Genomic DNA, 178,298 nt, shown 5'->3' with positions numbered 1-178,298 from the left:
TGATGTTTTCCCATAAGCCCATCAATCAGGTTGTTCTCTTAACTCTTAAAAGAGGTAAGAAGAATATGGTGGAGGGAGACGGATTCGAACCATCGAAGGCGGAGCCGGCAGATTTACAGTCTGCTCCCTTTGGCCACTCGGGAACCCCTCCAGGGTGTTTTTTCCTATCTCATAATGGATAGGCTAAAGAGATGTTTTTCCCAACGCATCTCTCAAGTGCGGAGCGCATCATAGCAAACACGTTAAACCTGTAAAGAGTTTTTCTTATGGTTTTGTGTTAAATGCTGCCTTTTTGGGCAAAGATGGCGAAAAGTATGCATATTGCTCGTGAAGTGAACACCTACGCTCAGGTTTACGTAGTGACAGGTAACACCTTGAGGTAACTGGCTTTCTGTATTGTGTTTGGTTTGTGTTATTGGCGAAGAAACGTAAATGGAATTTAACCTAGATTTACACTTCTTGACGTTACAGCATTCATCAGTTGATAGAATACGGTTAATTTCATTTATAGATAATAAATCTTACTTGCAGACCATTATTATGAAGCATAAATCTGTTTTAACCCTGCTTAGCTTGTCGATTCTTATGGCGTCTCCAGCCGCACTCGCAAAACGCATGGGCCCAAGTACTGTTACTGTTGTTACTGAGCAGGTTGATATTCACCAAGTTAGCCAGTCTCTTTCTTTGGTCGGTAAGTTAGAAGCCGAACAATCTGTGATCATTACTTCTGAAGTGGCTGGTAGAGTTGACTCTATCAACATCAAAGCCAACCAAGACGTCACTAAAGGGCAGATGTTGGTTCAATTAGATGATGACAAAGCCAAGGCCGCGGTTGCAGAGGCTCAAGCGTACCTAAAAGACGAAAAACGTAAGCTAGCGGAGTTCCAACGACTAGTGAAACGTAATGCGATTACGCAAACTGAAATTGACGCTCAGAAAACCAACGTTGAAATTGCCAATGCACGTTTAGCTGCTGCGAATGCCAACCTTAAAGATCTACACATTAGCGCACCTTTCTCTGGCACCGTAGGCTTTATCGACTTTAGCCGAGGTAAAATGGTGACATCAGGCACTGAGCTCGTGACTTTAGATGACTTGTCTGTGATGCAGTTAGACCTTCAAATTCCTGAGCGCTACCTTTCTAAACTTTCTAAAGGCATGACAGTAACGGCTCGCACCAGTGCATGGGGCGATACTCAGTTCACTGGCACAGTGGTTGGTATCGATTCCCGTATCAACGCTGAAACTTTGAACCTGCGAGTTCGAATTCATTTCGATAACAACAATGATTACTTAAAGCCGGGCATGTTAGTGGCCGCGGATATGGACTTCCCACCAGTCGAAGCTCCGATTATCCCTGTTCAAGCGTTGGAGTACTCAGGTACGAAGCGTTTTGTTTATGTGATTGGCGAGGATAACAAGGCAACTCGAACAGAAGTGTTCTTGGGTGCGCGTATCGATAACGAAGTCGTGATTGATAAAGGCATCGAGATTGGTCAGAAGATCGTGGTGCAAGGTATCGTTAACATGCGCGACGGTGTTTTGGTTCAAGAGTTAGCCGTTAATCGTCCCGCTAAGCTTGAGGGCGATACCGCTAATCTTGATGGAAATGCAGCAACACAAGAAGGCGCTAACTAATGTTGTTATCTGATGTTTCTGTAAAGAGACCAGTAGCGGCCGTCGTATTGAGCCTACTATTGGTTGTGTTTGGTATTGTATCTTTCAATAAGCTCGCAGTTCGTGAGATGCCAGACATCGAAAGCCCAGTGGTGTCGATCAGTACTCGCTATGAAGGTGCATCCGCCACCATCATTGAAAGCCAAATAACCTCCAACCTTGAAGATCAGTTATCCGGCATCAGTGGCATCGATGAGATCGAATCCACAACGCGTAACGGCATGTCGCGTATCACTATTACCTTTGAGCTTGGTTACGACCTCAATACGGGTGTGAGTGATGTGCGTGATGCGGTCGCTCGTGCTCAGCGATCATTGCCTGATGAAGCCGACGACCCCATTGTTTATAAGAACAATGGTAGTGGTGAAGCCTCGGTCTACATTAACTTAAGCTCGACTGAGATGGACCGAACGCAGTTAACCGACTACACCGAACGTGTGTTGATTGACCGCTTTAGTTTGATTTCTGGTGTGAGCTCGGTGGATATCTCGGGTGGCTTATACAAAGTAATGTATGTGAAGCTGAAACCTGCTCAGATGGCTGGCCGTGGTGTTACTACTTCGGACATCACTTCTGCGCTAAAAAGTGAGAACATTGAAAGCCCGGGTGGTGAAGTACGTAACGATGCGATTGTGATGTCGGTTCGTACCGCTCGTTCTTACACTGAAGCGGAAGATTTCGAATACCTAGTGGTAAAACGTGCCTCTGATAACACACCTATCTACTTAAAAGACGTAGCGGATGTGTACATTGGCGCAGAAAACGAGAACTCGACCTTTAAGAGTGACGGCGTTGTTAACGTTAGTATGGGTATTGTGCCTCAGTCAGATGCCAACCCACTTGAGGTTGCTGACTTAGTCCATAAAGAAGTTGAGGCGATTCAGAAGTTCCTGCCTGACGGGACTCGACTGGCGGTCGACTATGACTCAACTGTCTTTATCGATCGTTCGATCTCAGAGGTTTACAGCACACTCTTTATTACGGGTGGTTTAGTTATCCTCGTGCTTTACGTCTTCATAGGTCAAGCGCGTGCAACGCTGATTCCAGCGGTAACCGTTCCAGTATCTCTGATTTCGTCGTTTATTGCGGCTTACTACTTTGGTTTCTCTATTAACCTAATCACCTTGATGGCACTGATCCTGTCTATTGGTTTGGTGGTCGATGACGCCATCGTGGTGGTTGAGAATATTTTCCATCACATTGAACGTGGTGAATCGCCATTGCTTGCGGCTTATAAAGGGACGCGTGAAGTAGGCTTTGCGGTAATCGCAACCACGCTAGTACTGGTGATGGTATTCCTACCAATCTCGTTCATGGATGGCATGGTCGGTCTCTTATTTACGGAGTTCTCGGTACTGTTGGCGATGTCAGTGATCTTCTCGTCTGTCGTAGCATTAACGTTAACGCCGGTTCTAGGTAGTAAGATCCTGAAAGCGAATGTTAAACCAAATCGCTTCAATCGATTTGTAGAACGTGTGTTTGGTAAGCTCGAGGCAGGATATAAAGCGGTACTGCGTCGTGCTTTGAATTGGCGTTGGGCAGCTCCAATCATCATTATCGCGTGTATGGGCGGTAGCTACGGTTTAATGCAACAAGTGCCGTCACAACTGACTCCGCAAGAAGACCGCGGTGTTATATTTGCATTTGTTCGTGGCGCTGATGCAACCAGTTATAACCGCATGTCTGCTAACATGGACATCGTTGAAGAGCGCCTAATGCCTCTGCTTGGTCAAGGATTCTTAAAATCATTCAGCATCCAATCGCCAGCGTTTGGTGGTAATGCCGGTGACCAAACGGGCTTCGTGATCATGATCCTAGAAGATTGGGATGAACGTGAAGAGACCGCTCAGGAAGCGTTGAACGAAGTTCGTAAATCTTTAAATGGCATTCCTGATGTACGTGTATTCCCGTTCATGCCGGGCTTTAAAGGTGGTTCAAGTGAGCCTGTGCAATTCGTACTGGGTGGCTCTGATTACTCTGAGCTTCAGAAATGGGGCGAACTGTTAAAACAAGCGGCTGAAGATTCACCAATGATGGAAGGTGCGGACATCGATTACTCGGAGAAAACACCAGAGTTATTGGTAACCGTAGATAAGCAACGTGCAGCCGAGTTAGGCGTTAGCGTTTCGGATATTTCAGATACGTTAGAAATCATGCTTGGCGGGCGCAGCGAAACTACGTTCGTTGATCGTGGTGAAGAGTACGATGTTTACCTTCGTGGTGATGAAAACAGCTTTAACAACGCTAATGACTTAAGCCAAATCTACATGCGAACTCAGTCTGGCGAGCTAGTTACGCTCGACACGCTGACGCACATTGAAGAAGTGGCATCCTCGATTCGTTTATCGCACTACAACAAGCAGAAATCGGTGACCATTAAAGCGAACCTAATGGAAGGTTACACGCTGGGTGATGCTCTGGATTTCCTTGATGAACAAGCGATTGAGCAGTTACCAGGCGATATCTCAGTGAGCTATTCTGGCGAGTCAAAAGACTTTAAAGAGAACCAATCAAGTATCTTAGTGGTATTTGCGCTAGCGATGCTGGTCGCGTACTTGGTACTGGCCGCGCAGTTTGAAAGCTTCATTAACCCGCTGGTGGTGATGTTCACCGTACCTATGGGTATCTTTGGTGGCTTCTTAGGTTTGGTGTTGATGAATCAAGGGCTTAACGTCTACAGCCAGATTGGTATGATCATGTTGATCGGTATGGTGACCAAAAACGGTATCTTGATCGTAGAGTTTGCTAACCAACTTCGTGACCGTGGCATTGAGTTTGAAAAGGCGATCATTGATGCTTCGGCTCGACGTTTACGTCCAATCTTGATGACGGCGTTCACCACACTAGCCGGTGCAATCCCATTGATTACTTCAACGGGCGCGGGTTACGAAAGCCGAGTGGCTGTGGGTACGGTTATCTTCTTTGGTATGGGCTTTGCAACTTTGGTTACTCTGTTCGTAATCCCTGCGATGTATCGACTGATTTCTGGCTCAACACGTTCTCCAGGTCATGTGGAAGCGGTTCTAAATAAAGAGCTGAGCCACGATAACGTGGGAAGAAGCTCTCACGGCTAATGAACACGCACGGCTAATGAACATGGAATAGTGTAACAATATTGAAAAGCCTGCGTTTGCTCCTAGCGAATGGCAGGCTTTTTTTGTATAACAAACAGAGCTCAACGAATTAATACAATAAATCGAATAAAGGAAAGTAAAGTGGCTGAATTTAAATACAAAGATCTTTCTCAAGAAGAACAAGACAAACTAGACGCAGCAACCTTTCGTCGCCTGTTAGCACATTTAGATAGCAACAAAGATGTGCAAAACATCGACCTAATGATCTTGGCGGGCTTCTGCCGCAACTGTTTCAGTAAATGGTACAAAGCCGAAGCTGAGCAACAAGGCCTAGACTTGGATATCGATGACGCTCGTGAGCGCGTATACGGCATGACTTACGATGAGTGGAAACAAAACCATCAACCAAAAGCGACACCTGAGCAACTAGCGGCGTTTGAAGCGAAGCAGAAGCCAGAATAATTTGTCGATTTAGCAGCAACGATTTATAGATCAAGCAGCACTTAGAACAAACCGCATATAGCAAAAGAGCCCATCAGGGCTCTTTTTTAATTTTGTACATTGTCTTAGCTTTGAATGCTAACTTCGAACTTAAGCCAGCTCACCTGTTTGCGAGAAAGCTTCTAGCTTCGCTGCATAAGGTTGTAGGTCACCGATATTCAGATTTACCCACTCGTCATTGAAGTAAGTGTCTAGGTAACGCTCACCGCTGTCACATAGCAAAGTCACGATAGAGCCTGTCTCTCCGCGTGCTTTCATTTCACTGGCTAGTTGAAGCACACCGTACATGTTAGTACCGGTTGATGCACCAACCTTGCGACCAAGAATGTCAGATAACCAATGCGTAGTTGCAATACTTGCGGCATCTGGGATTTTACGCATTTCGTCAACCACACCGGGAATGAAGCTTGGCTCTGCTCGTGGGCGACCAATACCTTCAATCTTGCTGAATGTACTGCCTTTCACATTCGCATTGCCTGTTTGGAAGTATTCGTGGAATACAGAGTTCTCAGGGTCGACAACACAAAGCTTAGTTTCATGTTGTTGGTAGCGAATGAAACGGCCAATAGTTGCTGAAGTACCACCAGTACCTGGACTCATTACAACCCAAGCTGGAACTGGGTGATCTTCCATCTGCATTTGATTGAAAATTGAGTTGGCAATGTTGTTGTTACCACGCCAGTCGGTTGCACGCTCAGCGTAAGTAAATTGATCCATGTAATGCCCATTCAACTCTTCAGATAAACGACGAGACTCTGCGTAGATTTCGTCAGAGCGCTCAACAAGGTGCGCTTGACCGCCGTAGAATTCAATCTGTTCAATTTTCTTTTTCGCTGTGCATTTTGGCATTACCGCAATAAACGGAAGGCCAAGCAGGCGAGCAAAGTACGCTTCAGACACCGCTGTACTGCCTGATGACGATTCAATGATCGTGGTTTCTGGGCCAACCCAACCATTACAAATCGCATAGAGGAAAAGGGAACGCGCTAAACGATGCTTCAAAGAGCCTGTTGGGTGTGTACTTTCATCTTTAAGATAAATATCAATGCCTTCTACGCTAGGTAGATCGAGCTTGATCAGGTGCGTATCCGCTGAGCGTTGGTAATCGGCTTCAATTTTACGAATCGCGTTGTTAATCCATTGATGGTCAGTACACATAGGCGTTCTCCTGAGACTAAGTAGGAATTCTTTGTAATTGGTATGGTTATAATTTAGCGATATCCAAGGAGAAAAACTTTGCCATATTTCCTTTGTTTTGCTTAAATTGTAGAAAATTATTCTCTTTAAAACTGATTTGGTGAAAGTGTGATAGATGCCGTAGATAAAAAGATATTAAGGTTGTTACAAGAAGACAGCACGCTGTCGTTGAATGACATATCTGAAGCGGTCAACCTGACGACCACGCCTTGTTGGAAAAGACTTAAACGACTTGAAGAGAATGGAGTTATTGAGAAAAGAGTCGCGTTGTTGAACCCTGAAAAGCTCGATCTTTCCTTTACCGCGTTCGTATTGATTAAAACCAGTGATCATTCTCATGAGTGGTATGGTCGTTTTGTTAATACTGTGTCTGAATTTCCAGAAGTGATGGAGTTCTATCGTATGGCGGGCGAGTATGATTATATGATGAAGGTTCAGGTGAAAGACATGAAGTGTTTTGACGACTTTTACAAACGCTTAGTGAATAGCATTGATGGTATATCTAATGTGACGTCGACTTTTGCGATGGAACCACTGAAGTACACGACAGCGTTGCCGCTTTAAGCTCAACCTAATCTTATGCTACCTCTCGTTTCAGTTTAGACATCGCCTTTGCGATAAAGAAAAGGATTATTCATGTTTGCAAAAGTATCTACCGCTATCCAGTTGGTATTAGCGGTCGCCATTTTTTTCTTGGGCTACACCATCTATTCATTTACCAATAAAGTCGGGGAGATCGTCGATACTTATCCGCAAGTTATTGAAGACTTATCGGGTCTCACCAAGGGATTGAAAGTGGAAGAGCTTTTGGCGTTTGCTGAGCATGTTAATGAGCTTGCTCCTCAGGTGTTGGATACTGTAGAAGATGTCCGTAAAACCATCGATGAAGTTAATCAAACCGTTTCATCGGTCGATAGCAAAATCCCCGCTATCTTAGATGAAGTTAAGAGTGTTCGAACCGAAGTAGAGCAAGTAAGAACCGATGTTATTCCCCCAACATTGACAGAATTAAAACGATACCGTGTCGATGTAATGCCGCCAATGCTCGCTGAAAGTAAATCTTATCGAGAGCAAACCATTCCAGTGATTGTCACTGAATCCGAAATGCTTAGAGCTGAAGTGCCTGATATTTTGGTGCAAGCTAATTTGCTAGCCGATAAGAGTAGAGAGTTAGCTCAGGGAGCGGCAGAAGGTGCGGTGAAAGGGGTGGTGCTATCACCATTTAATCTACTGCGAGACGCGGGAGATGGCATTAAAATGCGAGTAAAAAGTGAATTCGAGCCGACGTTAGAGGTTGAATAGACTTTACTGTTTTTGTGTGACGTTCTTTCGTCAGCGTTACTAAAAAGGGGCTAGGTATGCTACCTAGCCCCTTTTGGGTTTGAACGCGCTTGTTCGCCGTTTCTAAAAATGTACGTCGCTTTTAAAAAATGCTCACAGTTATAAAAAGTGTTTGCTCGTTACTTGGTAAAGCGCATCACACCTTCTTGAACGGCTGTCGCGACTAGCTCACCTTTTTGGTTGTAAATCTCACCACGTACTAAGCCGCGAGTGTTGGCCGCGGTCGGGCTTTCAATCGCATATAGCAGCCATTCATCCATTTTGAATGGACGGTGGAACCAAATAGAGTGGTCAATCGTCGCAACTTGGAAGTTTGGCGTCATGATCGATACTTCATGAGGGTGAAGCGCTGTCACCAAGAAACCCCAATCAGACGCGTATGCCAACAAATATTGGTGAATAAGCTGGTTGTTTGGCAACGCACCATTTGCTCTTACCCACAGGTATTGTTTCGCTTCGGCTTTTTTAGGGTTTAGTGGATTAACGACCGTAACAGGGCGCATCTCAATCGGTTTTTCTCCACAAAAGGTTTTGCGTAGCTTCTCTGGTAAGAATTCAGCGATATGGCTCGCTAACTCGGTTTCTGATGCAAAGTTCTCTGGCCCTGGAATATCAGGCATTGCAATTTGGTGTTCAAAGCCAGGAGCATCGCCATGATAAGAAGCTGTGAGATAGAAAATAGGGCGGCCATTTTGAATTGCTTTAACACGACGTGTGCTAAAGCTGCGTCCATCTCTTAGGTTTTCAACATCGTAAATAATTGGCTTTTCAGGATCACCAGGGTACAGAAAGTAACTATGGAACGAGTGAACACTGCGGTCGTCTTGAACGGTATAGCGAGCCGCAGAAAGCGCTTGTCCCAATACCTGACCGCCATAAACCTGGGGAAGACCTAGGTTCTCACTTTGCCCTCGGAATAAACCTTCTTCCAGCTTTTCTAGCTGAAGTAAACTGAGTAATTCTTGTAAAGGTTGACTCATCGCCAGCATTCCTCTTCGTAAAATGGGTGTCAGATTAGTGTGCTAATCATTTAGCTTAGTCAAATATCTGTCAATAAATCATAGGGTTTCGAGACAGAATATGAAAGCTCTCTTATAATTAGGCCGTAGATTTGTCGATTCCGACAAACATGTTGAGAGAAATTGAATATGAAAAAGGCTCTAATTTTTATTACGTCTTTATTATCGTTTGGCCTATTGGTTGGTTGCCAAGCAACATCAGAAACGAATGCTTCTCAAGAAGCCGTTGCAGAGAATACCCAAGTGATTTCAGGTACAGTAAGCTATCGTGAACGAATTGCATTGCCAGAGAATGCAATTATTACCGTAACGATAGAAGATATTTCACTTGCTGACGCACCATCAACGGTGATTGCGACTCAAGAATTCACAGCTGATGGTAAGCAAGTACCTTTCGCATTCGAATTGAGCTACGACAACAACAAAATTCAAGCTAACCACCGTTACAACATGCGCGCAACGATTCATGTCGACGGTAAGTTACGTTTTACAACAGACACAATTAAGTCTGTAATTACTGATGTAGAAAACACGCAACAAGCAGACTTGCGCTTGGTTGGTGTTCGTTAACTAGGAATGGATGCCATATCAAGGCATCTTGATTAGCTGATTAGCTGATTAGCTGATTAGCTTATTCACTAGTTATGTAATTGATGGCAGCTCTAGGGCTGCCATTTGTATATTCTGAGTTTTACCTTTCCTGCGTCACTCACTTCAACCCCTTCTTCGACCAGATGCTTCTTTTGGCGATCAAACGAATCACCCTTCAAAGAGATCTCACCTTTGCTGTTAATCACCCTATACCAAGGTAGTTTACTTCCTTCAGGCAAGTTGCCTAATGCTCTACCTACATGTCGTGCATAGCCCGGAAAACCTGAAAAACGTGCTATGTCTCCATAAGTTGTTACTTTCCCATATGGAATTTGGTGAATCACAGCAAAGATTTGGGGCAAAAATTGGTCCATACTAAAAGTTCCTAGTTCATTAATACCACGGATCGGTAGAAGGAGAGGGCTATGGTATTTTCAACGTTTCAGTTCTTGATAACCACATTATTAGCGGTTGTTTGCGCGAGAGCAATCAGTTTAAGTGAGGGAGATATCCCAGTACTTGCAATGGTTATTCCTGCTTTATGGATCTTACCGCAGGGAGGCATCGCAGGGTTAGCTTTGCTCGCATCCATGACTGCCTATGGTTTAACCCTGCCTTTACAACCCATCACGCTGTCTGTCAGTGTGTGGGTATTATTTCCACTGCTTATGGTGGTCTTTTCAAAACGCAGCAGTTTGTCGGTCGTGATTATTTCTGGCTTGATCGTCGCAACGCTACAAGTCGGGATTATGGTCACGCAATCAGCAGGTAAGCTTGATGGCGTTCCGTGGGTTACCACACTACAAACCTTGTCAATCATCGTGATTTGGTGGGCAGCAAATCATCTTAAGCCAGCCAGCCGACACAGCTGGTGGTCATTAGGTTTGATACTTCCATTATGGATAGCCGATTTACCTTATGCCGCTTTGGTTGCTTTGTGTGTAACGGGCATCATGGCATCGATGGAAACACTGACGCGTTTGAAAACCTTCCGATGGAATAAGCTATTGTGTTGGACATTACCAACGGTCGGTTTTGCTGCTCTGGTGATTACACCAAGCATTGAGGTTCCAAGCCCGGTATTTGTGGTTTGGTTGTGCCTGTTAGGCACGGCATGGATGACAGATTACATCCTTCGCACCGAAGATAACGAAGACATCGATATCTAGCACCACAGAAACTCAAGCCCTTAGAACGCAGGTAAATGGTGAATTTACCTGCGATTTTCTAGTGGTTTGAATAAAGGATAAGCACTTAGACAGCAATTGTTCAAAAATAGGGTCGAAGAGCTTGCAATGGTTGCTGCGATGCTTAATAATCCAATCACTCTTTGAGGCAAGCCTCTTAGAAAAAGAATCTATGGAGGCTCTGGTCCTCCCGCAACACTAACTTGTGAACTCGGTCAGGCCTGGAAGGGAGCAGCCGCAGCAGGCGACGTGTGTGCCGGGATGTGGCTGGGGCTTCCACCCATATAAAAAGCCGCTCTTAATGAGCGGCTTTTTGCTATCTGAAGCTTTTTAATTGTAGTTTTAAATAACGTCTTCAAGTCTATTGATTAGCTACTCTAGCGCTTACTTGTCTTGTACTAATCGCTCTTTATCTAATAACGCGCGTTTACGTTCCAATCCCCAACGGTATCCACCTAGCTCCCCATTACTTCTCAGAACGCGATGGCAAGGTACCAGCACGCCAATCCGGTTTTTACTACAAGCTGATGCTACCGCTCGAACCGCTTTTGGTTTGTCGATCTCACCAGCTACTTCACTGTAGCTCACAATATCGCCTTCTTTGATGCTCAATAAAAACTGCCATACCTTAATCTGAAATGCAGTTCCTCGAATATCCAGTGGCAAATCAGGTCTTGGGGCGCCTTGACTGATGTGCTGATCGAGTGCTTCTATCCAGAAATCCAACTCGGGCGTATCTAGTGACGCAGAAATTGTCAGTTCGGCTTTTGGGAACTCGCTACTCAATTGCTCTAATAGTGCTTGTTCATTGTCACCAAATTGCACGAAACAGACGCCTTTATCGGTCGCGGCCATCATCATGAAACCGAGTGAGGTTTGGCGGCATGCATAATTGATTGTTTCGCCAGCGCCTCCTGCTCGATAGGCTTTTGGTGCCATACCGATGTTGCGAGTTGCTTCTCCATAGACACGACTAATTGAGCCAAAACCAGAGGCGTAGATGGCGTCGGTTACGCCATCTCCTTGTTTTAGAGAGCTCTTAAAGTGACGCATTCGAACGGCATCTTGATACGCTTTAGGTGACACTCCGAATGCTTCCTTGAACAGCCTTTGTAATCGTGAGGGAGATAATTCCGCAATTTCACCTAAGCTAGAAAGTGTGAGTTTCTCATCAGCGTGCGCTTCAATGTGGCGTGCAACTTCTACCAATTTTGCCACTCGAGAGTTTCCCGGAAAAGGGTGGCAGCGTTTGCATGGCCTGAAGCCTGCCAACATCGCCATTTCAATGCTTTCAAAGAACCTCAAGTTCTCAGGTTTTGCAGGCCTCGCAGAACACGATGGCAAGCAATAAACACCCGTAGTGATAACACCATAGAAAAATTGCCCGTCGAAAGACTTGTCTCTGACGGCTATCGCTTTTCTCATTTCGAGTTCTGGTGGCATTGGCATGGCTTAATCTCTACTTAATTACTGGTCTATCATTATCTAACCGCATGTTCGGTGATGGTTCCATCCGTTTCTTGCTAACTGATTTTATTATAAGCACTTGAGGTTCAATCGCTCTTGGATTGAACAATATAGATATAACGCAAAAATCGGATGTTTTGTATTTCTGTGGGTCGCTAAGATTGATCATATACCAATTACTCAAGAGTGAACTGAACCATGACATCGACTATTAATATCTCAATGAATGCCCGTGTGTGGGCAATGCTGATTGTTCTTTCCATGCTATGGGGAGGATCGTTCTTCTTCGTTGGTGTTGTGGTTACTGATCTTCCTCCGTTAACCATAGTCGCGCTTAGAGTGGGAATTGCTGCCATCACTTTGTGGATTATTGCTTTGATGATAGGGCTTCGCCCGCCTAAAGAGTTGCGTGTTTGGGGGGCCTTTTTAGGAATGGGTTTACTTAATAATGTCGTCCCGTTCGCGCTTATCGTATGGGGGCAAACTCAAATCGCGTCTGGGCTAGCGTCGATCCTAAACGCAGCGACACCGATCTTCGCGGTTGTGGTGGCAGGAATACTATTACCTGATGAGCGTGTAACACCGCTAAAACTCGTGGGTGTCGGCATTGGTTTTGTTGGTGTGGTTGTGATGATAGGGTTGCCTGCTCTGAGCGGAGGTGGCAGTTTTATTGCTCAGTTGGCAATCATCGCGGCTGCTTTGTCATACGCTTTTGCAGGAGTGTACGGTCGTCGATTCAAAGCTATGGAGATCAATCCGATTATCACAGCGGCAGGGCAAGTAACAGCATCAACGATTGTTTTAACCCCTGTTGCGTTAATGGTGGATGGCCCACTTGATGTTGTAGCAATGAGTGGAGATACATGGGCGGCTATCGCTGGGCTTGCAGTTTTATCGACAGCGGTCGCTTATGTTCTGTACTTTAAAATTCTAGAACTGGCAGGGGCGACCAATGTTTTACTCGTTACCTTGTTAGTGCCTGTTTCCGCCATCTTGCTTGGTTCTCTGTTCCTCAATGAGTCGTTAGAAGTTATTCACTTTGTTGGCATGTTGTTGATCGCTATTGGCTTGTCGGCCATCGATGGAAGATTGTGGCGCCGTCTTAAACTGGCAAAGACTCGAGTTTAGTTAAATGGGCAAGGCACGGTTGACCTTGCCATCATTAGTTAAAAAATATTGCTGTGTTTATAATCAAAAGACAAACAATCGCAGTCAGCAATATTTGAAAGGCATTGTGTTAGTCGTAAATACTGTATGAAAAATACTTACTCGCTATCTTTTGATGCTGACCATTGTCGATCAAGCGTTGGATACCGTCATCAATAAGATCTTTCAGTTCATTGTCTTGTTTTCGTACCGCCACACCAATCCCACGACCAAACCACTTCTCTTCTGTAAATTTAGGACCTGTAAAGTGATAGTCCTTACCTTGTTCTGTTTCGAGAAAGCCTGCATTGAGACCCATTGAACCACCAAATACAGAATCAAGACGGCCGTTGAGTAAATCAGTAAAGGCTTCATCGAATGAACCGTAACGTTTAATGTCTACATCAGGGTAAATCTCAGAAAGGTACTTATCACCAATGGTTGCACGTTGAACCCCGATAGTTAGGTCATTCAAGCTGTCGTCATTCATATTGATCTCTCGATCTTTCTTCATCACGAAACGAGTAGGGACTTTGGCGTATGGGATGGTGAAGTTAACTTTCTTTTCACGCTCTTCGGTAATCGTCATAGCTGCAATTATCGCATCGTTCTTACGACTCAAGAGCGAAGGGATAATACCGTCCCAATCTGTTTTGGAGATGATGCACTTTACCCCTAATTCGATACAAAGCGCGTTGGCTAAATCGACTTCAAATCCCTCTAATTCACCGTCCTGCGTTGTCCAGCTGAATGGTGGGTAAGCCCCTTCAACAGTAAAGCGAATTTGTTTCCAATCTTTAGCGTACGTGAACACAGAGAAAACACTGACGAATGCAACAAGTATCCATTTCATTTGTTATTTCCTTATAGTAATAATGGATACTGATAATTAACTACTTGTTAACATTTTTCAATATGAATACATAGCGAATACATATTGATGTGAGCAAAGGCATGCATAACAACCTGTTTGTTCTAGCTTTCTTCCAAGTGTTGTTTGTGTATTAAGTTGAGTTTAAATTACCTAACCTCTCAATTCGCAGGCAACACAACAGCAGACGCTTCTTCGTCTGAATCTTCTTTGTCTTCTACTTGTTCAGCAACCCAATCAATTGTCTTTGTTAAGTAGAGCTTGTTGGTTTCTATATCACACCAACTTTTTGACAGCCCTCGGCGATTAAACTCACTGCCAATCGCTGCGAGTGTTTGGTTGCTTGAGCGCCCGTAATACAAGGTGTCGCACAGTTGCAGGTTCGACATCGATTGAGGATACGTATTGACTGACGAGGAGTTCATACTTAAAGCTTTGGATTGATTGTGTGTGCAGCCAGTTAGGCTCAGGAAAAAGAAAAGGATTAGCGTATTTTTCATGGTGTATCAGGTCTGTTGCCGATGATTAGAAGAGAGTATTGCCATGATTGCCACACTAATTTGTCAATTTCTCGCCAACTAGTTATAGACCAAGACTTTCCTCCCAGTTAGAAAGCGTTATTAAGTCTACGACCAAAAACGGTATTAACGACCAAATGCGCAATTTTGTACAAAAGTTGTAAGAGCCTATAGAGTAGACTGATAAGTCGCTCGATAATTAAAAGGCTTGGGGATGGTTATGGATAACAAAAAGCGTTCTAAAGAGAAAGCCGAATACAAGATCACAGAAGAACTCGGTGGCCTTGAAATCCTCAATGCAGAATATGAAAAGCAGAACTTCTCACGTCACAGCCATGAAGGTTACACTCTCGGTGTGATTGAGCAGGGTGCTCAGCGCTTCTATCGAACGGGAGGGCATCATGTCGCGCCTCAAGATGCCATCATTCTGGTTAACGCTGATGAAGTTCATAGCGGTCATTCTGCTACCGAAGGTGGTTGGGCGTATCGTGCAATGTATCCGCTGCCAGAACAACTTGCCAAAATCACGCAGGAACTCAATCTGCCGAATTACGGGGCTCCTTACTTCCCTAGAGCGGTGGTTGAAGATCCTGAACTCGCCAATCAACTCAGATTAGTTTTCAACACGATTGATGAATCAGATAATCGCCTGCTAAGAGAAACCTTGATGTACGGGATGTTGGTTAAACTGATTAGCCGACATGGGAAGTCGAGCCTTAAGCCTCTGTTAGATGGGAAAACTCAACGCCAACTTGTTCTAGTGAAAGAGTTTTTAGACGATTTTCCACAAGCGGATGTGTCATTGGAAGAATTGTCGAAGCTTGCGACTTTAAGCCCATTTCACTTGGTGCGCTCCTTTCAAAAAGAATTTGGTCTTCCGCCACATGCATATCAAATTCAATCTCGACTCAGGCTTTCGCGTAAGTTGCTAAAGCAAGGGCATTCGATCTCGGACACTGCTCAAGAGTGTGGCTTTCACGATCAAAGCCATTTTCATCGACATTTTAAGAAAGCCAACGGTTACACCCCAGGTCAGTATATTAAGATGCGCTGATCTGATCGCTTTTAACTTTGTGCTTTGGCGATAAAGCAAATTTGTACAATCGAATAAGTGAGTGCTCTTTTACAGTGGAAAACCAATGTAACGAGAACTAGGAAAATATGGATAACAACACAATGGATAAACGTACGCAGTTATGGAAAGGCGTTATGGCAGCGATGCCGTTAAGTATTGCCGTCATACCGTGGGGCATATTAGCGGGCTCGTATGCGATAGATGCTGGACTGAATCAGCTTCAAGCTCAGGCTATGTCTGCCATTTTATTTGCAGGTTCAGCTCAACTGGTGGCTGCGGGTATGTTTAAAGCGGGCATTGGTTTAGGGACTATGTTGTTAACCACGCTGTTTATTACGTCAAGACACTTTCTTTATAGTGTCTCTATGCGTGACAAAATTAGTCATCTGCCAGCTCGTTGGCGTTTATTGCTTGGTTTTTGGCTCACTGATGAACTGTTCGCGATTTGCAGTGGGCAATCCCAACAAGAGTTTAATCGTTGGTATGCCGCGGGCGTGGGTGGCGGCTTTTACCTCGTTTGGAATATTGCCAGCTTTGTCGGCATTGTCGCAGGTAGTCAAATTCCATCACTTAACGAAATTGGCCTCGATTTCGCGGTCGCCGCAACTTTCATTGCTTTGGTTTTTCCTTTGATTCGAACACTGCCAACGGTGGTGTGTGTTGTGGTGTCATTGGTGACCTCTGTGGCAATGGCGGTCAATCAGGTTGAAGGAGGGCTGATGATTGCTGCGATTTCAGGTATGTTGGCGGGCTTCATTAGTGAATCATTTGTTGAACGTAACAACGGTCAGAAACAAGCCAATGAAGGAGAGTCTGCATGATTTGGTTATCGATCGTACTCATGACAGCGATTGTTTTTTTCAGTCGATATGTGTTTCTAGAACCTACAATTCCTCTTCGACTAAATAGTACAGCGAGGCGTCTACTACGTTATTCAAGCCCTGCGGTATTAACGGCTATTTGGGGGCCGATTGTATTCGCTCCTGAGCAATCATTCTGGCCAAGCCTCGAAAATCCATATTTGATCGGTGCTCTTGTGACTGGGTTGTTGATATGGAAAACAGGCAATGTGCTGTTAACGATTGGAGTCAGTATGGCCGTGTTTTTGTTCTATAACCTAGTCGCGGTTGATTACCTTTTCTCTTGAGCTTCTACTTAGGTTTTATGTTTCTCCCATGATTTAAGGGCTGTATAGATATGATTACTTGTTATGTTCGATATGTGATTGATCCTAAGAAAACAAAGGAGTTCGAAACCTACGCTAAAATGTGGATTCCTTTGGTCGCTAAATTTGGTGGCCAACACAATGGTTATTTCTTGCCGTCGGAAGGGGCGAGCAATATTGCTTTGGCATTGTTTTCCTTTGAAAGCTTGGCTGCCTATGAAGAGTATCGGATTAAATCGCTGAGCGATGCTGAGTGTATTAAAGCGTTTGAATTTGCAGATGAAGTTGATTGCATCGTGAGTTATGAGCGAAGCTTTTTTAGGCCTGTTTTTGACTGATTGACCTTGCAACGTATGACATGGTGGCATCTAATGTACCGATTCACTGTTTGTGTTTTAAGGTTCTGGTAAGGAGTTAGTTTGGCTAAGAAATATTATGTGGTTTGGAAAGGTCGTATACCGGGTATTTTTACCACTTGGAATGAGTGTAAATCGCAAGTTGATGGCTTTGCTGGTGCGAGATACAAATCGTTTCCTACATTAGGCGAGGCTGAATCTGCTTTCGGTGGTAAAACGTCGTCTGCGTCAGGTTCTGCTTCAACATCTGGATCTTCATTGACCAAGCGAAGTACTGCGGGTAAGGCGACTAAAGCGAAGGTTCCGCCTCTCTCTCAACAACAAATCACTGATATGCCTTTTGATATCAAGATCTTTACTGATGGCGGTTGTGAGCCAAACCCAGGTGAAGCCGGTACAGGCTTAGCGGTGTACCTGAACAACGATTTAACTGAGTTGTGGTATGGTCTTTACCAACCAATGGGTACTAACAATACCGCCGAGCTACAAGGTTTGAAGCAAGCATTTATAATTGCAAAAGAGAAACTGCAAGCCGGCTTGTCTGTTGCAATTTATAGTGACTCAAAATACTCGATTGACTGTATTACTAAGTGGGCAACGGGCTGGGAGAAAAAAGGTTGGACGAAGTCGGGTGGTGAAATCAAAAACCTCGATATCATCAAGCCAGCTTATGCGATGTACCAAGAGCTCGCTTCTCAAATCACTATCCACCATGTTAACGGTCATGTTGGTATTGAAGGTAATGAACTTGCAGACCGAATGTCTATCGTTGCGATTGCTTCTAAAGAACAAGATCTGAATCGATATACAGAGACAGACGATCTTACTGAGATATTAGCGTTGCGAGCGGGTTAAGAAAGCTCGGCGAGCTGTTTTTTAATCACGGAAGCAAGTCTAGCCCAGCGTAGGGCTAGTTTTATCCAAACTAATACCATATTAAGCGTTACAGTTTGCATCAATGTAACGCTATGGTTTGTGTCTTTCTCTTCTAATTTTTAGTTTCTAATTCATTTCACATCTATCTGCGTGTTTTTAGATAGTCTTAAACTGGGTTCTCTATCCAATGAGACAGTTGTTGAGCTTGTTTAAGAGAGTTAAATCGCTTCTCTACTCTGGTTCTTGCCATCATCCCCATTTCTGTTTTGTCCTCGCTACTTAATTGCGCAAAACGCTCAATGCTTTCTCTTAACTCTTCGACGTTTTTTTCATTCACTAAAAATCCGGTATCAGGTGTGACAATTTCCTTACAGCCCATAATGTTGGTTGTAATCACGGGAGTCCCGACTGCCATGGCTTCTTTTAGTACTAACGGTCCAGTATCGACACAACCTGTTTCTGAAAAGCAGAAAGGAGCGACTAAACAATCGTAGCTCGGTAAGTGCTCTTTTACCCACCCATGAGGCTTTGAACCAAGAAAGCTGACATTTCGAGTTAGCCCTTGTTGTTCGACTTGCGCTTTTAACTGGGACTCTAGATCTCCAGTACCGACGATATCGAGATGAATGTCGAGAGGCTCGGCTATGGGTGCTAAGGCATCAATGAGAAAGTGGATACCTTTTTGTTCAACTAATCTTCCAAGGAAAACAAAGCGAAGCTGCTTGGTTTCGGTCTTTGGGTGTAGTTGAAATTGCTTGGTATTTACACCGCAATGCAGGAGCTTAATATTACCTTTTGCCATGTGATTAAAGTCGGTGAGCATGTCTTTACAGACCGCGACCACAAAATCGCTCGATGTAATCTTATGTTCAATATCGTAAGCGAACTCGTAAACATCATGGCCATGGGCGACAAACGAGCAAGTGATGTTGAGAAGCTTAGCGGCGACAATAGCGTGGGCAGTGGTGTGTTGGCAGAAGTGAGCATGGACATGGTTAACGTCTTTTTCTGCGAGTTGTAAAGCCAACTTAAATCCATAAGCGAAAAGTGACTTCTTCGGCATGCTAGTCTGCTTAGATACAAACGAAAGCGCTTTGACAAAACCCACCCAGTTGATGCTAGTTATCTTGCCCGCCCGAACATCCTTGCCAATTTTCACGATGTCATAGTCGAAAGCTTTTTCACTTTCTTCTACTTCGAATGCCATTACGCATACCTGATGCCCACACGCTTTCACGGAGTCGACTTCTGTCTGAATGAATGTCTCGCTCAGTACAGGGTAGGTAGGCGCTATAAATGCTACTTTTTTCATTTTTTGCTCCTTTTACTGGCCACTAAAATGGATTAAGCAAGATACGAACCAAGATGAAAGAGTATTTTTTCGGCGCTTCTTAATGGTTTTCTTGTGGTTATCGTTAGGTTGCTACTGGTTTTCTCAAAATGGCATTCAAATTGGAGATTTGAGTATTTCTGCAGGCAGCGCTTGGTCGTCATTTTGCGAACAAGCACGTAGGCTGCTGATATAAAGCCAGTTTAATAGTGAGGAATGCTCGGCACAGGATATGCAGAAGTAGCTGTACAACGTATAAATTTGAGAGCGTCACTATGGCTAAAGTTAGTATTGTTATTCCTACTTATAATTGTTTGGACTATCTGCCGAAGGCAATCGGCAGCGTACTCAAACAGACTCATCAAGATATCGAATTAATCATTATTGATGATAACAGCAATGATGGAACGTCAACTTATCTCGCATCCATACACGACGAACGCATAGTTAAAATGGCGACTCTGGGTGTAGGTGCACCTCAAGCCAGAAACCTAGGGATTGAAAAGGCGACCGGTGAATTCATCGCTTTTTTAGATGCCGACGATTTTTGGTATCCAGAGAAAATCGAGCGACAGATCGAGTTCCATCAACGAAACCCTGAGTTGGCGATGAGTTTTACCAATTACGAACATCTCACTGAAGACTACCAAGTGATTATCGACTGCTTTAGCTATTGGTCACAGTTCCAAGAGAAAGATGAGTTGTTCTTCAATATTGAAAAGCCACTAGAGTTCATTATTGAAAACAACGTGATTGGTACATCGACAGTGATGGTTAGAGCTGATGTGTTCTCTCAAACAGACAGTTTTAATGCTGATATAAAGTATGGGGAAGATTGGGAGTTGTGGCTTCGACTAAGTGAGAATCATCAGATTGGTGTGCTGAATTCAGTGCAGGTTGGTTATTTAATGAGGTCGAGTTCTGTCACTCAAACTGAAAGCTTCAAATTGAGGAATTTGCAGTCTATAGAGACTATTCTTCAGCGTTACCAAAATGGCAGTGAACGTTGGAACCTGCCTTCTTCTAGCTTTAAAATCGCAAAGGCGAGAATACTAGAAGGCTACGCTGACTATTATCGAAGTCTACACCACAACAAACAGGCGGTTGCTTATAGCTTTCGATCTTTGGTTATGGCCCCTCAAAAGCGAACGTTACGACACCTAATCGGTGACTGTAAGAGTTTCCTAACACCCGCATGGTAAGGAACAGGTGATTGCTATGGGGTCTTTAAAACAGTCAGCCTATTACGCCATTGGTATTGTGATGATGAAAGGAATATCACTAGTGATGATTCCTTACATTACTCACAAAATGACGCTAGCAGAATACGGTTCTTTAGAAGCGATTGTTTTGTTAGCCGATATTGGAACGATATTGTTTAGCTTTGGTATCGTTGAGGCAATGTACCGTTATGTGGGCGTGGCTGATGGCGATGAAAAACGGGAACTCATCTCGAACTGTTTTACGTTAAGTGTTTTGGTGTGTGTACTAGGAGGGCTATTAATTGCGCTCAGTATGCCGTTGTTACTCTTAATGTTGCCCGTCGAATTTCAACCCTACCAAATTTTACTACTGCTTATTCCTACGATGCTTGATGGGGCAATCTCTATTCCTCTTACCCTAATGCGAATGAACGCGATGGCGAAGCGATTCTGCCTGCTTAATGTATTGAAAGCGGGTGTTCAAGCCTTCATGACTTTTGCGTTGCTTGAGGCCGGATATGGTATTGATGGTGTGTTGATTTCGGCTGCAGTCTCTAGTGTGCTGCTAATGATCTGTTTAGTCCGCTATCAATGGCAAGAGATGGGAACATTTGGTTGTTTTAAATACTCCACTAAGATCTTGAAGTTTGGGTTACCCGCTTTGGTCGGGGGGGCATCAATGTACATGATCACGGGTTTAGATCGTTGGGTCATGGCAAGTTTCGTTGGAGTCGAAGAGCTGGCGATTTATGCAGTCAGTGGTAAATTTGCGTTGATTCTTGGATTGTTATTACAACCCTATGCACTTTGGTGGTTCCCAAACCGTGTCGCCATTCTTCAACAAACAGGCGGCAGTAAACATTGTGCTGATAAAGCCTTAGTCGGCGTTAATTTTGCCATCGTATTGGGTGCTTTGATGATTCTAACTGTTCCAGGTTTTATCGCTCTAATTTTGCCTAGTAGCTATCAATATGCGGGTACGATTGTTGTCGCATTACTTGCCATTAGTGTTATCAAGAACGCAGGTGACTATTTGAATCTTGGCTGTTTCAGTGGAAACTCAAGTCAATCACAAATGTGGATTCAAGGCGGATGCGCGATCTTAGCCGCTATTGGTTATGTCACCGTAACGCCCATTTATGGCGTGTGGGGTGTTATTGTTGTTCTCTGTGGCACTTACATATTGCGATTACTACTTTTATATTTCGTTAGTCAAACAATGGAGCCGTTACCCTATCAGCACAGTAAGTGGATTGTAGCGCTCAGTATTGCGGTAGTTGCGGTCACTTGTGATCGATTGCTCGGATTGGTGCTCGTTGATGTTCATGACTTTATTTTAGGAAGCTTTGTGGCAGTGATGACGCTTGTGGCCTTTATTAAATACTCGGTCATCATGATCCCTCAGGCGGTACTTGATAGGTTCACGTCAAACAAACATTCACAGGTAAGTTGATATTACCTCCTATTCAGAACTCGAATGTTTCTAAGTCAGTGAATCAAAAGTCCTAGAAATTTCAAATAAAACACTGTTCATAATGTTTATGATTAGATAGTATTTATAAGTTTGATGAATATTAACTATGGAAAGAATTATGAATAAGTGGATTGTACTTTCAGCTCTGTTTTCGACCTTCTCTTACGGTGCTTTAGACCTTTCTAACTCTGATTTAGATTTATCAGCGGGAGGCTTTGATGTACCAGAAGCCATCTCGTTGGAACAACAAAACATCGTATGTGAAAGTGTTGTTTGTAATTCTGTCTCTGAACCTAAATCTGTTCCGGTTGTTGGCGACGTACCTGAACGCGAGCCGAATCAAACGTTAGAAACTCTCGCGAGTGCGATTTATATCGTCGGCGAGATTGGGGTTGCGGAAAACCTGTCGACTCCAGAATACGAGCAATTCTTCGAAAACTAATTCAAGGGGGTGGCAGAGTATTGGCACAGCTTTCAAGTGTTACTATAAAAGATTTCAAATGCTGTTATAAAAGGTAATATTGCGTTAAACGATTCAATAACCTTGGCATATTGTAACTAGGAAGCACCCAATGGAAATATGGAAGTTACTGCTGTTTATCCCTGCCTGTTTTGCGCTCAACATGACGCCGGGCCCAAACAATTTGTTATCAATGAACAACGCCCGTTGTTACGGATTTCAGGTCGCCTTTGTCGCTGGCTTAGGAAGAATCCTCGCTTTTTCTGGCATGATTGCTTTGGCTGCATCCGGCTTGGCTGTCGTGCTTTATACCTCTGAAACTTTGTTTTTCCTTATCAAGCTATTTGGCGCGATGTATCTATTATGGATTGCGTTCAACTTATGGCGCTCACAAACTAGCCCAGTCGCGGATATTGAACGAAATAAGGATTGGTTTGATCTTGTTAAGCAAGAGTTCGCGCTCGCGGCGGGCAATCCAAAAGCGATACTCATTTTTACTGCGTTTCTTCCTCAATTTGTCGATGTCACCGCTAATGTAAACACGCAATTCTTCATCCTCGGAAGCACATTCTTAGTATTAGAAATGCTCGCGATTTCTATCTATGCCGCTTTTGGCTTATATCTACGAAATTGGTTTTCAAAACCTCAAATGGCCAAGCGCTTCAATAAAGCCTGTTCTGTGTTTCTTGCTCTATCGGGGGCGAATTTGTTAGTGAGCCGTCAGTAGCTCTCATTTTGCTTGTTTAGTTTATCGTTAATCTATTAAGGTCTATGTATGAATGTGGTCTGTGCGGAAAAACAAGAACTGGCTGATATCTACCAGCTTGAACATGCTTTGTTTGGCGACCACGCCTATCCGCAGTTTTTCTTTCGTCAGGCCTTTGATTGCTGGGGAAAAGGCTTGTTGGTTGCGAAACAGGATTCGCAAGTTGCGGGTTATGTGTTGATGACACCAACAGACAAGCCACAAGAATACTGGATTTTGTCACTGGCCGTTGATGGTCAATTTCGAGGTATGGGAGTGGGACGTTCGTTGATGGAACAGGCGATAACGACGCTGCCTAAAGAATCCAAGGTGTTGCTTACCGTTGATCCAAATAATGCGTCGGCTTATGCGCTTTATGTGTCTATGGGTTTTGTCTCTATCAAAGAAGAGTCGAACTATTTTGGCGATGATGAGCCAAGGTTGGTGATGCAGCTCATCGTCTAGTTGCTTGCTAACGTTGTTTATTCAAAGGCGCACACCTTAATTAAAGGTTCACAGACCTAGGTCAACATCACGATACCGTGCATCAACACCACGCTAGAGGTCAGTCGGGTTCGCATATCAAAATAGCCATCGGGGCCTTCACTTTGGTTCTCTTCTCTCGTCGACCTTTCCGCCCGCCAAACCGCAATATAGCCGATGATAAGAATCAGGGTAGTGAGAAACTCTTTTTGTTCCCCAAGTAGCACTACTACCCACGCGGCTAGCACAATCACGTTGCTTAGAATCAGCGCCTTGTTGCTCGATTGGCTTTCGAAGTTCTCTATCCCATTGCCCCACAAGATACCCGACAAAAAGCTCAAGATAACCACGCTGTAGGTGATGAAGAGTGTTTCGCCACTCAAGCTAATGAACTGGCTGTCGGTGAGTGATAACAGTAGACCGAACAAAAAGGGGATTAAACCCATATAACCGAGCTTGGCCATGGTGTTGCGTGTTTGAGTTGTCTCCATAAAATCTGACCTCATAAATGCTGTTCGATAGCATTTTTGAGGGTACTACTGGTTGGCGATGTGGAGCTAGGGAAGGTTGCTACCACTTTACCTTCTTTATTGATCAAGAATTTGTAGAAGTTCCACTTGGGTGTGACACCTGCTTGCTGTTGTATTTCTGCAAACACAGGATTGGCGTTACTGCCAGATAATGTGGCTCTCGCCATCATAGGAAAGGTAACTCCGTAGTCGAGGTAACAGATTTTAGCGGACTTCTCTTCGCTTCCTCTATCTTGGCGAAAATCATTACTTGGAAAGCCGACAACCGTGAAGCCTTGGTCTTTATAGGTTTGATGCAATTGCTCGAGTTGTTCGAATTGAGGAGTGAAACCACATTGGCTGGCTGTGTTTACAACCAAAAGAGTTTTGCCTTGAAACTCTTCACACAGCTCTATCTCTTCGTTCGAATTTAGCAACCGTTGTTTGCCGTTGAGTATCTCAGGGCAGCTTGATGCAAAAGCGATAGAGCTCGTTAGGCTTGCAATCAGGGCTGTGGAGCAAAGCAGTGAAGGTTTCATGGGTTTGGCTCATTTTAGTTGGCATAACTATTACTACTCTTGCGCAGCGCGAAATGATCACTTTTCTGGTCATTAACCGTCACTATTTATGAACTAATCAAGTGTCATCGCTGATGAGATACGGATCGACCAAACGACTTATGTTCACCCTTGCGCCAAGGCGAGCGGCTAACAGATACATGCCTCCGATTTTACGGTGTAGGAACAGGGCGTCTGCTGGTGGTGTGTGCCAATACTCTTGTTCCATGCTGAGTATAGTTCCGGCTTCGCGTAGCTTTTGAGCGAGTCCACTGGCTTTAAAATCGTACTCTTCGTCAACCAACATGGGCTCACACGCCATTGTCACTAAGTTGAGAATGGCTTGGCGCTGATCGGGGAGAATCGTCTCGCTAAAGAACCCAATCTGCTCTAGCGCCTTGTTGAGGCCTTGTTCATCGTGATTAATCACAGAGGTAAAGGCCAAACGATAGCCATCACTGAAGCGGTCGCTGTATTCACGGGTTGCTCCAAAATCTAACAGCCCAATCTGGCGCGTGTTTTCAACGTAAAGGTAGTTGGCAAAATTAGGGTCGGTCTGCACCATCTGCAAGTCGAACAACTCCCTGAACATGAGTTCGAGCAAGCTGCGCATGACAAAATCACGAGTACTTTGATCGTAACCTTCTATTTTCTCTATCGAGACGCCTTCAATGAAGTCCATCGCGAGCACTGATTCTGAAGACATTTGAGGGTGAATCTTAGGTACAACGAAGTGAGCGTGTTCTTTCAGTGCATGATAGTAACGAGTCGCGTAGTCAGCCTCGCGAGCATAATCTGCTTCATCATGGAGCTGTTTCTTTGCTTCTTCTAATAAGCTTTTGTAATCGACAGACTTGGGTATCAAACCGACGATGTTAAGCAATGTACCTACGTTGTCCACATCACTGTCGATGCTTTTTCGAATACCGGGATATTGGACTTTGATGGCAAGTTTGTCTCCCGCATCACTGTAGGCTTGGTGAACTTGTCCGATGGACGCACTGGCGATAGGTTTAAAGTTGAAGGAAAGGAATTCGGCTTTCCAGTTGATGCCGAGTGAGCTTTCTAACACTTGGTTGAGCTGCTTTGTTGGCAGTGGGTCGGCGTCTGAGCGAAGGCGAGAAAGAATGTCGGCGAGTTCCGGTTCGAGGACATCGCCCGCGTCCATTGATAACATCTGCCCAAGCTTCATGGCAGCACCGCGCAGGTGGGCGAGTTGATCAGTCAGGCGTGCAATGTTCTGCGGGGTGAGTAATAAGTCTTTTGCTTTAGGCCTGTTGCCTTGTGCGAGTTGCTTGGTACCTTCCGTTATCACATTGCCCGCGACTCTTGTTGCCAGTGAGGCAAACTTGCTGAATCTTGAAATACGATGTGTAGGAAGGTTTCTCTCTTTTGCCGACATAAAGGTTCTCTCTGGGAATCAAGGTTCACTACAAAGTTCTATCAATCATTACACAACCCAATGTTTTGTTGTGGTAACTTGTCTCGCGAAACAGTAAACAGAATTTAAAGGACAAAACATGAAGTTTATTTGGTTAAAAGTCGCGGTTACCGTTTTAGTTTTTGCTGCGTTGTTTGGTGTGGTGTATTACAAAGTTGCGAGTGGTATGTCTTAACCAAGCACTATTTTGTGCAGCTGTTTCCGTTGCAGCGTGACTTTCCGGTTAGCCAGAAAGAGACTTTATATCGGTTCTTGGCAAACCGTAGATAACACCAGTCGGCCATTGGCTTGAACATCGCCCAGCGCAATGGAGCATATAGCCAACCTTTTCCTACTAAGCGCCACGCTTGGTAGGTCACGTCTAAACCCAACAGCAGTTTTCCGTTCTCGTCTAAAGCATGCAAAATGGTATTGGCTGCGTCAGCATCAATCTGAGGGTAGTCTGAAAAGGATTCACTGTAGATATCGATGGTTTGAATCTTATTCTCGGTATCATGCTTGGCAAGTGCCGCCATCTCTTTTGCGCACAATGGACATGTCCCATCGTAGAATATCGTAAGTTGTGTCATCATCTGTTCGCCTATCATTTCACGGGTAAACGTTCAGTTACCCGTCAATTCAACCGCTTGTTATTCAATAATCTAGCAATGGCTACGTTATTGCACCTTTTAAAGATCACTTACCTTGTATCAAAGCTCTAAAAATGTCTGACGTAGACACTTTGTTCATCCTTTCAAGTCCTTGATTGTTTGATCAAATCTCTGGTTTATGGACAAATGATAACAAAGCGTCCAATAAAGGTGTGCCTTCAATATATAAATATCAATCAATTCAATAAGTTGAACTTGGCTTGGAATATGCTCTATCGAACCTACGAATTGCTAAAGGATTTTCTCTAATTTGGGCATGGCAGAAAACCCTAAACGCATAAGTATGGATAAATGGAGAGAGAACATGAAGGTTATAAATTATTTACTTAGTGTGCTTTTGTTGTTTAGTAGCCCCCAGTTGGCATGGGCTACGGTTGATGTTATGGAACTCGACGGTAACGCGACCAGCGATAATAGTGGTATTGATTGGGACGATGTAAATAACCCCAACAGCATGGTCGGGATTGCGGAGTTTTTCCAAAAAGACCGTAACGGTGTGGATCAAATCTTTTGGAAGGGTGGATCAAAAGATGATTCTGACATTACGGATTGGGCATTTCGAAGTGCGTCACCACAACCGAAAGATGACTTTACCAATGCGTATGCCGCTGCCTTTGAAAGCGAAGGTGACTTGCTGATTTACTTTGGTGCAGACCGATATGCGAACAATGGTGATATGTACATTGGCTTCTGGTTCTTACAAGACCAGGTTGGATTGCCGGATGGGAAAACTAAAGGCGACTTTGTTGGGCAACATGTCAATGGAGACATCCTTGTGCTGATTTCATTCCCACAAGCAAGTGGCGGTAATCCGTACATAGAAGTGTTGCAGTGGGATTTGAATAATGGTGATGTCACCGACAACATGACGAGAATTTTCCAAACTGACGGTGACCCTAAATCGAATGATTTTGTGGGGGCAAGATGTGGCAGTGGCGCAGTCGGCGTCGAGAAGATCTGTGCGATTTCAAATGATGATTCTATCGGCGCAATTGCTCTACCCAATGTACAAGGTTGGGACTATCTAGCTAAAACGGGTGAAACAACCTCTATTCCAACCGAGAGCTTTGTGGAAGGTCGATTAAACTTGTCAGCTCTGTTGAATGATGAGTTTGGTATTGAGGATATTCCTTGTTTCAGTAGTTTCTTAGTGGAGTCTCGAGCTTCTCGTTCGATTGATGCATCTTTGGCTGACTTCGTTGTCGGTTCATTCAGTTTATGTAGCATCAATATAGCGGCGACTTGTAACACAACCAGCTTTACGGTTGATGGCATGTTCAACATCGATTACACCGTGACGGTAACCAATACCGGCCCTGGTTCGTTAGGCACCAATGGTGATTACGAAGTGGCCTTTTTATCTGAGTCACCAATCTTAGGTGCGCTTCCTGTCGTGGGTAACGGTGATGAAGTGTGGAGTGTCGGGGAGTCATTCGCAATCATGGGGAATTATCTGTCTGTAAATAACGGTGCCGTCGGCGTGATAGATGGTGCGGTGGATCTTGATGGGCTTATCGTGAATGCTCAAGCGCCAGTGGCTTACAATTGTCCACCAATAGACTTGAGCCCGATGGTTGAGATTTCTAAGGTGTGTAATAGCTTCTTAGAGGTTGATGGCGGCCAAGTTGTGCTTAAGAAAACCTATGATGTTGAAATATGTAATACCGGTGATATCCCATTGGCTATTGAATCGCTGGTGGATTCTAAGGATGACTCTTTGAGCCGTTCTGATTTACCTACTGAAGTAGTCAACAGCAGTTATTACCTCGACTTTGCTTTACCTTGTGATGATCTTGAGGATGTGACCACATGTGGTGCTGGCAATATGTGTAGTGCATTAAGTGCCGACCCTGAGCTGTTTGCTTGTAAAACGGGTGAAGGAGAGTGGATACCGAACTTCGGTGATGCGATTGGCCAAGTGTGTACACAAGTAAGCAAAACTTATGCGCCAAATGTGTTACCAACCGGAACCACAGGAATGCTATCTAATCAAGTGACAGCAACGTTTGACTCGTTGTTCTTGCAACAAGCATTTATGGAAACATCGAACATTGCAACCTGTGATGTTTGTCCATTTACTGTACCTGAGCCTTAAGTACTCTCATTAATTGAGTACAACTAAACTCTAAAGCAGCCTAGTTCGTTAGGCTGCTTTATTAGTTGATTAGTTAGCTTAGCTTGGCTAGCTAGGCGACTTAAATTACTATCTGATGTTTTTTTATCAGCTTGTATAAGGTTGTCCGAGAAATAGACAACGCTTTGGCAGATTGGGAAATATTGTAGTGGTGTTGCTGAATCACTCGACGAACATTTTTTGAAGAAAGTCGAGTATCATTTTCTGCGTCGGGCGACGCGTCTTTCAATTGAATCCCCATATGACGAGTAGAGAGGGCGCTTGAATTAGAAAGAACAATCGCCCTTTTTATGCAGTTGAATAACTCTCTGACATTGCCCGGCCAATGGTACTGTTTCATTTGCTCAAGGGTGTCACTAGGCAGTTTGGTTTTGGATGCGTAATTGTGCTTCAGTTCAAATCGAACCAAATCTTCAATGTCTTCCTTGTGATCATTGAGTGGCACTAGGTCCAATGGAAGTACATTGATCCGATGAAAGAGGTCTTTTCTAAATTTACCCGCAGCAACGGCTTGTTCGATATTGACGTTGGTGGCGAAAATCACACGGCAATCCACGGGTAATTGATTGTTACTGCCTAATCGCTCTATCAAGTTATTTTCTAGAAAGTGGAGTAAGTAGGTTTGCAGCGACAGTTCAAGGTCGCCGATCTCATCCAAAAATAGTGTGCCACCATTCGCTCTTTCCACGTGTCCGACGTAGCGTTTGTTTGCTCCCGTGAACGAGCCTTTTTCAAAGCCAAATAACTCTGAGTGAATCAAGGATTGTGGAATTGCGCCACAATTTACAGCGATGAAAGGTTTCTGACTGCGGACTGAGGCTTCATGTATCAAACGTGCGCATAGGCTTTTTCCTGTACCGGTTTCCCCTTGAATCAGCACTGGGAAATCGTTGTTAGCGATCTTAGCTATTTTCTTTTTAAGGTGTTGGATGGTGCTGGATTGCCCCACCAATTGATAGTCAGGGCACGAGACAGGCTTAGGGTTAGTTTGCTTGGTATCTACCATGCCATACGCATGTCCCAAATTTCGACAAAGCCATTCTGTATCAATAGGGAGGTGGTAATAATCCCAAAAGGTTTGCTTAATGAGCGATAAGTTGCGGCTTGGTGGTTGGTTGCAGATAGCGATTGCTTTTAAACTTGGAGAGTGAGCCTTCAGCGTTGATATTTGCTCACATTGTTTGTCTATTGAGGATGATGCTAGACAAGAAACCACAATTGGTGCGTAGCTGTCGCTGCGTTTATCGAGTAAGTGAATGGCCTGTTCGGTCGTTTCTGCAACTTGAGCTTCCCAGTTATGGAGACGCAGTTCTCCCACCCACTGATTATGGTGCGGGCATGCGGTGTTGCATAACAAAATCACAGAACGAGTTATTGGCTCAGGTGATACTCTTTTTGATGGCATTGTGCTCACTCTTCATGTTTCGATATCCATGATGAAACCTTCAGTAAGCCCCCTAAATATTCCATAAGCTTAGGAGCAAAATTCGAATAATTCGAGTACATAAACCTAAGAACGTTGAGCAAGCAAGTGGCAGTATTTTAAGCGGGAAAGCCAATCTGGTGCTTTACTTACTGATATTTATGCTTATTAATTAAAGGTGTTCACGAATATCGTGTTTTTTCTGTTTTGTTTATTGATGATCACACAGTAAACTCGGCGCTAGTCACTAACGATAAAGAGCTGATATTGATGATAATTAACGTAGCAAAAAAGTTCATTTTGGCAGCTTCTGCGCTGGTGCTAGGTGGTTGTGTTAGCTATAGCGTTACTGAACAAGAAATGACGAACTACCTTCAAGATTCTGTGATGTTAGAGCAAGAAGTCGGTGTGCAAAACGTTATGAATGCGCAAGTGGCTGTCGATGACTTAGCGGTGAAAATTGGCCGAGCTGATGCCGAGCGCGTGTCTGTTCTGGCGAATACCAATGCACAAGTTCAGGTGTTTAACTTGCCGAATATGAGGTTGGATCTTGATATCGAGTTCAGTGCGATTCCTGAATATGACAAAGAGAGTGGCGAGATTTATTTGAAATCACTGCGTTTAGAGCGCTTTGAAGAAAAAGATAAACAACTGTCGCCTGAGGTCGCCAAACTACTTAAGCCTGCCGTTTCTATGATTGGCTTTGCTTTGTCCCAGTCACCGGTTTACAAACTGGACAGCAATAAGGTTCAAGAGTCATTGATCAAGTCATCGGAACCTAATCTAGTGATTAAAGACAACAAGCTGGTCATCGAGCTATTCGATTAACCATTAGCATTTAGCTTAGACTTAGGTTTAAAACACAATGGCTGCCGATTTGGTGGCCATTTTTGTTTGCGTTGAACAAGTAATGCTTCTGTTTTTGGGCTGTCTATTAAGCTTGTTTTCTCAGGCCCATTTATTGAATTCGCTGCGTATCTAACCTTTACTTTATTCTTGTGAGCAAGTCATCGCTTCAGTCATCAAATCATAAGAAAGAAAAGGTGAGCGAACTATGAAGAATCCAGTGATAGCGGATACCAAGCCAGTCAAAGTGGAGCTAACCGAAGGGGAGGAGTATTACTTCTGTACCTGTGGTAAATCGAAAAACCAACCTTACTGCGACGGCTCTCATGCAGGAACCGGCTTCAAACCGAAGAGTTTCGTGGCCGAGGAAAACGGCGACGCTTACCTGTGCCGCTGTAAGTATTCAAACAATCTCCCTTTTTGTGATGGCACCCATAAACAGTTTACGGCCGAGCAAGTGGGTCAAGAAGGCCCCGATATTCATATCCAAGCAGCAACGCCCGATCTCTCGCCAGCAGCTTCTGCAACCAAAGAAGAACCCACGGTTGAGTTCATTCATCAATTAGCACGAGATGGTTTATCTAAGGTCGGGCATCACGGTCCAATGACCTCAATGGGCGTGCCTAGGTACTTGTTACCTCACTGGGACGATATTCAAGTGATGGTTGCACAAATGGCGACTAAGCCTTTGTTGGAGAATGTGCCAGTCGGTACTGAGCTTATTATTGGGCCAAAAGCGAAAAAGCCGCTTAAATTGAACATCTCCTTGTTTGTATCTGACATGAGTTTTGGGTCTTTGTCTGAAGAGGCGAAAGTGTCCTTGGCGACGGGCGCGGAGCTTGCGGGAACGGGGATCTGCTCGGGAGAGGGCGGAATGTTGCCCGAAGAGCAAGCCGCGAATTCTCGCTACTTTTATGAATTAGCTAGCGCACAATTTGGTTACGACGAATCTAAGCTCAAAAACGTTCAAGCCTTCCATTTTAAAGGCGGGCAAGGTGCCAAAACCGGAACAGGCGGTCACCTACCGGGGGTGAAAAACATTGGCAAGATAGCAGAGGTGCGCGGCATTGAAGCGGGTACAGCGGCGATTTCTCCACCCACCTTTGTTGATCTAAAAACGGTCGAAGATTTCAAAAAGTTCGCCGACCGAGTTCGAGAAGTGACGGGCGGAATCCCAATTGGCTTCAAGTTGAGTGCCAATCATATTGAAGAGGATATTCAGTTCGCACTCGATGCCAGTGCCGATTACATCATTTTGGATGGTCGAGGCGGTGGTACTGGGGCGGCGCCAGAAATGTTCCGTGACCATATTAGTGTGCCCACCATTCCAGCACTTGCTCGTGCCAGAGCTTATTTAGACAAGCAAGGTGCAAGTGACAGAGTCACCTTAATCATTACCGGTGGACTTCGTGTTCCGATGGACTTTGTAAAAGCGATGGCGCTTGGCGCAGATGGTGTCGCCATCTCAAACAGTGCCATGCAGTCGATAGGGTGTGTTGCTGCCCGAATGTGTAACACCAACAATTGCCCGGCGGGTATCGCGACTCAAAAAGCCGATTTACGCCAACGGTTAAATGTCGAAAAGGCATCGAACCAATTGAAAAACTTCTTCGAAGCCTCGACTGAGTTGATGCAAGTGATGTCGAGAGCGTGCGGCCATGATCATTTGAATCAGTTTAACCCTCACGATCTGGCAACGTGGAATCGTGAAATGGCGGAGCTATCGGGTGTTGCCTATTCGGGTGTCAGTCCATTGAATCAATCTAAGTAGATAACACCTCAATAAAGCACACCCTTTGCATTTTGGGTGTGCTCATTTTTGTCTGTGTAATGAAAATCTATATTTAACCTTTCGTAATCACCTGTTTTATGAGTGTTTTTAAATCACTTTCTATTTTTTGAAAATACCTCTTTACCTCAAGTTAGCTTGAGGTTTTATCATCCTCCTCAATCTAAAAATACAATCTATCACCTTGTCGCCTAGTACAGGTTTTGATGTTATCAAACAGAAGTTACGAATCTTCAGTTATGAACTTTGAGCTCCGTAATTGAAATCATGAATGCATAAAGGTGAGAAAAATGAACAAGGATCAACAATGAGAGTATTAGCGATTGGCGCGACCAACAGTAAAGCATCGATTAACCAACAATTAGCAGCGTACACCGCAAGTTTAGTCGAGGGCGCGCAAGTAGAGGTGCTCGATCTCAATGATTTCGAGATGCCCATTTACAGTGAAGACAGAGAAAAAGAGTCTGGCGTTCATCAACACGCGCAGCGTTTTTTTAGCAAGATTGGCGAAGCAGATGCTGTGGTCATCTCTTTTGCAGAATACAACGGTTCATATACTGCAGCCTTTAAGAATGTGTTTGACTGGACATCACGAATCGACATGAAAGTGTACCAAGGCAAACCTGTTGTGATGCTCTCCACATCACCAGGCCCAGGTGGCGCAAGCTCTGTGTTGTCGTCTGCGGTAAATTCGGCACCTTACTTTGATGCTGATGTGAAGGGGTCGATGTCAGTGCCGAGTTTCTACGACAACTTTAATGTAGAAACCGGTGAGATCATCAATTCCGAAATGGCGGAGAATTTGAAATCGATCATGAGTCAGATTTAGAAATCGAATGACATCTGATTCAACAAAGCAATTGTGATCGTGGCTGATTTTCGTTGAGCTCTCTGTCAAAGTTTAAGGTCAATCATTGGTGAGAGCTGGAATAGGCCGCTATTCTAAAGTTAAAGTAAGCTTTAAATATTTATGATCTCAAGGATAGTGTAACAATGAGAAACATTGTATATCTCACCATAGGCCAGTTGGCAGAACGTAGCGGCGTGGCTCCTTCTGCCTTACGTTTTTACGAAACCAAGGGGTTGATTGCTTCGATTCGCACTAATGGAAATCAACGCCGTTATCAGTCGGCGATGTTGAGACGAATAGCGTTGATACAAGTGGCGCAGTCGATAGGTTTCACGCTGGAAGAGATTACCGAAGAGTTATCTACCTTACCTATGAACCATACCGCGACTAAGCGAGATTGGGAGCGAGTTGCGAAGAAGTGGCAAGGACAACTCGACAGCAAAATGGCGCAGATTAAATCGCTACAAGAAAACCTAACCGGCTGTATCGGTTGCGGTTGTTTGAGCATGCAGAAATGCCACTTGTTGAACCCTGAAGATATTCTGCATGACCAAGGGCAGGGCGCACAACGGATCGTTGAGTAGCCCTGACTTAAGGTTCCCTATTTGAGATCGTCGAATCCAATGCACTCAATCTGATGGTCAGCTAGCCACTGTTTTAGCTCTGGGCTAGTGAGAAGCTGATGCTCTTCGATGCGTTTATCACTGTAGCTTGATAGGGACTTAAGCTGTTCACTTGCCACTGATGAAGGGTGGCACATTAACTCAAGCACACCGTCAGGCATCATAGCTTGGTAGCTCAGTAATAAATCTTGCAGGCCATTCAGCGATACGCCTTCGTCAAAGAAACGCATGTCGAAAGCATCTGGTGTTGGCACTCGCAGTGCATCTTGGCCACTTAGGATGTTATCGATTCGTCTAACTGGGAGACCAATGTGATTCACTGTGCGCGTAAACGCCGCTTTGAGAGGTTTAAATACGCCCCCAAAATGATGGCTATCGATATGGTTGATCTTTAAACCTGCATTGATAGCCGCTTGATATTGCGCGTTGAGCTCGAGCATCACCTCATCTTCATTCACATCTGATTTATCGAATAGGGTGACGTTGCAAAAGAAGTGGCCGTGTTCGTCGACTAAGCTCGGAACCTGCTCTGGTGGCGTCAGTGGTTTGCCTGCGGTGACCGTAAAGTGCAAGCCTACTTCCGGAACCAAACCTTGGTGATAAAGCTCAATGGCGTGTTGGGTTCCAGGTTGGTTCATCATGATGGTGGTTGACTTCACTACGCCTGCTTTGAAGCACTCAACAATGCCATGATTTACCGTTTCAGTGAGGCCGAAATCATCGGCGTTCAGTATTAGTTTCATCGTGACCTCTGGTAACTAAAATGGATTGTGAACAACTTGAATTAATCTAATTTCGATTGAGTTAATGTACATAAGGTTACTGCTCACTTTGTGCTAATCGATGAGCAAACGCAGGCATGAAGTCTAAGTTCTCTCGAATCGTTTCTAATAACGCCTCATCAATGTGTGAGCCGCTATCAACAATAGGATTAAGGATCAAAGCGCGTTTAGCTAATGCAATATCCCCTGTCATCGCGGCCTTCACTGTTAAGGTTTCAAACTCTTTCATTTGTTGGATTAGGCGTAACGTATCGCTATCAAAAGGTTCGACATTCAATGGAAGGATCGCGCTGTTAGTAATAACTGAGCTGATTTCTACCGCGCAGTCATCAGGAAGCCCTTGAATCGCGCCATTATTGCGAGTGTTAACGTGCATGATAGAACGCTTGTTGTTGTGAATACTGCTCATTAGTTCACAAGCTGCTTCAGAATAATGGGCACCACCTCGTTCTTCTAATAATTTCGGTTTGGTATCCAGCATCGGGTCTCTGTATATTTCGAGCAATTGTTGTTCAACTTTTGCAACCAAGTCGGCGCGATTTTCGCTCTTTTCAGACGCCGCAAATTCTTTGTCTAGAATATCTCGTGATTGGTAGTAGTAACGTAGGTAAGCACACGGCACCAGGTTCAATGAGCGAATCAACTCAGCATCCCATTCAAAGGGTGGGATGTTTTTAGGCATCATTTGGTCATTGCCTCCGAGGAGTTGGTCTATCACTTCTTGGAGCTTGTCTTCGCCGTTATGAAGTACTTTTCGGGCCCACACTAGGTGATTCAAACCTGCGATTTGCATGGTGATGTCTTCGCGTACAGCGCCAAGCATTTTTGCTGCTCCGCGCTCCATGTTCACGGGGATATTGCACAAGCCGACCGTCTTGATGGTTGAGTGCTTAATCAAGGCCTCGGTCACCATACCTGATGGATTGGTAAAGTTGAGCAGCCACGCATTGGGGCAAAGTGCTTCCATCTCTTTGGCGATCTTTAATGCAATTGGTATGGTTCGACAAGCATTAGAGAAACCACCCAATCCGTTAGTTTCTTGCCCTATCATGCGATACTTTAATGCAATTCTTTCATCACGTAGCCTTGCTTCTAATCGACCGGCCCTAAATTGAGAACAGACAAAATTCGCGTCCACAAGCGCTGCTTTTCGGTCTGTCGTGAGGTGCACTGTGATGTCACAGTTCGCTTTTCTAATCATTCGCTGCGTCAAATCTGCAATCACTTGGGCTTTTTCCATACCTTCTTCGATATCGACAAGCCAAAGGTCAGAAATAGGTAATTCGTGATAGCGTTTTAGTAAGCCTTCGATCAGCTCAGGGGTGTAACTTGATCCACCACCAATGACCGCAACTTTGAGTTTTTGTGCTTGCTTCATTTGACTCACCATTATTATGTAGATTACATGGTTTAATCTATATGATGAGTCAGTACGTCTACAAACCAGTATTGATGATTTATGAATTAGTGGGGTTAATCTATGGGCCTGTTTGAAAATCGCCAACAAACATTGTCGTTGTTGCACACCTTCAGTGTGGCGGCTAAACATTTAAGCTTCACCCTTGCCGCCGATGAACTATTTTTGACTCAAGGTGGAGTCAGTCATCGCATCAAGAAACTTGAGCAGCAGCTTAAATTTAATCTGTTTGTGCGTAAAACAAGAAAGCTAGAATTGACCCCAGAAGGACAACGCGTTCTCTCGATGCTGAGTGTCTCATTCGAATCTATTTTCTCTGAACTGATGGACATTCAAACTGGAGAGCTAAGTGGGGAGTTGTACATCGCGACATCGCCTTATTTTGCTTCTTCGTGGTTAATGCCACGCTTGCCAGAATTCAGACGCTTGTATCCGAATCTAAGCATCAAATTACAAACCAAACAGAACCAATCTGACTTTCAGTTTGAACCTTATGACGTGGCAATTTTCTACAGCGAGGGTCACTATCCGAATCATTATAGTGAGCGACTATTTTCAGGAATTAGAACGCCTGTATGCAGTCCTGAATACGCGAAGAGGTTCAATCTTGAGAAGGGCTTGCAACAATTGGATAGTGTGCAGTTTATTCATAGTGGAGACGTGACGGCTTGGCAGCGTTGGTTGGAAGCGGCTCAAAGTGAGGTTGATTGTACTCTAAAGTGTGATTACTACAGTGACAACCGTATAGCGATGGACGCGGCAAGGTTATCGATGGGTGTAGCACTAGGAAGACTCGAGTTTGCGACAACTCAAATTGAACAGGGTGGGTTGGTTGCTCCTTTTATGAGTATTGAGTCGGGTAAAGGTTACGATCTTGTATGTCCGAAAGGGATGGAGCAACGGACTAAGTTTCAAGTGTTTACTCAATGGGTTAAGCAGCAGTTATGACAGAATAGCATGCCTAGACAAAAGCGAATTTAAGGTCTAGTTTGGGTGGTTCTTTCTTTCAATAAAAAGAGGTGAGTTATGTTCAGCCATGTTTTTCTCGGAACCGAAGATATTGAACGTGCGAAGTCGTTCTATGATCCAATTATGAAGATGCTTGGTTACAACGAAGGCTCAATCGATCCTAAAGGGCGTTGTGTTTACGTGAGCAAAACGGGTGTACTAGGTTTAACCAAACCGATTGATGGTCAGCCAGCGACTTATGGCAATGGTATGACGGTAGGATTCTTGGCAAGTTCACCAGAAATGGTGGATGAATGGCATCGCATCGGCGTCGAAAATGGTGGTACTAGCATTGAAGGTGGCCCCGGAGCGAGAGGTTCTGACGAGCGTCGCTTGTACATGGCTTATTTGCGAGACCCTGATGGAAACAAGATTTGTGCAACTCACTTTATGCCATAGTTTACGTTATTCCACAGTTCACTTTATATCATAGTTAACTTTATGCCACAGTGGCGTATAATTAAGTCATGTTGATTGTTCAGGGTTAGTTTATGATGCTCTGAACTAACACGTTATTTTAAAGACTGGCTGACTATTGCAAAGGACTTGCTAGATGAAACCGAATGAACTGTTTTATGAAAGCTTTGAGCGTTGCCGGATTGATCAAGAATTCTTGGAAAGCTTTCTGGCAGATTTCTGCGAGCATAACCCAAGGTTTTCAGAACGTTTTGAAAAGATAGGGTTAGAGCAGCAAACTAAGATGCTTAAGGCCTCGATCATTCTTATTTATAATTCCTCTGGTCTGCCAAGTGTGCGGAACTCGGTCAAGAAACTGGGGAAAAGGCACAAAGATTTGGGGTTGGACATTTCAGAAATTGAATTAAACGAATGGTTTAATTCGCTGCTCAATACGGTTAAAAAGTACGATCCTCATTATGATGAGAACGTAGAACGAGCTTGGGCAGAAACGCTGGATGCTGGTCTAACGATCATGAAAAAAGAGTGTGTTGAAAAATAAGATAAGCTTCGCATAACAACACGAGGTTTATCTTATTTTTAAAATGATGGCTTTTAATTCATTGCCCTAAATGGTTTTTATTCAGGGTAATGAATATGTTGGCTTAAAAGGTAAAGCCGGCTTGTACACCCCAAACTGAGTCCTTGGTATACCAACTGCTTTCACTGCCGATCTCATATCCATCAAACCCTACACGAGTCAACAGCTTGGAGTTGCCAAACAATGGTTTTGATGACTTGTACTCTGCGCCGATACCGTAAGTTAAGCCAAAATTACCATGAGAACCTTTATGAACTTCATTTCCTTTGCTAGAGCTATACACCAACTTTGTATCTGAGTGTGAATAGAAAGCACCAAACTTGCCCAAAATAGCAAAATTTTCACTGAAACTGTGTTTGTACACAGGCGTCAATGAGAGCGTTAAGGTGTCGAACTCTTGCTTTCGTTGTACTGTCTCGTTGTTGCTGTAATCAACGTAACTGTCTTTGTCATCGACGCTGGTAATAAACAATGTTGATTCTACATACCAGTTACTTTGTGCGATCTGGCTGCCCAGTGTGAACTGACCACCGACATCACCACTATCCATACCAACACCGCCCAAAACATACATTTCATTTGCTGCAATCGCTGAAGTTGACGTAATGCCCGTAACTGATGCAGTCGTAAGCGCCGCTAAGACTAATTTTTTCATTTTATTCTCTAAGGTTCGTAAATTTCGGGAGAGGATTCTAGCGACATTTTTAAAATAAAAAACACTGTTCAAATAAGATGTGAAGGATTAAAGAAAGATTAAAAAGGTAAAGAGGGCGGTTTTGTTATTAGAGTCTAAATATTAGATTTTTTTAGATGTGTTGAATGTTTTGATGATGATGTTTAGTGGTTGATTATTAATGATTTTTTGGTTTGGTTTGCTCGTTTTTATTGCATTGATTTTAAGCTCTAGCAATTGATCCATCGCTAGAGCTTAGTACCGTTGGAATACACACTTTAATCTAAATTAAATTCTTTAAATCAAATGCGACTTCAATAGTGTTCTATCAGTGTGTGATAAGTGTTTTAAAAGTGAGCAGCCCACCCAACAAGGAAGCCTTGTGAAGCGGTATCGTATTCAAAGGTACCTTTGTTTTCGTAATCAACCCAAGTGGATTTATACGCCAGATTTAAATCCGACCAGTCGTTAATTTGATAGCGAGCGCCGGTTAATATGGAGCTAGTAAAATCGGTATCAGCACCAAGGCCGATATCTAAGCTGGTGTGCACTGTCCAATCTTTACTGAGTTCTTTGGTCCAGCGAATACCAACAAGGTAATCGATCCAGTCTTCATTTAAAGACCGAGAGTTGATTGTTGTACCATCGTTTTTATAAAGCCTTGAGTCAATATCATTGTCCCACCAACGTATACCCACCATATAATCAATCATGCCGATATCGTATTGATAGCGTTTAAAGCCTTTCGCTTCTAAAACCCCCTGCCTTATATCGAGCTTACCGTTAAGGATTCCCGCATTGCCGATTACTGAGTCAGATTTGCCACTTAGTTTCATGTAGCTGTAGTCGAAATAGTAACCCCACTGATTGTCATAAATGCCCTCTAATCGCAGCATTGCACCCATATCAATATGATCCATGATGAACGCAGGATCAACATCGACATCTGTGGATATTTTTCCAATCGTACTATCACCACGAATATTTAAAGCAAGCGCATAAATTTCTATGCTGTGTTGCCACTTTTTCGTGTCCGATTGTGAACTTGCTTCTTGTGCATTTACGGTTGAACTCGCAGCCAACACTGATGCGATTAGGTAATGCCATTTAGCCATATTGATATCCTTATCTGGTTTGAAGAGTGCACACTATAAATGTATGTATTAATTAGCCATTTTCTATATATGCAACTTGTATATTGCTGATTGTAGACTATGTTTTTTAAAAAGAGCCAAATTTAAAGAGTGGGAATATGAAGCTACAAAGTGTTTTCTTGTTGGTAGCGGTTTTAGGCTTAACGCCTATTGCGTTGTCTTACGGCTACGCCCCCGTTATTTCTATGGATTATCTTTTCGGAATTGATGCTAGTTCTATCAACGTGACTCATATTTTTCGAGCCGTGATGGGGCTGTATTTGGCACTGGCTCTGTTTTGGGTTAGTGGCGCATTGATAAAAAAGTATCGACTGCCAGCGCTTTATAGCTTGGTGGTTTTTATGTTGGGTTTGGCTGCAGGCCGAGTGATTAGTTTAGTCTTAGATGGAATGCCGCACTGGCTGCTTTTTGTCTATCTAATTTTAGAGCTTGGCTTTGGTTTGGTCGGAATAAAAATGATTCACAAAGAACAATCTGAAACAATATAAGGACATTATATGAAAGGGATTTTTCACCTTCTTACCTTGAGCGTGTTGAGTAGCTTTTCGCTATCGGCATGGTCGGCACAAGAACAACCTAATATCTTCGTCATTTTCACCGATGATATTGGCATCTCAAACCTGAGCGCTTATCACAATGGCGTGATGAGTAGCGAAACACCAAACATCGATAGTATTGCTGAGAAGGGAATGCTTCTGACAGACTACTATGCGCAGCCATCTTGTACCGCGGGTCGTTCTGCTTTCTTAACCGGGCAATTACCAGTTAGAACCGGAATGCACTCTGTTGGGTTACCTGGCGGTCCCGTTGGTTTAAGTGCGGATACGCCAACGCTTCCAGAGATGCTCAAAACGATGGGGTATGTGACTGGGCAATTTGGTAAAAACCACCTTGGTGATAGAGATGAATTTTTACCGACAATGCACGGTTTTGATGAGTATTGGGGTTGGCTGTATCACTTGAATGCGATGGAATATACCGAAGATCCAGATTGGCCAAAAGATGGATCTTTGGATGCCTTTGCACCTCGTAATGTTATTTACGCGAAATCAGATGGCAAAGGTGGTCAAACGATCGAAGACGATGGTGCATTGTCGATTGAGCGTATGCGTACACTCGACGACGAAGTAAATAAGCATGCTATCAACTTCATTGAACGAGCCGTAGAAGCGGATAAACCATTCTTTACTTGGTACTGCCCTTCTCGTGGCCATGTATGGACGCACCTTTCTCCTGAATATGAAGCGATGCTTGGCCAAAACGGTTGGGGGCTGCAAGAAGTGGTCATGAAAGATCTTGATGACCACGTCGGGGAAATGATGGCGAAAATGGAAGAGTTAGGCATTGCCGATAACACCATTATCATTTTCACTGCAGACAACGGCCCTGAGATCATGACTTGGCCTGATGGCGGCATGACGCCTTTCCACGGTGAAAAAGGTACCACTTGGGAAGGTGGCGTAAGAGCGCCTGCACTGGTGAGCTGGCCGGGTAAAATCCCTGCGGGTAGCGTAGGTAATGGCATCTTTGATGGTATGGACTGGTTACCAACACTGGTTGCTGCGGCTGGTGGTCCAACGGATCTAAAAGAGAAAATGCTGAAAGGTCACGATGGCTTTAAAGCGCACCTTGATGGTTACAACCAAGTGGACATGCTGACAGAGAAAGGCGAGTCAAACCGTAAAGAGATTTACTACTACGAACGAGACAAGCTGCAAGCGGTTCGTATTGGTGATTGGAAGGCGCACTTTGTGGTCCAAAACCATGGCTGGAGTGGTCCGAAAGAGGAGTTAAACGCACCGTTACTCTTTAACTTACGTCGTGACCCATATGAGCGAGCGGCAGAAGAGTCGGGTATGTACCTGAAATGGATGGGGCAGAAAATGTGGGCATTTGGTCCTGCACAAGCTGCTGTTCAACAACATCTAGCAACCTTCCAAGAGTGGCCCCCAGTGACACCAGATTTACCAGCTGAGAAAACAGGTGGTGTGGGTAACTAATACGCAATTGTTTCAAGTGATTGGGACAGTAAAGGCTGAGTAGAAATACAAAATCCCGTTGGAGACTCTAATCGTCGCCAACGGGATTTTTCTTTTCCGTACTCACGCTACTATTTTGTTTCTACTTTGAACGAGTTTACTTAATCTTCAGCGTGGTATTGCGCTCTATAAATTGAACAGGAACCATTAATTTTACTAAGCTGGTGTCTTGTTCTTGAATTTGGTTAACCACAATTTTCACTGATTCACGCGCAAGGCGTCTAAAATCCTGCTTGAAGGTGGTCAATTGGTAGTTGAGCCATTGAGTCTGCGGGATATCATCAAAACCAATCACTTGCAGGTCTTCTGGGATACGAAGCCCAAACTCTAAACGAGCTACATCCATTACCGCCATCGCAAGGTTATCTGTCGCACAAAACACCGCTTGCGGATGCGTTGCTTCGTTGAACATGTCGCGGATGATCTCTAACGAATCAAGGTAGTCGTAATCAGCTTCAATAACTCGAGCCTGTTTGCCTGTTAAGTCTTCAAATTCTGTGCAGAAACCGACTTGGCGCTCGCCATTAGTAAACGTTGGCACATTACCCGTCACATAAGTCGCAGTCTTGATACCAAGTTTATGAAAGTGTTGCGCTGCAAATTGCCCTGCCGCGTAGTTATCACTCACAACATGGCTACTCTTCGTCCCTTCAACAACACGCGCGAACTGAACGATAGGGATGTCAAACTCTTCACACTCTTCATAAAGTGACTTATTGAATGTCGCAGAAGCAGCAATCACACCATCAACACGATATTGGAAAATATTCGGAATCGAGTGGATGTCGTTACCGTCAACTTGCCAAGGGATAAGCACAGCAGAATAGCCCTGTTTTTGTAACTCAGTAGAGATGAGTTGCAGGGTTTTCATGTGAATTGGGTAATCAGCATCAGGGAAGACCAAACCAATCAACTTAGATTCATTTGTCGTTAGGCTACGAGCAAAGGCATTCGGTCGATAGTTGAGTGCTTTTGCGGCTTCGAATACTTTCTGCTTGGTCTTTTCAGACACCGAACTGCCCGGAACAAATACACGAGAAACGGTAGATTGAGAAACGCCAGCCAGCTTAGCGACATCTTTTGAAGTAACGGTTGGTTTTGACGCCGTGGAGTGTTTTGGAGAGCTCATAGAAGATACTTTTGAACTAAATTGACAGTACACAGAGTACCATAATTAGGTACGTATTCAAAAATACAATATGTCATGATGGGATGAAAAATAAGGGTTAATAGAGAATGTTGGATATTATTCTGGGTATGACCCAAAAAAGCTCTGCATTAAGAACAGAGCTTTGTTTAGCGAATTTATGACTCGATTAACTGGGTGTTAGAAGTAGTAACGGATACCCGCAGCGAATTGGTCATCGCTGTTTTCGTAATGGTTACCTACGGACTTGTCGTTGCCATTATCGAATTGGTATTCAGTCCATACTAAGAACTTGTTCTTCTTAAAGTGGTATTCAAGGCCAGGGATAATCAACTGACGATCGTAGCCATTAGCGTTGTCGTCTGTGTCCGTTAAGTAGTTAACGTTAAAGGTTGGACGCAGACCGTTTTCAAAGTGGTAGTAAGTGAAGAATTCAGCACCACGGTGGTCGTAAAATTCGGCTTTGCTGGTGGTTTCCCAATTTGAGCCTTGGCTGTAAGTGAAACCAACGAATAGGCCATTATTGGTGTAGTTCACACCCAATAAACCAATACGTTGTGTATCGCCATCTTTGATGTTTTTAACGCCAGCATCGACATCATCGAATTCATTCTGATGGTAAGCCAAACCAATCGTTAGGCCGTCCATAACCGTGTATAGGGTTGATGCGCCCAAACCATTTTTCAGTGTTGCGGTTAAACCATCCGCAAGGCCAACATCTTCACGAGTTGTCTGATAAGTGAAGCCGTACTTCCAGTTATCGCTGATGTTGTTGCGGTAAGTAATCGAGTTCTCTGCACGGCCTGTACCAGAAGCAATACCCCAGTCAGAAAGGTTGTAGTAACCAGAACCTCGTGAACCAAATACACGACCCATATCGGTAAACCAAGCTACATCGTAGAAGGTAGACCACTGCTTAGTACCTGCAGCGATCTTGCCGTATTTCTCGTGCTCTACACCTGCGTATAGAAGTCGGTCGTAAATATTGTCGCCGTTAGCACCTGAGTTGTAACCCCATTCGGCATGGCCAAAGCCAGTCCAGTCGTTGTCTAAACCCATTTGACCTTTAAGGCCGAAACGAGAACTACCACTGTTCCATTCGCCGTTATGGTCGCCGCCTTTGTCTTGGTAACGAACGTCAAAACGGCCATCTAAAGTAAGGCTATCGCCCGCGTCATTGGTAAAAGTGTGTGCAGCAAAAGCTGAACCTGATGTAAGTGCCGTCAGGATCACTGCAGAAAGTATCGACTTGTTCATTGTTGTTCTCTTTATTCAGGCCGTAGAAAGCCACCGTGCTTTCAAGCCCGTTATTAGTATTGGTTTGGCAGGATGTACCCCATCCATGAGGCACTATTTGATTCAATTATTGGTGGAGCAATTATTGATTGGTGAAGCAATTGATTGGTGGAACATTGATTAGTTGGTGGAGCACTTACTAGGCGCGAGAAGGAACGCCTAGCAAGTCATAGCAACCCAAATTAGATGTCGGCTTGGGTTGCTATTGTTTGGTTTCTATCTTTTGGCTTTTATCGCTAGGATTAAGGCGTTTTTATTAAAGCACCTGTATTAAAGCATTAGGATTACAGCGTTGGGTTCATGATAGATGAAGTGCGTTCGAACACGTCTAGACCTTGCTGCTGTAGCCAGTAAGGAAGGTCAATAAGAACCCAGTTTTCAGACAGCTTGTCACCGTCACGGTAGTAAACGTCAACCACTTGCATGTTTGCGCGTACTTCGCCGCCAGTCATACCTAGGAAGCCACCTGTAGGGGTGTTTGATAGGTTTGGCCAACCGAAGAAACAAGAGAAGTTACCTTCAGCGAAACGACAAACATGACCGTTGAATTTCTTGTCTTTCAGGTTGTTACGGAAAGGAAGTTGGTGCTGTTGTTGGTAACGAGGAATCGTGTAAGACGCGCCGATACCACAAGGGCCGTACCAAATCATGTCTTTTGACCAGCTCTTCGCTAGCACTTCTGGTGGGCAACCCATTGCGCCACTGTCGTTAAGTGCAGAAAGGTCATCTACCATCTTGTTCACTAGAGCTAGTGTCGCAACGCCTTCTTCTGGAGCCGCATCTTCAAACAACAGACCATCGTGGTTACGTGGGCCAGGGTAAACGAAGTGCTTACCTGTTGATGGTGGAAGTGGGTAGCAGCCCGCTTGGTCCATCATGCCTAGTAGATCTAGGAACAGGCCAGTTTTTGTGATTTTGCCGTCAACAACACAGTTAAATTCTGCATAGCGAACGTTCATGATCTTGCCAGTAGGGCGCATGCCTAGGTATTCAGCGTCGAATAGACCCATGAAGTGACCCATGCTCATTACCCAAATTTCATCTGGGTTAACTTCGTTGTTACCGCCGATGAAGATATCTTGACGACGCTGCATGCGTGTCATTGATTTCATCATTGGTGCCCAGAATACGTCAGCCGCTGCTTGTGCGCCTTCTTGCTCACGGAATGGGTAAACACCACGCCACAAGTAATCTTCAGAAGTGTGTGCTTTTAAAACTTCAGCCACGTTCTCGTGAGTTGCGTTTTCGATAGCGTCAAAGTAATCGCGAACAATGCGTTTAGCTTCTTGATATTTAGACATAGTAAATTCTCTTTTTTGTTGTCGAGCCAACATTCGGAACAGGACTCGATTTGGATTTTGTTACCGGCTGATTTCTCAGCCGGATTGATGTTTATTTCGTGTCTTTAGAGGTTTTCAACTTTTAGAGGTTTCAACTAAAGGGGATTAAGCTTTTGCTGTTTCCGCTTTTTTGCTCTTGTCGAAAATGCCGCCTTTCAATGTTTCTGGTAGAGAGAGCCACAGTAGACCAGCCAGAATCCATACGATTGGTGAACCCCACATTGCTGTTGCTAGGTCTGAACGCTCTTGGATGAATACCAACACCATTGGAGCCCACATGCCGATGATACGACCACCGTGGAACAGCGCTGCACCGAAGCTACGTAAGTGAGCTGGGAACAATTCAGAGAAGTAACCACCCCATACCGCTGAAGCAGACAAACCGAAGTTGTAGATAAGGCCTAGGATAGCCAGCATGTTTAGGCTGCCGATCATCACGTCGCTTGGTGCCACGAAGAATACTGAAGCCATTACACCCGCAAGGATGAAACCAAACGCGTTCACTTTACGACCGTATTTGTCAGCGATTGCACCCCATACCCAAGCACCGAATAGCGAACCGAATGCAGAGATAGAGAAGATGATACCGATAGTCGCACCGTCGAATTGACGCACGTCTTTTAGGTACGTTGTCACAAAACCAGAGAAGAATTGGTAACCGTAGAAATTAAGACCAGCCAGCAATAGACAAGTAATCGTTAGCTTGCGGTATGGTGCGCTTAGCATTTCACCCCAAGAACCTTTCTTCGCTGGTTTATTCGATGCTTCAGCAGCGGCTTGCTCTTCTTCACCGTAGGCGATCACTTTCTTGTCGCTAGGTAGGATGAAGATCATTAATGCAGCAGCAACGAGAGGAGGAATACCACCGACCCACATTAGGCTCTGCCAAGGCGCATCAACACTAGAGATGAATGCTGCATACGCGCCCATTGCCATTAGAGCCACAGAGAACATAGAAGAGGCGAATGCCGTCAACTTGCCGCGAACTGATGGCGTGAATAGGCCGATCATCAAGCTCACAGCTACTGTGAAGTAACCACCTAAAGAAATACCGATGATGAAACGCATTGCTGCCCACATTGCGTAATCAGTAAACATCATATTGATGATGGTTGCGCCACCGTTCAGTGCAGTGATGACAATAAGAGTCGATTTCTTACCAAAGTTTGATGCCACCCATGCACAGCTTAAGGCACCAATAAGTGCGCCAACCGACTGCCATGTATAGAACTGAGCGGTATCCGCTAAGTTAATACCATCATACGCATCAACGATGTATGGGCGTACGTAGTCAATAATTACAAAGTTATAACAATAGAAAAAATAGCCAACTAGAATTGCAAGATAAGCAGCTACCCTTTGAATCATAGGAACTTCGCTCATGTGTTTTTTAGTAGTCATGACCGATAAACCTTTATTTTTTATAGGGTGTTTTTAGTTTCGATTATTGTGTGGCGGTTATTGAATATCACCACACCATCTTCATTTCGGGAGAGATAATAGAATTTTTGTGGTTATTAGATCCGTGATCAAAGTCAATTTTAAAATGAGTGCGTACCCATTTTGTGCATTTTAGTGATCTTGATCTCATTAGATCGTTGTTTTGGGACTTTTTGAGCATTTAGAGTGTTTAATCATCTATCTTAGTGACAACACTCACACTTACTGTGGGTTTTTGAGGGAAAATATCGATTTTTGAGTACTATTGGCGGCGAATGAATTGCGAAATATAATAAACGGAATCTAAAAATGGTTACGTACTCAAGTTTTGTGGTTATTGCTTTATATGTACTAACTACATTATTTATCAGTTACTTAGTGAATAAGCGTTATAGCGTTGGTGGCGATTTTTCAACGGGCGGAAAACAATTTGGTTGGTTTACGGCAGGTGTGTCGATTCTTGCAACCTACATCAGCGCGATGACGTTCGTGGGCATGCCGGGTTGGGTTTATAGCTCAGGCATGGAAGCAATGAGCGTCCATTTGAATTACCCAATAGTGATCTTTTTCGCTGTGGTTTTCTTTGTCCCGGTGTTTTACAAACTCGGCCTGACTTCGATTTATGAATACCTAGAGCACCGCTTTGGCGTTGTTGCTCGCACGATCAACTCAATCGTGTTTATTGTGGTTCAGTGTATTTCGGCTGGGGTAATTTTGTATGCAGTTGCACTGATCTTGGTGCAAGTGTTGCCGGTGAGTATCTCCGAGGCGATCATCTACATCAGCTTATTTACGGCTTTGTATACCTATGCGGGCGGTATTTCGACCGTCATATGGACAGACATGCTGCAATCGGCGGTGTTGATCATCGGCAGTATTGCTATTTTTGCCTTATTGCTAATGAAGATTGATGCGGGCGAGGTGTTGTCTCCTGAACACCTGAATATCATCAACCTCGATTTCGACTTGGGTGTTGATACCACCTTGTGGGCGGGTGTGGTGGCCGTGAGTTTCTTACATCTGAGTGTGTACGGCACTAACCAATTGATTATTCAAAGAACATTGGCAACAAAAAACGTTGAAACGGCACAGAAATCGATGCTGATTTGTGGTTACGGCGCCTTCTTTATCTACCTGTTTTTCTCTGTAATGGGCGTTCTTCTGAGTGTCTTTTATCAAGACCAAAGCTTTGAAAACAGCAATGAAGTGATTCTCGATTTTGTATTCAATCATACCAACCCAATCATTGTTGGACTGGTGATTTCAGCTCTGTCGGCAGCGGCAATGTCGACCTTGGATTCAACCTATAACTCAATGGCAACGGTCGCAACGTTCGATTTCTACAAGCGCTTTTTCCGTAAAAAAGCCTCTGATGCACACTATGAATCGGTGGCAAGAAAAATGAGCCTTGTCGCGGCGGCTTCGGTTGTTGTGCCCGCTTTATTGGCCGTTTCAAATGAATCAGTGCTCAAGACTATCGCTAGCCTGACTTCCATTTTTGTCGGTATTCGTCTTGGCTCTTTCATCTTGGGTTTGTTCTTTAAACGAGCTAACGAGAGCGGCGTAATTGCGGGCAGTATTGGCAGTGTGGTTGTGGTGTTCATTGCAAAATACTATGGCATATCTTGGCCTTGGTTCGCCTTAATCGGCACTGTGGTTTTCTTAGTGCTAGGTGTTGTCGTTAGCCATTTCTATGGGCAAGTAACTGAACAACAAAACGAATTTATCGCCAAGCAAAAACACTTGTTTGCAAAACCTACGGCGAGTCATTACGGCTTGCTAGTGTTCGCTGTCGTCACGATTGCGGCTTGTACTGTTATTCCTGATTGGCTTTATGCCGCTCTTTCTTAATGAGTAAATCTTCTCAACTGGCTAATTTTTAACAGGTAAATGTATGCTGTCCATTTTTGATATCTATAAAATTGGCGTTGGGCCATCAAGCTCACACACTAACGGCCCAATGATTGCGGGTTTCCATTTCACTCAATTAGTCGCGGATAAAATCACGGAAGTGGTTCGTGTTCAAGTCGATCTTTATGGTTCGTTATCGTTAACCGGAATAGGGCACCATACCGACAGAGCAACCATCTTGGGTTTGCTTGGCAATAAGCCAGACACGATTAAGATCACCAGCGCTAATGAAGCGATGCGTCTTGCTATCGATAGTGGTGAAATGCAGTTGAATGGCCATCACACCATTGGCTTCAATTATCAAACCGACATGCTATTCCACGAAGATAATCTGCCTTTGCATGAGAACGGTATGATGATTACCGCGCTTGACCAAAGTGGAAATGTGATTGTTGATGAAACCTATTACTCCATTGGTGGTGGCTTTATAGCAACCGCGGATGAACTACAGAATGGCACTAAAACTCAAGTAGTAGAAGTCCCTTTCCCATTCAAAAATGCCGATGAAATGCTGAGAAAAGCAGAAGACAGCGGCATGAGCTTGGGTGGCATGATTCTGAAAAATGAAGCGGCTTTCCAAGGCGATGATGTTATTTCAGAAAAGGCCGATCAAATCTGGCGAGTAATGACTCGCTGCATGGAACGCGGATTTGAAACCGAAGGCATTCTTGATGGCGGTTTGAACGTGACACGTCGTGCACCGAACTTGTTGAAGAAGCTGGAAGCAAATGCGGCCGTTGAAAACGACCCAATGGAGATCATGGACTGGATTAACTTGTTTGCTTTTGCGGTGAGTGAAGAAAATGCAGCCGGCGGTCAAGTGGTGACATCACCCACTAATGGTGCAGCGGGCGTTATCCCTGCGGTGTTGATGTATTACCATCGCTTCATTAAAGAACTCGACACCAAGCAACTGAAAGACTTTTTGGCAGTATCGGGTGCGATTGGTATTTTATACAAAACCAATGCTTCTATTTCTGGTGCGGAAGTAGGGTGCCAAGGTGAAGTAGGCGTGTCGTCTTCTATGGCGGCAGCGGGTTTAACAGCGTTACGTGGTGGCAGCAATGAGCAGATCTGCATTGCGGCCGAAATCGCGATGGAGCATTCGCTCGGTATGACGTGTGATCCGATTGGTGGCTTGGTACAAGTGCCATGTATTGAACGAAATGCGATGGGTTCGATGAAAGCGATTAATGCTTCACGAATGGCTCTTAAACGTAATAGCAAAAGTCTGATCTCATTAGATAAAGTGATCGCGACTATGTATCAAACGGGTAAGGACATGAACAAGAAATATCGTGAAACCTCACTCGGTGGCCTGGCTCTGATTCATTTAGCTCACCCTTGTGAATAGAAAGCGTAAATAAACGATATCCGTTTCAAAATAACAAAGCCCGGCGCATCTAGATTTTAGATACCTTAGATAGCTGGGCTTTTGTTTTCCGCTTAAAGAAAAGGGCCGTATGGCGAAGTGAACTAGTCTCCAAGAGGAAGCAGATAGCTGTTTTTCAGTTCCTTAACCGAGATGTTGGATTGAAGCGCGCTCACGCCTTTTACTCGCCTGATCGAGCTAATACGCTCAAAGTACTCTTCCAAATCTTTAGCTAACACTTGCACCATGTAGTCGGCACCACCTGCAATGCAGTGGCACATCGGAATCCAATCGGTTACAGCAACAAATTCTTCGAACGGTTCGGTATTTTCAACCTCATGGTTGCCCAACGTAACTAAGGTAAAGCCTGCTACGTGCAAACCTAACTTCTTGCGGTTGAGTTTGGCGGCATAACCATCGATATAGCCGGTCTCTTCCATGCGTTTCCAACGACGCCAACATGGGGTTTCGCTGAGGTTAACCTTTTCAGCGAGCTTACTGTTGCTCATGCGTCCGTCTTGTTGGATATGTTCTAAGATGGCGATATCAGTGTCATCTAACACTTCTTTGGTGGATTCTTTCTGTTTCATGGCTTTTTTAGAAAAGTCTTGCTCAAATTTGCATTAATATTAGCCTATATAGCAATTTAATTCCTAGTCGAATCTGTAAACTCTCTCCGTATAAATACTTTACTTATTAGGAGTGAGAGGAAATGAGCTCTCAGTTAATGCTGGCGTTCTTGCTGTTTTCAATATCTATCGCAATTACACCTGGGGCAGGCAATATCGCATTACTTGGGATTTCAAGTCGTTATGGGTTTGCTGCGACTTTACCTTTTATCTCTGGGAACGCTGTTGGCATCATCATCGTACTGGCGGGTTCCAGTGTCGGTTTGGTGAGCCTATTTACCCTTTATCCAGAGCTATACAACATTTTGAAATACGCGGGCGCGGCTTATTTGCTGTTCATGGCGTGGTCGATTGCTAACATGCAAATCGAAGAAAGCACCACTGATAATCGCTCGGGCTTTATGTCTGGCGTATTGGTGCAGGTGTTAAACCCTAAAGGTTGGATTGCGTCATTAACTGTATTCTCACAGTTCATCACTCCAAACGCAGACTACCTGATTCAAGTAGTGACCATTATCGCGGGTATGGTTATTACCGGTGTGCCGTGCATGTTGGTGTGGGCGTATTGCGGCACCATGCTTAAGAAGTTACTGCAATCACCAAAACAGATGATGTTTGTGAACCGTTGCTTGGGCGGAAGTTTAGCGATGGTGGTTGCCTTTATGCTTTATCAACCAGCATAAAGCCTCTCTACAAATAAAAAAACCACTCCTAAATCCATAGGAGTGGTGTCTAAAAATCGACTAAGTGGTTAACAATAATTAGTAAGTTACTAATAACTCGCAAGTTAACAAGAACGTTTTAAGGAATGTTTGCTTAAAAGATTAAGCGGTTTCAGCTTCTTTAACCGGAGCTGAGTTACGGATTAGGTGGTCAAATGCACCTAAACTTGCTTTAGCACCTTCACCCATCGCAATGATGATCTGTTTGTAAGGTACTGTTGTTACGTCACCCGCCGCAAACACACCTTTCATTGATGTTGCGCCATGAGCGTTAATTTCAATTTCACCGCGTGGTGAAAGCTCAACTTTCGAACCCTTCAACCATTCACTGTTTGGCATCAGGCCGATTTGAACAAAGATGCCGGCAATGTCGACTTGCTTCAGCTCATCGGTGTTACGATCTTTATATTCCAAAGCTGTTACACGGTTGCCATCACCAATCACTCGCGTTGTTTGCGCCATCTTGATGATTTCAATGTTTGGTGTTGCGTTCGCTTTGTCGATCAGCACTTGGTCTGCACGCAGTGTGTCTGCAAATTCAAGTACGGTTACGTGTTCAACGATACCCGCTAAATCAATTGCCGCTTCGATACCTGAGTTACCGCCACCAATAACCGCTGTTCTCTTACCTTTGAACAGTGGGCCGTCACAATGTGGGCAGTAAGCGACACCTTTATTGCGGTACTCTTGCTCACCCGGAACGTTCATTTCACGCCAGCGTGCGCCTGTACTGGTGATTACCGTGCGAGATCGTAATGTTGCGCCGCTCTCTAGTTCAACGTGGATGTAGCCGTCTTCTGTGTCTTCGGCTGCTATGATGTTCGCAGCGCGCTGCTCGGTTATTACCTCAACACCGTACTCTTTTACGTGCTCTTCTAAGCTTGCGACTAACTTAGGACCGGTGGTCGCTTTTACTGAGATAAAGTTTTCAATTGCCATGGTATCCATTACCTGACCACCGAACCGGTCAGCAACAACACCAGTGCGAATGCCTTTACGTGCCGCATAAATTGCCGCCGAAGAACCTGCAGGGCCGCCGCCTACAACCAATACATCAAACGGTGCTTGTTCGTTTAGGTTGGCCGCTTTCTTTTCTGCTGCGCCTGAATCGACTTTGTTCAAGATTTCAGCCAGTGACATACGTCCTTGACCAAATAGCTCACCGTTAATAAACACGCTTGGAACTGCCATGATGTCGCGAGACTTCACTTCGTCTTGGAATGCGGCGCCATCAATCATGGTTGTCTTAATTAGAGGGTTAATCGCCGACATCATGTTGAATGCCTGAACCACTTCTGGACAGTTTTGGCACGATAGCGAGATGAAAATCTCTACATTAAGCTCTTGATCGAGTTCTTTAATTTGCTCGATTACGTCCGCTTCAAGCTTGATAGGGTGACCACCACTGTGAAGCAGTGCAAGTACCAGTGATGTGAACTCGTGACCCATTGGCAAACCGGCGAAACCGATCGCAGTGCCTTTCTCTTGGTTCACTACCTGCATGATAGGGCGGCGAGCACTTGCGTTATCATCTCGAATTACTTCAATTTTGTCGGTGAGAGAGGCGATATCATTCGCCAGATCTTGAAGTTTGTTCGCGGTATCGCTGCTATCAAGGCTCAGCACTAACTGAACATTGGTTTTTAGGTTTTCTAAGTATGCTTTTAGCTGCTGCTTCATTGCTTGATCTAACATAATCGTGCCTGCTCTTAAATTCTGTGTCTTGGTATTGACCAATACCTTCTTGCTGAAAAAGGAAAAATAAAAAGGGGGGCGCAAGTCGGCAAATATTGTGGTGTTGATGGTTTGAAAGGGTGGCGCGCAACTGCCCTTTAGGAGGGAGGCCGAAGCGCGCCTGTAGAACCGTTTAACTGTTCTGCTTTATTTGTTCTTTCTTGGCTATTTTTGTTTAGCTAGGCTTAGATTAAATCTTGCCTACTAGGTCTAGAGATGGCGCTAGAGTCTCTTCGCCTTCTTTCCATTTAGCAGGGCAAACTTCACCTGGGTGAGCGGCTACGTATTGTGCTGCTTTAACCTTGCGTAGTAGGTCTTCAGCGTCACGGCCGATGCCTTCAGCTGTGATTTCCATTGCTTGGATAACGCCTTCTGGGTCGATTAGGAACGTTGCACGGTCTGCAAGGCCCTGACCTTCACGCATAACGTTGAAGTTGTTGGTGATGTTGCCTGTTTGGTCGCCTACCATGAAGTATTCGATAGTGCCGATTTTGTCAGAAGTATCGTGCCATGCTTTGTGAGAGAAGTGCGTGTCAGTTGATACTGAGTAAACTTCTACGCCGCGAGATTGAAGCTCTGCGTATTTGTCTTGTAGGTCAACTAGCTCAGTTGGACATACAAACGTGAAGTCTGCTGGGTAGAAGAAGAATACAGCCCACTTGCCTTTAACGTCTTGCTCAGTGATTTCTACGAACTCGCCGCTTTTGAATGCTGTTGCGTTGAATGGTTTGATTTCTGTGTTGATCATGATTCGACTCTCTTTCTAATTTGTAGTGTTTAACGCTATCCCGCGTCGATGGAGATATATTGCATTCGCACCGGAAATTAGTGAAATCGGACATTTCTATAGATTCAATAGGTAAATCCTATCTTTGAAAGAACAAGACTATCGATAAAAGCTATCAACAAGAATTATCAACAGAACTTATCAACAAAAGCTATCAAAGTGGGCAGGGCTCTATTTGGGTAGCTATGCTCTTTAGGTTGTTATCTATTTAGGCTTATCTCTATTCACGCAAACGTCTATTCACGTAAACATCTATGTAGGCATGGCTTCTTTAAGTGAGAGGAGGTTTCATGCTAATCGATAAATAACGAAATATTATCATTAATATAATTTATGATAATTTCAGTTAATCACGGTCTCTCCCTATACTCTCTTCATCGAAACGAAACATCGAAGCCAGTCTTCGAAACGCACAGAATTAAAAACGAATTTGGAGCAAGTTATGAAAATGAACCACGTAGGCCTAATGGTTGGCGATATGGACAAAGCAGTTGAGTTTTACACGAAAGCTTTAGGTCTAAGAATCGTAATGAACAACACCAAAGTGATGGAAGAGCGCGAGTCAGCAATCGGCCGTATGTGTATCGCGGTATTTGGTGAAGGCTTCAAAGGCTTCAACATTGCTCACCTAGTCACATCTGATGGTATTGGTGTTGAGCTGTTCGAAATGAAAGAGCGCCAAGAGCGTCACGACGTTGATTTCTCTCGCTTAGGTATCTTCCACTTCTGTCTACAGCTTCCAAAAGAGCAGTTTCATTCAGCGATTAAGCGCGTTGAAGAGTATGGCGGAAAGGTTCGTATGGACATCATGCGTTACCACCCAGAAGACGAACTAAAACAAGCACAAATGGTTTACCTAGAAGACCCGTTTGGTAACCTATTCGAATTCTACTCGCACACATATGAAGATACGTACGCGACTGATTACGAGTAATAGCGTTACCTACCTGTCATCAGGTAGAAATACCGAAACACCCCCTAAAAAGGATTGGTAGAGATACCAATCCTTTTTTTGTTTGTAGGGCTTTATTTAGGAATGTCGGATAAACCTTCGGTTGCACTAAAACAAACCGACAGTGTCGCTCTATAATGCAGCATTGGCTTGAACGAAAGCTTAACTAATTGATAAGTATAATGTTAAACCGTTGGCATATATGTTGCTCTATTGCCTTTATGTAAATTGTATACAATAAAAAATACATAAAGGAAGTCACATGGAACAGAACAGTGAATTGATCTACGGATTAGACGATCGACCATCAGTCAAAGCAGCCAGCTACGCGGCGCTGCAGCATGTATTAGCCAGCTTTGTTGGTATTATCACACCCACGCTCATTATTGGCGGTGTCTTAGGATTGGGTGAACACATCCCTTATTTGATCAGCATGGCACTGATGGTGTCAGGGGTCGGTACTTTCATTCAAGCTAGAAAAATAGGGCCAATTGGCGCAGGGATGATCTGTGTTCAAGGAACCAGCTTTGCATTCTTAGGCTCAGTGCTGGGGGCGGGCTTCCTTGTTAAAGCGAATGGCGGTGGCCCGGATGAAATGCTCGCCACCATTTTCGGTGTCTGCTTCTTTGGTGCATTTGTTGAAATCGTCCTATCGCGCTTTATCGAAAAACTTAAAGTCGTTATCACGCCTGTTGTGACCGGCATCGTTATCACGACGATTGGTGTCTCTTTGATTAAAGTTGGCGTCACTGATATCGCGGGTGGTGTTGGCGCAGAAGATTTTGGCTCTGGAAGCAACCTAATGTTAGGTGCAATTGTGCTCGGAACCATAGTGGCACTTAACCTAAGCAACAATACCATGGTTAGGCTATCGTCTATTTTGGTCGGTCTGGTTGTCGGGTGGGGCGTTGCTATTCTAATGGGTAAGGCACCCATGGTTTCTTTTGCCTCTCAACCACTATTGAGAATTCCTATTCCGTTTAAATATGGTTTCGCTTTTGATTGGCAAGCCTTCCTTCCGATTGCTTTTATCTACTTGATTACCGTTATTGAAACAACCGGTGACCTTACCGCCAACAGCATGTTCTCAGGGCAGCCAGTTAAGGGGCCAAAATACATCAATCGACTCAAGGCGGGCGTGCTAGGTGACGGTGTGAACTCGCTTATCGCCGCGGTATTCAATACTTTTCCAAACACGACTTTCAGCCAGAACAATGGCGTGATCCATTTTACGGGGATTGCGAGTCGCTACATTGGTTACTTCATCGCGGCCATTCTTTTTCTATTAGGGCTATTTCCTATCTTAGGCGCGGTATTAATGACGATTCCAAAGCCAGTATTAGGTGGGGCGACATTGGTGATGTTCGGTACGGTTGCCGCGGCGGGAATCAAGATTATTGCTAGTGAGAAGCTGGATCGCCGCAGAATCATGACGATTGCCATTTCATTAGGTTTAGGCCTTGGGGTCATGCTAGTACCGGATTTATTGAAAGAAGCACCTAAGCTAGTGCAAAGCATATTTGGCTCACCAGTCACGATGTCGGGTGTTGCTGCTCTGGTGACTACTGGGTTGATGTCTCTGGTTCCAGAAAACAAAACCAAGCCTGTGGCAAGTTCGGTACAAACCAGTAAAGCATGATTATTTTTAGAACCAAGAACGACTTAGTGATGTAGAGCGTCGCTAAGTCGTTAAATTACGGTGTCTTGTGTTTCCCCATCAAGAGCTACACCCCCTTCAGTTTATAACCCAGATACAGAAGCTAAACAGCAGTTCCGAAATGCTCCGCAAGAAAATCCAAAAATACTCGAACCTTGCTTGGCACTAGCTGGCGATTTTGATAAATCGCGTATGTGCTGGTTTCATAGTTACACGGGCTAAAAGTAAACTCGGGAAGTAATTGCACCAATTTCCCTGTATTAAGTTCTTGTTCAATCGCCCATTGTGGGAGCAGAGCAATACCACCACCGTTCAGTATCAATTGCTTTTGCCCGTTCACAGAATCGACTTCCATGTAATAAGAGAGGTCGATTTTTTGCGGTTTACTATCCAATACAAACCAATCGTGCCAACCCTTATAGCCATAAACCAAGCAGTCGTGTTTTGCCAAATCTTCAACGTGTTGAGGGGCCTTGTTTCTTCTTAAATAGTCAGGGCTGGCGCAAAGCGCAAAGTTGTTTTGGACGAGCTTCTTAGCGATCAAATTAGAATCAGGCAATCGGCCACTGCGGATAGCGATATCCACATTTTCCTCGATTAAATCGACCACTCTTTCTGTTATTTCAATTTCAACGTTTACCTCAGGAAAAGCAGCCCGAAAGATAGGAATAAGTGGCAAGATTTTGCTCTCCCCAAACGCGACGGTCGTGCTTATCTTGAGGCTTCCTCTTGGCGAGTGGTGCAATGCGCTGACGGCTCGTTTCGCTTCATCAAATTCGCCTGTAATGCGCTTGGAATATTGATAGAACAATTGACCTGCTTCAGTGACTCCCACGTTGCGCGTCGAACGCTCTAACAGCCGTACATTGAGTTCTTCTTCCAATGCGGAGAGCTGCCTTGAAATAGAAGAAGGCTGAATATCAAATATCCGACTGGCTTTGGAGATACTGCCCTGTTCAACCACGCAGTTGAAATAGGCAAGACGATTGAAAAGGCTCATGTGCATTACTCATTAAACGATGGTTTCGATTCTTCCAAAGCGGAGCTTTCTGATGAGTCCAGTTCATGCCCGAAGTGAAAGTGATATTGATGTCTTTGCTGTTCTTTAATTATAGATTAATTGCTTTTAAAGCAAAACTGAATTGCCTTTCGGCAGATTCAAACCTCTGGTTGTTGTCTCTATGATTCCTAACATCATCACTAACAACGAGCAATAACCATGAATACAATTAGAACAGCCACTATTGCAGCCTGCTTTTCGGTAACAGCCCAACACCTGATTGAAAAGCTCATTACGAGCGGAACCCGCGTCGTGGCCTTTGGGCGCATCGGTGATGAAGTAAGAGCAAAAAGCCTAGAAGAAAAATACTCGGGTCATCTAACCGTGTTATTGGGAGATCTTACTGATGAAAAGCAAAGCCAAGAACTTGCTGCCAAGGCATCTGAAATCTTAGGTCATATAGATGCTCACTTTCATTGTTCTGGCATTTATACCTGGAGCCATTGGACTGACGTGGAAGTGAGTAAAATGTCTGACTTGTGGAATGCGAACTTTATGACGGCGTTTGTCTTCGGAAGAGAAATATTCAAATTAATGGAATCGCAGGGAGGTGGTTCACTGATGTTTGTTTCTGCCCGTGATACCGCGCGGAATATACCCGCAGGGTTTGGCCCTTACATGGCGTCTAAAATGGCATTAAACGCGTTGGTAGAGAGCCTAGCGGCAGAGGGATCTTCATCCAATGTTCAAGTGAATGCGGTATTGCCGACCATTGTTGATACTGAAGTGAATCGACAAGCACTTCCTGAGGCTGACCACTCTACATGGGTAGATCCAGCCGATTTGGCAGAGTTAATGATTGAGCTGACTCAACCGAGTAAAACCTATCTAAGTGGCTCGCTAATAACCGTCAACAACAAGATGCATTAACAGTGGGTTAATAGGATTAGTAGACTAATAGATTTGGATGGCGTTGTGCTATCTGCAACAAATTAGAAAGCTGAAACAGCTTCTAAAAAGGATTGGTAGAGATACCAATCCTTTTTTGCATTTTTTGGGGGAGAGGAGGACGGCACTTCATTCGAAGTGGGACACAAATGATCTTGTCTTCGATTGCTGTTTGATTTGGGGTTATCTGCACTGTGTGGTTAATAAGCAACCAAATTTAAGACGTTGTTAAAGTTGACGTTTTGACGATAAAACCTTTCAGGAATATGACGGAAGAAATCATCGTTCATGAAAACATTGGTAAATCATACCGAATGGCAGCCTTGACTGAGTAGCGACTATACTCAGAAACATACGGCTGAACCAACAATAACGAAAACAGAGAAACATGCAGAGATTAGCTCACCCAAATCACATGAAAAAATCACATATTATCTTTACCGCTCTTATTCTTATGATACTAGCCGGATGTACCTCAACGTCGGCTGTCGGCAGTTCTAAAACAAAGGAATATGCCAAGTCACATGCTCTTGCTGGTAAAGCTTCTTGGTATGGCGATAAATTCCATGGAAGGCTCACAGCAAGTGGTGAGACGTATAATATGAATGCAAATACTGCGGCTCATAAAACCTTGCCCTTCGGCACTATCGTGAGAGTGACCAATGCAAACAATAATAAGTCTGTCGATGTGAAAATTAACGATCGAGGCCCTTATGTAAAAGGCCGCGTTATCGATCTTTCGCACAAGGCGTTTGCAAGAATCGGCAATGTTAAGCAAGGCACCGTGCCTGTCAAAATCGAGATTATTGATGACAGCAATACCTTTAGGTACAAACACTAATTGTCTCTAAACCTGTACTGGTTTGTGAAACTCAAAGGATTGGTAGAGATACCGATCCTTTTTTGTTTTTTGGGCAAACCTAACGAGATCCAAATTACATTTCGTTACTTACTGAAGTAAATCTGAAACATCGCTGACATGGTTTTGAAATTTTTAATAGCTAGCTTATTGGGTTCTAAAACGAATCCAGAAAAGGAAATACCCGTGAAGCTAACACCTGTCGTTGCTGCCGTAATTATGTCTTTCAGTTCAGCAAGTTTTGCTTTCAGCTTGCAGCAATCTGCCAATGAAAACAGTGAAGATCTCGTATGGACGGGGCACCTTAGCCCAGACAGCGACACGGTAATGTCTGCGATGCTCGCGGCTCATATTTATGGTGGTACGGCGACAGTGCCTGAGCCTATCAACCCTGAATCGACGTTTATCTTGAACTACTGTAATGCAGAATCGCCACGAGTAGAGACAGATTACTCTCCATATAGAGTAGGGCTGGTGGACTTCAACCAAGTGACTCAACTAGCGCCAACCATCGACCAAGCATCTATTGTTGCTGTGGTCGATCACCATGCGATTGGTGGCTCACCGATTAATACGCCACAAATTGTTGAGATGGATATTCGAGGCTGGGGATCGGCTGCAACTATTCTGGCTGACAACGCTGAAAAGCTTGATGTGACTTTACCTAAGCACCTTGCTTGTGTCGGCTTAGGCGCGATTCTTTCTGATACCGTGGTGTTCCAATCATCAACCACCACTGAACACGATCGTGAATACGCAGAGAAACTGGCAAAGGTTGCAGGCATTTCAGACATCGAAGACTTCGGTCAACAGATGTTGATTGCTAAATCAGACCTTAGCCACCTTTCATCTGAAACCATACTGACGCTGGACTACAAGAACTTTAAGTACGGTGGCAAACAAGTGGGCATCGGCGTTGCTGAAACACTAACCGCTCAACAACTGATTGACCGTAAAGATGAGCTTTTGGCAGCGATGAAGTCTTATAAAGAAGAGAACGGCTTAGATCATCTGTTCTTCTCAATCACAGACACGAAGAACAAAGAAGCGAATCTACTGTGGGTGGATGAAAGCGACTATCAAGTCATTAAATCGGCTTTCAACGCTGAACCAACAAGCGATATGCTGACCCTAGAAGGTGTCACTTCTCGCAAGCGTCAGATTGGCCCAGCGGTTCAAAAGGCAATTGAAAGCTTGTAGAGAGTAAGAGCCGTTATTTTATAAATAAATTCTGAAAGGGATTGGTAGAGATACCAATCCCTTTTTTGTTTGGGTGTCTAAATGGGATTTGGACAGAAATGAGTATCGGAGAACCAAGTATTAGCAAATCACGAATTAGCATAAGTATGGAAAGTCACTAAGCTCACTGTCCAGTATTGATGGTGCACATCATTGTCTTGCTTTTACACAAATCTGACATTGATGAATGCCATAAGCTATCGATATAAATATCAACATATTGTATTATTACATCCGTATTTATACTTATTAGGATTTTCTATGTTGATTCACGAATTTTCGAATAAGGACGTTACCGCTGAGCATGTAATTTTGGCTCAAGCAATACTAGCAGGGACTGCTCAAGGTGATAAAAGTAAAGCACAGCGCTTTATGATTTTTGTAAATGAGATTCCCGATGCGCCGACTGTGCAAAACCTGATTCCTCGCTTTAGTCAATTTATGAAGCGCTTTAAAGCCAGCTGACATTCAGAATACGTTACACAGGGATGTGTAATTAAGATCACCAATTCCCCCCTAACCACTACCTACTTTTAAACTCTATCTGACCCTATGCTCGCTCTATATCTAGCTATTATTGTCGGAGGACAATAGAGTTTGATCAATTTTAAAAACGTTTCTGGACATTTTTAATTTACGTCGACGGACTAACTTTCACCCTATTAATAACTTTTAGTATCCAAAAGCATAATCAGGCACTACTTATCTCTGTTCCTGAGATTCAAAGAAATGGACAAAAACTTCCATCTTCAACCAGTTGTGTTAGATTCATATTATGCACTTTTTCAGCATAACAGGCAGATTATCCTTAGAAATACTTGTCCCCTGAAATAAATTTCAACTCGAATCGAAACTTATAACTAAATCTACCATTAAAAAACCTCTAAGATTTCCTTATAAGTCTCGTGTCTGACAATACTACGGCCTTCAGACAAGAGAAAGTTTTTCAGAACGTCGTAAGCTAGCGGATTATTGGCAATTTCTCTGGCCAATTGCTCAGGTATTATTCCTTTTGAATCTTCAATCTTTAGTAGCTCAGGTCTCTTTTCAATTAATAGTTCAATTATAGGCAGATCGCCCATGCGAGTTGCCGTATGTAACGCTGTTGCACCTTCTTCGTTAATTAACGTTGCATCACAGCCATGCTCTAGTAGAAGTGACGCAGATTTACAACATCGGCTAGCCGCAGCGGCATGAAGCGCTGTTCTACCCGTGAAATCTTGAAGATTCAGATCTGCGTTAGACTTCAACAATGCTTTTACCGTTTGATAATCTTTGTTGTTTGCAGCAAACATCAAAGGCGTCTGATATTTAAAGTCTGTAATATTAACAATTTCTGGCCATAGCTCGATGACCTTACGGATACCTTGAATCATCCCATTACAGACATCACTAATTTCATTAGCAATGTCTGTTGGAACCATCTGCTTGTTATAATTTAACTTCCGAAGCAACTCGTAGCTCATCTTCATCATTAGCAAAATGATGCTATCTGCTTGTGGATATTTCAGTTGTTTCTTTTTTAAAGCTTCGTGTTTTTTAAGTACTAGCTCAATGGAACGTCCATTTTTTATACACTCTGCGAAATCACGACTAAACTTTTCAATATCGCTAGAACAAGAAGCAAAAAGCAGTTGATAGTTAGGATAGCATTGATACAACTTTTCCCAAAAATACTCATGTAATTTACGCGAAACGTCATAAATATTAGGTTCTCCTTTCAGTCCGCCCAAGTAGTACATGTCTCTAAAGTACTTTTCGTGATTATTAGGAATGAGTTTTTGGTTTGCTATAGCCAATGTGAATGCATCTCTAGCTAACAATCCTCTAAACTTTCCAAAGCTGTATTTCTTACATTCATCGATAGCCAAATTAAGATTTTTTTCTGCTTCTTTAAGCTTGTTCTGCGCAATATAATGAAGAGCTTCATAACGTAGTATATTTGCTTTTGAAAATTCAAAATCATCACAGTTTTTCGCCTCATCTAGCAAAGCAGATACCTTTTCTTCGGTTTTTAAACCAAACTTATTAAGGAGTAGATGAGTTTCTAGTTCAAATAATATTCGCTTCATCGACTCAGTAGGTGTGGCTTCTAGAAATTTTAACCTTTCAACAATCATGTCACCTATATTAGGATTTGAATATTGATTCGCCTGAATAATTCTAGCCTCATATACTAGATCAAAATCATCAATATTCTGTAATTGTTTAAATGGAGATTTGTTTTGTTTTAGCTTATCTATTAAAACATCTCTACGCATAAGGTAATTATTTGAATAATCACCTTCTTCTTTTATAAGTTTACACATTTTTTTAAATTCACCTTGAGACGTAGGAAAGACATTATCTAATATATCCTCTTCTCCAGAGCGGCTAAAAATACAATTAATTCTATCTAAAGTACTCCATGGGATATCGTGCTCATTGTCTGAGGTGAAAATTCGCAATAAATCGTACCTAAAAAAGGAAGGAAGTTGTTCTTCAAAATACTTATTTTCCGCATGGTCTCCTAAACTTCCCTTTTGAATATGAGCCAAAAAAGTCAGGTTATATACATAGTTGTAAAGTTCAACTAACTGAAGTGTTTTATTTTCATTTAAGTCAAAAGATAGTTTATCGACTCCAGGTGTTAAATACTTAACTAATTGCTCATATCCCTCTTGAATAGCTCTGGCTATCAGCAACCTCATACGTATCACTTTAGAGCTTGGTGCCTGATATCGTACTTTTAGTTTCTGTACAAAATCTTGCTGCTCCGCTGCTGGGCATTCACTCCTTAATATTCGCTTTAAGTCTTCACAAGAAATATCTATTTCATGCTGTAAGTCATCATAAGACAAACCTTTTTTTTCAATAAAATCTAGAGCCTGTTTAAATTGCGAAGACTTTTCATCAGGCTCAAAACAGCCACCAAACTGTATATTCACTTCGTCCGAAAACGTTTTCTCGATACTTGATATCTCAGGGGTACTCTTGGATTTTTGCCAATTGTAAAGATTCCTTAATACTTTTTCGTATTTATCCACACTATCTAGATCGTTGTTTAAATTATTAGCAATAGATGTTTTGGTGTTTTGGATTAAGTCGATAAGCCAATTCAATACCTGCGGTACAGGGAGAAGAAGTTGCGTAGGTTCAATCGGAGAATCTACGGCTGGAAGATACCAAAACCGCCCGCCAGGCATACCTTCATCCATTTTTGATTCAATTTGCCAAAATACCGTATGTCTCGCTAGAGCTGGTATGATAACCCTGGCTAAATAATGCCAAACGATTTTTCTTTGTGACGCCTTTGAAGAATAAACATTAAGCTCGATGTTCTTGTGCATCAAGTAATCGTCTGTAACATTGGAGATCAGATCTTTTTTCGCTCTTTCATCAAGCCCTAAAGCATCCGCTATATCACCCAAAATACTTTCCCAAGTATTAGATAAATTATCCATCGTCATCTCGACATATTTAAACTTGCTTTTCGATTTTGAAGTCATCTGACCATTAGCGCCAAGCGCTTTAGCAATCTGAAGAAGTACCGATTCGAAGGTTGGAAAAGTAGCCACTGAATGTCCTTTTATTGTTTCGTTTTCCGCTAGAAAAAGAAAATTGAGGGGGGGGGATTTTGCTTTTCATTTTTCTACAGAGCCGATTTTATCATACTGAAGCCATCTGAATACCTGAGAATAAAAAGCATGACAACAGCACAATCTAGAAAAACAAAAGAACTGGTAATCAATTGGCACATGACAGAAGTCTGCAATTACAGTTGTAAATACTGTTTTGCGAAATGGGGACGCCCCAAAGAACTCCATCGTTCAGAACAGGCAATCGCTAACTTATTGGATAAGCTAGCAGACTACTTCATCAAAGGCACTCCAGTCTTAAAAGAAAAGCTGGGGTACGAAAGTGTTCGTCTTAACTTTGCAGGAGGGGAACCAATGATGTTAGGAAATACGTTCGTTACCGCTTTGGTTCTTGCAAAACAAAAAGGATTTAAAACCTCAACCATAACTAATGGACATTACCTAATTCATGGAAAATCACCGTTGCCGAAAGATACTTTAGACATGATTGGAATCAGCTTTGACAGTCAGTATTTAAGTACACGTATGAAAATAGGAAGAAACGATCGAAAAGGAAACTCTTTTGGTGTTAATGAGTTAACACATGCTCTAGCAAGCCTCACACAGTCACAAACAGGAATCAAAACAAAGATTAATACTGTAATTAACAGTCTTAATTGGGAAGAGGATTTCTCTAATTTAATTTCTAGTCTAAATCCATACAAATGGAAAGTATTACAGGTCATGCCTTATGGTGATAATGAACTACTAATTTCCAAAGAGCAGTTCGATAATTTTGTTCATAGACATAGTGGATTAGGGTTACCTATGTATTCTGAGTCTAATTCTACTATGACAGAATCATACTTAATGATTAGTCCAGAGGGTTGCTTTTACCAAAATACTGCCAATAAATCTGGGTATAAATACAGCGAATGCATTAATTCATGCGGTGTGGAAAAAGCTCTTTCTCAAATAGAGTTTAATCCAATTACGTTTTCTTCAAGATATAAAGAAACCAATATAGATATTGTAGAAATATCATAAAATCCATTAACAAAAATAAAATAAATAAAAATAGATTCCTTATTATAGGTTCTATAAATAATAACAAAATATTAGATGAGGAAAAAATGAATAAATTTATCGTTTTTGAAGGGTTAGATGCATGTGGAAAAACAACATTAAGCTCTCTATATGCGAAAGAAATGAATACAATCGTTCATAATGCGGTAGTCCCTGAAGCTCATGATCTAAGAAAGGTCATTGATTCCTATGAGTCAAAAGAGAGTGCATTTCTATTTTTTTTGTTAAATAACTTATTGAAGAGTAACGAGGTTTCGAAAGCATTAAACGATGAAGATGTCATATTAGACAGATATGTATTTTCAACTTTGGCTTACCAAACAATTATGCTTGGGGAAGATATTGTCAAAAATATTTTTGACACACTTAAAATTAATAATAAAATACTTCTTCCAGAAGTGATAATTTTTGTTAAAGCTGATATTGAAACAATAAACAACAGAATAGAGACCAGAGGTGGTACAGTTCAGTGGTACGGCGATGCAGTTACGCAAAATAATAGTGTTGAACCAGCATATCACAAAGTTTTTAAGTGGTTTGATATTCCAATTTTAGAGGTCGACACATCAGAAAAATATGGCCGTTCGGTAGAAGAGAATTACATATTAATGAAAGATCAGGTCGAGCACGTTCTTTCAGGAGGGAGTAATTTGTACAGTTTCTAGTTCAATATCTCTCGGTGATATTGCATGAATATGCAGACGCAAATTACTTGTAAAGAAAGCCGTTTCTGCTTATGTTTGAAAGAAAGTGAGGACTACTGCTTTGTGATCCGACATAAGCAAAGGTAAGGTGAGATTCTAGCTAGATTTAACTGCGATTTATTGCGCAAACTCATAAAGGGGCAATTCTGAGTTAGCCTTACCCCAAGAATCCTCTCTTAGCCTCCCCTCAATCAGCATCTTCGACCCATTGTATTTCGTGGAAAGGGAAGGAATAGAATGCCGGTCGTTACATGCGCAGTTACACATTCAGCGCCAAAGAAGATTCTCCCCCTCGGTCATAAATCGAAAGGGGTTGATGAACTTAACATGAGGGGGAGGGTGTTCGAAATCAGCCCGAACGCACGGGATATCAACGTTCTCAATTCAGACAAGCATTACACTTCACCCAAACAAAAATGGAACGCCTGAGCGTTCCATTTTTTACTTATATTTTGTTTAAATCAGCATCTCTTAAACTTGCTCGCTTGGGTGCCCCCACATTAGCTCGCTTGCGTAAGGGCCAGTGACGGTTGAAGTAGATTCTCCCACGCCGTCTAGTGCGCCAGGGGTCAGTGCTTTAGCGAACCAGCACTCAAGAGGTGCAAGTGTTTTTACTGGCGGAAGCACATTATGTGGCGTGTTGTAACGGTTTCCGTAATGGATAGGGTCGCCCATTACGAAGATAACGTCAGCGTCGAGTTGCTTCTCGGCTTCTTCCATCAATCGAGTCGCGTAGCCTTTGCCTTGGTATTCTGGCAATACAGCTAAAGGGGCAAGCACATAACACTTCAGGTGTGGTGCTGCGTCTATTGTGATTGGTGTGTAGCATGCGTGTGCTACGCCTTCATGCACGATAGAAAAGCTGCCATCGGCAATAAGATCGTCGGCAAACTCTGCGTACAGTTTTGCATGGCGTTCGTCGTAAAGCCCACCTGCAGCGGCGAAAGCTTGGTATTGAATTTCATAAGGGGTTTTCATTTGAAAAATTCCTAACTTAAATTATTTGTTGCTAGCGTTCTCTGATAGATATCTTTAGATAGAGAGTTACTTTAGATAGCCAACAACGTTCTATTGAGCTTTAAGCGAGGTACTTATAAATCCAGCAGCAGTAAGTACTTAGCTATGAAGCGTTCTTTAATTTGTTCTAACGGGTAATCACCATCCGAGAACAAGTAATTGAGTGCGATACCATCGATATCGGCGATTAACATGTGGTCGTCGACAATGCTGTTGGCATTAGGGATGTCACATAGAATAACTTCAAAAGAATCCATCATCAGTTGGTAGCGTTCGTCCAACAGGTCTTTTAATATCAGCCTTAACGACGGCTGACATTTCACTTGGTAATCAAGTTGATAAAACAGTTTTTGTTGTGGGTCGGCCATCGACAAGAAGATGTGCTCGATAAGGTTAATAAACCTCTCTTTTACTGACATTCCCTCACTGGACAAGTCAACACTTTCGCCGACTTCATTAATGATCTCTGCCATGCGAACAAACACCTGTCTTAGTAGGTCATCTTTGTTTTTGAAATGATGAAAAACTAAACCCTTCGATACTTTTGCCGTTTCACACACCTGTGCGATAGACGTTTTTTCAAAGCCTTGTGTCGCGAATAATTCAATCGCGGCTTGGATTGCTTGCTGCTTCTTGTCCATGAATATCACTCAATTATTTTACAGACCGACTATCCGGTCTGTAATTTGTGGTGCGGATAATATACAACATAAATGAGGATCACAAGATCTTTAAAGATCGTTGAATTTGAGTAGGTATAGGTTTGGGAGTAGTCGGCTCAAGATAGGCAATTGTCTTGAGCCTAGGTGTTCAGCGTACCCATCAGTGATATTGGCATCATCAGCACTGTAAGCCTACGACTTTAGTCCGGTAGGAGAGTGCCCAGTCCAATTCTTGAATGCTCGGCTGAATGCGCTTGAGTCTGAAAAGCCAAGTTCGTGAGCTACATAGGTAATATTGCCGCCGTTTTGATTCAGTAACATCATGCTCAGTTCAAGTCGGTATTTATCGAACAAGCGACGAAAACTCACACCTTGTTGTTTAAGTTTACGATTCAGGGTTCGAGGGCTGATATGAAGATTGTTCGCCACGCTATCTAGGTTAGTATCTTTCACCGCAAGCACTTTGAACGTTTCATTCACTTTGTAGATTAAGTTGGTTTTTAACGTTTTTTCCATCTGTTGGTCAGCGATTCTTACTAGCTCTGTATGAAAGTCAGCTTGGAATTGGCGAGGTTTCGTTTGGACAAGATCGTTAGGAAAAAGGAGATAGCGGGCGGGGAAGCCTTCCTTCATTTCAACATTAAAGACACGCTCATAGATGCTCAAGAACTCATCACCGATGGTGTTCTTGTGGATGTGAATGGCGAGCTTTTGATTCGGCGCATTAAGGTATCTGCGAACGAGCTTGATCATAATACTGAAATAGAGCCCCAAGCTGATGTGTGTCATCAGTGTGGTTTCGTCAATGTACTCGGGTGTGACGCCCCAAAGCTCAACTTCGCCACTCTCTGTTTCACGACTGAATATTTTCAGTAGCGGATGTATATGAATGGAGTAGCGACTCAGCAGTTGGCAAAAGCTGGCGAGATCTGGCGCGGTGAGCATGGCCATTACCGGCGCGCCCATTTCAAGCTCATCGAAGTAGCGAGCCGATTCATCAAATAAGTCGATCAGCTCATGATCAAAATGTTGGTAGATATTGTTGATGGCGGTTTGAAGCTGATAAGCCGAGATCGATTCGGCGGAGCAAAGTTGTTTATAGGCCTCTGCTCCCGACCAGATGTCGCTGCTGTCTCCAATTCTAGCCTGAATAGCAGAATCTAAAGTTTTAAACCAGAATATGGGCAATTGAGTACTGAAACTTTCCACCATAACTCCCTGTTATTACTGGTGATTGAAGAGTGTTCTTCTCGTTAATATGCCCAAATTAAAGGATTTGTTTACGGGTTACAAGCAATGAAACTCGCAGTTCAACTTTAGAATTTGTAATCAACACCTACTGAAACCACGTATTGCGATGATTGGTAATACTCAATATTCGAATTTGTTGTCTTGGCGCCAAGTAGTGATACCAAAGACCAGTTTTTTGTACCAAAGATATTGGTGTATTCATAAGCAACGAAGGCTCCAAAGTCTTTGTCTTCACGAGTCTCATTAAAGATTGGGTTCTCTTTATCATAGCTGCGTTTTGCTGCATTGAGTGTAAAAGCAAGGCCATGATTTCCAAATCTTTTCGCTAGGTTGATTTCCGCGCCAAGGCTCAAGAACGATAGTGCATCACCCTCAGAGTCTGATGAGAAAACATTCATTGAAGGTGTGAGAATGCCAGAGCCATCTTTCAATAAATACTGGTAACCAGACTTGAGATAAAAATATTTTCGTTCTCGAATCATTAGTGCGCGTTCTTCTTCAGTTAAACCAAGGCCCTTTAGGCCGGTGTTTTCTTTTTTAACGTCGGACTCACCAGAGGCGACATCGAGATTAAAGTTCGAGCTCATTATTCTTGAAAGCTGCATTCGAACGACATTACCGGTGAGGTCGGTTTCTTTTCTATTTGAGTCAACGGCATAAGGGTCATCCCATACTTCACCTGATATCAGAGTTGGTAAGATAGAAAATTCAACCACCATACCGTTCTCGACTTGCTGCCTATATCCAATTTCAAATGCCAACGTACCTGTGATGATGTCGTCTCTTGAGGTACCTAAGAAAAACTGTTTGTGATTCAAAGCGCCAAAGGTGTATTGCATTGAACCCAAAACAGCGACCATTCCCTCTGCTTCGGTATTACCCGACGACATTAAATCGGCTTGAGATTGATGATTGCTTTGCCCAACATCTAGGTTGCTTGAGTTTGCGGTGAAGCCCGTTAAGAAGGTCATGTTGCCACTGAAGCCTTCGCTTGGTGCTAGAGCTGCGTATGAGTAAGGTGCAAGCGTCAGACTCGCCAAAAATAGGAAAATAATATGTTTCATCAATAGACTCGTACTTGAATGATTTTCTAAATTGAACTGCTTCGAAAGTGAATTGCTTGTTAAAGCGCAATCGGGGCCTTTCTGTTTGCCCAAGGTTTGGCGTTTTCTAGTTGATAGGCCAATTCAAATAACAGGCGGTCGTTGCCCCTTGCTGCAGAAAAGTGGCTACCGACGGGAAGGTTCTGCTTGTTCCAATACAAGGGAACCGACATGGCGGGATTACCTGCCACGTTTTCGATTGGTGTATAAGACATTAATTTCTCTGAACGTACCCATATCTCTTTGCCTGAGTGCGTTTGTTGGTCGAAATATTCAATATCTAAAGGAACATGGTTTGCACAAGGAGTCAGCCATACGTCGATGTCTTTAAAGAATTCTCGGTTGTGACTGAGTGCGAAATTTCGGCATCGCTCTTGAGAGTCGGTATACAAGCTAGGAGCGGCTTTCAAGCGCGCTTGCATCGTACGAGCTAGATAGACGATGTTATCGCTTACTTTGTCGGGCATCGATTCTAGCGGCATGCCTAGGCGGTCGAACTGCTCAGCAAAGCTTGCCATTTTGTTGCCAAATACGCCCATGTAGTTGTGCATGAATACATCGCCATCTTGTATCGGTTGATCAACTTCGATAACGATATGTCCAAGGCTCTCGAGCAAAGAGACCGTCGAACGAATAGCTGCGAGAGTATCTTCATCGGGAAGCCTGCCGTGGATATCTTTGAGGGTGACGCCAATTTTTACCTGACGGTTAAGAGAAGCATTAACCATTCCTATGGGAGTTCGAGGAAAAGGCGTCTCAAAGTCATTTTTTGTATGATGCTCTGTGACTGATACAGCCAAAGCTGCATCACGAACGGTTCTCGACATAAACGATTGATGAGTAAAATCTTCGTTTGTTGAGCCGTCAGTTAGCCCTGAAATCAAAGATTCTCGACTTGGCTTAAAGCCAAAAATACCTGTCGCTGAAGCGGGCATGCGCGAAGAGCCGCCACCATCAGTGGAATGCACTAATGGTACATAGCCAGCAGCAATTGCCGCTGCGCCACCACCAGTCGATGAGTGAACACCTCGGCTTAGATCCCATGGGTTACGCGTCGCGCCATAAAGGGGATTCTGCGTGCAGCCTAGTGTCATCATCTCGGGGATATTCGTCATACCAATGGTGTTGAGCCCTGCATTCTGTGTTGCACGAATAAACCAAGAGGTAGCGTTGGGCTTTCTACCTTGGTTTAGCTTCGATCCCATCGTGCATTCAAGCCCGACAACATCAACGCAGTCTTTCGCTAAGAAAGGCACGCCTGCAAAAGGGGAGTTCGGGTTAAATGAGTTGGCACGCTCTAGCGCTAAGTCAAAGCACTCAGAAACAACCGCATTAACTTGATCGTTTGTCTGGCGAATTTTATAGATGGCTTCTTGTACGAATTCTTTTGGCGAGGCTTTTTTGTCTCTTATCAGATTTGCCATCTCAGTTGCATCCAGTGGCGAGTCAACGGTTTGGTGATCTGAAGGTAAATTTATTGGTGAAGTTGGCGTTGCATTCGCTAAGGTCGGCAGAGAGAGAGCCGCAGCAGAAACAGCACCTTTCCCCATAACTTTGAAAAAATCTCTGCGTTTTAATTCATTGATAGTCATCGTTTCTATCCCAAGTTAGAAAGTCACTATCCTTGTTTCGAAACCTAGCTCGCTAGGCTTAGCGTCACTCCGTGTGCTTATTTATGGGATTAGAATAAAGATTAGCGTGTTGGCTTGCAGTGCAAATACCGCCAATGTTCATACCATTCACGCCAACTGGTTTGTCGGGTTATGTATAGGGAGAGGTTATCGCTCAGCTGTTAACCAAAAGCTGGACAAGTCTTCAAACAGAGCGTCATTGTCTAAAATACTGAGATGGTTTTCGTTGTAACCGCGAATTTGGTCGGCATTCAATTGAGCGGGGCGCGACAACTGGCTTGATAAATTGATGACGCCATCGCTACTGTTGGTATTAAATAGATCGCCCGAGTTATAACCAAAGGCCAAAAAGTGGGGTATGTGAATCTCACTGCTATCAATGAATAAGTCAGCGATAAATTTTCCGTCTGGATTTAAATCAACCCATGCAGGCATTACCACGGGGGAGTACTCCATTCCTTGTTTAGCAGACTTAACACCATCAAACGGCGAAGAGATGGTGGTTACGCTGCTTACAAAGTCGCATAGCTGTCCGATTCGGCATTGACGAATACTGTTGGTCACGATCAAGCCGCCCATGCTGTGGGCAACAACATGTAATTGTTGGATCTTATATTCAGTCACCACCGTGTGTAACAGGTTATTTAAGCCTCTCGAGTTCAAAGATAGAGATAAACCTGAAGGGTAGTTAAACACCCATATTTGGTATTTAGATTGGTCTATTTTTCCAATGAGAGGGGAGAAATCTAAAGCCGTTGCATTGATCCCATGCACAAATAAGATCGGGATTTTAGCTGGGTCATATTCAGATAAAAAATAGAGACCCGCATTACCTTCGACCAAAAATGTCAGCGGTTGCCACATACCGAGCTTTGCGTTCCCTTTCTCAAAAGGAGGATCGGTTAAATTTGCCACGGTGCCTATATCAACGAGGTCTAATTCTATTTTCAATAGCGAAGATAACGAACGATCAACAAACGCACTTGGGGCTTCATTTTCATTAACGGATAATGAGACTTCTATTGTTGATTTGTCTTTATGAGAACGAAGTTTTACCACACTGAAAGCTTCATTGGCTTGTAGGGTAAGATCTTGATTTTTATCTTCAAAGATAAGTAGGTAGTGGACGTTATTTGATACGTGCAAGTGAATGCTGTCACTGTCTATGATGCCATCGTAGCCATCCACTTCGCTTTTATTGATGTCTTTGATTTGTTCAATCACCACGGCAGAGCCGGAGGCAGGTTGACTCAAGGTAACCATGTATTGATTGGTTATGGAGTCGATGGCTTCTATCTCATTAGATAGGTTTTTAAAGTTATTGCAACCTGATAACACTGAACTGAGTAACAATGCTGAACTGAAAAATAGTGCAGTAAGTAATCGCCTCATTTTAATTTCATCCTTAAATCAACCCGATTCATCCATAAATCAAAAACCTGTGTTTAATAGTAGCAATAAAGCAGAGAGTCATCTTATCCATTATGTTTGAGCGTATATTGTCTTGAAGACCCGCTGATTTCGGCTGTTGGAAAATTTGATATCGTTGCTATGTTGCTCCTACTCAAAAGCGAAACATTGTTGGTTGGGGTTGCGTAGCTTGATGATGGTATTGCTTGGGTCTACTCGATTCAACGCGTCATCATTGAGATTAGCGTGACTGAAATCGGTGCGAAATAGATCAGCGCGACTTAGATCAACGTTGAGCATTTGTGCGTGGCTCATGTCTGAGTTTCGTAAATCGGCATCGCGGAAAGCTGTGTTGTTCAGGTTGGCGTGGCTAAAATTGGCATGGGTGATATCAGCCTCACTCATGTCAGTGCCTGATAAATCGGCGCCACTAAAATTGGTACGAATTAGGTTAGCGCAACGCAGGTCGATGTTTTGAAGTACTAGGTTACTTAGGTCGGCATTACGTAATTGTGCACGTTCACCGCCTTGGTTTTCTAGCCATAGTTTGTGTTGTTCAAGAATAGAATAAAGTTCTTGTTGAGTGTATTTGTTCATACTTCACATCATCATTTTATTGAGCCCGCTGTTCTAGTCACCAGCGGGCTCTCATTAACTGAAAGCTTTGTTTAGTCGTTAGCCTTATTTAATAGACAGTTCTATTAAATCGGAAGTTCAATGTCACCTGATTGCTCCGCCCAAGCAGCAAAACCACCTGCGAGGTTTTTAACGGGTTTTAACCCCATCTCCGCGGCCATCTTGGCAGCGTAAAGAGAACGCAAACCGTGGGCACAATAGAACACGTAGGTTTTGTCTTGGTTGAACACCTTATTGTGAACGGGGCATTCAGGGTCAATCAAGAATTCCAACATGCCTCTTGGGCAAGTAAAAGCGCCGGGAATAATGCCGAGCTTGTTTCTTTCTTCGGCTTCCCTCACATCGACAAACACGTAGTCATCAAGTGTGTTTTGTTTGTCGTCGCTGCCGTTGAATAGCGCTATTGCTTCTTCTACCGACATATCTTCAACGACTTGGTAGGCTTCTTCTTTTAGGGCTTTAATGCCTTTGGTAATGGTTTGTGCCATGGTTTTCTCTCTTATTAAAATAGGATGACGGTTCTGTGTTTTGTGTTGCGGTGTCACTTAGTTATTTCATTCATTATCTAGTTTGGTTACTTCAAGGCAGCTATTTCGTCTGGTTATTTTGAGACTGTTATTTCGCAACATTGCCCGCCACATTCAGCGCGTCCCATGTTCGTGCAAAAGGAGGAGCGTAGCTGAAATCAAGGTAACCCAATTGTTGAGTCGTCATGCCTGCAGTAATTGCAACGCCTAATGCATTTAGCCGACCTACAGCGCCTTTCTTGCTGACAATTTCGCCGCCTAAAAGGCGTTTAGATTCAGGGTCGTAAGCAAGTTTTATCTTGATGTCTTCTTGGCCGGGATAATAATCCGTTTGGTTCTTGTCATTAATGACTGAGGTACTGGTTGGCACTGCGTATTGGTTTGCCATCCAATGAGAAATACCTGTGCTAGCAAGCTCGTAATCCAGCACTTTCAATGAAGATGAACCTAAGAAACCATCAAGGAAGGTATCTTTGCCTGCCAATTTGTCGGCCATCATTCGAGCCTGTTTATTAGCTGTGGTGGCGAGTGGCAAATACACGGGTTCATCAAGCGTTAAATGATGAACCGTCGCGCAGTCGCCCACCGCGTAAACATTCGGTACTGACGTTGCACCAAACTTATCGACTAATAACGCACCGTTGCCCATTTTTGGCAGGTCAAACAACTCGGTGTTAGGTTTGAAACCAAGCGCCAGAATCACAATGTCGGCTTGAATGGTGATGTATTCCGGTTCTACCGAATGGCTGGTGGCTTCGTTAGTGTTATTGGTCGCGGATCGAGTTTTGCTCACTGTAAGCAGATAACTCGCTTTCTCACTATTCCCTTCGTCGCTGTCTTTTGAAGCAAAACGTTCAATGTGTTCGACTTGGGTATTGGTCAGCAGGTTGGTTCCTGTGTCACGAATGGCATCTTCGACGTCGGAGATCATCTCTGGGCTGAATTGGCGGCTCATGATGTGCGCTTCGCGCTCAATAATGGTGATGTCTTTTCCTAAGTCATGTGCCGCATCGAACATCTCTAATCCAATAAAACCTGCACCAATGATTGCAACGCGAGGTTTATCTACTGCGAGCATGGCTTGTTTCATGGCAACGCCATCTTCCATGCTAGTGAGTGTGTAAACATGCTCGGTGCTATTCGAATCAGCACGATCATGATTACCCACACGAAAAGAGGTCGCGAAGTCTGGAATTAAAGGGCGCGCACCTGTCGCGATGATTAACTTATCAAACGGAATATCTTGTGATTCGCCTTGCGTGTTGACTGTGATGATTTGCTCAGCAGCGTTCACTGCGACCACCTCAGTATTGATACGAACATCGAGTCCGGAATCGATGGCTTGCTGCGGCGTGCGAGAGATCATGCGATCTGTATTTGGGAACTTGTCGCCAACAAAGTAGGGCAAACCGCAGGCACCAAACGAAAGGTAGCTGCGTTTTTCAATGACAATAACGTCATCTGTGGGTTGGTTTCTTTTGTATTTGGCAGCAAAGCTCATACCAGCAGCACTGCCACCTAAAATTACGATTTTCATAGTGGTACTTCTTCTTATAAGGACGCGGCATTCGCGCCCTGTGTTTATTGGGATGATTCTGAGTGACTTGAAGCGACTGACGTTAAGTTAAAAACTTAAGCTGGAATCTCGCCATTGGTCGTATTCGACAGGGCTTGTGCTTTGTACTGTTCTGTATTCAATGAGCCGTTAGTCTTAGCAGTAAGAACACCAGACAACATCGACCCAGAGATATTGAGAGCGGTGCGTGCCATATCAATCAAGGCTTCAATAGATACCAGTATCGCTACAATCGTGATGTCCAATCCCATGATGGTTAGCACGGCAACCGCTGCAAAGGTCGCACCGCCGCCTACACCCGCAATACCGAATGAAGCAATGGCAATCACGGCAATAAGTTGTAGAACAAAGCTCAAATCAATCGGGATACCCATCACTTGTGCAGCCATGATGGCAAGCATTGCAGGGTAAATACCGGCACAACCGTTTTGGCCAATGCTGGTCCCGAATGTTGCCGACATATTGGCTGTCTCTTCATCTACACCAAGGCGCTGAGTTTGTGTTTCAACGTTTAGCGGAATGGCTGCCATGCTTGAGCGAGAACCAAATCCGAACACCAGTACGGGCCAAGATTTTTTAGCGAATGTCTTCGGAGACAAACCAAACAAGCCAACAAGTACAAGGTGAACAATGAACATCGCTGCGATTGCCGCGTAGCTTGCAATAACGAATCGGCCCATTTCAGAGAGTGCGAACAAATCGTTGCTCATCATGAACTTGGTCATTAAAGCAAATACGCCATAAGGGGTGAGCTTAAGTATTTCTCGCACCATCGATAGCACGACTTCTTTTGCTGCATTGATGAAATCAACAAAGCTTTGCACTTTCTCTGGCTTACGCTTTTTCACTTGGAGAATGCTAAAACCAAGGAACATACCGAATAGAACCGTCGATAGTGTTGAGGTTCTTTCTGCGCCAGTCAGCATTTCAAAAATATTGGTCGGGATGATAGACAACACCAAGCTTGTGAAGGTGTTGTTCGACATCAGCTCTTGAGTCGATAGCAGGCTATCGCTGCGCGCTTCAATGGCAGTGCTAGTTCCCATTGCATTGACTAAGCTGTTCGCGTCGATGTTGAACAAGTAGATACTCGCAATTCCGATTACTGCAGAAATAGCCACGGTGAAAATCAACACGCCAATCACTTTAGGTGCGATTTTCGAGAGTGCACTGGTGCCTTCTACATTCATGATGGAAGCTGTCATGGCAACAAACACTAACGGTATTACTATCATCTGGAGTAGCTTGACGTAGCCATTACCGAACAAAGAGATAAGCTCTGAGAACTGCAAGCCAGCCGCGCTGTCGGTGCCCAGTACTACTTGGATAATGCCACCAAACAGAAGGCCGCCAACCAGTGCGCTAAGAACGCGGAAGTTGAAGCTTTTTTTCTGTTTTTTAAAGCGAGATAACACGACGTAAAAGCCGAGAAAAATGGCACTCAGTGCCAGTAACGTAAAGCTCATTTTAAGCTCCTATATCTACATCAAATAAAAGCACTGGAGTGGGGCACATAACGTGTGTGAGGTGGTGTTTTACCAAAGGCGCACAAGGTTTGAAGCGTTGTCCAGTGAAGGAATATCTGTAAGACGAAGCTTGATTAAAAAAGACGGTAAAAAATCACAATTAATTTTCAAATAAGAAAACGGTGCTATGACGAATCCGCCATAGCACCGTTGTTTATTCTAATCTTTAGGTTCTTAATTAGAGGTTATTTTTATATACCTTGCCATCTTTCATGATCAGCTTTTGTGTCTCTGTGTTGGCAACACACGCTACGCCTTCCAGTGGGTTGCCATCGATAATCAATAGATCGGCATACGCGCCTTCAACGATCTGACCTAACTTGCCTTCTTGGTATGGGTGTTGGTAAGTCGACATCTCGAACAAGCGTCCACAGTTTGATGTCGCCATGCGAAGTGCTGTGATGGTGTCGAATGTTTTCTCAATCGCACCAAGTTCATTCAATTGTGTTGCATGAACGTTGGTTTCACCCACGCAGTCAGTGCCAAAAGCAATGTTCTGAATATCGTATTTCTTAATCAGTTCCGCCGATTTGAACATGGCTTTACCTACGCGTTCTGTCTTTCGGTATGTCTCTTCGTTCGGCAGTGGGATTTTGCGTTCTGCAATCAATGAAGAGGTGAAGTAAGACGGAATCACCCAAATGCCTTTCTCTTTGATGATCTCGGCAATGTCGTCATCCATAATTGTTGCGTGTTCGAAAGACATCACGCCCGCTTCGGCTGCTCGACGCATCGCATCAGAGGTGTGGATGTGCGCGGCAACATAAGTGCCATAATCAGAAGCGGCATCAACCGCGGCTTTCATTTCTTCTGATGTGAATTGCAACGTGTCTAGTGGGTCGAACGTTGAAGATGCACCGCCACCTGCCATGATCTTGATTTGAGAAGCGCCCATAAACAGCTGTTCACGTACGGCTTTTAATACTTCTGAACGACCATCAGCAATTTTCATGGCACCTAGCTTCATCATTGGTGAATCTTCGTGACCGTTTGCCAAACGTTCTTGTGCTTGGTTCTGACGGTAATCGGAGTGACCACAGGTTTGAGATATAGCGGCCATTGAAGGAAGAATTCGTGGGCCAGTTGCGTAACCGTTATCGATACTTTTCTTTAGGCCAAGCGTGTTACCCGCCACATCACGAATAGTCGTAAAACCGCGCATCAACATCTCTTCTGAAATCTTTGCTGAGCGAATCGCCACTTCTTCACGGGTCATTGTATCAATGACATTAAAAGAGGCAGAGAGCGTGATATGAACGTGCGCATCAATCAGGCCTGGCATGACCGTGCCGCCTTGAGCATCAATAATTTCATCGGCTAACGTTGAATCAATCTCACCAATCTGAGTGATCAAGTTATCTTCGATGAGGATTGATACGTTCTCGATTAAGTTGTTATCAACACCGTTAAATACGTTCGCGTTAGTGATTAGCTTTTTCATAGTCTGCACCTTTTGGAAATGAGTGTGTGTCGCTGATGGAGTCATCATATGGGGCGCAGCATTTAAAGAATGGCCATTTGGTGACAAGCAATAACGAGACTTATCTTTTGGTGCTTTTCTATATTTCTAAGTTTTTCCTATTCGAACGTTCAGGTGTATTTCAAATCGTCGTCACCTTGTGTTGAGAATCAATTTACCGAACTGTAACTGGCTTTAAAACGGAAGGCTTAAGGGAAATGCTGAATTAGTTCATAGACTTAAAGGGCGAACGTTAAATTGACAATATCTTATAAAATGTTAAATCGGTGTCAGTATTTGGGGGCTCTGACATTGGTCTGAAATTTAAGTTCGTTCTATGAGGCAACATCCTTACATCAAGAAAAATATATGGTTAAGGATTAACTCATGAAAAAACAAAATATCTCGGCAGTCGCCCTTTTAGCACTGATTATTACAGGTTGTGGCGGAGAAAGTTCGTCAGGAGGTGACAGTACAACTTCTAACAACGCTAATGCTCCAAGTAATCCAAGTAATCCAAGTAATCCCGACTCATCATCTACCTCTCAGCAGCCTGACATTAAAGCTCTTAGCAACAATATGATTTTTGCTATCGAAGGCTTTGTCGATACAACGGCTCCGATCAGAAATTATTCTTCTATAACCGTTAAAAATGAACTGCCTGCATTCAAAGGTGGGGATACTCAGAAGGTTGATGTGGATATCGCGGTACCAACGATCGTTATCGATAATGGCAGTAACTTTGTTAACGATTGGCACTGTTATGAAACCGCAGGGTTAAGCGCGCAAAGGAAAAGTCATCAGTTACTTGTGGACGGTACAATTTCTGAATATCGATACGATATGCAAAGCAACGCTTGTTCTAGTGAGCTCTTGGGATCGTATGTGTTTAACGATGCGGTGTTCGACAGTTCGTTGGAATTTAAAACCGTTGGCAGCGTAGTTTCCAAAGATGAGAACGGAGTGGAGTCTAATCTACCCACTTACGATTTTATCGCTCAAGCTTATGGAGAGCAGTCAAAAGAGCGGTTTGGTGATTCTTGGGAATTATTACAGCGCGATAAAATTAATGCAGCAGCTAAGGAGGTTGGGGCCTCGATCTTCGAGTTGAACACTTCATCTGGAAAGATCGATTTGGATCTAGGTCAGCTTAATAGCGACACTCTTATCGATTTCGCTTCACTAGATACAAATCAATTATTGAATGGTGCGATTTGGGGGATGCCCGGTCAAGGCGTTGCCGATGAAAAATGGTGCCGAATTGTGAACATTCCGGAAGATTTAAGCCAGAACAGTATCAAGTACCAATCTGTTATCTCGACAAATTGTGCGAGGTCGGCACAACGTTATTGTGATGCCTTTGGTTCATCGTTTTCGAGTGGTAACTACCCACCAGCAGCTCCTATCGCTTGGGATAGTAACACGGCGAGTAATGCCCAATTGAACTCTGATGAGCAGTACCGAAGAGATGCTCAAGGTCACTTTGTTGTGAACAGTTCTGGTCAGAATGCGTTTGTCCTCTCATCCAATTCGGTTGTGATTCCTATTTTTGGTTACACCAGTCCGCGAAGTGATGGGCAAGTTAACAATGCCGGTCTTAATAGTTGGGCTGGTCACGAAGGTCACTGCCAAAACGTGATGAATAGCCGACACACAAAGATGGGGATTGGATACAAAGTCAGTAAGTCAGATACATCGAAGATGTCTTATTGGACGCAAGATTTCAACTAACACACTCATTGCTTAAATACGGGTCATCCATTTAGCGTCTCTATTCTTTCTTTAGTTGGTAGTGGAAGGTTACTTGGGAGTAGCAAATTACTCGAGAGTGGCACTTTGCTCGATAGTGCCAGTTTACTTTACAGTGATACGTGGTCGATCAGGATTATTGAAGGTGGAGGTGCGAAGACATTATGACGATTCATTTGTGTTGTGAATGATTTTGAGTGGTGTCATGAAATGGTAAGTTTTGCTTCTATTCGAACGCTAAGATGTATTTCAAATCAAGGCTACTTATCAAATTAGAGAGAGACAGAATGACTAAATCAGACAAAGTTTACGGGTTCAACACACCACAACGCCTATTTGTAGGTTACACGTTAGCCGTGCTGGTGGACTTAGTAGTGCTTAACTTTTTCGATGAGTACTGGGACTTCGTCAACATTGAATCTTTCACTATTTCTTTGATAGCGGCGTTGTTGCTACAGTTATTGTTGAAGCTCTCTATTGGCTTAGAACATAAGGTAGCGGATTACTTCAAACAGAAATCTGGAACGGCACCTAAGGTGTATCGAGCACTGTCGACATACATTATTCTTGTTGGATCAAAATTCGTCATGCTAGAAGCGATAAACCTTATGTTCGGTGACAAGGTGAGCTTCACAGGCCCTTGGGGTGGCGTGGTAGCGTTCTTCGCTGTGGTATTTACGATTCTGGTTGCTGAAGTGATTGTGTCGAAGATCTACTTTGCTCTGGATGAAAAGCAAGATTCAAATGTGAACGCGCTTAAAGACACCAACGCGTAACACAACATAAAATACAGATGTGAATAACAGACGAGCCAGCTGAATAAGTTGGCTCGTTTTCGTTTTCGTTTGAGTTGCGATAACCAATTCGACGTGCTCGTTGGTTCTATTTTTCGTAAACCATATCTCCTCGCAACACCGTCATCAACACCTGAGTTTTGGCTATTTGTCTTGCTGACACTGTGGTGATGTCTCGGTCGAGAATAGCGAAGTCCGCCGATTTTCCTACCTCAATAGATCCAGTGATGTCGTCGATGCCCAAGCTAGAAGCGGCATTAATCGTGTAAGCGTCGATGGCGGTATAGATATCAGTTAGGCCTGTTTTACCCATGATTAAGCTGTTCGCGATGCCAACCAATGGGTTGATGTCGTGTACGTTCCAGTCACTGCTTAAGGTGATATTGGCATCAGTCTTAAGTATTGCGTCTAAGTTCATCATGGCTTTGGCACGGCGAGCACCAAGAAAAGCTTCGGCCCATTGGTGTTGATGCCTTGCAACGTAATCAGAGCCGACTTGGAAATCTGCGCTTACGTCTAATTGGCGAAAGCGTGGCACATCTTCATCATTGATTAATTCGACATGGGTTAGGGTGTAGGGTTTGGTTGAACCTTGTTTGCGAATGCTTTCTATCGCATCAAGCGATTCACGAACGGCACCATCACCAATGGCATGAATGTGCGCACTAAAACCTATTTTTTCGAGCGCAGTTAGCCAATCTTTCATCTGTGCTGGCGGAATATAGTTCAAGCCATTAGGAGACTGGGGAAGATAAGTATCTAAGTAGGGCGCGAGCGTTTTGGCGGTGCCATTGATGAAGATGCCATCGCTGTACATTTTCACCTGATCGACAAGTAACAGACGGCTTTTATCGTCGGAATACATCTTCTCAAAGACTTCTAATTGAGAAGGTATTGCCATCGATGGGTATACCCAAGGGCGCAGCGACACGCGCGCCGTTAAGTCTTGATTTTGCTCGGCCTCTAGCCAAACGTCATACCAACCTCGTTTCCAATACATGCGACCGTCGCCAATGGTTGTGATGCCGTGGGCTGCCGCTTCCTTAAGTCCGAACATTAACCCTTGGTAGCTTTGCTCAAACAGTTCGCTTTGGCTATTCCAAGCCATCTCCATCACTTGATCGCCAGCATTGTCTAATAAGATGCCATTGAGTTTGCCGCTGTCTTGGTCTTTTAAATAAGCGCCGCCTTGTGGGTCCGGAGATTGTTGGCTGATTCGAGCGATTTTTAGCGCTTTTGAGTTGACCCACATCGAGTGTGAAGTCTGCTCCATGATCACCACAGGGCGATCCGGGAAGATGCTATCGATGATCTCAAGTGGTGTGTAGTCAGAGTCGCTATCGAGCGTCGCTTCTAAAGAAAAACCATAACCCATAAGCCAACCTCTGCCATCGGTATCAGCATTGATCTTACACGCTTCTAAGTAGGGGATTTGCTCTTCTAACGTTGCTTCAGAGTCGAGTTCACAATTGCCACCCAGCTCTGAGGCGGCTTCAAACACATGGTTATGGTTGTCAATGAATCCCGGAAGGACAAAGGCATTTTCTAAGTCGATAACATCGGTACGTTGCCCTTGAAAAGTTTGTGCCTGCGATTGGTTACCGATGAAGATGATCTTGCCTTTGTGGGTAACGATCGAGTTCGACTCACGATGCCCGTATATATCTGCATTGGTAAAAATCTGGTCAGCACTTTGGCTTTGAACTGCTGTTTGCGCTTGGACAACTGTGTTGGCTTGTGCAAGAACCGGCGCTACGGCCGTTAAGCTTGCGAGTAATGCTATCCATGCAGTGCATGGCAGAGTGAGCTTGTTGTTCATTATTATGTCTTCCATGTTCCACTGTTTAGTAAGTATAGAAAGCGAGTGGCAAGTGTGAAACTCTACATGAATGACAAATAAAAACCGCGATTAATCAATAAATTGTGGTTTGAATAAGCCATTCATTACGACTCTTGTCTTAGGCTCTTACGCAGATCTTTCTTATATTCGTCATAAGAGTTATAGCCATAGAATTTCCAGGTGTGGTCACTCTTAATATTGTGGTTGTAGGTGATCTCGCCGATCCACTGCTGACGTGTGGCAAGAATCATATCGCGAATTTTTAATAATAAAGTGTCCATAGTTGCTCTCCTGATTAAGTTCACTTGCAGTATATTTATCGGAGACGAAGAGAAGAGTACCGTCAGCGCAATGTTCAATACTTTTCAGTCAATGTGCTGATTTGGGTGGTTTGTTACGTATACTTTCAATATTAAAAGGTCATTGAGTATCGTAATGAAAGGTTACTTGGAAAAAGTGCCACAACGAGTTGGCATGTCTTGGCGCTATAAGAAAATTGTCGAGAACAGTAAAAGCTATGGTTGGCACCGACATGAAGAGTACGAGATCGCGATTCATCGTCACTTTACTGGCCATAGCTTTATTGGGCATCACCAAAGCGATGTGTTTCACAACCACATGATCTTGGTTGGGCCAGATTTACCTCATGCCATCTATTCGGACGAGAGCACTGATGATTCGCAAATATGTGAAACGCACGTAGTTTGGTTTCGCAAAGATTGGATAGAGCAATTGATAGCGTGCTGTCGAGAGCTCGAACCGCTACGTGTATTGCTAGAAGAATCAAAGAAAGGGCTTCAGTTTTCACCCGCGACTGCAGAGAAAGCGACGGAATTGTTGAATAAGGTGATGAACCAGTCGCCACATCAACAACTGCTTACCTTGTTCTCTTTGTTTGCACTTTTGCTTGAGGATCAAGAGGTAGTGCAGTTGATTAACCCTGTCTTCAACTCGGATGATGAAGATGAAGTCAGCGATAAGTTGGACAAGGTTGAAGCTTTCTTGGTGAACAATTTTAATCACGACATCTCGGTTAATGACTTAGCCAAGCATCTCTACATTAGTGAGAGTAGCGTTAGGCGCTTATTTCAAAAACACTACAACGAGAGTTTTAGTCAAAGGCTAAAGAAAATTAGGCTCAATGTGGCGTGTGATTTATTGATTAATACTTCACTGCCAGTGAATCTGATTTTGGAGAAAGTGGGATACGACAACCAAGCCAACTTTAATCGCCAGTTTAAATCGTATAAGCAGGTGACTCCGACTCAATATCGAATAGCAATGAAACACCATTGATTCATTCACAGACTAAACCATTCACATAAGATTCTGAATAAATTACAGTTAGGTGAACTTTAAAAATGGATTTAACGTATTACCAAGGATGTAAGTTTATGTTTTCACAAGGCTTACTCTCATTACTAATAAAAAAAAGCCGAGGTTAGGATGAAAAAAATATTATTGCTGCTTAGTGTGATTCTATTGGGTGGTTGCGTTGGCATGCCTGAAACGGTTAAGCCCGTTCAACAGTTCGAGTTGGATCGATACCTAGGGAAATGGTACGAAGTGGCTCGTTTAGACCATTCGTTTGAGCGTGGCTTAGACAACATCAGTGCCGAATACAGTCTGCGTGATGATGGTGGCGTTAAGGTGATTAACCGCGGCTATTCGGCTGAAGATGGCGAAAGGAACGAGGCGGAAGGCAAAGCGTATTTTGTCGAAGGCAGCGAACAAGGCTATCTGAAGGTGTCGTTCTTTGGTCCATTCTATGGCGCTTATGTGGTGTTCGAGTTGGATAAAGAGAACTACCAATACGCGTTTGTTTCGGGCCCAGATACTGACTACTTGTGGTTACTTTCAAGAACACCAGAGGTTGCGCCAGAAGTGATGGAGAAGTTCAAAGCGATGTCTAAAGAGCGTGGCTTCAATACTGATGAATTGATTTACGTTGAGCACAGCAAATAAGCTGAGCGCGCGAAGTTAACGACAGTTGATTGAGAAAAAGGAACAGATGAAGAGTGCACCTGTTCCCTTTTTATTGGTTTCGTGTTTTGTATGAACTAGCCTTGTCGACGAACCTGCAACACGCTGAGCACCGATAGTGAAAGGAAGAACGCAGGATCACTCCAGCCGAAGCCAACAAAAATGCCTGTAAACGCGGCATACAGGGTGATGATGGCACCCAGCATGTTGGCCACAACCAAACCTTGGATGAGCTTTTTGGCACTGACTCCGGGCTCAATATCTCGCAATAACCAGCTTATCGCGGCGATACCACCAAGGAAGATACTGGTGTGTTGAGAGAGAAAATAAGCGTACCTATCATTAATTTCCACGCCGTACATAGGCCACATGACCGTTGGTAGGAAAAACAACGCGAAGGCAAACCCTGCGTAAATGATGCCGTGTAGGCCTAAAAACGTTTTATTGTTCATTTGTTATCTCTCTATCTCGTGCCTTTCGCTGTTTCTATTTTCATTTCAATCGCTTTGTTTTCATTCAGCGAATTAACTAGTCGTTGATTGGGCCTTTGTTAATGGTAGTTAAAGGCTGATTAACGTCAAAAATCACACCACGTACTTCGTCGACGCCCATCTGTTTAAGGCGAGCGCTATGCATCGCTAGGTACGTCTCTGCACTGAGTTGGTCTTCAAAAAGATAGACACCACCGCCCAGTTTTTCAGCTTCATTTTCTGTCCAGATTTTCCAGATCATACCCGGTTCGTTGTTAATAGACTTTGCTAGGTCAACGAGTGCGTTCGACATCTCTTCACCAAATGGGCCGCTAAATTCAAAATCGACTTGTAATAATTTCATGGTTATTTCTCCAAACAGTTACTTGGTATTGCGCTGAGACTCATGGTCATTTCGCAAAACATAGGAGGCTTGATTGCCTGTTGAAATAGATATTACCTGTAAAAAACAGACAGAAAAGTTCATAATATAGTTAATAACTGTCAGGATTTTAGACCAATGAGATTAAAGACCACCCTCGACCAATGGCAAACACTCTATGAGATAGACCGGGCTGGCAGCATTCAGGCGGCGGCACTGCAATTGAATAAGAGCCACACCACGCTGATTTATGCGTTGAGAAAACTGGAAGATCAACTGGGCGTGTCTTTGGTTCAGGTTGAAGGTCGTCGGGCGGTACTGTCGGAAGACGGAAAGTCGCTGCTGCGCCGAGCGAGTAGCATGTTGGAACAAGCTCGCGAGCTAGAGTTGATCAGTGAACAGCTAGCAAAAGGTATGGAGTCTGAAATTGTGGTGGCGGTTGATCATTTGTGTTGTCTTGAGCGCCTTTACAAACCTATGGCTGCGTTTATGGCTGAGAATAACACCACATCAATACAAGTGATTGAAACTTCATTGTCTAAGACCACGGAAATGGTCATTCAAGAATTGGTTGATGTTGCCATTATCAACTTACCGATCACCAATTATCCTGCTGAAGCCTTTGGTTTTACGATGATGGAGCCTGTCGTTGCTTGCTCGCACCCGTTAGCTAGCATGTCATCCATATCGCTTAATCAGCTGTCGTCTCTTCCACAAATTGTGGTGAGAGATTTAGGTGCTCAAGCTAGTCAAGGCAGTAAAAAACAAGGTGAGAAAAAGGATGTAGGGTGGTTGAAGTCGAGTCAGCGTATTACGGTGGATAATTTCGACCATGCGTTTGGCGCGGTAGGGCAGGGTGTGGGCTATTGCCGATTGCCTAAGCACATTGTTGAAAGTCGAGGAAGTGACAAGCTCACTGTGTTGAATGTCGAAAATGGCAGTGGGTATCACGTTCCGCTGCACCTGACTTTGCCAAAAGGAGCCAAGACAGGCCCTGCTGCTAATCGTTTCTATGAACTGCTTCTTGAATCAGCCCAGAATGCGGACTAGGTGCTATGAGAAACTTAGCTATGAGCTATTAACGAGGTTGGTTGCCGTTTAAGAATAGTGCGACACATTCACGCGTGTAGTGAAGTCTTTCATCTTGTGACTCACCGCTATCGTGTCCGAAGAATCCCCAATACGCCGATTTGCCGTGAAACATCAGCAACAGTTGGCGTGCAGCAATGACTGGCGAGCTTGATGTCGACAGTGTGAGATCACCAGATTCTATTTTCGACTGTAGGTAATCGGCGAGTAATTTTGTGGTTTTCTGAGGCCCAGTTTCTAAATAGATTGAGGCGATCTCTGGATGCGTATTCGCTTGGCTAATGGCATTTTGGAAGGTTTGTCTAGATTGCTCATCAAGTAACAAATCCTGAAATTTCACACCAAATTTCACCAACTCATCACCCACCGCTGCATCCATATTAAAGGCAGCAGGACTGAGTTCTCGCTCCGCACACTTGGTTTGCATGCAGGTTTCGAAAAGTTCGTCTTTGTTTTTAAAGTGAGAGTAGACCGTTTGCTTGGAAACGTTCGCTGCTTTGGCTATCTGATCCATATTGATCTTGAAGCCATGTTCAGAGAAAAGTTGGCTGGCTGCGGTTAAGATCTGCGATCTCTTCTGTTCACTCTTGATGATTTTAGTCACGTGCTTGCTTCTCGTTACTTAGTGTTGTCTCGTTACCTAGTTTGTCTCGTTGCTTGGTGCCTGTTGGTGCTCAGTTCTATGTGTCTCGTTTTACGCTAAGCATTATGCTTTTTGTGATGGTTTTATCAATCATTAACGATGAAACTTATTTTTAACACAATCAAACTAGACAGTCTAGTTTGATTTGGTTAGTCTAAAAAAAGAACATAATTGAGTACCGCATAGGAACAGTACGTATGTATAAATTGATGAAGGGAAGCGCAGTGGCAGTGGCGTTGTCGGCTTTTCTTGTTGGATGTGGTGAAAAGGAACAAGCCCAAGAGTCGGTTGATTCAACCGCTGAAACGGCATCGAGCGTCCAAACCATTTTAACCGTGGAAACGATGGCCTTGGCGCTGTCTTCCTCTTATGCAGTACAACGCGAATATGTCGGTGTGGTTAAGGCGGGTCAACAGGCTAATTTAGGTTTCGAACTGGCGGGCAAAGTAAACGAGATTCTGGTGGATGTCGGTGACACAGTCACAACGGGTCAGTCGTTGATTCGATTGGATACCCAACTTTTGGAAACTGAATCTAGTCAGTTGAAAGCTCAAGCTGAAGAAGTCAAAGCTCAGTTGAGCCTTGTTGCAGCGAACCTTAAACGTCAGCGTTCATTGAAAGCTAAAGGCTTCAGTGCTGAGGCGGAAATTGACTCGCTGACTAGTGAGCAACGCGTATTGCAGGCTAACTTGCTGCGTATTGGTGCCTCCGTAAAAGGCAATCAATTGAAGCTAGTGAAATCGACAATTCTTGCGCCTTATTCGGGCACTATTGCAACGCGTTTTGTCTCTTTGGGAGATGTAGTGAATGTGGGTAATCCAACTCTGACTTTGCTTGCCTCTGAAGGGAAAGAAGCCTTCATCGGTATTCCTGCCCATCAAATGAAAAAGGTTACTTCACTTTCCGCACCAAGTATTCGTGTCGGGCGAGATGATTTCTCTGTGACTCTGCTGAACCCTGGGGCGATGGTTGACACTCGGTCTCGCAGTGTCGGTTTACGTTACCTTTTTCCTGAACAAGCTTCAGTATTAGAAGGGCAGCTTGCTTATCTTAAGTTTGATGAGCAAATTGATGACCAAGGTTACTGGGTTCCACTCACGGGTTTGATAGATGGTTTACGTGGTGTGTGGAATATCTTCGTTATTGGTGAAGATAATAAGGTTGAACGTCGAAGCGTGCAGGTGTTGTTTGCCAACAACCAACAAGCCTACGTTAGCGGTGCAATCAGCGAAGGCGAGCAGGTGATATCCAGTGGTTTACATCGTTTGGTTCCCGGCCAAACCGTGAAGCCAGCCAGCGTTACTGCTGAATAGGAAATAGTATGAAAATCATAGAGACTATTTCTAACACTCGATTGCTTATCTTAATTACCGCACTGCTGATGGTGAGTGGTATTTCTGCGTTCATGACGTTGCCACGTGCAGAAGATCCGGTAATCATCAACCGCTACGCGAACATCACAACGAGCTTCCCCGGCGCCAGTGCTGAGCGTGTTGAAACCTTGGTCACCGAGGTCATCGAGAACAAACTGCGTGAGCTGAGTGAGGTTAAACTCGTCAGCTCGACGTCAAGACCGGGTGTGTCGATTGTTACTTTGGAACTCAATGATGTGATTACCGAGCCTGAGCCAGTTTGGTCTCAAGCTCGTGACAAGCTATCTGACATCGAATCTATTTTGCCAGCGGGCTCTCATTCTCCCGATCTCGACAGCGACCACACCTATGCCTTTACCACGATTACCGCGCTGACTTGGTCTGGTGCAGGTGAGCCGGATCGACTGACGCTTGCCCGTTATGCCAAAGAGTTAGCCAAACGGTTGAGAACCTTATCGGGTACTGAATTCGTTGACGAATACGGGATGCCACAAGAAGAGATTCAAATCAGTTTACGCACCGCAGACGCTGCTGCCCTTGGGCGTTCAAGTGCCAATATTGCAGAGTCTCTTGAAGGAGCGGATGCTAAAAACTCTGCCGGTGAATTAGTCAGTGCGTATTCTCGCTTTGGCTTAGAGATTAAGTCTGAACTTGATTCCATTGAACGTATTAAACAAGTGCCAATAGCCACTGATAGCAAAGGTCACATCATCCGTATGGAAGACATTGCTTCTGTGAAACGTGGTGAGAAAACCCCACAAGACCAGATTGCCATTATTGATGGTGAGCCGGGTGTGATTGTCGCGGCAAGAATGCATCCTGATTTGCGAGTTGATAATTGGACGTCGCGAGCTAATGCTCTGATTGGTAAATTTGAGCAAGAGTTACCAAGTAACGTTAAGGTGACAGTGCTGTTTAATCAGCAAGGTTATACCGAGACTCGCTTAGACGATTTAGGCAAAAGCTTGATGATCGGTTTCGGTCTGATTTTGATTGTGCTGTTTGTCACTTTAGGCGTACGTGCCGCGATCTTAGTCGCCATTTCTCTACCGTTAACCTCATTATTGACCTTGTCGATCATGAAAATGACCGGTGTACCGATTAACCAAATGTCGGTGACAGGCCTAATTGTGGCGCTCGGGATCATGGTTGATAACGCGGTGGTGATGGTCGATACCATTCAAGCTTATCGTTTGAAAGGGCAACAGCGCGCTGAAGCGACCATGAATGCATTGAAGCATTTATGGGTGCCGTTATTAGGCTCAACCTTAACTACCGTGTTGGCGTTTGCTCCGATTATCTTGATGCCGGGTGCATCGGGTGAATTTGTCGGTGGTATTGCGATTACCGTTTCTTTCTCATTGATCGGCTCTTACATCATCTCGCACACCTTAATCGCAGGCTTAGCGACCAAGCTATTGCCGAAACAACTCAGTGATGTCGATAAGAAAGGGCAGCACCATTGGTACATGACGGGTTTGAGAATCCCGGCTTTGACGCGTTGGTTCTCGTCTTCTGTCCGTTTTGGTGTGACGCATCCAATCATCACGATTGCTTTGGTGTTATTGGTACCGTTTACCGGTTACTGGAGTATGTCTCAGCTGACTGAGCAATTCTTCCCGCCATCAGACCGAGACATGTTTGAGATTCAGGTTTACATGCCACCGCAAGCGAGCATTTATGCCACTAAAAATACCTCTGAAAAAATCGACGATGTTATTCATCGTTACCCTGAAGTCGAGCGCATTGATTGGCTGGTGGGCGCAAATTTTCCATCGTTTTATTACAACCTACAAGCTAGACAAAACAACGCGCCGTACTTCTCGCAAGCGATGGTGAAAACAGAAAACTTTGATCAAGCCAATGCGCTAATTCCAGAACTTCAAAAGGTGTTAGATAAAGAAGTACCACAGGCGCAGATCTTGGTACGAAAGCTTAATCAAGGGCCTCCATTTACCGCGCCTGTTGAGTTGCGTGTGTATGGTGAAAACCTCGATACGTTGAAAGCGATTGGTGAGGATGTGCGCTTGATTCTGGCAGGTGTGCCTCATGTGACTCACACAAGGGAAACACTGCAACCGGGTACGCCGAAGGTGTGGTTGAAGGTCGATGAAGATACCGCGAAACTCAACGGTATTTCATTAAACCAGTTTGCTGGCATGCTGCAAACCACGCTGACAGGTCGTGAAAGTGGCTCTGTGATTGAGGGCAGTGAATCGGTGCCGATTCGTGTTCGTGTCGCGGATGAGGCTCGTGAGGATCTTTCGCACCTGAGTAATATTCGTTTGCCGATTAGTTCAGACGTCTACTCAACCGGTATCAATGTGTCTACCTTAGCCGAGCTTGAACTGACGACGAGTCGTGGTGCGATTACTCGTCGTAACGGGCAGCGTGTGAATACCATCGAGGGTTACATTGAAGCGGGTGTTTTACCTCAAACCGTGCTTAACGAATTCCAAAAACGCTTAGAAAGCTATGAAATTCCGTCTGGTTACACGGTTGGTTTTGGTGGCGAATCCGCTGAACGAGACAATTCAGTCAACAGTCTCATCTCAAATGTCGCAGTCGTGGTGGTATTGATGGTGTTAGTGGTGGTGATGTCGTTCAATTCGTTCCGAATGAGTAGCATCATCTTCATGGTAGCAGGATTGGCTGGTGGCCTCGGGTTATTGTCGGTGTGGATCTTCGGTTACCCATTTGGTTTTACGGTGATCATCGCCATGCTGGGGATTGCGGGCTTAGCGATTAACGCCGCCATCGTAATTCTGACGGAATTGAAACTCGATGAACAAGCTTCATCAGGCAATGTGGATGCGGTGGTAGAGGCGGTGATGTCGTGTACTCGACACATCAGTTCAACAACGATTACTACGGTTGGGGGCTTTATGCCGTTGATCATCGCGGGCGGTGGTTTTTGGCCTCCGTTTGCGGTCGCGATTGTGGGCGGTACCGTGTTAACCACGCTTATCTCGTTCTATTTTGTGCCTGTGGTTTATCACTTGATGACTCGAAATCAGCGAAAAACCATCGCTAATCAAGCCGTGTAAGTTATCTTTAACTCGCCATAATCGAGCTGTGTTTAGCTTGATTATGGCGTTGTTTTCTCTTTGAATTCACCTCAAACTCTCCATTTTTCTTATCTTTTTACGTTTATAAGACTATCGACTTACCACAATATTGCATCGGCCAACACTCAGATATCTCACTGATGAATGATTGGTGATGTTAAATAATCTTACGGGTGAATACCATGTAAATGGTATGTGAATTCATAATTTAGATTCCTATCACACTTCTCTTTATTCGCTCTTTCTAATGTACCCCGGATTTTCCGTGTATCTTGTTCTTGGATTAGCGTTTATCGACCTCTTGTAAATCCCTTACCAGCACTGGTTTCATCCGTGTGGCACGCCAATGTCGTGTGTCTGAATTGCATTCTTTTTCTGATCTTTCGCCTTCATAAATGAAAGGTTAGTTTCCAAGTTTGTTTGGTGAGCTTTCAATTTTAACTCCTCATAATGCGCCAAATGTAACAATGTGTTTCAAAGTGTAACAATTAAGTCATGCTTTCTGTGTGGTTTTAACCTTGTGGCTATGTTTTAGCTCAGCAGCAATGCTGTTTTGACTCGCTGCAATCTTGTTTTGACTGCGCGTGACCAGACTAAATTGGACTTCCCTTTGAGGTACGGTGTTTCACATGCTCAACACATAAATATTCTAATGACCATGATAACCAGTACTCGGGCGTTCGTTCTGAGGCTGGATAACCATCGAGAAAGTTAATGGAAGCTTCAAGATATAAACGCATTTTATCGAGAGCAAATCTGTCGAGGATTGGTTTGGTGGGAACCGTCCTGATGCTCGAAGGATGTAACTCCGCATTGCTCGACCCAAAAGGTAGCGTTGGCGTTCAGGAAAAAGAGCTGATTATCACGGCTCTGTTACTGATGCTGATTGTCGTCATTCCCGTGATTCTGATGACCATCTATTTTGCTTATAGATACCGCGAAAGCAACACCACAGAAGAGTATGCACCTGACTGGGCGCACTCAACCAAGATTGAAATAGTGGTATGGACGATTCCAATCATCATTATCGCGATTCTGGCCACCATCACTTGGCGTTCAACACACGAACTAGAGCCTTCAAAGCCTCTGGTGAGTGACGTTAAGCCTATGGTGATCGAAGTGGTCTCTCTGGACTGGAAGTGGCTGTTCATCTATCCGGAGCAAAACATTGCGACGGTTAACTATGTTGCGTTCCCGAAAGATGTACCGGTGACGTTTAAGCTGACTTCAGACAACATCATGAACGCGTTCTTTATCCCGCGTCTTGGCTCGCAGATCTACGCGATGCCGGGAATGGTGACCAAGCTGAATTTGATCGCGAACCACGAAGGTGACTTCAAAGGTTTTGCATCGAACTACAGTGGTAAAGGGTTCTCTCAAATGAAATTCACCGCATCAGCCATGCCTGATCAAGTGGCGTTTCTAAACTGGGTGGAAAAAGTGAAAGCAAGCCCGGACCGTATTGAAGACTGGGAGCAATTCCGTTCTTTGGCTGCGCCGAGTGTGGCTGAACCTGTGACTCTGTTCTCCAGTATCCCACCATTTTTATTCACTGATGTTGTGACCCAGCACCCTGGTTCAATGAACTGTTTGCCGGAAACCCAAGGATAATCGTCATGTTTGGAAGATTAACTCTAGACTCAATTCCCTACCACGAACCCATTATTTTGTTCACGTTAACCATGATCGCTTTAGTGGGTGGGTTAGTGGTGTATGCGGTAACAAAAGCCGGTAAGTGGCAATACCTTTGGAATGAATGGTTTACTTCTGTAGACCATAAAAAACTAGGCTTCATGTACATTGCAGTCGCGATGGTGATGTTAGTTCGTGGCTTTGCTGATGCCGTCATGATGCGTAGTCAGCAATTGCTATCCGCAGCGGGTGAGACAGGCTATTTACCGCCACATCACTATGACCAGATCTTCACGGCTCACGGTGTGATCATGATTTTCTTCGTTGCGATGCCTTTGGTTATCGGCCTGATGAACATCATCGTGCCGCTGCAAATTGGTGCTCGTGATGTTGCATTCCCTTACTTGAACAACCTGAGCTTCTGGCTGTTTGTGGTGGGTATCATCCTAACCAACATGTCACTGGGCTTAGGTGAATTTGGTCGTACGGGTTGGTTGGCGTATCCGCCGCTTTCCGGTATTGAGGCAAGTCCGGGAGTCGGGGTCGATTATTGGATATGGGCGCTGCAAATATCCGGTGTGGGTACCACGTTAACAGGTGTGAACTTCTTCGCGACTATTTTGCGCATGCGTACTCCATCTATGCCAATGATGAAGATGCCAGTGTTCACTTGGGCATCTCTGTGTGCCAACATCCTGATCATCATTTCTTTCCCAATCCTAACGGTCACCATCGCGTTACTGACTTTGGATAGATACATCGGCACGCACTTCTTCACCAATGACCTTGGTGGCAACGTGATGATGTATGTGAATCTGATTTGGGCATGGGGACACCCTGAGGTGTACATCCTGATCTTGCCTATCTTCGGTGTGTTTTCCGAAGTGACTGCAACCTTCTCACGCAAAAAACTGTTTGGTTATACCTCGTTGGTATGGGCGACGATTGCTATCACTATTTTGGCGTTTGTGGTTTGGCTGCATCACTTCTTCACCATGGGTTCTGGCGCCAATGTGAATGCCTTCTTCGGCATCGCGACCATGATTATCTCTATCCCAACTGGGGTTAAGATCTTCAACTGGCTATTCACCATGTACAAAGGTCGTATCCGCTTCACCACACCAATGATGTGGACGGTCGGTTTCCTAATCACCTTTACTGTAGGTGGTATGACGGGCGTATTGATGGCGGTTCCGGGTGCGGATTTCATTCTGCATAACTCAGTATTCCTGATTGCTCACTTCCACAACGTAATCATCGGTGGTGTTGTCTTCGGTTGTTTTGCTGCGATTGGTTATTGGTTCCCGAAAGCGACCGGTTTCACTCTGAACGAGCTTTGGGGTAAACGCGCATTCTACTGCTGGATCATCGGTTTCTTGATGGCGTTCTTGCCGCTTTACGCTCTGGGTTTTATGGGCATGACGCGTCGTTTGAGCCAAGACATTAACCCTGAGTTCTTCCCACTACTGGCGGTTGCGGCTGCAGGTACGGGCGTGATTGCGATGGGTGTTGTTTGTCAATTCGTTCAGATTTACGTGAGTGTTCGTGACCGCGACCAAAACCGAGATCTAACGGGTGACCCATGGGGCGGACGTACTTTTGAATGGGCAACGTCTTCACCACCACCGTTCTATAACTTTGCAAAATTGCCTAAGGGCGATGAGATCGATTCGTTCTGGTATCAAAAGCAAAGTGGTGAGTTTGATCCAACTCAGGAAGAAGAATACGAACGTATTCATATGCCGAAGAACACACCAACAGGCATTTATGTGTCTGCATGGGCGTTGGCATTTGGCTTCGCAATGATCTGGTACATCTGGTGGCTAGCGGCAGCAAGCTTGGTGGGCATCGTGGTGACGTGTATTCAACATAGCTACAACGACGATGTGGATTACTACGTGGAAGTTGAAGAGATCAAAGCGATTGAAGCGGCTCGACGTGCACAGCTTGAAGAAGCAAAGAAACAGTCAGTGAAAGGCGACCATTCTGGTCGTGGTAACAGTGCTGACGGTGACAGTGATAACAACGACAATAAAGATGACTTGGAGACGACGTATGCAAGCTAATACTCCGTCACACACTTATGATCTTGCACACTCGCATGATCATCACCACGAAGCTGCGGGCAACAAGTTGTTTGGCTTCTGGGTTTACTTGATGAGTGACTGTGTCCTGTTTGCCACGCTTTTCGCGACTTATGCCGTGCTTGAGAGTGGATCAATTGCAGGGCCGACAGGTAAAGACATCTTTGAACTGCCGTTCGTGTTTGTCGAAACCATGATGCTGCTGTTCAGTAGTATCACCTTCGGTTTTGGCATGATTGCGATGAAGCGTAAAGACGTTACCGGACTGAAGCGATGGATAAAAGTCACTTTCGTTCTGGGTTTAGCCTTTATCTGTATGGAAGTGTATGAGTTCCATCACTTGATCGCAGAAGGTTATGGCCCTCAAGAGAGTGCGTTTCTTTCTGCGTTCTTTACCTTGGTTGGCACACACGGTTTGCACGTAACGTTCGGTCTTATCTGGATGGCGGTGGCGTATCACCAGCTTTCAACCAAAGGCTTGAACGATAACATGTCGATGCGTTTCCAGTGCTTAAGCCTGTTCTGGCATTTCCTTGATATCGTTTGGATTTGTGTATTTACTATCGTGTACTTAATGGGGGTGATGTAATGGAGCAGCATCTAGATAGCGGTGCAACGGATTATGTGAAAGGCTTTATTGCGTCACTGATTCTCACCATTATTCCGTTCTACATCGTGTGGGCACATGCGCTACCAAGCGCGGAAACTTATGTGATCTTGTTCGGTTGTGCGCTGGTACAAATCTTTGTCCACTTTAAGTACTTCTTGCACATGGAAGCGAAATCTTCCGATGGGCGTTGGAACTTGGTGTCACTGATGTTTACCGCCATCGTTGTATTGATTCTTATCGCTGGTTCGGTATGGATCATCTACAACATGAACGTCAACATGAAGTTGTAGGCTAGGGTATGCTGAAAAGATATCTGTCTATCACCAAACCGGGCATCATTTTCGGCAACCTGATTTCTGTTGCGGCGGGGTTCTTCCTCGCCGCAAAAACAGAACCTGCCAGCGCGATGTTGTTACTGACAACATTGGCGGGTGTGGGACTTGTGATTGCATCAGGTTGTGTTGTGAACAACATCTTTGATCGAGACATCGACCAGAAGATGAAGCGCACACAAAATCGAGAATTGGTTCAGGGCAACATCAATACAGACGTCGCGTTCGTCTATGCCTTGGTTTTACTGCTAGCAGGCACAGCGCTGCTGTTTCAGTTCGCTAATCCGATCTCTGCGGTCATGGTGTTGCTTGGCTATGTGTTTTACGTCTTTTTCTACACCATGTGGTACAAGCGTACATCGGTTTACGGCACTTTAGTCGGCAGTATCTCTGGCGCAGTTCCGCCATTGGTAGGTTACTTGGCGGTGACGAATTACATCAGCCTTGAAGCGGTTTTGTTGTTCGCGATGTTCTGTTTATGGCAAATGCCACACTCGTACGCGATCGCGATGTTCCGCCTTCAAGATTATCGAGATGCAGGCATTCCCGTGTTACCGGTGAAAGAGGGCGTCGACAAAGCGCATCAACACATGAAAGCCTATGTGGTAGCGTTTGGTGCAGTATCATTGGCGCTGTTCCTACTCGGGGAAGCAGGTTATGAATACCTCGCGGTGTCGGCGGCGGTTTGCTTTATGTGGACCAAAGTGACATTTCGTAAGGTCGATTGCCTCAACTATATCCAGTGGTCAAAGACAGTGTTTAAGGTGTCTTTGCTGGTGGTGATGAGCATCAGTGGTGTGCTTGGGCTGGAGTTGATTCCATTGCCTGCAATTTTTTGATTTAAGTTTGTCGTTGAACCCTCAATGTTTGAAGTCCGAGGGTTTGACGACTTTTTATTGTTTGTGTTTGTCGTCTGTCTTATTTTTCTTTGTTGTTCCCCCTTCAACTATTCAGCCTTGAATTACTTAGGTTTTCGCTATTACCCCTCAAAAATATCATTGAACCAAGCTTCTAATTGCTCGCGTTTATCTTGCGGTCCGTTGATGACGATTAAACGTTGTAAGCTTGCTTGATCCCAAGAAATGGTTCCTGTTGCTAGCGCATCGAACACGTCTAACTCTGTGATCAGAAGTAAATCTTCCTCGGTTGGCAATGTATCTCTGCCTGACACATCGACACCCTTCTCAAACTTCACTTGGCTGTAGTGACCTTTAATTGCTTCGAATAAGTTGAACTCAATTTTGTTTGGATGCTCTTTGCCAAGTGCTGCTTGGATTGCAAAAAGGCGGAAATGGTCAGGCTTATTTAAATTGCCAAATTCGTCATCTTGTCGTGCATTAATGATGTTGCCAAATACTTCGAGTGAGCCCGGTTCGGTGATCAAGCTAAGCCCAGTATCCTGATGTAGGCCGCAGGCAAAAACCAGAGATGAACTGAGTGAAAGTAGCAGAGCGAAACGTTTTAGCATCTAGAAACCTTAAATTGAACGAGTAAATTTCCCATCACGTCATCATTAAAGTTGATGTGAGCGGATGAGATTAAAAAACACACAATAAGCAATAAGCAATAAGCAATAAGGAAAAGGGACCACGAGGGTCCCTATATTTATCCGCTTGCTATCCTAGCGAGCCTTTAACTAACGTGCGTCAGTTAACGAACGATGAGCATGATCTCTTCAGGAGACATTGATTTATCGAAGTAGCTCATGAATAGGCCAAAGGCTTGAATGTCGCCATTCGAGAACTTAAACGCGCCAGACTGCATGTTGGTACCAATCACTTGCTGAGCATTTGGACCAGCCATCAAGATTTGGTTCAATACTTGACGAGAAGTGTTGATTTGAACATCAGCGCCTTCTAGTGCTGTTTCATGAAGCTGTGCAATGCCGTTACGAACTTCGATAGTGAATGATTCATTCGTATCAGAGAAGTTGTACGTTAGCGCAGTGTTCACATCTAGCGTGTTTTCTGCGATTAGCGTCGACGTCATCATATCGAAGATCTGCTTACTTGGTAGGGCAGTTAGTACGTCTACAGAAGCAAAGCTGATCATGTTAGAGAAATCACGAGTACCTTCTAGTTCAGCTGCAGCATTCAATGCCCAGTTGCGCCAGTTGATGTTCACTTGATCGGCAGACCATGCTTTGTAAGCTTGTGCTTTCAGTAAGCGTGCTTCCATGTCATCTTTGTTTACTGTGATTGGGTAAGAAAGAATCTCTGCTGCAAAGGTGTAGTTCTCTGCTTTCATCGCCGCTTTTGCTGTGTCGATGATGTTGTCACGACCGCCCATGATTTCTACGAAAGCTTTAGCACGCTGCTCATAAGCCATTGGCTCTAGTTGCCACGGATCGGCTTCGAAGAAACCGTTGTAGCCTACGTAAATTTGGCGAACAGCGTGTGCAACGGTACCGTAATGCTCACCCAACCAAGGGTGGTCGGCAAGGTGTTTAGGTAGCTTAACGACTTCAACAAGCTCGTCAGGTGTTAGACCCTTGTTCATGTGACGAATCGTTTGGTCGTGTGTGTATTGAATCGCATCGCGATAAGCGGTTAGTACATCGGCTACCGCTTCTTTACCTTCAACAGGGCGACCATGAGAGTTGATCATGATCTCTGTATCGAATTGACGCATTACGTCAATGCCTTTGAACCACATGCTCGGATCGCGGAACTTAGTACCACGAATCGTGTGTAGGTTCGGGAAGTTTTCACCCTGTAGAACCTCTGCTGCATGCAAAATTTTCTGTTCAGGTAGGTAAACCACGACTTCATCTTTAGTTTCAGACGGTACGTTCACGATTTGCATACGTACGCCAGAGATAGTGATGTCTAGCGTAGCATTTGCTTCAATAAGTGTGTTTGGTTCGATGAAAGAGATATCGCCTTGCATGAAACGTGGACCAAGACCATCGTTTACTGTGCCGTGTTCACCTTCTTCAACGTGTTTCGCGCCAGTGTAAGAGGTGCGGTGACCAAATAGAGTACCTAGGTTTGAAGACCAGTTTGCTACTGCTTCAGTTAGGCCTTCTTGAGCGATGATCTTAACTTCACCAGAAGCTACTTTCTCATCGGTTGTCCATGCACGAACACCAGAGATGTGGTCAATGTGGTTGTGAGAGTAAATAATCGCAGTGACAGGTTTATCGGTAATCTGGCGGAATTGCGCTTTTGCTGCTTCTGCCATTTGAACAGATTCGCCTGGATCGACAATGATGATACCGTCATCGCCTTCAATCATGACAGGAGTATCTAGGCCGAAACCGTAAGCTAAGTAAACATTGTCATCGACTTGGATAACCGCTTGGTCCATTTTACGACCGTGTTTCGTTAGCGTTGGATGTACGTGATCAGATTCTTCTGTGTAAGCCAGAGAGTCGCCCGTTTTCGATACAACTTGGATGCGCTCGCCTTTGCCCCAGAATAGGTTTGACTTGTGTTCGAATAGAACCTCGCTCTTGTAGCGAGCATCAAGGTCAATGTTTTGGTATTGCGCAGCATTTGCTGTCTGAAGTTCTTGGCCTATTTTCGATGTCGCTTCTACAGTTGGAGTTGCAGATGCAAAACTAGAAGCAAATAGAGCGCTCGCAACAGCAACAGGAAGTGCCATTTTTTTGAATGTATTAGTCATGGTAGTGACCTTATTTTGGATACAGGAATTGGATTTCTTGAGCCAAATGATAGAGGTGGGAAAGGTCGCTATCTACGCGCTAATAGGATATCGATATATCGTTTTTTCGATGATTTATTTATCTAATGATTGTAATGACGATTTATATTGATCTAAATCAATTAGTAAGTGGGGCTTGTAACAGATACAAAAATGCCCTGAAATTCAGGGCATTTAATTTGGAACTAATGGCTGTTATATAAGTGTTTACCGAGAACCTTAATACTTACCGAGAACCTCAGTACTTACCAAGCACCTAAGTATGACTTGTAAGATTGTAGGCGAACCGTTGCTGCGCCGATTACATCAATGAAGCCCCAGAACGGATGTGGTTTCTCAGCAGAAATCCAAGCCGCGCCAGTTGAACCTATAGGGATGTTGTAACCTTCAGGTTCGATGATCTCAAGTACGATAGTACGACCTAAACCATTACCGTTTCTTACCACGTGTTGACCGACGCTTTGTGGTCCCTGAAGCGGAGAAATACTCGACTCACCGGTACCTGCATTAAAGCTGTGTACTTTTGCTCGGAACACATGCCCTGGGTAAGCATCAACGAAGAACTCTGCGAAGTCTCCTACTTGAACATAGCCGTAAGTTTGGTCTGAAATACGCATCTCAAGGAATTTTTTGCTGGTGTTGTAGAGGTGCATGTTACCCATTACAGAACCTTCAGCAATATTCACTATCGAAACCTGACCATCAAATTCAGCCCTAATGGTTTTCTTCTCTTGCGCCCAATTTACTTTTTGTAGGTCGGCTTTTAACGACACAAGTTCAGCGTGCAGCACTCGAAGATCGGAGTCATACTTTTCTACGTCACGCATATTGAAGATTTCAGGTGACGTTTCAGCACGCTCTAAGTCGCGATTCATTTGCTTGATCTCTTCTTCTTTCTGAATAATTGAAGATTCGATCTTTGCTTTGTCGGCGGCAGAGTCAATGTCGACGAGTGTGTAAATTACGTCGCCTTCTTTAACCATTTGGTTGTGCTCAACAAGCACTTGGTCGATCTGCTGGCCAAAGATAGGTGACATCACCGCGTGTGGTGCTTTCACTGTGGTTGAGTTCGTTAAATCAACGGGTGCCCACAAGCGAGAGATAACCGCTAATATCGCAAGAATCGTTACACCGCCAATGGCAGCCCACGTGTAGTTTTTGAAGTTCTTCTTAAGTGCGCCTGTCGCAAACAGTGACCATACAATTAGGATGTATGGAATCATCATCTCTTTCATTATGCGACCTCTTTTTCTGTAGGGGATGGTTTTGTTGGAGCCTTTTCTTCTGAAGACTGTTCTTTTGAAGATTGCTCTACTGGAGACTGTTGTGTTTGAGACTGATTCGTTTGAGACGGCTCTGTTACCGATTGTTCAGGTGATACGTGGACTGCAGCTGTCTCTGTATTGGCCGCGTCTTGTTTAGGTTGTACACCACGGCGAATAACATCACTCAGTGATTGACCAATATGTTTCCAGTTCGCCAACGCGATAACCAACGCGATAACCCAGAATGTTTTGCTGATGAAGAGTCCGCAAAGTGACAGTGCAAACACGATCTGTACGTGAGCGCTTTTGTGCTCTTTTGCTTTATGTACACCCAGTTCATGCAACTGCCACATGCCGTAAACACCGGCTAATACCACAGCAATTGTCACTGAAAACAAGTAACCAGAGAAGTACTCCATCTGGAAGAAGTTCATCATCATTTCATTGGGATGGTTGTTGAATTGAGACATGTCGATGTCTTTAGAATGGATAGTGCCCAATGGTGCAAGAGCCCATGCACCAGCAAACATCACCGCCATAAACAGGCAGAATTTAATCAAGACCATAGCAACGGCCCAGATCTTCAGGAAAACGATTTTTATAAAGTTCATATCTCAACCTACATCAATAAGAAGAGAGAATTTGCAGCCTAGAAGTCACCTTTAATGACATCTTAAAAAGTAGATGTTTATTATGTGGGTAGATTGGTGCTCATAATAAACAAAAGTAATAGATGACATTTAAAGTGATATTGCTCAGTCCAGACAACCGATTCTCGGTATCAAGAAGCGAATATGCTCCTCTACAAATCAATCTCTATTATTTGTCAGCAGACGTAAATTAGATGGCTATGAGGCGTTCGAATTAATATTCGTGCGGCTTTTCAGCGACTGTCTTTATTACGTGTATTACCTCGGCAATCGAGGGGCTCTTCCATGACAATTGACATACCAAAGTAAAACATTTGTCAGTTTTCTGTTTGGGCTGATAATTGATTTGTTAGCAGGATAATAGGAAGAGTTTTGACCAGTATCTACCCAGAATTACGATTTGATAATATCGTAATTACGATTAGTAGTTATAACTCTAAATCGGTAGGTCGATTTATTTGAAAAGGCTCATATAGACATAGAAAACATTGTTCATTAACTTGGTTTGGATCAAGGAAATGATTAATAAAATCATCAGTAAGTAATTTATTGAAATTGATATTTTTACACATTTTTTACACTAGAAAGAGTGATGGATATGAATGATGAAATATATATGACTGATAATAAGTTTGGTCCGTAAAGGGAGTTATTCACTGAGTATTTGCAAGCTATATTAATGATATGTCAAATGTATGAGTATAGTTGTTAGAAAAGAAGTCTTTGTTGAATGTTGAATTAAAAATATTGTAGCTATTATTGGTCAAATGTATATCCCAATGCGTTGAACAAAGTGTCATGAAAAGCGAGACAATTGTATGTTCTATCGTTTTTACGATAGCATAGTATTTATGGTCGCCTAATGAGTAATGATATATGAGTAATGATATATGAGTAACGACATCCCCAACTTCAACCTACTTGCCGTGTTTTCTGCGGTGATGGAGCAGGGCAGTTTAAGTAAGGCCGCGGATCAACTCAGTACCAATCAATCGACCATCAGTACCGCATTAGCACGCCTAAAAAAAGAGATTGGCCAAGAGCTTTTTGTTCGAAAAGGACGTGGTGTTGTGCCCACATCCTATGCCCAAAGTTTGTATGAACAGATCAAAGCGCCGATCAATGAATTGAATGGCGTGTTTCAATCGATGGCTAGCTTTGATGAGCAAGTCTCTGAACGTAAGTTTGTTATTTCTTGTCCCGAACATCTTCAGTGGGTACTGCTCGACAGCTTTGCGGCGCTTCCCAATCAAAATTTGTCGCTAGAAGTCTTTGATCAACCAGACAGTGATGATCGCATCTATGAAGATCTTTTGACGCAAGAGTTCGATGCCATGATTGAGATAGTGGTTCCTGAACACCCAAGTATTGCGAGTGAAACCCTGTATCAGGGAGACTTTGCCATCGTGTGCCGTTCGGGGCACCCTCGCATTCAAGGTGAGATCAGCGAAGCGCAGTTCATGAGTGAAAAGCATGCCGTATTAGACAGAACGCGACGTAAAGTTCGCAGCTTGAGTCATTATACTTCTTTGGATTTAACCAAACGCAAAATCGCATTTCACGGACGGTCGCTGTTTAGCAATATTTTGCTGTGTAGTCAGTCGGATTATATCACGGTAGTCCCACTCTCTATGGCTCTGCAGTTCCAAGAGAGGCTCGGCTTACAACTCTTTAAGCCTCCTTTTGATTATGAGCAAATGTCTCACTACCTGATTTGGTTGAAGAAGCAGAATAGCGACCCTGCTCATAAATGGTTCAGAGAACAAGTGATTAATACGTCTGATGCAATGTCGAAAACTCTTAAAGATAGGCGTTTACGGTTTTAGTTGAGAGTCTAACTCGAAGGGAAGTATTGGCTTCCCTTTTTTGTGTCATTGAGTTCGATCTAGCCATAAAACTCATAACAAAAAATTATCATATTAAGAATTTTTGATAATTTCCTTAGTTCCTCGCTGAATCGTATTATTTCACTCAGAGATTAGTGGATAACCTCCACTCAAAATAATAATGGCGCCATGTTTGTGGTGCTAATAAGGGCGAAATATGAAATTCCTACACACAATGATCCGAGTTACTGATTTAGACAAGTCTATCGAGTTCTACACCAAGGTATTGGGAATGACGGAACTTGAACGCCATGAAAACAAAGACTACCGCTACACATTGGTTTTTGTTGGCTACGAGCAAGGTGGTACGACGATCGAGCTAACGTACAATTGGGATACGAATGAGTACGAGATGGGCAGCGCGTTTGGTCATCTGGCATTGGGTGTAGACGATATTTACGCAGCATGCGACAAGATCAAATCGCTAGGTGGTAACGTCACTCGCGAAGCGGGTCCAGTGAAAGGTGGTTCAACTCATATCGCTTTTATTACTGACCCAGACGGCTACCAAATCGAACTGATTCAACTAGGTTAATCGAGGATATAACAATGACAAACGCATTATTTCAACCAATTCAACTGGGTAATATTGAGCTTAAAAACCGTATTGTTATGCCTCCGATGACGCGCTCACGTGCGACGCAACCTGGTAATTCAGCAAACGACATGATGGCAGCTTACTATGCTCAACGCACTTCTGCAGGTTTGATTATCGCTGAAGGCACACAAATTTCACCTATGGGCCAAGGCTATGCTTGGACTCCGGGTATCTATTCTGATGAGCAGATCGCTGGTTGGAAAAAAGTCACCGATGCAGTACATGACAAAGAGGGTGTTATCTTCGCTCAACTTTGGCATGTAGGCCGTGTAACACACCCAGATAACATCGGCGGTGAACAGCCAATCTCGTCTTCTGCACTTAAAGCAGAAAACGTAAAAGTATTCATCGATAACGGCACTGATGAGCCGGGTTTTGTGGATGTGGTTGAACCTCGTGAGATGACGAAACAAGACATCAAAGCAGTGGTTGAACAGTATCGCCAAGCGGCTTTGAATGCGATTGAAGCGGGCTTTGATGGTATCGAACTTCACGCAGCGAATGGTTACTTGATCAATCAATTTATCGATTCTGAAGCAAACAACCGCAATGACGAATACGGTGGTTCAATTGAAAACCGTTTACGTTTCCTTGGTGAAGTGGTTGAAGCTATGGTTGAAGCGATTGGTGCTGACCGTGTTGGTGTGCGTCTTGCTCCGTTCACATCGTTGAATGGTACGGTTGACGCTACGCCAGTAGAGACTTACACAGCAGCGGCAGCACTACTTAACCTATACAAAATTGTTTACCTGCACATTGCAGAAGTCGATTGGGACGATGCACCTGAAACGCCAAAAGCATTTAAAGCGGCAGTTCGTGAAGCTTACGATGGTGTCCTCATTTATGCGGGTAAATACGATAGCGAGCGTGGCGAAAAAGCCGTTGCTGAAGGCGTAACTGACATGGTTGGTTTTGGTCGTCCATTCGTTGCTAACCCAGATTTACCTGCTCGCATTCAAAATGGTTACCCGCTAGCGGCGCACGATCCAAACACATTGTTCGGTGGTGCTGAAAAAGGTTTAACGGATTACCCAGAATACGCAGGCTAAAAACAGCTGCCTGAAGCAGAGTATTGAGATAGTATCTTGATCCTGTTGAATGTTTATAAAAAGCAACCTTGCAGAGTCGGGTTGCTTTTTTTGTTATTGGACCAAGTAAAATGATGAAAGCGATGCGCGGAGAGCTTTACCTCCTATTTGCTACCCTGTTAGCTGGGATTGGATGGATTGCATCTAAGCTGGTGGTATTGGAAATGCCGGGGCCAGTGTTCATTGGTGTGCGATTCCTTGTCGCGAGTTTGATTCTTTTGCCATTTTGTATTCATCATATTCGTAAGCTTTCGCTTAAGCAGGTTCTTTCTCTTTGCGGCGTTGGTTTGCTGCTGTCTGCCTCATTGCAGGTATGGGTGTTTGCAGTATCGGTGACAGAAAGCTTGTCGGAAGGGGCATTCATCATGAGCTTAGCCATGATCATTGCCCCCTTTGTGTCTTGGATTTTGTTTCGAGTTAAACCTAATAGTGCGTTTTGGATGTCTTTCCCGATCGCGATTATCGGCATGCTACTGCTGACTTTGGGCAATGGTTGGAATGTAGAGCAGAGTCAGATTTACTTCTTGCTAGCATCGATGTTGTTGTCTGTTCACTTTGTGATGAACAAACGTGTGATTACCAATATTAAACCTATCGCATCAATCTGTGTGCAACTGTTTGTGGTGGGTGTGAGTGGTTTAGCCTTTGCTTCCATGACGACTCAGCCGGAGTTCGAAATCACCAAAACTTTAGTCTTCTGGTTTATCGTGTCTGCGGTGATCGCGACGTCTATCCGTTACTTATTACAAACCGTTGGTCAGCATTCCGTGAACATGGAAGTGGCGGCATTGATCATGATTCTTGAGCCCGTGTGGACATTGTTATTGAGTGTCAGCGTGTTGGGTGAAACGGTTGAGATGCAAAAGTTGCTAGGCGGAGCGGTGATTATTGGTTCGCTATTTTGTTATATCAAATGGTCGAGACGAAAATAAAACACTCGGCGCAAGGCCGAGTATTGTTTGTTAGTGTATGTTTAGAACTCATTAAGCATGCACTAGCAATAAGACCCGGTCACAGTAAGATCAGATCGCTGCGACCATCTTTTGAAGTAGCTTGATCATCTGCTGTTGTTCTTCAGCGTCCAACTCATTCATTAATTCTTTGTTTAAACGAATAGGGATTGGAACGAGTTGTTCTTCGAGTGCTTTGCCTTTTTCCGTTAAGTAGATTCTGAAAGAACGACGACTGTTTGGATCGGCTCTGCGTTCAACCAACTCAAGCTTTTCTAGCTTGTCTAATGTTCGTGTTGTTGTCGAATTCTCGACTTTGGACTTCGCAGCAATATCACGCTGTGTAAGTCCCTCTTCTTCCCAAAGGCACATCATGGTTGGCCATAGAGCAATGGTTAAGCCATGTTCCTTCAATTCCGTGTCAAAATCTTTGGTCGCTTTATTGGCGATCACATTGATCATCCAACCAAAGCTTTTTTGTCTATCAAACTCTTCTGGCATCTTTCGCTACCTAATTTTACTGTGATATTACAACTATTGTCATCGTAACTAATACCGATGCAATTAGCACCAACAACGCTTTCCTATTTGATGAAAAAGCTAATTGACTGCCATTTATGAAATAATCCGTTGACGCTGAATGGTTTTGTTTACCTGTAATCATGGCAAGGACCAGCGGCTTTGAACGCAGTTTGTAGATGATAATGGCCACCAAGTGCAGTATGACAAATACCACTAACATACGTGCTGCAATGCCATGCACCGTACATAACACATCGAATACTGCATCAGTAATTACGAGTTCCGAACCTGGAATCGCATCAAAGAAACCAGCAATAACAAGCCCAGTCATACATTGGACAAACAGAGTCGTGATCATTCCTACCACCATCCACGCACCTAACGGATTATGCCCCGGTTTTGGTCGTGCTTTTCCGCGGAAGTAATTCCAAGCCGATTTTGGGGAGCTAATAAATTGAGAAAAGCGACTGGTATCGCTGCCGACGATTCCCCAAACCAAGCGCCATAAAATCAGACTGAACAGTGCGAGGCCCAAGTAGACATGAGGACCTTGTCCGTTAAACCCTGACGCAGCAAGACCAATAAAGAGTGCGGCTTGAAGCCAGTGATAAAGTCGAGTTGGTAGATCCCAGATTTTCATAATGCTTTTCCTGTTTACGAATTTGTTCGTTGGGAATAATTCACACAACAATAGTTGCGATCGCAACTATTGTTGTGTGAATTGAATGCATATCTTCGATTACGGTTGAACTATCAAGCCGTAATTTACTAAGAAACCAATCAGTAATTAACGAACAAATCACTCAGTCAATTAGCCACTCAATCAATTAATCACTAGGAATGACACTATGAAAAAATTCACTATCGCTTTAATCATCGCACTGCCTACGATTGCTCTACCCATGATCTCTGCAGCCGCAGCGGATGTTGCCAATAATCGTCAACAGGCTTTTAGCTCTATTGAAGAGGTCAGCAAACAAGTTGATTCAGAATTGAACAACAGTGATGTGGATTGGCTGAAAGTGGGTGAGCTAAGTGACATGTTGGTGGAACATGGAACTGTATTGAACGCGAGTTTTGCTGAAGGTGATACTGGAGGTAAGGCAAAAAAGGAGATTTGGAGCAAGCCTGAGAAATTTAACCAACTGATGTTACAGATGAACCAAGGTTTTGCAGAGCTTTATCAAGCGAGTGTTGAGCAAGATTTGTCGAGCGCAGAACGAGGGTTAGATTCTGCGAACAATACTTGTAAAGGATGTCACCGTACTTACCGCTCTCGTTGGTAACGATTCTAATAACGAGCTTTGAATACAGGTGGTAAAGTCGAATCCTTACCACCATAGTTCTATCTCGCTGCCTTCTTTTCTTTGTGCAATCAATTCGAATGCACTAGGGGCAGGAAAGCACGTGAGTGAATTAGTCGCGAACAGTGACTTTAGTAATCACGATGTCTTCACACGGCACATCTTCATGTCCCCAGCGAGTGGTGGTTGGTGCAAGCGCAATCTTGTTTACCACATCCATACCTGCTGAAACCTTGCCAAACACAGCGTAGCCCCAACCTGAGTTGCTGGTTGCTGTATGATCAAGGAAATCATTGTCGTCAAGGTTGATAAAGAACTGCGCCGTTGCTGAATGGGGTGCGTCAGTGCGAGCCATTGCGAGAGATCCAATCACGTTCTTTAAGCCGCGGTTAGCTTCATTCACAATAGGTGCACGAGTTGGCTTTTCTGTCATGTCGATAGTGTGTCCACCACCTTGAATCATGAAACCTTCAACAACACGGTGAAATGTTGTGCCTTCGTAGAAGCCATCTTGGCAGTATTTAAGGAAGTTTTTCGACGTTACCGGCGCTTTTTCAAGGTTCAGTTCAATTTCAATGTCGCCAAAGTTTGTGGTCAGAATGATCATAAAGGTCCCAATATTTGAGTGCTAATATTTTGAATGCAACAGCACAGTGGATAGCTTAATTGAGTGCAGTATATGAAAAATTGTGGAGGATGCCAGCTAACAATACTTCCCAAGCGGATTTACGGGAATGGTGAGTGACTAGGGAGACTTCATATATAAGAAAGCCAGCGATGAAATCACTGGCTTTGAGATGAAAAACGGACTTAGAGCGTTAGCAGGTAATTCACTAGTTGGTTGTACTCTTCGTAGCTCTTTATTTGATCCGGTTTCACGATGTATTTGTTGTTAACCAGAACTCCAGGAACACCTGTTAGTGTGCTTTGATCAAACTCTTTATCGAAACGTTTTTGCATCGAGTTCACTGCAAAGCTGTTGTATGCCGCATCAAACTTCTTCGCATCGATACCGTTATCAATGAAAACTTCACGCAGTTCTGCTTCATTTTTTGGTGTTTGTTGCTTCTCATGGATCTGAGCAAACATGGCAGGAACCAAGCTTTCTTCAGCGTCTAGAGCAATCATGGTCGCGTAAGCCTTCGCCATTGGTACTGCCATGTTGTTACCCATAAAAGCGACGTGCACTTTTTGGAAGCTTGCTGACTTTGGCAAGTCTGCTTTTAGGTACTTAATGACCCCTTCAAATTTGTAACAATGCGGGCAGTAGAAAGAGAAAAATTCGGTAACGACAGGCTTGTCGGCCTTTGCTACATCAAGGATTTTGTAGTGCGTGCCTTCTTCAAATTGTGCGGCGTTTACTGAAGCGCTCAAGAGTAGAGCGGCAAAGAGGCTAAATAGTTTTTTCATGTGTTCATTTCCTAAATTCGGATGTCATTTGATACAGCAAAAATGCTGTTATAACTTGATGGCAGATATTGCCAAACAGGGACAAACGATTAGGAAATAGGGGGGCGGTATGGCGCTTGTGGTGAAACAATCGCTTTGTGCGAAGGCTCTTTTTCTATCAGTGCCAGTGATTCAATCTGCGGTTCGAAAGATTCAGAAACGATAAGTGGTGGCATTTTCAGTAGACAGACCGATCCACAACAGTGGTGCTCAACGTTGGGTTGTGCACTGGAATAAGGTGTTGGGGTGCTCTCTACAGAACTGATGTTAGAAGCAGAGAAAGAGAAGCTATTGGCAGAAGTTGATTGAGCTTGGGGTGCTTGCAGAGCATTGCTGCTCGCGATGCTGTCCACACTAATGGTGGCCATTAGCATAGCGAAGAGCATGAAAGCGTGTACCCAAATTTTGTTAATCAACTTTGGCATGAATTCTTAGTCTTGGTAAACAAGTGAAGCGGGTGGATGATACCTCACGCTTTTACTCTTCTCCAGTCAAACAAAGCAAAACTTAGCTCGGTTCAAACTTTGGCTTAGCTTTAGGTGACTCAGTGTCATGTGGCTTAGCTGTATGTGACTTAGGCTATATGCAACTTAGATTTATTTGAATAAGCGTGATTCTGACTAAGCCTGATATTGCTTGAGGAACATCTCGACACTGGATTGGATGATCACTTGTTTGTGTTCCGCATCCGGTGACGGCGCATGACCAATGATTTGTGGCCAAAATGCAAAAGACTTTAACAGTGCAATAAATTGGGTAGATGCAAATAGAGGGTCTAGTTCAATTAAGCGGTCATCTGCCTGTGCTGCTTTAATCCAGGTTGTGAGTCCACTTTCTGCTTGGGAATATTTCTCCATAGCTTGATGCGCCAGTTCGGCGTTATGGAAATACTCTGAGAACAGCACGCGAGATAAATCGATAAAGCCTTCTGATTCTAAAAGCTCTAGTTCTTGATTAGCAATCGAAGCGAGCTGATCATTAAGAGGCAATTCTGCTTGATAAGGGAAATGCGTCGCGGCGAGAGTCTTGCTCCAAATACTGTCTAGAATCTCATCTAAAAGCAGTTCTTTACTGGCAAAGTGGTTGTATACAGTGCGCTTTGATACTTCCGCGCGGCTCGATATTTTATCCATGCTGGTGGCCTTGTAACCGTGCTCAGTAAACTCTGCGATAGCAGCGGCAACGATCGATTCACGTTTTCTTTGGCTCAGCGTTTTTTTTACAGTCATTTGGATATTACTCAATAGGTCGCAGTTAGCATTGTATACGATAATTTTACACCAGTAAGTTTACTTTTAGAACACCAATCCACGTATTGGTAATTAGGTCGATAGCAACTGAATCGCTTTGCAATGCACTGTGGGTATCATAGAATCGAAAGCGTATTCGAATTTTATTGATATCAACGGAAGAGAATAAACAATCAATGAGTAGTATTTTAGAGTGTATTCGTACAGTTGGACGAGGAGAAAGAGGGCGTAAGCCTTTATCGTTCGAACAAGCCTACCGCATCATGGATGAGTATTTAAGCGGAGAGGTCGGTGACGACCAAATGGCTATGCTACTGATGTTGATTCGTGTGCAGAATGAAACCAATGAAGAGATCGCAGGCTTTGTAAAAGCCTTTCAATCTCGAGTACCAGACTTAGGCGCTGATATTGACTGGCCGTGCTACGCAGGTAAGCGTAACGATACTGCCAGTGGTAAGCCTTGGAACTTGCTGGCGGCAAAAATCTTAGCTGATAATGGCTATAAAGTCTTAATGCATGGCTATATGGATAAGCCGAGCGGTAGGACGCACGTTGAGACTCACCTAGAGTGTGTTGGTGTTCGCCGAGCTCAAGACCCACAAGACGCCAAGCAGATACTTGAAGCGGATGGTATCGCCTATTTGCCTTTGGCGAACTTCGCACCTGAAGCGCAAACCATGATCGGTTGGAAACACCGCTACGGGCTGAGAACACCGATCAACACGGTAGTTCGAGCATTGAACCCAGGTGGTGGCCGTTTGGGCTTACGTGGAAGTTTTCACCCGGGCTTTCCTCAGTTACACGCTGAAGTTGAGCATGTCATTGGTAATAAATCCCACTCGGTGATTTCATTTAAAGGCATGAATGGCGAATCAGAATACAACCCTAAGGTGAGTCAAACGGTCTGGATGAGTTCTCCTGAGAAGGTGGAATCTTTCTACTGGGAAGGCACGATGAATGTTGAACTGCCTCTGCCTTCTGAATGTGTGCTGGGTACACCGGAAGATGAGATGGAGTTGATGGCGAACAGTGTTGTGGACAGTATGACTGCGATTTTATTCGCAGAAACGCACGATAAAACTGAGGCATATCAGAAAGCGGTGCGTCTGTGGCATGAGTATTGTGCGCGTTAGATGATGGTTTTTAATCAATGAGAGAAGGTCAGCGAGTGCTGGCCTTTTTTGTGCTTGATTTCTAGCAAAGGGCTTTCGTGAATGATCAAACAATAAGAGTTACTTTACTCGCATCAATCGATGCATCTTGTCTTCAAATTGAATCTCAATGACTTGTGAGATTTTCATCTTCTCTACTCGTTCAAGCATTGCTGTTTGATAGGCTCGTTTCTTCATCCACTCTAACGGTTCTTTAAAGCCATCTTCATTTATCACAAAGGACTGATCGGTGATGGAGTCTTCAAAGATATGAACCACCCAAATGCGCGATTGGAAATCTAACAATTCGCTAAAGTAGCTTTTTAGCTTAGGGATAAAGTGAGATAGAACAGTGTGAGGGGAACGAAGCGAAGTCATAGTGCACCGTTTGGACAATGAAAAGCGGTGCGACGGATGTCTCCAATTCGAGCGCTTATCGGTTAAAGCAGGTAATCATCGTCAATGTGATTACCTACTCAAGAACTTGCCACAAAATACGGTATTCATGTGTCGTTGACAATGCTTGTTGAGCTTGTGAGTCAAGACATGTGCGATGAGTCTGCTATTTAACGAACAAGCCGAAGTCGATTTCTTGCTCTCTTTGGTATTTGACCAGCTTTACTTTCAAATTGTATTTTGCCGCCAGATCAATCGCTAAGCTAGACATGTGTTTTATCTCATCGACGCAGCTAGAGATAAGCGGCTTTTCTTGGTTATCGACAGTGGCGATGAGGGTATTTTCTGTACCATCGACACCGGAATAAATGTACGCGTACATACTGTTGTTGTGTTGCATAAACGGCCTAATTGTCACGATATAATTATTTATGGTGTGAAGAGTACAAGGTTTATTCATTCAAGCCAGTGTCATAAAGTAAGGCTTTGTAAGGACTCTATTTTTTATTTTTTTGCTCGCGTAAAAATGCTCACAAGCCTTTTGTGACCTTGTTTTCTCGCCTTGGTAGGTTTTACCTATCAATAAAATTGTTGAAATCCATTTAGTAAAATCAAGATTTTAGACAACAATTAGGTTAACAAGATAGAAAAAGACATGACGAAAAGTATTTAGGGAGAACGCAATGCATTCAATAAAAGTGAAAGATTACATGACGCCGCAGGTTGTGACATTCACTCCTGACATGCCGTTAAGTCTCGCGTTAGATAGAGTAATGAGCAGCCATCACATGGGCGGTCCAGTAATTGATGATAATGAGCAAGTTATTGGTTTCCTTTCTGAGCAAGATTTATTAGAAAAATTGGTGAAGGTAAGCTATTTCTGCCAAGACACACACATTGTGGGTGATTGCATGTACCAAGAGGTGCTGTCGGTCTCACCAGACTTATCCATCATTGAATTGGCAGATATGATGCAAGTGGGTAAACCCAAAGCTTATCCAGTGCTCGATAACAAAAAGCTAGTGGGTATGATCACCAGAACCGATGTTTTGAGAGCAATTGGCAAGAACTTGGAAGAATGCTTCAAACATCAGGTATAGTAGCGTGTTAAGAACGATTATTTTTCTCAATACCCTCAATTGAAAAAGGCGCACTAGCGCCTTTTTTCTGTATAGAGCTTTTCTTGGTAGATCCTTTCTTTGTGGCTCCCTAGCTTGTGGGACGCTAGCTTTGGGTCACTAGTTTAGGGAGCTTGCTTGTGGGTGTCCCAGCTTTTGGAGGTTTCATGTCAAATCAAACGGCAAAGTTTGTAGAAGGTTCAACGATGCGCCACATATTGGTGATGTCGGGGGCTGGCTCAGTCGGTTTGATGGCGTTATTCGTGGTCGATTTACTCGATATGTTGTTCATCAGTATGTTGGGACAAGTCGAATTGGCCGCTGCGGTGGGTTTTGCAGGCACGCTGACTTTTTTCTCTACCTCCGTTTCGATCGGTACTTCCATTGCTATGGGCGCGTTAGTTTCCAAAGCGATCGGTTCAAAGAATCAGGAACACGCTCGAAACCTCGCCACCAGTATTATGCTGACTGCTTTTGTCATCAGTTTGACGATTACCGCGGTGATGTTTGCTTATATCCCAGAACTGTTAGCCGCTATAGGGGCAAAAGGGGTTGCCGCAGAGCGTGCTCAAGCTTACCTACAGATTTTGCTACCAAGTGGTCCCTTTTTGGCGTTGGCGATGGCAGCGGGTGCGGGCTTAAGAGCGGCAGGTGATGCCAAACGTTCGATGTGGGCGACCTTGTCAGGCGGTATCGTTAATGCGATTTTGGACCCCCTGTTTATTTTTGGCTTTGGCTGGAATATAGAAGGGGCGGCTATTGCTTCTGTTTTTGCCCGTTTTTCGGTGCTTCTCTTCTCGCTGTATCCTCTGATTCGTAGTCATCACTTGGTTGCACCTCCTTCACTGGTGCAGTGGCGCATTAATATTCGCCCTATATTGGCCATTGCGCTTCCCGCCATTATCACTAACACCGCAACACCTATCGGTAATGCGATTGTGACAACGGGTATCGCGCAATACGGCGAGGATTTTGTCGCGGGCTTTGCCGTGATTGGTCGTCTAACGCCAGTTTGCTTTGCGGTTATTTTTGCCTTGTCCGGCGCTGTCGGCCCAATCATTGGGCAAAACTTTGGTGCAGAACGAATGGACAGAGTAAAAGAAACACTCAACAACTCATTGTTGGTTACTACGGCATACACCATCGCCGTCTGTATTCTGTTGTACTTTGTCCAAGACTATGTGATCCAAGGCTTTAGCCTGCAAGGTGATGCTGCAATTATTGTTGCGGCATTTTGTACTTATGTCGCCTTAACCTTTACTTTTAATGGCGCGCTGTTTGTTGCCAATACTTCTTTCAATAACCTGGGTAAACCGCTTTACTCGACAGCACTGAATCTGGGTAAAGCCACTCTCGGTACATTGCCGTTCGTCTACTTAGGCTCGCAATGGTATGGCGCATTGGGTGTGTTGTATGGGCAAGCCTTGGGTAATGTTTTGTTCGGAATACTTGGTACCTTGGTGCTTCGCTATCATATTGCCGAGCTTATGCAAGGTTCCCAAGTTGACCCTGTAGAAGACGATGTATCGATAGTGAGCTTGAATACACAGCCGTTTTGTTCACACGATGCGGTTCTTATTGATGATGTATCTGCGAACAGAGAAGAGTGTAAAGAGTTCAAGTCGCAATAACACCGGCATTCCAATATGAGGTTGGTCGGTTTGCAAATTTCTTCTTGGCCTTGGACAATTTCTTCTTGACCTTGGAGTTACCTCTAAGGTTTATACTTTTGATGAACTTAAGGTTTGGTTGCTGTGACTAGCCGGCAACAACCTCAAGGCTTTTGAGTATTAAGGAGATACATTATGTGCGCAAAACATGCAGCGTGCCGCTCAACAAAAGTGGACGTTCAACCTCAAGCGGCAGGAGCAAGCTGTTCCAGCCCTAAAATTTCCAGCATCACGGCAGCGGGTACTTCATCATGCTGTAGTTCTACGACGGCTTCTGCATCAGCAGATGATTGTTGTGGTTCAGACAGTGGAGAAGAAGACCGGCTGCCCTTAACTGAGTCTCTCAACGCCCAATTTTCCAAAAGTTGGCTGGTTGCCGGAATGGACTGCCCAGCTTGTGCAAGAAAAATAGAAAACGCGATCAGTAATATTGACGGTGTTATTCAAGCGAAGGTTCTTTTTGCTACCGAAAAACTGGTTGTTAAATTCGATAATGAAAGTCTTGCCGACACCATTGAACAGGTCTCTATCAAAACGGGTTTCCCTCTTTCGGAAGTCGGTTCTAAGAAAGAAAAACAACAACCTGAGACTTTTTGGCAAGCGTACATCCAACCTAATTTTCAGATTATCGCGATTGCAGCGGCAATGCTGTTCGCTGCGCTTCTGAAAAGTACATATCCTGAATTAAGTGAAGGCTTATTCACCGCAACCTGTCTACTCGGATTATATCCGGTTGCTAAGAAAGCGGTTCAGTTGGCACGTTCAGGTACACCTTTCGCAATAGAAACTCTAATGAGTGTTGCCGCGCTGGGTGCCTTGTATCTGGGCGAAACCGCGGAAGCGGCGATGGTTTTACTGTTGTTTTTGATTGGTGAGCGCTTAGAAGCGTTTGCTTCATCAAGAGCAAGAAGTGGCGTTCAAGCGCTAATGGCATTGGTACCAGAAAACGCGACTAAGATTATCAACGGCGAGCGTGTCGAAGTTGCAGTCAGTGAACTGGTTCCCGGTGATGTGATTGAAGTGGCGGCGGGCTCTCGTTTACCTGCTGATGGCAAACTGATTACCGACGCAGCAAGCTTTGATGAAAGTGCGTTAACCGGTGAATCTGTTCCTGTTGAACATATCGAAGGTAATAGCATCATGGCTGGCGCTGTGGTGGTTGATAAAGTGGTGCGTATTACCATCACTTCAAAACAGGGTGAGAACGCGATCGACCGTATTCTTCATCTGATTGAAGAGGCAGAGTCACGTAAAGCACCACTCGAGCGATTCCTCGATAAGTTCAGTCGCTGGTATACACCGTTAATGATGTTGGTTGCTCTTTTAGTCATCATCACACCACCATTGCTGTTCGCACAGCCGTGGGAAACGTGGGTCTATCGTGGTTTAGCGCTATTGTTGATTGCTTGTCCGTGTGCGTTGGTTATCTCGACTCCAGCCGCGATTACGTCTGGTTTGGCAGCCGCCGCGAAACGTGGTGCGCTAATTAAAGGCGGCGCAGCACTGGAGCAGCTTGGTAAAATTCAAACTATTGCCTTCGATAAGACGGGCACACTGACTGAAGGTAAGCCTCAGGTTACGGACATTCAGCCTCTATCGGGTTGGCAACAAGATGCGATGCTTCGTGTGGTTGGAGCAATTGAAGTGGGTTCTACTCACCCATTGGCGCAGTCGCTAGTTGCTAAAGTGAAAGAACTGAATATTGAGATTCCTGAATCACACAACAAGACCGCGCTGATCGGTAGTGGTGTTGAAGGCGATGTCGACGGAATTAAGTATCAGGTTCTATCGCCTTCTAAGGTGACGTTCGATCTTGGTGCCGATGTTGTTTCTCAGGTTGAGGCATTAGAAGGCGAGGGCAAGACGGTTGTGGTTGCTCTTGAGCTTAAAGATCAAGAAGAATCAATCGAGCAAGCTGCGACTGTGATTGGTCTGATTGCTTGGCAAGACACGTTACGTAGTGACGCTAAGCTTGCGATTGAACGACTCAATGACTTGGGAATTCAATCTATCATGCTTACTGGGGATAACCCGCGAAGCGCGGCAGCGATCAGCCGCAAGATTGGTATGCAGTATAAAGCAAGCCTATTGCCAAGCGATAAGGTGTCTTACGTTGAACAGTTATCTCAGCAGTCACACGTCGCCATGGTGGGCGATGGCATCAACGATGCGCCGGCTATGAAAACCGCTAATGTGGGTATAGCAATGGGCGGTGGCACAGATGTGGCGTTGGAAACAGCTGACTCAGCTCTGACTCATAATCGCTTAACAGAACTCCCTGCGATGATTGAACTGTCGCAAGCGACCATGAATAACATCCGTCAAAACGTCGCACTTGCACTCGGTTTGAAAGGCGTGTTCTTGGTGACAAGCTTACTGGGTATTACCGGTTTATGGGTGGCAGTCTTAGCGGATAGTGGCGCAACAGCTTTGGTGACACTCAACGCTCTGCGTTTGCTTCGATTCAAATCAAAAGCGGATTAAGCACTTCTAGCTAATATTCACTATTTTGATGCAAATAAACGCCTTTAGTCTTAATAAGCTAAAGGCGTTTTTTGTCTCATTAGTATGCAACGTAGGCGTATGGATTGCTTATTTTTGTGATGCCAATCGGTTTTTCGTGAAACTTGAAATCTTGTTGCGATCATTGGTGTGACGCTCGTCACTTCATTTTGTAATGAGCTTGGTTAGAGTGTGTTCGTACCCCACGAATTTACTATGAGCTTAAATAAGGGTTAACAAAGCCCAATAAGCCAAAAGGAGCGAACTATGTCTCAAGCTGTTTTCCATTTAGGTGTTACTGAAGCAGATCTTAACGGTGCTACTCTTGCGATCATTCCTGGTGATCCTGCTCGTGTGCAAAAAATTGCCGAAGAGATGGAGAATCCTGTATTTCTTGCTAGTCACCGTGAATACACGCTTTACCGCGCAGAGCTAGACGGCAAGCCAGTTGTTGTATGTTCAACAGGTATCGGTGGTCCATCTACTTCTATCGCAGTTGAAGAGCTTGCTCAACTTGGTGTTCGCACTTTCCTTCGTGTTGGTACTACTGGTGCTATCCAACCACACGTAAACGTGGGTGACATGATTGTTTCTACAGGTTCTGTTCGTCTAGACGGCGCTAGCCTGCACTTTGCTCCAATGGAGTTCCCAGCAGTTGCTGACTTTGAAGTTGCAACAGCAATGAAAGCGGCTGTTGATGAATCAGGTGCAACAGTTCACATGGGCGTAACGGCTTCAAGTGATACGTTCTACCCAGGTCAAGAGCGTTACGACACGTTCTCTGGTCGCGTTGTTAAGCGTTTCCAAGGCTCTATGCAAGAATGGCAAGATATGGGCGTTCTAAACTTCGAAATGGAATCTGCAACGCTTCTAACTATGTGTGCAAGTTCTGGTCTTAAAGCGGGTTGTGTTGCTGGTGTAATCATCAACCGTACTCAAAAAGAGACGCCTGATCACGAAACACTAAAAGTAACAGAAGCTCGTTCAATCAAAGTGGTTGTAGAAGCTGCTCGTAAAATGCTTTAAGTTGTAAAAATACTTTTAGTCTTAAAGTGCTTTAAGTCTGTTTCCAAGATTTAAAAATGGCCGCATCGAATGATGCGGCCATTTTTTATGGGGCAAATAAATTAAAGATATAGAGAGTTGAAAGATGGAAATAGAGCGGAACAGATAAATGGCTGGAGAACAAAAAAGGCGAGTGACCTAATCGTCATTCGACTTTTTAGATTTACTTAAGCGCGTTGAGCTCTCAAGAGTCTATTGGCTTTTAGCACTCTAAATCTTCATCACCACCGGCGGCGGTAAACCATGCCGCTAGGTGTGTTTTAAGATCTTTTAATTCGTCAGGGCCAATCAATGCAAGGCCAAGATCTTCTGCTCGTGTGATGTCGTTATGACGAAGAGGGCGGAAACTCACTAACATTGCACGTGCTTGTAGGCCACCCAGAAGGTCTCTAAGCGATTCCAGTTTGTACAAGGTATCATCGCCATCATCACGCATACCTTTGGTCTTACACTCGATGATGTGCAGCTTATTGTTCACTACAGAAGCAACATCAAGCTCGTTACGTACCTCGCGCTCGCCGAGTTGACGATAAACTTGAACATTCAAAGAGCGATCTTGAATGGTCGGCATATCATCTTGGATCTGCTTAACTGTGCTATGAACCAATGTTTCAAGCCATTCGCCGTTTGAGAAGCGTCGTGCGTCTTCATTGGCAAACGTCAAAATACCATTGTCATAAGTGGCGATCTTAGCTTCAACCAAATCGCTCAACAACATGTTTAGCTCGCGATAGCCTTGTTGTTTCTCTGACAACCCTACATCAAGCCTCTGTTCTTTACGGCAGGTCGTTGCAAGGTAGTTCAATGTAGCGAGGCCTGGACCGAGTTCTAGTGCATTACTTGCCCAGCGTTCTCCCAGCTCATAAAGCTTTTGATCAAGTTGCGGAGACAGCTGTACATCGCTGAATTCACCACGAGCGCCGAACACAGTCAGGTAGTCGTCGATAGTGATTCGGTCTTGAACTTGTGCGTCTTCTTTGCCATTCGGGTAAAGCCAGCACAGCTTGTCACTGTTTGGTTCAACAACAAAGATTGGCCAGTGGTAAGTACGAAATACTTCGTAGACAGAAAGTAGGCGGTGGCGAAGGCCACAACTTGCGTTGAGTTTCACTTCTTCACCACGAGCTTTGAGGTCTTCAGCAAGGTTTTGGATAGACTCTTTAATCGCGGATGTATTTACGAGGGTTGGAATCTCGAAAAATTCACTCGTAATGTCGCGTTTTTGCAAAACGCTGTCTAAGCGTTGGTAAATACTGACTTGATTCTTGTCACCGATGAACACGATGTGAGTGCTGATCGTTCGGTTATCGAGTAGTGGGGTGATCAAGCGAATGGGATCTTGATCGATAATGCCAACATGAACAGCCATATAAATTCCTTAATAGCGGCTCGCTCATAAAGGTGAAAGACAAAACGGGAAGCAGCAAGCCTTAATAATCATATAATGACAAAGATCATAAAAAACAAGGGCAACCCTTGATAAAAGTTGCCCTTGTTCAAATAGTTATCACTATTGGGTAAGAAGTCCCAATATTCTCACTAAATATCTATCAATTTTTCAGCTATCTATAGCTTGAACTGATGAACCAAATCACCTTGCTGGTTTGCGAGAATTGTTAGGTTTTGGCTTGCTTCAGCAATTGAAGACATCGCTTGGTAACTCTTATCGGCGATATGGTTGATGTCTTCTATATTCCGCGCAATATCACCAGAAGTTTCACTCTGCTCAGCGGCTGCTTGAGAGATGTGTGTACTCATGTGACTGATCTCTAGAATCAAGGCTTGGATCTCTTCCATCGCACTGTTGGCACTTGAAGCTTGTTGAACCGACATGTCCATATCGCTCATACAACTTTCAATCACGTTGCTTGCTGTTTTCGAGCTTGATTGCAGGTTGCTGATCATGGTCTCGATTTCAGACGTTGATTGAGTGGTCTTCTGTGCTAGCACGCGTACTTCATCGGCAACCACTGCAAAACCACGACCTTGCTCACCGGCACGCGCCGCTTCGATTGCCGCGTTGAGTGCAAGTAGGTTGGTTTGTTCTGCAATACCACGGATCACGTCGAGGATTGAGCCAATCTGGCTACTCATCTGCTGCAACTCACCTACAGCACCAACAGATTCAGTAAGGCGAACCTCGAGCTGGTTAATGGTACTGATGTTGGTGTTCATTATCTGACGACCAGACTCAGAAGCCGATTCTACTTGTTGAACCATGGTTAGTGAGCTTTGCGCGCTGTTCGCCACTTCTTGTACCGAATGAGACATTTCTGTCATTGCGGTCGCGACAGTTGCCGTTTGCTCACGTTGGCTGTTCAGTTGAGCTTGCGTCTCTGTAGAGGTTTTCTGGTTTACGCTTGCGGTCTTAGTTAAGTCATCTGAAGCGTCATTCAGTTTCACCAGAATATTGCGTAGGTTGTCGGCTAAGGTGTTGATGTGACGACTCACTCGGCTGAATTCGTTGTCATAACGAATATCGATTCGCTGAGTCATATCGCCTTCAGTTAGGCCTTCTAATGTACCCAGGATGCGAGTTAATGGCTCTCTTACGCTATGTGCAATATGGTAACCAATTGCTGCAGCGAATACGGTGACAACAATACCAATGGCAATCGCATTGAACAGGCCTTTATCGTAGATGCTGCTTGCGTCTTCAAGTGAAGCGTTCAGTTGCTCTTCCGCAGTCACGTTGAATGAGTCTAAAACAGCCATGGCTTTGTCTATTTCTACGGCTAAGTTAGCAATGTTGATGTACAGAGCTTGTTTCGCTTTCAAGTAGTTGTTGTGCTTGTCCAACACACCGCCTTTTTGACCAACGTCTTTGGTGAATTTCTGAACCGATTCATCAAAGACATTTTTAAGTGCTGGCAGTTGTGTGGATAGGCCGCGATAAGCATAGTTAAGGTGAGTAACGGCCTTTTTGTTTTGGTTAACGGCTTTCTGAACGAAGGCAACATCAGAACTGGCTAGCGCATCAGAGGTAATCACTTCAGCATCTTGAAGTTTAATGAAGTAGCTTTTTGCCATCACTTTTACAGAGATGCTTTTTTGGTCGGCAACGTACTCTTTCATGCCAACAGCTAACTCTGAATGTAAGCGTTGGAAATCGCGAGATGCTTTCTGTACTTGCTCTTGAGCTTCAAACATCGCGACGTAGTTGTTCATCGCTTCGTCAGCTTCAGCGAAGTAGCGTTTTTCCATTGCTCTTAATTGGGCAATGCGTTCAGTGAGCGAAACATTGTTTTGGCTTGCCGCTTCTAAACTTCCGAGAACTTCTGAAAACGAGTTTTGTGACGCAGCAAACTCAGTACGCATTGCAGACATGCGTTCAGCGTTTTGTGTGGTTAAGTAATCTTTGAATGATTTATCAGCAGAAAGCAATTGAACACTTGTTTGATTTGAAAGCGCGACAAGTGGTAGTGAGGTTTCTGAGACACTCTCAAAATTGCTGTGTATCTGATTCATGCTGTTCATCATGATGGTTATCGTGACTGCGAACATGATGATGATCAGTGCGAAACCAGCGTACATACGCTTGATCACAGATCCCTTCATGGCTTTCTCCCTAAATAAAAATGCAGACCTAATGTCAGGTCAAAGTAAAACTAACAAAATTATCAGCATTCTATTGAGCTCCGTTTACGCATTTTATGACGCACACGTCAAAAATAGCCCTCAGTTATAACCAACATGCCATTCTTGAGAGCTAAGGCTCGTTTTCTTTGATTTGAACGGTGTTTTTTATTATGCTGTAAAGCAGATTTATTGTGGTTTGATGCGGCATAGCGCATACTCAAAGCATTAAAAAATAAATGTTTTATCGGAGAGAAACATGGCTGAAGAAACCATTTTTAGTAAGATCATCAATAAAGAAATCCCAGCAGATCTACTATACCAAGACGATTTAGTAACGGCATTTCGCGATATTAACCCTCGCGCGCCAAGCCATATCTTAATCATCCCAAACAAGCTGATTCCAACAACGAATGATGTTGAAGTAGAAGATGAAGCCATGATGGGACGCATGTTTACCGTGGCTCGCAAGTTAGCAAAAGAAGAAGGCATCGCAGAAGATGGCTACCGTCTTATTGTGAACTGCAATTCTCATGGCGGCCAAGAGGTTTACCATATTCACATGCACTTGGTTGGTGGCCGTCCACTTGGTCCGCTATTAATGAGCTAACGCAAAGCTAACAAGTTAATGAAAGCTAATGAGCTAGTTTAAACGAACTCATTAGTGGGTTAACACAAGTAGTTAGTTGGAAAATTTGTAGTTTGTATGCCAACTTTAAGTTCTATCTGTTGTCTGAATGTCGGCATCGCCTAGGCAGAGGCTAAATCAGTAGGGTTTCAACTGGCTTGAGATCCTTTTTACAACACGTTTCGTTTTGACAATGAGACTAACAAAGTTGGCATTTTAAACATGCACGGAGACGATAAGTGAAGCAACAGTTTAGATTCGCTTCCATTGCCCTGTTATCGGCGTTGACTGTGGGCTGTGCAAGTATGTCTGCAGGAAACCTGTTCAGTCATTACAGCGCGCAAAACAAAGAGATCTACCAAGCCGTTAAATCTGGAGATTATTCAGAGGCTCAACAAGAGCTACCAGATTACGCTGCGGGTGACATCCTTGATAACTTTGAAAGAGGCAGAATTAACCTTCTGGATCAGCAATACCCAGAGAGTAAGTCTTCGTTTGAAGTGGCGGATCAGGCGGTAACTGAGCAACAAAGAAAAGCCGTGATCTCGATTTCAGACAGTGCAACCAGCGTGGGTGCGTTGGCGGTGAATGATAATATTACCGAGTATGTGCCAGCCGATTATGAGCTGGGGTTTCTTCATCTGTACCTCGGTTTAAATTATCTCAAGAAAAACGATTTAGAAGGTGCGGTGATTGAAATGCGTCGCGCCAACCAAGTTCAAGAACAAGCAAAGAAGCAACGTGAAGCTGAGTTAGACCGTGCAGCCAGCGATGCGAAGAAGCAGGGGTTGTCTGCCAATGTGGGGAGCATTCTTGCGAACTATCCTGATGCGGGTAAAAAGCTGCAGTCGGTACAGAATGCGTATTTGATGTTTTTGTCTGGCCTGCTTTATGAAGCTTCGAATGATTTAAACAGCGCATACGTTGACTATCGTCGTGCTTTGGCTGTTATGCCAGACAACCAAGAAATTATTGACAGAACAATGGCAACTGCCGCGCGTTTAGGGATGCGACAAGATTTAGCGACATTGGAAAAGCGTTACAAGCAATCATCTAAGCTTGGCGCAGGTGAAGGGCGAGTTATTGTGCTTCAAGAACAAAGCGCTGTACAAGCAATGGACAGTTGGCGATTAGATTTACCTGTTTATGACAGTCGCGATCAGGGCGCAATATACTCTCTGGCACTGCCCTATTATCCGAGCCAAAACGTGGAGCGTTTTTCTGCCTTGCGAATCAGCGGGCAACCGCTACAAGAACATTTGATCACTGACGTAAACGCGATGGCGCAGAACGATTTATCTGAACGTATGACGAGCATTGTTATCCGTCAGGCTTTACGTGTGGTCGCTAAAGACCGTATCCGTAAAGAAGCGACCAAAGGCAACGATGTCGGTAATATCTTGTTCAATGTGTGGAATACATTCACCGAACAACCAGACACTCGCAGTTGGCAATCTCTACCGGCTGAGATTAAGAGCAGCACGTTCGTAGCAAACAGCGGTCAATATACGCTAGAAGCGGGCGCTAAAACGTACGACTTTGATATCCGAGAAGGGCAGACCACTTTGGTGTGGATTTCTCGACAAGGTAACAATGCAACAATGTGGCATAAACAGCTAGGGAGGCTGTAATGAAAAAGTGGTTAGTGAGTTTAGCAGCGGTTATGGCTCTGGCTGGTTGTGCTGATAATACAGCTGGCGTAAGGGTTGATAGTCTGACTCAGAACGTTTTCTTTGGTGACAAGGTATTGGGCAGCCGTTTGTTGGTTGAAGATATCCGTACCGACCAAGTTGACGGTCACACTCGAGGAATTGTTCGTTTAAACAGTAAATATAAAGGCGATCAACATATCCTTTATCGTTTTTACTGGTATGACGATGCTGGGCTTGAGGTGAACCTAAAACAAGGCCCTTGGAAGCAAGCGATTGTTCGTGGCTTTGAAAGTATCTCGTTGTCGGAAGTATCGGTAAACCCGAAAGCAACTCAATTCCGAGTTCAGTTCCGAGAGCAGTAACTTAGATTTAAGAAGCGGATTCATTGATTCGCCAATACAAGAATTTAAGAGTGAGGGTAACCCCACTCAGTGATAAGTTGAGGAAACAAAATGAAAAAGAGTGTCGTTGCGCTACTAGGTTTAGCGGTTATTTTAGGCGGTTGTTCAAACAAGGTAAGCTACGGTGATGCACAAGCAGTAGAAACCACGACAATCGATTTCGGTTCAACTGACCTTCAAACGATTGCGGGTGAAATGGTCGATAGCATGATGGCGTCTGGTTCAGTGTCTTACATTACTCGTGAGCAACGTCCAATCGTGTTCGTAGAGCGAATCAAGAACAAGACAAGTGAGCACATCGATACTGAGTCAATCACTGACACTATCAGTACTAAAATGCTGAACTCTGGTAAGTTCCGTTTCGTTGATATGGACCGTGTAGAGTCTGTTCGTGACCAATTGAACTTCCAAAACAATGATGAGCTTGTAAACCAAAGCTCAGCAATTCAATTCGGTAAAATGGTCGGTGCTCAATACATGCTGTACGGCAACCTATCAAGCATCGTTAAGAAAGACGGTAGCGACGAAGACGTTTACTACAAAATGACGATGCGTCTAATGGATCTTGAGTCTGGCTTGATTGAATGGGCTGACGAGACTGAAATCCGTAAGCAACAATCTAAGAGCCTATTGGGCCTTTAATTTCGCTTACTTGCCAACTAAACGCAGCCAGTTTTGACAGCGTTTAGTCTTGGCAGCGCATAGCTTGGCCACACATAGCTTGGTTACACGCCAATGCAGTGGATGATGTGCTGCTTATGAAGAGACACTGGCTTTTGGTCAGTGTCTTTTTTGTAGGGAAATGAAGACGTTTATAGGGAAGTTAAGACGTTTATAGGGAGTAAATATGGCAATTTTTTCTTGGTCTGAAGCCAAGCTTCTTGATACCAGTTTGAGTTCGCTTGATGGATACTTTTCTGAGCCACCTGTTAGAGCGCAAACGCTGACCGGCGGTTTGACCAATCGATGTTGGAAGTTGGTTGATGCTGATGGTACTGCGTATGTTTGGCGGCCCATCACTTCCATCACCAAAGCCTTCTTCATCTCTCGTCATGAGGAGTATCAAGTGCTTTCCGCAATTGAGCGTCTAGGTATTGGACCAAGTCCAATAGTGGTTAATGAGCAAGGCTTATTGGTTGAATGGATTGTGGGTGAGACGCTTTACGAAGGCTTAGAGCTTGATGATTTGTTGAAGACTCTGATCTCGGTGCATTTGGTGAATACCGCGCGATTGCCGCTCCAACCGTTCAGTTTCACAGCGCGAGTCGATCATTACTGGCTGCAGCTTGATTCTGTTCATAAGACGGAAGCCTGCACTAAAATTTACCAAGAGTGGCGAGTAGCACCGAGTGTTACAAATGTTGACCTGTCTTTGTGCCATTTTGATTTAGGTGGTTATAACTTAGTGAGAAATAGCGATGGGATTAAGATTATTGATTGGGAATATGCAGCATTAGCAGACCCTAGACTTGATCTTACACTGACCATTGCTGTTGCAGGATTACCAGTTGCTGAAGCCGTAAACAAGTACTGTCAGCTGCGAGGCATCCATGATGTCCAACCTTGGCTTGATGGGGTAGAAGCATGGTTACCAAGAAGCCAAATGATGGCGATGCTGTGGTATTTACTTGCTCATCAGCTCTGGGGAGATGAAAGTTATCTGCGTGAAGCAGAGGCGCTGAGTCACACTTTATGTAGCTAGGATCACGTTTAGGAAGTGAAAAATATAATTTCGTTCGTGTTCCCTTTAAAACCTTATTTTTCATGTTAGATTAATTAAAACGTACCAATATTCAACAAGGAGGTACTAATGATTATTTATCTACATGGCTTCGACTCAACTAGCCCGGGCAATCACGAAAAAATACTGCAGTTGCAATTCATTGATGATGACGTTCGTTTCATCAACTACAGTACTTTGCATCCAAAACACGATATGCAACATTTGCTAAAAGAAGTGCATAAAGTGATAGAGCAATCCGATGACCCGCATCCGATCATTTGTGGTGTAGGCTTAGGTGGTTTTTGGTCTGAGCGTATTGGTTTCTTATGTGGTATTAAGCAGGTGGTGTTCAACCCGAATCTGCACCCTGAGAACAACATGGTAGGTCGAATTGACCGTCCAGAAGAGTACGAAGACATCGCGACTAAGTGTGTTGCTCAATATCGTATGAAGAACAAAGGTCGCTGCTTAGTGGTGCTTTCTCGTGAAGATGAGATTCACGACAATACCAAAACAGCTGACGCGTTAGAAGATTATTATGATGTCATCTGGGACGAAAAAGAGAGTCATAAGTTCAAAAAAATCTCTCAGCACTTGCAGACAATGAAAGCGTTTAAAAACGCTTAATTATTCCAGTTGTTTTATAAAAGCAGCACTCAATTGAGTGCTGCTTTTTTACATCTGAACTCAAGAGCCGAACATTAATCAAATGGTTGTAGCTATTTTTTCGAAGAGTTTGAGCATTTATAGATAAGTTTGCGCAAACGTTAACTAATTCGCCGCGAATCCTCATTGTGGGCAAGGATTTTTGTTGCGGTCATCTTTTTGCTATATATAATGTTCCCAAGCAAAATATTTTGATAAATATCAAGAAAAATTGAGAGCGAGTGATAAAACTTGCCCATTATTTGTGCTCTACCTCTCAGGTAGTCACCTTTTTTATCCACGTGAGCAAAGCTGCAAGCCAATGTTTGTTGCTTGTAACCCCTCTAACTACTCGGTGAGCTGTCGTTATTCTTTTTCGCAGTAATCCAATTTGTAACAGCCTTCGCATTCAAGGCCGAGTAGATACATAGAATTTATCGGTTGGAGTAATCGAGCCGAACCCCATTTATTCATTTTGTAGAGGATTGTCATTGTGACAAAAATTATCGTAGTAGGCGGTGGTGCTGGTGGTTTAGAACTAGCAACTAAGCTAGGCCGCACTTTAGGTCGTAAAAAGCGTGCCCAGATTACTCTGGTAGACCGTAAAGCAAGCCACCTATGGAAACCATTACTTCATGAAGTAGCAACGGGTTCATTGGACGAGGGTGTTGATGCGTTAAGCTACCGCGCACACGCAAAAAACCATTACTTCGATTTCCAAATGGGCAGCCTGAACGACATCGATCGTGAACGTAAAGTGATCGCTCTGAGCGAACTGAAAGATGATCACGGTGAACTGCTTATGCCAAGCCGTGAACTTGAATACGATATTCTTGTGATGGCGCTAGGTTCAACGTCAAATGACTTCAACACACCAGGCGTTCGCGACAACTGTATTTTCCTTGATAGTCCAGAGCAAGCGCACCGTTTCCGTACAGAAATGAACAACCAGTTCTTAAAGCTTCACGCTAAGAACGGCCAAGGCACAGTGGATATTGCTATTGTTGGTGCTGGCGCGACAGGTGTTGAGCTTTCTGCAGAACTGCACAACGCGGTTAAAGAGCTTCGTACTTATGGCTTTGGCGATCTAGATTCAAGCAAGCTGAACGTTAACCTTGTTGAAGCGGGTGAGCGTATTCTTCCAGCCCTACCTCCTCGTATTTCGAGCGCAGCGCACTCTGAGCTTACGAAGCTTGGTGTAACTGTGCGTACGACTACAATGGTTACACAAGCTGATGCTGACGGCCTAACGACTAAAGATGGTGAGAAGATCCCAGCACAAATCATGGTTTGGGCTGCAGGCATTAAAGCGCCAGATTTCATGAAAGATATCGGTGGTCTTGAGACGAACCGTATCAACCAGTTGGTTGTGAAAAATACGCTACAAACTACGCTTGATGACAACATTTTTGCTATTGGTGACTTAGCGCAATGTACGCAAGCAGATGGTTCATTCGTTCCACCACGTGCACAAGCGGCTCACCAGATGGCAAGTTGTGCGTTTAGCAATATCATTGCTAAGTTAAACGGCCGCGACCTGAAAGATTACATCTACAAAGATAAAGGCTCACTTGTTTCGCTAAGCCGATTTTCTACGGTAGGTAGCTTGATGGGTAACCTAACTAAAGGTTCGATGATGGTTGAGGGTCGTATTGCTCGTATCGTTTACATCTCTTTGTACCGTATGCACCAGATGGCACTTCACGGACTAATTAAAACATCGCTGATGATGTTAGTTGGTCGTATTAACCGTGTACTTCGTCCAAACCTAAAGCTTCACTAATCAGGTAAGCCTTCTAAGGTTATTACGCTGATAATAAAAAAGAGCTCTTCGGAGCTCTTTTTTGATCGTGTCGACTACGTGTTGTTTTAGCCTACTTAAGAGGTTGGAGGTAATACGGAGTAAACCACGCCATCTCTCGGCTTACCGTTAAAGATAAAGCGATTCTTAGCAATGGTTTCACGTTCAGCGCCACATTTCTCGATCAGCTTTTGGCTGGGTAGGTTCTCTGTATCGCAGACAATCTCCAAACGCGTTAACTTGAGCAGTGCAAAGCAAAATTCAAATAAGGCAATCATCGCTTCCTTGGCTATCCCTTTTCTTTGAAATTCATCACCCACCCAATAACCTAAACTTGCCATGTTAAAGGTGTGGTAAAGCTCATTAATGGCCACCATACCGACTAACTTATCGCTTTTTCGCTCGAAGATACCAAAGCCAAACGCTTCGGCTTTAACCCAGTTTAAGCGAGTCGCCAGAATGAATTTCTCGGCCTCGATGATAGAAAACTCGTCGTGGCACCAGTCGAGCCATGGCAATAAACTCGGGGAGGACTTAACTAGCTGCGAAAATTCTTGAGCGTTTGAGGCTTCAATAATTTTGAGGCTGAGATTTTGTGTATTGATCTGAAAGTCAGGGCTCATAGGACGTACCAAGTAACGTATAAGTAAGTACCGCGTGAATATAGCCTGTACTAATAAAACGCCCTCACAATGGAGGGCGTATTGAATGCATAAGAATAGCTGAGTTACTGAGCTATTCTTATTATGCTAATTATTGCGCCACACGTCGAACTTGAATCACCATGCCAAGAAGCGGGTGATCAAGGTAGTGAGTCTCAGTACTGCGCATACGACGTTTTTGGTCCATGCGGTAGCTCTTAAGGAACTCTTCCACTTCAACCGTGGGAGAAATCTCAGTGAGGTTGCCCACTTGAACATTGCTTTCGGCGCCACTTACTGGTGAGTCTAGCTCGATTTGTTGCTCTTGAAGAGTCACTTCACGAACGCTCGGCGCTTTTAAATCCAATGTTGTTTCAGCGTAGAGGTAATGCTGAACGTAGATTTGTAGCTTGCCGTCTAATTCGTACAGTGGCTTATCAATGGTCTCTTCTTTGAAGCCATCAGTATTTGCTGCAGTTACTGCACCTTTCTCTGAACCGTCAGCGTTGAAGTCTTTTGAGAAATCTTTACCTGCTTGAATGTGGAATACAGGTGCCGAGCTCTTACCTTGGTCGCCCTGACGCCAAGCGGTATGCATTAGCACTTCAAAACCAGCGTGTTTACGTAGTTTGTCTTTCTGAGGCGTTAACTTGTATTCCGAGTAAGGCAGCATTTGTACGCCTTTCTTTGCTCGGTATTGGGTGTCTTGAAATGAACCAACGCGCTCAAGTGAAATCTTAGGCTGTGTGTTAGGCCAAGATTCATTCACTTTTTCTGCATCAACAGCACGCTTAAAAATGATCACTTCTATATCAAATTGTCTCTGCGCCAAACTTGGCAGTGAGACGAACAATAGTAGCAGTGGGATCAGTCTTTTCATTTTTACTCCGTCTTCCAGCCGATCTATCGGCTGGATAATTTATATGTGCAAGTGGATTGGGTCTTATGCTGAAGGCAGCAAGTTCTGTCTGAATTCGCCCAATAAATCACTAACAAATTGAATTCGTTTCCGTCTGTCGACCAATGGTATCGTAAACTTGAACTTTGTTGGTCCTTCCATTGAAAACTTTTGCGGTTGAGATTGCAACAGTTTAACAAGGTAGGCCGGGTTTATGTCAGCATCTGGGTAGAATTCTAAGAATCCACCTTTATCGTGAGCTTCAATTTTCTTCGCTTTGATTGACGCCGCGGCTAATTTTAGCTCAGAAACTGACAACAAGTTCTTGGTAGCATCAGGCAGAAGGCCGAAGCGATCAATCAGCTCGACTTTCAACTCGGCCAATTCGTCCGTGTCACTCACACTCGCAATACGCTTATAGGTAGACAAACGTGTATTGATGTCTGGGATGTAGTCATCAGGCAACAGTGCCGGCAGGCGCATCTCAATTTCAGTTTGTTCACGCAGTAGGTCATCAAGCGATGGCTCTCTACCTTCTTTCAATGCTTCAACCGCTTGTTCAAGCATCTCCATGTAAAGCGTAAAGCCAACCGACTGGATTTGACCACTCTGTTCATCACCGAGTAGTTCACCTGCACCACGAATCTCTAAGTCATGGGTTGCTAGCGTAAAGCCTGCACCTAAGTCTTCAAGGGAAGCAATGGCGTCTAATCGCTTGACGGCATCTTTGGTCATTGCTTTCGGGGGAGGTGTTAGCAAGTAGGCATAAGCTTGGTGGTGAGATCGACCCACACGCCCACGCAATTGGTGCAGTTGCGCTAAACCAAGGTTATCGGCTCTGTCCATTAATATGGTATTTGCCGTTGGTACGTCGATACCTGTTTCTATGATGGTTGTACACACTAGCAAGTTAAAACGCTGGTGATAGAAGTCATTCATGATGCGTTCTAGCTCTCGCTCTCGCATCTGACCATGGGCAACGGTGACACGTGCTTCTGGAATCAGTTTTTGCAGTGACTCAGCCGTCTTTTCAATCGTGTCGACTTGGTTGTGCAGGAAGTAAACTTGACCACCACGCATGATTTCACGCAGTACCGCTTCTCTGACTATTGCGTCATCACTCTCGCGAACAAAAGTCTTTATTGCTAAGCGTCGTGCGGGTGGTGTGGCGATGATGGAAAGATCTCGCATACCGCTCATTGCCATATTCAACGTTCTCGGAATCGGTGTCGCGGTTAGCGTGAGGATATCGACATCCGCGCGCATCGCCTTCACTTTCTCTTTTTGGCGCACACCGAAGCGGTGTTCTTCATCGACGACTAACAAGCCAAGGTCTTTAAACTTAAGGTCACTGGAAAGCAGCTTGTGAGTACCCACTAAGATATCGACCTTACCGTCGGCAACATCTTGCATGATCAATTTCTGTTCTTTAGCTGATTTAAATCGCGACAGAACTTCGACACGTATCGGTTGGTTCGCGAAACGGTCTCGGAAGTTTTCAAAGTGTTGCTGAGCAAGTAGCGTCGTTGGTACTAACACAGCCACTTGTTTGCTGTTGTCGGTACATACGAATGCCGCGCGCATCGCGACTTCGGTTTTACCAAAACCAACGTCACCACACACTAAGCGATCCATGGCTTTTGCTTGGCACATATCCGACATAACAGCATTGATGGCCATTGCTTGGTCATCCGTTTCTTCAAACGGGAAGCCAGACTTGAAGGTCGCGTATTGGCCACGATCGAGTACAAACTTGTAGCCCGGTTTTAGTTCACGCTTAGCGTAAACATCAAGCAGTTCGGCTGCAACGTCACGGACTTTCTCTGCGGCGCGCTTACGAGCTTTCTGCCATGCTTCACCGCCAAGTTTGTGTAGCGGTGCGGAATCTTCAGCGCCACCAGAGTAACGGCCAATTAAGTTCAAAGATGCAACGGGCACGTAGAGCTTGGCATCATTTTGATACTCAAGCGTTACGTATTCGGTTTTCATGCCACCGGCTTCTAGAGTTTGCAGGCCGATGTAGCGACCAATACCGTGGTCTATGTGAACAACAGGTTGACCCGGTTTAAGTTCGGCTAAGTGACGAATTACAGTGTCGCTGTTAACGCTTTTCTTGTCTTTCTTACGACGTTGTACAACGCGATCACCTAACAGGTCGCTTTCACAGACAAGGGCGATGTTTTGCTCTTCGTGGATAAAACCATGCTCAGCCGAACCTAGGATCAGGCTGAATTTATCTTTACCTTTAATCGCCGCGTCGAGGTTTTCAACTTCGCTTGGACGAACTTTGATGCCTCGAAGCAATTCACTCAATGCTTCACGGCGGCCTTCAGACTCAACCGAAAAGACCACTTTGCCGTCGAAGGCTTCAGTGAACTTTCTTAGGTTAGACAAAGGTTCTTTATTCTGATGTTGAACGCTGAGATCAGGCAGAGATACAACCGGAAGGTTGGTACGTCCGGCTTTTTCTTCAATTAAATCTAAGCTCAGATTGACCTGTGGCTTTTGTTTGAAATGTGCGAACAGTTCGTCTTTTTGTAGCCAAAGTCGTTCAGGTTTCAGCAGTGGTCGTAATGGATCGACACCGCGTTGTTCGTATCGATGAGAAACGTCTGTTAGGAATGAATCTACCGCAGTCTCGACATCACCTAGAACGAGGATTTGCGCTTCATCGGCAACATAATCAAACAAGGTTTCAGTATGGTCGAAGAACAGCGGCTGCCAGTATTCAATACCTGCGGGCCAAGTACCTTTTGAAACCTGCATATAAACCGATTCTGGTTCACGGCGCGCATCAAATTGTTGGCGCCAGCGAATGCGGAAATCTTCAATAGCACCTTCAGAAGTTGGGAACTCGTGAGCTGGCAGCAAACGGATCTCAGAGATGTCTTCGATAGAGCGCTGATTTTCAGGATCGAAAGTACGGATGGTGTCGATCTCGTCATCGAAGAAGTCGATACGATACGGGTCTTTGCTGCCCATTGGGAACAAGTCGAGAATTGAACCTCGGCTCGCATACTCACCCGGGCCAAACACTTGGTCTACGTAACGATAGCCAGATTTTTCAAGTTGAAGACGCAGCTTCTCTAACGAGTACAGATCGCCTGTTTTCACCATTAAGGTGTGCTGCAACAAGAAGTCACGTGGCGACTGACGTTGTAGTAGCGTGCTGATCGGTACGATCGTGATGCCATCTTTTAACGTTGGCAGTGCATAAAGGCGAGCGATACGGTCAGAAATGATCTCTTGGTGCGGTGAGAAGCTGTCGTATGGCAGAGTCTCCCAATCAGGGAATAGTGCCACTTCATGTGACGTAAACTGCTCAATTTCTGATTGAAGCTTGAGTGCGATTTGAGGATCGGGCACTGCAAGTAAAGTATGGCTGTTATGCTGCTCCGCAAGTCTAGCGATAGCAAGCGCGAGAGATGAACCAACTAGGTTACCGATGTGTTTTTTATCACCGGCACCTTTGAGCTTAGGTAGTGTAAAAATGGATTGTTTTGTCATGTCTATTTACTTGTTATCTCGTTCTAGAGAGCGTTGACGTAAGAGCTTTTGTTGTTGATGAAGCGCAGCTTTGATCAGCAAGTCTTGGTCAGTATCACGAAGATGAGCATATTTGAATTTGATTTCGAAACCTGAATCTTTAGGTTCACTAGCGAAGACTTCCGCGTAGCAATAAATAGCGGCGGCAGGGTGCTCGATAAAGAGCTTGGCTTTAACTAAGCGACCCGCTTCGATATCTGTTTTGGAAAAACAAGAGAACTGACTCGCGCCAAATGAATACGTGTGGGTACGAAATTGTTCATCATCTTGTTGCGATAACATAAAGCTCAACAAGAGGTTTAATTTAGAGTTCTGTGCATCCAATAAACTGATGACATTCTTCAAGTCGCTGTTTTTCAGTTCGTTGCGAGCACTGTCAGCTAATAGATCCAATTGGCTAAATTCACTTGCCACGACAAACGGGGCAGGGATCTCAGATTCGAATTGAATTTGAGAAGGTAAAGTGAAGCCGCTGTCCATTGGTTCAATATTCGCGGTGAGGCTGTGGTGAACGGTGAAAAACTCTTGTTCTGTCATGCGTTAGTTCCTTGAAGTGATCTATTGATTATCGCTATGTGGCCGCAGTAATCAAGGTCAGTTAATTGAAAGTCTCAAATAGTTGTTTGAAAGTTGGCTATTTGACAAGGTTCTGTTTTTCAAGCCTAACTAATTGAGTTAATTCACTCTATATTTTCAATTAACCCCTACACAGTAACGGCAATACCCGTTACATTAACCCGCATCTCCTTTAGATGGTTCAAAGTATGTTTCATCCTATTTCATTGTTTGTTGGCCTACGTTATTTGAAAGGTCGTTCAGGTGATCGCTTTAGCCGTTTTGTTTCTTATATGTCGACGGCAGGTATCACCATTGGTGTGCTGTCTTTGGTTACTGTTTTATCGGTAATGAATGGATTCGAAGCGCAGTTAAAAGACCGAATTCTCGGAGTCCTTCCTCAAGCCGTCGTTTACGAGCAAGGAGGCACAACGTCACTGTCTGCTCAAGCACCTAATTTTGCAGAGCAAATGTCGCTCAATGGTCACGTTGAACCTATTGTTCGCAGCGAAGCGGTAATTCAAAGTCCTGCTCAGTTATCTGCAGGTCTGTTGATCGGCATTAAACCTAATTCAGATGACCCTCTTCAGAACCACTTGATTGCAGGTAGACTGTCTTCACTCAAAGCTGGCCAGTATCAGCTATTTCTTGGCCATACCTTGGCGAGAAATTTGAAGGTATCTATGGGTGACAAAGTTCGCCTGATGGTGACCAGTGCCAGTCAATACACACCGCTCGGACGTATTCCTAGCCAGCGAAATTTCACGGTAGCCGGCATCTTCAATACAGGATCTGATATTGATGCTCAACTGATGGTGACAGATATTAAAGATGCTGGGCGTTTGATGCGCTATAAATCCGATACCATTTCAGGCTGGCGCTTGTTCTTTGAAGACCCGTTTGAAGTGGCGAAACTGTCTAGTCAACCGTTACCTGAAGGTTGGTTGTGGAGTGATTGGCGAGACCAACGTGGTGAACTATTCCAGGCCGTTCGAATGGAAAAAAACATGATGGGCTTAATGCTTGGTCTGATCATCGGTGTTGCAGCTTTCAATATTATTTCGGCACTTATCATGGTGGTGATGGAGAAGCAGTCTGAAGTGGCTATTCTTAAAACCCAAGGCATGACCGATGGTCAAGTTATGGGGATATTCATGGTTCAAGGCGCAAGTAGCGGCGTGATTGGTGCCCTATCAGGTGGCGTGTTAGGCGTTGCTCTAGCGATGAACCTCAATACTATTTTAGAGGCGATGGGCGTTGCTCTGTTTTCATTTGGTGGACAGTTGCCAATTTTAATTAACCCAATTCAAATCGCCGTTGTTGTGGTTCTGGCTATTGCACTTAGCTTGATTGCCACTGTATTCCCATCTTATCGCGCATCGTCTGTGAAACCTGCTGAGGCCCTTCGTTATGAGTAATTTTCTTCAATGTAATGATATCCGTAAAACGTACCGTGAAGGCTCGTTAGATACTGAGGTTCTCAAGGGAGTCAGCTTTGAAATCGAAAAGGGTGAGCTAGTCGCTATTATTGGTACCTCTGGTTCCGGTAAGAGTACGTTATTGCATATTTTAGGGGCATTGGATGATGCGTCTGACGGGAGCGTGAGCTTTCTCGGACAAGACTTAGCATCTTTGAGCTCAAATAAGCAGGCGAAGCTTCGCAACCAGCATCTTGGCTTTGTCTATCAATTCCATCACCTTCTTTCGGACTTTTCAGCGTTAGAAAACGTGGCAATGCCGCTGCTGATTGGTGGTGAAAAGCCAGCTAAAGCAAAAGAAGAGGCGCAACGTCTGTTGGATAAAGTTGGATTGAGTCATCGTGTTGACCACCGACCTTCAGAGCTTTCTGGTGGCGAGAGGCAGCGTGTGGCGATTGCTCGAGCTTTAGTGAATAAGCCGGCTTTGGTGTTGGCGGATGAACCTACCGGCAACCTTGATCACAACACAGCACTGTCTATTTACGACTTAATGCGTGAACTAAACCGCGAGTACGACACGGCCTTTTTGGTAGTAACTCATGATGGTGAACTTGCAGGTAAGATGGATCGCCAACTTCACATGCAAGATGGTTTATTGGTCAACGTAGAAAAAGAGGAGAGCTAAGTGTTTTCTTCTTTATCTCTATTGATAGGTGGCCGATTTAGCCGAGCGAAACAACGAGACAAAATGGTGTCGTTCATCTCTTTGTCTTCGACGATCGGTATTGCCGTTGGTGTGGCCGTGATCATCATTGGTTTGTCTGCGATGAATGGCTTTGAGCGAGAGCTTGAGTCGCGTGTACTTTCCGTTATTCCACATGGTGAATTCGAGGGTGTCAATGAACCAGTGACTCGCTGGGAGCACGTGATTGAGCAGTCGGTGAAAAATGATAAAGTTGTAGCGGCTGCGCCTTATGTAAAAATTACCGCGCTTGCTGAAAAGGGCAAAGAACTCAAAGCAATTGAAGTTCGCGGTGTTGATCCTCAACTTGAGAAGCAGGTATCTAGCCTTTCTAGTTTCATAGACAAACAAGCTTGGAGTGAGTTTAAAGCAGGGCAACAACAAATCATCTTAGGTTCTGGTGTGGCTAACGTGCTTGGCGCGAAAGTCGGTGACTATCTGACTTTGATGATTCCCACTGTTAATGGTTCAGTGAAGGTGCAAGCACCGAAGCGTGTACGCGTTAAAGTGGTCGGTTTGTTGACGCTTAATGGCCAGATAGACCATAGCTTGGCGCTAATCCCGATTGGCGATGCTCAAGCTTATGCAAACCTAGGCGAGGCCGTAACTGGAGTTTCTTTAAAAGTGACCGATGTGCTGAACGCGAACTCAATTGTACGTGAAGTGGGTAACCAGCTCGATGTGTATGTGTACCTGCGCAGTTGGCAACAGAAGTTTGGTTTCTTGTACCGAGATATTCAGTTGGTTCGCACCATTATGTATCTGGTGATGGTACTGGTTATTGGTGTTGCTTGTTTCAATATTGTCTCGACCTTAATGATGGCAGTAAAAGACAGAGCATCGGAGATCGCGATCTTAAGAACCATGGGCGCATCAGACGGCCTTGTTAAACGCATCTTTGTTTGGCAGGGCGTATTCTCGGGTGTGCTAGGCAGCTTAGTCGGGAGTGCGATAGGTGTCTTGGTGGCGCTTAATCTCACTACGCTTATCAAAGGGCTCGAAAAGTTGGTCGATCATCAATTCTTGTCCGGTGATATTTACTTTGTCGACTTCTTGCCATCACAACTTGATATGACGGATGTTGTTGTGGTTTCCGGTACTGCGATTGTGTTGAGCTTACTGGCTACATGGTACCCAGCCTCACGAGCAGCTAAGCTAAACCCAGCCTCGGTGCTTAGCTCGAAGTGATTTTCGAAGTAATGCTCTAAGTAAACGTCACGTTGCGCGATAGAGTAACGGCATAAACAAAAAAAGGATCCCTGATGGGATCCTTTTTTATTGAATTCAATTCGTGTTCTTTACGACTTTCGTTACATGTCAATCTTGCAGAGTTCAGTGGCTCATCTGATTTTAACTTGTGTACGTTTTAAGTGAAGCGCATACAAGGATAGATTGAATAACAGGGTACGGTCGTTCAGTACCTTGCTTGTCGCTTCTTCCAGCTTCTTACTACTGAGTAACGCCATAACCCGCGAATACCAAAGTAGCCAACCATTGCAGAAACCACACCACAAATCAGACAACCCAGCAGGAACGGAGGTCCTATGGTGCTCATTTGCGCCAAGATGAAATCCCAAGACAGTTCGAAATGAAAGGCTTGAGGCGGCACATGCATCACAAACGCGCCTACTTTATAAGCAAAGTAGAACAGCACCGGCATAGTCACAGGATTACTGATCCAAACCAGTGCGACAGACAGTGGTAGGTTAACACCACATGCGACCGCAAGACCTGCAGACATAATCATTTGACTTGGTAAAGGGACAAACGCCATGAATAACCCAACAGCGAACGCACCAGCCGCAGAGCGACGATTAAGGCACCATAAGTTGGGGTTGTACAAAACATTGCCAAAAACTTTCAATGCTTTCTGACGTTTGATTAGCTCATGGTCAGGCATAAATCGTTTGATAAACTTTCTTGGCATAGGAGGAAGCTACTCTCTTGTTTAACACTTGGTTCTTGATTTCATTTGCTGCGACAGTTGTGTCTGCCAGCTTCTGGCCTGTGATGCCACATTGGGTTTGGGCACCATTGATGCTGTTGTTACTGCTAGCATCAACAAAGTATAGCGCTTTCCGGAGTGCAAGAGGTCTAGCAACAGCATTGATACTAGTTATCTGCATAGGGAATGCGATTGAAATACAAACGAGTCGCTTGTTCCAATCAGGGCAGAATACTACCATAAATGCTTCGGTTGTTAGCCTTTTTAGTGAAAATAGCCACGGTTTTGAAAGCGTAATAGTAGCCAGATCAATTGGCGGCGAAAAATTAATCTTTCCCCAATTGATAAAATTGCGTTTGTTTACTCCTTTTAAGTTGACGCTCGGGGACGATGTCTATTTATCTGTCTCAATAAAACCAGTGTGGGGTAAACTCAATGAAGCAGGCTTTGATCTAGAAAAGTATTTGTTTAGCACCGGTGTGGTTGCCAATGTAACTTACAGGGCCGATACCAAATATCGAATTCACACCAATACCAACATGCGGTCTCATTGGTTTGAAAACCGTCTTGAAAGGTTAAGTGAGTTAGCAAATCAAGACCTCATTATGGCTTTGAGTTTTGGTTATCGAGACCTTATCCATCCTCAGCGTTGGGATTTGCTCAAAAGCAGTGGTTTGATTCACTTGATGGCTATCTCGGGGCTACATATTGGGATTGCCTTTGGTATCGGCTATCAGGTAGGAAAGATATTCAGGTTACTCTCACCTTCATTTCTTTGGTTTCCCACAATATTCGGTCTCGGCTTAGCCTATTTCTACAGTTGGTTTGCCGGATTCACGCTGCCAACCTTGAGAGCTTTAGTGATGTGTATTATCGCGAGCTATTTCTTGTGGCGTGGGCAAAATATTAGTGTGCTTCGGTATGTCGTCTTAAGCCTGTGCGTGGTTCTGCTGATTTGGCCGTTTTCAGCATTGTCGAGTAGCTTTTGGCTATCCTTTGGTGCGTTGGGTGCCGTTATTTATATCGCCTTGAATAGTCGGCCATCATCTTCAAATGCCACTCTTATCGATCGATGGCGGCAGCTCATCAAGATTCAGCTGATGCTGACATTTCTTATTGCTCCCTTTTCGATACTGTTTTTTAAAGGGGTGAGTCTAGTCTCTGTTCTCTACAACTTGATCCTTTTGCCTTGGGTATCAATGGTGACGATCCCGCTACTGTTTCTTGCGATGTTACTTAGCTTAATATTGGAGTCAGTGCCGGAGGTGATTAGTTTAACAGCGTTAAGTAATGGTTTTTCTGAACAGCTATGGATGTTGGTCGACTTGTCGCTTGATCCTCTCGTATTTAGCCTTCCTTTCTCTGAACGATTTTGGATTCAAGTTGATAATCACAGTATGGCGTTGTCTGTATTCCTCATCTTATTTTTCGGGTTCGTCAGTCGATATCTCAAACGAACACTATCAATATTGGTCATTGCAGTGTTTGTATTGTGGTGGGAGTTCGGTAAGCAGCAAAACAAATTAACAATCGATATCTTGGATGTAGGGCATGGGTTGTCTTTAGTTTTGGAAAAGAACAATCAGGTCGTTGTTTACGATCTCGGCAACGCGTGGCAGGGAGGTTCGATTGTTGAATCCTTGCTGATTCCCTCCTTGAGTCAGAGAGGAGTTCATGAGGTGGAAGGTGTGATAGTGAGTCATTTCGATTCTGACCATGCTGGTGGCTATCCGGCGTTACTTAAAAACTACAATCCTAAGTGGATAAGAGCCAGTCAGAACATCAATCAACAAACAAAATCTACTGTTCAAGTTCAGTCGAATATCCAAACATGTACTTTTGGAGAGGTGTGGAACTGGCAGGGTCTAGAGTTTGAGGTTTTATGGCCACCTCAAAGAGTAAAGAGGGCGTACAACCCACATTCGTGTGTGGTCAGGATTTTTGAGCCCAATTCTGAGTTCTCGATGTTGCTAACTGGTGATATTGAACGGGTAAGTGAGTGGCTACTTGCTCGTGAAGGTCAGCGGCTCAAGAGCGACGTGATGCTTGTCCCGCATCATGGTAGTAATTCGTCGTCGATTAAGCCGTTTATTGAGGCAGTTTCACCTCAGCTAGCAATTGCTTCTTTGGCCAAAGGTAATCAGTGGGGAATGCCCAGCAAATCTGTGATTGAACGTTATCATGAAACGGGTAGTGCTTGGCTTGATACCGGAGAAAGCGGACAAATAACCATCACTATCAGTAAGGAAGGTTGGAAATATCATACGATTAGAGAACAACAAGGCAGGCAGTGGTATAGGCAGATGCTTCGTAAGGGAGTAGAATAGATAGATTATTGTGAGAAAATTAAGCGATTCTATGTCAACACAAACAGATGAAACTACCTGGGTCACATTTAAAAGACTTTGGACTTATATTCGACTGTATAAGGCCGGCCTTGGTGTTGCGGTTATTGCGCTTATTATAAATGCCGTCTCTGATACCTATATGATTTCCTTACTAAAGCCTTTACTTGATGAAGGCTTTGGTAACGCTGAGTCTGATTTTTTACGCACTCTCCCTATTATTATTTTTGCCATGATGTTCATTCGTGGTGTGAGTGGCTTCGTCTCAACCTACTGCTTGAGTTGGGTCTCTGGCAACGTGGTGATGGAGATTCGTCGTAAAATATTCAGTCACTTTATGCACATGCCGGTATCTTTCTTTGATAAAGAGCAGACGGGCGCACTGCTATCTCGCATTACTTACGATTCAGAACAAGTTTCTGCAGCAACCAGTAAGGCTTTGGTCAGTATTGTGCGTGAAGGTGCCAGCATCATTGGCTTGTTGACGCTGATGTTCTGGAATAGCTGGCAGTTGTCTTTAGTTCTATTTGCTGTCGCTCCTTTTGTTGCTTGGGCAATTAGTATTGTATCAAAGCGATTCAGAAAAATTTCTAAGAACATGCAAACCAGCATGGGACATGTTGCTTCTTCAGCAGAACAAATGCTGAAAGGTCATAAAGTGGTTCTAACTTACGGTGGTCAAGAGCTAGAAAGAGGCCGTTTTGATACGGTTAGCAACCAGATGCGCCAACAAAGCATGAAGCTGGTGACGGCTCAAGCTGCCGCTAACCCAATTATTCAGATGATTGCCTCTATCGCGATTGTTGTTGTTCTTTATCTCGCGAGTGTTGATTCAATTAAAGCTGAGCTAACAGCAGGTACGTTTACCGTTGTGTTCTCCGCGATGTTTGGCTTACTACGCCCCCTGAAAGCCTTAACCAATGTAACGTCTGAATTCCAACGCGGTATGGCAGCGAGTACGACCCTATTTGGTTTGATGGATCTAGATACGGAACAAAATAAAGGTACGTTGAAGCCTGAAACCGTAGCGGGTGAAGTCGAAGTAAAAGATGTGACATTTACTTACCAAGGTGCTGAGAAACCAGCGCTTGATAAGGTCAGTTTTAATATACCGAAAGGCAAGACCGTTGCACTTGTCGGCCGATCAGGTTCGGGCAAGAGTACTATTGCGAACCTGTTTACTCGTTTTTATGATGTAGACTCAGGCTCTATCGAACTTGATGGCCACGACATTCGTGATTACGAATTGAGGAACCTACGTGAGCACTTTGCGCTTGTTTCTCAAAATGTACACCTGTTTAACGATACGGTAGCCAACAACATTGCTTACGCAGCAGAAGCTAAATATTCTCGCGAGCAGATCGAACACGCGGCTAAGCTTGCTCATGCTACTGAATTTATCGAAGGCATGGAAAACGGCATTGATACGATTGTTGGTGAGAATGGGGCAAGCCTATCTGGCGGCCAAAGACAACGTATTGCTATTGCAAGAGCGTTGTTAAGAGAGGCTCCAGTATTGATTCTTGATGAAGCTACATCGGCTTTGGATACTGAATCAGAGAGAGCGATCCAATCTGCGTTAGAAGAGCTGCAAAAGGACAAGACAGTATTGGTTATCGCACACCGACTCTCTACTATTGAACAAGCCGATGAGATCTTAGTGGTTGATGATGGTCGTATTGTAGAAAGAGGTGCACACGCGGAGCTAATTGCGCATGATGGCGCTTATGCGCAACTGCACCGAATTCAGTTCAGCGGATAAGATTAGGTCTTGTTGTGATCGAAAAGATTTGGTTTAACAATCATCCGTTAAAATACCTTCTTTGGCCGCTACTGTGGCCATTGAGTCTGCTTTTCAAAATGATCAGCGGTCAAAGACGTGACGCCTATCTATTCGGTAAAAAAGAGACCTACCGTCCGCCCTTACCAGTAATTGTTGTTGGTAATATTACCGCTGGTGGCAATGGTAAAACACCGGTTGTGATTTGGTTAGTTGAGGTGCTTCAAGCTAACGGCTTTAAACCTGGAGTGGTTTCTCGAGGTTATGGGGCAAAAGCGCCAAGCTACCCGTTAGTATTGGATGAAAACACGCCTGCTGAACACTCTGGCGATGAACCTCGTTTAATTCGAAAGCGAACGGGTGCACCTGTCGCAGTCGATCCTGTGCGTGCAAACGCGGTAAAGGCTTTGTTGAGCGAAGGGGTTGATGTCATCATCACGGATGATGGCCTTCAGCATTATGCACTTGAACGTGATATTGAATTTGCGGTTATCGACGGTGCAAGACGCTTTGGTAGCGAATGCCTAATTCCTTTAGGTCCGCTAAGAGAGCCTATATCTCGTTTAGATGACGTAGACTTTTTGGTTAACAATGGCGGTAAAGTGCAAGGACGAGAGTTCTCTATGTCTTTGCTACCAAGCCAAGCCGTTAACCTAAAGACCGGTCAGAAAATATCGGTAGCAGAACTACAGGAGTTGGTGGCTTTTGCTGGTATTGGCCACCCACCACGCTTTTTTAAAACATTGGAAGATCTTGATGGTGATGTGGTTTTCACACAGGGCTTCGCCGACCATCAAGATTTTGATAAAGATGAACTTCATGCCTTAGCTAAGAAAGGTATGAATCTGATTATGACAGAAAAAGACGCTGTAAAATGCGAAGAATATGCTCAAGATAACTGGTGGTATCTTCCAGTTTCTGCGCAGTTTGATGAAGATTCGCAACAGCAAATTTTAAAAAGAATAAAAGAGGTTATGGAATACTATGGATCACCGTCTGCTTGAGATCGTTGCTTGCCCTGTATGTAAAGGTAAACTAACTTTTGACAAGGATAAGCAAGAGCTTGTTTGTAAAATTGATCGCCTTGCTTACCCAATTAAAGAGGGTATTCCTGTTCTTTTAGAACCTGAAGCTCGCACCGTTTCAATGGATGAGGGTAAGTAATGTCTTATACGGTTGTTATACCTGCGAGATACCAATCGAGCCGTTTACCTGGGAAGCCGCTTGCTGACATTGGTGGAAAGCCGATGATTCAATGGGTATACGAACAGTCAATGAAAGCGGGTGCCGATAACGTTATTATCGCTACCGACGACGCTCGAGTTGAAAAAGCGGCTAAAGCATTTGGCGCGACCGTTTGTATGACATCACCGAATCATGAGTCAGGTACTGAACGCCTAGCTGAAGTGATTGAAGTTATGAAGATTCCTGATGATCATATTATCGTGAATGTTCAAGGTGATGAGCCACTTATTCCACCTGCGATCATTAATCAGGTTGCTAACAATCTTGCGAACAGTACAGCTCCGATGGCAACACTCGGTGTGGAAATTACTCATGCTGATGAAGTGTTTAATCCTAACGCCGTAAAAGTTGTGACGGACAAAGATGGGTATGCCTTGTACTTTAGCCGAGCTACTATTCCTTGGGATCGCGATGCTTACGCGAACAACGGTACAGCAGCGGAATCTCCACTGCTTCGTCACATTGGCATCTACGCTTACCGTGCGGGTTTTATCAATACCTATATCAATTGGGAACCAAGTACACTTGAGCGTATTGAGTGCCTAGAGCAGTTACGTGTACTTTGGTATGGTGAAAAAATTCATGTGGCAGTTGCAGAAGAGGCGCCTGCTGCTGGTGTTGATACGCCTGAAGACTTAGAAGCGGTTCGAGCTATTATTGGCTAAGCTTCTTGGAGCTACTTCTTCTTTGCTCTACAAAATGCAAATTCATGAGCCTTGCTAGTTGCAAGGCTTTTTTCTATCTATCGAAAAGTGCGCTATCGAAAAGCGCGTGCGTGTCTTATTGACCTAAGCAAACGGATATTGGGCTGGTTGCATTGGTTTATGCATCATCAACTCGGAATTATCTGAGATTTACCTCGCTCGACTTCCAATTTTTCTCTATAATATGCCGCCTATAAAGTAGTGGCGAATCGCTAGTACAGAATAAAACTTACGACAAAACGTGGAGTAAAAGATGCCTTCTCAAAGCCCAGTGATTACGGTTGATGGACCAAGTGGTGCAGGTAAAGGTACCCTGTGTATGTTGCTAGCAGATAAGCTAGGCTTTCATCTTCTAGACTCAGGCGCGATCTATCGCGTATTGGCTTTAGCGGCAATTCACCATGGTGTGGATACTGAATCAGAAGATGCTTTAGTACCGCTTGCGACACACTTAGACGTGCAGTTTATTGCTGAAGGCGACTTAGTTAAGGTTATCCTAGAAGGTGAAGATGTGTCTGGTGAACTTCGCAAAGAAGAAACCGGCATGGCAGCTTCAAAAGTAGCAGCTTTACCTCGCGTTCGTGAAGCATTGCTTCGTCGTCAACGCGCATTCAGCGCGGCACCTGGTTTGGTTGCTGATGGCCGTGACATGGGAACGGTTGTGTTCCCTGAAGCTGAAGCGAAAATATTTTTAGATGCAAGTGCTGAAGAGCGTGCGAGTCGCCGCCTTAAACAGTTGCAACAGAAGGGGTTAGATGTTAAATTTGACGACCTTTTGAGCGAGATCCAAGAGCGAGACGACCGAGATCGTAATCGCCCAGTGGCGCCACTTCGCCCTGCAGAGGATGCTCTAGTGCTTGATTCCACCTCAATGAATATTGAGCAGGTAGTAGAAAAAGCACTACACTATATTGAATCGAAACTGGCTGGGTAATTTCGCCGAGCTAGTACGAACGTTGGTCGCAAGGATGATGACCGGCGAATTTATCAACCCCATGCGGTAGGATACCCATGGACGTTTAATTATTGAAGATTAAATAATGACTGAATCTTTTGCTCAACTCTTTGAAGAGTTTCTATCTGAAACTGAATTCCAACAAGGCAGCATCGTTAAAGGTACTGTAGTAGCTATCGAGAACGGTTTCGTTCTTGTAGATGCTGGTCTTAAGTCTGAATCTGCTATCCCTGCTGAACAATTCAAGAACGCTGCTGGCGAACTTGAAGTTGAAGTTGGTGCTGAAGTAGACGTAGCTCTAGACGCTGTTGAAGATGGTTTCGGTGAGACTCAACTTTCTCGTGAGAAAGCTAAGCGTCATGAAGCTTGGATCGTACTTGAGAAAGCTTGTGAAGAAGCTGAAACTGTTGTTGGTATCATCAACGGTAAAGTTAAAGGCGGTTTCACTGTTGAACTTAACGGTATCCGTGCTTTCCTTCCTGGTTCTCTAGTAGACGTACGTCCTATCCGTGACACTGCTCACCTAGAAAACAAAGAGCTAGAGTTCAAAGTAATCAAGCTAGACCAGAAGCGTAACAACGTTGTTGTTTCTCGTCGTGCTGTTATCGAATCTGAAAACAGTGTTGAGCGTGACGAACTTCTTGAAACTCTACAAGAAGGTACTGAAGTTAAAGGTATCGTTAAGAACCTTACTGACTACGGTGCATTCGTTGATCTTGGCGGTGTTGACGGTCTTCTACATATCACAGATATGGCTTGGAAGCGTGTTAAGCACCCATCAGAGATCGTTAACGTTGGTGACGAAATCCTAGTTAAAGTTCTTAAGTTCGATCGTGAGCGCACTCGTGTTTCACTAGGTCTTAAGCAACTTGGCGAAGATCCATGGGTAGCAATCGCTAAGCGTTACCCAGAAGGTCACAAACTTTCTGGTCGTGTTACAAACCTAACTGACTACGGCTGCTTCGTTGAAATCGAAGAAGGCGTTGAAGGTCTAGTACACGTTTCTGAAATGGATTGGACTAACAAGAACATCCACCCTTCTAAAGTTGTTAATGTTGGCGACGAAGTTGAGGTTATGGTTCTTGATATCGACGAAGAACGTCGTCGTATCTCTCTAGGTCTGAAACAGTGTAAAGCTAACCCATGGCAGTCATTTGCAGAAATGCAAGCTAAGGGCGACAAAGTTACTGGTAAGATCAAGTCTATCACTGACTTTGGTATCTTCATCGGTCTAGAAGGCGGTATCGACGGTCTTGTACACCTATCTGACATTTCTTGGAACGCTGCCGGCGAAGAAGCTGTACGTGAATACAAGAAAGGCGACGAAATCTCTGCTGTTGTTCTAGCAGTAGATGCAGAGCGTGAGCGTATTTCTCTTGGCGTTAAGCAAATGGAAAACGACCCGTTCAACGCATACGTTGCTGACAACAAGAAAGGTGTTCTTGTAAACGGTACTGTAACTGCAGTTGACGCGAAAGGCGCTACTATCGAGCTAATCGAAGGCGTTGAGGGTTACCTACGCGCTTCTGAAGTTTCTCGTGACCGTATCGAAGATGCATCTCTAATCCTAAGCGTTGGCGACAGCGTTGAAGCGAAGTTCACTGGTGTAGACCGTAAGAACCGCGTAATCAACCTATCTATCAAAGCTAAAGATGAAGCTGATGAGCAAGAAGCAATGGCTTCACTGAACAAGTCTGATGAAGGCGCGTTCGGTAACGCAATGGCAGACGCATTCAAAGCTGCTAAAGGCGAATAATAGCTTCTCATTAAGAGAATTATAGCTATATAGCCAAGAAAGGAGCCGCAAGGCTCCTTTTTTTTTGCTTATTTTTCCGATAGGTCTATAATTTCTAAAAAGAAAACCAACGAGGGTAACTATGACTAAGTCTGAATTGATTGAAAGACTGTGCGCTGAGCAAACGCACCTTTCTGCAAAAGAAATTGAAGACGCTGTAAAAGACATTTTAGAGCACATGGCTTCAACACTAGAAAGTGGTGATCGAATCGAAATTCGCGGTTTTGGCAGTTTTTCTCTGCATTTCCGTGAACCTCGTGTTGGACGTAATCCTAAAACTGGTGACAAGGTTGAGTTGGAAGGCAAATACGTTCCTCACTTTAAACCAGGTAAAGAGCTACGCGAACGAGTAAACTCAGGACTGTAGACTACTTATCGGAATTAAGAAAAGCGGCATACTATAATGTATGCCGCTTTTTTATGACCATAATATGGTGGTCTGATTAGTAATTTTCCTGCATAATCGTACAGCTAACTAACCAATGAGTGATGAACTATGAAAATTATAAAAATAGTCGCCGTTATCGCACTTTTCCTAATTGCACTGGCTTTAGGCTCTCAAAACCAAACAAGTGTGAATTTCAACTATCTGCTAGCGCAAGGTGATTTCCACCTATCAAGCTTGTTAGGTGTTGTCTTTGTTTCAGGTTTTGGTCTTGCTTGGTTAGTCTTCGGCAATATGCACATGCGATCTCAACTGCGAATTCATCGTTTGAAGAAACAACTCAATAAGCAATCAAAGCAGGTAGCTGCTGATACCAAAGCTTAAAGGTCTTATTTGATGTTAGAGTTACTGTTCTTGCTCTTACCTATTGCCGCCGCTTACGGTTGGTATATGGGTAATCGTAATGCTCAGCAAGAAAAACAGAAACAATCACACCAGATTTCCCGTCAATACGTGACGGGTTTGAACCTATTACTGTCAGATCAGTCTGACAAAGCGGTTGATCACTTCATTGAACTCCTTCAAGTCGACAATGAAACCATCGATACTCACTTAGCTTTGGGCAACTTGTTCCGCTCTAGAGGTGAAGTCGACCGTGCTATTCGTATCCACCAAAATCTTATCTCCCGTTCGGGGCTTACTCTCGATCAGAAAAACCTCGCACTACAACAATTAGCTAAAGATTATATGGTCTCTGGCTTTCTTGATCGCGCCGAAAAAATCTTTGAACAGCTTGTAGAAGAACCCGATCACAAAGAGGGTGCTCTACAGCAGTTGGTTGCTATTTATCAGCAAACTCGAGAGTGGAACAAGGCTATTCATTACGGAAATATCCTAGTTAAGCTCGGTAAGAAGAAAATGAAGATGCGCGTGACCGTTGCACATTTCTGGTGTGAACTTGCGATGCAAGAGCAAGCCGATGGTAATCGCTCTAAAGCGCTTCAGCATTTCAAAAAGGCACTTTCTGAAGACCCTAAATGTGTTCGTGCTAGTATTGCTCTAGGCAAGTTCCACTTAGCGAACGAAGACTACCAAAAGACAATCGATTGTTTGGAGTCGGTACTCGAGCAAGATATCGACTTTATTAGTGAGGTGTTGCCAACCCTTGCTGAGTGTTACCACAAGCTTGGGCAAGAAGCTCAATTGGTCGAGTTCCTTAAAGCTTGTATTCAGAATAAAGCTGGTGTATCCGCTGAACTGATGCTCGCTCAATTGGTTGCTCACCATGAAGATGTTGGTTCTGCTCAAGAGCTACTAACAAAGCAGCTAGTCAAAAATCCAACCATGAAGGGTTTTTATCGATTAATCGATTATCACCTAGCGGAAGCAGAAGAAGGTCGTGCGAAAGACAGCTTAACCACACTTCAATCTATGGTTGGTGAACAACTTAAGGTTAAGCCTCATTATCGTTGTCGTCAGTGTGGTTTCTCAACACACTCAATGTATTGGCACTGCCCTTCATGTAAGGGGTGGGGAACGATCAAGCCTATTCGTGGGCTTGATGGTGAATAGATTTGTGGTCATTTTAAGACCAAATTATTAATTGCAGCTTTCGGGCTGCATTTTTATGACTGTTATTTATGGCCTGATTGGTATAAATATTTTGTAGAAAGTTAACTGCGTTAGGAGATGAAATGAACGACCAAAAAATCATTGTAGCATTGGATTATGATAACCAAGCGGATGCGTTAGCCTTTGTTGATCGTATTGACCCAGCATCTTGCCGTCTAAAAGTGGGCAAAGAGATGTTTACCTTGTTTGGTCCTGAATTTGTTCGTGAATTGCATAAACGTGGTTTCTCAGTATTTTTGGATCTTAAATTCCACGACATCCCGAACACATGTTCAAAAGCTGTGCGAGCTGCCGCGGAATTAGGCGTTTGGATGGTGAACGTACATGCAAGTGGCGGTGAGCGCATGATGACGGCGTCTCGCGAAATTTTGGAACCGTATGGTAAAGATCGTCCGTTGCTAATTGGCGTGACAGTACTGACTAGTATGGAGCAATCTGACTTGGCGGGTATTGGTTTGGATCTTGAGCCACAGCAGCAGGTGATGCGCTTGGCATCTCTGACTAAAAACTCAGGCTTAGACGGCGTTGTATGTTCGGCACAAGAGGCGTCTTTACTGAAAGGTGCACTTGGCCAAGAATTCAAGCTAGTAACTCCTGGTATTCGTCCTGTAGGTGCTGATGTTGGTGACCAGAAGAGAATCATGACGCCTTCTAAAGCGATTGAGTCAGGTTCTGACTACCTTGTTATCGGTCGCCCTATCACTCAAGCGATAGACCCTGCCGCTGTACTTGCAGAGATCAACGGTACGCTAGCTTAGGTTTGCATCAGAAAGCTATTCAAATAAGAAGGCCAGCAAATTGCTGGCCTTCTTATTTGTGTTCGAGGCCTTTTCATTTGTGTATGAGGCATTGAATTGGTCTGGACTTGAGTTATCTTGCCTAGTCTAAACCGGAGCGCCACTATGGAATTTAAAATCGCTGTCTTCTGAAGTGATAAGTTCCGCTTCTACTTGCGAGAAATGAGCAATACGCTCTGAGATATCTTTCCCTGCGATCTGCTCTGCTAACTCAAGGTAATCTTGGTAATGACGAGCCTCTGAGCGAAGCAGAGACACGTAAAACTTCTCCATATCTTCTTCCAAGAATGGAGCTAATTTAGCGAAACGTTCACAAGAGCGAGCTTCGATAAACGCACCGATGATGAGCTTATCAACTAGAGCGTCGGGTTCGTAAGTTTTGACTTGCTTGATTAAACCCTTAGCGTAGCGACCCGCTTCAATCGGTTGGTAAGTGACGCCTTTCTTTACCATCAATTCCATGACTTGGTAGAAATGATGCAGCTCTTCTTTGATCAGCAATACCATTTTATCGATCAGGTCAGCGCCGTAATTACAGCCTTCTTTCGCTGTAATTTGCTTTGATACGTTGCTTTTACCACGCAGAGACTCTAAGTCTCCGATACGACGGTAAGCAAATTGCTCGTAGGGCAAAATCCACTCATTCAGTTGCTTTGCGCTTTCTTTATCAACTGCGTACTTGCGGATAAGGAACAAAGCACTCTGTGCCGCCTTAAGCTCACAAAGCATGTGATCGCGTAGAATGATGTGAAGGTTTTCAGGCTTTTTGGCTTCATCGATCCATGAATCTGGCGTTTCAGCTTTAAGAAAAGAGTGGATTGGAGCTAATAATTCTTGATACATGGTCAGGGCAAGTTTGTTGATAATGCGGGATTTTATCACAGCTCAAGAGATCTCCCTATACAGAGAAAGGAAATTCAACAGGTACAAAAAAGGCCGCTAATTTAATGTAAATAAGCGGCCTTTAAGTATTGCGTTAGACAGTTACCATTTCTTCTTCTGACCGAAGAGGGCGTCCATGTCTTCGTCACGCTCTTTAGATTCGATCTGTTGTAAATCTTGCGCGTTTTTATCTTGGCGCTTCTGATCAAGATCGTTAAGCATCTGCTGAAGCTTTTCTTTCGCTTGAGTAGAGTATGAATCGTTCTTAGTTGCTAATGCGTCGATACCTTTACGCAGTAACTGAATTGCTGTGCCTGGCTGTCCGCGAGAAATCGAGTCGTTTGCACGCTTGATAACATTTTCGATGTTGATGCGAATTTGAATCGTCTCTAAACGAGCGTTTTCAACCACATAAGCTTGAGTCTCGAAGCGGCCTTTATTGTGCTCGTTACGGACCGTATCACGTAGGCGCTTAACTAGCTTCAGCATCATGATCGCTTGTTTGTCACTGCTTGGAACGCGGAAGGTAGTACTTTCACCACCTTGGTAGTTCTCTTTAAGCTGAGTGATTTGTTGTTTTACGCTTTCAATGCGTTGGGCAAGCTGCTTGTTTTTGGGGTCGAGCTGATACATGTTTTCTAACGCATCAAGAATTCGATTGTTTAAGCATATAAGAAGATCTTGGCTAAACGGCATGTGATGAGCATTGCCAATCAACTCTTCTGTTCCGTCAATAATGGTTAGATAACGAGAAGCTTCCTGTTTCTTCGCTGTTTCTACCTTAACTTTGTATTGAAGCATGATGTTGTAGCCTAAAACCAACACCAAAAGAACGGCGACTAAGGCGATTATTAAACCAATATTCATATATTTGTGTCTGCTTGTTGTTTTCTATAGCTAACTTGAGAGGATACACGATTCCATTGTGTATCGGCACTCGTAAATTGCAATTTCTGATTATCTCTTGTTGAGCACAATCGGCAATCAAAACTTACCAACTAATGTATGAGAATGAGGTGTAGGTTGCAAAGCGTTAGTGATGTTTTTGTTTGTTAAGCTAGAAAAACTCATTATTTCTGTCATTTTGGTTCTCGAAGCGTTATAACTATTAATTATATTACACGAGACTATAAAGCTCTATTTGCAAATAAGTTAGCGCAGAAATGAGTAAAGGATTACGAGGTTAGATATGAAGTTACAGCAACTGAAGTACATTGTTGAGGTTCTAAACCATAACCTAAATGTTTCAGCGACAGCAGAGAGTTTGTATACATCTCAGCCCGGCATTAGTAAGCAAGTTAGGTTACTTGAAGACGAGCTAGGCATTCAGATTTTTGAACGTAGCGGTAAGCATTTAACTCAGGTTACACAAGCTGGTGAGGATATTATTCGTATCTCTCAAGAGATTTTGGCACGTGTAGAGAGTATTAAAGCAGTAGCGGGTGAGCACACTCACCCTGAGATGGGCACATTGAATATTTCAACCACTCATACTCAAGCTCGTTATGCGCTCCCTGATGTGATTAAAGGTTTCACGGCACGTTATCCAAAAGTGTCGCTTCACATGCACCAAGGTACACCAAGCCAGATGTCAGAAGCGGTCGCTAAAGGGACTGCGAACTTTGCGATTGCAACGGAAGCGCTGCACCTTTATCAAGATGCAATTATGCTACCTTGTTATCACTGGAACCGTTCAATCGTTGTAACTAAAGATCATCCTCTCGCGCAAAAACGAACTATCTCGATTGAAGATCTTGCTGCTTATTCTCTCGTGACTTATGTATTTGGTTTTACTGGCCGTTCTGAGCTTGATACTGCATTCAACAAAGTAGGATTAACACCTCGTGTTGTGTTTACCGCGACGGATGCAGACGTAATTAAAACTTATGTTCGTATGGGGATCGGAGTTGGTGTAATCGCGAGTATGGCGATTGACCACGAGCATGATACAGATTTGGTTGCTATTGATGCGAGCCACCTATTTGGTGCTAGCACCACAAGCATTGGCTTTAGAAAAGGCACTTTCCTGCGTTCTTACATGTTTGATTTTATGGAGCGTTTTGCACCACACTTAACTCGTCCTGTGGTTGAACAAGCTATTTCTTTGAAATCGAATGAAGAAATCGAAGAGATGTTTAAAGATATCGACCTACCTGTTCGCTAAGGGTCATAGTCTTACCTAGATTCCTAATTCGGCCTGTTTACAGGCCGTTTTTATTTAAGCTCATTTGTGGTTTGCTTGCTGGTAGGTTGTCTTTATACAACCTCAATTTGTATCCTTCCTTTCCATTTCGGCCTCTTACCCCTACAATCCTCGCACCATAGGGGGAAGCATGCATTCACGATTTACAATACTCGACTCATTCTTGTTAGAGCACCAAGTCTATTGGCGTTCGGAGCCTTTTCACCTATGCCAAACTCACCATCAACCATGGAAAGATGTGAATCGCCCACTTGTCGATTGGTTAGAAAGTTTGAGTATTGAGCGCATTCAAACGTTAAAAGAGCAGCCTCAGCTTTTGGTCGAGGAACTGACTCGCTTCCTCCCTCGATTAGATGCTGCTAACCAAAATATCCAGTTTGATAATACGGCTTTGGTTGGATTAGACCTCCCTCGTGGTGCTGCTGGTGGTATTCCCGGCAGAAAGCTGCAACAAATCGTGGCGATGGGAGAGGCTGCACTTGAACACCATCACGGTAAAGAGTGGCTTGAATGGTGCTCTGGCAAAGGCTTTCTCGGTCGAATCTTATCTCAGCAGTCAGATCAAAAGGTCACTAGCTTTGAGTGGCAACAGTCACTGTGTGAAAGCGGGCAAAAGATTGCAGATGCTCAACATCTAGATATGAACTTTGTTCAAGGTGACGCGTTTTCAAAAGATGCAGATCGGGTGTTTAACTCAAATCAACATGCTGTTGCTCTTCATGCTTGTGGCGACCTTCATGTTGAACTAGTGAAGAAATCTGTTTCACATGGGCTTCCTGCAGTGACCATTTCTCCTTGCTGCTACCATCTTATTCGTGGTGAAAACTACCAAGCCATGTCTTCCGTCGCGAAAAGCTCTGCATTAGCCCTAAGTAAAAGTGATTTAAGAATCCCGCTTCAAGAAACCGTCACTGGTGGTGAAAGAGTAAAGAGACATCGCCAACTAGAGATGAGTTATCGTTTGGGCTTCAGCAAACTGCTCAAAGCTGAACGTCATATCGACGAATACATTCCGGTACCAAGCATTAAAAAATCAGAGCTGTCTAAGGGCTTTGAATCATTCTGTCGCTGGGCATCTGAAGTGAAAAAAATTTCGCTGGGTTCAGACGTCTATTTTGATTTCTACTTAGCCCAAGGCGAGGCGCTTTTTTGGGAAATGGAGAAGTTGAGCTTAGTACAACAAGTCTTTAGACGCCCATTGGAGATATGGTTGGCTTTAGATCGTGCCATCTATCTGCAAGAACAAGGCTATGAAGCTTCGATTGAAGAGTTCTGTGAACGCAGTATTACGCCAAGAAACCTATTGATTCATGGGGCTAAAGTCGAGCGTTATCAGTAAACAGAATTGTTGCGTGTTTTACGATCTAAACTCATAAAAGCAAAGTCATAAATGAAAAATGAAGCTATAAATACAAGACAAAGCTATAAATGTAAAAAAGCCAGCGCGACATAATGTCGTACTGGCTTTTTGTTTAATGCGTATGAGTTAACTGAACGCTTCAACGAGAAGGTTATTGCGTTCAGTTAGCCATTACATTATTAGTTAAACATCGCGATTGCTTCTGCAGGCGCTACGTATTCTAGGTCAAAGCTTTCAGCAACTTCTTTACAAGTTACTTTACCGTGAATAACGTTAAGACCTTCTAGGAAGCCTTCATCAGATAGAAGTGCTTCGCGGTAGCCTTTGTTCGCTAGCTTAACAATGTAAGGAAGTGTTGCGTTGTTTAGCGCGTAAGTAGAAGTACGAGCAACGGCACCTGGCATGTTAGCAACACAGTAGTGAACTACGTCATCAACAATGTAAGTTGGATCTGCGTGAGTGGTTGCGTGTGAAGTTTCGAAACAACCACCTTGGTCGATTGCAACGTCAACAACAGCTGAACCTGGCTTCATCTTAGCGATGTGATCTTTTGTAACCAATTTAGGCGCTGCTGCACCTGGGATCAGTACTGCACCAATCACTAGGTCTGCTTCTAGAACATGCTTCTCGATAGCGTCTTCAGTAGAGTAAACCACTTTTGCGCGACCTTGGAATTCTTCATCAAGACGACGAAGCGTATCTACGTTGCGATCAAGAATGGTTACGTCTGCGCGAAGGCCAACAGCCATACGTGCTGCGTTAGCACCCACAACACCGCCGCCAACAACAACAACTTTCGCTGGTTCAACACCAGGAACGCCGCCAAGAAGAAGGCCACAACCACCGTTAGATTTTTCTAGTGTTTGTGCACCTGCTTGAATAGACATGCGACCAGCGACTTCAGACATTGGTGCTAATAGTGGCAAGCGACCCATATTATCTGTTACAGTCTCATAGGCTACGCAGACAGCTTTGCTCTTGATTAGCTCTTCCGTTTGTGGAAAATCTGGTGCAAGGTGTAAATAGGTAAATAATATTTGCCCTTCACGAAGCATAGCTCGCTCGACAGCTTGAGGTTCTTTAACCTTTACAATCATCTCTGCTTTCGCGAAAACGTCAGCAGCAGTAGGAAGAATGGATGCGCCTACAGCGATGTAATCATCGTCTGAAAAACCGATACCAGTACCGGCATTGGTTTCAACAAAAACTTGGTGGCTATGTGAGATTAGTTCTCTCACGCTAGCTGGGGTCATACCAACGCGGTATTCGTGGTTCTTGATTTCCTTCGGTACGCCAATGATCATCCTGACTCCTCATTATATTATGGTTGTTTTATCTATGTGTAGGGTAATTCTGTCGAATTAATATCTAGTATAGATAGGTTCAGATAGAATTTGATACCGAATATTAAAAAGTTGTAGTATATTTTTTTGCAAGGAAGTAATAAGGTGGAATAAAAAATGGCAGACAATTATAAGAAGCCGTCCAAGGAACTAGATCGTATTGACCGCAACATTCTTAATGAGTTGCAAAAAGACGGTCGTATCTCAAACGTTGAACTCTCAAAACGAGTAGGACTTTCTCCCACTCCATGTCTTGAGCGTGTTCGTCGTTTAGAACGTCAAGGTTACATTACTGGGTACACAGCGTTGCTGAACCCACAGTATCTTGATGCTTCACTTTTAGTGTTTGTTGAAATTACGTTGAACCGTGGTGCTCCAGATGTGTTCGAACAATTCAACACCGCTGTGCAGAAACTGGATGACATCCAAGAGTGTCATTTAGTGTCGGGTGATTTTGACTATCTTCTAAAAACACGTGTATCGGATATGGGTGCTTACCGTAAGCTACTGGGTGATACGTTACTTCGTCTACCGGGCGTAAACGACACTCGAACTTACGTAGTAATGGAAGAAGTGAAACAAACCAATCAACTTGTGATTAAAACTCGTTAGTCACAATTGGTGAAATGAAAGAAAGCGGACATTTGTTCCGCTTTCTTGCTTTCTGGAATTGGGTTTTTCTGTTTGATATGGTTAAATCAACAGTAGTTTCATTGAAACGGGCGGCTTTGGTCGCTCGAGATGTTTTATTCCGTTTAATTATTAAGTTGGTTTATGTTCAAGCAGAGCAGTAATAAAGTAGAAACAATCATTAAAACGAGTGAAGAGCCTCAGTCTCCTCGTTTGAATGGTTCTCAACGTCTAAAAGAGTGCAGCCTGATTATGGGTGTTCTCTTCTCTATTCTACTTGCCGTTGCGTTATTAACTTTTAGTCCTGCAGACCCATCATGGTCGCAAACGGCGTGGGGTGGTGACATTCAAAATGCGGGTGGCTACCTAGGTGCATGGTTGGCGGATACGCTTTTCTTTGTGTTTGGTTCTTTGGCTTACCCTTTACCTATCTTGGTAACGGTTGCTGCGTGGGTATTATTCCGTAAACGTAATGAAGACGAGCAGATCGATTTCATGCTGTGGGGCACTCGCTTACTTGGCCTTACTGTCCTTATTCTTACTAGTTGCGGTCTAGCCGATATCAACTTTGACGACATTTGGTACTTTTCGTCAGGTGGCGTCGTGGGGGATGTACTAACAAGCCTTGCGCTTCCCACGTTAAATGTTCTCGGTAGTACGCTGGTTCTTCTTTTCTTATGGGGAGCTGGCTTGACGCTATTAACCGGAATTTCTTGGTTAAGTATTGTGGAATGGCTAGGCGAATGTGCCATTAAATTTTTTACATCTGCTGTTAATAAGGCTCGTGGCCAAGATCAAGAGCTACTTGAGCCTGAATTGAAAGAATCGACAGACAGAGATTCTCTAACAGAACGTCATCAAAATCCGACTTTCCGTGATGTCCCTGCGTTAGAAGACAATCTTATCGAAGGTAAGGCTATAGAAGGGTATAAAGAAGCAGAACAAGATCAGATCGACCCAGCGATGAGCTTCTCTGCGACCAACGACTCTTCAGACACTAGCGTCAATGCGTTGGACAACAGTGCAACGTCGAAGCGTCATTACAATATCCATATGCCAGTAGAGGCTCCAGCTAAGCCAGAGGTTTCTACTTATGAAGCACCGCAAGTTCAACCTGAAATTCAACCAGAGCAACCTATCTCTGTCGCTCCTGTTTACCACGCGCCAGAAGAACCTTTAGAAGAAGGTATTGAGCGCTCGAAGCAGTTGAATGCGACGATAGAGCAGCTAGAAAATGCCGCTATGTATGAAGATGATCTTGCTGAGCAAGATCAGACTGATGCTCACGAATCTCAGGCTGCGTACCAACAATACATGCAGAACGACCAACCAGAAGTTGTCCCTACTGATATTGGCCTTGAAAGTGCTGAGTCAGCAGTCGATAGCACTTTAGAAGTTGATCGCACTCCAGAAGTTGAGAGCGAATTCGATACGGAAGATGTTCAACCTGAATCGTTATACGCTTCGCCAATGGGCGAACCAGAAGAACCAAGCGAACACGATTTCTCAGTACAAGCATCACCGTTTGATGTGGCTGAAGAACAAAGTTATGAGCAGCCTTCAGAGTTCGAGCCTGTATCGACTGAAGAAGATAATGCAGAGCAATCTGAGTCTTTAGTTAACCAACAAAATAATTCAGAATTTGAGCAATCAAACGAACAAACTCAAGAGCCAACGGTTGATCTTCCTTGGGAACAGGTAACAGAAGAAGAGCCTCTTCACCAAGACCAAGATGTTGCAGCCTTCCAAAGCCTTGTCTCTGAGGCACAAGCGAACATGGCGGCGACACAAAACCCGTTCCTGGTACAGCAAGATGTTAACTTACCGAAACCGGCCGAACCATTGCCAACGCTTGAGTTGTTGTTCCACCCTGAAAAACGCGAAACCTTTATTGACCGCGATGCACTAGAGGCGATCGCTCGTCTTGTTGAATCGAAGCTAGCGGACTACAAGATCAAAGCTGATGTGGTTGATATTTTCCCAGGTCCTGTCATCACTCGATTTGAACTCGATCTGGCTCCGGGCGTCAAAGTAAGCCGTATTTCTGGCCTTTCTATGGACTTAGCTCGTTCGCTTTCTGCATTGGCAGTACGTGTCGTCGAGGTAATACCGGGTAAACCTTATGTTGGTTTAGAATTGCCGAACATGAGCCGTCAAACCGTATTCTTCTCCGATGTGGTGGGCAGCCCTCAGTTCCAAGAAGCGAAGTCACCAACGACCGTTGTTCTAGGGCAAGATATTGCTGGTGAAGCGGTTATTGCTGACCTATCGAAGATGCCACATGTTCTGGTTGCAGGTACAACCGGTTCTGGTAAGTCTGTCGGTGTAAACGTGATGATATTGAGTATGCTTTACAAGGCATCACCAGAAGATGTTCGCTTCATCATGATCGACCCGAAAATGTTGGAATTATCTATCTATGAAGGTATTCCACATCTGTTGTCTGAAGTTGTGACTGACATGAAAGATGCATCTAACGCCCTTCGTTGGTGTGTAGGTGAAATGGAACGTCGTTACAAACTGATGTCGGCTCTAGGTGTTCGTAACATCAAAGGCTACAACGACAAATTGAAGATGGCCGCGGAAGCGGGTCACCCAATCCATGACCCACTATGGAAGCCGGGCGACAGCATGGACCCTGAAGCACCATTGTTGGAAAAACTGCCTTATATTGTGGTTGTCGTCGATGAATTCGCTGATTTAATTATGGTAGTCGGTAAGAAAGTGGAAGAACTGATTGCACGTTTGGCGCAGAAAGCGCGTGCGGCTGGTGTTCACTTGATCTTAGCCACTCAACGTCCTTCGGTGGATGTTATTACTGGTCTTATTAAAGCAAACATCCCAACACGTGTTGCCTTTACGGTATCAACCAAAACAGATTCAAGAACTATTCTTGACCAAGGTGGTGCAGAATCATTATTGGGTATGGGTGATATGTTGTACTTACCACCGGGTTCAAGCCACACAACTCGTGTACACGGTGCGTTTGCATCTGATGATGATGTACACGCGGTAGTGAACAACTGGAAAGCACGCGGTAAGCCAAACTATATTGAAGAGATTACGAACGGCGACCAAACCCCAGAAACACTATTGCCGGGTGAGAAGATGGAAGGAGATGAAGAAGTCGATCCTCTGTTTGATCAAGTGGTAGAACACGTTGTCCATTCACGTCGTGGTTCAGTTTCTGGCGTGCAACGTCGATTCAAGATTGGCTACAACCGCGCGGCACGAATTGTTGAGCAGCTTGAAGCTCAAGGCATTGTGAGTACTCCGGGCCATAACGGTAACCGTGAAGTCTTAGCGCCAGCGCCACCAAAAGATTAGTTCCATTCGGAACTCATAACTATTAAGTCGGTCAAATCGAAAATATGACCGACTTATGTTCTAACAGGATTATTGATGAAAAAAGTATTCGCACTTTTATTTATGAGCTTTTCAGTATTGGCTTCTCCGAAAGAAGAACTGAGTAGCCGCTTGTCATTGAATGCAGGTTTTAGCGCCGACTTTAAACAAGTCGTGACTAGCCCTGATGGTGATGTTGTGATGGAAGGCGAGGGCACGGTTGAGATTGCACGCCCAAGCTTATTCCGTTGGGAAACGACTTTCCCTGATGAAAACGTGTTGGTATCTGATGGTCAAAGCTTGTGGTACTACAGCCCGTTCATTGAGCAGGTTAGTATTTACTGGCAAGAGCAAGCAACATCACAAACACCTTTTGTCTTGCTGACTCGTAACCAAGAAAGCGATTGGGACAACTACAATGTCGCACAAACGGGTAACCAATTTACGCTAACGCCAACAGCTGTGGATTCTAATCAGGGCGATTTCCAGATTAAGATCACTGAAAAGGGCATTGTTCAGGGCTTTAACGTGATTGAACAAGACGGTCAGAAAGGTGAGTTTACCTTTAGCAATGTTGACTTAGGTAAACCTGCAGCAGACCGCTTTACTTTTGTGGCACCAGAAGGTGTCGAGGTCGACGACCAAAGAAACTGATCTAATGAAGCAGATCATTTGGTAGTACGTCGATAGGCACAGATGCCATCAACGAATCAAGAGATTGCAATTGAGTAATTACAGCTTAGATTTTGCAGGGGACGAAGATTTTCGTCCCCTTGCTGCTCGTATGAGACCTGAAACTGTCGAACAGTACATCGGTCAGCAGCATATATTAGGCCCAGGTAAACCACTTCGCAGAGCATTGGAAGCGGGCCATATTCATTCGATGATTTTATGGGGGCCTCCTGGCACCGGTAAAACCACGCTGGCGGAAGTGGCAGCAAACTATGCGAATGCTGAAGTTGAGCGCGTATCAGCGGTAACTTCGGGTGTTAAAGACATTCGTATCGCGATTGAAAAAGCGCGTGAAAATAAACAAGCAGGGCGCAGAACGATCCTGTTTGTGGACGAAGTCCATCGCTTTAACAAAAGTCAGCAAGATGCCTTTTTGCCACACATTGAAGATGGCACCGTGACCTTTATTGGCGCGACCACAGAAAACCCATCCTTTGAACTGAACAACGCTTTGTTGTCACGTGCGCGTGTTTACAAGCTGACTTCGCTTCATACAGGTGATATTTCTCTCGTTATTCGCCAAGCTATTGAAGATAAACAGCGCGGTCTGGGTGATGTGACAGCTGATTTTGCTGATAACGTCTTAGATCGCCTCGCTGAACTGGTCAACGGTGACGCACGTATGTCGCTCAACTATCTTGAGCTGCTGTACGACATGGCAGAAGACAACGACAAAGGCGAGAAAGCGATAACGTTACAGTTGCTGGCTGAGGTAGCAGGGGAGAAAGTCGCTCGCTTTGATAATAAGGGCGATATTTGGTACGACTTGATCTCCGCTGTTCACAAATCGATTCGCGGTTCAAACCCTGATGCAGCGTTGTATTGGTCAGCAAGAATGATTGCTGCGGGTTGTGATCCTTTGTATATCGTAAGACGTTTGCTGGCGATTGCTTCTGAAGATATTGGCAACGCTGACCCCAGAGCAATGCAGGTCGCAATGTCCGCTTGGGACTGCTTCACTCGAATTGGTCCTGCCGAAGGGGAGCGTGCTATTGCACAGGCGGTTGTTTATCTCGCGTGTGCACCAAAGAGTAACGCCGTTTACACCGCTTGGAAGCAAGCGTTAACGGATGCACACAATCTGCCTGAGTATGAAGTTCCTCATCATTTACGGAATGCACCCACAACTTTGATGAAGGACATGGGCTACGGGCAAGAATACCGTTATGCTCATGACGAACCTGGAGCCTACGCGGCTGGCGAAAAGTATTTGCCCCCTGAAATGGGAGAGAAGCAATACTATTTCCCAACAAAACGAGGCTTAGAGACTAAAATTGGCGAGAAGCTAGATTATCTGGCGGATTTGGACGCAAAAAGCCCACAAAAACGCTATGAAAAGTAGTCTTTTTTGGATATCGTTACCTAGTCATAAAAATTCAATTAAATCGTTTGAAATTGGTCGAAATAGCACCAATTTTAGGGGTTTAGCAGTGATTCAGTAGCAATCTACTGAATATTCAAATAACTAAAGCATAGGATTAGCAATGCTGGATTCTAAATTACTTCGAGCTGAGCTGGATGAAACAGCGGCAAAATTAGCACGTCGAGGCTTCACCCTTGATGTAGAGACAATTCGTGAACTTGAAGAAAAACGTAAGTCCCTTCAGATGAAAACTGAAGAGCTGCAAGCGTTACGTAACTCTCGATCGAAGTCCATTGGTCAAGCGAAAGCAAAAGGCGACCATGAAGAAGCTGAGCGTATCCTTGCTGAAGTAGGCAACTTAGGCGCAGAACTAGACCAAGCTAAAGTAACATTGGCTGAGCTTCAATCTGAGCTAGAAACGATCACCATGTCAATTCCTAACCTACCTGATGCAGAAGTGCCAGACGGTAAAGATGAAGACGACAACGTAGAAGTTTCTCGTTGGGGTCAACCTAAGACTTACGACTTCGAAGTGAAAGATCACGTAGATCTTGGCGAAATGTCTGGCGGTCTTGATTTTGCTAGTGCAGTTAAAATCTCAGGTTCTCGTTTCATCGTGATGAAAGGCAAATTTGCACGTCTACACCGTGCTATTGCTCAGTTCATGCTGGATCTTCACACTGATGAGCACGGCTACACAGAAATGTACGTACCGTACCTAGTGAACCATGATAGCCTATACGGTACTGGTCAACTTCCTAAGTTCGGCGAAGACTTGTTTCACACAAGCCCGCTAACTGAGCAAGTAAGTGACGTACCTCTTAAAACGCTATCGCTTATCCCTACTGCAGAAGTACCGGTAACGAACATGGTTCGTGACACGATTACTGATGAAGCTGAACTGCCACTTAAGATGACAGCTCACACTCCATGTTTCCGTTCTGAAGCGGGTTCTTACGGTCGTGACACTCGTGGTCTTATCCGTATGCACCAATTCGACAAAGTTGAATTAGTACAAATTACTAAGCCAGAAGACTCAATGGCAGCGCTTGAAGAGCTAACAGGTCACGCTGAGAAAGTACTTCAACTTCTAGAGCTTCCTTACCGTAAAGTGATTCTATGTACTGGTGACATGGGCTTCGGTTCTGCGAAAACTTACGACTTAGAAGTATGGGTTCCAGCACAAGAGACATACCGTGAAATCTCTTCTTGTTCAAACATGTGGGATTTCCAAGCGCGTCGTATGCAAGCTCGTTTCCGTCGTAAAGGCGAGAAGAAACCTGAACTTGTACACACGCTAAACGGTTCTGGTCTTGCTGTTGGTCGTACTATGGTTGCTATTCTTGAGAACAACCAAGAAGCAGACGGCCGTATTGCTATCCCAACAGTACTTCAGCCATACATGGGCGGCGTAACGCACATTGGTTAATCAGTAAAACTGTTATACGAAAACCCAGTCAATCGGCTGGGTTTTTTATTACCTGTTACACCGGAAAGCAGTGAGTTGAGGGCCAATTTCATTACTCATTTGTAATAGTGTTTCTCTAATTTTGGTTATTATTACATCACTAAGAAATGGTTATAATGCGCTCTTACCGCGGTAGGTACAAATTTTCTCATGCAAATACAGAGGAGGACTTATGGCCGTAGGATGGGCAGGTGACGATAGCGTCAGTCAGCAAATTCAAAATACCATTGATGATGAGATCTCTCGTGTAAGAGGGAACATTCAAAGTGGGGAAAGCTTGCATTATTGTGACGAGTGCGGTGATGAGATATCAGAAAAGAGACGGCTAGCAATTAAAGGCGTGCGTTTCTGTATTGGATGCCAGTCCATGTTTGAACACGTTGCGTATCGTCACTCATTGTTCAATCGCAGAGCAAGTAAAGACAGCCAACTTCGTTAGAAGGCGGTCGTTCTCTATTGTCGATAATAATGAACCGGCCTCTCCTTAACTTCAATATTGCAGATAGCAAATGAACCAGTAAGGAGAGGTAATAGCTTTGTCTTCTATTTAAAGCAGTGGCGATCTTTTAATGCGCAATTAATAGCGGAAACAAGTTTCTCGATGTGCTCAGGCTTGCTAATGAAGGGAGGCATCATATAAATCAATTTGCCAAACGGGCGTATCCAAACACCTTGCTCTACAAAGTGTGCTTGGATGGTTTCCATATCGACAGGCGTATGAGTTTCAACAACGCCAATAGCACCCAACCAACGCACGTCTTTAACCAGTTCATGTTCTCGCAGTGGTGGGAGCAACTCAGAGAAAAGCTGTTCGATCTGTTGAGTCTGATTTTGCCAATGGCCTTGCTCAATGATGGATAAACTTGCCGCACCCACTGCACAAGCCAACGGGTTGCCCATGAAGGTTGGCCCGTGCATAAAGCAGCCCGCTACACCACCACATACGGTGTCAGCAACCTCTTTACTTGCTAGCGTTGCTGAAAGGGTCATGTAGCCCCCAGTCAGCGCTTTGCCTAAGCATAGAATGTCCGGTTGAATGTCGGCATGCTCACAAGCGAACAGTTTCCCTGTGCGGCCAAAGCCGGTCGCAATCTCATCCAAGATCAATAACACGTTGAATTCATCACACAGCAAGCGCACTTGTTTCAAGAATTCAGGGTGGTAGATGCGCATACCGCCAGCACCTTGAACGATTGGTTCTAAGATCACCGCGGCGACTTCTTGATGGTGGTTTGCCAGCTTCTCTCGAAAGCTGTTGATGTCGTTCGCGTCCCATTGATCCCAAAAGCCTGTTTTTGGCGAATCGGCAAAAATGTGCTCCGGCAAAAAGCCTTTGTAGAGGCTGTGCATCGAGTTATCTGGATCAGTCACCGACATCGCAGCAAAGGTATCACCATGGTAGCCATCTCTCAGTGTTAAGAATTTTGAACGAGGTTGCCCTTTAGCGTGCCAGTATTGCAGCGCCATTTTGAGGCTTACTTCCACGGCTACCGATCCAGAGTCAGCCAAGAATACATGTTCAAGATTACTGGGTGCTAGATTCAACAACTTCTTACATAAATCGATAGCGGGCTGGTGGGTGATACCGCCAAACATAACGTGTGAAACCTTATCGATTTGGCTGTGAGCCGCAGCATTGAGCTCTGGATGATTGTAGCCGTGAATGGTTGACCACCAAGATGACATACCATCAATAATTCGTTTTCCGCCTTCTAATTCTAGGTAAACACCGTCTGCGTTGGTGACTGGATAGCAGGTCAGAGGTGTTAACGTTGATGTGTAAGGATGCCAGATATGCTGGCGATCAAAGGCGAGATCCATAGTAACTTCCATTCTTGGTGTGATTAAAAAATAACCAGATGTAAACTTTTGATATTATCAATGTGTTGACAGTCTAAAGCTTGTCGGTAGACTAGCCAAGCATAAATGCAATCTCTATTGATGGAGATGCAATATCAAGAAAATAAAAAAGGATCGACACGTGGAAGTTCGTCATGACTGGACAGTTGCTGAAGTAACAGCGCTGCTTGAAAAACCGTTTATGGATTTAATGTTTGAAGCTCAAGTTGTTCATAGACAGTACCAAGAGCACAACCACGTGCAGGTGAGTACGCTGTTATCGATTAAGACCGGTGCTTGCCCTGAAGATTGTAAGTACTGCCCTCAAAGTGCTCACTACCGAACAGATGTCGACAAAGAACGCTTAATGGAAGTCGAGCGTGTTTTGGATGCGGCGCTAAAAGCTAAGAACGCGGGTTCGACTCGTTTCTGCATGGGCGCGGCATGGAAAAACCCGAAAGAGCGCGATATGCCTCACCTAACTGACATGATCAAAGGTGTGAAAGGCATGGGTCTAGAAACGTGTATGACACTGGGTATGCTAACGCCAGATCAAGCAGGTGAGTTAGCGGACGCAGGTTTGGATTACTACAACCATAACCTTGATACGTCTCCTGAATTCTACGGCAGCATTATTACTACTCGTACTTACCAAGATCGTTTAGATACCTTATCTCACGTGCGTGATGCCGGTATGAAGATCTGTTCTGGTGGCATTATTGGTATGGGCGAAAGCACTAATGACCGTGCAGGTCTACTTGTCGAGCTAGCGAACCTTCCAGTCCACCCTGAAAGTGTACCAATCAACATGCTGGTAAAAGTGAAAGGCACACCGATGGAAAACGTCGATGATGTTGAGTCTTTTGACTTTATTAAGTTGATTGCGATTGCTCGCATCATGATGCCAATGTCTGCGGTTCGTCTATCTGCAGGTCGTGAGAACATGAATGAACAGATGCAAGCGATGTGTTTCATGGCGGGTGCAAATTCTATCTTCTACGGCTGTAAGCTACTGACTACGCCAAACCCAGACGAAGACACGGATATGCAGTTGTTTAAGAAGCTGGGTATCAATAGCCAACAGGTGGCTCAAAAGCCTGACGAAATTCAAGAAAATGAACTGTTAGATCAAGTGGTGGAGCGCGTTGCTGCTCGTCCAACGAAAGATGACATGTTCTACGATGCCACTGTTTAAATCTCGCATCAAAAGTGCCCTTGCTCATCGTCGTGAGCAAGGGTTAACTCGTCAACTTAAGGTACTCGAAAACAGCAATAGCCCTTTGCTTAATAGTGAAGGTTCTAGCTTCATTAACTTTTCGAGTAATGATTACCTAGGCTTGGCAAACGATCCTGAACTGGTTGATGCATGGCAAACCGGACTTTCCCAATATGGTGCTGGCAGTGCGGCATCGCCATTGGTCACAGGTTTTAGTCCTGCTCATCGAAATTTAGAGACTCAGCTGTGTGAATGGCTTGGCTTTGAACGTGCCATTCTCTTTAGTTCTGGTTTCAGTGCTAATCAAGCTTTGTTGTTTTCTCTGCTCGAAAAAGACGACTCTCTGTTGCAAGACAAACTTAACCACGCCTCCTTGATGGAAGCGGGGATGCTTTCTCCTGCGACAATGAAACGTTTCAAGCACAACGATACTCAGCACCTCGAGTCTTTACTAAGCCGCTCTCCACAATCGTTAGTCGTTACTGAAGGTGTGTTTAGCATGGATGGCGACGAAGCGCCTCTTAGCCAGATATTTAACCTGACTCATCGATACGACAGTTGGTTGGCGGTTGATGATGCCCACGGTATCGGCGTATTAGGTGATAAAGGGGCTGGGAGCTCCAGTGCGGCACAAGTCTCACCTGATATCTTGGTGGTGACCTTTGGTAAAGCATTCGGCCTTTCCGGAGCTGCGATTCTTTGTTCGTCAGAGGTGGGTGACTACTTAACTCAGTTTGCTCGTCATCATGTGTATTCGACAGCGATACCCCCTTCACAAGCGGTGGCTTTGTCTCATGCTTGTAAGATGATTCAGACGCAAGAGTGGCGTCGTGAGAAGTTGACAGAACTTGGCGCCCTTTATGCTGAGCAGATGAGTGGCGTGAAAGGCTTTATTGATACTCAGACCCCAATCAAGCCGTTCGTTATTGGCGAAGCCCAAGCTGCATTATCTATTGCCGAAGAATTAAAGCGTAACCAAGTTTGGGTAACAGCGATAAGGCCACCAACCGTTCCGACAGGGACTGCTCGTTTACGAATTACGTTAACGGCCAATCACAGTCAGGAACAGATTCTTCAGTTAACTGACTCGTTGCTTCAAGCAATAGAGCGAAGCAACGACTCTGGAAGCAAGCCAAGCATAGAACCAAGCTTTGAATTAAAGAAAGAGGCTCAGTAAATGTCACAAGAAGCAGTAGTGCATAATTACGTAGGCCACGATAAGAGTGCGATTGCCGAAGCCTTCGGTAAAGCAGCGACAACGTATGACAAGCACGCTGAGTTTCAGCGCGATGTTGGTCACAGACTCCTAGACGAGCTACCGAGAGACCTCTCTGGCTTAAAGGTGCTCGATTTAGGTTGTGGTACTGGTTACTTCTCTGAGCAGATGGTAAAGCGTGGTGCTGAAGTGGTGTGTGCTGATCTTTCTGTTGGAATGTTAGAAAGGGCAGAGCAGCGCTGTGGTGCATCGGTTTCTTTATATCAGCAAGCCGATGCTGAACAATTGCCGTTTGAAGATGGGTGTTTTGACATCGTTTTTTCAAGCTTAGCGTTGCAATGGTGCGATGATTTATCCTCACCTTTAAAAGAGATGAAGCGCGTTGTAGCGGTTGGCGGACGTGTGATTTTCTCAACTTTGCTTGATGGGTCACTGTTTGAACTGGAAAAATCATGGTCCAAAATTGACGCACATCAACACGTTAACCATTTTATTACAATCAATCAGGTAAAAATTGCGTTAGCGCAATCTAGCTGTACTGCTCATCAACTAGACTTGCCCACCATCACCGTTTGGTACGACACTGCGTTTGAACTGATGCGCGACCTTAAAGGTATCGGCGCTAATCACGTAAGTGGTCGCTCACAAGGTTTAACAAGTCGCCGCATGTTGCAGCTTGTTGAACGGGAATATCGAGAGTTTAAAAACCATCAAGGTTTCTTACCAGCAACATATCAAGTTTGTTTAGGGGTTATTCAATTATGATTGATGCATTATTCATTGCAGGTACGGATACCGAAGTGGGAAAAACTGTGGTTTCAAAAGCGATTCTTCAAGCTTTGGCCGCACAGGATTTATCAACAATTGGTTATAAACCAGTTGCTGCAGGGTGTGAACAATACCCAGAAGGGTTACGTAACAGTGATGCATTGCACCTTCAAGAAGCTGCGACGCAAGATGTTGCTTACGAAGACGTTAACCCGTATGCATTGTTGCTACCATCATCGCCTCACATCGCGGCAAAGCATGACGGTGTCGTGGTTGATGAAGCGGTATTATCAGCGAAGCTAGAACAGCATAAGCAAAACTCTGACATCGTTTTAGTTGAAGGTGCTGGTGGTTGGCGTGTACCCGTTTCAGATGACGAATACTTATCTAGTTGGGTAAAGAAAGAGCAGCTTCCAGTTGTCCTAACTGTTGGTATTAAGCTGGGTTGTTTAAGCCACGCTCTGTTAACTGCTGAAGCGATTCGTGCAGATGGTCTAAACCTAGTAGGTTGGGTAGCGAACCGCATTAATCCAGGCACTGAACATTATGCTGATATTATTGCGATGCTTGAAGACAAGCTAGGTGCGCCGAAGTTAGGTGAAATCCCTTACGTACCAAGAGCAAAGTCTAAGAACATTGGTAAGTACATTGATGTGCAGCCTTTGCTTGCGCTTTAATTCTCACCTTGTGTACTAAATAAGAAAAGGGCTGCGATTGCAGCCCTTTTGCTATTTTAAGCCTTTAGACCATACGTTTGTAAAAACGGGTCTTTTGAACAAGTTTGGGATTAATGTTCTTTTGTCAGTCCCATTAATGCTTGTTGCGTTTCTGTGATTTTTGTCTGTGCCGTTTGTGGTGTTAGGATCCCAATCTGCTTTTTTGCTTCTTCTTCAGTAATCCCTAGGTGACAGCACAGTAAATCGATAGCCATTTGAGTGTTAGTACCTTCAACCATGATTCTTCCCTTTTTGTACATGGACTAGCCAATAAATCATCTGAGGTCACTGTAAACGGATTGTTATATCGACACCATACGACTTAGGTCTAATAGACCGTGATTAACTCATCTACAATCTCGTAATCAAATGTTGCAATTTAATGCTTAACCTTGTTTTCTTAATCTAAGACTATATGTATAAGTAAGTATAAGTCTTCAAGGTTGGAATCTATTGCTGTCTGCCTTGTCTATAACAATAAGTTTTATAAAAACAGCTTTCATGCGGAGATAAGTAATGAAGCGAGTAATGTTGTTCCTTGCAACCAACCTTGCGGTTGTATTGGTACTAAGTGTTGTTCTTAATATTGTATATGCAGTCACAGGTATGCAACCAGGAAGCCTTTCAGGCTTGTTGTTAATGGCTGCGGTGTTTGGTTTTGGCGGCTCATTCATCTCATTAATGATGTCAAAGAAAATGGCGCTACGCTCAGTAGGCGGCATGGTCATTGAAAGCCCACGTAACGAAACAGAACATTGGTTGATGGAGACGGTAAGCCGTCAATCTCAACAAGTTGGTATTGGTATGCCAACAGTGGCGATCTACGACTCGCCAGACATCAACGCATTCGCGACGGGTGCTAAGCGTGACGATTCATTGGTCGCAGTATCAACAGGTCTGCTGCACAACATGACGCGTGATGAAGCTGAAGCAGTATTAGCGCATGAAGTGAGCCACATCGCGAACGGCGATATGGTGACCATGACGTTAATGCAAGGTGTAGTGAACACGTTCGTTATCTTCCTATCTCGTTTCATCGCCAACATTGTTGCGTCGAATGACAACGAAGAAGAGGGCGGCAGCAACATGATGGTGTACTTCGGTGTGTCTATGGTGTTGGAATTGGTATTTGGTTTCTTAGCAAGCTTCATTACGATGTGGTACAGCCGTCATCGTGAATTCCATGCCGATGCAGGTGCAGCGAACCTAGTGGGTAAAGAGAAGATGATTGCAGCGCTAGAGCGTCTAAAGGTGAGCCATGAGCCACAACTAGAAGGTTCTATGATGGCATTTGGTATCAATGGTAAGAAGTCTCTAACAGAGCTTCTAATGAGCCACCCACCGCTAGATAAGCGTATTGCGTCTTTACGTAACATGTAATTTCTAACACAAGCTGCTGTCGTTAAGTGGCAATATGTATTCTAAAGGCTTCCTTCGGGAGGCATTTTTTGATCTTGGCATTTAAGGATGTTTGTCTAATGTGGCTTGCAGTATTTGAATGGGGGAGGTGAGTAGGACAAGTCAGGTTTGATTGACGACTGTTGTTTACTTAGGGACTACTGTTCGAGACATTTGTTCTACGCAACAAAAAGGCTTCCACATGGGAAGCCTTAGTCTATTCTGTGATTCGAACTTCGAATTTTACAGCTTGTCAGTTAGCTCGATTGCTTGACCGATGTAGTTCGCTGGCGTCATCTCTTTTAGACGTACTTTCTCGTCTGCAGGGATTTCAAGACCATCGATGAATGCACGCATGCCTTCGCCATCTACACGTTTACCACGAGTCAGCTCTTTTAGCTTCTCGTATGGCTTCTCGATGCCGTAACGACGCATTACTGTTTGTACTGGTTCAGCCAATACTTCCCAGTTTTTGTCTAGTTCAGCAAGTAGCGCAGCACGGTTAACTTCTAGCTTGCTAATACCTTTCAGAGTCGAAGTGTATGCAATGATTGCGTAGCCAACACCCACACCTAAGTTACGAAGAACTGTAGAGTCAGTAAGGTCACGCTGCCAGCGAGAAACTGGAAGTTTTTGTGCTAGGTGGCTAAATACTGCGTTCGCTAGACCAAGGTTGCCTTCAGAGTTTTCGAAGTCAATTGGGTTAACTTTATGCGGCATTGTAGAAGAACCGATTTCGCCAGCAATAGTCTTCTGCTTGAAGTGACCAAGAGCGATGTAGCCCCAAACGTCACGGTCGAAGTCTAGAAGGATAGTATTGAAACGAGCAACAGCATCAAACAGCTCAGCGATGTAATCGTGAGGTTCGATTTGAGTTGTGTACGGGTTCCAAGTTACGCCAAGAGATTCAGTGATGAACTCTTCGCTGAACTGGTGCCATTCAACTTCTGGGTATGCAGAAAGGTGTGCGTTGTAGTTACCTACAGCACCGTTGATTTTCGCTAGGATCTCAACGTTTTCGATTTGCTTGTATTGACGTTCCATACGGTACGCAACGTTAGCCATCTCTTTACCCATAGTAGAAGGAGAAGCTGGCTGACCGTGTGTGCGAGACAGTAATGGAATATCACGGTACTCGTTCGCAAGTGCTTTGATAGCATCAATTACGTTACGGATTTCTGGAAGAATCACTGTGTCACGAGCTTCTTTAAGCATAAGCGCGTGAGAGGTGTTGTTGATGTCTTCAGAAGTACATGCAAAGTGAATAAATTCGTTTACAGCGTGAAGTTCAGGAACGCCAGCAACTTTCTCTTTCAAGAAGTACTCAACCGCTTTAACGTCGTGGTTAGTCGTGCGCTCGATCTCTTTGATACGTAGAGCATCTTCTTCACTGAAGTTAGCAGCTAGTTCATCAAGAAACTGGTTAGCTTCTGCACTGAACGCTGGTACTTCTTTGATTGCATCTGTAGCTGCAAGCTTTTGTAACCAACGAACTTCAACGATAGAGCGGTACTTTAGTAGGCCAAACTCACTAAAGATGCTGCGTAATGCAACAGTCTTGCTTCCGTAACGGCCGTCTACTGGTGAAACAGCAGTCAATGCTGACAGTTCCATGGTGTTCTCCTGAATTGAGTTTTCTAAATTTTGAGAGGTTTATACCAGTAACAATCTCAATTGTCACGCATATTGCGCAATCGTTTGCGTGAGAATTGTGTTGGTACAAAAAACAAGCTCGCGACGAGGCGCGAGCTAATAAATTACATGCGAGCTAGCAGGATTTGAGCCTGCTCGATCATTTTTTTGCGACCGAAGATAAGGTGGCGACGTTTGCCGCCAACTTGACGCCATAACACAGCGCTTCGAATTCCTGATAGCAGCAGAGCACGAACCTTGTGTTGGCTCGATGTCTGTTGAAGTACTGCTGGCGTACCAGAAACCTGAATACGAGGGCCAATAGGGCTCACTACATCTAAGTAGATGCTCGCAAGGTTGCTGATCATTTGCTCGTCAAACAGATCTAAGTGCTCAGTTTGACGCTCTGCAGTTTGAATACGATCACCAAGCTGTGACATAGAGTCATTGCGAGCAGATAGTTTACGTTCAAGCGCCATCAAGCTGATGATGTAGCGAGTAATGTCGCTACCAGCAGGAGTACTGTCGATACCTTTTACTAAGCATTCAAGGCCTAGCTTTAGGTTCGCCTCACGGCCAAATACACCCACAGTGTTCGCTGGGTTAGTATTTAAAATGGCATTGAGTGAAGCTTCGAAGGCATCTTTATCACAACGGCCGTCTTTCGCTACTTGTTGAACCAAAGCCACAGCTTGGCAAATTCCAGCGAAAGCAATAGTACGGTCATAAAGTGTATTAGCCACGTAGTAACTCCTAGTTGTTTTCTATCGTTTATTGTTCGTTCGATTAGATTAGATGCGTTTTTCGATGATACCACCACCAAGACAGACTTCATCTTGGTAGAACACAGCCGACTGGCCTGGCGTTACAGCGATTTGCGGCTCATCGAAGATAACCTTAATGTTATCATCGTCAATTGGGATGATTGTACAAGGAATATCGGTTTGACGGTAACGTGTTTTTACCGTGCATGTCATAACTCCAGTAATTGGTGTGCGATTAACCCAATGAAGCTGAGATGCGAACAAGCCTTCTGATTTAAGAAGCGGGTGGTCTTTACCTTGAACCGCGATCAGAACATTACGCTTAAGATCTTTTTCACCAACAAACCATGGTTCTTCGTTACCGCCGCCACCTTTAGTGCCGCCAATATGAAGACCTTTACGTTGACCCAAAGTGTGGTACATCAAGCCTTGGTGCTGACCAATTACTTGACCGTCTGGCGTCTCGATATTACCCGGTTGAGCAGGTAGGTATTTGCCTAAGAACTCAGTGAACTTACGCTCACCGATAAAGCAGATACCGGTAGAGTCTTTTTTCTTCGCAGTGATCAAGTCTTGCTCTTCAGCAATACGGCGCACTTCAGGCTTCTCTAATTCACCCACAGGGAATAGGCTGCGTGCCACTTGATCTGAACTTAGCGTGTATAAGAAATAGCTTTGGTCTTTGTTGCCGTCTAGGCCACGTAGCATTTCTGGTTTCACGCCAGCGTCTAGCTCTTCTTGAGTTGGGAAAGTACGACGAACATAGTGACCCATCGCAATGTAGTCTGCGTCTAATACTTCATCCGCAAACTCTAAGAATGCTTTGAATTTAATTTCTTTGTTACAAAGGATATCTGGGTTCGGTGTACGACCCGCTTTGTATTCTTCAAGAAAGTACTCGAATACATTATCCCAGTACTCTGCTGCAAAGTTGATAGTGTGAAGGTGGATACCTAACTTGTCACATACCGCTTGAGCATCAGCAAGGTCTTCAGCTGCCGTGCAGTATTCTTCGTTATCGTCTTCTTCCCAGTTTTTCATGAAAAGGCCTTCTACCTGATAGCCTTGTTGCTGAAGAAGATACGCCGATACTGACGAATCTACACCGCCGGACATACCGACAATTACTTTCTTTTCGCTGTTTCCAGAGCTGATATCTGACATGTCTAAACACCGTTACTATTACTTGGTCGCAGATTCTAACAGAAAGAGAAACACCGCGACAGATCCGAGACCGGAATCACAGTTTCATTTGCACAAATATTGCGCTGACTTCGTTAGATAATCGCATGAACGCGAGGAGACTCGCTAGGATGTCAGATCTATATGTGGCATAGTCGCTCGAAATCCAAGACCTGAGATAAAAAATGTCTGAACAAAATGAGTTTATGCAAGAAGAACAGTTGATCGAGATTATCGAGAACCAACTTGAAGATGGCCAACCTGTAAAAGTGAAAGAGACGCTGATGCGTTTAATGATGACAGGTACTCCTCGTGAAGAGGCGATTGCGGCTATGGCATGTGCACTGGCTATTGAAGTATTTGATGTAATGAAAAACGGCGCTGAGTTTAATCAAAAACGTTACGCCGAGCATTTGGGTATGCTACCTGACTTAAGCTTTATGGAAGGCGAATAAAAAAATAGCCTAGCAAACGTTTGCTATAGTTTGAAAGATTGCCGCGTTAAATATAGCGCGGTAGAATCCGCCACCTATTTCCCCTTGACTTAGACTAGCCTTATGAAATTCCCTGGACAACGTAAATCAAAGCACTATTTTCCGGTTCACGCTCGTGATCCTTTAGTAAGCCAAGCTCAAACTAGCAAAAGAATGTCACGTACTCATATTATCGGTATTGACCAAACTTTGGTGGATATTGAAGCGAAAGTGAGTTCTGAGCTAATCGAAAAATACGGGCTAAGTAAGGGACACTCACTGGTAATTGGTGATGAAGCTGCTGAATCCTTGTATCAAGAATTAAAAGAACAGTGCCTGATCACCAATGAATACGCTGGTGGCACTATTGGTAATACATTACACAACTATTCAGTACTTGCGGATGACCGTTCAACGCTATTGGGTGTAATGAGCCAAGATATTAAAATTGGTAGTTACGGTTACCGCTATTTATGTAATACATCAAGCAGAATGGATCTGAACCATTTACAAGGGGTAGATGGCGCAATTGGTCGCTGCTTTGCATTAATTACAGAAGATGGTGAACGTACTTTCGCAATTAGCGAAGGACAAATGAACCAATTAAAACCAGAAAGCATCCCTGAGAAAATTTTCAAAAGTGCTTCTGCTTTAGTATTAACGGCGTATTTAGTTCGTTGTAAACCAGGTGACCCTATGCCTGAAGCAACAATGAAAGCTATCGAATACGCGAAGAAATACGATGTGCCTGTTGTTTTAACTCTTGGTACTAAGTTTGTTATTCAAGATGATCCAGAGTTCTGGAAAGATTTTCTTGAACAGCACGTCACCGTTGTTGCAATGAATGAAGACGAAGCTGAAGCCTTAACAGGAGAAAGCGATCCTCTTGCTGCTTCAGACAAAGCACTAGAGTGGGTAGACTTAGTTCTATGTACGGCAGGCCCTGTTGGCTTATTCATGGCGGGTTATACTGAAGACGCGGTGAAGCGTGAAACTTCATTGCCGTTGTTACCAGGCTCGATTGCAGAATTTAACCGCTATGAGTTTAGCCGTCCTGCACATAAAGAGTTATGTGACAACCCAACGAAAATCTATTCGCATATCGCGCCTTACATGGGTGGTCCAGAAAAGATCAAAAATACCAATGGTGCAGGGGATGCGGCGCTGTCGGCTTTATTACATGATATGGCAGCAAATAAATATCATAAAGAAAATGTACCGAATTCTAGCAAGCACCAACATGCATTTCTAACGTATTCATCTTTCTCACAAGTTTGTAAATATTCAAACCGTGCAAGTTATGAAGTGTTGGTTCAGCACTCTCCTCGCTTGTCTCGCGGCCTTCCTGAAAGAGAAGACAGTCTAGAAGAAGCATACTGGGAAAGATAAGATATTTTTATCTTTTTCATTTATATTTCTAATAGTGAATGACCCGTCCTGATATGGGTTGACACTTGATTGACTAAAACGCTCGATGTATTTCATCGGGCGTTTTGTATTTTAGAGCTGTGTGAGGCCTATATTCATTATAGATTTTTACTGATTCGGCGACCAT

The 178,298-nt window shown here is 44.2% G+C and carries 166 protein-coding genes, 1 tRNA gene and 1 other RNA gene; 98 read left to right on the top strand and 70 right to left on the bottom strand.

Going from position 1 to position 178,298, the window contains the following annotated elements; genetic code table 11:
* Positions 1–66: 66 nt before the first annotated feature.
* Positions 67–151, bottom strand: a tRNA-Tyr gene (locus L3V33_RS15320).
* 389 nt (positions 152–540) lie between these two features.
* Between L3V33_RS15320 and L3V33_RS15315 the strand changes: the two genes are divergently transcribed.
* From L3V33_RS15315 to L3V33_RS15305, 3 genes are all read left to right on the top strand, one after another.
* Positions 541–1,638, top strand: coding sequence for an efflux RND transporter periplasmic adaptor subunit (locus L3V33_RS15315; protein WP_237290766.1), 1,098 nt, complete (start codon positions 541–543; stop codon positions 1,636–1,638).
* Positions 1,638–4,751, top strand: a complete 3,114-nt coding sequence (gene vexH, locus L3V33_RS15310) for a vibriobactin export RND transporter permease subunit VexH (RefSeq protein WP_237290765.1) — start codon at positions 1,638–1,640, stop codon at positions 4,749–4,751. The genes L3V33_RS15315 and vexH overlap by 1 nt, the downstream gene beginning before the upstream one ends.
* 141 nt (positions 4,752–4,892) lie before the next feature.
* Positions 4,893–5,213 carry a DUF1244 domain-containing protein gene (locus L3V33_RS15305; RefSeq protein WP_010439576.1) on the top strand — a complete coding sequence of 107 codons (321 nt, stop codon included), beginning with the start codon at positions 4,893–4,895 and terminating at the stop codon, positions 5,211–5,213.
* 129 nt (positions 5,214–5,342) lie between these two features.
* On the opposite strand, the gene L3V33_RS15300 is transcribed toward L3V33_RS15305, so the two are convergent.
* A complete protein-coding gene (locus L3V33_RS15300; RefSeq protein ID WP_237290764.1) occupies positions 5,343–6,410 on the bottom strand; it encodes a PLP-dependent cysteine synthase family protein in 1,068 nt (355 codons plus the stop codon).
* 147 nt (positions 6,411–6,557) lie between these two features.
* Here L3V33_RS15300 and L3V33_RS15295 point away from each other — a divergent pair, with 147 nt between their 5' ends.
* Positions 6,558–7,013: an Lrp/AsnC family transcriptional regulator gene (locus tag L3V33_RS15295; protein WP_017073561.1), complete on the top strand. Its 456-nt coding sequence runs from the start codon at positions 6,558–6,560 to the stop codon at positions 7,011–7,013.
* A gap of 72 nt (positions 7,014–7,085) precedes the next feature.
* Positions 7,086–7,751 (top strand): hypothetical protein, encoded by a 666-nt coding sequence (locus L3V33_RS15290; protein WP_237290763.1) that lies wholly within the window; start codon positions 7,086–7,088, stop codon positions 7,749–7,751.
* A 158-nt stretch (positions 7,752–7,909) separates the two neighbouring features.
* Here the strand turns inward: L3V33_RS15290 and tesB are convergent, their stop codons facing one another.
* Positions 7,910–8,770, bottom strand: a complete 861-nt coding sequence (gene tesB, locus L3V33_RS15285) for an acyl-CoA thioesterase II (RefSeq protein ID WP_145563503.1) — start codon at positions 8,768–8,770, stop codon at positions 7,910–7,912.
* Between the two features lie 168 nt (positions 8,771–8,938).
* On the opposite strand from tesB, the gene L3V33_RS15280 reads away from it, so the two are divergent.
* Positions 8,939–9,379: a YbaY family lipoprotein gene (locus L3V33_RS15280; protein ID WP_237290762.1), complete on the top strand. Its 441-nt coding sequence runs from the start codon at positions 8,939–8,941 to the stop codon at positions 9,377–9,379.
* A 92-nt stretch (positions 9,380–9,471) separates the two neighbouring features.
* Here the strand turns inward: L3V33_RS15280 and L3V33_RS15275 are convergent, their stop codons facing one another.
* Complete coding sequence (locus L3V33_RS15275; protein ID WP_017073557.1) at positions 9,472–9,774, bottom strand: MGMT family protein; 303 nt, start codon at positions 9,772–9,774, stop codon at positions 9,472–9,474.
* Positions 9,775–9,825: 51 nt separating this feature from the next.
* Between L3V33_RS15275 and L3V33_RS15270 the strand changes: the two genes are divergently transcribed.
* The gene (locus L3V33_RS15270) at positions 9,826–10,569 is read left to right on the top strand and encodes a hypothetical protein (protein ID WP_171309354.1); all 744 of its coding nucleotides are present in this window, start codon (positions 9,826–9,828) and stop codon (positions 10,567–10,569) included.
* 197 nt (positions 10,570–10,766) lie between these two features.
* An RNA gene (gene ffs, locus L3V33_RS15265) (signal recognition particle sRNA small type) lies at positions 10,767–10,863 on the top strand.
* Between the two features lie 108 nt (positions 10,864–10,971).
* Here the strand turns inward: ffs and L3V33_RS15260 are convergent.
* The gene (locus L3V33_RS15260; RefSeq protein WP_237290761.1) at positions 10,972–12,036 is read right to left on the bottom strand and encodes a methylated-DNA--[protein]-cysteine S-methyltransferase; all 1,065 of its coding nucleotides are present in this window, start codon (positions 12,034–12,036) and stop codon (positions 10,972–10,974) included.
* A gap of 216 nt (positions 12,037–12,252) precedes the next feature.
* Here L3V33_RS15260 and L3V33_RS15255 point away from each other — a divergent pair, with 216 nt between their 5' ends.
* A complete protein-coding gene (locus L3V33_RS15255; protein WP_237290760.1) occupies positions 12,253–13,182 on the top strand; it encodes a DMT family transporter in 930 nt (309 codons plus the stop codon).
* A gap of 109 nt (positions 13,183–13,291) precedes the next feature.
* On the opposite strand, the gene L3V33_RS15250 is transcribed toward L3V33_RS15255, so the two are convergent.
* Together L3V33_RS15250 and L3V33_RS15245 are read right to left on the bottom strand one after the other, a co-directional pair.
* On the bottom strand, positions 13,292–14,053 hold the full coding sequence (locus L3V33_RS15250) for a transporter substrate-binding domain-containing protein (RefSeq protein ID WP_145563508.1): 762 nt from the start codon (positions 14,051–14,053) through the stop codon (positions 13,292–13,294).
* Positions 14,054–14,232: 179 nt separating this feature from the next.
* Complete coding sequence (locus tag L3V33_RS15245) at positions 14,233–14,571, bottom strand: hypothetical protein (RefSeq protein ID WP_017073553.1); 339 nt, start codon at positions 14,569–14,571, stop codon at positions 14,233–14,235.
* 238 nt (positions 14,572–14,809) lie between these two features.
* On the opposite strand from L3V33_RS15245, the gene L3V33_RS15240 reads away from it, so the two are divergent.
* The 5 genes from L3V33_RS15240 to L3V33_RS15220 all read left to right on the top strand — a co-directional run bounded on the left by L3V33_RS15240 (position 14,810) and on the right by L3V33_RS15220 (position 18,040).
* A complete protein-coding gene (locus tag L3V33_RS15240; protein WP_237290759.1) occupies positions 14,810–15,643 on the top strand; it encodes an AraC family transcriptional regulator in 834 nt (277 codons plus the stop codon).
* Positions 15,644–15,750: 107 nt separating this feature from the next.
* Positions 15,751–16,485: an AzlC family ABC transporter permease gene (locus L3V33_RS15235; protein ID WP_016768487.1), complete on the top strand. Its 735-nt coding sequence runs from the start codon at positions 15,751–15,753 to the stop codon at positions 16,483–16,485.
* Positions 16,482–16,811 (top strand): AzlD domain-containing protein, encoded by a 330-nt coding sequence (locus tag L3V33_RS15230; protein WP_016785726.1) that lies wholly within the window; start codon positions 16,482–16,484, stop codon positions 16,809–16,811. Before L3V33_RS15235 ends, L3V33_RS15230 begins: the two co-directional genes overlap by 4 nt.
* Before the next feature lie 50 nt (positions 16,812–16,861).
* A complete protein-coding gene (locus tag L3V33_RS15225) occupies positions 16,862–17,167 on the top strand; it encodes an NIPSNAP family protein (RefSeq protein WP_237290758.1) in 306 nt (101 codons plus the stop codon).
* An 81-nt stretch (positions 17,168–17,248) separates the two neighbouring features.
* Positions 17,249–18,040, top strand: coding sequence for a ribonuclease H family protein (locus L3V33_RS15220; RefSeq protein WP_237290757.1), 792 nt, complete (start codon positions 17,249–17,251; stop codon positions 18,038–18,040).
* Positions 18,041–18,227: 187 nt separating this feature from the next.
* Here L3V33_RS15220 and L3V33_RS15215 read toward each other — a convergent pair whose 3' ends face one another.
* A complete protein-coding gene (locus tag L3V33_RS15215) occupies positions 18,228–19,373 on the bottom strand; it encodes a glycosyltransferase (RefSeq protein ID WP_146457155.1) in 1,146 nt (381 codons plus the stop codon).
* A 293-nt stretch (positions 19,374–19,666) separates the two neighbouring features.
* Here L3V33_RS15215 and L3V33_RS15210 point away from each other — a divergent pair, with 293 nt between their 5' ends.
* The 5 genes from L3V33_RS15210 to L3V33_RS15190 all read left to right on the top strand — a co-directional run bounded on the left by L3V33_RS15210 (position 19,667) and on the right by L3V33_RS15190 (position 23,737).
* Positions 19,667–20,593 (top strand): glycosyltransferase, encoded by a 927-nt coding sequence (locus L3V33_RS15210; RefSeq protein ID WP_237290756.1) that lies wholly within the window; start codon positions 19,667–19,669, stop codon positions 20,591–20,593.
* Between the two features lie 16 nt (positions 20,594–20,609).
* Entirely contained in the window at positions 20,610–22,046 is a 1,437-nt protein-coding gene (locus tag L3V33_RS15205; protein ID WP_065205632.1) for an oligosaccharide flippase family protein, read from the top strand.
* 139 nt (positions 22,047–22,185) lie between these two features.
* The gene (locus L3V33_RS15200; protein WP_237290755.1) at positions 22,186–22,509 is read left to right on the top strand and encodes a hypothetical protein; all 324 of its coding nucleotides are present in this window, start codon (positions 22,186–22,188) and stop codon (positions 22,507–22,509) included.
* Between the two features lie 130 nt (positions 22,510–22,639).
* The gene (locus L3V33_RS15195; protein ID WP_237290754.1) at positions 22,640–23,254 is read left to right on the top strand and encodes a LysE family translocator; all 615 of its coding nucleotides are present in this window, start codon (positions 22,640–22,642) and stop codon (positions 23,252–23,254) included.
* A gap of 48 nt (positions 23,255–23,302) precedes the next feature.
* The gene (locus L3V33_RS15190) at positions 23,303–23,737 is read left to right on the top strand and encodes an N-acetyltransferase (protein ID WP_171309365.1); all 435 of its coding nucleotides are present in this window, start codon (positions 23,303–23,305) and stop codon (positions 23,735–23,737) included.
* 56 nt (positions 23,738–23,793) lie between these two features.
* Here L3V33_RS15190 and L3V33_RS15185 read toward each other — a convergent pair whose 3' ends face one another.
* The 4 genes from L3V33_RS15185 to L3V33_RS15170 all read right to left on the bottom strand — a co-directional run bounded on the left by L3V33_RS15185 (position 23,794) and on the right by L3V33_RS15170 (position 26,831).
* Positions 23,794–24,261 (bottom strand): DUF3429 domain-containing protein, encoded by a 468-nt coding sequence (locus L3V33_RS15185; RefSeq protein WP_237290753.1) that lies wholly within the window; start codon positions 24,259–24,261, stop codon positions 23,794–23,796.
* The gene (locus tag L3V33_RS15180) at positions 24,258–24,803 is read right to left on the bottom strand and encodes a glutathione peroxidase (protein ID WP_237290752.1); all 546 of its coding nucleotides are present in this window, start codon (positions 24,801–24,803) and stop codon (positions 24,258–24,260) included. Before L3V33_RS15180 ends, L3V33_RS15185 begins: the two co-directional genes overlap by 4 nt.
* Before the next feature lie 97 nt (positions 24,804–24,900).
* Complete coding sequence (locus L3V33_RS15175) at positions 24,901–26,223, bottom strand: AarF/ABC1/UbiB kinase family protein (protein ID WP_237290751.1); 1,323 nt, start codon at positions 26,221–26,223, stop codon at positions 24,901–24,903.
* Between the two features lie 221 nt (positions 26,224–26,444).
* Positions 26,445–26,831: a DUF393 domain-containing protein gene (locus tag L3V33_RS15170; protein WP_237290823.1), complete on the bottom strand. Its 387-nt coding sequence runs from the start codon at positions 26,829–26,831 to the stop codon at positions 26,445–26,447.
* 385 nt (positions 26,832–27,216) lie between these two features.
* On the opposite strand from L3V33_RS15170, the gene L3V33_RS15165 reads away from it, so the two are divergent.
* The gene (locus L3V33_RS15165; RefSeq protein WP_065205623.1) at positions 27,217–29,007 is read left to right on the top strand and encodes a hypothetical protein; all 1,791 of its coding nucleotides are present in this window, start codon (positions 27,217–27,219) and stop codon (positions 29,005–29,007) included.
* Between the two features lie 100 nt (positions 29,008–29,107).
* Here L3V33_RS15165 and L3V33_RS15160 read toward each other — a convergent pair whose 3' ends face one another.
* The gene (locus L3V33_RS15160; protein ID WP_237290750.1) at positions 29,108–30,451 is read right to left on the bottom strand and encodes a sigma-54 dependent transcriptional regulator; all 1,344 of its coding nucleotides are present in this window, start codon (positions 30,449–30,451) and stop codon (positions 29,108–29,110) included.
* A gap of 288 nt (positions 30,452–30,739) precedes the next feature.
* On the opposite strand from L3V33_RS15160, the gene L3V33_RS15155 reads away from it, so the two are divergent.
* The 4 genes from L3V33_RS15155 to soxR all read left to right on the top strand — a co-directional run bounded on the left by L3V33_RS15155 (position 30,740) and on the right by soxR (position 34,538).
* Entirely contained in the window at positions 30,740–31,297 is a 558-nt protein-coding gene (locus L3V33_RS15155) for a DUF1439 domain-containing protein (RefSeq protein ID WP_237290749.1), read from the top strand.
* A 226-nt stretch (positions 31,298–31,523) separates the two neighbouring features.
* The gene (locus L3V33_RS15150) at positions 31,524–33,086 is read left to right on the top strand and encodes a glutamate synthase-related protein (RefSeq protein WP_237290748.1); all 1,563 of its coding nucleotides are present in this window, start codon (positions 31,524–31,526) and stop codon (positions 33,084–33,086) included.
* Between the two features lie 325 nt (positions 33,087–33,411).
* Complete coding sequence (locus L3V33_RS15145; RefSeq protein ID WP_237290747.1) at positions 33,412–33,933, top strand: NAD(P)H-dependent oxidoreductase; 522 nt, start codon at positions 33,412–33,414, stop codon at positions 33,931–33,933.
* A 164-nt stretch (positions 33,934–34,097) separates the two neighbouring features.
* The gene (gene soxR, locus L3V33_RS15140; protein ID WP_004736387.1) at positions 34,098–34,538 is read left to right on the top strand and encodes a redox-sensitive transcriptional activator SoxR; all 441 of its coding nucleotides are present in this window, start codon (positions 34,098–34,100) and stop codon (positions 34,536–34,538) included.
* Between the two features lie 17 nt (positions 34,539–34,555).
* Here the strand turns inward: soxR and L3V33_RS15135 are convergent, their stop codons facing one another.
* Positions 34,556–35,320, bottom strand: a complete 765-nt coding sequence (locus L3V33_RS15135; protein ID WP_171329268.1) for a carbohydrate deacetylase — start codon at positions 35,318–35,320, stop codon at positions 34,556–34,558.
* Between the two features lie 76 nt (positions 35,321–35,396).
* Positions 35,397–36,737 (bottom strand): 6-phospho-beta-glucosidase, encoded by a 1,341-nt coding sequence (locus L3V33_RS15130; protein ID WP_237290746.1) that lies wholly within the window; start codon positions 36,735–36,737, stop codon positions 35,397–35,399.
* Positions 36,738–36,839: 102 nt separating this feature from the next.
* Between L3V33_RS15130 and L3V33_RS15125 the strand changes: the two genes are divergently transcribed.
* From L3V33_RS15125 to L3V33_RS15115, 3 genes are all read left to right on the top strand, one after another.
* Complete coding sequence (locus tag L3V33_RS15125) at positions 36,840–37,724, top strand: LysR substrate-binding domain-containing protein (protein WP_054546742.1); 885 nt, start codon at positions 36,840–36,842, stop codon at positions 37,722–37,724.
* A 78-nt stretch (positions 37,725–37,802) separates the two neighbouring features.
* The gene (locus tag L3V33_RS15120) at positions 37,803–38,183 is read left to right on the top strand and encodes a VOC family protein (RefSeq protein ID WP_016768512.1); all 381 of its coding nucleotides are present in this window, start codon (positions 37,803–37,805) and stop codon (positions 38,181–38,183) included.
* 154 nt (positions 38,184–38,337) lie between these two features.
* Complete coding sequence (locus L3V33_RS15115; RefSeq protein ID WP_010439685.1) at positions 38,338–38,742, top strand: globin; 405 nt, start codon at positions 38,338–38,340, stop codon at positions 38,740–38,742.
* A 103-nt stretch (positions 38,743–38,845) separates the two neighbouring features.
* On the opposite strand, the gene L3V33_RS15110 is transcribed toward L3V33_RS15115, so the two are convergent.
* Positions 38,846–39,436: a hypothetical protein gene (locus tag L3V33_RS15110; protein ID WP_237290745.1), complete on the bottom strand. Its 591-nt coding sequence runs from the start codon at positions 39,434–39,436 to the stop codon at positions 38,846–38,848.
* A 365-nt stretch (positions 39,437–39,801) separates the two neighbouring features.
* Positions 39,802–40,569 (bottom strand): hypothetical protein, encoded by a 768-nt coding sequence (locus tag L3V33_RS15105; RefSeq protein ID WP_017073531.1) that lies wholly within the window; start codon positions 40,567–40,569, stop codon positions 39,802–39,804.
* A 137-nt stretch (positions 40,570–40,706) separates the two neighbouring features.
* Here L3V33_RS15105 and L3V33_RS15100 point away from each other — a divergent pair, with 137 nt between their 5' ends.
* Both L3V33_RS15100 and L3V33_RS15095 read left to right on the top strand, forming a co-directional pair.
* The gene (locus tag L3V33_RS15100; RefSeq protein WP_016768515.1) at positions 40,707–41,096 is read left to right on the top strand and encodes a DUF4345 domain-containing protein; all 390 of its coding nucleotides are present in this window, start codon (positions 40,707–40,709) and stop codon (positions 41,094–41,096) included.
* 9 nt (positions 41,097–41,105) lie between these two features.
* Positions 41,106–42,608, top strand: coding sequence for an arylsulfatase (locus L3V33_RS15095; protein ID WP_016785700.1), 1,503 nt, complete (start codon positions 41,106–41,108; stop codon positions 42,606–42,608).
* Positions 42,609–42,744: 136 nt separating this feature from the next.
* Here L3V33_RS15095 and L3V33_RS15090 read toward each other — a convergent pair whose 3' ends face one another.
* From L3V33_RS15090 to L3V33_RS15075, 4 genes are all read right to left on the bottom strand, one after another.
* Positions 42,745–43,776, bottom strand: a complete 1,032-nt coding sequence (locus L3V33_RS15090) for a LacI family DNA-binding transcriptional regulator (RefSeq protein WP_016768517.1) — start codon at positions 43,774–43,776, stop codon at positions 42,745–42,747.
* Between the two features lie 198 nt (positions 43,777–43,974).
* Positions 43,975–45,051, bottom strand: coding sequence for a porin (locus tag L3V33_RS15085; protein ID WP_237290744.1), 1,077 nt, complete (start codon positions 45,049–45,051; stop codon positions 43,975–43,977).
* A gap of 323 nt (positions 45,052–45,374) precedes the next feature.
* A complete protein-coding gene (locus tag L3V33_RS15080) occupies positions 45,375–46,391 on the bottom strand; it encodes a nuclear transport factor 2 family protein (RefSeq protein WP_004736372.1) in 1,017 nt (338 codons plus the stop codon).
* Positions 46,392–46,535: 144 nt separating this feature from the next.
* Positions 46,536–47,831, bottom strand: coding sequence for an MFS transporter (locus L3V33_RS15075; RefSeq protein WP_017073526.1), 1,296 nt, complete (start codon positions 47,829–47,831; stop codon positions 46,536–46,538).
* 348 nt (positions 47,832–48,179) lie between these two features.
* Here L3V33_RS15075 and L3V33_RS15070 point away from each other — a divergent pair, with 348 nt between their 5' ends.
* Positions 48,180–49,721, top strand: a complete 1,542-nt coding sequence (locus L3V33_RS15070; RefSeq protein WP_237290743.1) for a sodium/solute symporter — start codon at positions 48,180–48,182, stop codon at positions 49,719–49,721.
* A 43-nt stretch (positions 49,722–49,764) separates the two neighbouring features.
* Positions 49,765–51,135, top strand: coding sequence for an L-serine ammonia-lyase (locus L3V33_RS15065; protein ID WP_114633166.1), 1,371 nt, complete (start codon positions 49,765–49,767; stop codon positions 51,133–51,135).
* A 122-nt stretch (positions 51,136–51,257) separates the two neighbouring features.
* On the opposite strand, the gene L3V33_RS15060 is transcribed toward L3V33_RS15065, so the two are convergent.
* Positions 51,258–51,743 (bottom strand): Lrp/AsnC family transcriptional regulator, encoded by a 486-nt coding sequence (locus tag L3V33_RS15060; protein WP_054546735.1) that lies wholly within the window; start codon positions 51,741–51,743, stop codon positions 51,258–51,260.
* Positions 51,744–51,865: 122 nt separating this feature from the next.
* On the opposite strand from L3V33_RS15060, the gene L3V33_RS15055 reads away from it, so the two are divergent.
* A complete protein-coding gene (locus tag L3V33_RS15055) occupies positions 51,866–52,465 on the top strand; it encodes a LysE family translocator (protein WP_017073522.1) in 600 nt (199 codons plus the stop codon).
* A gap of 141 nt (positions 52,466–52,606) precedes the next feature.
* Here L3V33_RS15055 and ahpF read toward each other — a convergent pair whose 3' ends face one another.
* Positions 52,607–54,199, bottom strand: a complete 1,593-nt coding sequence (gene ahpF, locus L3V33_RS15050) for an alkyl hydroperoxide reductase subunit F (protein ID WP_237290742.1) — start codon at positions 54,197–54,199, stop codon at positions 52,607–52,609.
* Positions 54,200–54,428: 229 nt separating this feature from the next.
* Entirely contained in the window at positions 54,429–54,986 is a 558-nt protein-coding gene (gene ahpC / locus L3V33_RS15045) for an alkyl hydroperoxide reductase subunit C (protein ID WP_237290741.1), read from the bottom strand.
* 481 nt (positions 54,987–55,467) lie between these two features.
* Between ahpC and L3V33_RS15040 the strand changes: the two genes are divergently transcribed.
* Both L3V33_RS15040 and L3V33_RS15035 read left to right on the top strand, forming a co-directional pair.
* Positions 55,468–55,959, top strand: coding sequence for a VOC family protein (locus L3V33_RS15040; RefSeq protein ID WP_029224848.1), 492 nt, complete (start codon positions 55,468–55,470; stop codon positions 55,957–55,959).
* A gap of 280 nt (positions 55,960–56,239) precedes the next feature.
* Positions 56,240–57,616 (top strand): nucleobase:cation symporter-2 family protein, encoded by a 1,377-nt coding sequence (locus tag L3V33_RS15035; protein ID WP_237290740.1) that lies wholly within the window; start codon positions 56,240–56,242, stop codon positions 57,614–57,616.
* Positions 57,617–57,737: 121 nt separating this feature from the next.
* On the opposite strand, the gene L3V33_RS15030 is transcribed toward L3V33_RS15035, so the two are convergent.
* Complete coding sequence (locus L3V33_RS15030) at positions 57,738–58,634, bottom strand: LysR family transcriptional regulator (protein ID WP_237290739.1); 897 nt, start codon at positions 58,632–58,634, stop codon at positions 57,738–57,740.
* 219 nt (positions 58,635–58,853) lie between these two features.
* On the opposite strand from L3V33_RS15030, the gene L3V33_RS15025 reads away from it, so the two are divergent.
* From L3V33_RS15025 to L3V33_RS15010, 4 genes are all read left to right on the top strand, one after another.
* Positions 58,854–59,564 (top strand): SDR family oxidoreductase, encoded by a 711-nt coding sequence (locus L3V33_RS15025; RefSeq protein ID WP_237290738.1) that lies wholly within the window; start codon positions 58,854–58,856, stop codon positions 59,562–59,564.
* A 406-nt stretch (positions 59,565–59,970) separates the two neighbouring features.
* The gene (locus tag L3V33_RS15020) at positions 59,971–60,423 is read left to right on the top strand and encodes a septal ring lytic transglycosylase RlpA family protein (RefSeq protein WP_237290737.1); all 453 of its coding nucleotides are present in this window, start codon (positions 59,971–59,973) and stop codon (positions 60,421–60,423) included.
* 204 nt (positions 60,424–60,627) lie between these two features.
* Positions 60,628–61,641 carry a manganese-dependent inorganic pyrophosphatase gene (locus tag L3V33_RS15015; protein WP_114633172.1) on the top strand — a complete coding sequence of 338 codons (1,014 nt, stop codon included), beginning with the start codon at positions 60,628–60,630 and terminating at the stop codon, positions 61,639–61,641.
* Between the two features lie 300 nt (positions 61,642–61,941).
* The gene (locus L3V33_RS15010; RefSeq protein ID WP_004736343.1) at positions 61,942–62,145 is read left to right on the top strand and encodes a hypothetical protein; all 204 of its coding nucleotides are present in this window, start codon (positions 61,942–61,944) and stop codon (positions 62,143–62,145) included.
* 407 nt (positions 62,146–62,552) lie between these two features.
* On the opposite strand, the gene L3V33_RS23255 is transcribed toward L3V33_RS15010, so the two are convergent.
* On the bottom strand, positions 62,553–65,237 hold the full coding sequence (locus tag L3V33_RS23255) for an ankyrin repeat domain-containing protein (RefSeq protein WP_237290736.1): 2,685 nt from the start codon (positions 65,235–65,237) through the stop codon (positions 62,553–62,555).
* A gap of 129 nt (positions 65,238–65,366) precedes the next feature.
* Between L3V33_RS23255 and L3V33_RS15000 the strand changes: the two genes are divergently transcribed.
* Positions 65,367–66,284: a viperin family antiviral radical SAM protein gene (locus L3V33_RS15000; RefSeq protein ID WP_171312169.1), complete on the top strand. Its 918-nt coding sequence runs from the start codon at positions 65,367–65,369 to the stop codon at positions 66,282–66,284.
* A gap of 86 nt (positions 66,285–66,370) precedes the next feature.
* Positions 66,371–66,988: a deoxynucleoside kinase gene (locus L3V33_RS14995; protein ID WP_171312171.1), complete on the top strand. Its 618-nt coding sequence runs from the start codon at positions 66,371–66,373 to the stop codon at positions 66,986–66,988.
* Between the two features lie 510 nt (positions 66,989–67,498).
* Here the strand turns inward: L3V33_RS14995 and L3V33_RS14990 are convergent.
* The 11 genes from L3V33_RS14990 to L3V33_RS14940 form a co-directional block, all read right to left on the bottom strand.
* Positions 67,499–68,005, bottom strand: a complete 507-nt coding sequence (locus tag L3V33_RS14990; protein WP_171314704.1) for a GNAT family N-acetyltransferase — start codon at positions 68,003–68,005, stop codon at positions 67,499–67,501.
* Between the two features lie 113 nt (positions 68,006–68,118).
* On the bottom strand, positions 68,119–68,604 hold the full coding sequence (locus L3V33_RS14985; RefSeq protein ID WP_346730228.1) for a TetR/AcrR family transcriptional regulator: 486 nt from the start codon (positions 68,602–68,604) through the stop codon (positions 68,119–68,121).
* 294 nt (positions 68,605–68,898) lie between these two features.
* Positions 68,899–69,918, bottom strand: a complete 1,020-nt coding sequence (locus L3V33_RS14980; protein WP_237290734.1) for a response regulator transcription factor — start codon at positions 69,916–69,918, stop codon at positions 68,899–68,901.
* A gap of 104 nt (positions 69,919–70,022) precedes the next feature.
* Positions 70,023–71,021 carry a DUF2860 family protein gene (locus L3V33_RS14975; protein ID WP_237290733.1) on the bottom strand — a complete coding sequence of 333 codons (999 nt, stop codon included), beginning with the start codon at positions 71,019–71,021 and terminating at the stop codon, positions 70,023–70,025.
* 59 nt (positions 71,022–71,080) lie between these two features.
* The gene (locus tag L3V33_RS14970) at positions 71,081–72,652 is read right to left on the bottom strand and encodes an amidase (protein WP_237290732.1); all 1,572 of its coding nucleotides are present in this window, start codon (positions 72,650–72,652) and stop codon (positions 71,081–71,083) included.
* 186 nt (positions 72,653–72,838) lie between these two features.
* Positions 72,839–74,083, bottom strand: coding sequence for an alpha/beta fold hydrolase (locus L3V33_RS14965; protein ID WP_065205601.1), 1,245 nt, complete (start codon positions 74,081–74,083; stop codon positions 72,839–72,841).
* A 168-nt stretch (positions 74,084–74,251) separates the two neighbouring features.
* Positions 74,252–74,698 (bottom strand): pentapeptide repeat-containing protein, encoded by a 447-nt coding sequence (locus L3V33_RS14960; protein WP_065205600.1) that lies wholly within the window; start codon positions 74,696–74,698, stop codon positions 74,252–74,254.
* A 104-nt stretch (positions 74,699–74,802) separates the two neighbouring features.
* Positions 74,803–75,225 carry a rhodanese-like domain-containing protein gene (locus L3V33_RS14955; RefSeq protein WP_065205599.1) on the bottom strand — a complete coding sequence of 141 codons (423 nt, stop codon included), beginning with the start codon at positions 75,223–75,225 and terminating at the stop codon, positions 74,803–74,805.
* 127 nt (positions 75,226–75,352) lie between these two features.
* Positions 75,353–76,801 carry an FAD-dependent oxidoreductase gene (locus L3V33_RS14950; protein WP_114633178.1) on the bottom strand — a complete coding sequence of 483 codons (1,449 nt, stop codon included), beginning with the start codon at positions 76,799–76,801 and terminating at the stop codon, positions 75,353–75,355.
* Between the two features lie 95 nt (positions 76,802–76,896).
* The gene (locus L3V33_RS14945) at positions 76,897–78,306 is read right to left on the bottom strand and encodes a cation:dicarboxylase symporter family transporter (RefSeq protein ID WP_054546712.1); all 1,410 of its coding nucleotides are present in this window, start codon (positions 78,304–78,306) and stop codon (positions 76,897–76,899) included.
* A 238-nt stretch (positions 78,307–78,544) separates the two neighbouring features.
* Positions 78,545–79,807, bottom strand: a complete 1,263-nt coding sequence (locus tag L3V33_RS14940; RefSeq protein ID WP_054546711.1) for an amidohydrolase family protein — start codon at positions 79,805–79,807, stop codon at positions 78,545–78,547.
* A 405-nt stretch (positions 79,808–80,212) separates the two neighbouring features.
* On the opposite strand from L3V33_RS14940, the gene L3V33_RS14935 reads away from it, so the two are divergent.
* Together L3V33_RS14935 and L3V33_RS14930 are read left to right on the top strand one after the other, a co-directional pair.
* The gene (locus L3V33_RS14935; protein ID WP_237290731.1) at positions 80,213–81,556 is read left to right on the top strand and encodes a CAP domain-containing protein; all 1,344 of its coding nucleotides are present in this window, start codon (positions 80,213–80,215) and stop codon (positions 81,554–81,556) included.
* 305 nt (positions 81,557–81,861) lie between these two features.
* The gene (locus L3V33_RS14930; RefSeq protein WP_050644589.1) at positions 81,862–82,350 is read left to right on the top strand and encodes a hypothetical protein; all 489 of its coding nucleotides are present in this window, start codon (positions 81,862–81,864) and stop codon (positions 82,348–82,350) included.
* A 106-nt stretch (positions 82,351–82,456) separates the two neighbouring features.
* Here the strand turns inward: L3V33_RS14930 and L3V33_RS14925 are convergent, their stop codons facing one another.
* A complete protein-coding gene (locus L3V33_RS14925; RefSeq protein WP_237290730.1) occupies positions 82,457–84,187 on the bottom strand; it encodes an amidohydrolase in 1,731 nt (576 codons plus the stop codon).
* A 125-nt stretch (positions 84,188–84,312) separates the two neighbouring features.
* Positions 84,313–84,489: a hypothetical protein gene (locus L3V33_RS14920; protein WP_237290729.1), complete on the bottom strand. Its 177-nt coding sequence runs from the start codon at positions 84,487–84,489 to the stop codon at positions 84,313–84,315.
* 154 nt (positions 84,490–84,643) lie between these two features.
* On the opposite strand from L3V33_RS14920, the gene L3V33_RS14915 reads away from it, so the two are divergent.
* Entirely contained in the window at positions 84,644–85,504 is an 861-nt protein-coding gene (locus L3V33_RS14915) for an AraC family transcriptional regulator (protein WP_237290728.1), read from the top strand.
* Positions 85,505–85,654: 150 nt separating this feature from the next.
* Positions 85,655–86,173: a lipocalin family protein gene (locus L3V33_RS14910; RefSeq protein ID WP_237290727.1), complete on the top strand. Its 519-nt coding sequence runs from the start codon at positions 85,655–85,657 to the stop codon at positions 86,171–86,173.
* 95 nt (positions 86,174–86,268) lie between these two features.
* Here the strand turns inward: L3V33_RS14910 and L3V33_RS14905 are convergent, their stop codons facing one another.
* The gene (locus L3V33_RS14905) at positions 86,269–86,643 is read right to left on the bottom strand and encodes a hypothetical protein (RefSeq protein ID WP_114633184.1); all 375 of its coding nucleotides are present in this window, start codon (positions 86,641–86,643) and stop codon (positions 86,269–86,271) included.
* A 76-nt stretch (positions 86,644–86,719) separates the two neighbouring features.
* Complete coding sequence (locus L3V33_RS14900) at positions 86,720–87,025, bottom strand: monooxygenase (protein WP_060982885.1); 306 nt, start codon at positions 87,023–87,025, stop codon at positions 86,720–86,722.
* Between the two features lie 156 nt (positions 87,026–87,181).
* Between L3V33_RS14900 and L3V33_RS14895 the strand changes: the two genes are divergently transcribed.
* On the top strand, positions 87,182–88,093 hold the full coding sequence (locus L3V33_RS14895; protein WP_114633185.1) for a LysR family transcriptional regulator: 912 nt from the start codon (positions 87,182–87,184) through the stop codon (positions 88,091–88,093).
* 28 nt (positions 88,094–88,121) lie between these two features.
* Here the strand turns inward: L3V33_RS14895 and L3V33_RS14890 are convergent, their stop codons facing one another.
* Positions 88,122–88,736, bottom strand: coding sequence for a TetR/AcrR family transcriptional regulator (locus L3V33_RS14890; protein ID WP_054546703.1), 615 nt, complete (start codon positions 88,734–88,736; stop codon positions 88,122–88,124).
* Between the two features lie 236 nt (positions 88,737–88,972).
* Here L3V33_RS14890 and L3V33_RS14885 point away from each other — a divergent pair, with 236 nt between their 5' ends.
* The 7 genes from L3V33_RS14885 (at position 88,973) to cyoE (ending at position 98,713) form a co-directional block, all read left to right on the top strand.
* A complete protein-coding gene (locus tag L3V33_RS14885; protein ID WP_237290726.1) occupies positions 88,973–90,088 on the top strand; it encodes an efflux RND transporter periplasmic adaptor subunit in 1,116 nt (371 codons plus the stop codon).
* An 8-nt stretch (positions 90,089–90,096) separates the two neighbouring features.
* Positions 90,097–93,195, top strand: a complete 3,099-nt coding sequence (locus L3V33_RS14880; RefSeq protein WP_237290725.1) for an efflux RND transporter permease subunit — start codon at positions 90,097–90,099, stop codon at positions 93,193–93,195.
* Positions 93,196–93,930: 735 nt separating this feature from the next.
* Positions 93,931–94,827: a ubiquinol oxidase subunit II gene (gene cyoA, locus L3V33_RS14875; protein ID WP_237290724.1), complete on the top strand. Its 897-nt coding sequence runs from the start codon at positions 93,931–93,933 to the stop codon at positions 94,825–94,827.
* Between the two features lie 5 nt (positions 94,828–94,832).
* Positions 94,833–96,914, top strand: a complete 2,082-nt coding sequence (cyoB, locus tag L3V33_RS14870; RefSeq protein WP_237290723.1) for a cytochrome o ubiquinol oxidase subunit I — start codon at positions 94,833–94,835, stop codon at positions 96,912–96,914.
* Complete coding sequence (gene cyoC / locus L3V33_RS14865; protein ID WP_010439790.1) at positions 96,904–97,521, top strand: cytochrome o ubiquinol oxidase subunit III; 618 nt, start codon at positions 96,904–96,906, stop codon at positions 97,519–97,521. The genes cyoB and cyoC overlap by 11 nt, the downstream gene beginning before the upstream one ends.
* Positions 97,521–97,832, top strand: coding sequence for a cytochrome o ubiquinol oxidase subunit IV (cyoD, locus tag L3V33_RS14860; RefSeq protein WP_052879838.1), 312 nt, complete (start codon positions 97,521–97,523; stop codon positions 97,830–97,832). Before cyoC ends, cyoD begins: the two co-directional genes overlap by 1 nt.
* A gap of 8 nt (positions 97,833–97,840) precedes the next feature.
* Positions 97,841–98,713: a heme o synthase gene (gene cyoE / locus L3V33_RS14855; RefSeq protein ID WP_237290722.1), complete on the top strand. Its 873-nt coding sequence runs from the start codon at positions 97,841–97,843 to the stop codon at positions 98,711–98,713.
* Between the two features lie 140 nt (positions 98,714–98,853).
* Here cyoE and L3V33_RS14850 read toward each other — a convergent pair whose 3' ends face one another.
* From L3V33_RS14850 to L3V33_RS14835, 4 genes are all read right to left on the bottom strand, one after another.
* Entirely contained in the window at positions 98,854–99,342 is a 489-nt protein-coding gene (locus tag L3V33_RS14850) for a hypothetical protein (RefSeq protein WP_237290721.1), read from the bottom strand.
* A gap of 182 nt (positions 99,343–99,524) precedes the next feature.
* Positions 99,525–101,501, bottom strand: a complete 1,977-nt coding sequence (locus L3V33_RS14845) for an alkyl sulfatase dimerization domain-containing protein (protein WP_237290720.1) — start codon at positions 101,499–101,501, stop codon at positions 99,525–99,527.
* Positions 101,502–101,785: 284 nt separating this feature from the next.
* Positions 101,786–102,775, bottom strand: a complete 990-nt coding sequence (locus L3V33_RS14840) for a biotin/lipoyl-binding protein (protein WP_171314722.1) — start codon at positions 102,773–102,775, stop codon at positions 101,786–101,788.
* Positions 102,775–103,416: a magnesium transporter gene (locus L3V33_RS14835; RefSeq protein WP_237290719.1), complete on the bottom strand. Its 642-nt coding sequence runs from the start codon at positions 103,414–103,416 to the stop codon at positions 102,775–102,777. The genes L3V33_RS14840 and L3V33_RS14835 overlap by 1 nt, the downstream gene beginning before the upstream one ends.
* Positions 103,417–104,345: 929 nt before the next feature.
* Here L3V33_RS14835 and L3V33_RS14830 point away from each other — a divergent pair.
* The 4 genes from L3V33_RS14830 to L3V33_RS14815 all read left to right on the top strand — a co-directional run bounded on the left by L3V33_RS14830 (position 104,346) and on the right by L3V33_RS14815 (position 107,959).
* A complete protein-coding gene (locus tag L3V33_RS14830) occupies positions 104,346–105,281 on the top strand; it encodes a LysR family transcriptional regulator (RefSeq protein WP_054546694.1) in 936 nt (311 codons plus the stop codon).
* Between the two features lie 217 nt (positions 105,282–105,498).
* Positions 105,499–105,876, top strand: a complete 378-nt coding sequence (gloA, locus tag L3V33_RS14825; RefSeq protein WP_054546693.1) for a lactoylglutathione lyase — start codon at positions 105,499–105,501, stop codon at positions 105,874–105,876.
* 14 nt (positions 105,877–105,890) lie between these two features.
* A complete protein-coding gene (locus L3V33_RS14820; RefSeq protein WP_237290718.1) occupies positions 105,891–106,988 on the top strand; it encodes an alkene reductase in 1,098 nt (365 codons plus the stop codon).
* Between the two features lie 110 nt (positions 106,989–107,098).
* Entirely contained in the window at positions 107,099–107,959 is an 861-nt protein-coding gene (locus L3V33_RS14815) for a DMT family transporter (RefSeq protein ID WP_054546691.1), read from the top strand.
* A 90-nt stretch (positions 107,960–108,049) separates the two neighbouring features.
* Here the strand turns inward: L3V33_RS14815 and L3V33_RS14810 are convergent, their stop codons facing one another.
* Both L3V33_RS14810 and L3V33_RS14805 read right to left on the bottom strand, forming a co-directional pair.
* Positions 108,050–108,478 carry a MarR family transcriptional regulator gene (locus L3V33_RS14810; RefSeq protein ID WP_054546690.1) on the bottom strand — a complete coding sequence of 143 codons (429 nt, stop codon included), beginning with the start codon at positions 108,476–108,478 and terminating at the stop codon, positions 108,050–108,052.
* A 16-nt stretch (positions 108,479–108,494) separates the two neighbouring features.
* On the bottom strand, positions 108,495–109,139 hold the full coding sequence (locus L3V33_RS14805; RefSeq protein WP_237290717.1) for a cytochrome b/b6 domain-containing protein: 645 nt from the start codon (positions 109,137–109,139) through the stop codon (positions 108,495–108,497).
* A gap of 208 nt (positions 109,140–109,347) precedes the next feature.
* On the opposite strand from L3V33_RS14805, the gene L3V33_RS14800 reads away from it, so the two are divergent.
* Positions 109,348–109,785, top strand: coding sequence for a cytochrome c (locus tag L3V33_RS14800; protein WP_237290716.1), 438 nt, complete (start codon positions 109,348–109,350; stop codon positions 109,783–109,785).
* A 130-nt stretch (positions 109,786–109,915) separates the two neighbouring features.
* Here L3V33_RS14800 and L3V33_RS14795 read toward each other — a convergent pair whose 3' ends face one another.
* The 4 genes from L3V33_RS14795 to L3V33_RS14780 form a co-directional block, all read right to left on the bottom strand.
* Entirely contained in the window at positions 109,916–110,410 is a 495-nt protein-coding gene (locus tag L3V33_RS14795) for a peptidylprolyl isomerase (protein ID WP_237290715.1), read from the bottom strand.
* A 203-nt stretch (positions 110,411–110,613) separates the two neighbouring features.
* Entirely contained in the window at positions 110,614–111,213 is a 600-nt protein-coding gene (locus tag L3V33_RS14790) for a thiol:disulfide interchange protein DsbA/DsbL (protein WP_102503371.1), read from the bottom strand.
* 89 nt (positions 111,214–111,302) lie between these two features.
* Complete coding sequence (locus L3V33_RS14785; protein ID WP_065205574.1) at positions 111,303–111,677, bottom strand: hypothetical protein; 375 nt, start codon at positions 111,675–111,677, stop codon at positions 111,303–111,305.
* Between the two features lie 195 nt (positions 111,678–111,872).
* The gene (locus tag L3V33_RS14780; RefSeq protein WP_237290714.1) at positions 111,873–112,481 is read right to left on the bottom strand and encodes a TetR/AcrR family transcriptional regulator; all 609 of its coding nucleotides are present in this window, start codon (positions 112,479–112,481) and stop codon (positions 111,873–111,875) included.
* A gap of 167 nt (positions 112,482–112,648) precedes the next feature.
* On the opposite strand from L3V33_RS14780, the gene L3V33_RS14775 reads away from it, so the two are divergent.
* A complete protein-coding gene (locus L3V33_RS14775) occupies positions 112,649–113,635 on the top strand; it encodes a glycosyl transferase family protein (protein ID WP_081008972.1) in 987 nt (328 codons plus the stop codon).
* A 99-nt stretch (positions 113,636–113,734) separates the two neighbouring features.
* Here the strand turns inward: L3V33_RS14775 and L3V33_RS14770 are convergent, their stop codons facing one another.
* Together L3V33_RS14770 and L3V33_RS14765 are read right to left on the bottom strand one after the other, a co-directional pair.
* Positions 113,735–114,031 (bottom strand): hypothetical protein, encoded by a 297-nt coding sequence (locus L3V33_RS14770; RefSeq protein WP_054546683.1) that lies wholly within the window; start codon positions 114,029–114,031, stop codon positions 113,735–113,737.
* A 184-nt stretch (positions 114,032–114,215) separates the two neighbouring features.
* Positions 114,216–114,449: a hypothetical protein gene (locus tag L3V33_RS14765; RefSeq protein WP_171311244.1), complete on the bottom strand. Its 234-nt coding sequence runs from the start codon at positions 114,447–114,449 to the stop codon at positions 114,216–114,218.
* Positions 114,450–114,732: 283 nt separating this feature from the next.
* On the opposite strand from L3V33_RS14765, the gene L3V33_RS14760 reads away from it, so the two are divergent.
* The 4 genes from L3V33_RS14760 to udp all read left to right on the top strand — a co-directional run bounded on the left by L3V33_RS14760 (position 114,733) and on the right by udp (position 120,365).
* The gene (locus L3V33_RS14760; RefSeq protein ID WP_054546682.1) at positions 114,733–115,149 is read left to right on the top strand and encodes a CBS domain-containing protein; all 417 of its coding nucleotides are present in this window, start codon (positions 114,733–114,735) and stop codon (positions 115,147–115,149) included.
* A gap of 185 nt (positions 115,150–115,334) precedes the next feature.
* Positions 115,335–116,798, top strand: coding sequence for an MATE family efflux transporter (locus tag L3V33_RS14755; protein WP_017086104.1), 1,464 nt, complete (start codon positions 115,335–115,337; stop codon positions 116,796–116,798).
* 174 nt (positions 116,799–116,972) lie between these two features.
* Positions 116,973–119,321: a zinc/cadmium/mercury/lead-transporting ATPase gene (locus tag L3V33_RS14750; protein ID WP_237290713.1), complete on the top strand. Its 2,349-nt coding sequence runs from the start codon at positions 116,973–116,975 to the stop codon at positions 119,319–119,321.
* A gap of 285 nt (positions 119,322–119,606) precedes the next feature.
* On the top strand, positions 119,607–120,365 hold the full coding sequence (gene udp / locus L3V33_RS14745; RefSeq protein ID WP_004736272.1) for a uridine phosphorylase: 759 nt from the start codon (positions 119,607–119,609) through the stop codon (positions 120,363–120,365).
* Positions 120,366–120,606: 241 nt separating this feature from the next.
* On the opposite strand, the gene L3V33_RS14740 is transcribed toward udp, so the two are convergent.
* Together L3V33_RS14740 and L3V33_RS14735 are read right to left on the bottom strand one after the other, a co-directional pair.
* Positions 120,607–121,773 carry a DUF1887 family protein gene (locus L3V33_RS14740; protein WP_004736271.1) on the bottom strand — a complete coding sequence of 389 codons (1,167 nt, stop codon included), beginning with the start codon at positions 121,771–121,773 and terminating at the stop codon, positions 120,607–120,609.
* 197 nt (positions 121,774–121,970) lie between these two features.
* Positions 121,971–123,962: a methyl-accepting chemotaxis protein gene (locus L3V33_RS14735; RefSeq protein WP_237290712.1), complete on the bottom strand. Its 1,992-nt coding sequence runs from the start codon at positions 123,960–123,962 to the stop codon at positions 121,971–121,973.
* A 277-nt stretch (positions 123,963–124,239) separates the two neighbouring features.
* Here L3V33_RS14735 and hinT point away from each other — a divergent pair, with 277 nt between their 5' ends.
* From hinT to L3V33_RS14700, 7 genes are all read left to right on the top strand, one after another.
* The gene (gene hinT / locus L3V33_RS14730) at positions 124,240–124,590 is read left to right on the top strand and encodes a purine nucleoside phosphoramidase (protein WP_004736268.1); all 351 of its coding nucleotides are present in this window, start codon (positions 124,240–124,242) and stop codon (positions 124,588–124,590) included.
* A gap of 257 nt (positions 124,591–124,847) precedes the next feature.
* Positions 124,848–126,239 (top strand): hypothetical protein, encoded by a 1,392-nt coding sequence (locus tag L3V33_RS14725; protein WP_054541057.1) that lies wholly within the window; start codon positions 124,848–124,850, stop codon positions 126,237–126,239.
* Entirely contained in the window at positions 126,239–126,622 is a 384-nt protein-coding gene (locus L3V33_RS14720) for a YcfL family protein (RefSeq protein ID WP_171329358.1), read from the top strand. The genes L3V33_RS14725 and L3V33_RS14720 overlap by 1 nt, the downstream gene beginning before the upstream one ends.
* Before the next feature lie 90 nt (positions 126,623–126,712).
* Positions 126,713–127,303, top strand: coding sequence for a penicillin-binding protein activator LpoB (gene lpoB / locus L3V33_RS14715; RefSeq protein ID WP_004736264.1), 591 nt, complete (start codon positions 126,713–126,715; stop codon positions 127,301–127,303).
* Positions 127,304–127,508: 205 nt separating this feature from the next.
* Entirely contained in the window at positions 127,509–128,363 is an 855-nt protein-coding gene (locus tag L3V33_RS14710) for a phosphotransferase (protein ID WP_237290711.1), read from the top strand.
* A 108-nt stretch (positions 128,364–128,471) separates the two neighbouring features.
* On the top strand, positions 128,472–129,011 hold the full coding sequence (ycfP, locus tag L3V33_RS14705) for an alpha/beta hydrolase YcfP (RefSeq protein ID WP_065205567.1): 540 nt from the start codon (positions 128,472–128,474) through the stop codon (positions 129,009–129,011).
* 511 nt (positions 129,012–129,522) lie between these two features.
* Positions 129,523–130,812 (top strand): NAD(P)/FAD-dependent oxidoreductase, encoded by a 1,290-nt coding sequence (locus L3V33_RS14700; RefSeq protein WP_004736261.1) that lies wholly within the window; start codon positions 129,523–129,525, stop codon positions 130,810–130,812.
* 95 nt (positions 130,813–130,907) lie between these two features.
* Here the strand turns inward: L3V33_RS14700 and L3V33_RS14695 are convergent, their stop codons facing one another.
* The 4 genes from L3V33_RS14695 to L3V33_RS14680 form a co-directional block, all read right to left on the bottom strand.
* A complete protein-coding gene (locus tag L3V33_RS14695) occupies positions 130,908–131,453 on the bottom strand; it encodes a GNAT family protein (RefSeq protein WP_146457261.1) in 546 nt (181 codons plus the stop codon).
* 130 nt (positions 131,454–131,583) lie between these two features.
* A complete protein-coding gene (locus L3V33_RS14690; protein ID WP_017086100.1) occupies positions 131,584–132,351 on the bottom strand; it encodes a peptidoglycan binding protein CsiV in 768 nt (255 codons plus the stop codon).
* Positions 132,352–132,414: 63 nt separating this feature from the next.
* A complete protein-coding gene (gene mfd / locus L3V33_RS14685) occupies positions 132,415–135,876 on the bottom strand; it encodes a transcription-repair coupling factor (RefSeq protein ID WP_237290710.1) in 3,462 nt (1,153 codons plus the stop codon).
* A gap of 6 nt (positions 135,877–135,882) precedes the next feature.
* The gene (locus L3V33_RS14680) at positions 135,883–136,452 is read right to left on the bottom strand and encodes a hypothetical protein (RefSeq protein WP_004736257.1); all 570 of its coding nucleotides are present in this window, start codon (positions 136,450–136,452) and stop codon (positions 135,883–135,885) included.
* A gap of 227 nt (positions 136,453–136,679) precedes the next feature.
* On the opposite strand from L3V33_RS14680, the gene lolC reads away from it, so the two are divergent.
* Genes lolC through lolE form a run of 3 tightly spaced genes read left to right on the top strand, consistent with a single transcriptional unit; the run spans position 136,680 to position 139,818 of the window.
* On the top strand, positions 136,680–137,888 hold the full coding sequence (gene lolC / locus L3V33_RS14675; protein ID WP_237290709.1) for a lipoprotein-releasing ABC transporter permease subunit LolC: 1,209 nt from the start codon (positions 136,680–136,682) through the stop codon (positions 137,886–137,888).
* A complete protein-coding gene (lolD, locus tag L3V33_RS14670; RefSeq protein WP_017083246.1) occupies positions 137,881–138,573 on the top strand; it encodes a lipoprotein-releasing ABC transporter ATP-binding protein LolD in 693 nt (230 codons plus the stop codon). The genes lolC and lolD overlap by 8 nt, the downstream gene beginning before the upstream one ends.
* Entirely contained in the window at positions 138,574–139,818 is a 1,245-nt protein-coding gene (gene lolE / locus L3V33_RS14665) for a lipoprotein-releasing ABC transporter permease subunit LolE (protein ID WP_146457267.1), read from the top strand.
* Between the two features lie 226 nt (positions 139,819–140,044).
* Here lolE and L3V33_RS14660 read toward each other — a convergent pair whose 3' ends face one another.
* On the bottom strand, positions 140,045–140,557 hold the full coding sequence (locus L3V33_RS14660; protein ID WP_017078948.1) for a DUF2062 domain-containing protein: 513 nt from the start codon (positions 140,555–140,557) through the stop codon (positions 140,045–140,047).
* A 17-nt stretch (positions 140,558–140,574) separates the two neighbouring features.
* Here L3V33_RS14660 and L3V33_RS14655 point away from each other — a divergent pair, with 17 nt between their 5' ends.
* From L3V33_RS14655 to pyrF, 11 genes are all read left to right on the top strand, one after another.
* The gene (locus L3V33_RS14655; protein ID WP_237290708.1) at positions 140,575–142,902 is read left to right on the top strand and encodes a DNA internalization-related competence protein ComEC/Rec2; all 2,328 of its coding nucleotides are present in this window, start codon (positions 140,575–140,577) and stop codon (positions 142,900–142,902) included.
* Between the two features lie 31 nt (positions 142,903–142,933).
* Positions 142,934–144,682, top strand: coding sequence for a lipid A ABC transporter ATP-binding protein/permease MsbA (gene msbA, locus L3V33_RS14650; protein WP_237290707.1), 1,749 nt, complete (start codon positions 142,934–142,936; stop codon positions 144,680–144,682).
* Between the two features lie 14 nt (positions 144,683–144,696).
* Positions 144,697–145,704, top strand: a complete 1,008-nt coding sequence (lpxK, locus tag L3V33_RS14645) for a tetraacyldisaccharide 4'-kinase (RefSeq protein WP_237290706.1) — start codon at positions 144,697–144,699, stop codon at positions 145,702–145,704.
* Positions 145,685–145,864, top strand: a complete 180-nt coding sequence (locus L3V33_RS14640) for a Trm112 family protein (RefSeq protein WP_004736429.1) — start codon at positions 145,685–145,687, stop codon at positions 145,862–145,864. Before lpxK ends, L3V33_RS14640 begins: the two co-directional genes overlap by 20 nt.
* Positions 145,864–146,610 (top strand): 3-deoxy-manno-octulosonate cytidylyltransferase, encoded by a 747-nt coding sequence (kdsB, locus tag L3V33_RS14635; protein WP_004736427.1) that lies wholly within the window; start codon positions 145,864–145,866, stop codon positions 146,608–146,610. Before L3V33_RS14640 ends, kdsB begins: the two co-directional genes overlap by 1 nt.
* A gap of 292 nt (positions 146,611–146,902) precedes the next feature.
* Complete coding sequence (gene cmk, locus L3V33_RS14630; RefSeq protein ID WP_017060237.1) at positions 146,903–147,583, top strand: (d)CMP kinase; 681 nt, start codon at positions 146,903–146,905, stop codon at positions 147,581–147,583.
* A gap of 106 nt (positions 147,584–147,689) precedes the next feature.
* Complete coding sequence (gene rpsA, locus L3V33_RS14625) at positions 147,690–149,360, top strand: 30S ribosomal protein S1 (protein WP_017057038.1); 1,671 nt, start codon at positions 147,690–147,692, stop codon at positions 149,358–149,360.
* Positions 149,361–149,481: 121 nt separating this feature from the next.
* Entirely contained in the window at positions 149,482–149,766 is a 285-nt protein-coding gene (gene ihfB, locus L3V33_RS14620) for an integration host factor subunit beta (protein ID WP_017073307.1), read from the top strand.
* A gap of 129 nt (positions 149,767–149,895) precedes the next feature.
* Positions 149,896–150,168, top strand: coding sequence for a lipopolysaccharide assembly protein LapA domain-containing protein (locus tag L3V33_RS14615; protein WP_004734544.1), 273 nt, complete (start codon positions 149,896–149,898; stop codon positions 150,166–150,168).
* Between the two features lie 12 nt (positions 150,169–150,180).
* Positions 150,181–151,356 (top strand): lipopolysaccharide assembly protein LapB, encoded by a 1,176-nt coding sequence (lapB, locus tag L3V33_RS14610; RefSeq protein WP_237290705.1) that lies wholly within the window; start codon positions 150,181–150,183, stop codon positions 151,354–151,356.
* A 122-nt stretch (positions 151,357–151,478) separates the two neighbouring features.
* Entirely contained in the window at positions 151,479–152,174 is a 696-nt protein-coding gene (gene pyrF / locus L3V33_RS14605; RefSeq protein ID WP_017078954.1) for an orotidine-5'-phosphate decarboxylase, read from the top strand.
* Between the two features lie 126 nt (positions 152,175–152,300).
* Here pyrF and miaE read toward each other — a convergent pair whose 3' ends face one another.
* Complete coding sequence (gene miaE, locus L3V33_RS14600) at positions 152,301–153,095, bottom strand: tRNA isopentenyl-2-thiomethyl-A-37 hydroxylase MiaE (RefSeq protein WP_346730226.1); 795 nt, start codon at positions 153,093–153,095, stop codon at positions 152,301–152,303.
* A 102-nt stretch (positions 153,096–153,197) separates the two neighbouring features.
* A complete protein-coding gene (locus L3V33_RS14595) occupies positions 153,198–153,962 on the bottom strand; it encodes a hypothetical protein (protein WP_004734562.1) in 765 nt (254 codons plus the stop codon).
* Between the two features lie 322 nt (positions 153,963–154,284).
* Between L3V33_RS14595 and cysB the strand changes: the two genes are divergently transcribed.
* Both cysB and L3V33_RS14585 read left to right on the top strand, forming a co-directional pair.
* The gene (gene cysB / locus L3V33_RS14590; RefSeq protein WP_237290704.1) at positions 154,285–155,259 is read left to right on the top strand and encodes an HTH-type transcriptional regulator CysB; all 975 of its coding nucleotides are present in this window, start codon (positions 154,285–154,287) and stop codon (positions 155,257–155,259) included.
* Positions 155,260–155,428: 169 nt separating this feature from the next.
* Positions 155,429–156,637, top strand: coding sequence for a methyltransferase (locus L3V33_RS14585; protein WP_237290703.1), 1,209 nt, complete (start codon positions 155,429–155,431; stop codon positions 156,635–156,637).
* 200 nt (positions 156,638–156,837) lie between these two features.
* Here L3V33_RS14585 and ald read toward each other — a convergent pair whose 3' ends face one another.
* On the bottom strand, positions 156,838–157,962 hold the full coding sequence (gene ald / locus L3V33_RS14580; protein ID WP_017107652.1) for an alanine dehydrogenase: 1,125 nt from the start codon (positions 157,960–157,962) through the stop codon (positions 156,838–156,840).
* Between the two features lie 156 nt (positions 157,963–158,118).
* Here ald and lrp point away from each other — a divergent pair, with 156 nt between their 5' ends.
* From lrp to L3V33_RS14550, 6 genes are all read left to right on the top strand, one after another.
* Positions 158,119–158,613, top strand: coding sequence for a leucine-responsive transcriptional regulator Lrp (gene lrp / locus L3V33_RS14575; RefSeq protein ID WP_004734558.1), 495 nt, complete (start codon positions 158,119–158,121; stop codon positions 158,611–158,613).
* A gap of 162 nt (positions 158,614–158,775) precedes the next feature.
* On the top strand, positions 158,776–161,958 hold the full coding sequence (locus L3V33_RS14570) for a DNA translocase FtsK 4TM domain-containing protein (RefSeq protein ID WP_237290702.1): 3,183 nt from the start codon (positions 158,776–158,778) through the stop codon (positions 161,956–161,958).
* 75 nt (positions 161,959–162,033) lie between these two features.
* On the top strand, positions 162,034–162,630 hold the full coding sequence (lolA, locus tag L3V33_RS14565) for an outer membrane lipoprotein chaperone LolA (protein ID WP_004734556.1): 597 nt from the start codon (positions 162,034–162,036) through the stop codon (positions 162,628–162,630).
* Between the two features lie 64 nt (positions 162,631–162,694).
* Positions 162,695–164,050 carry a replication-associated recombination protein A gene (locus L3V33_RS14560; protein ID WP_237290701.1) on the top strand — a complete coding sequence of 452 codons (1,356 nt, stop codon included), beginning with the start codon at positions 162,695–162,697 and terminating at the stop codon, positions 164,048–164,050.
* Positions 164,051–164,192: 142 nt separating this feature from the next.
* Positions 164,193–165,500, top strand: coding sequence for a serine--tRNA ligase (gene serS / locus L3V33_RS14555; protein WP_004734554.1), 1,308 nt, complete (start codon positions 164,193–164,195; stop codon positions 165,498–165,500).
* 211 nt (positions 165,501–165,711) lie between these two features.
* Positions 165,712–165,978 (top strand): DksA/TraR family C4-type zinc finger protein, encoded by a 267-nt coding sequence (locus L3V33_RS14550; RefSeq protein WP_017073321.1) that lies wholly within the window; start codon positions 165,712–165,714, stop codon positions 165,976–165,978.
* A 104-nt stretch (positions 165,979–166,082) separates the two neighbouring features.
* On the opposite strand, the gene bioA is transcribed toward L3V33_RS14550, so the two are convergent.
* Positions 166,083–167,360 (bottom strand): adenosylmethionine--8-amino-7-oxononanoate transaminase, encoded by a 1,278-nt coding sequence (bioA, locus tag L3V33_RS14545; RefSeq protein ID WP_237290700.1) that lies wholly within the window; start codon positions 167,358–167,360, stop codon positions 166,083–166,085.
* Positions 167,361–167,520: 160 nt separating this feature from the next.
* On the opposite strand from bioA, the gene bioB reads away from it, so the two are divergent.
* From bioB to bioD, 4 genes are read left to right on the top strand one after another with little or no spacing between them, the layout of a single operon-like run.
* Positions 167,521–168,573 carry a biotin synthase BioB gene (bioB, locus tag L3V33_RS14540; RefSeq protein ID WP_114633222.1) on the top strand — a complete coding sequence of 351 codons (1,053 nt, stop codon included), beginning with the start codon at positions 167,521–167,523 and terminating at the stop codon, positions 168,571–168,573.
* Entirely contained in the window at positions 168,560–169,771 is a 1,212-nt protein-coding gene (gene bioF / locus L3V33_RS14535; RefSeq protein WP_237290821.1) for an 8-amino-7-oxononanoate synthase, read from the top strand. The genes bioB and bioF overlap by 14 nt, the downstream gene beginning before the upstream one ends.
* A complete protein-coding gene (bioC, locus tag L3V33_RS14530) occupies positions 169,772–170,575 on the top strand; it encodes a malonyl-ACP O-methyltransferase BioC (RefSeq protein WP_237290699.1) in 804 nt (267 codons plus the stop codon). It begins immediately after the preceding gene.
* The gene (gene bioD / locus L3V33_RS14525; protein ID WP_029225749.1) at positions 170,572–171,255 is read left to right on the top strand and encodes a dethiobiotin synthase; all 684 of its coding nucleotides are present in this window, start codon (positions 170,572–170,574) and stop codon (positions 171,253–171,255) included. Before bioC ends, bioD begins: the two co-directional genes overlap by 4 nt.
* 110 nt (positions 171,256–171,365) lie before the next feature.
* Here bioD and L3V33_RS14520 read toward each other — a convergent pair whose 3' ends face one another.
* On the bottom strand, positions 171,366–171,533 hold the full coding sequence (locus L3V33_RS14520) for a hypothetical protein (protein ID WP_017078977.1): 168 nt from the start codon (positions 171,531–171,533) through the stop codon (positions 171,366–171,368).
* Between the two features lie 277 nt (positions 171,534–171,810).
* On the opposite strand from L3V33_RS14520, the gene htpX reads away from it, so the two are divergent.
* Complete coding sequence (gene htpX, locus L3V33_RS14515) at positions 171,811–172,674, top strand: protease HtpX (RefSeq protein ID WP_010439977.1); 864 nt, start codon at positions 171,811–171,813, stop codon at positions 172,672–172,674.
* Positions 172,675–172,935: 261 nt separating this feature from the next.
* On the opposite strand, the gene purB is transcribed toward htpX, so the two are convergent.
* From purB to mnmA, 3 genes are all read right to left on the bottom strand, one after another.
* Positions 172,936–174,306, bottom strand: a complete 1,371-nt coding sequence (purB, locus tag L3V33_RS14510; RefSeq protein WP_017083261.1) for an adenylosuccinate lyase — start codon at positions 174,304–174,306, stop codon at positions 172,936–172,938.
* Positions 174,307–174,449: 143 nt separating this feature from the next.
* Positions 174,450–175,067: a high frequency lysogenization protein HflD gene (gene hflD / locus L3V33_RS14505; protein WP_237290698.1), complete on the bottom strand. Its 618-nt coding sequence runs from the start codon at positions 175,065–175,067 to the stop codon at positions 174,450–174,452.
* Positions 175,068–175,115: 48 nt separating this feature from the next.
* The gene (mnmA, locus tag L3V33_RS14500) at positions 175,116–176,252 is read right to left on the bottom strand and encodes a tRNA 2-thiouridine(34) synthase MnmA (protein WP_114633226.1); all 1,137 of its coding nucleotides are present in this window, start codon (positions 176,250–176,252) and stop codon (positions 175,116–175,118) included.
* Between the two features lie 203 nt (positions 176,253–176,455).
* On the opposite strand from mnmA, the gene L3V33_RS14495 reads away from it, so the two are divergent.
* The gene (locus L3V33_RS14495; RefSeq protein ID WP_004734567.1) at positions 176,456–176,725 is read left to right on the top strand and encodes a hypothetical protein; all 270 of its coding nucleotides are present in this window, start codon (positions 176,456–176,458) and stop codon (positions 176,723–176,725) included.
* 102 nt (positions 176,726–176,827) lie between these two features.
* Complete coding sequence (locus L3V33_RS14490; protein ID WP_004734568.1) at positions 176,828–178,132, top strand: inosine/guanosine kinase; 1,305 nt, start codon at positions 176,828–176,830, stop codon at positions 178,130–178,132.
* A gap of 73 nt (positions 178,133–178,205) precedes the next feature.
* On the opposite strand, the gene L3V33_RS14485 is transcribed toward L3V33_RS14490, so the two are convergent.
* Positions 178,206–178,298, bottom strand: a 93-nt coding sequence (locus tag L3V33_RS14485; protein ID WP_150330743.1) for an integrase core domain-containing protein, incomplete at its 5' end; no start/stop codon positions are given.

Origin of the sequence: Vibrio sp. A2-1, from assembly GCF_021728355.1 — a bacterium.
GTDB lineage: Bacteria > Pseudomonadota > Gammaproteobacteria > Enterobacterales > Vibrionaceae > Vibrio > Vibrio splendidus_K.
This window is presented reverse-complemented; position numbering and strand designations above follow the sequence as displayed.

What these genes read in the sequence shown, in the direction of transcription:
- L3V33_RS15315 (WP_237290766.1), top strand. Translation starts at nt 541, where the DNA reads ATGAAGCATAAATCTGTTTTAACCCTGCTTAGCTTGTCGATTCTTATG.
- vexH (WP_237290765.1), top strand. Translation starts at nt 1,638, where the DNA reads ATGTTGTTATCTGATGTTTCTGTAAAGAGACCAGTAGCGGCCGTCGTA.
- L3V33_RS15300 (WP_237290764.1), bottom strand. Translation starts at nt 6,410, where the DNA reads ATGTGTACTGACCATCAATGGATTAACAACGCGATTCGTAAAATTGAA.
- L3V33_RS15290 (WP_237290763.1), top strand. Translation starts at nt 7,086, where the DNA reads ATGTTTGCAAAAGTATCTACCGCTATCCAGTTGGTATTAGCGGTCGCC.
- tesB (WP_145563503.1), bottom strand. Translation starts at nt 8,770, where the DNA reads ATGAGTCAACCTTTACAAGAATTACTCAGTTTACTTCAGCTAGAAAAG.
- L3V33_RS15280 (WP_237290762.1), top strand. Translation starts at nt 8,939, where the DNA reads ATGAAAAAGGCTCTAATTTTTATTACGTCTTTATTATCGTTTGGCCTA.
- L3V33_RS15275 (WP_017073557.1), bottom strand. Translation starts at nt 9,774, where the DNA reads ATGGACCAATTTTTGCCCCAAATCTTTGCTGTGATTCACCAAATTCCA.
- L3V33_RS15270 (WP_171309354.1), top strand. Translation starts at nt 9,826, where the DNA reads ATGGTATTTTCAACGTTTCAGTTCTTGATAACCACATTATTAGCGGTT.
- L3V33_RS15260 (WP_237290761.1), bottom strand. Translation starts at nt 12,036, where the DNA reads ATGCCAATGCCACCAGAACTCGAAATGAGAAAAGCGATAGCCGTCAGA.
- L3V33_RS15255 (WP_237290760.1), top strand. Translation starts at nt 12,253, where the DNA reads ATGACATCGACTATTAATATCTCAATGAATGCCCGTGTGTGGGCAATG.
- L3V33_RS15250 (WP_145563508.1), bottom strand. Translation starts at nt 14,053, where the DNA reads ATGAAATGGATACTTGTTGCATTCGTCAGTGTTTTCTCTGTGTTCACG.
- L3V33_RS15245 (WP_017073553.1), bottom strand. Translation starts at nt 14,571, where the DNA reads ATGAAAAATACGCTAATCCTTTTCTTTTTCCTGAGCCTAACTGGCTGC.
- L3V33_RS15240 (WP_237290759.1), top strand. Translation starts at nt 14,810, where the DNA reads ATGGATAACAAAAAGCGTTCTAAAGAGAAAGCCGAATACAAGATCACA.
- L3V33_RS15235 (WP_016768487.1), top strand. Translation starts at nt 15,751, where the DNA reads ATGGATAACAACACAATGGATAAACGTACGCAGTTATGGAAAGGCGTT.
- L3V33_RS15230 (WP_016785726.1), top strand. Translation starts at nt 16,482, where the DNA reads ATGATTTGGTTATCGATCGTACTCATGACAGCGATTGTTTTTTTCAGT.
- L3V33_RS15225 (WP_237290758.1), top strand. Translation starts at nt 16,862, where the DNA reads ATGATTACTTGTTATGTTCGATATGTGATTGATCCTAAGAAAACAAAG.
- L3V33_RS15215 (WP_146457155.1), bottom strand. Translation starts at nt 19,373, where the DNA reads ATGAAAAAAGTAGCATTTATAGCGCCTACCTACCCTGTACTGAGCGAG.
- L3V33_RS15210 (WP_237290756.1), top strand. Translation starts at nt 19,667, where the DNA reads ATGGCTAAAGTTAGTATTGTTATTCCTACTTATAATTGTTTGGACTAT.
- L3V33_RS15205 (WP_065205632.1), top strand. Translation starts at nt 20,610, where the DNA reads ATGGGGTCTTTAAAACAGTCAGCCTATTACGCCATTGGTATTGTGATG.
- L3V33_RS15200 (WP_237290755.1), top strand. Translation starts at nt 22,186, where the DNA reads ATGAATAAGTGGATTGTACTTTCAGCTCTGTTTTCGACCTTCTCTTAC.
- L3V33_RS15195 (WP_237290754.1), top strand. Translation starts at nt 22,640, where the DNA reads ATGGAAATATGGAAGTTACTGCTGTTTATCCCTGCCTGTTTTGCGCTC.
- L3V33_RS15190 (WP_171309365.1), top strand. Translation starts at nt 23,303, where the DNA reads ATGAATGTGGTCTGTGCGGAAAAACAAGAACTGGCTGATATCTACCAG.
- L3V33_RS15185 (WP_237290753.1), bottom strand. Translation starts at nt 24,261, where the DNA reads ATGAGGTCAGATTTTATGGAGACAACTCAAACACGCAACACCATGGCC.
- L3V33_RS15180 (WP_237290752.1), bottom strand. Translation starts at nt 24,803, where the DNA reads ATGAAACCTTCACTGCTTTGCTCCACAGCCCTGATTGCAAGCCTAACG.
- L3V33_RS15175 (WP_237290751.1), bottom strand. Translation starts at nt 26,223, where the DNA reads ATGTCGGCAAAAGAGAGAAACCTTCCTACACATCGTATTTCAAGATTC.
- L3V33_RS15170 (WP_237290823.1), bottom strand. Translation starts at nt 26,831, where the DNA reads ATGACACAACTTACGATATTCTACGATGGGACATGTCCATTGTGCGCA.
- L3V33_RS15165 (WP_065205623.1), top strand. Translation starts at nt 27,217, where the DNA reads ATGAAGGTTATAAATTATTTACTTAGTGTGCTTTTGTTGTTTAGTAGC.
- L3V33_RS15160 (WP_237290750.1), bottom strand. Translation starts at nt 30,451, where the DNA reads ATGCCATCAAAAAGAGTATCACCTGAGCCAATAACTCGTTCTGTGATT.
- L3V33_RS15155 (WP_237290749.1), top strand. Translation starts at nt 30,740, where the DNA reads ATGATAATTAACGTAGCAAAAAAGTTCATTTTGGCAGCTTCTGCGCTG.
- L3V33_RS15150 (WP_237290748.1), top strand. Translation starts at nt 31,524, where the DNA reads ATGAAGAATCCAGTGATAGCGGATACCAAGCCAGTCAAAGTGGAGCTA.
- L3V33_RS15145 (WP_237290747.1), top strand. Translation starts at nt 33,412, where the DNA reads ATGAGAGTATTAGCGATTGGCGCGACCAACAGTAAAGCATCGATTAAC.
- soxR (WP_004736387.1), top strand. Translation starts at nt 34,098, where the DNA reads ATGAGAAACATTGTATATCTCACCATAGGCCAGTTGGCAGAACGTAGC.
- L3V33_RS15135 (WP_171329268.1), bottom strand. Translation starts at nt 35,320, where the DNA reads ATGAAACTAATACTGAACGCCGATGATTTCGGCCTCACTGAAACGGTA.
- L3V33_RS15130 (WP_237290746.1), bottom strand. Translation starts at nt 36,737, where the DNA reads ATGAAGCAAGCACAAAAACTCAAAGTTGCGGTCATTGGTGGTGGATCA.
- L3V33_RS15125 (WP_054546742.1), top strand. Translation starts at nt 36,840, where the DNA reads ATGGGCCTGTTTGAAAATCGCCAACAAACATTGTCGTTGTTGCACACC.
- L3V33_RS15120 (WP_016768512.1), top strand. Translation starts at nt 37,803, where the DNA reads ATGTTCAGCCATGTTTTTCTCGGAACCGAAGATATTGAACGTGCGAAG.
- L3V33_RS15115 (WP_010439685.1), top strand. Translation starts at nt 38,338, where the DNA reads ATGAAACCGAATGAACTGTTTTATGAAAGCTTTGAGCGTTGCCGGATT.
- L3V33_RS15110 (WP_237290745.1), bottom strand. Translation starts at nt 39,436, where the DNA reads ATGAAAAAATTAGTCTTAGCGGCGCTTACGACTGCATCAGTTACGGGC.
- L3V33_RS15105 (WP_017073531.1), bottom strand. Translation starts at nt 40,569, where the DNA reads ATGGCTAAATGGCATTACCTAATCGCATCAGTGTTGGCTGCGAGTTCA.
- L3V33_RS15100 (WP_016768515.1), top strand. Translation starts at nt 40,707, where the DNA reads ATGAAGCTACAAAGTGTTTTCTTGTTGGTAGCGGTTTTAGGCTTAACG.
- L3V33_RS15095 (WP_016785700.1), top strand. Translation starts at nt 41,106, where the DNA reads ATGAAAGGGATTTTTCACCTTCTTACCTTGAGCGTGTTGAGTAGCTTT.
- L3V33_RS15090 (WP_016768517.1), bottom strand. Translation starts at nt 43,776, where the DNA reads ATGAGCTCTCCAAAACACTCCACGGCGTCAAAACCAACCGTTACTTCA.
- L3V33_RS15085 (WP_237290744.1), bottom strand. Translation starts at nt 45,051, where the DNA reads ATGAACAAGTCGATACTTTCTGCAGTGATCCTGACGGCACTTACATCA.
- L3V33_RS15080 (WP_004736372.1), bottom strand. Translation starts at nt 46,391, where the DNA reads ATGTCTAAATATCAAGAAGCTAAACGCATTGTTCGCGATTACTTTGAC.
- L3V33_RS15075 (WP_017073526.1), bottom strand. Translation starts at nt 47,831, where the DNA reads ATGACTACTAAAAAACACATGAGCGAAGTTCCTATGATTCAAAGGGTA.
- L3V33_RS15070 (WP_237290743.1), top strand. Translation starts at nt 48,180, where the DNA reads ATGGTTACGTACTCAAGTTTTGTGGTTATTGCTTTATATGTACTAACT.
- L3V33_RS15065 (WP_114633166.1), top strand. Translation starts at nt 49,765, where the DNA reads ATGCTGTCCATTTTTGATATCTATAAAATTGGCGTTGGGCCATCAAGC.
- L3V33_RS15060 (WP_054546735.1), bottom strand. Translation starts at nt 51,743, where the DNA reads ATGAAACAGAAAGAATCCACCAAAGAAGTGTTAGATGACACTGATATC.
- L3V33_RS15055 (WP_017073522.1), top strand. Translation starts at nt 51,866, where the DNA reads ATGAGCTCTCAGTTAATGCTGGCGTTCTTGCTGTTTTCAATATCTATC.
- ahpF (WP_237290742.1), bottom strand. Translation starts at nt 54,199, where the DNA reads ATGTTAGATCAAGCAATGAAGCAGCAGCTAAAAGCATACTTAGAAAAC.
- ahpC (WP_237290741.1), bottom strand. Translation starts at nt 54,986, where the DNA reads ATGATCAACACAGAAATCAAACCATTCAACGCAACAGCATTCAAAAGC.
- L3V33_RS15040 (WP_029224848.1), top strand. Translation starts at nt 55,468, where the DNA reads ATGAAAATGAACCACGTAGGCCTAATGGTTGGCGATATGGACAAAGCA.
- L3V33_RS15035 (WP_237290740.1), top strand. Translation starts at nt 56,240, where the DNA reads ATGGAACAGAACAGTGAATTGATCTACGGATTAGACGATCGACCATCA.
- L3V33_RS15030 (WP_237290739.1), bottom strand. Translation starts at nt 58,634, where the DNA reads ATGAGCCTTTTCAATCGTCTTGCCTATTTCAACTGCGTGGTTGAACAG.
- L3V33_RS15025 (WP_237290738.1), top strand. Translation starts at nt 58,854, where the DNA reads ATGAATACAATTAGAACAGCCACTATTGCAGCCTGCTTTTCGGTAACA.
- L3V33_RS15020 (WP_237290737.1), top strand. Translation starts at nt 59,971, where the DNA reads ATGCAGAGATTAGCTCACCCAAATCACATGAAAAAATCACATATTATC.
- L3V33_RS15010 (WP_004736343.1), top strand. Translation starts at nt 61,942, where the DNA reads ATGTTGATTCACGAATTTTCGAATAAGGACGTTACCGCTGAGCATGTA.
- L3V33_RS15000 (WP_171312169.1), top strand. Translation starts at nt 65,367, where the DNA reads ATGACAACAGCACAATCTAGAAAAACAAAAGAACTGGTAATCAATTGG.
- L3V33_RS14995 (WP_171312171.1), top strand. Translation starts at nt 66,371, where the DNA reads ATGAATAAATTTATCGTTTTTGAAGGGTTAGATGCATGTGGAAAAACA.
- L3V33_RS14990 (WP_171314704.1), bottom strand. Translation starts at nt 68,005, where the DNA reads ATGAAAACCCCTTATGAAATTCAATACCAAGCTTTCGCCGCTGCAGGT.
- L3V33_RS14980 (WP_237290734.1), bottom strand. Translation starts at nt 69,918, where the DNA reads ATGGTGGAAAGTTTCAGTACTCAATTGCCCATATTCTGGTTTAAAACT.
- L3V33_RS14975 (WP_237290733.1), bottom strand. Translation starts at nt 71,021, where the DNA reads ATGAAACATATTATTTTCCTATTTTTGGCGAGTCTGACGCTTGCACCT.
- L3V33_RS14970 (WP_237290732.1), bottom strand. Translation starts at nt 72,652, where the DNA reads ATGACTATCAATGAATTAAAACGCAGAGATTTTTTCAAAGTTATGGGG.
- L3V33_RS14965 (WP_065205601.1), bottom strand. Translation starts at nt 74,083, where the DNA reads ATGAGGCGATTACTTACTGCACTATTTTTCAGTTCAGCATTGTTACTC.
- L3V33_RS14960 (WP_065205600.1), bottom strand. Translation starts at nt 74,698, where the DNA reads ATGAACAAATACACTCAACAAGAACTTTATTCTATTCTTGAACAACAC.
- L3V33_RS14955 (WP_065205599.1), bottom strand. Translation starts at nt 75,225, where the DNA reads ATGGCACAAACCATTACCAAAGGCATTAAAGCCCTAAAAGAAGAAGCC.
- L3V33_RS14950 (WP_114633178.1), bottom strand. Translation starts at nt 76,801, where the DNA reads ATGAAAATCGTAATTTTAGGTGGCAGTGCTGCTGGTATGAGCTTTGCT.
- L3V33_RS14945 (WP_054546712.1), bottom strand. Translation starts at nt 78,306, where the DNA reads ATGAGCTTTACGTTACTGGCACTGAGTGCCATTTTTCTCGGCTTTTAC.
- L3V33_RS14940 (WP_054546711.1), bottom strand. Translation starts at nt 79,807, where the DNA reads ATGAAAAAGCTAATCACTAACGCGAACGTATTTAACGGTGTTGATAAC.
- L3V33_RS14935 (WP_237290731.1), top strand. Translation starts at nt 80,213, where the DNA reads ATGAAAAAACAAAATATCTCGGCAGTCGCCCTTTTAGCACTGATTATT.
- L3V33_RS14930 (WP_050644589.1), top strand. Translation starts at nt 81,862, where the DNA reads ATGACTAAATCAGACAAAGTTTACGGGTTCAACACACCACAACGCCTA.
- L3V33_RS14925 (WP_237290730.1), bottom strand. Translation starts at nt 84,187, where the DNA reads ATGAACAACAAGCTCACTCTGCCATGCACTGCATGGATAGCATTACTC.
- L3V33_RS14920 (WP_237290729.1), bottom strand. Translation starts at nt 84,489, where the DNA reads ATGGACACTTTATTATTAAAAATTCGCGATATGATTCTTGCCACACGT.
- L3V33_RS14915 (WP_237290728.1), top strand. Translation starts at nt 84,644, where the DNA reads ATGAAAGGTTACTTGGAAAAAGTGCCACAACGAGTTGGCATGTCTTGG.
- L3V33_RS14910 (WP_237290727.1), top strand. Translation starts at nt 85,655, where the DNA reads ATGAAAAAAATATTATTGCTGCTTAGTGTGATTCTATTGGGTGGTTGC.
- L3V33_RS14905 (WP_114633184.1), bottom strand. Translation starts at nt 86,643, where the DNA reads ATGAACAATAAAACGTTTTTAGGCCTACACGGCATCATTTACGCAGGG.
- L3V33_RS14900 (WP_060982885.1), bottom strand. Translation starts at nt 87,025, where the DNA reads ATGAAATTATTACAAGTCGATTTTGAATTTAGCGGCCCATTTGGTGAA.
- L3V33_RS14895 (WP_114633185.1), top strand. Translation starts at nt 87,182, where the DNA reads ATGAGATTAAAGACCACCCTCGACCAATGGCAAACACTCTATGAGATA.
- L3V33_RS14885 (WP_237290726.1), top strand. Translation starts at nt 88,973, where the DNA reads ATGTATAAATTGATGAAGGGAAGCGCAGTGGCAGTGGCGTTGTCGGCT.
- L3V33_RS14880 (WP_237290725.1), top strand. Translation starts at nt 90,097, where the DNA reads ATGAAAATCATAGAGACTATTTCTAACACTCGATTGCTTATCTTAATT.
- cyoA (WP_237290724.1), top strand. Translation starts at nt 93,931, where the DNA reads ATGGAAGCTTCAAGATATAAACGCATTTTATCGAGAGCAAATCTGTCG.
- cyoB (WP_237290723.1), top strand. Translation starts at nt 94,833, where the DNA reads ATGTTTGGAAGATTAACTCTAGACTCAATTCCCTACCACGAACCCATT.
- cyoC (WP_010439790.1), top strand. Translation starts at nt 96,904, where the DNA reads ATGCAAGCTAATACTCCGTCACACACTTATGATCTTGCACACTCGCAT.
- cyoD (WP_052879838.1), top strand. Translation starts at nt 97,521, where the DNA reads ATGGAGCAGCATCTAGATAGCGGTGCAACGGATTATGTGAAAGGCTTT.
- cyoE (WP_237290722.1), top strand. Translation starts at nt 97,841, where the DNA reads ATGCTGAAAAGATATCTGTCTATCACCAAACCGGGCATCATTTTCGGC.
- L3V33_RS14850 (WP_237290721.1), bottom strand. Translation starts at nt 99,342, where the DNA reads ATGCTAAAACGTTTCGCTCTGCTACTTTCACTCAGTTCATCTCTGGTT.
- L3V33_RS14845 (WP_237290720.1), bottom strand. Translation starts at nt 101,501, where the DNA reads ATGACTAATACATTCAAAAAAATGGCACTTCCTGTTGCTGTTGCGAGC.
- L3V33_RS14840 (WP_171314722.1), bottom strand. Translation starts at nt 102,775, where the DNA reads ATGAAAGAGATGATGATTCCATACATCCTAATTGTATGGTCACTGTTT.
- L3V33_RS14835 (WP_237290719.1), bottom strand. Translation starts at nt 103,416, where the DNA reads ATGAACTTTATAAAAATCGTTTTCCTGAAGATCTGGGCCGTTGCTATG.
- L3V33_RS14830 (WP_054546694.1), top strand. Translation starts at nt 104,346, where the DNA reads ATGAGTAACGACATCCCCAACTTCAACCTACTTGCCGTGTTTTCTGCG.
- gloA (WP_054546693.1), top strand. Translation starts at nt 105,499, where the DNA reads ATGAAATTCCTACACACAATGATCCGAGTTACTGATTTAGACAAGTCT.
- L3V33_RS14820 (WP_237290718.1), top strand. Translation starts at nt 105,891, where the DNA reads ATGACAAACGCATTATTTCAACCAATTCAACTGGGTAATATTGAGCTT.
- L3V33_RS14815 (WP_054546691.1), top strand. Translation starts at nt 107,099, where the DNA reads ATGATGAAAGCGATGCGCGGAGAGCTTTACCTCCTATTTGCTACCCTG.
- L3V33_RS14810 (WP_054546690.1), bottom strand. Translation starts at nt 108,478, where the DNA reads ATGCCAGAAGAGTTTGATAGACAAAAAAGCTTTGGTTGGATGATCAAT.
- L3V33_RS14805 (WP_237290717.1), bottom strand. Translation starts at nt 109,139, where the DNA reads ATGAAAATCTGGGATCTACCAACTCGACTTTATCACTGGCTTCAAGCC.
- L3V33_RS14800 (WP_237290716.1), top strand. Translation starts at nt 109,348, where the DNA reads ATGAAAAAATTCACTATCGCTTTAATCATCGCACTGCCTACGATTGCT.
- L3V33_RS14795 (WP_237290715.1), bottom strand. Translation starts at nt 110,410, where the DNA reads ATGATCATTCTGACCACAAACTTTGGCGACATTGAAATTGAACTGAAC.
- L3V33_RS14790 (WP_102503371.1), bottom strand. Translation starts at nt 111,213, where the DNA reads ATGAAAAAACTATTTAGCCTCTTTGCCGCTCTACTCTTGAGCGCTTCA.
- L3V33_RS14785 (WP_065205574.1), bottom strand. Translation starts at nt 111,677, where the DNA reads ATGCCAAAGTTGATTAACAAAATTTGGGTACACGCTTTCATGCTCTTC.
- L3V33_RS14780 (WP_237290714.1), bottom strand. Translation starts at nt 112,481, where the DNA reads ATGACTGTAAAAAAAACGCTGAGCCAAAGAAAACGTGAATCGATCGTT.
- L3V33_RS14770 (WP_054546683.1), bottom strand. Translation starts at nt 114,031, where the DNA reads ATGACTTCGCTTCGTTCCCCTCACACTGTTCTATCTCACTTTATCCCT.
- L3V33_RS14765 (WP_171311244.1), bottom strand. Translation starts at nt 114,449, where the DNA reads ATGCAACACAACAACAGTATGTACGCGTACATTTATTCCGGTGTCGAT.
- L3V33_RS14760 (WP_054546682.1), top strand. Translation starts at nt 114,733, where the DNA reads ATGCATTCAATAAAAGTGAAAGATTACATGACGCCGCAGGTTGTGACA.
- L3V33_RS14755 (WP_017086104.1), top strand. Translation starts at nt 115,335, where the DNA reads ATGTCAAATCAAACGGCAAAGTTTGTAGAAGGTTCAACGATGCGCCAC.
- L3V33_RS14750 (WP_237290713.1), top strand. Translation starts at nt 116,973, where the DNA reads ATGTGCGCAAAACATGCAGCGTGCCGCTCAACAAAAGTGGACGTTCAA.
- udp (WP_004736272.1), top strand. Translation starts at nt 119,607, where the DNA reads ATGTCTCAAGCTGTTTTCCATTTAGGTGTTACTGAAGCAGATCTTAAC.
- L3V33_RS14740 (WP_004736271.1), bottom strand. Translation starts at nt 121,773, where the DNA reads ATGGCTGTTCATGTTGGCATTATCGATCAAGATCCCATTCGCTTGATC.
- L3V33_RS14735 (WP_237290712.1), bottom strand. Translation starts at nt 123,962, where the DNA reads ATGAAGGGATCTGTGATCAAGCGTATGTACGCTGGTTTCGCACTGATC.
- hinT (WP_004736268.1), top strand. Translation starts at nt 124,240, where the DNA reads ATGGCTGAAGAAACCATTTTTAGTAAGATCATCAATAAAGAAATCCCA.
- L3V33_RS14720 (WP_171329358.1), top strand. Translation starts at nt 126,239, where the DNA reads ATGAAAAAGTGGTTAGTGAGTTTAGCAGCGGTTATGGCTCTGGCTGGT.
- lpoB (WP_004736264.1), top strand. Translation starts at nt 126,713, where the DNA reads ATGAAAAAGAGTGTCGTTGCGCTACTAGGTTTAGCGGTTATTTTAGGC.
- L3V33_RS14710 (WP_237290711.1), top strand. Translation starts at nt 127,509, where the DNA reads ATGGCAATTTTTTCTTGGTCTGAAGCCAAGCTTCTTGATACCAGTTTG.
- ycfP (WP_065205567.1), top strand. Translation starts at nt 128,472, where the DNA reads ATGATTATTTATCTACATGGCTTCGACTCAACTAGCCCGGGCAATCAC.
- L3V33_RS14695 (WP_146457261.1), bottom strand. Translation starts at nt 131,453, where the DNA reads ATGAGCCCTGACTTTCAGATCAATACACAAAATCTCAGCCTCAAAATT.
- L3V33_RS14690 (WP_017086100.1), bottom strand. Translation starts at nt 132,351, where the DNA reads ATGAAAAGACTGATCCCACTGCTACTATTGTTCGTCTCACTGCCAAGT.
- mfd (WP_237290710.1), bottom strand. Translation starts at nt 135,876, where the DNA reads ATGACAAAACAATCCATTTTTACACTACCTAAGCTCAAAGGTGCCGGT.
- L3V33_RS14680 (WP_004736257.1), bottom strand. Translation starts at nt 136,452, where the DNA reads ATGACAGAACAAGAGTTTTTCACCGTTCACCACAGCCTCACCGCGAAT.
- lolC (WP_237290709.1), top strand. Translation starts at nt 136,680, where the DNA reads ATGTTTCATCCTATTTCATTGTTTGTTGGCCTACGTTATTTGAAAGGT.
- lolD (WP_017083246.1), top strand. Translation starts at nt 137,881, where the DNA reads ATGAGTAATTTTCTTCAATGTAATGATATCCGTAAAACGTACCGTGAA.
- L3V33_RS14660 (WP_017078948.1), bottom strand. Translation starts at nt 140,557, where the DNA reads ATGCCAAGAAAGTTTATCAAACGATTTATGCCTGACCATGAGCTAATC.
- msbA (WP_237290707.1), top strand. Translation starts at nt 142,934, where the DNA reads ATGTCAACACAAACAGATGAAACTACCTGGGTCACATTTAAAAGACTT.
- L3V33_RS14640 (WP_004736429.1), top strand. Translation starts at nt 145,685, where the DNA reads ATGGATCACCGTCTGCTTGAGATCGTTGCTTGCCCTGTATGTAAAGGT.
- kdsB (WP_004736427.1), top strand. Translation starts at nt 145,864, where the DNA reads ATGTCTTATACGGTTGTTATACCTGCGAGATACCAATCGAGCCGTTTA.
- cmk (WP_017060237.1), top strand. Translation starts at nt 146,903, where the DNA reads ATGCCTTCTCAAAGCCCAGTGATTACGGTTGATGGACCAAGTGGTGCA.
- rpsA (WP_017057038.1), top strand. Translation starts at nt 147,690, where the DNA reads ATGACTGAATCTTTTGCTCAACTCTTTGAAGAGTTTCTATCTGAAACT.
- ihfB (WP_017073307.1), top strand. Translation starts at nt 149,482, where the DNA reads ATGACTAAGTCTGAATTGATTGAAAGACTGTGCGCTGAGCAAACGCAC.
- L3V33_RS14615 (WP_004734544.1), top strand. Translation starts at nt 149,896, where the DNA reads ATGAAAATTATAAAAATAGTCGCCGTTATCGCACTTTTCCTAATTGCA.
- lapB (WP_237290705.1), top strand. Translation starts at nt 150,181, where the DNA reads ATGTTAGAGTTACTGTTCTTGCTCTTACCTATTGCCGCCGCTTACGGT.
- pyrF (WP_017078954.1), top strand. Translation starts at nt 151,479, where the DNA reads ATGAACGACCAAAAAATCATTGTAGCATTGGATTATGATAACCAAGCG.
- L3V33_RS14595 (WP_004734562.1), bottom strand. Translation starts at nt 153,962, where the DNA reads ATGAATATTGGTTTAATAATCGCCTTAGTCGCCGTTCTTTTGGTGTTG.
- cysB (WP_237290704.1), top strand. Translation starts at nt 154,285, where the DNA reads ATGAAGTTACAGCAACTGAAGTACATTGTTGAGGTTCTAAACCATAAC.
- L3V33_RS14585 (WP_237290703.1), top strand. Translation starts at nt 155,429, where the DNA reads ATGCATTCACGATTTACAATACTCGACTCATTCTTGTTAGAGCACCAA.
- ald (WP_017107652.1), bottom strand. Translation starts at nt 157,962, where the DNA reads ATGATCATTGGCGTACCGAAGGAAATCAAGAACCACGAATACCGCGTT.
- lrp (WP_004734558.1), top strand. Translation starts at nt 158,119, where the DNA reads ATGGCAGACAATTATAAGAAGCCGTCCAAGGAACTAGATCGTATTGAC.
- L3V33_RS14570 (WP_237290702.1), top strand. Translation starts at nt 158,776, where the DNA reads ATGTTCAAGCAGAGCAGTAATAAAGTAGAAACAATCATTAAAACGAGT.
- lolA (WP_004734556.1), top strand. Translation starts at nt 162,034, where the DNA reads ATGAAAAAAGTATTCGCACTTTTATTTATGAGCTTTTCAGTATTGGCT.
- serS (WP_004734554.1), top strand. Translation starts at nt 164,193, where the DNA reads ATGCTGGATTCTAAATTACTTCGAGCTGAGCTGGATGAAACAGCGGCA.
- L3V33_RS14550 (WP_017073321.1), top strand. Translation starts at nt 165,712, where the DNA reads ATGGCCGTAGGATGGGCAGGTGACGATAGCGTCAGTCAGCAAATTCAA.
- bioA (WP_237290700.1), bottom strand. Translation starts at nt 167,360, where the DNA reads ATGGATCTCGCCTTTGATCGCCAGCATATCTGGCATCCTTACACATCA.
- bioF (WP_237290821.1), top strand. Translation starts at nt 168,560, where the DNA reads ATGCCACTGTTTAAATCTCGCATCAAAAGTGCCCTTGCTCATCGTCGT.
- bioC (WP_237290699.1), top strand. Translation starts at nt 169,772, where the DNA reads ATGTCACAAGAAGCAGTAGTGCATAATTACGTAGGCCACGATAAGAGT.
- bioD (WP_029225749.1), top strand. Translation starts at nt 170,572, where the DNA reads ATGATTGATGCATTATTCATTGCAGGTACGGATACCGAAGTGGGAAAA.
- L3V33_RS14520 (WP_017078977.1), bottom strand. Translation starts at nt 171,533, where the DNA reads ATGGTTGAAGGTACTAACACTCAAATGGCTATCGATTTACTGTGCTGT.
- htpX (WP_010439977.1), top strand. Translation starts at nt 171,811, where the DNA reads ATGAAGCGAGTAATGTTGTTCCTTGCAACCAACCTTGCGGTTGTATTG.
- purB (WP_017083261.1), bottom strand. Translation starts at nt 174,306, where the DNA reads ATGGAACTGTCAGCATTGACTGCTGTTTCACCAGTAGACGGCCGTTAC.
- mnmA (WP_114633226.1), bottom strand. Translation starts at nt 176,252, where the DNA reads ATGTCAGATATCAGCTCTGGAAACAGCGAAAAGAAAGTAATTGTCGGT.
- L3V33_RS14495 (WP_004734567.1), top strand. Translation starts at nt 176,456, where the DNA reads ATGTCTGAACAAAATGAGTTTATGCAAGAAGAACAGTTGATCGAGATT.
- L3V33_RS14490 (WP_004734568.1), top strand. Translation starts at nt 176,828, where the DNA reads ATGAAATTCCCTGGACAACGTAAATCAAAGCACTATTTTCCGGTTCAC.